Source organism: Sulfurovum indicum (assembly GCF_014931715.1).
Lineage (GTDB): Bacteria > Campylobacterota > Campylobacteria > Campylobacterales > Sulfurovaceae > Sulfurovum > Sulfurovum indicum.
In genome coordinates, this window is sequence record NZ_CP063164.1 from 1,205,386 (window position 1) to 1,436,071 (window position 230,686).

General features: G+C 41.9%; 219 protein-coding genes, 3 tRNA genes and 2 pseudogenes (2 of these 224 running past the window's edge). 112 read left to right on the forward strand and 112 right to left on the reverse strand.

Features of this window, described 5'->3' with window-relative positions; all coding sequences use genetic code 11:
• The 13 genes from lpxB to IMZ28_RS06135 form a co-directional block, all read left to right on the forward strand.
• Window positions 1-363, forward strand: the 3' portion of a protein-coding gene (gene lpxB, locus IMZ28_RS06075; protein WP_197547704.1) for a lipid-A-disaccharide synthase. Its footprint begins 684 nt before the window's first position; only the last 363 of its 1,047 coding nucleotides appear in the window; its start codon lies off the left edge, out of view; its stop codon occupies window positions 361-363.
• Window positions 364-529: 166 nt separating this feature from the next.
• Window positions 530-1,615 (forward strand): epoxyqueuosine reductase QueH, encoded by a 1,086-nt coding sequence (locus tag IMZ28_RS06080; RefSeq protein ID WP_197547705.1) that lies wholly within the window; start codon window positions 530-532, stop codon window positions 1,613-1,615.
• A gap of 95 nt (window positions 1,616-1,710) precedes the next feature.
• Window positions 1,711-2,160: a 3-hydroxyacyl-ACP dehydratase FabZ gene (gene fabZ / locus IMZ28_RS06085; protein ID WP_197547706.1), complete on the forward strand. Its 450-nt coding sequence runs from the start codon at window positions 1,711-1,713 to the stop codon at window positions 2,158-2,160.
• A gap of 7 nt (window positions 2,161-2,167) precedes the next feature.
• A complete protein-coding gene (gene lpxA, locus IMZ28_RS06090; RefSeq protein ID WP_197547707.1) occupies window positions 2,168-2,947 on the forward strand; it encodes an acyl-ACP--UDP-N-acetylglucosamine O-acyltransferase in 780 nt (259 codons plus the stop codon).
• A 32-nt stretch (window positions 2,948-2,979) separates the two neighbouring features.
• A complete protein-coding gene (gene clpX, locus IMZ28_RS06095) occupies window positions 2,980-4,200 on the forward strand; it encodes an ATP-dependent Clp protease ATP-binding subunit ClpX (RefSeq protein ID WP_197547708.1) in 1,221 nt (406 codons plus the stop codon).
• A 19-nt stretch (window positions 4,201-4,219) separates the two neighbouring features.
• Window positions 4,220-5,254 (forward strand): rod shape-determining protein, encoded by a 1,035-nt coding sequence (locus IMZ28_RS06100; protein ID WP_197547709.1) that lies wholly within the window; start codon window positions 4,220-4,222, stop codon window positions 5,252-5,254.
• Entirely contained in the window at window positions 5,244-6,293 is a 1,050-nt protein-coding gene (gene mreC / locus IMZ28_RS06105) for a rod shape-determining protein MreC (RefSeq protein ID WP_197547710.1), read from the forward strand. The genes IMZ28_RS06100 and mreC overlap by 11 nt, the downstream gene beginning before the upstream one ends.
• Before the next feature lie 83 nt (window positions 6,294-6,376).
• Window positions 6,377-9,637 carry a carbamoyl-phosphate synthase large subunit gene (gene carB, locus IMZ28_RS06110; RefSeq protein ID WP_197547711.1) on the forward strand — a complete coding sequence of 1,087 codons (3,261 nt, stop codon included), beginning with the start codon at window positions 6,377-6,379 and terminating at the stop codon, window positions 9,635-9,637.
• On the forward strand, window positions 9,637-10,095 hold the full coding sequence (locus IMZ28_RS06115; RefSeq protein WP_197547712.1) for a Sua5/YciO/YrdC/YwlC family protein: 459 nt from the start codon (window positions 9,637-9,639) through the stop codon (window positions 10,093-10,095). Before carB ends, IMZ28_RS06115 begins: the two co-directional genes overlap by 1 nt.
• Window positions 10,095-10,478, forward strand: coding sequence for an HIT family protein (locus tag IMZ28_RS06120; RefSeq protein ID WP_197547713.1), 384 nt, complete (start codon window positions 10,095-10,097; stop codon window positions 10,476-10,478). Before IMZ28_RS06115 ends, IMZ28_RS06120 begins: the two co-directional genes overlap by 1 nt.
• Entirely contained in the window at window positions 10,478-11,053 is a 576-nt protein-coding gene (locus IMZ28_RS06125) for a class I SAM-dependent methyltransferase (RefSeq protein ID WP_197547714.1), read from the forward strand. Before IMZ28_RS06120 ends, IMZ28_RS06125 begins: the two co-directional genes overlap by 1 nt.
• A gap of 179 nt (window positions 11,054-11,232) precedes the next feature.
• Window positions 11,233-12,438 (forward strand): molybdopterin-dependent oxidoreductase, encoded by a 1,206-nt coding sequence (locus IMZ28_RS06130; protein ID WP_197547715.1) that lies wholly within the window; start codon window positions 11,233-11,235, stop codon window positions 12,436-12,438.
• A gap of 9 nt (window positions 12,439-12,447) precedes the next feature.
• A complete protein-coding gene (locus IMZ28_RS06135) occupies window positions 12,448-12,756 on the forward strand; it encodes a sulfite:cytochrome C oxidoreductase subunit B (protein ID WP_197547716.1) in 309 nt (102 codons plus the stop codon).
• A 116-nt stretch (window positions 12,757-12,872) separates the two neighbouring features.
• Here IMZ28_RS06135 and IMZ28_RS06140 read toward each other — a convergent pair whose 3' ends face one another.
• Window positions 12,873-13,505, reverse strand: a complete 633-nt coding sequence (locus IMZ28_RS06140) for a TrmH family RNA methyltransferase (RefSeq protein WP_197547717.1) — start codon at window positions 13,503-13,505, stop codon at window positions 12,873-12,875.
• Between the two features lie 143 nt (window positions 13,506-13,648).
• On the opposite strand from IMZ28_RS06140, the gene IMZ28_RS06145 reads away from it, so the two are divergent.
• From IMZ28_RS06145 to IMZ28_RS06155, 3 genes are read left to right on the forward strand one after another with little or no spacing between them, the layout of a single operon-like run.
• Window positions 13,649-14,143: a hypothetical protein gene (locus tag IMZ28_RS06145; protein ID WP_197547718.1), complete on the forward strand. Its 495-nt coding sequence runs from the start codon at window positions 13,649-13,651 to the stop codon at window positions 14,141-14,143.
• The gene (locus tag IMZ28_RS06150) at window positions 14,130-14,333 is read left to right on the forward strand and encodes a YwbE family protein (RefSeq protein ID WP_197547719.1); all 204 of its coding nucleotides are present in this window, start codon (window positions 14,130-14,132) and stop codon (window positions 14,331-14,333) included. The genes IMZ28_RS06145 and IMZ28_RS06150 overlap by 14 nt, the downstream gene beginning before the upstream one ends.
• On the forward strand, window positions 14,330-14,779 hold the full coding sequence (locus IMZ28_RS06155) for a YaiI/YqxD family protein (protein ID WP_197547720.1): 450 nt from the start codon (window positions 14,330-14,332) through the stop codon (window positions 14,777-14,779). Before IMZ28_RS06150 ends, IMZ28_RS06155 begins: the two co-directional genes overlap by 4 nt.
• Window positions 14,780-14,781: 2 nt before the next feature.
• On the opposite strand, the gene IMZ28_RS06160 is transcribed toward IMZ28_RS06155, so the two are convergent.
• A complete protein-coding gene (locus IMZ28_RS06160) occupies window positions 14,782-15,552 on the reverse strand; it encodes an exodeoxyribonuclease III (RefSeq protein ID WP_197547721.1) in 771 nt (256 codons plus the stop codon).
• Window positions 15,553-15,613: 61 nt separating this feature from the next.
• Here IMZ28_RS06160 and IMZ28_RS06165 point away from each other — a divergent pair, with 61 nt between their 5' ends.
• Window positions 15,614-16,204, forward strand: a complete 591-nt coding sequence (locus tag IMZ28_RS06165) for a class I SAM-dependent methyltransferase (RefSeq protein WP_197547722.1) — start codon at window positions 15,614-15,616, stop codon at window positions 16,202-16,204.
• Window positions 16,205-16,237: 33 nt separating this feature from the next.
• Here IMZ28_RS06165 and IMZ28_RS06170 read toward each other — a convergent pair whose 3' ends face one another.
• The 3 genes from IMZ28_RS06170 to IMZ28_RS06180 are packed head-to-tail and all read right to left on the reverse strand — an operon-like array spanning window position 16,238 to window position 22,775.
• Complete coding sequence (locus tag IMZ28_RS06170) at window positions 16,238-17,758, reverse strand: HD domain-containing phosphohydrolase (protein WP_197547723.1); 1,521 nt, start codon at window positions 17,756-17,758, stop codon at window positions 16,238-16,240.
• The gene (locus IMZ28_RS06175) at window positions 17,758-22,104 is read right to left on the reverse strand and encodes a PAS domain S-box protein (RefSeq protein ID WP_197547724.1); all 4,347 of its coding nucleotides are present in this window, start codon (window positions 22,102-22,104) and stop codon (window positions 17,758-17,760) included. Before IMZ28_RS06175 ends, IMZ28_RS06170 begins: the two co-directional genes overlap by 1 nt.
• Window positions 22,105-22,115: 11 nt before the next feature.
• Window positions 22,116-22,775, reverse strand: a complete 660-nt coding sequence (locus tag IMZ28_RS06180; protein WP_197547725.1) for a class I SAM-dependent methyltransferase — start codon at window positions 22,773-22,775, stop codon at window positions 22,116-22,118.
• 100 nt (window positions 22,776-22,875) lie between these two features.
• Between IMZ28_RS06180 and IMZ28_RS06185 the strand changes: the two genes are divergently transcribed.
• Window positions 22,876-23,973 (forward strand): TRAP transporter substrate-binding protein, encoded by a 1,098-nt coding sequence (locus IMZ28_RS06185; RefSeq protein WP_197547726.1) that lies wholly within the window; start codon window positions 22,876-22,878, stop codon window positions 23,971-23,973.
• Window positions 23,974-24,007: 34 nt separating this feature from the next.
• On the opposite strand, the gene IMZ28_RS06190 is transcribed toward IMZ28_RS06185, so the two are convergent.
• On the reverse strand, window positions 24,008-24,784 hold the full coding sequence (locus IMZ28_RS06190) for a Spy/CpxP family protein refolding chaperone (protein ID WP_197547727.1): 777 nt from the start codon (window positions 24,782-24,784) through the stop codon (window positions 24,008-24,010).
• A 135-nt stretch (window positions 24,785-24,919) separates the two neighbouring features.
• Here IMZ28_RS06190 and IMZ28_RS06195 point away from each other — a divergent pair, with 135 nt between their 5' ends.
• The 4 genes from IMZ28_RS06195 to IMZ28_RS06210 all read left to right on the forward strand — a co-directional run bounded on the left by IMZ28_RS06195 (window position 24,920) and on the right by IMZ28_RS06210 (window position 30,250).
• Window positions 24,920-25,393: a DUF2231 domain-containing protein gene (locus IMZ28_RS06195; protein WP_197547728.1), complete on the forward strand. Its 474-nt coding sequence runs from the start codon at window positions 24,920-24,922 to the stop codon at window positions 25,391-25,393.
• Window positions 25,394-25,482: 89 nt separating this feature from the next.
• Window positions 25,483-26,601, forward strand: coding sequence for an FIST signal transduction protein (locus IMZ28_RS06200; protein ID WP_197547729.1), 1,119 nt, complete (start codon window positions 25,483-25,485; stop codon window positions 26,599-26,601).
• Window positions 26,594-29,116, forward strand: coding sequence for a bifunctional diguanylate cyclase/phosphodiesterase (locus IMZ28_RS06205; protein WP_197547730.1), 2,523 nt, complete (start codon window positions 26,594-26,596; stop codon window positions 29,114-29,116). Before IMZ28_RS06200 ends, IMZ28_RS06205 begins: the two co-directional genes overlap by 8 nt.
• A gap of 147 nt (window positions 29,117-29,263) precedes the next feature.
• Window positions 29,264-30,250 (forward strand): DUF438 domain-containing protein, encoded by a 987-nt coding sequence (locus IMZ28_RS06210; protein ID WP_197547731.1) that lies wholly within the window; start codon window positions 29,264-29,266, stop codon window positions 30,248-30,250.
• A gap of 242 nt (window positions 30,251-30,492) precedes the next feature.
• Here IMZ28_RS06210 and IMZ28_RS06215 read toward each other — a convergent pair whose 3' ends face one another.
• The 4 genes from IMZ28_RS06215 to IMZ28_RS06230 form a co-directional block, all read right to left on the reverse strand.
• Window positions 30,493-31,293: a DUF4405 domain-containing protein gene (locus IMZ28_RS06215; protein WP_197547732.1), complete on the reverse strand. Its 801-nt coding sequence runs from the start codon at window positions 31,291-31,293 to the stop codon at window positions 30,493-30,495.
• Window positions 31,294-31,377: 84 nt separating this feature from the next.
• Window positions 31,378-31,911 (reverse strand): DUF1104 domain-containing protein, encoded by a 534-nt coding sequence (locus tag IMZ28_RS06220; RefSeq protein WP_197547733.1) that lies wholly within the window; start codon window positions 31,909-31,911, stop codon window positions 31,378-31,380.
• A 145-nt stretch (window positions 31,912-32,056) separates the two neighbouring features.
• A complete protein-coding gene (locus tag IMZ28_RS06225; RefSeq protein ID WP_197547734.1) occupies window positions 32,057-33,178 on the reverse strand; it encodes a sensor histidine kinase in 1,122 nt (373 codons plus the stop codon).
• Window positions 33,168-33,827: a response regulator transcription factor gene (locus IMZ28_RS06230; protein ID WP_197547735.1), complete on the reverse strand. Its 660-nt coding sequence runs from the start codon at window positions 33,825-33,827 to the stop codon at window positions 33,168-33,170. Before IMZ28_RS06230 ends, IMZ28_RS06225 begins: the two co-directional genes overlap by 11 nt.
• Window positions 33,828-34,216: 389 nt before the next feature.
• Between IMZ28_RS06230 and IMZ28_RS06235 the strand changes: the two genes are divergently transcribed.
• Window positions 34,217-34,705, forward strand: a complete 489-nt coding sequence (locus IMZ28_RS06235) for an REP-associated tyrosine transposase (protein ID WP_197547736.1) — start codon at window positions 34,217-34,219, stop codon at window positions 34,703-34,705.
• A gap of 286 nt (window positions 34,706-34,991) precedes the next feature.
• Here the strand turns inward: IMZ28_RS06235 and arfB are convergent, their stop codons facing one another.
• Window positions 34,992-35,420 (reverse strand): alternative ribosome rescue aminoacyl-tRNA hydrolase ArfB, encoded by a 429-nt coding sequence (gene arfB / locus IMZ28_RS06240; protein WP_197547737.1) that lies wholly within the window; start codon window positions 35,418-35,420, stop codon window positions 34,992-34,994.
• 181 nt (window positions 35,421-35,601) lie between these two features.
• Here arfB and IMZ28_RS06245 point away from each other — a divergent pair, with 181 nt between their 5' ends.
• The gene (locus IMZ28_RS06245; RefSeq protein WP_197547738.1) at window positions 35,602-36,522 is read left to right on the forward strand and encodes a Fic family protein; all 921 of its coding nucleotides are present in this window, start codon (window positions 35,602-35,604) and stop codon (window positions 36,520-36,522) included.
• A 42-nt stretch (window positions 36,523-36,564) separates the two neighbouring features.
• On the opposite strand, the gene IMZ28_RS06250 is transcribed toward IMZ28_RS06245, so the two are convergent.
• Complete coding sequence (locus IMZ28_RS06250) at window positions 36,565-36,960, reverse strand: hypothetical protein (protein ID WP_197547739.1); 396 nt, start codon at window positions 36,958-36,960, stop codon at window positions 36,565-36,567.
• Between the two features lie 586 nt (window positions 36,961-37,546).
• Here IMZ28_RS06250 and IMZ28_RS06255 point away from each other — a divergent pair.
• Window positions 37,547-37,753 carry a hypothetical protein gene (locus tag IMZ28_RS06255; protein ID WP_197547740.1) on the forward strand — a complete coding sequence of 69 codons (207 nt, stop codon included), beginning with the start codon at window positions 37,547-37,549 and terminating at the stop codon, window positions 37,751-37,753.
• A gap of 224 nt (window positions 37,754-37,977) precedes the next feature.
• On the opposite strand, the gene IMZ28_RS06260 is transcribed toward IMZ28_RS06255, so the two are convergent.
• On the reverse strand, window positions 37,978-39,291 hold the full coding sequence (locus tag IMZ28_RS06260) for a DUF2130 domain-containing protein (protein ID WP_197547741.1): 1,314 nt from the start codon (window positions 39,289-39,291) through the stop codon (window positions 37,978-37,980).
• Window positions 39,292-39,392: 101 nt separating this feature from the next.
• On the opposite strand from IMZ28_RS06260, the gene thpR reads away from it, so the two are divergent.
• A complete protein-coding gene (gene thpR / locus IMZ28_RS06265; RefSeq protein ID WP_197547742.1) occupies window positions 39,393-39,878 on the forward strand; it encodes an RNA 2',3'-cyclic phosphodiesterase in 486 nt (161 codons plus the stop codon).
• Here thpR and rlmB read toward each other — a convergent pair.
• The 3 genes from rlmB to fabI are packed head-to-tail and all read right to left on the reverse strand — an operon-like array spanning window position 39,870 to window position 41,882.
• A complete protein-coding gene (gene rlmB / locus IMZ28_RS06270) occupies window positions 39,870-40,664 on the reverse strand; it encodes a 23S rRNA (guanosine(2251)-2'-O)-methyltransferase RlmB (RefSeq protein WP_197547743.1) in 795 nt (264 codons plus the stop codon). The two genes, thpR and rlmB, sit on opposite strands and share 9 nt — an antisense overlap.
• Window positions 40,657-40,995 carry a four helix bundle protein gene (locus tag IMZ28_RS06275; RefSeq protein ID WP_197547744.1) on the reverse strand — a complete coding sequence of 113 codons (339 nt, stop codon included), beginning with the start codon at window positions 40,993-40,995 and terminating at the stop codon, window positions 40,657-40,659. Before IMZ28_RS06275 ends, rlmB begins: the two co-directional genes overlap by 8 nt.
• A 59-nt stretch (window positions 40,996-41,054) precedes the next feature.
• Window positions 41,055-41,882 (reverse strand): enoyl-ACP reductase FabI, encoded by an 828-nt coding sequence (gene fabI / locus IMZ28_RS06280; RefSeq protein ID WP_197547745.1) that lies wholly within the window; start codon window positions 41,880-41,882, stop codon window positions 41,055-41,057.
• A gap of 91 nt (window positions 41,883-41,973) precedes the next feature.
• On the opposite strand from fabI, the gene IMZ28_RS06285 reads away from it, so the two are divergent.
• The 3 genes from IMZ28_RS06285 to IMZ28_RS06295 all read left to right on the forward strand — a co-directional run bounded on the left by IMZ28_RS06285 (window position 41,974) and on the right by IMZ28_RS06295 (window position 43,893).
• Entirely contained in the window at window positions 41,974-42,474 is a 501-nt protein-coding gene (locus IMZ28_RS06285; protein ID WP_197547746.1) for an asparaginase domain-containing protein, read from the forward strand.
• A gap of 74 nt (window positions 42,475-42,548) precedes the next feature.
• Entirely contained in the window at window positions 42,549-43,286 is a 738-nt protein-coding gene (locus IMZ28_RS06290) for a hypothetical protein (RefSeq protein WP_197547747.1), read from the forward strand.
• Between the two features lie 259 nt (window positions 43,287-43,545).
• Window positions 43,546-43,893, forward strand: a complete 348-nt coding sequence (locus IMZ28_RS06295) for a hypothetical protein (RefSeq protein ID WP_197547748.1) — start codon at window positions 43,546-43,548, stop codon at window positions 43,891-43,893.
• A 21-nt stretch (window positions 43,894-43,914) separates the two neighbouring features.
• On the opposite strand, the gene queC is transcribed toward IMZ28_RS06295, so the two are convergent.
• Window positions 43,915-44,577, reverse strand: coding sequence for a 7-cyano-7-deazaguanine synthase QueC (queC, locus tag IMZ28_RS06300; RefSeq protein WP_197547749.1), 663 nt, complete (start codon window positions 44,575-44,577; stop codon window positions 43,915-43,917).
• A 69-nt stretch (window positions 44,578-44,646) separates the two neighbouring features.
• Here queC and ybeY point away from each other — a divergent pair, with 69 nt between their 5' ends.
• On the forward strand, window positions 44,647-45,081 hold the full coding sequence (ybeY, locus tag IMZ28_RS06305) for an rRNA maturation RNase YbeY (RefSeq protein WP_197547750.1): 435 nt from the start codon (window positions 44,647-44,649) through the stop codon (window positions 45,079-45,081).
• On the forward strand, window positions 45,078-46,010 hold the full coding sequence (locus tag IMZ28_RS06310; RefSeq protein ID WP_197547751.1) for a calcium/sodium antiporter: 933 nt from the start codon (window positions 45,078-45,080) through the stop codon (window positions 46,008-46,010). Before ybeY ends, IMZ28_RS06310 begins: the two co-directional genes overlap by 4 nt.
• A 64-nt stretch (window positions 46,011-46,074) precedes the next feature.
• Here IMZ28_RS06310 and mrdA read toward each other — a convergent pair whose 3' ends face one another.
• From mrdA to IMZ28_RS06360, 10 genes are all read right to left on the reverse strand, one after another.
• Window positions 46,075-47,964: a penicillin-binding protein 2 gene (gene mrdA, locus IMZ28_RS06315; protein WP_197547752.1), complete on the reverse strand. Its 1,890-nt coding sequence runs from the start codon at window positions 47,962-47,964 to the stop codon at window positions 46,075-46,077.
• Window positions 47,961-48,416 (reverse strand): hypothetical protein, encoded by a 456-nt coding sequence (locus IMZ28_RS06320; RefSeq protein WP_197547753.1) that lies wholly within the window; start codon window positions 48,414-48,416, stop codon window positions 47,961-47,963. The genes mrdA and IMZ28_RS06320 overlap by 4 nt, the downstream gene beginning before the upstream one ends.
• An 8-nt stretch (window positions 48,417-48,424) precedes the next feature.
• A complete protein-coding gene (locus IMZ28_RS06325) occupies window positions 48,425-48,886 on the reverse strand; it encodes an N-acetyltransferase (protein WP_197547754.1) in 462 nt (153 codons plus the stop codon).
• The gene (yihA, locus tag IMZ28_RS06330) at window positions 48,870-49,520 is read right to left on the reverse strand and encodes a ribosome biogenesis GTP-binding protein YihA/YsxC (protein WP_197547755.1); all 651 of its coding nucleotides are present in this window, start codon (window positions 49,518-49,520) and stop codon (window positions 48,870-48,872) included. Before yihA ends, IMZ28_RS06325 begins: the two co-directional genes overlap by 17 nt.
• The gene (lptA, locus tag IMZ28_RS06335) at window positions 49,513-49,971 is read right to left on the reverse strand and encodes a lipopolysaccharide transport periplasmic protein LptA (RefSeq protein WP_197547756.1); all 459 of its coding nucleotides are present in this window, start codon (window positions 49,969-49,971) and stop codon (window positions 49,513-49,515) included. The genes yihA and lptA overlap by 8 nt, the downstream gene beginning before the upstream one ends.
• 40 nt (window positions 49,972-50,011) lie before the next feature.
• Window positions 50,012-50,524, reverse strand: coding sequence for a hypothetical protein (locus IMZ28_RS06340; protein WP_197547757.1), 513 nt, complete (start codon window positions 50,522-50,524; stop codon window positions 50,012-50,014).
• The gene (locus IMZ28_RS06345; protein WP_197547758.1) at window positions 50,515-51,012 is read right to left on the reverse strand and encodes a KdsC family phosphatase; all 498 of its coding nucleotides are present in this window, start codon (window positions 51,010-51,012) and stop codon (window positions 50,515-50,517) included. The genes IMZ28_RS06340 and IMZ28_RS06345 overlap by 10 nt, the downstream gene beginning before the upstream one ends.
• Window positions 51,009-51,581: an imidazoleglycerol-phosphate dehydratase HisB gene (gene hisB, locus IMZ28_RS06350; protein ID WP_197547759.1), complete on the reverse strand. Its 573-nt coding sequence runs from the start codon at window positions 51,579-51,581 to the stop codon at window positions 51,009-51,011. Before hisB ends, IMZ28_RS06345 begins: the two co-directional genes overlap by 4 nt.
• A gap of 18 nt (window positions 51,582-51,599) precedes the next feature.
• Window positions 51,600-52,397 (reverse strand): septal ring lytic transglycosylase RlpA family protein, encoded by a 798-nt coding sequence (locus tag IMZ28_RS06355; RefSeq protein ID WP_197547760.1) that lies wholly within the window; start codon window positions 52,395-52,397, stop codon window positions 51,600-51,602.
• A 108-nt stretch (window positions 52,398-52,505) separates the two neighbouring features.
• Window positions 52,506-53,276 carry a TatD family hydrolase gene (locus IMZ28_RS06360; protein WP_197547761.1) on the reverse strand — a complete coding sequence of 257 codons (771 nt, stop codon included), beginning with the start codon at window positions 53,274-53,276 and terminating at the stop codon, window positions 52,506-52,508.
• 119 nt (window positions 53,277-53,395) lie between these two features.
• Between IMZ28_RS06360 and IMZ28_RS06365 the strand changes: the two genes are divergently transcribed.
• Window positions 53,396-54,133 carry an Hpt domain-containing protein gene (locus IMZ28_RS06365; RefSeq protein WP_197547762.1) on the forward strand — a complete coding sequence of 246 codons (738 nt, stop codon included), beginning with the start codon at window positions 53,396-53,398 and terminating at the stop codon, window positions 54,131-54,133.
• Window positions 54,134-54,141: 8 nt separating this feature from the next.
• Here IMZ28_RS06365 and IMZ28_RS06370 read toward each other — a convergent pair whose 3' ends face one another.
• Together IMZ28_RS06370 and IMZ28_RS06375 are read right to left on the reverse strand one after the other, a co-directional pair.
• The gene (locus IMZ28_RS06370; RefSeq protein ID WP_197547763.1) at window positions 54,142-55,674 is read right to left on the reverse strand and encodes a DNA repair protein RecN; all 1,533 of its coding nucleotides are present in this window, start codon (window positions 55,672-55,674) and stop codon (window positions 54,142-54,144) included.
• Window positions 55,668-56,540, reverse strand: a complete 873-nt coding sequence (locus tag IMZ28_RS06375) for an NAD(+)/NADH kinase (RefSeq protein WP_197547764.1) — start codon at window positions 56,538-56,540, stop codon at window positions 55,668-55,670. The genes IMZ28_RS06370 and IMZ28_RS06375 overlap by 7 nt, the downstream gene beginning before the upstream one ends.
• 509 nt (window positions 56,541-57,049) lie before the next feature.
• On the opposite strand from IMZ28_RS06375, the gene aspS reads away from it, so the two are divergent.
• From aspS to IMZ28_RS06390, 3 genes are all read left to right on the forward strand, one after another.
• Window positions 57,050-58,801: an aspartate--tRNA ligase gene (gene aspS / locus IMZ28_RS06380; protein ID WP_197547765.1), complete on the forward strand. Its 1,752-nt coding sequence runs from the start codon at window positions 57,050-57,052 to the stop codon at window positions 58,799-58,801.
• Between the two features lie 66 nt (window positions 58,802-58,867).
• Complete coding sequence (locus IMZ28_RS06385; RefSeq protein ID WP_197547766.1) at window positions 58,868-59,458, forward strand: adenylate kinase; 591 nt, start codon at window positions 58,868-58,870, stop codon at window positions 59,456-59,458.
• A gap of 268 nt (window positions 59,459-59,726) precedes the next feature.
• Entirely contained in the window at window positions 59,727-61,022 is a 1,296-nt protein-coding gene (locus tag IMZ28_RS06390; protein WP_197547767.1) for an OmpP1/FadL family transporter, read from the forward strand.
• Window positions 61,023-61,091: 69 nt separating this feature from the next.
• Here IMZ28_RS06390 and IMZ28_RS06395 read toward each other — a convergent pair whose 3' ends face one another.
• Both IMZ28_RS06395 and IMZ28_RS06400 read right to left on the reverse strand, forming a co-directional pair.
• On the reverse strand, window positions 61,092-62,009 hold the full coding sequence (locus tag IMZ28_RS06395) for a histone deacetylase family protein (protein ID WP_197547768.1): 918 nt from the start codon (window positions 62,007-62,009) through the stop codon (window positions 61,092-61,094).
• Window positions 62,006-62,302, reverse strand: a complete 297-nt coding sequence (locus IMZ28_RS06400; protein WP_197547769.1) for a hypothetical protein — start codon at window positions 62,300-62,302, stop codon at window positions 62,006-62,008. The genes IMZ28_RS06395 and IMZ28_RS06400 overlap by 4 nt, the downstream gene beginning before the upstream one ends.
• A gap of 124 nt (window positions 62,303-62,426) precedes the next feature.
• On the opposite strand from IMZ28_RS06400, the gene IMZ28_RS06405 reads away from it, so the two are divergent.
• The gene (locus IMZ28_RS06405) at window positions 62,427-62,975 is read left to right on the forward strand and encodes a lipid-binding SYLF domain-containing protein (protein WP_197547770.1); all 549 of its coding nucleotides are present in this window, start codon (window positions 62,427-62,429) and stop codon (window positions 62,973-62,975) included.
• Between the two features lie 48 nt (window positions 62,976-63,023).
• Here the strand turns inward: IMZ28_RS06405 and IMZ28_RS06410 are convergent, their stop codons facing one another.
• The 6 genes from IMZ28_RS06410 to IMZ28_RS06435 form a co-directional block, all read right to left on the reverse strand.
• Window positions 63,024-63,914 (reverse strand): radical SAM/SPASM domain-containing protein, encoded by an 891-nt coding sequence (locus tag IMZ28_RS06410; RefSeq protein ID WP_232087426.1) that lies wholly within the window; start codon window positions 63,912-63,914, stop codon window positions 63,024-63,026.
• Window positions 63,902-64,957: a hypothetical protein gene (locus IMZ28_RS06415; RefSeq protein ID WP_197547771.1), complete on the reverse strand. Its 1,056-nt coding sequence runs from the start codon at window positions 64,955-64,957 to the stop codon at window positions 63,902-63,904. Before IMZ28_RS06415 ends, IMZ28_RS06410 begins: the two co-directional genes overlap by 13 nt.
• 126 nt (window positions 64,958-65,083) lie before the next feature.
• Window positions 65,084-65,620: a PqiC family protein gene (locus tag IMZ28_RS06420; protein ID WP_232087427.1), complete on the reverse strand. Its 537-nt coding sequence runs from the start codon at window positions 65,618-65,620 to the stop codon at window positions 65,084-65,086.
• 17 nt (window positions 65,621-65,637) lie between these two features.
• Window positions 65,638-67,281 carry a PqiB family protein gene (locus IMZ28_RS06425; RefSeq protein WP_197547773.1) on the reverse strand — a complete coding sequence of 548 codons (1,644 nt, stop codon included), beginning with the start codon at window positions 67,279-67,281 and terminating at the stop codon, window positions 65,638-65,640.
• A 15-nt stretch (window positions 67,282-67,296) separates the two neighbouring features.
• On the reverse strand, window positions 67,297-67,893 hold the full coding sequence (locus tag IMZ28_RS06430; protein WP_232087428.1) for a paraquat-inducible protein A: 597 nt from the start codon (window positions 67,891-67,893) through the stop codon (window positions 67,297-67,299).
• Entirely contained in the window at window positions 67,893-68,537 is a 645-nt protein-coding gene (locus IMZ28_RS06435) for a paraquat-inducible protein A (RefSeq protein ID WP_197547774.1), read from the reverse strand. Before IMZ28_RS06435 ends, IMZ28_RS06430 begins: the two co-directional genes overlap by 1 nt.
• A gap of 35 nt (window positions 68,538-68,572) precedes the next feature.
• On the opposite strand from IMZ28_RS06435, the gene IMZ28_RS06440 reads away from it, so the two are divergent.
• Entirely contained in the window at window positions 68,573-69,253 is a 681-nt protein-coding gene (locus tag IMZ28_RS06440) for a diacylglycerol kinase family protein (RefSeq protein ID WP_197547775.1), read from the forward strand.
• Here the strand turns inward: IMZ28_RS06440 and IMZ28_RS06445 are convergent.
• Together IMZ28_RS06445 and IMZ28_RS06450 are read right to left on the reverse strand one after the other, a co-directional pair.
• Window positions 69,243-70,538: an ATP-dependent DNA helicase gene (locus tag IMZ28_RS06445; RefSeq protein ID WP_197547776.1), complete on the reverse strand. Its 1,296-nt coding sequence runs from the start codon at window positions 70,536-70,538 to the stop codon at window positions 69,243-69,245. The genes IMZ28_RS06440 and IMZ28_RS06445 overlap by 11 nt on opposite strands.
• Entirely contained in the window at window positions 70,528-71,505 is a 978-nt protein-coding gene (locus IMZ28_RS06450; RefSeq protein WP_197547777.1) for a ribonuclease T2 family protein, read from the reverse strand. Before IMZ28_RS06450 ends, IMZ28_RS06445 begins: the two co-directional genes overlap by 11 nt.
• 150 nt (window positions 71,506-71,655) lie before the next feature.
• On the opposite strand from IMZ28_RS06450, the gene IMZ28_RS06455 reads away from it, so the two are divergent.
• Together IMZ28_RS06455 and IMZ28_RS06460 are read left to right on the forward strand one after the other, a co-directional pair.
• The gene (locus IMZ28_RS06455) at window positions 71,656-72,561 is read left to right on the forward strand and encodes an HpcH/HpaI aldolase/citrate lyase family protein (RefSeq protein WP_197547778.1); all 906 of its coding nucleotides are present in this window, start codon (window positions 71,656-71,658) and stop codon (window positions 72,559-72,561) included.
• Entirely contained in the window at window positions 72,558-73,547 is a 990-nt protein-coding gene (locus tag IMZ28_RS06460) for a lytic murein transglycosylase (RefSeq protein WP_232087429.1), read from the forward strand. Before IMZ28_RS06455 ends, IMZ28_RS06460 begins: the two co-directional genes overlap by 4 nt.
• Before the next feature lie 4 nt (window positions 73,548-73,551).
• Here IMZ28_RS06460 and IMZ28_RS06465 read toward each other — a convergent pair whose 3' ends face one another.
• The 5 genes from IMZ28_RS06465 to IMZ28_RS06485 all read right to left on the reverse strand — a co-directional run bounded on the left by IMZ28_RS06465 (window position 73,552) and on the right by IMZ28_RS06485 (window position 80,510).
• The gene (locus IMZ28_RS06465) at window positions 73,552-75,441 is read right to left on the reverse strand and encodes a putative bifunctional diguanylate cyclase/phosphodiesterase (protein WP_197547779.1); all 1,890 of its coding nucleotides are present in this window, start codon (window positions 75,439-75,441) and stop codon (window positions 73,552-73,554) included.
• A gap of 257 nt (window positions 75,442-75,698) precedes the next feature.
• On the reverse strand, window positions 75,699-76,886 hold the full coding sequence (locus IMZ28_RS06470; RefSeq protein WP_232087430.1) for a sensor histidine kinase: 1,188 nt from the start codon (window positions 76,884-76,886) through the stop codon (window positions 75,699-75,701).
• Window positions 76,837-77,490, reverse strand: coding sequence for a response regulator transcription factor (locus IMZ28_RS06475; protein WP_197547780.1), 654 nt, complete (start codon window positions 77,488-77,490; stop codon window positions 76,837-76,839). Before IMZ28_RS06475 ends, IMZ28_RS06470 begins: the two co-directional genes overlap by 50 nt.
• A gap of 75 nt (window positions 77,491-77,565) precedes the next feature.
• A complete protein-coding gene (locus tag IMZ28_RS06480; protein WP_197547781.1) occupies window positions 77,566-79,935 on the reverse strand; it encodes a heavy metal translocating P-type ATPase in 2,370 nt (789 codons plus the stop codon).
• A 239-nt stretch (window positions 79,936-80,174) separates the two neighbouring features.
• Entirely contained in the window at window positions 80,175-80,510 is a 336-nt protein-coding gene (locus IMZ28_RS06485) for a hypothetical protein (protein ID WP_197547782.1), read from the reverse strand.
• 263 nt (window positions 80,511-80,773) lie between these two features.
• Between IMZ28_RS06485 and IMZ28_RS06490 the strand changes: the two genes are divergently transcribed.
• The 12 genes from IMZ28_RS06490 (at window position 80,774) to IMZ28_RS06545 (ending at window position 93,666) form a co-directional block, all read left to right on the forward strand.
• Window positions 80,774-80,983, forward strand: a complete 210-nt coding sequence (locus IMZ28_RS06490; protein ID WP_197547783.1) for an SHOCT domain-containing protein — start codon at window positions 80,774-80,776, stop codon at window positions 80,981-80,983.
• Between the two features lie 12 nt (window positions 80,984-80,995).
• A complete protein-coding gene (locus IMZ28_RS06495; RefSeq protein WP_197547784.1) occupies window positions 80,996-82,729 on the forward strand; it encodes a copper resistance system multicopper oxidase in 1,734 nt (577 codons plus the stop codon).
• 9 nt (window positions 82,730-82,738) lie between these two features.
• Window positions 82,739-83,443 (forward strand): copper resistance protein B, encoded by a 705-nt coding sequence (locus IMZ28_RS06500; protein ID WP_197547785.1) that lies wholly within the window; start codon window positions 82,739-82,741, stop codon window positions 83,441-83,443.
• 209 nt (window positions 83,444-83,652) lie between these two features.
• Window positions 83,653-84,099 (forward strand): hypothetical protein, encoded by a 447-nt coding sequence (locus tag IMZ28_RS06505; RefSeq protein ID WP_197547786.1) that lies wholly within the window; start codon window positions 83,653-83,655, stop codon window positions 84,097-84,099.
• 225 nt (window positions 84,100-84,324) lie between these two features.
• Complete coding sequence (locus IMZ28_RS06510; protein WP_197547787.1) at window positions 84,325-84,630, forward strand: hypothetical protein; 306 nt, start codon at window positions 84,325-84,327, stop codon at window positions 84,628-84,630.
• Between the two features lie 139 nt (window positions 84,631-84,769).
• The gene (locus tag IMZ28_RS06515; RefSeq protein WP_197547788.1) at window positions 84,770-85,945 is read left to right on the forward strand and encodes a TolC family protein; all 1,176 of its coding nucleotides are present in this window, start codon (window positions 84,770-84,772) and stop codon (window positions 85,943-85,945) included.
• Entirely contained in the window at window positions 85,938-87,095 is a 1,158-nt protein-coding gene (locus IMZ28_RS06520) for an efflux RND transporter periplasmic adaptor subunit (RefSeq protein WP_197547789.1), read from the forward strand. Before IMZ28_RS06515 ends, IMZ28_RS06520 begins: the two co-directional genes overlap by 8 nt.
• 9 nt (window positions 87,096-87,104) lie before the next feature.
• Window positions 87,105-90,152, forward strand: a complete 3,048-nt coding sequence (locus IMZ28_RS06525) for an efflux RND transporter permease subunit (protein ID WP_197547790.1) — start codon at window positions 87,105-87,107, stop codon at window positions 90,150-90,152.
• 188 nt (window positions 90,153-90,340) lie between these two features.
• Window positions 90,341-90,622, forward strand: a complete 282-nt coding sequence (locus IMZ28_RS06530; protein ID WP_197547791.1) for a hypothetical protein — start codon at window positions 90,341-90,343, stop codon at window positions 90,620-90,622.
• A gap of 102 nt (window positions 90,623-90,724) precedes the next feature.
• On the forward strand, window positions 90,725-92,032 hold the full coding sequence (locus tag IMZ28_RS06535) for a hypothetical protein (RefSeq protein WP_197547792.1): 1,308 nt from the start codon (window positions 90,725-90,727) through the stop codon (window positions 92,030-92,032).
• A gap of 9 nt (window positions 92,033-92,041) precedes the next feature.
• The gene (locus IMZ28_RS06540) at window positions 92,042-92,923 is read left to right on the forward strand and encodes a metal ABC transporter substrate-binding protein (protein WP_197547793.1); all 882 of its coding nucleotides are present in this window, start codon (window positions 92,042-92,044) and stop codon (window positions 92,921-92,923) included.
• Window positions 92,914-93,666 carry a metal ABC transporter permease gene (locus IMZ28_RS06545; protein ID WP_197547794.1) on the forward strand — a complete coding sequence of 251 codons (753 nt, stop codon included), beginning with the start codon at window positions 92,914-92,916 and terminating at the stop codon, window positions 93,664-93,666. Before IMZ28_RS06540 ends, IMZ28_RS06545 begins: the two co-directional genes overlap by 10 nt.
• Before the next feature lie 129 nt (window positions 93,667-93,795).
• Here the strand turns inward: IMZ28_RS06545 and IMZ28_RS06550 are convergent, their stop codons facing one another.
• The gene (locus IMZ28_RS06550) at window positions 93,796-94,653 is read right to left on the reverse strand and encodes a hypothetical protein (RefSeq protein WP_197547795.1); all 858 of its coding nucleotides are present in this window, start codon (window positions 94,651-94,653) and stop codon (window positions 93,796-93,798) included.
• Window positions 94,654-94,655: 2 nt separating this feature from the next.
• A complete protein-coding gene (locus tag IMZ28_RS06555) occupies window positions 94,656-95,765 on the reverse strand; it encodes a multiheme c-type cytochrome (RefSeq protein ID WP_197547796.1) in 1,110 nt (369 codons plus the stop codon).
• A 466-nt stretch (window positions 95,766-96,231) separates the two neighbouring features.
• Between IMZ28_RS06555 and IMZ28_RS06560 the strand changes: the two genes are divergently transcribed.
• The 4 genes from IMZ28_RS06560 to IMZ28_RS06575 all read left to right on the forward strand — a co-directional run bounded on the left by IMZ28_RS06560 (window position 96,232) and on the right by IMZ28_RS06575 (window position 98,595).
• Window positions 96,232-96,669, forward strand: coding sequence for a hypothetical protein (locus IMZ28_RS06560; RefSeq protein ID WP_197547797.1), 438 nt, complete (start codon window positions 96,232-96,234; stop codon window positions 96,667-96,669).
• Window positions 96,666-97,343 carry a nucleotidyl transferase AbiEii/AbiGii toxin family protein gene (locus IMZ28_RS06565; protein ID WP_197547798.1) on the forward strand — a complete coding sequence of 226 codons (678 nt, stop codon included), beginning with the start codon at window positions 96,666-96,668 and terminating at the stop codon, window positions 97,341-97,343. Before IMZ28_RS06560 ends, IMZ28_RS06565 begins: the two co-directional genes overlap by 4 nt.
• Window positions 97,344-97,676: 333 nt before the next feature.
• A complete protein-coding gene (locus IMZ28_RS06570) occupies window positions 97,677-98,054 on the forward strand; it encodes a YbgC/FadM family acyl-CoA thioesterase (protein WP_197547799.1) in 378 nt (125 codons plus the stop codon).
• Window positions 98,055-98,061: 7 nt separating this feature from the next.
• Window positions 98,062-98,595, forward strand: a complete 534-nt coding sequence (locus IMZ28_RS06575; protein WP_197549812.1) for a HyaD/HybD family hydrogenase maturation endopeptidase — start codon at window positions 98,062-98,064, stop codon at window positions 98,593-98,595.
• Here the strand turns inward: IMZ28_RS06575 and IMZ28_RS06580 are convergent.
• The 8 genes from IMZ28_RS06580 to IMZ28_RS06615 all read right to left on the reverse strand — a co-directional run bounded on the left by IMZ28_RS06580 (window position 98,585) and on the right by IMZ28_RS06615 (window position 105,494).
• Window positions 98,585-99,337, reverse strand: a complete 753-nt coding sequence (locus IMZ28_RS06580) for a DUF695 domain-containing protein (RefSeq protein ID WP_197547800.1) — start codon at window positions 99,335-99,337, stop codon at window positions 98,585-98,587. The two genes, IMZ28_RS06575 and IMZ28_RS06580, sit on opposite strands and share 11 nt — an antisense overlap.
• A 9-nt stretch (window positions 99,338-99,346) precedes the next feature.
• On the reverse strand, window positions 99,347-99,688 hold the full coding sequence (gene hypA, locus IMZ28_RS06585) for a hydrogenase/urease nickel incorporation protein HypA (protein ID WP_197547801.1): 342 nt from the start codon (window positions 99,686-99,688) through the stop codon (window positions 99,347-99,349).
• 78 nt (window positions 99,689-99,766) lie between these two features.
• Entirely contained in the window at window positions 99,767-101,401 is a 1,635-nt protein-coding gene (locus tag IMZ28_RS06590) for a hydrogenase maturation protein (protein WP_197547802.1), read from the reverse strand.
• A 9-nt stretch (window positions 101,402-101,410) separates the two neighbouring features.
• A complete protein-coding gene (hypE, locus tag IMZ28_RS06595; RefSeq protein ID WP_197547803.1) occupies window positions 101,411-102,403 on the reverse strand; it encodes a hydrogenase expression/formation protein HypE in 993 nt (330 codons plus the stop codon).
• 100 nt (window positions 102,404-102,503) lie between these two features.
• The gene (gene hypD, locus IMZ28_RS06600) at window positions 102,504-103,655 is read right to left on the reverse strand and encodes a hydrogenase formation protein HypD (RefSeq protein ID WP_197547804.1); all 1,152 of its coding nucleotides are present in this window, start codon (window positions 103,653-103,655) and stop codon (window positions 102,504-102,506) included.
• Window positions 103,642-103,968, reverse strand: coding sequence for a HypC/HybG/HupF family hydrogenase formation chaperone (locus IMZ28_RS06605; RefSeq protein ID WP_197547805.1), 327 nt, complete (start codon window positions 103,966-103,968; stop codon window positions 103,642-103,644). Before IMZ28_RS06605 ends, hypD begins: the two co-directional genes overlap by 14 nt.
• An 83-nt stretch (window positions 103,969-104,051) precedes the next feature.
• Window positions 104,052-104,840, reverse strand: coding sequence for a hydrogenase nickel incorporation protein HypB (gene hypB, locus IMZ28_RS06610; protein WP_197547806.1), 789 nt, complete (start codon window positions 104,838-104,840; stop codon window positions 104,052-104,054).
• A gap of 12 nt (window positions 104,841-104,852) precedes the next feature.
• Complete coding sequence (locus IMZ28_RS06615; protein WP_197547807.1) at window positions 104,853-105,494, reverse strand: hypothetical protein; 642 nt, start codon at window positions 105,492-105,494, stop codon at window positions 104,853-104,855.
• 118 nt (window positions 105,495-105,612) lie between these two features.
• Here IMZ28_RS06615 and IMZ28_RS06620 point away from each other — a divergent pair, with 118 nt between their 5' ends.
• From IMZ28_RS06620 to IMZ28_RS06635, 4 genes are all read left to right on the forward strand, one after another.
• The gene (locus IMZ28_RS06620) at window positions 105,613-106,248 is read left to right on the forward strand and encodes a hypothetical protein (protein WP_197547808.1); all 636 of its coding nucleotides are present in this window, start codon (window positions 105,613-105,615) and stop codon (window positions 106,246-106,248) included.
• A gap of 179 nt (window positions 106,249-106,427) precedes the next feature.
• Window positions 106,428-106,679: a CDGSH iron-sulfur domain-containing protein gene (locus IMZ28_RS06625; protein ID WP_197547809.1), complete on the forward strand. Its 252-nt coding sequence runs from the start codon at window positions 106,428-106,430 to the stop codon at window positions 106,677-106,679.
• Between the two features lie 69 nt (window positions 106,680-106,748).
• Window positions 106,749-109,169 (forward strand): hydrogenase small subunit, encoded by a 2,421-nt coding sequence (locus IMZ28_RS06630; protein WP_197547810.1) that lies wholly within the window; start codon window positions 106,749-106,751, stop codon window positions 109,167-109,169.
• Window positions 109,166-110,824 carry a nickel-dependent hydrogenase large subunit gene (locus IMZ28_RS06635; protein ID WP_197547811.1) on the forward strand — a complete coding sequence of 553 codons (1,659 nt, stop codon included), beginning with the start codon at window positions 109,166-109,168 and terminating at the stop codon, window positions 110,822-110,824. Before IMZ28_RS06630 ends, IMZ28_RS06635 begins: the two co-directional genes overlap by 4 nt.
• Here the strand turns inward: IMZ28_RS06635 and IMZ28_RS06640 are convergent.
• Together IMZ28_RS06640 and IMZ28_RS06645 are read right to left on the reverse strand one after the other, a co-directional pair.
• Window positions 110,817-111,272 carry a DsrE family protein gene (locus IMZ28_RS06640; RefSeq protein ID WP_197547812.1) on the reverse strand — a complete coding sequence of 152 codons (456 nt, stop codon included), beginning with the start codon at window positions 111,270-111,272 and terminating at the stop codon, window positions 110,817-110,819. The two genes, IMZ28_RS06635 and IMZ28_RS06640, sit on opposite strands and share 8 nt — an antisense overlap.
• 1 nt (window position 111,273) lies before the next feature.
• Window positions 111,274-111,804, reverse strand: a complete 531-nt coding sequence (locus IMZ28_RS06645; RefSeq protein ID WP_197547813.1) for a carboxymuconolactone decarboxylase family protein — start codon at window positions 111,802-111,804, stop codon at window positions 111,274-111,276.
• A 99-nt stretch (window positions 111,805-111,903) separates the two neighbouring features.
• Between IMZ28_RS06645 and IMZ28_RS06650 the strand changes: the two genes are divergently transcribed.
• Complete coding sequence (locus tag IMZ28_RS06650) at window positions 111,904-112,587, forward strand: MerR family transcriptional regulator (protein WP_197547814.1); 684 nt, start codon at window positions 111,904-111,906, stop codon at window positions 112,585-112,587.
• Between the two features lie 65 nt (window positions 112,588-112,652).
• On the forward strand, window positions 112,653-112,982 hold the full coding sequence (locus IMZ28_RS06655; RefSeq protein ID WP_197547815.1) for a hypothetical protein: 330 nt from the start codon (window positions 112,653-112,655) through the stop codon (window positions 112,980-112,982).
• Here IMZ28_RS06655 and hypF read toward each other — a convergent pair.
• The 11 genes from hypF to IMZ28_RS06710 form a co-directional block, all read right to left on the reverse strand.
• Window positions 112,979-115,210 carry a carbamoyltransferase HypF gene (gene hypF, locus IMZ28_RS06660; protein ID WP_197547816.1) on the reverse strand — a complete coding sequence of 744 codons (2,232 nt, stop codon included), beginning with the start codon at window positions 115,208-115,210 and terminating at the stop codon, window positions 112,979-112,981. The two genes, IMZ28_RS06655 and hypF, sit on opposite strands and share 4 nt — an antisense overlap.
• Window positions 115,211-115,267: 57 nt before the next feature.
• Window positions 115,268-117,193: a carbamoyltransferase HypF gene (locus IMZ28_RS06665; RefSeq protein ID WP_197547817.1), complete on the reverse strand. Its 1,926-nt coding sequence runs from the start codon at window positions 117,191-117,193 to the stop codon at window positions 115,268-115,270.
• 126 nt (window positions 117,194-117,319) lie between these two features.
• Window positions 117,320-117,877 carry a hydrogenase maturation protease gene (locus tag IMZ28_RS06670; protein ID WP_197547818.1) on the reverse strand — a complete coding sequence of 186 codons (558 nt, stop codon included), beginning with the start codon at window positions 117,875-117,877 and terminating at the stop codon, window positions 117,320-117,322.
• A gap of 26 nt (window positions 117,878-117,903) precedes the next feature.
• Window positions 117,904-118,686 (reverse strand): cytochrome b/b6 domain-containing protein, encoded by a 783-nt coding sequence (locus IMZ28_RS06675; protein WP_232087431.1) that lies wholly within the window; start codon window positions 118,684-118,686, stop codon window positions 117,904-117,906.
• Between the two features lie 10 nt (window positions 118,687-118,696).
• Window positions 118,697-120,505 (reverse strand): nickel-dependent hydrogenase large subunit, encoded by a 1,809-nt coding sequence (locus IMZ28_RS06680; protein ID WP_197549814.1) that lies wholly within the window; start codon window positions 120,503-120,505, stop codon window positions 118,697-118,699.
• Window positions 120,506-120,558: 53 nt separating this feature from the next.
• Window positions 120,559-121,797, reverse strand: a complete 1,239-nt coding sequence (locus IMZ28_RS06685; RefSeq protein WP_197547819.1) for a hydrogenase small subunit — start codon at window positions 121,795-121,797, stop codon at window positions 120,559-120,561.
• Window positions 121,798-122,446: 649 nt separating this feature from the next.
• Window positions 122,447-124,111, reverse strand: a complete 1,665-nt coding sequence (locus IMZ28_RS06690) for a hydrogenase (RefSeq protein WP_197547820.1) — start codon at window positions 124,109-124,111, stop codon at window positions 122,447-122,449.
• Entirely contained in the window at window positions 124,095-124,655 is a 561-nt protein-coding gene (locus tag IMZ28_RS06695) for a HyaD/HybD family hydrogenase maturation endopeptidase (RefSeq protein ID WP_197547821.1), read from the reverse strand. Before IMZ28_RS06695 ends, IMZ28_RS06690 begins: the two co-directional genes overlap by 17 nt.
• A 142-nt stretch (window positions 124,656-124,797) precedes the next feature.
• Window positions 124,798-125,499, reverse strand: a complete 702-nt coding sequence (gene cybH / locus IMZ28_RS06700; RefSeq protein ID WP_197547822.1) for a Ni/Fe-hydrogenase, b-type cytochrome subunit — start codon at window positions 125,497-125,499, stop codon at window positions 124,798-124,800.
• Window positions 125,500-125,508: 9 nt separating this feature from the next.
• Window positions 125,509-127,245 (reverse strand): nickel-dependent hydrogenase large subunit, encoded by a 1,737-nt coding sequence (locus IMZ28_RS06705; RefSeq protein ID WP_197547823.1) that lies wholly within the window; start codon window positions 127,243-127,245, stop codon window positions 125,509-125,511.
• A 17-nt stretch (window positions 127,246-127,262) separates the two neighbouring features.
• Window positions 127,263-128,429: a hydrogenase small subunit gene (locus IMZ28_RS06710; RefSeq protein WP_197549815.1), complete on the reverse strand. Its 1,167-nt coding sequence runs from the start codon at window positions 128,427-128,429 to the stop codon at window positions 127,263-127,265.
• A 297-nt stretch (window positions 128,430-128,726) separates the two neighbouring features.
• Between IMZ28_RS06710 and IMZ28_RS06715 the strand changes: the two genes are divergently transcribed.
• The 12 genes and pseudogenes from IMZ28_RS06715 to IMZ28_RS06765 all read left to right on the forward strand — a co-directional run bounded on the left by IMZ28_RS06715 (window position 128,727) and on the right by IMZ28_RS06765 (window position 138,478).
• Window positions 128,727-129,011, forward strand: a complete 285-nt coding sequence (locus IMZ28_RS06715; protein WP_197547824.1) for a hypothetical protein — start codon at window positions 128,727-128,729, stop codon at window positions 129,009-129,011.
• A complete protein-coding gene (locus tag IMZ28_RS06720; protein WP_197547825.1) occupies window positions 129,008-129,889 on the forward strand; it encodes an NADH-quinone oxidoreductase subunit B family protein in 882 nt (293 codons plus the stop codon). Before IMZ28_RS06715 ends, IMZ28_RS06720 begins: the two co-directional genes overlap by 4 nt.
• The gene (locus tag IMZ28_RS06725; protein WP_197547826.1) at window positions 129,886-130,389 is read left to right on the forward strand and encodes an NADH-quinone oxidoreductase subunit C; all 504 of its coding nucleotides are present in this window, start codon (window positions 129,886-129,888) and stop codon (window positions 130,387-130,389) included. Before IMZ28_RS06720 ends, IMZ28_RS06725 begins: the two co-directional genes overlap by 4 nt.
• Window positions 130,386-131,468, forward strand: a complete 1,083-nt coding sequence (locus IMZ28_RS06730) for a hydrogenase large subunit (RefSeq protein WP_197547827.1) — start codon at window positions 130,386-130,388, stop codon at window positions 131,466-131,468. The genes IMZ28_RS06725 and IMZ28_RS06730 overlap by 4 nt, the downstream gene beginning before the upstream one ends.
• 9 nt (window positions 131,469-131,477) lie before the next feature.
• Window positions 131,478-131,984, forward strand: a complete 507-nt coding sequence (locus IMZ28_RS06735) for a 4Fe-4S dicluster domain-containing protein (protein WP_197547828.1) — start codon at window positions 131,478-131,480, stop codon at window positions 131,982-131,984.
• 5 nt (window positions 131,985-131,989) lie between these two features.
• Window positions 131,990-132,331 (forward strand): hydrogenase maturation nickel metallochaperone HypA, encoded by a 342-nt coding sequence (gene hypA, locus IMZ28_RS06740; RefSeq protein WP_197547829.1) that lies wholly within the window; start codon window positions 131,990-131,992, stop codon window positions 132,329-132,331.
• A complete protein-coding gene (locus IMZ28_RS06745; protein ID WP_197547830.1) occupies window positions 132,328-133,758 on the forward strand; it encodes a glutamate synthase subunit beta in 1,431 nt (476 codons plus the stop codon). The genes hypA (IMZ28_RS06740) and IMZ28_RS06745 overlap by 4 nt, the downstream gene beginning before the upstream one ends.
• A 396-nt stretch (window positions 133,759-134,154) precedes the next feature.
• Window positions 134,155-134,739 carry a TetR/AcrR family transcriptional regulator gene (locus tag IMZ28_RS06750; protein WP_197547831.1) on the forward strand — a complete coding sequence of 195 codons (585 nt, stop codon included), beginning with the start codon at window positions 134,155-134,157 and terminating at the stop codon, window positions 134,737-134,739.
• A 666-nt stretch (window positions 134,740-135,405) separates the two neighbouring features.
• A pseudogene (locus IMZ28_RS06755) lies at window positions 135,406-136,842 on the forward strand (ribonucleoside triphosphate reductase); the annotation flags it as partial.
• Window positions 136,824-137,501, forward strand: a complete 678-nt coding sequence (gene nrdD / locus IMZ28_RS11090) for an anaerobic ribonucleoside-triphosphate reductase (RefSeq protein WP_269472892.1) — start codon at window positions 136,824-136,826, stop codon at window positions 137,499-137,501. The pseudogene IMZ28_RS06755 and the gene nrdD (IMZ28_RS11090), both read left to right, overlap by 19 nt.
• A gap of 139 nt (window positions 137,502-137,640) precedes the next feature.
• On the forward strand, window positions 137,641-137,814 hold the full coding sequence (gene nrdD / locus IMZ28_RS06760) for an anaerobic ribonucleoside-triphosphate reductase (RefSeq protein WP_197547832.1): 174 nt from the start codon (window positions 137,641-137,643) through the stop codon (window positions 137,812-137,814).
• Complete coding sequence (locus tag IMZ28_RS06765; protein ID WP_197547833.1) at window positions 137,804-138,478, forward strand: anaerobic ribonucleoside-triphosphate reductase activating protein; 675 nt, start codon at window positions 137,804-137,806, stop codon at window positions 138,476-138,478. The genes nrdD (IMZ28_RS06760) and IMZ28_RS06765 overlap by 11 nt, the downstream gene beginning before the upstream one ends.
• A gap of 76 nt (window positions 138,479-138,554) precedes the next feature.
• On the opposite strand, the gene IMZ28_RS06770 is transcribed toward IMZ28_RS06765, so the two are convergent.
• The 7 genes from IMZ28_RS06770 to IMZ28_RS06800 all read right to left on the reverse strand — a co-directional run bounded on the left by IMZ28_RS06770 (window position 138,555) and on the right by IMZ28_RS06800 (window position 147,651).
• Window positions 138,555-139,568, reverse strand: coding sequence for a type I glyceraldehyde-3-phosphate dehydrogenase (locus IMZ28_RS06770; protein ID WP_197547834.1), 1,014 nt, complete (start codon window positions 139,566-139,568; stop codon window positions 138,555-138,557).
• Between the two features lie 379 nt (window positions 139,569-139,947).
• Window positions 139,948-141,156 carry an NrfD/PsrC family molybdoenzyme membrane anchor subunit gene (nrfD, locus tag IMZ28_RS06775; RefSeq protein ID WP_197547835.1) on the reverse strand — a complete coding sequence of 403 codons (1,209 nt, stop codon included), beginning with the start codon at window positions 141,154-141,156 and terminating at the stop codon, window positions 139,948-139,950.
• Window positions 141,157-141,167: 11 nt separating this feature from the next.
• Window positions 141,168-141,731, reverse strand: a complete 564-nt coding sequence (locus IMZ28_RS06780; protein WP_197547836.1) for a 4Fe-4S dicluster domain-containing protein — start codon at window positions 141,729-141,731, stop codon at window positions 141,168-141,170.
• Window positions 141,732-141,733: 2 nt separating this feature from the next.
• Window positions 141,734-144,196 carry a molybdopterin-dependent oxidoreductase gene (locus IMZ28_RS06785; protein WP_197547837.1) on the reverse strand — a complete coding sequence of 821 codons (2,463 nt, stop codon included), beginning with the start codon at window positions 144,194-144,196 and terminating at the stop codon, window positions 141,734-141,736.
• Between the two features lie 680 nt (window positions 144,197-144,876).
• Entirely contained in the window at window positions 144,877-146,169 is a 1,293-nt protein-coding gene (locus tag IMZ28_RS06790; RefSeq protein WP_197547838.1) for a nickel-dependent hydrogenase large subunit, read from the reverse strand.
• Window positions 146,147-147,055, reverse strand: a complete 909-nt coding sequence (locus IMZ28_RS06795; RefSeq protein WP_197547839.1) for an NADH-quinone oxidoreductase subunit B family protein — start codon at window positions 147,053-147,055, stop codon at window positions 146,147-146,149. The genes IMZ28_RS06790 and IMZ28_RS06795 overlap by 23 nt, the downstream gene beginning before the upstream one ends.
• Window positions 147,056-147,057: 2 nt before the next feature.
• Complete coding sequence (locus IMZ28_RS06800) at window positions 147,058-147,651, reverse strand: TetR/AcrR family transcriptional regulator (protein ID WP_332061142.1); 594 nt, start codon at window positions 147,649-147,651, stop codon at window positions 147,058-147,060.
• A gap of 499 nt (window positions 147,652-148,150) precedes the next feature.
• Here IMZ28_RS06800 and IMZ28_RS06805 point away from each other — a divergent pair, with 499 nt between their 5' ends.
• From IMZ28_RS06805 to IMZ28_RS06845, 9 genes are all read left to right on the forward strand, one after another.
• Window positions 148,151-149,452 (forward strand): site-specific integrase, encoded by a 1,302-nt coding sequence (locus IMZ28_RS06805; RefSeq protein WP_197547840.1) that lies wholly within the window; start codon window positions 148,151-148,153, stop codon window positions 149,450-149,452.
• Window positions 149,453-149,473: 21 nt separating this feature from the next.
• Window positions 149,474-150,124: a hypothetical protein gene (locus tag IMZ28_RS06810; protein ID WP_197547841.1), complete on the forward strand. Its 651-nt coding sequence runs from the start codon at window positions 149,474-149,476 to the stop codon at window positions 150,122-150,124.
• Complete coding sequence (locus tag IMZ28_RS06815) at window positions 150,081-152,684, forward strand: site-specific integrase (protein WP_197547842.1); 2,604 nt, start codon at window positions 150,081-150,083, stop codon at window positions 152,682-152,684. Before IMZ28_RS06810 ends, IMZ28_RS06815 begins: the two co-directional genes overlap by 44 nt.
• Window positions 152,681-152,977, forward strand: coding sequence for a hypothetical protein (locus IMZ28_RS06820; protein ID WP_197547843.1), 297 nt, complete (start codon window positions 152,681-152,683; stop codon window positions 152,975-152,977). Before IMZ28_RS06815 ends, IMZ28_RS06820 begins: the two co-directional genes overlap by 4 nt.
• Window positions 152,978-153,099: 122 nt before the next feature.
• Complete coding sequence (locus IMZ28_RS06825; RefSeq protein WP_197547844.1) at window positions 153,100-153,753, forward strand: LexA family transcriptional regulator; 654 nt, start codon at window positions 153,100-153,102, stop codon at window positions 153,751-153,753.
• A gap of 28 nt (window positions 153,754-153,781) precedes the next feature.
• Entirely contained in the window at window positions 153,782-156,727 is a 2,946-nt protein-coding gene (locus tag IMZ28_RS06830) for a DNA methyltransferase (protein ID WP_197547845.1), read from the forward strand.
• 14 nt (window positions 156,728-156,741) lie between these two features.
• A complete protein-coding gene (locus tag IMZ28_RS06835; RefSeq protein WP_197547846.1) occupies window positions 156,742-160,140 on the forward strand; it encodes a DEAD/DEAH box helicase family protein in 3,399 nt (1,132 codons plus the stop codon).
• A gap of 91 nt (window positions 160,141-160,231) precedes the next feature.
• On the forward strand, window positions 160,232-160,447 hold the full coding sequence (locus IMZ28_RS06840; RefSeq protein ID WP_197547847.1) for a hypothetical protein: 216 nt from the start codon (window positions 160,232-160,234) through the stop codon (window positions 160,445-160,447).
• Between the two features lie 100 nt (window positions 160,448-160,547).
• Window positions 160,548-161,123, forward strand: coding sequence for a hypothetical protein (locus IMZ28_RS06845; protein ID WP_197547848.1), 576 nt, complete (start codon window positions 160,548-160,550; stop codon window positions 161,121-161,123).
• Between the two features lie 43 nt (window positions 161,124-161,166).
• Here the strand turns inward: IMZ28_RS06845 and IMZ28_RS06850 are convergent, their stop codons facing one another.
• From IMZ28_RS06850 to IMZ28_RS06870, 5 genes are all read right to left on the reverse strand, one after another.
• Window positions 161,167-161,475, reverse strand: coding sequence for a hypothetical protein (locus IMZ28_RS06850; protein ID WP_197547849.1), 309 nt, complete (start codon window positions 161,473-161,475; stop codon window positions 161,167-161,169).
• A 176-nt stretch (window positions 161,476-161,651) separates the two neighbouring features.
• Window positions 161,652-162,482 carry a metallophosphoesterase family protein gene (locus IMZ28_RS06855; protein ID WP_197547850.1) on the reverse strand — a complete coding sequence of 277 codons (831 nt, stop codon included), beginning with the start codon at window positions 162,480-162,482 and terminating at the stop codon, window positions 161,652-161,654.
• A 225-nt stretch (window positions 162,483-162,707) separates the two neighbouring features.
• Window positions 162,708-165,281 carry a bifunctional aconitate hydratase 2/2-methylisocitrate dehydratase gene (locus IMZ28_RS06860; protein ID WP_197547851.1) on the reverse strand — a complete coding sequence of 858 codons (2,574 nt, stop codon included), beginning with the start codon at window positions 165,279-165,281 and terminating at the stop codon, window positions 162,708-162,710.
• 182 nt (window positions 165,282-165,463) lie between these two features.
• Entirely contained in the window at window positions 165,464-166,078 is a 615-nt protein-coding gene (gene pcm, locus IMZ28_RS06865; RefSeq protein WP_197547852.1) for a protein-L-isoaspartate O-methyltransferase, read from the reverse strand.
• Between the two features lie 33 nt (window positions 166,079-166,111).
• Window positions 166,112-168,385: an FtsK/SpoIIIE family DNA translocase gene (locus IMZ28_RS06870; protein ID WP_197547853.1), complete on the reverse strand. Its 2,274-nt coding sequence runs from the start codon at window positions 168,383-168,385 to the stop codon at window positions 166,112-166,114.
• Window positions 168,386-168,559: 174 nt separating this feature from the next.
• Here IMZ28_RS06870 and IMZ28_RS06875 point away from each other — a divergent pair.
• From IMZ28_RS06875 to hisS, 12 genes are all read left to right on the forward strand, one after another.
• Window positions 168,560-168,645: transfer RNA gene (locus tag IMZ28_RS06875), tRNA-Leu, on the forward strand.
• Between the two features lie 55 nt (window positions 168,646-168,700).
• Window positions 168,701-168,777, forward strand: a tRNA-Gly gene (locus tag IMZ28_RS06880).
• A 141-nt stretch (window positions 168,778-168,918) separates the two neighbouring features.
• Window positions 168,919-169,158: a hypothetical protein gene (locus IMZ28_RS06885; protein ID WP_197547854.1), complete on the forward strand. Its 240-nt coding sequence runs from the start codon at window positions 168,919-168,921 to the stop codon at window positions 169,156-169,158.
• Window positions 169,159-169,326: 168 nt separating this feature from the next.
• Entirely contained in the window at window positions 169,327-170,760 is a 1,434-nt protein-coding gene (gene sufB, locus IMZ28_RS06890; protein ID WP_197547855.1) for a Fe-S cluster assembly protein SufB, read from the forward strand.
• Window positions 170,757-171,512, forward strand: coding sequence for a Fe-S cluster assembly ATPase SufC (sufC, locus tag IMZ28_RS06895; RefSeq protein ID WP_197547856.1), 756 nt, complete (start codon window positions 170,757-170,759; stop codon window positions 171,510-171,512). Before sufB ends, sufC begins: the two co-directional genes overlap by 4 nt.
• Window positions 171,509-172,702, forward strand: coding sequence for a SufD family Fe-S cluster assembly protein (locus IMZ28_RS06900; protein ID WP_197547857.1), 1,194 nt, complete (start codon window positions 171,509-171,511; stop codon window positions 172,700-172,702). Before sufC ends, IMZ28_RS06900 begins: the two co-directional genes overlap by 4 nt.
• A gap of 33 nt (window positions 172,703-172,735) precedes the next feature.
• Window positions 172,736-173,155 (forward strand): SufE family protein, encoded by a 420-nt coding sequence (locus tag IMZ28_RS06905; protein ID WP_197547858.1) that lies wholly within the window; start codon window positions 172,736-172,738, stop codon window positions 173,153-173,155.
• Between the two features lie 10 nt (window positions 173,156-173,165).
• Window positions 173,166-173,645 carry a metal-sulfur cluster assembly factor gene (locus tag IMZ28_RS06910; RefSeq protein WP_197547859.1) on the forward strand — a complete coding sequence of 160 codons (480 nt, stop codon included), beginning with the start codon at window positions 173,166-173,168 and terminating at the stop codon, window positions 173,643-173,645.
• A 118-nt stretch (window positions 173,646-173,763) separates the two neighbouring features.
• Complete coding sequence (locus tag IMZ28_RS06915) at window positions 173,764-174,285, forward strand: UbiX family flavin prenyltransferase (RefSeq protein WP_197547860.1); 522 nt, start codon at window positions 173,764-173,766, stop codon at window positions 174,283-174,285.
• A 177-nt stretch (window positions 174,286-174,462) separates the two neighbouring features.
• Window positions 174,463-174,939 carry a pantetheine-phosphate adenylyltransferase gene (gene coaD / locus IMZ28_RS06920; RefSeq protein WP_197547861.1) on the forward strand — a complete coding sequence of 159 codons (477 nt, stop codon included), beginning with the start codon at window positions 174,463-174,465 and terminating at the stop codon, window positions 174,937-174,939.
• Complete coding sequence (gene tmk, locus IMZ28_RS06925; RefSeq protein ID WP_197547862.1) at window positions 174,939-175,514, forward strand: dTMP kinase; 576 nt, start codon at window positions 174,939-174,941, stop codon at window positions 175,512-175,514. The genes coaD and tmk overlap by 1 nt, the downstream gene beginning before the upstream one ends.
• A gap of 162 nt (window positions 175,515-175,676) precedes the next feature.
• Entirely contained in the window at window positions 175,677-176,900 is a 1,224-nt protein-coding gene (gene hisS, locus IMZ28_RS06930) for a histidine--tRNA ligase (protein WP_197547863.1), read from the forward strand.
• An 81-nt stretch (window positions 176,901-176,981) separates the two neighbouring features.
• Here the strand turns inward: hisS and IMZ28_RS06935 are convergent, their stop codons facing one another.
• From IMZ28_RS06935 to IMZ28_RS06950, 4 genes are read right to left on the reverse strand one after another with little or no spacing between them, the layout of a single operon-like run.
• Window positions 176,982-177,569, reverse strand: coding sequence for an ABC-type transport auxiliary lipoprotein family protein (locus IMZ28_RS06935; protein ID WP_232087432.1), 588 nt, complete (start codon window positions 177,567-177,569; stop codon window positions 176,982-176,984).
• A gap of 5 nt (window positions 177,570-177,574) precedes the next feature.
• Complete coding sequence (locus tag IMZ28_RS06940; RefSeq protein WP_197547864.1) at window positions 177,575-178,486, reverse strand: MlaD family protein; 912 nt, start codon at window positions 178,484-178,486, stop codon at window positions 177,575-177,577.
• Window positions 178,476-179,264, reverse strand: coding sequence for an ABC transporter ATP-binding protein (locus tag IMZ28_RS06945; RefSeq protein ID WP_197547865.1), 789 nt, complete (start codon window positions 179,262-179,264; stop codon window positions 178,476-178,478). The genes IMZ28_RS06940 and IMZ28_RS06945 overlap by 11 nt, the downstream gene beginning before the upstream one ends.
• Window positions 179,261-180,364, reverse strand: coding sequence for an ABC transporter permease (locus IMZ28_RS06950; RefSeq protein WP_197547866.1), 1,104 nt, complete (start codon window positions 180,362-180,364; stop codon window positions 179,261-179,263). The genes IMZ28_RS06945 and IMZ28_RS06950 overlap by 4 nt, the downstream gene beginning before the upstream one ends.
• Window positions 180,365-180,434: 70 nt before the next feature.
• On the opposite strand from IMZ28_RS06950, the gene speA reads away from it, so the two are divergent.
• From speA to IMZ28_RS06970, 4 genes are all read left to right on the forward strand, one after another.
• The gene (gene speA / locus IMZ28_RS06955; RefSeq protein ID WP_197547867.1) at window positions 180,435-182,315 is read left to right on the forward strand and encodes a biosynthetic arginine decarboxylase; all 1,881 of its coding nucleotides are present in this window, start codon (window positions 180,435-180,437) and stop codon (window positions 182,313-182,315) included.
• Window positions 182,312-183,013: a serine O-acetyltransferase gene (cysE, locus tag IMZ28_RS06960; RefSeq protein ID WP_197547868.1), complete on the forward strand. Its 702-nt coding sequence runs from the start codon at window positions 182,312-182,314 to the stop codon at window positions 183,011-183,013. Before speA ends, cysE begins: the two co-directional genes overlap by 4 nt.
• 162 nt (window positions 183,014-183,175) lie before the next feature.
• Entirely contained in the window at window positions 183,176-184,348 is a 1,173-nt protein-coding gene (locus IMZ28_RS06965; RefSeq protein WP_269472909.1) for a pyridoxal phosphate-dependent aminotransferase, read from the forward strand.
• Between the two features lie 57 nt (window positions 184,349-184,405).
• Complete coding sequence (locus IMZ28_RS06970) at window positions 184,406-186,502, forward strand: patatin-like phospholipase family protein (protein ID WP_197547870.1); 2,097 nt, start codon at window positions 184,406-184,408, stop codon at window positions 186,500-186,502.
• 4 nt (window positions 186,503-186,506) lie between these two features.
• Here the strand turns inward: IMZ28_RS06970 and IMZ28_RS06975 are convergent, their stop codons facing one another.
• On the reverse strand, window positions 186,507-187,061 hold the full coding sequence (locus IMZ28_RS06975; protein ID WP_197547871.1) for a DedA family protein: 555 nt from the start codon (window positions 187,059-187,061) through the stop codon (window positions 186,507-186,509).
• 121 nt (window positions 187,062-187,182) lie between these two features.
• Here IMZ28_RS06975 and IMZ28_RS06980 point away from each other — a divergent pair, with 121 nt between their 5' ends.
• The 5 genes from IMZ28_RS06980 to IMZ28_RS07000 all read left to right on the forward strand — a co-directional run bounded on the left by IMZ28_RS06980 (window position 187,183) and on the right by IMZ28_RS07000 (window position 192,106).
• Entirely contained in the window at window positions 187,183-188,106 is a 924-nt protein-coding gene (locus IMZ28_RS06980) for an AEC family transporter (protein ID WP_197547872.1), read from the forward strand.
• A gap of 42 nt (window positions 188,107-188,148) precedes the next feature.
• Window positions 188,149-189,369: a saccharopine dehydrogenase family protein gene (locus tag IMZ28_RS06985; protein ID WP_197547873.1), complete on the forward strand. Its 1,221-nt coding sequence runs from the start codon at window positions 188,149-188,151 to the stop codon at window positions 189,367-189,369.
• Window positions 189,370-189,371: 2 nt separating this feature from the next.
• Complete coding sequence (locus IMZ28_RS06990) at window positions 189,372-190,133, forward strand: ElyC/SanA/YdcF family protein (protein ID WP_232087433.1); 762 nt, start codon at window positions 189,372-189,374, stop codon at window positions 190,131-190,133.
• On the forward strand, window positions 190,134-190,841 hold the full coding sequence (locus IMZ28_RS06995) for a TIGR02453 family protein (protein ID WP_197547874.1): 708 nt from the start codon (window positions 190,134-190,136) through the stop codon (window positions 190,839-190,841).
• A 65-nt stretch (window positions 190,842-190,906) separates the two neighbouring features.
• On the forward strand, window positions 190,907-192,106 hold the full coding sequence (locus IMZ28_RS07000) for an NAD(P)/FAD-dependent oxidoreductase (RefSeq protein ID WP_197547875.1): 1,200 nt from the start codon (window positions 190,907-190,909) through the stop codon (window positions 192,104-192,106).
• Here IMZ28_RS07000 and pgeF read toward each other — a convergent pair.
• On the reverse strand, window positions 192,103-192,873 hold the full coding sequence (gene pgeF, locus IMZ28_RS07005) for a peptidoglycan editing factor PgeF (RefSeq protein ID WP_232087434.1): 771 nt from the start codon (window positions 192,871-192,873) through the stop codon (window positions 192,103-192,105). The genes IMZ28_RS07000 and pgeF overlap by 4 nt on opposite strands.
• Window positions 192,874-192,935: 62 nt before the next feature.
• On the opposite strand from pgeF, the gene IMZ28_RS07010 reads away from it, so the two are divergent.
• A complete protein-coding gene (locus tag IMZ28_RS07010) occupies window positions 192,936-194,081 on the forward strand; it encodes an FtsW/RodA/SpoVE family cell cycle protein (RefSeq protein WP_197547876.1) in 1,146 nt (381 codons plus the stop codon).
• Window positions 194,082-194,083: 2 nt separating this feature from the next.
• A tRNA-Ile gene (locus IMZ28_RS07015) sits at window positions 194,084-194,160 on the forward strand.
• Window positions 194,161-194,332: 172 nt separating this feature from the next.
• Here IMZ28_RS07015 and IMZ28_RS07020 read toward each other — a convergent pair.
• The 5 genes from IMZ28_RS07020 to hsdR all read right to left on the reverse strand — a co-directional run bounded on the left by IMZ28_RS07020 (window position 194,333) and on the right by hsdR (window position 202,002).
• On the reverse strand, window positions 194,333-195,541 hold the full coding sequence (locus IMZ28_RS07020) for a restriction endonuclease subunit S (RefSeq protein WP_197547877.1): 1,209 nt from the start codon (window positions 195,539-195,541) through the stop codon (window positions 194,333-194,335).
• A gap of 126 nt (window positions 195,542-195,667) precedes the next feature.
• Window positions 195,668-197,158 carry a class I SAM-dependent DNA methyltransferase gene (locus IMZ28_RS07025; protein ID WP_197547878.1) on the reverse strand — a complete coding sequence of 497 codons (1,491 nt, stop codon included), beginning with the start codon at window positions 197,156-197,158 and terminating at the stop codon, window positions 195,668-195,670.
• A 269-nt stretch (window positions 197,159-197,427) separates the two neighbouring features.
• The gene (locus IMZ28_RS07030) at window positions 197,428-197,997 is read right to left on the reverse strand and encodes a hypothetical protein (protein ID WP_197547879.1); all 570 of its coding nucleotides are present in this window, start codon (window positions 197,995-197,997) and stop codon (window positions 197,428-197,430) included.
• Between the two features lie 2 nt (window positions 197,998-197,999).
• Window positions 198,000-199,343 carry an AAA family ATPase gene (locus tag IMZ28_RS07035; RefSeq protein ID WP_197547880.1) on the reverse strand — a complete coding sequence of 448 codons (1,344 nt, stop codon included), beginning with the start codon at window positions 199,341-199,343 and terminating at the stop codon, window positions 198,000-198,002.
• A gap of 313 nt (window positions 199,344-199,656) precedes the next feature.
• Window positions 199,657-202,002 carry an EcoAI/FtnUII family type I restriction enzme subunit R gene (hsdR, locus tag IMZ28_RS07040; RefSeq protein ID WP_197547881.1) on the reverse strand — a complete coding sequence of 782 codons (2,346 nt, stop codon included), beginning with the start codon at window positions 202,000-202,002 and terminating at the stop codon, window positions 199,657-199,659.
• Between the two features lie 368 nt (window positions 202,003-202,370).
• Here hsdR and IMZ28_RS07045 point away from each other — a divergent pair, with 368 nt between their 5' ends.
• Window positions 202,371-203,711, forward strand: a complete 1,341-nt coding sequence (locus IMZ28_RS07045; protein ID WP_197547882.1) for an ATP-binding protein — start codon at window positions 202,371-202,373, stop codon at window positions 203,709-203,711.
• A gap of 226 nt (window positions 203,712-203,937) precedes the next feature.
• Here the strand turns inward: IMZ28_RS07045 and IMZ28_RS07050 are convergent, their stop codons facing one another.
• From IMZ28_RS07050 to IMZ28_RS11130, 5 genes and pseudogenes are all read right to left on the reverse strand, one after another.
• The gene (locus IMZ28_RS07050; protein ID WP_197547883.1) at window positions 203,938-204,156 is read right to left on the reverse strand and encodes a hypothetical protein; all 219 of its coding nucleotides are present in this window, start codon (window positions 204,154-204,156) and stop codon (window positions 203,938-203,940) included.
• A gap of 34 nt (window positions 204,157-204,190) precedes the next feature.
• Window positions 204,191-205,897 carry an Lcl domain-containing protein gene (locus IMZ28_RS07055; protein WP_197547884.1) on the reverse strand — a complete coding sequence of 569 codons (1,707 nt, stop codon included), beginning with the start codon at window positions 205,895-205,897 and terminating at the stop codon, window positions 204,191-204,193.
• 44 nt (window positions 205,898-205,941) lie between these two features.
• Window positions 205,942-206,241, reverse strand: a complete 300-nt coding sequence (locus IMZ28_RS07060) for a hypothetical protein (protein ID WP_197547885.1) — start codon at window positions 206,239-206,241, stop codon at window positions 205,942-205,944.
• A complete protein-coding gene (locus tag IMZ28_RS07065) occupies window positions 206,241-206,975 on the reverse strand; it encodes a metallophosphoesterase (protein WP_197547886.1) in 735 nt (244 codons plus the stop codon). The genes IMZ28_RS07060 and IMZ28_RS07065 overlap by 1 nt, the downstream gene beginning before the upstream one ends.
• A 164-nt stretch (window positions 206,976-207,139) precedes the next feature.
• A pseudogene (locus IMZ28_RS11130) lies at window positions 207,140-207,229 on the reverse strand (transposase); the annotation flags it as partial.
• A gap of 288 nt (window positions 207,230-207,517) precedes the next feature.
• Between IMZ28_RS11130 and IMZ28_RS07070 the strand changes: the two are divergent.
• Window positions 207,518-208,039 carry a heme-binding domain-containing protein gene (locus IMZ28_RS07070; RefSeq protein ID WP_197547887.1) on the forward strand — a complete coding sequence of 174 codons (522 nt, stop codon included), beginning with the start codon at window positions 207,518-207,520 and terminating at the stop codon, window positions 208,037-208,039.
• A 103-nt stretch (window positions 208,040-208,142) separates the two neighbouring features.
• Here IMZ28_RS07070 and IMZ28_RS07075 read toward each other — a convergent pair whose 3' ends face one another.
• The 3 genes from IMZ28_RS07075 to IMZ28_RS07085 are packed head-to-tail and all read right to left on the reverse strand — an operon-like array spanning window position 208,143 to window position 208,819.
• A complete protein-coding gene (locus IMZ28_RS07075) occupies window positions 208,143-208,418 on the reverse strand; it encodes a hypothetical protein (protein WP_197547888.1) in 276 nt (91 codons plus the stop codon).
• Between the two features lies 1 nt (window position 208,419).
• Window positions 208,420-208,659 carry a DNA translocase FtsK gene (locus tag IMZ28_RS07080; RefSeq protein ID WP_197547889.1) on the reverse strand — a complete coding sequence of 80 codons (240 nt, stop codon included), beginning with the start codon at window positions 208,657-208,659 and terminating at the stop codon, window positions 208,420-208,422.
• A 10-nt stretch (window positions 208,660-208,669) separates the two neighbouring features.
• Complete coding sequence (locus IMZ28_RS07085) at window positions 208,670-208,819, reverse strand: hypothetical protein (RefSeq protein ID WP_197547890.1); 150 nt, start codon at window positions 208,817-208,819, stop codon at window positions 208,670-208,672.
• A 168-nt stretch (window positions 208,820-208,987) separates the two neighbouring features.
• On the opposite strand from IMZ28_RS07085, the gene IMZ28_RS07090 reads away from it, so the two are divergent.
• Window positions 208,988-209,842, forward strand: a complete 855-nt coding sequence (locus IMZ28_RS07090) for a metallophosphoesterase (protein ID WP_197547891.1) — start codon at window positions 208,988-208,990, stop codon at window positions 209,840-209,842.
• Window positions 209,843-209,848: 6 nt separating this feature from the next.
• Here the strand turns inward: IMZ28_RS07090 and IMZ28_RS07095 are convergent, their stop codons facing one another.
• The 7 genes from IMZ28_RS07095 to IMZ28_RS07125 form a co-directional block, all read right to left on the reverse strand.
• Window positions 209,849-210,073: a hypothetical protein gene (locus IMZ28_RS07095; RefSeq protein ID WP_197547892.1), complete on the reverse strand. Its 225-nt coding sequence runs from the start codon at window positions 210,071-210,073 to the stop codon at window positions 209,849-209,851.
• A gap of 99 nt (window positions 210,074-210,172) precedes the next feature.
• Window positions 210,173-210,652: a hypothetical protein gene (locus IMZ28_RS07100; RefSeq protein WP_197547893.1), complete on the reverse strand. Its 480-nt coding sequence runs from the start codon at window positions 210,650-210,652 to the stop codon at window positions 210,173-210,175.
• Window positions 210,653-210,655: 3 nt separating this feature from the next.
• The gene (locus IMZ28_RS07105; RefSeq protein ID WP_197547894.1) at window positions 210,656-212,083 is read right to left on the reverse strand and encodes a HesA/MoeB/ThiF family protein; all 1,428 of its coding nucleotides are present in this window, start codon (window positions 212,081-212,083) and stop codon (window positions 210,656-210,658) included.
• Window positions 212,080-212,769, reverse strand: coding sequence for a hypothetical protein (locus IMZ28_RS07110; RefSeq protein ID WP_197547895.1), 690 nt, complete (start codon window positions 212,767-212,769; stop codon window positions 212,080-212,082). The genes IMZ28_RS07105 and IMZ28_RS07110 overlap by 4 nt, the downstream gene beginning before the upstream one ends.
• A gap of 355 nt (window positions 212,770-213,124) precedes the next feature.
• A complete protein-coding gene (locus IMZ28_RS07115; protein WP_197547896.1) occupies window positions 213,125-214,303 on the reverse strand; it encodes a TRAFs-binding domain-containing protein in 1,179 nt (392 codons plus the stop codon).
• A 2-nt stretch (window positions 214,304-214,305) separates the two neighbouring features.
• Window positions 214,306-214,869: a hypothetical protein gene (locus IMZ28_RS07120; protein WP_197547897.1), complete on the reverse strand. Its 564-nt coding sequence runs from the start codon at window positions 214,867-214,869 to the stop codon at window positions 214,306-214,308.
• 113 nt (window positions 214,870-214,982) lie between these two features.
• The gene (locus tag IMZ28_RS07125) at window positions 214,983-216,668 is read right to left on the reverse strand and encodes a DUF4407 domain-containing protein (RefSeq protein ID WP_197547898.1); all 1,686 of its coding nucleotides are present in this window, start codon (window positions 216,666-216,668) and stop codon (window positions 214,983-214,985) included.
• 243 nt (window positions 216,669-216,911) lie between these two features.
• Here IMZ28_RS07125 and IMZ28_RS07130 point away from each other — a divergent pair, with 243 nt between their 5' ends.
• The 3 genes from IMZ28_RS07130 (at window position 216,912) to IMZ28_RS07140 (ending at window position 218,161) form a co-directional block, all read left to right on the forward strand.
• Complete coding sequence (locus IMZ28_RS07130) at window positions 216,912-217,145, forward strand: hypothetical protein (protein ID WP_197547899.1); 234 nt, start codon at window positions 216,912-216,914, stop codon at window positions 217,143-217,145.
• A 78-nt stretch (window positions 217,146-217,223) separates the two neighbouring features.
• Window positions 217,224-217,829 (forward strand): hypothetical protein, encoded by a 606-nt coding sequence (locus tag IMZ28_RS07135; RefSeq protein WP_197547900.1) that lies wholly within the window; start codon window positions 217,224-217,226, stop codon window positions 217,827-217,829.
• An 11-nt stretch (window positions 217,830-217,840) separates the two neighbouring features.
• Window positions 217,841-218,161, forward strand: coding sequence for a hypothetical protein (locus IMZ28_RS07140; RefSeq protein ID WP_197547901.1), 321 nt, complete (start codon window positions 217,841-217,843; stop codon window positions 218,159-218,161).
• Between the two features lie 11 nt (window positions 218,162-218,172).
• Here the strand turns inward: IMZ28_RS07140 and IMZ28_RS07145 are convergent, their stop codons facing one another.
• Window positions 218,173-218,610, reverse strand: a complete 438-nt coding sequence (locus IMZ28_RS07145; protein ID WP_197547902.1) for a hypothetical protein — start codon at window positions 218,608-218,610, stop codon at window positions 218,173-218,175.
• Window positions 218,607-222,131 carry a toll/interleukin-1 receptor domain-containing protein gene (locus tag IMZ28_RS07150; protein WP_197547903.1) on the reverse strand — a complete coding sequence of 1,175 codons (3,525 nt, stop codon included), beginning with the start codon at window positions 222,129-222,131 and terminating at the stop codon, window positions 218,607-218,609. Before IMZ28_RS07150 ends, IMZ28_RS07145 begins: the two co-directional genes overlap by 4 nt.
• 124 nt (window positions 222,132-222,255) lie before the next feature.
• Between IMZ28_RS07150 and IMZ28_RS07155 the strand changes: the two genes are divergently transcribed.
• Complete coding sequence (locus IMZ28_RS07155; protein ID WP_197547904.1) at window positions 222,256-223,833, forward strand: AAA family ATPase; 1,578 nt, start codon at window positions 222,256-222,258, stop codon at window positions 223,831-223,833.
• Window positions 223,834-223,849: 16 nt separating this feature from the next.
• Here the strand turns inward: IMZ28_RS07155 and nrfD (IMZ28_RS07160) are convergent, their stop codons facing one another.
• The 5 genes from nrfD (IMZ28_RS07160) to IMZ28_RS07180 form a co-directional block, all read right to left on the reverse strand.
• Complete coding sequence (gene nrfD, locus IMZ28_RS07160) at window positions 223,850-225,121, reverse strand: NrfD/PsrC family molybdoenzyme membrane anchor subunit (RefSeq protein WP_232087435.1); 1,272 nt, start codon at window positions 225,119-225,121, stop codon at window positions 223,850-223,852.
• Window positions 225,103-225,780, reverse strand: coding sequence for a 4Fe-4S dicluster domain-containing protein (locus IMZ28_RS07165; RefSeq protein ID WP_197547905.1), 678 nt, complete (start codon window positions 225,778-225,780; stop codon window positions 225,103-225,105). Before IMZ28_RS07165 ends, nrfD (IMZ28_RS07160) begins: the two co-directional genes overlap by 19 nt.
• A 10-nt stretch (window positions 225,781-225,790) precedes the next feature.
• Window positions 225,791-228,211 carry a molybdopterin-dependent oxidoreductase gene (locus IMZ28_RS07170; RefSeq protein WP_197547906.1) on the reverse strand — a complete coding sequence of 807 codons (2,421 nt, stop codon included), beginning with the start codon at window positions 228,209-228,211 and terminating at the stop codon, window positions 225,791-225,793.
• Between the two features lie 67 nt (window positions 228,212-228,278).
• A complete protein-coding gene (locus IMZ28_RS07175; protein ID WP_197547907.1) occupies window positions 228,279-228,836 on the reverse strand; it encodes a PAS domain-containing protein in 558 nt (185 codons plus the stop codon).
• Between the two features lie 514 nt (window positions 228,837-229,350).
• On the reverse strand, window positions 229,351-230,686 hold the 3' portion of the coding sequence (locus tag IMZ28_RS07180; protein ID WP_197547908.1) for a nitrite/sulfite reductase. 254 nt of this gene lie beyond the right edge of the window; the window shows 1,336 of its 1,590 coding nt (coding positions 255-1,590); its start codon lies off the right edge, out of view — the gene reads right to left on this strand; its stop codon occupies window positions 229,351-229,353.

The following is a 230,686-nucleotide window of genomic DNA, read 5'->3' on the forward strand; positions in this document are numbered from 1 at the left end:
AACACACAGGAGGCACTCTCACGTGCAGAGTTCGCTTTCATCTGTTCAGGTACTGCTACCCTGGAAGCAGCCCTCATAGGTACCCCTTTTACCCTGGCTTATATTGCAAAAAAGTTCGATTTTTTTGTGGGTACAAAAATACTCGGTATCAAACAGGTAGGACTGGCCAATATTATTCTCACACACCACAACGGTACAACCTTGCACAATGAACTGCTCCAGGATAAGGTAACCGTTGACAATCTGGTCAAAGAGTACTACAATACCGACCGGAAAAAGTTCACCGACAAAGCCAAAGAATTGAAAGAATACCTTGATCATGGCAGTTCGGAAAATGTCGCGAGGATCATTATGCAAACATAGAGTGGGTTGACCCACCAAAATAGTAAAGGTGGATAAATCCAGCCTACAAAAATTTTAACAAGGAATGAGTAATGGGTAATCGAAATAAAAGCATTGCAAAGCAATCCATTCCAACGCTATCGACTATCAACTATCAACTATCAACTGAACTAACACGGAGTACTCCATGTTAGTTCATATCTGCTGCTCCGTCGACAGCCACTACTTTCTACAGAAACTCCAAAAAGAGTATCCGAAAGAGAAACTTGTGGGTTTCTTTTACGACCCCAACATTCACCCCTATTCAGAGTACTATCTGCGCCTGCTCGATGTCAAACGCAGCTGCAGGATGCTTGGTATTGAACTCATAGAAGGTGAGTATGATACAGAGAACTGGCTTGATGCGGTAAGAGGTTTGGAACACGAACCTGAGAAAGGGGCACGCTGTGCAGTCTGTTTTGACAGACGGTTTGAAGTCTCGGCACAAAAAGCGGCACAGCTTGGCGAAAAAACATTTACCTCGACACTGCTTACTTCTCCCAAAAAGTCACTCAAGCAGCTTAAGGCAGCCGGTGATGCTTTGGCTGAACGGGAAGGTATCTCGTTTATCGCCCCTGATTACCGTAAGGCATCAGGTACCCAGGAGCAAAATATCCTGGCCAAAGAGGATGCGCTTTACCGTCAGGACTATTGCGGATGTCTTTTCGGACTGACCATGCAAAGAGAGCAGCAGCAGAAACTGGCAGATGAACTCTTTGTTCCTCTCTCCGGACAGATACAGCCTGAATCCATCGAGGCACGCATCAGACTCTATGAAAAACGCTGGGAACTTGAAGAACAAAATATCCCGTACAAGATAGTCAAACAGCGTTTTCTGAACTGGCGATTGAAATTTGCCATGCTCAAAGTGCGTAAAGAGGTTGTAGCGGCACATATTCTTCCCTACTCTACACTGAAAGGTGAATATACCAGAGGAAAGATAGAGTATCAAATCAATGATGTACACCATATGAGCAGAGATGAGGTAAAGTTCATTACTCTTGCAACCTACAACCAACTGCTTGCTACCACGTACACCTCGCTTACAGAACTGCTCTTCAACCCGCCGGAGTTTAAAGATGAAGTTGCTCTAAGATCCCGGCTCGGCCTCGATGCCTATGACCTTTCGGCCGTTGTTGTCACAGAAGAGATCCCTTCAAAGAAGATCGAACTTCTTATACAGAGTGAGACCTATAGTGATGTAGAGGAGAGGCTTATACAACTGGCACAGTAAATTCATGATACAAAGAATCTGAAAAGAGAGGCTAAACCATTTTTTACCAATTTTTAGATAAAATAAGCAAATTTTATACTAAAAAAGGTTTTCAAGTGCTATTAAATGTTGTTGAAATTCAAAAAATTCTGCCACACAGATATCCATTCCTTCTGGTCGACCGTATTACCGGTCTCCAAGAGGGGGAGTATATCGAAGGCTATAAAAATGTCTCCATTTCCGAGCCGGTCTTTCAGGGACATTTCCCTGATCATCCTATCTATCCCGGTGTCATGATTATTGAAGGAATGGCACAGGCCGGCGGTGTACTTGCATTCAAGAGCATGAACAATGCTTCCCAGGAAGAGATCGAAAATAAAGTAGTTTATTTCATGAGCATCGACAAGGCAAAATTCCGATCTCCTGTGACTCCGGGTGATCAGCTGGTCTACAAAATCAATGTTATCAAGAACAAAGGGGCAGTCTGGCAGCTCGATGCAAAAGCCTATGTCGATGACAAGGTTGTGGCACAGGCTGAACTTAAAGCCATGATCGTAGACAAGTAGGTTCCTTATGCCCAATATACATCAAACAGCGATTATTGAAAAAGGAGCGGTCCTCGGAGAGAATGTTACCATAGGACCTTTTGCCTATATTGGACCAAGAGTCAAGATCGGCGAAGGGACAACTGTAGCTGCCCATGCTGTCATTGAAGGTATTACAACGATCGGGAAAAACAACCGTATTTTTTCCCATGCGGCCGTAGGAACTATTCCACAGGACCTCAAGTATGACGGTGAGGAGAGTGAACTGATCATTGGTGACAACAATACCATTAGAGAATTCACACTGCTTAATCCAGGTACCAAAGGTGGCGGTATGGTCACCAAGATAGGTAACCACAACCTTCTTATGGGCTATGTCCACCTCGGTCATGATGTGATCCTGGGAGACCACTGTATCCTGGCAAACGGTGCTACCCTTGCGGGTCATGTCGAGCTTGGCAACCATGTGGTCATAGGCGGGCTTACTCCTGTTCACCAGTTCGTACATATTGGAGATTATGCCATGGTCGGCGGTGCCAGTGCAGTGGCGCAGGATATTCCCCCCTACTGTCTTGCAGAAGGCAATCGTGCCGTACTCCGGGGACTGAATCTTACCGGACTCAGACGCAAAATAGACCGTGAAGAGATCAACAGCCTTAAAAGTGCCTACAGAGAGCTCTTCGAACAGGGGAAACCGCTGCAGGAAGTGGCACAGACACTCTTCGAAACAGATGAATCCCCCTATGTCAAAGCATTATGTATGTTCATAAAAACATCCAAACGCGGTATTCCGTTTACCAGAAAATAGTATAATTTAGAAAGAAAATATGAGGATAAAATATGTCAATTAAAGCGTGTAGCTTCTGTACTGCTGTTGAAAGTGAAGAGAATCCACTGATAGCCGGAGAGAATGCCTATATCTGCTCCAACTGTGTGATCTCTGCCTATAAGATCCTTTTTGGAGAAGAGGAAGAACAGGAATCCGACTATGATGCAGAGACCCATGTTCTTTATACCCCAAAAGAGATCAATGCCATACTCAACGAGTATGTGATCGGACAGGACAATGCGAAAAAAACACTTTCAGTGGCTGTCTACAATCACTACAAACGTATTTTCAGAGATACTGCCGAAGATGATACCCAGATCGCAAAATCCAATGTTCTTCTCATTGGACCTACCGGTTCAGGTAAAACACTGTTGGCACAGACCATTGCAAGATTTTTAAACGTACCCATTGCCATTGCTGATGCAACAAATCTCACAGAAGCAGGCTATGTAGGTGAGGATGTGGAAAATATCCTTACTAAACTCCTTATGGCAGCAGACGGAGATGTCAAGCGTGCAGAACAGGGCATCGTCTTTATCGATGAGGTTGACAAGATCGCACGTATGGGAGAGAACCGATCTATTACCCGTGATGTCTCCGGAGAAGGTGTACAGCAGGCCCTGCTGAAACTCATAGAGGGTTCTGTAGTGAATATCCCGCCAAAAGGCGGACGTAAACATCCGAACCAGGACTTTATCCAGATCGATACTTCCAACATCCTTTTCATTTGTGGCGGTGCATTTGACGGACTTAACGATATTCTCAAGAGAAGACTCGGTTCGAATGTACTGGGATTTGGACAGGCAAAACGTTCCAAAAAGGAAGAAGAGAACCTGCTCCCTATGGTAGAAGCGGACGACCTCGTCACTTACGGACTCATCCCTGAACTGATAGGACGTCTGCATGTACTGACAACCCTGGGTGAGATCAGCAAAGAAGATATGGTACGTATCCTGGTTGAACCGAAGAACTCACTGGTAAAACAGTACCAAAAACTCTTTGAGATCGATAATGTGAGCTTGTCTTTCGAGGAGGATGCACTTGCACTCATCGCACAAAAAGCACTGGACCGAAAGACCGGTGCACGAGGACTGAGATCTATCATGGAAGAGATACTGCTTGATATCATGTATGAACTTCCGGAACTTGACGGATATGAAGTAGTCATTACTGAAGAAGTAGTTGCAACCGGTGCCAAACCACTCTATATCAAAGATAAAAAAACAGCATAGGCTATAAAGGATAATCGATATGTTCAAAAAAATATTGGGAATGTTCTCCAACGACCTTGCCATCGACCTGGGAACAGCGAACACACTGGTTCTTGTCAAGGGACAGGGGATCAGTATCAATGAACCCTCCGTTGTAGCTATCCAGTATGACAAACATGGACAACAGCGTATTCTGGCCGTAGGTCAGGAAGCAAAAGACATGGTAGGTAAAACACCGGGCAACATCCGTGCTATCCGCCCGATGAAAGATGGGGTTATCGCCGATTTTGAAGTCACCGAGATGATGATCCGCTACTTCATCGAAAAAGCACACAAAAGAAAAGGATTCTTCTCTCCCCGTATCATCATCTGTGTACCTTATGGCCTGACACAGGTTGAAAGACGGGCTGTCAAGGATTCAGCAGAAAATGCCGGTGCACGCTATGTCTATCTCATTGAAGAGCCTATGGCAGCTGCGATCGGAGCCGGGATCCCGGTCAAAGATCCAAACGGAAACCTCGTAGTGGATATCGGCGGGGGGACCACAGAGATCGGAGTAACCTCTCTTGGAGGTCTTGTTCAGAGTAAATCGATCAGGATTGCCGGAGACCACATCGATCAGGCGATCGTCGATTATGTGAAAAAAAACTTCAACCTGCTTATCGGTGAACGTGTGGCAGAAGAGCTTAAAATCAAGATCGGTACCGCTATACCACTTGCAGAAGAGCTTGTCACAACGGTACGAGGAAGGGATCAGGTAGAGGGAAGCCTTACCTCCGTAGAGATCACTTCCGAACATATCAGAGCAGCAATGAAAGACTCTATTGAAGAGATTGCAGAGGCATTGAAAGATGTACTTGAACATACACCGCCCGAACTGGCAGGTGACATCGTAGAGAACGGGATCGTACTGACCGGCGGCGGGGCACTCATCCGCGGTCTTGACAAATATCTTTCCGACATCGTTAAGCTTCCGGTCTATATTGCGGAAGACCCTCTTCTTGCTGTGGCCAAAGGTACAGGAAAAGCACTTGATGAGATAGACCTGCTACAGCAAATGGCGTATGAAGACTAGAATCACCATCATCATACTGCTTCTCCTGATATTGGGAGTACTCCTGACACGAAATGACAAGCGTATCACCGATACGCTTCTAAATGTTATCAACCCTATCAAACAAAACTACAAAGCCTTTACACAAGAGATCGAAGACAAAGGACAAAGTTATCTTTTCCAACAGGAATCTATAGAGAAACTGAGCAAAGAGAACCGTATCCTTCGCAAAAGACTGCTTGAACAGACCCACTATATCAAACAGGTCAAAGATATCTATGAGGTGCTTCCCCGCTTAAGCAAACTGCCGGTACACAATATTGCTCTGACAAGTACGATCTCTTATGTCAAGCTAAACAGCTTTTCACAAATCATTTTAACCAAACCCAAAGGCTTGAATGAAAAACAGATCTATGGTCTGATGCAGGACAGCGTGGTTGCGGGTATTGCACGTCTGCATAACAACCAGCTCTACGGATATCTTACGTCAGATCCCAAATGCCGCTTCTCAGTCTTTGTCGGCAAAGAACAGGCTCCGGGTATTGCCATTGGCCTGGAGAAAAATATGATGATCGTGAAGTTCATTCCAAAATGGCACAAGATCAAGCGTGGAGACAAGGTGTATACCTCAGGACTCGACTATATCTTTTTTGCCGGTCTTCCCGTAGGTGTCGTCACCCAGGTGGACGTACAGAGCGCCTATAAAGTAGCCTATATCAAAACCTATGCCGATATTTTCCACCCCAAGGTCTTTTTCCTTATTCAGGACTCGGCTGCAACTCTGACAAAAGGGTTTGACAGATCTGCTACACGTCTCCGGGACCCATGTTCCGATCTATCCATACTCGATGAGCAGAATATAACAAAGATCATCATGCAGCCTGAACAAAACGATACAGTACCTCAGATCTCAAGTATTCCAAGCCGTATTGACCAGACTCAGGAGGAGATCATTGAACCGGAAGTACCGACGGAACATCCCGAGGCCGAAAAACCAAAAGCGAAAGTTAAAAAACAAAAAAAGAAAAAAACTTTCCATGAAAGTCTTGATCTCTTCTGATACTTCAAAAAACGCCCTTTATTAAGGGCAGTTTTTACCCTTTTACTGTATAATCTTAAACTAAAAATCAAGGGTACCTCTCCATGCCAAAACGCGAAGATATCAAAACCATTTTACTTATTGGATCAGGACCGATCGTTATCGGACAAGCCTGTGAATTCGACTACTCCGGAACACAAGCAGCCAAAACGCTCAAAGAGCTTGGCTACCGTGTTGTACTTATCAATTCAAACCCAGCTACGATCATGACCGATCCCGAGTTTGCCCACAGAACCTACATTGAGCCTATCACAGAAGATGTGATAAAGAAAATCATCGAGAAAGAGAATGTCGATGCCATCTTGCCGACAATGGGTGGACAGACAGCGCTCAATGTTGCTATGAGTATGTATGAGAAAGGAATGCTTGATGGTGTAGAATTCCTTGGTGCGAACCCTGCTGCCATCAAAAAGGGTGAGGACAGACAGGAGTTCAAAGAGGCGATGATCAAGATCGGTATGGACCTTCCCATCTCCCAATACGCCTACAATATGGATGAAGCGCTTGATGCAGCCAAAAAGATCGGTTTCCCGCTGATCATCCGTGCATCCTACACACTGGCCGGCGGAGGTTCAGGTGTAGCCTATAACATGGATGAATTCAAAGAGATCGTAAAAGGCGGACTTGAAGCTTCTCCTATCTCTGAGATCCTTATTGAAGAGTCGCTGCTTGGATGGAAAGAGTATGAGATGGAGGTCATCCGTGACCGCGAGGACAACTGTATCATTGTCTGTTCCATCGAGAACTTTGACCCCATGGGCGTACATACCGGCGACTCTATTACCATTGCACCTGCCCTTACCCTGACCGACAAAGAGTATCAGCGTATGCGTGATGCCTCTTTTGCCATCCTCAGAGAAGTCGGTGTCGATACCGGCGGATCGAATGTACAGTTCTCCATCAATCCGGAAACTGGACGTATGATCGTTATTGAGATGAACCCGAGAGTCAGCCGCTCTTCTGCATTGGCATCCAAAGCGACAGGATACCCTATTGCCAAAGTAGCAACTCTCCTGGCTGTAGGATACACACTTGACGAGATCACAAACGATATTACAGGAACGCCGGCATCATTTGAACCGGTCATCGACTACATCGTGACAAAACTTCCACGCTTTACTTTCGAAAAATTCCCAATGGCAGACTCCACTCTGACTACGGCTATGAAGTCAGTCGGTGAAGCAATGAGTATGGGAAGAACGTTCAAAGAGTCTTTCCAGAAAGCACTCTGTTCCCTTGAGACCGGACTCACCGGATTCAATGAGATCAAATGTGACAGTGAAACACTCATAAGAGAGATACGCCGTCCTAATGCGCAGCGTATGCTTTATGTCTATGAAGGTCTCAGACGCGGTATGAGCGTCGATGCGATCTTTGATCTTTGTAAGATCGACCGTTGGTTCCTCTATCAGTTTGAAGAGCTTGTTACACAGGAAAAAGCAATGGACATCGCCCTTCTCTCTGATGCAACACGTCTTAGAGAGGCAAAAGCAGATGGCTTCTCAGATGCCTATATAGCAGAAGTGATCAATAAGAAAGAGGGGCTGAACCTTACTGAAAACGATATTTACAATGCCAGAGAAAAACTGGGTATTGCATTGGAATACAATGAAGTGGATACCTGTGCAGCAGAGTTCAAGGCACTTACACCGTACCTCTACTCTACAACAAACATCACCAAGCTTCCGCAGCCTGCAAAGACAGAGTCTGATGAGAAAAAAGTCCTTGTTATCGGTGGTGGACCAAACCGTATCGGTCAAGGTATCGAGTTTGACTACTGTTGTGTCCATGCGGCATTCGCACTGGAAGATATGGGTATCAAATCTATCATGTACAACTGTAACCCTGAGACTGTCTCAACAGACTATGATACATCCGATATACTCTACTTCGAACCGATCGATTTTGAGCATGTCAGAAATGTGATCGAAGTTGAAAAGCCTGATGGTGTCATTGTTCACTTTGGAGGGCAGACACCGCTCAAACTGGCAAAGAACCTTACAGCTATCGGGGCAAAGATCTCCGGTACTTCAGCCAAAGTCATTGACCTTGCGGAAGACAGGGAACTGTTCTCGAACTTCATTAGTGATCTTGGGCTTAAACAGCCTGCAAACGGTACAGCTTTTGCCAAAGATGAAGCGATGGCCATTGCCAACCGGATCGGATACCCTGTACTGATACGTCCAAGCTTTGTTCTTGGCGGACGCGGCATGAGAACCGTCTATAACGATGCTGAACTGCGTGAATACCTGGATGAAGCGGTCAGTGTTTCCAATGAAGCACCGGTACTGATTGACAAATTCCTTGACAATGCCATCGAGCTTGATGTAGATGCTATCTCAGACGGTACAGATGTCTATATCGGTTCAGTCATGCAGCATATTGAAGAGGCGGGGATCCACTCCGGTGACTCTGCATGTTCATTGCCGCCGGTTTCCATTTCCGAAGCATTGGTCGAGGAGGTTAAAGAACAGACTGCGAAGATCGCACTTGGTCTTGGTGTGGTTGGACTGCTGAACATCCAGTATGCCATCCACAAAGGTGAGATATACCTGATCGAGGTGAACCCGAGAGCATCAAGAACCGTACCGTTCGTCTCCAAAGCAACCGGTGTACCTCTGGCAAAAGTAGCCACGCGTGTCATGATACGCGGAGACCTTAAAGAGGCACTCAAATACTACGATACCTTCAATGTAGTAAACTTCGACAAGAAAATCATGGAGCCGAATCTCAAAGGCCATGTTGCTGTAAAAGAGGCTGTATTCCCGTTCAACAAGCTTCCGGGATCAGACCTGATTCTTGGTCCAGAGATGAAATCAACCGGAGAGGTAATGGGAATATCAGAGAACTTTGGTATGAGTTTTGCCAAGTCCCAGTTCGCTTCCAAGAACAATATTCCGTTAGAGGGAAAACTCTTCCTCTCACTCACAGAGGTCGATAAACCGCAGGCCGGAGAGATTGGAAAAATGTTTACAGATCTCGGATTTGAGATCGTAGCAACATCCGGAACACATGCAGCACTTGAAGCAGCAGAAGTAGCATCGACCAAAGTGCTCAAGATCTCTGAAGGTCGTCCAAATATTGACGATATGATCAAAAATGAAGAGATCGCTTTGGCCATTAATACCAGTGACAACAAAGCAAGTAAGGCCGATGCAAAAATGATCCGTCAGTCGGTACTTGCAAACAATGTTGCCTATTTTACCACTATTGCAGCAGCACGTGCTACTGCACTGGCTATCAAAGAGTTAAAAGCACATGATGGATGTCTCGATCCCAAAGCTTTGCAAGACTACCTTTCGTAATGAGCAACAAAGTGGGAAGAGAAGTACTGAAAGAGCTTGTCTTTCTCACGCAGACCGATACTACCATCGGCTTTGTCTCTCAAGATCCGGATAGACTGACTGCTGTCAAACAGCGCCCCTCTCACAAATATTACATCAAAGCTGTCAACAGTCTTCATACACTTAAAACATTTACCCGTGTCCCATCCTGCCATAAAAAAAGAGTCAGAAGAGCAAATAAAACAACCTATGTTATGCCAAACAGAGACTCTTACCGTGTAGTAAAAGAGAAACACCATCTTTTACTTCTGAATCGTCTTAAATGGGCCTATACGACCTCGGCAAACCTTAGCGGTCACTCTTATGACGAGACCTTTGCAAAAGAGGCGGCTGATGTCATTATTGAACCGCTCAAAAAGGCAAATACCCCCTCCTCTATTTTTAAACTGGGGAAAAACCAAATAAAAAGGATACGCTGATGTCGCTTCTCTATGAAAATGAAAACATCCGCATTGAGACTGAAGAGAGTGAAGTACCATGGCTTAAGATCTTTACCCGGTATCCTTACAGAGAAATGAGTGATGTTCCTGCCGAGATCAAACTTGAGATATACGATCTTTTGGACATTATTGAAAGAGAGATGATCTCCTGCTATGCTCCTGAAAAGATCAACATAGCCTCCTTTGGAAACTATCTGCCGCATGTACACTGGCACATCATGGCACGTTTTAAAGAAGACAGTTTCTTTCCTGAACCGATGTGGGGAAGAAAACAGCGTGATGCAAACCTTGACCTTCCTTCATTTGAAGCATTCTGCAGACAAGTAGTTAAGAAGATATCCTATATTGAGAGGAAATTATAATGGCTGAACAAGACCGCATAAAATGGAACAGAAAATATCAGGAGCAGCCAACTCTGCTGGAAACACGTCCTCCCAGTCCTCTACTGGAGAAGTTTTTCAGCCATGCACCGGGCCATCAGGCGATCGACCTTGCCTGTGGTAGCGGAAGGCATACCCTCTTTTTGGCACAGAACGGTTTTCATGTTGATGCTGTCGATATCTCTTCCGTTGCACTGGAGAGATTGAAACAGAGAACAAAAGATCTTAACGTCACACTTCATGAGGTCGATCTTGAAAACTTTACTCCTGAAAAAGACAAATATGATCTTGCCGTCATGACAAACTATCTTGACAGAGAACTTATTGGCCGTACTGCAAAAATACTCAAACCGCATGCACTTTTTGTTCTGGAAACCTACATGGAGCATCCGGAAAATGAGAAAAAAGACTCAAATCCGGATTTTCTGCTGCAGGAAAAAGAACTTTTGAAACTTTTTAGTAACGACTTTACCGTTCTTGCATACGAAGAACTCTGGAATGAAACTCATGAACTTTACAAGATGCGTAAACAGTCTATTGTTGTTCAAAAGAACTAAAACACTTATCTATCAGATGAACTTAAGTGATATTAAAAAAAATTCAATATCACTTATTAACTCACTTTTAGAAAAACTACATTAAATAAGACAATTTTTCTCTTTTTTTCAGGCTTGCTTAAGCAGTGTCTCACGATAATCGCTTCACATAAAAAATATACCCTAACAAAAGGTAACATATGGAAAGAAGAGATTTTTTCAAGAAAGCTGCAGTAACCGCCGGTGCAGCAGCTTTAGGCACTTCAACACTTGAGGCAGGGCTAACACACCAACCTATAGACAACAGAGAGATATCAAAGTTCGCTTTCCCCGAAAAACGTCCACTGATCACTTTCTCGGACAGACCACCGCTGCTGGAGACACCAAGAGATGTTTTTACCTCTGCATTAACCCCCAATGATCAATTCTTCGTTCGTTGGCACATGCCGGATATCCCGACACATATCGATCCTGAGAAGTTCACAGTCAATGTAAACGGTCTTGTTGAACATGAGCTAAAGATCTCCCTGAATGAACTTAAAACACAGTATGAACAGGTAGAGGTAACAGCCGTACTGCAGTGTGGCGGTAACAGCCGTTCCGCATTCACTCCGACAGCAGGAGGGATACAATGGGGTAACGGTGCAATGGGATGTGCCACATGGAAAGGGGTACGTCTCAGTGATATCCTCGACAAAGCCGGTCTGAAAAAAGGTGCAGAATGGATCGGGTTTAACGGCAGCGAGAAAGCTGCATACTATGAAACACCGGAGTTTATCCGTGAGCTGCGTCTTGATGAACTTGATGACCACGTGATCCTTGCCTATGAGATGAACGGAGAAGACCTGCCTTACCTGAACGGTTATCCGCTCAGACTGGTAATTCCCGGCTCATACTCGGACTCATGGGTAAAAATGCTCTCCAACATCACAGTAACAGACAAGTACAAAAAACTATTCTTCATGGATGTTGCCTACCGTGTACCTGATAATGAATGTGAGTGTGAAACACCACAAAAGAGATTCCCAAAAACCAAGCCTATCAATAAAATGAATGTCAAATCAGTCATAGGCTACCCTACACCAGACTCTATCATCAACCATAAGTCACATGTGGTCGTACGCGGTGTTGCTTGGGATGACGGGCACGGTATCCAGGATGTATTTATCTCCATTGATGGCGGTAAAACCTGGGACAAAGCGATCCTCGATAGCGGGAAACTGGGACGTTATGCTTACAGAGCTTTCAGATATCCGTTCAAACCAATGGGATACGGAAAACTCACCATCATGGCAAAAGCAGTCAATAAGATCGGACAAGAGCAGCCATTTGCCGAAGATGTCAAATGGAACCACGGCGGATACAAATTCAACGGTATTGACAAAGTTACCGTTGAAGTCATATAAGGAAACAGAATGAAGAAAATTATTTTAACTACTTTTACAGCCATGATACCGTTAATGGCACAGGTCAAGGAGAAAGTCGAGGTTCCCTATGTTGCCTTTCCTATCAAGATGGGAGAAGGTTTTAATGCCGTTCAGGCAAACTGTCTGATGTGTCACTCATTTGGATACATCATCAACCAGGGAAAACAATCCAGAAAATTCTGGAGAGGGAAAGTAGACAAGATGATCGTCCATTTCAAAGCACCCATCTCAGACAAAGATGCCAAGATCGTGACAGACTATCTCTTTGAACACTACGGGAACGGAAAAGAGCAATAAAGGGCTTTCCTGCCAAGTTCCATACTTCACTTCTTCCCACATCTAATGTGGGAGCACTATACCCTTTTTGAGACAACACATAGCTTATTGAACACGGAATATGCAATAAAATTGCTTCATCCGGGTTGAACTATCGTTCCCTTGCTTCTGCGTACGATCGTATCCCGATAGAGCCATGAGGCCTTTAGCCTTTCTCTCTGTTCAAGTAGAAGCTGCGGCGTATCATAGAGCCCGGCTTCTTCCCTCTGCCGCTGTGCTTCGTACAACACCAGTGCCGTTGCTACGGATACATTGAGACTCTGTACCATTCCCTGCATGGGAATGACTATGCTCCTGTCTGCCATAGCAGCAACCTGTGGGCTTACCCCCTCTTTCTCATTCCCCACGATAATGAGTGTGGGCCTGGTATAGTCTACCTCTCTAAACGAAACAGCATTCTCGTCCAGATGGGTTACAAATATCTGATACCCTTCATCCTTTTTTTGTTTTAAGAACGAAAACTTCTTCTCTGTATCAATACGTTCACGCTCCACCCATCGGTGTGCTCCCTGTGTGATACTCTTGTGTACCCTGACAGCTTTGTTGTCTTTGGTCGCATAGTACAGATACAATACTCCCGCCCCGTCACAGCTTCGTGTAATGGCAGAGAGGTTTTGTGAACTGTGGACATCATCACAGAATAGCTGCAGATCGGGCTGTTTTTTACAAAGGACCATATCGATCCGTCTGATACGTGCTTCATATAACATAGTGAAAGTATAACAGAATGTTTCACATGCAGAAGCAAAACCACTTACGCAAACTCGTTTTGTATCCCATGCTGTGGAACTGAAAAAGTGAGGAAACCAATAAATTCAGATATAATACGGCAATTCAAACAAAAAAGAGAACCATGTGTGATTTTAACAACTTAAGTGATGAAGAGAAACGTCACTACCATGAGATACTTCTGGATGCTGCACAAAAATTTGGCGGAAAAAACTTTTTTCTGCATCTACTTGAAGCGGTACGTGAAGCCAACCCGCATCCTTTAACTACAGCCAACCGTACCTTTACGATGGAGCTTGGTGAAGTCAAATGGAACAAGGTCATATTCAATGACAAACTACAGCTGCTTCTCAAAGCCAGAGTACATGAGAGCAGACAACAGAATCTTCTTCCTGATGAAGAAGCACCAAACTATAAAAAAGTACTCAACCTTGTACGAACACTCAGACCCATTGTCTTTCATGTCAAGCCGACCAGCCAGGAAGATGGCCCCGGCTTCTTTTTTCAGCCTTTTGAAGTAATAGACCCAAAAACCACCAGACTCAGTCCTCTTTTTGATGCACTTTTCTTCTGCTCTATCGATACAGTCAAAAAAGTATTGAACTATGAACCCAGATAAAGATGGCAGAAAACGTACCAATATCCGCTACGGGTTGAATGTGGGTGTCGTTTTAAAAGAAGATCAGCCCACGGGGTACATCACTTACGGCAAAGTACAAAAGATCCTCACCAGCTCTCCTGCCCACCCGCATGGTATCAAAGTACGTTTGAATACCGGAGAGGTCGGACGTGTAAAAGAGATACTGTGACGCTCTTCATAGATGGTGACGCTTTCCCAAACCTGCTTAAACCGATTTTGCTGAGAAGTATTGAACGTCTTTCCCTCTCTACGATCGTGATTGCCAATAAAAAGATCAACATTGGGAGATCAGTATATATTGAATATATCACTGTCGACCATGGAGCCGATGAAGCTGACCATCATATAGTAGCGCTCTGTCAGAGAGGAGACCTTGTTATTACTGCCGATATTCCTCTGGCAGACCGTATCATCAGCAAAGATGCCCATGCCATTGACCATAGAGGGGAACTCTACAGCAAAGAGAACATCAAACAGTATCTTGCAATGCGTAATTTAATGGAAAGCATACGCGAAAGCGGTGAAATGACAGGCGGTCCCAAACCGTTCGGACAGAAAGATGCCCATGCCTTTGCCAATCAGTTCAATGCTTTTTTGGCAAAGTATTACAGATAAACCTATATTTCCAGTACCAGTTTCACCGGGCAATGGTCACTTCCCATGATATCATCCAGTATCTCAGCTTCAACGATCCTCTCTTTTAGATCTTCTGAGACAAAGAAATAATCTATCCTCCAGCCAACGTTCCGTCCTCGCGCCCCTGCCCTGTAGCTCCACCAGCTGTATCTATCCGGTATGTCACCATGCAGATGGCGGAAGGTATCGACATAGCCGTTGGCTATCAGTTTGTCCATCCATGCACGCTCTATGGGAAGAAATCCGGAAGTACCCTCATTGGCTTTGGGTCTGGCAAGGTCTATAGGCTTGTGGGCTGTATTGACATCTCCACAGACAATAATAGATTTTCCTTCATCTCTGAGGGTATTGATGTGTTCGAGAAATCTCTCATAAAAAGAGAGCTTGTAAGCAAGACGCTCTTCACTGCTCTGGCCATTTGGAAAATAGACATTGAAAAAAGCGATATTCCCGAAGTGATACTCATTGATGCGCCCTTCATCAAGAATATCAACATGATCACAGGCATAAGCTTCACCTTTAATATCGGTAAAGAGTGCTACACCTGACTGCCCTTTTTTTGAGGAAGCATTGATACTCTGAAATTTAAATTGACGATCAAAGATCGTTTCAGGTATCTGGTCTGCTTCTGCTTTTATCTCCTGCAGACCAAGAAAATCAACTTCTGTTTCATCGATCCATTTCAGTGCCTCTTTTTTGGCAACAGCTCTGATCCCATTCACATTCCATGAGATAAAAGTGAGTTTTTTCATGCCTATACCCTCTGTTTTTTGGTAGAATAATAACCAAATAGATTGACACAAGGCTTAGAAAATGGCACAAAAAGACAAAGAGCGCTGGGATGCAAAACACAGCAGGGATGAAATGCCCTGTACCCCTATAGAGCTCGTAACCAACTATGCATCTCTTGCACCGGGCAGACAGGCACTGGATATAGCCTGCGGTAACGGACGGCACAGCAGATATCTTGTCTCCCTGGGCTTTGAGGTCGATGCACTTGACATCTCTTCTGTTGCCATTGAAAGACTGCAGGGGTTGGCGGGTATTCATGCCAAAGAGGTGGATTTTGACACATATCAACTTCCCAAAGAGAAATACGATCTCATTATCAAGGCATATTTTCTGCAGCGCAGACTCTTCTCCCAAATGATCGATGCACTTACCCCTGGAGGTATCATCATCCTGGAGACTTTCCTCCATCATACCGATAATGAACGTGAACCCTCAAACCCGGCCTTCAGACTTAATGAGGGTGAACTTGAAGCCGCATTTGACGACAAGTGTGAGCTGCTGCATATCAGCGAATACTGGAGTACCGATCATATGGGATATAAAACCATGAAGGCTGCTATGGTAGCAAAAAAGAAAAGCGGCGGCATGACAGATGAGGATTTCTGGTCTTGACACGAAGATAAGACCTGAGATCGGACAAGAAACTTAAATATTTATCTTATCTACCAATAATAGCTTTTCCAAGTCCAATAATGAGCCGATCTGCTCTTTTTTAATATTCAGCTCTTTATATTCCAGTCTTATCAGGTTATTTGACTTTGATACTAAATCTTTAAAGATGGAAAGATCTATCGATACCTTCTTGTTTGTCACGATAGCAAAGTCATCTCCGTGTAATCTGAAAATAAAACTCTCTTTATAATGTTTACGGAGCAAGTTAGCCACTGATTTTAAAAGTAGATCTCCCTTGTCCCATCCGTATTTATCATTATAAATTCCATAATTATGAATAAAAAGCACATTGATGAATTTTGCTTTTTTAGTGTTTTTATTTTGAATTAAAAATAGATCCAGATAGGTTTTATTGTAAGTACAAGTGAGCTGGTCTTCAAAATAGAAAGCAAATTTTTTCTTCTCCATTTCTGTTGCAGGAAGTTGAATAATATTTTCTTCTAACGTCAAGTCTTTGAAGACTTCAATAGCGACTTTTACAACTTCGGGATGAAACTGAATACCGGAAAACCTATCTAACTCTTCAAGCGCACTTGAAAGGCTCATTTTTGGTTTATAGATACGATTGGTCGTCATGGCATCAAAGGCATCAGCTATGATCATAATACGAGCCAACGGTATAATTTCATCCCCTTTTAGACCATTTGGATAACCTTTCCCGTCATATCGTTCATGATGTTGTGCTATGATCTTTGAATGTTCTTTGTACATAGGGATCTTGCTAAGCATTTTTGTTCCGGTGGTCACATGCTCTTTGATAATAGAAAATTGAAGCTCATCCAGTTTCCCTGGATTTAACAATACAGCATCCGGAGTTTCTATTTTGCCAATATCGTGCAAGATACCTGCACTGTAGATAAGATCACACTCCTCTTTTGAGTAGTTCATATGCTCTGCTATGAGCCGGGAATACTTTGCTACCCTTAGAGAGTGACCACCCGTATATGTATCTCTCTTTTCAACTAACTCTACTAATGAGAGGAGCGTTTTTTCATAATTATCTATTTTTTCTTTCTGAAGTATAAGATTTTCGGCAGTTCTTTGCTTAACCATCTCCTCAAGTTTTGTTTTATACCGTTCATTTTCATGCAGCATATTAATGCGACTTACCACTTTGTAGAGAGTGGTGTTTATCTTATCGAAGTTTATTGGTTTTATAATATAGCCGTTTACGTCCAATTCGATAGCTTTTATGAGATAGGGAACTTCTGAAAATGCTGTTGTTATCAGGATCTCCTGATCTGCATCTTTCTCCCTTATCGCTTCTATCATCTCCAAGCCGTTCATATTTGGCATTTGAATATCGGTTATCACTATATCATACTTGTTTTGATTAAATTTTTCTAAACCACTTTTCCCGTCTTCTGCTGTATCCACATGGTCAAATATAAGCTTCAAATAGGTAGACAAACTCTCAAGAAGCGTTTGATCATCCTCTACATATAAAATAGAAATATTTGAACTAATTGTTTTTAATTGTTTAAGTATTGACATTATCTATTCTCTTTTATCTTTGGAAGTTCAATATAAAAACAGGTGTTTTCCTCATCGCTGTTCCAGTAGAGTTTTCCCTCCAGATACTTTGAAACGATAATACTTGACATATATAACCCCAGTCCCGTTCCGTTTTGAGATTTAGTACTGACATAGGGTTGCCCCAGTTTATCTTTTACTGATGGGTCTATTCCTCCGCCGTTATCACAGATTTCGAGGATAATTTTATTTTTTTTCTCATTTAAATTTACAGTTATGACACCATGTTCAGGGTTGTGTTCTTTTATGGCATCTTTTGCATTATTGATTATATTTATAAGTACTTGAATAAGCTGGTTTGGATAAATGAAAATCTCTATCTCTCTATTATGCGGTAGCTGTAGAGTAATATTGTTGTTTTGGAGTGATTTTTGCATCAGTGTCAGTATTTGATTAAATATGGCATCAAAAGAGATCTTCTCTTTTGTTTTGTCCGGTTTAAAAAAGTTCCTGAAGTCATCTATCGTTTGGGATAGATAACTTGTCTGTTTGTCAAGTGTTTTTATATACTCTTCAATATCTTCGGGCTTCACCTCTCCGTCCAGCTCCAGCTGTGCATGCATATTGTTTGCTGTCATAGATATAACACTGAGAGGTTGTCTCCACTGATGTGCTATCATCGCAAGCATATCTCCCATAGCGGCCTGACGGGACTGTGCTATCATAAGCTCCTCTTTATGTTGCAGTTCTGTTATATCAACTATTGCGGTCAAAACAACTTTTTTGTTCTTTTCATTCCTTTTGTTCAGCATAACCGAATTTAAAATACCAACTCTTTTTTCCCCGAATCTGGTAACAATAGTATGTTCCATTTTTTCTATTTGTCTGCTTTTAAAAGGCTTTTCAAAAAACGCTTTTGCTTTTTTCTTGTCTTGAGGGGCATAAAGATGCTTTATTAAAAAGTTTATATCTAAAATCTCCTCTTTATCATAGCCTATGGTTTCACTAAGAACTTTGTTTACCATAATTATTTTACAGTCTTCATCATACAGCATAATAGGAATAGGAGTGAACTCTATAATATCTTTGAGTTCAGATCGTTCAAGCTCTATTTGGTACATCAAAAGTTTTATTTCAGAAATATCCCGAATCACTTTTAGAATATACAGAGGTTTTCCAAGGTCATCTTTAAGTAAAACAACTCCGACATTGACCCATACTATTGAGCCATTTTTATGTACATATCTTTTTTCTGTATGATAACTGTTCAACTCACCATTTAAAAGAAGTCTCAACATCTTTTTTTCGTTATTTATATCATCCTTATATGTTACATCGGCAATATTTAGTTTTTGAAACTCTTCTTTTGTGTACCCCAATAGATTTGAGAGATATTCATTTGTATCTATCCACATCCCTTCAAGTGAGACATGGGCAATCCCAATATTTGCTTCTTCAAATGTTAATCTATATAGGTTCTCCTGTTCAAAAAGCTTTTTCGACAACACCTCTTCATTGCTTATATCTATGCCTGATGCTACCACCCCTGTTATATTTCCATCTATATCTTTGATGAGACTGTTTGTCCAGGATATAAGGTGTTCGTTGTTGAAGTTGTCTATGATAATATTCTTATAGTGAGAAACAGGTGCCACTTTCCTGTTAACAATCTTGTGAAACACATTTTTTATCTCATCTTTAATATTCTCCGGAATAAAGTTGTCAAACCAGTTTTTACCTATGATAAGATCATGTTTCACCCCCAGTAGTTTGGCTCCCTGTTCATTGATCATAGTGATGTTTCCGTCTAAATCCAATGTCATCACTATTGTCCCGAGTGTTTTCATGAAAATATCAGAGAGTTGATGCTCACGATCTGCTATTCTTTTAACACTGTTTTGCTCTGTAATATCGTGAAAAGACAAAACAGCACCAGTAACTCTCCCATTTTCAACAATAGGATTTTGTGCTACTTCAACTTCAATTGATGTTCCGTCTTTTTTCCAGAACAGATCTTGGATTCTCACTGATTTGCCATTTTTAAGTGCATGATGCAAAAGGCACTCTTCAAAAGGAAAGTGGCTCCCATCAGCTCTCGTATGATGCCAAAGCTTATGTCCATTCCTGCCTATGAGTTCATCTTGGGAAAAACCAAGCATTTTAACAGCGACATCATTGACAAAAGTATGGTTTCCGTCCAAGTCCAGCCCCATCATTCCATCTAGTGTAGAGTTTAGTATAAGAGAGAGTTGCTGTTTTAGTTTTTTGATATTCACTATAGATGCCTGAAGCTCCTCATTGGAACTTTGAAGCTCCTCATTGGAAGTCTCAAGCTCCTCGTTTGAGCTTTGCAACTCCTCATTTGAACTTTGAAGCTCCTCATATAGGAGTTGCATATTTTCTTTATTTATTTTTTCCTTGTCTAAAAGTAAATAATTTTCTTTTTTTACCTCTTTAAGCTGTGTCGTTAAACTATGGATCATTAATGATTCATCTGACAATATTGTCTTATCTGAATTAAATTCCAACTCTGCAGCACTTAATGTCTGGAAGTATAGTAACAACAGGGAGTTGTCGCTTGTATCATCAAAAGGATGAGCGATCACTCTTACAAATATGTTATCAGATGAGTTGAGTGTTACTTCTATAAACTTTGTTCTCTCTGTTCTGTTGGAATCAAATGCACGGGAAAGCAGAAGCGTGACATCATAACGAAGTGCTTCATCAAGATTTTCCAAGATATTAAGCGTTACAAATCCGTCTGAAAGATGTACAAACGGAAGTTCCCCTTTTTTGTAAACAATGGAGTAGTCTTTATCGACCAATATACACTCTGGTGCAAAAAAATCAAAGATCTTTTTGGAGATCTGCTCTTCAATACTCAAAGTTTGCGTTTTATTAACCTGAAGCGGTTTGACCTTATCGTTTTGTTCAAGATGCTTTGAAAAATAGTGACTAGGGATTTTAGGCGGATTTTTCAGCTTCTCTTTTTTATAGATCTTACGTTCGGCATCTACTACCAAAAAGTATTTTATACTAAGCAAGGTTGATTCAGATGAGCCTAAGAAGAGAACGCCATGCTCTTTCAAAGAATAGTGAAAGAGTGTAAATAGCTCCTGTTGGGTTTCAGGCAAAATATATATCAAAAGATTTCTACAGCTGATGATATCCTGATTGATAAATGGCGGATCACTTAAGAGGTTGTGATGTGTAAACACAATCTGTTCCCTGATAAATTGTACAACTTTATAGCCATCATGTGTTTCTACAAAATACTCATCAAGCAGATCTTTGTTTATGTTTTTTAAAGCGTTTTTGGGATAAAGAGCTTTCCGGGCGATCTCTAACGCCTCATCATCAATATCTGTAGCAAATATTCGTACATTGAAGTTTCTTTTTAGTCTTTTAGAGATTTTTGAGATTAAAATGCCTAATGAATAGGCCTCCTCACCACTCGAGCAGGCAATTGACCAAATTCTCAGTTCATAGTTTTCAGGTTTCTCTTTCAGGTATGAAAACAGTTCGTTTTCCAGTGCATCAAATGACTCTTTGTCTCTAAAAAAAGCGGTAACCCCAATGAGAATATCTTGATACAGCAGAGTAACTTCTTCAGGATACATATTGATATACTCAAGATACTCTTCCGGTGTTTTAGCGTTGACCAGCAGCATCCTTTTGTTTATACGACGCATTATAGTGTCATTTTTATATTTGTCTATATCCAAGTTTTTCTTTTCTTGTAAAATTTTTCTAATTGACCTGAGTGCATTTATCCTAATGGAGTTTTGGTTACATTGCCTGTTCAAAACAAAAGAATCAAGAAATTCCGCTATCTGTTCAATATCCAGCACATGATCGATCTGTTCTGAATCGATCGCACTTTGAGGCATACTTTTATAGTATGCTTCTTGCGGAGACTGGGCGATTGTTACACCACCGTGTTCTTTGATCTTTTGAACTCCAACTGTTCCGTCATCTCCTGTACCTGTCAGAATGATACCAATACAGTGATCTTTTTTGTAGCGAGCCAAAGACTCGAACATCGTATCGATTGAAGGCGTTGAAGTACCAGGTGTTTTAGAGATGTTTTCCAAATAGAGATGATGGTTTTTATACTCAAGATTGTACTCTGGTGGAATAATATAAATATGATTGGCTGCAAATTTACACTCTTTCGTTGCCTGAAAGACAGGAATATCTGTAAAACGGGCAAGAATTTCTGCCAAAGAACTTTTTTTGCTTGCATCCAGATGTTGTGCTATAATATAGACATAACCCATATCAGTAGGAAGTTTGCCAACCAGTTGCTCCAAGGCATGAAGACCTCCGGCACTGGCACCAATACCTATGTAAATAGTCCCCTGCATTTTAAAACCCTTTAAACTCCCGATCGATCAGATGTTTGTTTTTTTAATACTATCATATTCTTTCCGTTATCTGCAAGCACTTTACAGCCAAACCTCTCTGCCAACACTTGAAATGTTTTCGGTCTGAAAAAAACAATGTGTGTAGGATCTTTATGGTAATACCACTCTCTGAACGCTACTCTGTCATTGGGGTGGAACTGTGTCTGTATCGCCAGGTATCCACCCTCTTTCAAGCGTGCTGCCAGTGAGGAAAAAACTGATCTTGGATCATGAAGATGTTCAAAAACCTCCGTAGAGACAATAAGCTCATATTTTTTACTATTATCCGGTAAATCAGGGTGATAGATCGGATCGTAGTAATCACAAACCACTCCAATATTATTTAATATGTCAGCAAGTAGCGTACTCTTTCCACATCCAAAATCAAATCCATTCTCCGGTTCTCCGACCAGTGGAAGTACAAAATCAAGAAAGCGCTGAAAATACGCTCTGTAGCCTTCGTCATTCTCATCATTCTCATGTAGATCATAACGTGCCTTCTGCTCCTCTATTCCCTGATAACACTCCGGAGACTTGAAGAGATATTCGCATGTATGACAATGATAGTAGCTGATATCAGTTTTCCCGTCTACAAAAGACTCTACTGCTCCATCACAGATATGACACTCCATTTTACCCCTTTAAAACGTATGTTATGTTACTATTTACTCTATTAATCGTAGGTTTGACTAGGTCCAACCTGTGGATAAATTCACAAGGATCAGCATTATTATGAAACGAAGAGATTTTCTGTCCGCTACAGCAATCGGTGCTACCGCACTGGCTGTCAGCGGGTGCCACAGAGCTGAAGAGAAACAGGCAGCAGGTAGTGCCAACATCAACCGGGCAAAAAAAGTCACTCTCAAACTGGCTACCTCCTGGCCGGCCCATTTTCCCATCATGGGAACTGGTGTTGATACCTTTGCCAGGCGCTGCAATGAACTTAGCGGCGGTACACTGGAGATAAAGGTTTTTGCCAAAAATATCCTCGTACCTGCCATGCAGGTTTTCGATGCCACCTCGGCAGCCCAGATCGATGCATTTCACTCAGGTGTTTACTACTGGAAGGGTAAGAACCTTTCATTCTCCATCTTTGGCGGTATGCCGCTTGGTCTGACCAGTGAAGAGATGATCACATGGCTGAAGTTCGGAGGCGGGTATGAACTCTGGCGTGAACTCTACGGCAAGTTCAACCTCTACCCTCTTATAGGGGGAACCACTGGCCCTCAGATGGGCGGTTGGTTCAAAAAGGAGATCAACTCGCTTGATGATCTCAAGGGTCTCAAGATGCGTATTCCAGGTCTTGGCGGGGAGGTTATGAAAAAGCTGGGAGTCAACCCTGTCCTGCTTCCTGCCGGAGAAATATACACTGCACTGGAACGGGGAACCATCGATGCAACAGAATGGGTGGGACCTGCCCTTGACAGCATGATGGGCTTTGCAAAAGCAGCCCCCTTCTACTATACCGGATGGCATGAACCCGGTTCCATTCTGGAGATCACTTTCAATAAAGTACGCTGGGAAAAACTCAGTGATGAACATAGAGCCATCATCACAGCTGCCAGTGAAGAGATGACAGGAAATATGCTGCAGGAGTTCCGTTATAAAAATGCCAAAGCCCTGCAGGAACTTCCTGGAAATGTACAGATAAGAACATTCCCAAAAGATATGATGGATGCGGCAAAAGCAGCACTTAAAGAGGTCTTGGCTGAGCAGAGTAGCCAAAGTGAGGATTTTAAACGGGTTTTGGAAAGTTACGAAGCTTTTGTAAAGCTGAACAAGCCCTGGGATGACATCAGTACAAAGAACTTTTTGGAGATCCGAAGCTAAAAAGCAGCCGGGATCTCTTGGTACACCCCTGCCGTTACTCCCAGAATGGAAGCAGTACGGCCACCTGTTCCTCACTGAGTATCGCTGTCGTATCAGCAATGCACTTCAGGTGTATCTTGGTTGCTTCAAGCTTCAGCTTCGCTATCTGTTCAAGCTGTTTCTCTACACTTTTAGGGTCTTCTCTCTCTATCATAGCATCAATCACATCCGCTTCAAGAGGCTCAAGCTGCTGCTTGATCCCGGATATACCGCTTATTGTCTTCTTACGTACTTTCAGGAGCTTCTGTTTCTGCTCATCGGTAAGTCCGAGTTTTGCTTTATCCCAGTTCTGTATAAGCAGTTTGGTAAAATGAGGCAGGTTGTCCGAGTTAATGAGAAACGGAGAACTTTTCAGTGCCGCCATTGCATCATTTTTCAGGATCTCTTTGATCATTCTGACAAAAGCTGGATGCGGGTAGTTCTTCAAAAGGTACTCGGCAATCTCTTCAAGCTCATCTTCTCTCACCTTACCTTTCATAGAAGGCATTACACCGAATTTTGCCACCTTGTTCGACTCGCAAACCGATTTGGAAGCGGAAGGGTTCAGTACATAATCAACGATAAACATCTTCTGTGCCTCTTGACCCTTGACCGAATCTTTGAGATGAAAGATCACTGCATCAAATGCCGGTGCAGTCAGTGTCGGCATCTGCTCAGGCATAGGTTTCTCAAGCATATGACAGCTTGCACAGTGTTTTTTTACCAATCCTTCTGCATTACCCGCAAACAGAACAGCGGTTGCAGCACTTAAAAAAAGTAATGATTTTTTCATTTCAACTTCCTTGATCAAAAAATATAAAGTATTATAATGATTTAATGTTAACTTAGTGTGAATTTTTTAATATTAAATTAATTTATCTACCAATATAATAGATATAGTAAGTATATAAAACTATTAGGAATATCAATGAATGTTTTACACCCCCCATTTGTACACTTTGTCATCGCTTTGCCGCTTGCAGCACTCTTTTCTCAATTAACTTATCTGAAAACCGCTGACAGAACCTATTCAAAAGCTGCTATACGGATCATGGTTCTGGCCTCTCTTGTATCATTTTTTGCAATTTTCAGTGGCTTGATCGATGCAGGAAAGATCATCCAGAACCAAAATATTCTGAAAAGTGGTCTACCGCTTCTGGATCATCATAAAGTATTCGGTTTTGTTGTCGTATTTATACTTTTGATCACCACTTTGACAAAATGGCTGGCTCTTTCCAAAAACTCTCTGACCCTTGAGAAACTCTCTCTTTCTCTGATCATCCTTTCTATCTCCGTCTCACTTTATCAGGGAAACAAAGGTGGATCTATCGTTTATAAATATTCCGGAGGTGTCGACACTCAGATAATTATGAACAGAGTATCCGAAAATAACACCAAATAGTTAATGCTGTACAGGAGTATTTCTGCACACATTCCAAAAAAGATGATATCATATAGTTGTATCAACAGAATACCCAGAAGGCAGTAAAAATGGCTGACATTATTTTTGACCCTACAGCTTCAATAGAAAGTTTTGCTGACAATATGAATATACTCAGTGCCAAAAACAGATCTGTTATTATTTTGGCATGTGATGCCAACGGATTTACAAAGAAGTTGATCGATCCCATTCTTCGCGAAAACACACTCTCTGTCACAGGCGGTATTTTCCCTTCTGTTATCTACAATGACACGAAGTATGATAGAGGCACTATTTTTATCGGCCTTAAAGAGAACATCCAGATCAATATCATTAAAGATATCAGCCAAAAAAATTATGACAAGTTGGATGCTGATATGGAAAAACAGATAGGTAATATTGATAAGTCCGCTAAAACCATATTCGTTTATATAGACGGTTTGACAAAACATATCGGTAAATGTATCAATGTCCTGTTTGACAATTACGGACTGGATATCAACTATATCGGAGGAGGTACCGGCTCATTGAGCTTTGAGCAGAAACCTTCGCTCTTTACCAGCCAAGGGCTGTTACAGGATGCTTTGGTCTATGCCCATTCCCGGGCTAAAAGCTCAATTGGTGTCAGTCATGGGTGGAAAAGCATCAGCGGACCTTACCAGGTGACCAAATCGGACACGACCGTACTAAAAGAGCTTGACTTCAAACCGGCATTTGAGGTTTATAAAAGTATCGTAGACCAATACGCCTCTGAACCCATCAATACAGATAATTTTTTTCAAATTGCCAAATCATTTCCCTTTGGTATCAATACACTCTCAAATGAAAAAATAGTACGCGATCCGATCATCCTCAACGGTACAGAAATGGTCTGTGTCGGAAATGTAGAAGAGGGTAATTACGTTGATATTCTGCAAGGTAAAAAAGATGCCCTGATAAAAGCTGCAAAAAATGCTGCAGATATCAGTAACGAAAATATGGATTTTGAAAATGATTTTACCCTCTTTATAGACTGTATCTCACGTGTACTGTTCCTGGAAGAAGATTTTTCTGATGAAATTAAAGCAGTATGCAGGAACAATATGCCTCTTGTAGGAGCACTGACTTTTGGTGAGATCGCCAATAATGGTAAAAATCATCTGGAATTTTTCAATAAAACATCCGTAGTAGGACATATCGGCCATGGATAAGAATCCTCTGCTCTGGGCACTTTATGAAATCTCTATGCACATAGGGAATACACTGGAGCTGAAAAAAATGCTCGGTGAAACAGCAACTGTGATGTTGAGCCGGCTGAACTGTTCTTCCGCATCAGTATATCAAAAGCAGGACAATGACAAGTCAAAACTGCTTTATACCAAACCAAAAGTCCTGAGAAAAAAAGAGGAACACCTCTCTGTTGTACAGAAGCTTGAAAAGAAGTTCTATGAGGATAACCGCCATTTTCTCGAATATAAAGTCAACCAGATATATTACTATCTTTTTGAGTTGAAGGATTTCGGTTTCCTTGTCTTAACCAAATCAGATGAACCACTTGATAATATTGTGCTCAAGTCTCTGACGAAGCTGAACCTGAAACTCACTTATGCCATAAAGGCATGTATAGACAATGCACAGCTTTATGAGAGTAAAGCCCAATTGGCTACGGCACAGAGAATCGCACATCTTGGAAGCTGGACAACTATATTTCCCTCCATGCACATTCACTGGGATGATGAAATATTTCGTATATTCGGGGAGGAGCCTCAGAGTTTCACACCTACATACAGGTATCTTAGACGCCATCTGACCAAAAAGTCGCAGAAAAAAATGCGTAAAGCACTCTATTTGATTACACATATGAAAAAAGCTTATTACGATGGTGTATTTAAGATCATAAAGAGAGATGGATCGGTCGGATATGTGCAGATCCAGAGTAAAATTCTGTGTGATACAAGAAGCAGGATCACCTATGTAGCAGGAACTACTTTCGACATAACCAAGCAGAAACAACTGGAGCAGGAGATCCGAAAAGAGAGTAATCTGCTTAAAACGATCATCAACACTATCCCCATAAGGATATTCTGGAAAGACCTGGAGTCACGATATCTGGGCTGCAACAACCTTTTTGCCCAGGACGCGAACCTTCAGGATGAAAGTCATATTCTCGGAAAAGATGATTATGAAATGCCATGGAGAAGCGAGGCTGATATGTATCGTGCCATGGATAAGCAAGTTATACGTGAGGGCACTGTAAAACTGAATATTGAAGAACCGGTAACCTACAAAAACGGTCAAACACGGTGGATCTCTACATCCAAAGTACCCTTGATTGACGAATCCGGAAAGATCTTCGGTATTTTGGGAACCTATATGGATATCACTGCCAAAAAAGAGAACGAAAGACAACTGGAACTGCAGCGTGATGCGTTAGAACACCAGGCCTATCATGATGCCTTGACGGGACTGCCAAACCGCTTGCTCTTTCTGGATAGACTTGATCAATATATTCATAAAGCACATCGCCATAAAAGTAAAGTTGCCGTCCTGTTTGTCGATATGGACAGATTTAAAGAGATCAACGACTCCTTTGGTCATGAGTTTGGTGATGAAACCATCAGGGAAGTCTCAAAAAGACTGAAGAGTCGGATACGCAGTACAGACACTATAGCCCGTTTTGGCGGAGACGAGTTCATCATGATCTTTAATGATATAAACGACCCGCTCATGGTGGTAGAGATCGTACAAAAAATAATGCAGAGTATGGATGAGCCCATTATTATCAATGGGCACCGTATCTATGTCTCATTAAGCATAGGTATCAGTATCTACCCTGATGATACGGATACAGCTGCCGATCTTCTGAAAAATGCCGATGCAGCAATGTACAAAGCCAAATATGACGGACGGAACACCTACAAGTTCTATACAGAAGATATGACAGAAAAAGCTTTCGAACGCTTAGCTTTGGAATCCAATCTTCGCCAGGCGATACAAGATGAAAGTTTTATGCTTTACTTTCAGCCTCAGATCGATGGAGAGCGTGACAGGATCATCGGTATGGAAGCTTTGATCCGCTGGAAAGATAAAAACGGGGAGTTTATCCCCCCGGATAAATTCATACCTATTGCAGAAGAGACACGATTGATCGTTCCTCTGGGGGAGTGGATACTCAGAACCGGTATGCAGCAGATGGTACAGTGGTACGCCAAGGGATTGAATCCCGGGAAACTGGCGATCAACCTCTCCATGCTGCAACTTCAAAAACATGATTTTGTTTCCATGTTAAAGAGTATGCTGAAAGAGACGAAATGTCAACCCAACTGGCTTGAAATAGAGGTAACAGAAAGTCAGATCATGCAAAAACCGGAACAAACGATACTGACGCTTCAAATGATCAGCAAATTGGGTATCGGGATATCTGTTGATGATTTTGGCACCGGATACTCTTCACTCTCTTACCTCAATCGTTTTCCTATTGATACACTTAAAATAGACCAGTCTTTCATAAATGGTATTCCTGACAATATGGAAAATGCAGCTATTATTCAGGCAGTGATCGCACTTGCAAAGACCTTGAACCTGGATGTGATTGCCGAAGGGGTTGAAACAGAGGAGCAAAAAACATTTTTAATGAACAACGGATGCCATAGTATTCAGGGGTACCTCTATGCCAGACCAATGCCCTCTGATAAAATGGAGAAGTTATTGAAAGAGGCTTTGTAACCCAGGATTACATTCCCATATATATAAATATTAAACAGATAAGCACCGCTCCTTGATGCAGCTCAACATATTTTCTCTTTCATTCGACTATACTTCACGAAATTATACAAGGGAAACTTTTAGAGGCACCCGTAAGGCTATCATAACATGAGTGAATTTTTAAACAACAACCGCTCTCCTTTTGAAGGGCAGTATCCGGACGGACATCCAGTCCGTACCTACCTGGAAGAGAATCTTCTTATCAGAACGCTTATCAATGAACTTCGATCTCTCAATATACCGGAAGATCTTGAATTGTTCAAAGAGCTATTCAACAGACTTGGAAAGGTGGAGCTTCACTTTGCACGTAAAGAGAATCAGCTCTTCCCCTACCTTGAAAAACATGGGTGGACAAGTCCTTCCCAGAATATGTGGGCATTTCATGACCAGATAAGAGAAGAGATCAAAGAGACAAGAAGAGCTATAGAATCAAATGACATTGTAACTCTTATGATGAACTCCCAGCAGGTATTTCACTCTTTGGAGCATATTATGCAGGTAGAAGAAGGACGACTTCTTCCCAATGCCATGCGTTTGCTCAGCGAAGAGGAGTGGAAGGAATTTAAAGAGGGAGACAGAGAGATAGGCTGGATGTTCGATACTCCGCCAACCCCTTACCCTGAAGATGCGTATGTCCATCCGGGAGAGGATACAAAACGTAAAAAACTTCCTTTCGGTATAGAAGACAAGACACATTATGACGAGGGGTATCTCACACCCGAACAGGTAAACTCCATCTTCAGGATCCTTCCTGTGGACATTACTTATGTCAATGAACATGACCAGGTGGTATTTTACAATCGCGGAGAGGACAGGGTTTTCCCCAGAAGTGCAGGTATTATTGGACGTGAAGTAAAGTTCTGTCATCCGCCCAAAAGTGTAGACCAGGTCCTGAGGATCCTTGAAGAGTTCAAGGCAGGGAGACAAGACCTTGCAGAGTTCTGGATCCAGTTCAAAGGAAAATTCATTCATATTCAGTACTTTGCAGTCAGAGACAACGACGGAACTTACCGCGGAGTCATTGAGATGAGTCAGGATGTGACCCATGTGCGTGAACTGGAAGGAGAACAGCGTCTGCTTGACTGGGATTCGTAAAAGAAGCTGAAAAGCTCTCTGCTTTCCCTTCTTTGCAGAGGAACCTATACAAACCGCAGGGGTAACACTTTTGTGGTTACCCTTTGAAACCCAAATGCCCTCTTAACGGTGAATCGGATTTTATTTTGAGTTTGAATTGAAGTAGGCATTACACCTTGGAAAGGTGTAATGAGAAAAAAATTGTTGTTGTCACCGACCCTTAATTTCATATCCTGCGGATACACTCCAGGATAAAGATGACCTCATTTCTCTTCTCTTAAGAACTGATACAGCTCCAGTGGAGTCATATCCAACTCATCCGCAAGATTTTTGATCCTGCTTTTTTCAGAAACATCTTCTACACCTTTCTCTTCCAAACGTTCAATAGCCTCCTTGAGATCTATCTTGTTCATATTGCCTAACTCCTGAAGCGTCTTTCTTCCTAATCTTGCAGGAACATTATCGACTGACCCCATAGCACTGGGTCTGATAAGTTCATATATCATACTTGGTGCCATACTGTTTCTTCGTGCAATAGTCTTAAGAGATTCACTCTCTTTAAAATCAATCTTATGTTTGTGTAAAATCTCTTTTGCCTGATCAATATCTATATTCATTTTTCTACAAAAGATATTCAGTTTTGTCTCTTCTGCGTGTCCGTAAGGAGGCTCTCCATAGCTCTTTGTCCAACTCTCTTTAATTGCTTCTTCAAAATCCAGAAAAGATTTAAACGGCTGCACCAATACCAATGTTCCGATGACAAATACCATGTTGATACCCAATGCAATCAGAAACTCTTTTTTTGTAAAAGAGAGCTTTTTTCGGCGATCTTTCAGATAACTAACGATCGGTTTCCAATTGTAGTAGATATGTAATATACCAAACAGTATAAAGACAATCATAGAGGTTGTATGCAGGTCGCCATACTGACTCTTTGTCAATCCTAAAAAGTGCCAGTCCCACCAGTATGCCACTCTTCCGTGTGGACACAGAAAAAGCATTATGCCTGTATAGGTCATAAGCAGAAACGAAAGTGCCAATGTCAATGATGTAATTTTTCTCATAGATGACTCCATTTAGCAGTTTATGAAGTGTCGGCAAGCCGGATCACCGATGCTTGCCTGGGGAGGAAGACAATAAGCGTGATTTTATTTAAGACCCTGTCCCATACCACCTCCCTGTCTGTTCTGATTCATACGGTTGATCTGATGTTTTGTAAACTCATCCTGGCTGATAACACCGTCTTTGTTCGTGTCGATACTTTCAAATGTCGGAGCTTTACCTGCATTTTTCATCATTTTGCCTTCACTGGCTTTTTGCGACATACGTGCAGCCTGTGCCTCGTAAAACTCTTTTTGTGTTATTCTGCCGTCTTTATTGAGGTCATAGCTGGCAAATGTTGGTCTGTTCTGCATACCTTTTCGCCCTTTGCCCATACCGCCTCTCTGTCCCATCATACCTTTCCCCATTCCTTTTGCCCCGGGTCTGTTCTGCATAAAGAGTTGTCTCTCTTCCGGTGTCATCGTCTGCATTCTTTTTTGCATTTCGGCTCTGAATGCAGGTCTGTCGGCAGGAGAGAGAGTTCCTCTCAAATTAATCAGTTCCTGTGTACTCATCTGACTGAAATCCATTGCCATTACAGCTGCTGTTGCAAGGAGCATTGATATAACTATTCTGTTCATGGTTGATCCTTTGTTATGTATTGCATCCTTTACTCTGAATGCTTATTAACAGTATAAACAGGCAGTATAAACTCTATATAAATTATTACTCTCCCATTAAATAACACGAATGTTTGATGCTGTAATTTCTGTTGTATATTTCGGGTTAAAAGCTGATCTTCGAAAAGACTTTTTGTCCGGAAGATTGAAGCGAAAATTCAAAACCGTACAGATCCGTTATTTTTTTTACAATATGCAGTCCCAGACCGAATCCTCCATCATCCTTCTCACCCCTGATGAATTTCTGTATCATCTTTTCAGGTTTCTCAATTCTTCCGTCATTAATGATCTCCAGGCTGTGAGAGAGTTTTATCTCTATCGTTCCTTGCGGGGGTGTATATTTGATCGCATTAAAGAGCAGGTTGTCTATGATCCTTATCAGATCCTCTTCATCCATAAAAACCTTTTTGGGTGAAAGGTCAGTATGTATCTGCAGTTTTTTATTGTGTATGTTCGTCTCAAAAAAGCTGATCCTCTCTTTCAGTACTTCATCGACCGATATCTCTCTCTTTTCCTTTTTGGAGGTATGGTTAAGTTTGATAAAACTTAAATCTTTGAATATCTTTGAGACCCGGAATGAGGAAGCTATGATTTTTTTTAACTCTTCATTCTCTTTCAGTTCCGGGTGCAGCGCCTGCAGCATCTCAATATTGATAACAATATTACTGATAGGCGTATTGATCTCATGTGTTGCATCTGTAATAAAGTCTTCCAGAAGGAGAATGCTTTCTTTCATAGGCTTTAAAAATATCCTACCCAGAACGATCGAGAACAAAACAACAAAGAATACGGCAAAGAGGAAGAAGTAAAAGAGTTTCTCTTTCAGGTTTTGGATTTCAGAAGAGATATCCATATAGGAAACGAAATTCATGTTTCCCCACTTTTTGTGTGTTTGATGCATATAGTAAAGCCGATCTTTCTCTATCCAGTACTCTTTGGAAAAATAGATATGCTCAGGTTTGAAGTTACCTGTCACATAGACTTTATTAATATAGATGGCCACAGGTATATCATTATATTCCGGAGCGATTCCTGTTTTAAGAAAATGTTTTTCGTGATTTAGTTCGATAAAACGGTAAATATTGTTTTTTATTTTCAGTATATTGTTGTTGATAATGTTATTGTAGGTAAGCTGATAGTAAAAATAGCCTCCTGCACCCAGTAAAAAAAGTGTAGAGAAGATGTATACAATCAAAAATCTTCTAAGAGACTCCTTCTCAGCCAACATATCGGTACCCTATCTCTTTGAGTGTCTCTATCTTCCCTTTTGGCAAAATACTTCTCAGCCTGCAGATGAATGTTCTGAGCGATGTTTCATTTGGCACTTCATTATATGTATAAAGATGGTCAAAGATCTCATTTTTCGTCAGGATCTCATTGTTTCTTTGCAAAAAGAGAGCCAAAAGTTTGGCTTCCTTGTTTTTCAAGTGTATCTCTTTATTGTTTTTATAGAGTGTCAGGTTGTTTACATCAAAAACCAGTGACTCGTCTATAGAAATACGTGTCTGATTCTTATATAGACGTCTGTAGACAGCATCGATCCGCAGGTAGAGTTCATTGAGAGAAAAAGGTTTTGTCATATAGTCGTCAGCTCCGCTTAAAAAGCCCTCCTCTATATCTTTTTCGCTATCCAGAGAAGTCAGAAATATGATCGGTATATTACTAAACTCTCTAATTTTTTTGGCAACTTCAAAACCATTGCACGATGGAAGCTTGACATCCAGGATAATCAGTTCGAAAGGCTCTTCGTAAACAGCATCTATCGCCTCTTTGCCGTCAAAAAGACTTTTTACTTCCAACCCTTTCATAGTAAGGTACTTGACAATTGTTTGGTTTAGGTCTATGTCATCTTCAACAAGCAATATCTTTTTTTTCATCAGCCGCCTTCCTCTCTCTTATAATATCAAAATCATTCTTCCAATACTACTATATTCAAAGGCAACCATAAAGGATTGCCCCTACAAATCAAAACATATTTCAATTCAAAATTGTGGGGGGGTAACCCTTGTTGTTACCCTTTGTATATCATAACATCATCCCCGTTCAAGGGCAACCATAAAGGATTGCCCCTACATTTCACCACAGAATCAATACATTCTTTGTATTCAAAACCAACCCGTAGGGGTAACCCTTGTGGTTACCCTTTGGTACCAAAATACCTTTTCCGTTCAAGGGCAACCACAAGGGATTGCCCCTACAGGTATAAAAATATGACAATCTGACATATTTTTCATACACAAATACGATCTTTTTCTATACTTATATCATGAGCTACATCACACACCCACGAAAAAATATTCGCCTGCCCTATTATAATTATGCTTCTGAAGGGATATATTTCATTACGATCTGCACACGACACAGAGAACCTTTCTTTGGCAATATCACAGATCAGCGACTCATTCTTAATGATGCTGGTAAAATACTAAAAGAAACATGGTTAGATATACCAAATAGATTTCCGTTTGTTTCCATACATGACTTCATCATCATGCCTAACCATTTTCATGCGATCATAGAAACAGACCATACTACATCCATAAGATTAGGTGACATTGTTGGTGCATTTAAATCTATCACAACCAACCAATATATAAACGGTATACGTCATAAAAACTGGAAACCCTTTGAAAAAAGGTTGTGGCAACGAAACTATTATGAACATATCATACGCAGTGAAAAATCCTACCAAACTCTATCACAATACATTCAAAATAATCCCCTATCATGGAAAGAAGATATATTTTACATATAAAATTTTATTGTAATCCGTAGGGGTAACCCTCGTGGTTACCCACCAATCCATAACATCACCCCCATCCAAAGGGCAACCATAAAGGATTGCCCCTACATTTTTTCACAATATCAATACATTTTCAATATTCAAAACCAAATCGTAGGGGTAACCCTTGTGGTTACCCTTTGAAACCATTATGCATTCCCACGTACAATGTGGAAACGAAAAGATATCGATTACGTTCACCTGTGCCCTATTGTACCCCTATTGGCGATGTCTCTTGTCGGGCCAAGGATACCCCAACCTACATGTCATCACTTCGCACTCTCCTGCGCAGCTGCTTTTTGCCTGCATGTTTCTTCTTCGATGCCAAGCGACGTTTGACGGCACCTTTGGTCGGTTTGGTGGGGATGCGCTTTTTGTGCGTCACATTGACACTCTTGATCAACTCCACCAGCCGCTCCAGTGCCTCTGCTCTGTTGAGTTCCTGACTTCGGTGATGCTGCGACTTGATGACGACAATGCCCTCCTTGGTGATGCGCTTGTCTTTGCGTGCAAGGAGTTTTGTTTTATAGTGTTCAGGCAGAGAAGATGCCGCGATGTCAAAGCGCAGATGCACCGCCGCCGCCACCTTGTTGACCTTCTGCCCGCCAGACCCCTGCGCCCGTATGGCAGAGATCTCCACTTCGTTTTCATCGAGGGTGACGGTGTTAGATATTTTCAGGGATGGCATATTTTCTCTTTTTGGTGCTTTCTTCTTAGAGTTTATCTATATCTACTTAAAAGTCCCTACAAAATTGATAAATTTATCTCTAAAACAGTAAAAATATGCATAATATAGTAATAAATATGCATATTTATTATGCATTTATGCTATTATATGGATAACATGAATGCCAAATAAGGATTTTACTATGAACAATGTAGGCTACAAAGAGAAGATCGAAGCACTTCTTGAATACTACAAATTTTCAACCAAACTTGCAGAAGCTTTGCATGTGCACCGTATGTCTATACCAAACTGGCGTGAAGGCAAGGTTGAGATCAGCAAGGAGAACCGTTTGCGTATCGATGTACTCTATGCAACACACTGTGTCATCCCCTCTTTGAAAAAAGCGGATGTAGATGCGAAAGTACGCGAACTTGAAAGAGAAGACCACACTGCATATTTGGATAACATTGACATCGTTACCGAGGTAAGCAGAAAAAATGCCTTTGGTTCACTTGAAGTGGAAGTGGCTGATGTAAGCGAAAGCGTATTTTACAAAGTGGTGGAAGGCAGCTACATCGAGAAAGATATCGACAAGCGCAAATTTTTGGAGATGAACAATCTTGCCTTTTTGACCAAGCAAATACTTGTAGATACCAAAGAGGGAAGAATCACCTCCATAGAGAGTGATCTTATCAAAAAATGGCATTTTGGTTTAATGGCCGGCATCCGTGACGATGCGGGGAGGTACTCTACCAAAATGCGTATTATACCCGATACCAAAATCACTTTGACCCGACCTGAAGACATCCCTGAAGAGGTGGAGTACTGGGTAGGCAAATACGCTGAAGTCAAAAGCATTTACGACATTGCCCATGCCCATGAACATTTTGAGCTTATTCACCCTTTTGGTGATGGCAACGGCAGAGTAGGCAGACTGATCATGGCACATCAGTTTTTAAAGCTCGGTCTCTTGCCACCCATGATAGACGGACACAACAAAGCCCTCTACTACGCCACACTCGAAAAGGCTCAGATAGATGGCAATATCATTCCTTTGGTCTATTTTTTAACAGAGGCAGTGGAGAGGATGAAAGCGCAGTTGGGGATAAAGAGAAGTTTATAAGCCATCTCTCTGGTTCCCACGTTGCACGTGACACCCCTAGTTTCATAAGTCAAAAGAGAGATTGGCAAATGCCCCTTCGACACTTGCAGCACTTTTGTAGCGTGTAGCGAGTACCCTTACTTTTTTGGTCTGGAGGTCACATATAGCGATTCGGAAGCTCATACCCATCTGCGGTTCAACAACACAGATGATCTTTCCTTCATATTCCCGTGTGGCATGGATAATGCCCTGCAGTCCTGGAAAAAAGTATTTCGGATAACTCAGCGGTGTGATCTCAACAATCTTGATTTGATCATTTCGTTCAAGCGTATCGAGCACCAGCTGTGCATCTTCTATACTCTCAAACTGCACACACCAGTCATCAAAGACTTTATTGAAGTGCTTAAGGTCTTCATCCAAGAAGCCGCCGGCAAGTGATTGTAAAGCAAAAATTCCCATTTGTGTTATCCTCTACTTTAAAAGCAGAATATTAGCATAATTCTCTCTTTTTTCTTTCCCCATCCATAAATATACAAGGTGGATAAGAGAAGGAAAGATATTATATAGCATTAGCATCACCTGTCTCCTTTTTTCCTATCACAATACATTCAAAATAATCCCCTATCATGGAAAGAAGATATATTTTACATATAACAATTATTTAATCCAAACTGTAGGGGTAACCCTTTGGTACAAAAATACCTTTTCCGTTCTAGGGCAACCATAAAGGAATGCCCCTACATTTTTTCACAATATCAATACATTTTCAATATTCAAAATCAACCCGTAGGGGTAAGCCTCGTGATTACCCTCTGGTACCAAAATGCCCTCCCCATTCAAGGGCAACCACAAGGGATTGCCCCTACAAATGCAAACAAAATTTCAATCCAAAACCGTAGGGGTAACCCTTGTGGTTACCCTTTGAAACCATTATGCATTCCCACGTACAATGTGGAAACGAAAAGTTGTCGATTACGTTCACCTCTCCCTTATTTAATTAACTTGTTTGCTATACTCTATATGATTGAAACAAAAAAGGACAAACATGCAGTACGTATATATGATAAATAATAAAAATATTGTCTCTGACATTAAGTTTGGCACTATAGACACATTTGGAAACTTTAAAGCAGAAGCTGAGGATAACGCAATATTATTTGGCTTAAAAGAAAAGGTTGATAAAATGATGAAAGAGGGTGAGAAGAAACAGAATTTTAAAGGGTTCTCGCTCAGATTAAGGGAGGATGATTAGTATTTTCTATCGTTCCTACTCTCCTGAGTGGGAATAAATGCTGAATATATAATGTGCTTTAAGGTTCTGCCTTGTTGACGAAACTCCCGATAGTGTAAATTTTATTGAGTTATCATTCCTATCTCTACCACGTAACTATATTTATTTGGGAATATGGTAGATTTGTCATATTTTAGCTGATGTATGCATTCTCTCGTACAACTTAGAAATGCAAAAATACAACCTCACTCATCCTCCAATTCCTCAGGAAGCTCCAGAACATCGATCTTCGGTAATGCATTCCCTCCGGCAATCCCCTGAAGTGAACCGTACATCTCGGTAGTATTGGCCAGTACAGAGTCTATGAGCTTTTGGCGGCGTTTCCAGGCTGCCATGAGGGAGCGTCTCTCTTTGTCGAGCTCGGTCTGCATCTGCATGAAGCCGTCGACAATGGCTTTGAGCTGCATCTGAAACTCGTTGCCTGTAAGGTAGTTGTAGAGCAGTGTCATCTTGTCAGACTTGTTCTCCTCCTTTTGTACCGTCGCATGGATGCGGATGAGGCTTTCACGCAGCAGAGAAACCGAGCCTTTGAACTCCTCAAGAGAACAAACCCAGATGCCATCCACCCAGCCCATACGCTCCATGCCGTTAGGATAGACCGATGTTACCAGCACACCGATGTCTGCACTAGCTCCCAACATATCTTGCTTGAGTTTAACGATCCAGTTGTCACTCCACGCCTTGGTATTCTTCGACTCGTAGCAGATAATGCCGCAGTTTTGGGCATCGCGGGTGTGGACTGTCTGGATGCAGTCGGCTCCAAACGCCCCCTTTTTGACCTCTTCGATGGTATCAAACGGAAACTGGCTTGCCAACCAACTCTCGATGGCAAGCTCCAGTGCCTCACCCTGTACCTGCATGCTCCCCTGCTCTGCTTTGCGCTTGGCATCTTCAAGGCTGCGCTTAAGCTGCTCGAGCTGTTCATCTTTCTCCTTGAGTTTGAGTGCCTGCGCCTCCTCAACCTCCTTGAGCTTCTGTACCGCCATTTCATCGAGCATCTTCTGCATCTTGACTTTTTCGTCCCCCAGCCGTCTGTTGAGCTCCGCTTCGGCTTCCGCCTTTGCCTTGAGTGCCAGCTCTTCCTTTTCACGTTTGAGCTGTGCTATCTCAACCTTGGCGGCACTGAGCTCCTGGATCTCCTTGGACTTCTCTTCAAGCTCCTTCTGCATCATCGCCATCGCCTCGCTCTGATCCTCGACGATCTGCCGCTTGAGCTCATCGGCAAGTTTGGCACGCTCAACCTTCAGCTGCTCTCTTGTCGCTTTACGTAGTTCTTCATCGAACTTCTCTTTTTCTTCCAAAAGGGCTTCCTCTTTGGCTTTAAGTGCATCCAGATGGCTCTTGTACTGTTTGCGTGCCTCGTCGATCTCTGCTTGCAGTTTCTTTTTCTCTGCTAACTGCTGTGCCTTGAACTTCTCCTCAATTTGGTGATAGAATATCTCATCAATGTCTATTTGTGTACCACAGTTTGGGCACTGAATCGTATTGGCAGAAGGCATAAGTTGATCCTTTGAACTTTATTGGTTAAATTTTATCGTAAATTATCAAAGTCTTGTAACTATATGTCATTTTGTCATATAATTTTTAAAAAAGGAGATCCATGCGCCTCTTCATCGCCTCACCTGTTGCTCTGGATGACTATGAAACCGTTAAAAAAGATTTTGAAGGCATCTTTGAGGGCAAGTGGACCGAAGAGGAGAACCTGCATCTGACATGGGTATTTCTGGGAGAGACAGAAGACGCAACCCCTGTTCTTAACAAACTAAAAACGCTCACACCGCTTGAAAGTGAAGTACAGATATCCGAACTCGGGTACTTTGGCAGGCCGCCAAGGGTCTTTTATGCAAAAGCGGAGTCTCAGGTACTCAACAGCAAAGCACGGGAGTTTAAAGAGGCCGACTTCAAGCTTTACCGCTTTAAACCGCACATTACACTTTGCCGCATCAAAGTCATCCATGACTACAAAGCCTATAAAGAGATGATGAAAAGCTACAGAGAAAAAATGTTGGGAAAAGTGCTGCCGCAGATACACCTTTACAAAAGCACCCTTACACAAAAGGGTGCCCATTATGAAAAGTTAGTCTAAAAATGCCAGCAAAGAGGCTGTCACCGCCACATTGAGCGACTCAACCCCTCTGTTCATAGGGATGGATATACGCTCATCACAAAGTCTCTCTATCTGGGGAGAGACACCCTCACTCTCATTACCCAAAATAAAAATGCACTTCTCACCGTAGTTTTGTTCTTTGTAGCTCTTCTCTGCATGGGAAGAGAGTGTATAGAGTTCAGCACCCTCTCTCTTCAGTACAGAAAGCGTCTCTTTAAGATTTGAGGTTTTGATAATGGGCATTTTAAAAAGCGTACCTACACTGGCTTTGATGACCAGCGGGCTGATCTGTGCGGCACCTTTGGCAGGAAGCAGAACGGCATCGATGTTCCCTGCCGCACAGGAGCGGATGATCATACCGAGGTTCTGTGGGTTCGTCACTCCGTCAAGTGCGATCATGCGATATTTAATATTTTTTGATATAAAATCATCGGCGGAACCAAACTGCTCCAGCACAATATCCAGTGCCACCCCCTGATCCTGCTTTGCATTCTTGGAGATACGAGAGAGTGCCTGTTTGTCATGATAGGCAACCTCAATGCCGCGTTCCTTTGCAATGGCTGCCATTTTATCCAGTGCAGGAGCCGGCTTGTTAGACTTTGAGAAGTGAAGTTTATAGATGGTTACCGCAGGGTCTTCCAATGCTTCAAGCACCGCATTGCGCCCATAAATAGTCAAAACCTTTTCGAAAAAAGCTTTCTTTGCAAGGTACTCAGCAGAGTCCTGCTTCGAGCGCTGAGCGTTGAGCGTTGAGGAATTAGACATAGTTCTTCTTTAATCCTACCAGCATACGGGAAATATCATTAAGCTCTTTTATCCAACCTAATCCTATTTCCTTTTCAATATAGCCGATTTCTATACCAATATAGGTTTGAGTGATCAATTCTGCATTTGAACCACGGGCAATTTCAATAAAACGTACTTTCTCTTTATCTGATTCTTTTTCCAAACCTTCAGCAATGTTACTTGCAATAGAAAGAGAACTTCGGGTAATTTGGTCTTTAAAACCAAAATCTTTACACTTAGCAAAAATCCTATATACTTCTACACTCAAACGGCAACTGCGTTTCCATACATCTAATCTCTCACAACGCAAATAGAACTCCCTTCTAAACACTCAACGCTAAGCGCTTAACTCTTCAAAATAGGCTTTGCCTATTTTGACTCTCCATTCCACGCAATATGCGGTTTTCCGTTCTCGTCAAACTCTACCGCCGGCATTCCCATAACATTGAATCCGCCGTCAACATAGTGAATCTCACCTGTCACCGCAGAACTGAGGTCAGAGAGCAGATACATACCTGAGTTCCCTACCTCCTCGATGGTAACATTCTTTTTCAGTGGCGAGTGTGCCGCATTCCACTTGAGCATGAAAGAGAAATCACCAATCCCCGATGCCGCAAGTGTTTTGATAGGGCCTGCAGAGATAGCATTGACCCTGATACCGTCACGTCCAAGATCTTCTGCAAGATATTTGACAGTCATCTCCAGTGCTGCTTTGGCAACACCCATGAGATTGTAGTTAGGAATGTACTTGACTCCACCGTAATAAGAGAGTGTCAGGACAGAGGCGTTGTCAGAGAGGATCGGTTTAAGCTCTCTGGTGACCTCGATGAGTGAATAGACAGAAATATCCATCGCTACATCAAATGCCTCTTTGGATATGTCCGAAAAACGTCCGCTCAGTCCCTCTTTGGGTGCAAATGCAATAGAGTGCACGATAAAGTCGATCTGACCAAAGTCTTTTTCAAGAGACTCTTTGAGTGCTTTGATCTCTTCAGGCTTGCTCACATCACACGGATAGAGTCTGGCTCCGCAGCCAAGATCATCTGCAATAGGAGCAAGCTTGTGTTCAAAACGCTCATTCAGGAATGTAATGGCCATTTCCGCACCCTGCTCCCTGCATGCTTTTGCAATACCGTATGCAATGGATTTTTTGTTTGCGATGCCCAGAATAACACCTTTTTTACCTTTCATTATCATGCTTTTATTCTCCAAAAATTAATTCCGATATTTTATCATCATTGAGGTAAAATGTAGAACATATATAACAAAAAGAAAGAAAAGAAAACCTATGCATAAAATACTCATCATCAATACCGGAGGAACTTTCAATAAAAAATATAATCCGATCTCCGGTGATCTGGAAGTAGATCAGGAAGCTGAAGCACTGGACTCTCTGGCTTCCAAATGGCTTTGCAAATTCAATATTATCAATATTATCGGCAAAGACTCTCTTGAAATGACAAACCACGACCGGCTTGAACTGCTTGCAACGATCCATCAGTCGAATAATGAGAAGATCATCATTGTACATGGGACCGATACGATGCACCTGACAGCAGAGTATCTTGCCGATTCAGACCTGGAGAAACAGATCGTTCTTACCGGTGCAATGGTGCCCTACAGTATCGACCCTGTAGAGGCCACCGCCAATTTTGCTTCAGCCTGCGGTTATCTTGAATGCTTACAGAAAGAGGGTATATATATTGCGATGAACGGCCTTGTCGGCCCCTATGAAAAAATCATAAAAGAGCGCCAAAAAGGGCGGTTTGTATTAAAAAATATTACCTAGCTGTTTCTTGTATTGACACTTCTGTAAAAAGAGTGCTATAATGGAAAAATGTTTAGTACTCAAAAGGAGAAAATATGAGAATCTCTAAATTAATGATCGTGCTGGCTGCATTTATTGCTGCATTGAACTTTACAGGATGTGCCCCATATGCAGAAGGTGTTGCGGTCAATACAGTCACTTACGGTGAGCCGTTTTACTATGAAGATTATAACTATGGCATTAACCGAAATGCAGAATACAGACGCGGTGTACGTGACGGATGCAGCTCCAGGCAGGGAAGATGGAGAAAAGATACCTATCTTTACCGTAACAGCTACAGCTATAGAAACGGATGGAAGGCCGGATACAGGGAATGCCGAAGAGCGGCTACCCATAACTACTACCAGCAGGGATACAATGACGGATGCTGGTCAAAACGCCATCCAGGTACAAGAAAGAAACAAAATCTCTACAGGAACAGCAGAAGTTACAGAAATGGCTGGAACAGAGGCTTCAGAGAGTGTAGACAAAATGCTGTCATAAACTACTATAAAAAAGGATACAGTGACGGATGCTGGTCAAAACGCCATCCAGGTACAAGAAAGAACCAAAACCTCTACAGGAACAACAGAAGTTACAGAAATGGCTGGAATGCAGGTTTCAGAAAGTGTAAACAAGCCCCTGTAATCAACTACTACCAAAAAGGATACAGCGACGGATGCTGGTCAAAACGCCATCCCACTACAAGAAAGAACCAAAACCTCTACAGAAACAACAGGAGTTACAGAAATGGCTGGAATACGGGTTTCAGAGAGTGTAGAAGAAACTATTGATAAGATCCAGGGTATACCGGTTCTGTTCCGGTATATCAAATGCTCAACGCATTGCAGGCAGCAATACTTTAACCCTGAATATACTTTAGGGATCACCGACTTCTCACAGACCGTTGTCTCATGCACACTTCGCAATTCCAATATACAGGTTTTCACACTTTAACCCTACTGCTTCACTTCATACAGACCCTGTACCAAATCCATAACACACAGAAACCTGATATAATAGAGAAGAAATATCATACTGAAGGGAAATAAGATGATACAAAAAATATCCCTGTTTATTCTAACTGCTGCTTTGCTGGCCGGATGCAGTCCCTCTATGACTTCCCTGACAGCTTCCAAAAGGTATGAAAAACCGACACCGGAAAAGGAAGAGAAGTTTCAGGAAGTCATGATAAAAGTAGCACAAAGCACACAAGAGAATCCCATCTATCATAGAATGGCGCTTAACAGCCCGGAAGAGAAAGAGTGGTTTAAAGATCTGATGTACCGTTTATGGGACAGACAGATCACAAGAAAAGAGTTCATAGCAGAAGGAACGGCAAAATATCCGGACCATATCTATGAGTTCAGCTATATCGCCAATGCCTATCAGCGTTTTTAGCTGTCCGGGTGCAAAGCTCTTTCAGGCATATTCAATGGGGTCTTTGGCACCGGCCTGCTCAAAACCGCGCAGACGTAATCTACAGCTGTCACATACCCCACACGCTTTATCTTCAGACTGGTAGCAGCTCCAGGTATGTTCCAAAGGTACTCCCAGCGCCAGTGACCTTGCAACGATCTGGCTCTTTTTCATATGGACCAAAGGCATCTTTATCTCGATACAGGTCTCATCTTTTGTTCCAAGGTTGATCGCTTTCTGCATCTGTTCAATGTAATGCTCCCTGCAGTCAGGATAACCTGAACTGTCTTCCTCTACCACACCGATAAAGAGTGCTTCTGCACCATGTTTTTCGGCAACAGATGCTGCGATGGAGAGAAAGATACCGTTACGGAACGGTACATAGGTTACCGGGACACCTTCTTCCAGCCCCCCGGTAGGGACATCAATACTTTTGTCCGTCAGTGCTGAAGCACCTATCTGCTCAAAAAAAGGCAGATCGATCTCATAACGCTCTGCAGCTTCTATCTCTTGAGCGATCTTCCTGAAACACTCAAGCTCTTTGTACTCTGTCCTCTGTCCATAGTTAAAATGCAGTGCAATGATCTCATACCCCTCTTTTTGGGCGATCTTTGCACTCAACGCACTATCCATTCCGCCAGAGATAATACAGACTGCTTTTTTCATCAAATATTGCCTTTATGCTTCAAGTTTTACTCTCCTGCATTTTACCAAGATTTGGGTAAAATGGCACCCATGTTAATAGATTTAGTAAATGAAACCGACCTGCCTGTAGATACGGATATGCTTGAAAAGATCGCAAAAGATCTTACTGAACGCCAGATAGAGCTCATTATTACCGGCAATGACGGCATAAGAGCCCTCAATGCCGAGCATAGAGACAAAGACATGGCAACTGATGTTCTGAGCTTTCCAATGGGTGACACAGTTCCTCATACACCGCTTGGCGCCATTGTTATCTCAAAAGATTTCGTAACACAAAAGGCCAAAGAGCTTGGCCACACGGAGCAGGAGGAACTTACTCTGCTCTTCATTCATGGCCTGCTTCACCTGCTTGGATTCGATCATGAGACAGATCAGGGAGAAATGCGCCGGAAAGAGGCATTGCTTATTGAGAGATGGAAACTGCCAAAAAGTCTCATAATTCGGAATGAAAAGGAAGAGTCATGAACTTTCTGATATTTGTGATCGCAATGGGTGTCCTCATCTGGGGAGCCGATATGCTTATACGCCAAAGCGAGAAGATCGCACTCAGGTTCAACATCCCCGAATTCATCATAGGTGCAACACTGATCGCTTTGGGAACATCTCTGCCCGAGATGGCAGCCAGTATCGCAGCAAGTGCGGGAGACAAACCCGATATTGCCATTTCAAACGTGATCGGAAGCAATATCCTGAATATCACGCTGGTACTGGCTTCTGTTTTTCTGATTGCAAAAAATATATCACCGAACAGGGATTTTTTTGCCAAAGACAGTACCTGGGCACTGGTACCTGTTTTTGTATTTATTTTGATGATACTTGATGGAGTCATCTCGCGTTTTGATGCTTCTCTGCTGCTCCTTCTGATGGGGGCATACCTGCTTTTTTTGCTCCAGGATGCCAAAAACATCCCTGAAGAAGAGCTTGACGATGTCGATATGGCACATTTTAGCTGGACAACAACCATCCCGATGCTTATCATCGGATTTATACTGGTCATTGCAGGAGCACACTTTACTGTGGAGAGTGCCTCTGATATAGCCAAGAGTTTCGGAATTTCAGAATGGGTCATCGGGATTATTCTCATCTCCCTGGGAACTTCTCTTCCTGAGCTTGTCGTGAGCATCTCCGCCGCTGTCAAGGGAAAGGTCGATATGGCTATTGGCAATATCATTGGTTCAAATATGGCCAATACCAGTGTCGTACTTGGTGCTGCCGCTTTTGTCAAACCTATGCCGATTGAATCATTCAACTATATCTTTGACATTAGCACAATGATTGTTGCCACTCTGCTGCTGGTCTTCCTGACCGCAAACAAACTTTATACCAAATCCGCGGGGATCAGTCTGGTCATCATTCTCGGCCTCTTTCTGGAGCACACCATACAGAGCATCTAGCCGGTATCTTTCATACAACCGGTTCTTTTATCTCCGTAAATTACTCTTTTATATTTCCAAACAGCTAAAAAGTTTCCATATACCGGCCGTCTCCACCCTTTTTATATGAACCGCCTTTAGAGATCTGCTCTGCTTCATTCAAGCTGTTTTGGGAAGCTGCTTCTCTCTCTTTAAAGTAGTTATGTGCATAAAGCCACTTGTATATCATGGCTGCCATAGGACCGGATGTACTTCCTCCGTGTCCCCCATGCTCGACAAGCACTGTGACGACATATTGCGGATCATTGTAGGGTGCATAGGTTGTAATCCATGCATGAGAACGATGGAAATATTCCAGTTCAGACTCCTTAAGACGTTTGATGGTTGACTGGGGAATGGAGGTAACCTGGGATGTCCCTGTCTTACCGGCTACAACGACCGGCAGATCATGCATCGCTTTATAAGCCGTTCCCTTTCGTGTATTACAGACATCATACATTCCTTTGCGTATCTCTGTGATCGAAACCGGATCGAACCTGATAGGCTTGCTTGTCGGCCTGGTCACGTTGCCATCTACAAGTTTTGCCACTCTTGGGGTAACAAGGTTGCCTGTAGCGATCAGTGCCGTATAACGTGCAACCTGCAGCGGTGTTACAGAGTCGTATCCCTGCCCTATAGATGCGATCACTGTTTCTCCTTTGTACCAAGGCTGTTTGAAGCGCCGCATCTTCCATGCTTTGTCCGGGATCACCCCGTTATATTCACGTGGCAGATCTACACCTGTTTTGACACCAAGACCAAAAGCATGAAGATTTTTTGCCATATCGTCGATCCCGACCTTTAAACTCTTTTTGTAGAAAAATACATCACAGCTTTCCCGTATTGCTTTACGCAGATGTACATCACCGTGTCCATAATGTTTCCAGCATCTGAACTTGTGTTTACTCTTTCCGATGGTAATGAACCCGTTACAGTACTCCGATTGTCCCAGAATACCGGGGATCGCTTTGTCAAATGCCAGTGCCATTCCCATCTTGATAGTAGATCCGGGAGGATAGGTACCATGTGTGATCTTATTTGTAAACGGGTGTGCAAGGTCTTCTTGAAGTGCCCGCCAGTCTTTGGAGCTGATACCGCCCACGAACAGATTCGGATCGTATGCCGGATAACTCACAGCTGCAACGATCTCACCTGTCGTACGCATCACAATAGCGACACCGGTCTCTTTCATATCGGCAAACTCCTGATAGATCATCTGCTGCAGATCGATATCAATATTCAATGTAAGATTCTTGTTATCTTTTGGCAATACCTTTTCAAGTACCTCTATCGTACGGTTTGTCGCAGTCACTTTATTGATCACATAACCGAGTTCCCCCTGCAGTACTTTATTGTAATAGCGTTCCAAACCGCTTTTGCCTACTTTGCCGACGACATCGACTACTTCATCCGCTTCATTCTCTTTTTGGTTTGATCGTCCGGTATAACCGACAAGATGTGCTACATATTTTCCATAAGGGTAGTAGCGTTTTGTTTCTGCTTCGATCTTTATCTCCGGGTAAAGACTCAGTTTGGCATAGGCTCCCATCATATCCGCATAAGGTATAAAGTCAACCACTTTGATGAATTTATGATTATAGGGGGAACTCTGTTTCCTGTATACTTTGTAAAGTACTGTCGTGTTCAGATCAGGAAAAGTTTCAGCAAGTACTTCTCCTACCGCTTCAAGTCTCTTGTCCCCCTCCTTAAGGTGCGGCATGACCGATACAGAAAAGCCGATCTGATTCATTGCCAGAAGCTTGCCATGCACATCTGTGATCTCCCCTCTGACCGGTTTGAGATACTCTTTGCGTTCAATATTCTCTTTTGCCAGTTCCTCATAGTAGTAATTTGATTTGATACTGACATGATAGAGGCGAATCATCATCACTGCCCAAACTGCAATAAAGATCAGAATGATAAATTGATATCTCATATGATCACCGCCACAAGAAGATCCACAATCAAAGGATAGAGAAGAATGTCATCAAGCACTACATTCTTTGTTTGAAAAACAAAATCATATGAGAGCAGGAAAGCGAGATAGACAAGATCGACCATCAGCACCGTCAGAAGCGGTGTACAGACCTTGCACCGTCTAAAATGAATGAAGTGCGGGTAGAAAAAGATATAGACGAACAGAGTTGCTATAGAAGCAAGAAAAAAGGGTAAAGAGAGGTTAATATTCATATTTAACATATAAAGCAGAGAAACCGCTATGTAGGAAACCTTTCCCCTCTCGATTCCCAGGATCAAAATATATCCCATGATACCGATGAAGAGAGGGAGAAAAACATAGATGGAAATAAGCATCGGATAAAAGAGGATGAACATCGCAATGAGTATCCACAAGAGTAATTTCTGTAAAAAATGTTTGGTCTTCTCCATGATCTCTTCTATATTTTATAGACCAGAGCCACTTCGTTACAGACAGGGAAGTGGATACACTTGATACAGTCAGTCCAGATCTTATGTTCAGGTATCCCCTCTTTATTGATCTCTTTAAATCCTATCTTTGCAAAGAAATCCGGCAGATAGGTCAAGACAAGTACATCCTCTTTTACACCCAGGTCTTTTGCTTCTTCAAGCGTGAACTGCACCAGTTTCTGACCGATATGACGACCACGATAGTCCTCATCGACAATCAGGCTTCGTATTTCAGCCAAACGTGGAGAGTGGATATGCAGTGCAGTATAACCTACAAGTCTGCCGTTCACTTTTGCCAGAACATAGGAGCGGATGTTTGTTGCAACTTCATCTTCACTCCGGTCAAGGATAATCCCCTCTTTCACTTCTGAAGCCACCAGCTCCTGCATAGCCGGGATATCGGCAAGTTTGGCTTTAACCAGCTCTATCACTCGGCAGCTCCTCTTGTGATCTTTCTTCTTCATCTACACCAAAGATCGTTTGGAGTATCTCCCTGTGCACCCTTTCATGCCCACTCTTTTTAAGATTGGAAAGTGTAATGGAGCCGGGAAATTCACGTTTGAGTTTGGCACGCTCCTTCTGGTTCAGTTTGTCTGTCTTTGTAAAGACCGTCAAGTAGCGCTGATCGGGTCTGATAAACTCAGAGATGTATGCCTCTACATCATCATCGATCTTGGCATGGGGATGTCTGGCATCACGCAGGTGGATAAAAAGACGTATGGAGACACGATGTTCAATGAACTCCACCAGGTTCCTCTGCCATACCTCTTTAAGTGTTTTGGAGACCTTGGCATATCCAAAGCCCGGCAAATCTACAAAACGTACAGGATAGCTCTCTTCATTGTAGAGATAACGTGTTTCAAAGAAGTTGATCAGCTGTGTCTTCCCCGGTGTCGCAGAACTCTTTGCAAGATTTTTTCGGTTGGTCAGAGAGTTGAGTGTTGAACTTTTTCCCACATTGGAACGCCCCAGAAAAACCACTTCACTCATATCTTCAGGCAGTGAGTCGGCGATACTCTGTGCCGACTTGATAAAATCTGCTTCTACTATACGCGGACTACTCACTCTTCTTCTCCATATCAAAAATGAACTTCACCGGTTTTTTACGGTTTCCTTTTACACTTGCATCTCCCGTGATAAGATCAAGTATGATCTCCTCACCGTTGACATGCCGTTTATTGACAATATCATCAATAACCGCTTTTCCTCTCAGAATATATCTTGATCTTTTCGGATCATAGGTTACTTTGTCGGCACTTCCTTTGTAAAGTGCCTCTTTCTGCTTCAATTCAAAGGTAACATTACCGACTGCTTCATACTTCTTTGTCTCATTGTTCTCGTCAAAATAGACAATGATCTCATCACCATGGATCCAGTTATCCAACTGTTTCACTTTTGCATTTCCCATAAAATGAACCTCTTTTTTAAGATCCATGGCTTTCATACTGTCAGAAGTGATCTGTACCTTCTCAGCCCAGAGTGAGAGAGTAAATACCACCAGCAAGATAATTTTCATACGATTCAATACTGCACCTTTATATCAAAGTATCATTATATCATTTTTCCGCCGTATATACGACAGCTTTCAGCATTGTGGCAAAAGCCTCTTTGCGTACGGTGTCATACTGAAGTGTTTCCCCCTGTATGACATTTTTGTTCAGGTAGGCGACAAAAGGAGAGGTCACATAGATAACCTCTGCTGATTTGTCATAGTAGGCATGCTCCGTATAATACTTAAATCCCTCTTTCTGCATCAGACTTACATTGCCGTCAAGATAGATCCTGTTATCTTCATATCTGCCCTTGTCAGCCAAAAGAAGTTCAATATTCTCATTGCTGTAACGCAGATTCTCTATGGTCAATATACCTGCTATACGTGTACCTCGGGTACCGTACGCAACCCCCTCTCTTTTATGTATGGTCACTTCGGTAAAGGTTGTACCGGTAAACTCAAGCTCTTTGTCAAATACTTCATCCAATACTTTCTGGTCACTTAGCTGTATAGACATAGTAAGCACAGAGGTAAATGCGATCAACAGTACAAGCAACAGTTCTAGTTTTAATCCCATAATTCAAGATACTTCGCTTCCAGTCCCTCTTTTTTAATAAGGTACTCTATCATTTCACGTACAGCACCTTCTCCACCTTTTTTGTTCAAAACCACATCTGCGATCTTGTCCACATAGGGGCTGGCATCCCTGGGGACAAAAGAGATGGCAGCAGCTCTGAGCATGGGAAGGTCATTGAGATCATCCCCTATGGCAGCGACATGTTTCATTTCAATATCAAGTTTTTTCAAAAGCCTGTCCAGTACCTCTTTTTTATTGTCAACTCCCTGATAAAAGTGTTCAATATGCAGCTCTTTGGCCCTCCGTGCGACGATCTGTGAACTTCTGCCTGTGATAATTGCTACTTGTCTTCCCAAACGTCTCCAGGAAGCGATCGCCAAACCGTCCTTTACATTAAATGACTTGATCTCGTCACCCGCTTCACTGTAAGTGATACGACTGTCGGTCATCGTACCGTCTACATCCAACACGATCAGTTTGATACTCATAGAACACCCTTGGTACTTGGAATACCTGCATTCTCATTGACTGCTACAGCTCGGCGCAGTGAAACAGCCAGAGCCTTGAATGCTCCTTCAATAATATGATGTTTATTTTTACCGCGATTATAGATAAGATGCAGGGTAAGGGGAAGATTGAAAGCAAATGCCCTGAAGAACTCTTCTACCAGTTCCACATCGAACTCACCTACTTTCCCGCCTATCGGCAGTTCAAATACCAAGAATCCACGGTTTGAAAGATCGATATCACACGTAATACTCGCCTCATCCATAACCACAGTTGCATTACCGAAGCGTTCAATACTTTTAACCGGATAGATCGCCTCCCTGAGTGCCTGTCCGATAACGATACCGACATCTTCGACCGTATGGTGATCATCAATATGGGTATCTCCTTTACACGTCACTTCCATATCGATATGGGCATGCTTGGTAAAAGCTTCCAGCATATGGTCAAAAAATCCTACACCTGTATCTATCTTCGCTTCTCCTTTTCCATAAAGATTCAATTTGACAGTGATCTGTGTCTCTTTGGTCTCTCGTCTCTTTTCGATCATCTATTCCCCTTTATTTACTTAATTGCGTATAATGGCTGCACCGGTAAGCCCCAGGCAGTTGTCTCTGTAGTCTCTTGCTGCTTCTTCACTTGCAAATCCCATCATAAAGACCCGGTAAAGTGTACGTCCGGTCCCATCTACACCATCTGCTTTTTTAATGACAACTCGGAATTTGTTCCCGCCAAGTGTTTCATACTTTCTTTTAGTGACCAGTGCACCTTCATAACGCACGAATGCACCGACCTGGATACCAAAGTTCGTTAGTTTCATACGGGCTTCTGTTTTGCTCGCCTTTGCTTTGGCAATGGCTTGCGGAGAGTGTACTTTCCCTGCAAATCCGACAACTTCTATCTTCACTTTTGCAATACCCATTCTGTCAAGCCCCAGCTCTTTTCCCGCAGCATAGCTGCAGTCAATAATACGCCCTTTGACAAACGGTCCCCTGTCATTGATGCGCACAATAGTGCTTCTTCCGTTCTGCAGGTTCGTTACCTTGACCATTGTATCCATCGGCCACGTTTTATGCGCTGCTGTTCTTGCATGCATATTGTAACGCTCTCCGTTACTGGTCTGCTTGCCGTGAAAATTGGGTCCGTACCAACTGGAGATCCCTGTCATGGTCTGCCCTACTTTGACATAGGTAGGCTGATATGTCTTTCCCAATACCGTGTAACAGCGCATGGTTGACTTGTACCGTGCAGCACTGGTAAACTTACCGGAACTATACTTGTCCGGCTTTCCGGAACAACCAGTAAGAGACAATATCGCAGACAACACTACAGCACCGGAAAGAAGAAGAAAACGTCTCTTGGACATTGGGAAACCTTACATCAAATTAGGCAGATATTATCTCTTTATTTGACTTTATATCTGCTTGATAGTTTATCGTCTCAGAAAGCGGATCCACTCTGGCAGCAGTCTTTTTTAAAGACCGAACAGTCTGTTGGCGTTTCCTGTAGTCAATGTTTCCATCTCTGTACGGGAAAGTCCGCTGAGTTCACACATTTTATCGGCTATCAGAGTACAATAGGAAGGTTCATTTCGCTTTCCTCTATGCGGATGCGGGGTAAGATAGGGAGCATCAGTTTCAATAAGCAGTCTATCATGCGGGATCTTTGGAAAAACATTGATCAGCTTACGTGCATTTTTGAACGTGAGTACGCCGCCAATTCCATAATAAAAATGCTTTTGGGCCAGTTTCAGGAGTGATTCATTCGCATTATAACAATGCAGAACACCCCCCTCTTCCCCGGCATATTCGTCCAGCATATCAAGAGAATCCTGACTTGATTCGCGAATATGTACGATCAATGGTTTTTTCACTTTTTTGGCCAAAAGTATCTGATCGAGAAATACCTCTTTTTGCAATACTTTTTCAGCTGCGATCTCATCTTCCTTTTCAGGAAGACGATAGTAATCCAGTCCGCACTCACCAACAGCAACACATTTGGGATGCTCGACGAACTTCTCCAGATAACATCTGTCATACTCTTTCGCATCGTAAGGATGTACGCCTGCCGCAAAATAGACCTCTTCATATTTTTCAGCGATCTCAACCGCTCTCTCAAGACTCTCCGGATCAGCACCGGGAATAATAAACTTTCCAACACCCTGGACCACTGCTCTTTGTATCACTTCTTCAAGATCGTCATTGTAACGAATATCATCGAGGTGACAATGTGTATCTACTATCATTTCAACCCTGTTTTTTTAATGCAATTATACCCAAAACAGACTATCTTTGATTTGAAACAACTTTTTCTAATACTAAATAAGTTATAGTAATAACATATTGTGTGTGGAGGGTGTAATCTATGGGTGCTGCAATAGTTATAGGTATTATCATATTTGTCATTGTTCTTATTGTTTATCTTGAGTATAAAAACGAAAAAGCGTACCAGGAAAAAAGGCGTCAGGAGAAGGAGAAGAAAAAGAAAAAACTCACGCCAAAAGTGACAAGACGTCCTACTCCTGCATCTCAAAAAAAGAAACCGCTCACTCCTCCACCTGCACCTCAAAAAAAAGAGACCCGTAAAGAGCACCCCCTCAAAGCTGAAAAGAAAAAGCCTGCTGCAGAAACCAAACCGGAAACAACTGATATCCCCCAGACTGTGAAAACGGAACCCCCAGCAGAAGTCCCGAAAAAGAAAGAGAAGCAGGCAGTAAAAGAGACTTCAAGAACCGAAGAGAAGCCGACTGTAGAACTCCCCAGGTGTGAATACCCCGAGTTCAACTACAGCCGTCTCATAGCAATGGGGCTCTCCGAAGAAGAAGCTCATGAGTTCATCCGGGAACTTATTCCCCAGATCCTTGAGCAGATCCCCCTGATCGAGGAAGCGATGGAGATTCCGGACTTCCATAAAATGGAACGCTTGACACACAGTATCAAAGGGTCTTCTACCACCATTGGTACAGGAGGGGTCTCAGACCTGCTTGTCGACTACAATACCTATCTGAAAACAGGAGAAGAGCTTGTAGTGGTGAAGGAGTACCAGAGGCATCTCAAATATTATCTGCAGACACTTAGAGAACAGTTTCCCGAAAAAAGCTGAGCATACTCTCAACTCCGTAACTTTCTGGCAAACGCCACGGCCTGTTCTGTAGGATTCTCTCCGGCAATAATACGGCAGATCTCCGCTATCCTTCCTTCTTCATCCAACACTCTTGCCCTGCTGACACCACTCTCTTTTTCCACAACAATATGCTGTGTTGCTTTTGCTGAAAGATGCGGCTGGTGGGAGATGGCAAATATCTGGTAGCCTTTGGCAAGTGTCGCAATCATTTCGGCAATAGCGATCGATTCATCTCCGCTTACGTTCGCATCGATCTCGTCAAGTATCAGTACCCCCTGTGCTTGTCTCTCTTGGGGCATAGTTGCAGCCATCAATGCCAAACGTACACGATTGAATTCACCTCCGCTGAGTGTATCCATCATCATAGAAGCTCCAAGACGCACCTCTACACTGTCAATACCGTTTTCCCCCAACTCTTCCGTATAGAAATCGAAATAGAGTGGTGGCAGTTTAAGAGAAGAAAGATAGTCTGCCAGGCTCGCTTCCAGTACTGCAGCCTCCTTTCTCCGTAACTGGGAAAGACGGGATGCAATAATATTCAGTTCGGAGAACTCTATCTGCAGAAAACTCTGTAACATACTTTTATCCTGTGCTATATGCCGGTATCCTTCCAACTCTTTGATCTTTTCATCTCTGTAGGACAGGGCCTCCTCTATCGATCCGTAACGGCTCTTGAGCGACATAAGTTCACTCAGTCTGTCCAGTACCTCTTCAACATCGATTTCTTCAAGTTCATCGGCCAGCATTTCACTCTCTTCAAAGTCTGCTCTGAGCTGACCCATTGCTTCGGAAAATGGGGTAACATCTTTATCCAGAAGGCGATAGACCTCTTCTACACTGCTCTCATAATGAAAGATCTCACTGGCTCTGCTCAGCGCATCTCTAACCTTGTCAATATGCGAGAGCTGCTGTTTAACCTTGAGCAGTTTCTCCTCTTCCCCTACTTTGGGATCAATAAGGCTGATCTTGTCTATCTCATACTGTGCAAACTCCATTTTTTCAGCAAGCTTTGCTTCATCTTCTTCTATCTTCTCCAACTGCAGCTCTTTACTGCGATAGTTGGCATAACGTTTCTTATACTCTTTGAGTGACTTTTTAAAGGTTTTGTCTTTGGCAGAAAGACTCCGGTCTATCATACCAATCAGTGAAGCTGAGTCAAAGCCGCTTTGGTCCCGTACAGTAAGATATTTTATATAGGGAGCGAACATCTCAGCCAAAGCTTTTTTTGAGATACTCTGTCCGTCGATAAAATAGCGAAGTTTCTCTTTTTTAAGTGTTTTTATGCACAGGTTCTCCTCAAGTACAAATGCGTCACTCTGCAGTTTGGAAGGTTTTTGCAGATTTACCTCACACAATGCAGCGGCTCCCTTGGCAGCGTATCCGAAACTTGAAAGTATGGCGGAGATAAGCACCGATTTTCCTGCACCGCTTGGACCACTGAATACCACCAGTCCCTGTTCAAACTCCAATTCAAGCTCTTTGAAGCTTACCAGGTCACGGAGATAAAGGCGCTCTACCAATTTCTATCTCCCCAATGGAGCTTCTCACGAAGCACGGAGAAGTAATTGTGTTCTTTCCGGTGAATGAGTGTCGCACCCTTTTTGGCTCCGGCTATATAAAGTACATCCCCCTCTTCAAGCTCATAGACTTCCTGCCCGTCAATTGATGCAATAGCTCTGTACTTCTCAGCATCAAGCTCTATGCTGAAGTCAGCCGGTACGACAAGCGGACGCTGGTTTGCCAGAGAGTGTGCGAGAACAGGTGTAATAATGAATGCCTGTGTCAGAGGATAGAGTATAGGACCGCCAGCAGAGAGATTATATGCAGTCGAACCTGTTGGTGTAGAGATGATCAGCCCGTCACCTGTGTAACTGTTGAAACGTTCTCCATCGATAGAAGCATTTACTTTTACCATTTTGGAAGGCTCAGGAGAAGTAATGACCACATCATTGAAAGCGATGAACTTTTTCTTCTTGCCTGATACTTTTTGAACATACCCTTCTATCATCATACGGTCGTCAATACGGTATTCTCCTGCAAGCAGACGGCCCAGGAAGGCATCAACATCATCAATAGTAATATCTGCCAAAAATCCAAGGTTTCCGGCATTGATACCTACGACAGGTTTATGGAAGCCGTAGCTTCTGCGTACCAGGGAAAGCAGCGTACCGTCACCCCCCAAGGAGACCAGGAAATCCGACCTTGTACACATCTCAGCGAAAGGAACCCCCTCCAGACCGATCGTTTCGGCGGATCTCTCTGAAAGCAGTACGGTGATCCCTTTACTCTCGAACTCTCTTTTGATCTTCTCATAAACCGGCTTTATCTCCGGTGCATCCGGTTTGAGTATAAATCCTGCTGTCTTGACCTGTTCTAGTTGTTTCACAGATAGTCACTCCATTGCTTTATTACCGTACCAATTAAATACCTCAATCTTTGATGCTGCAATTTCATTCACAGACAAGGCAGATTTTCGCAGGACTAGCCAGAGGCTAATTCAAGAAAATCTAACGCCGTATGTGGGCGAAAGTGCTGCACCCTTCGGGGAGAACGATACGAGACAACCTGCACGCAAAAAAATCTTTGAATTACCTACGGGTAGTCCTTCAGATTTTTCACGCACATCTTGCCTCGTCTCGTTCTCTCAAAGTTTGAGGTATTTAGTTGGTGCGGTAATAGTAATAATGATAGCCTAACATAATGTTGCTTGTGAGGTTCAAAAATATTTCAAATTGACATCTATTCTTTATTAAAAAATATCCTAAAAGTATCACTGCACGTTAAAGATGATTTGTATTAGACAATTTAGCCCTAAACAACTTTTGGCTATAATCGCGCAACTTATTTCATCCCGGATTGATAAGTGCATCATTCGGGTTTATACGAGGAATGCACGTGAGAACACACTATTGTGCCGAAATTAATGAACAACATATTGGTGAGGAAGTCACCGTTGCCGGCTGGGTTGCCAGCCGGAGAGACCATGGAGGCGTGATCTTCATCGACCTTCGTGACAAAGATGAAGTCGTACAGCTTGTCTGTGACCCGGCTGACAATGCCGATGCGCATAAAGTAGCCGAAGAGGTCAGGGACCAGTTCGTACTTATTGCTACAGGTAAAGTAAGAGCCAGGGGAGAGGGACTGGAAAATCCTAATCTCAAGACCGGCAAGGTAGAACTCGTCGTAGATACACTCAAAATTGAGAACCGTTCCAAACCGATGCCGTTTGATATCGGAGATGAGAAGGTTAACGAAGAGATCCGGCTGAAATACCGCTACCTTGAGCTTCGAAGCCAAAAGTCCTACGATATCTTCAAACTGCGTTCCAAAGCGACCATCGCAACACGTAACTCACTGGATGAACTCGGTTTCCTTGAAGTAGAGACACCTGTGCTTACCAAGTCTACACCTGAGGGAGCCAGAGACTACCTTGTGCCAAGCCGTGTTCACCCTGGCGAGTTCTATGCACTTCCCCAGTCTCCGCAACTCTTCAAGCAGCTTTTGATGGTCTCAGGTTTTGACCGTTATTTTCAGATCGCAAAATGTTTCCGCGATGAAGACCTCAGAGCTGACAGACAACCGGAATTTACGCAGATAGATGTTGAGATGAGTTTCTGTACGCAAGAGGATGTTATTGCTGTTGCTGAAAAACTTATCAATGATATCTTCACACAGTGTGGTTTTGAGATCCCTAAGACTTTCAGACGCATTACCCATAATGAAGCGATGGAGAAGTACGGAACAGACAAGCCTGATATGCGTTATGACATGGCTATGGTGGATGTCATCGATATCTTTGAAAGATGTGACAATGAGATATTCTCATCAATCGCAAAGGCACCAAAAAAGAACCGTATCAAGGCACTTAAGGTACCAAACGGTGACAACATCTTTTCCAAACGCCAGATGAAAGGTTTTGAGGAGTATGTACGTAAATTCGGTGCCCAGGGACTGGGATACTTCCAAATGAAAGAGGACGGGCTCAAAGGTCCACTGACCAAGTTCTTTACCCAGGAAGATATCCAGGCGATCATCGAGCGCTGTGAGCTTCAGACAGGTGATGTAGTCTTCTTCGGTGCAGGTGAGAAAAAAGTTGTACTCGACTACATGGGTCGTTTCCGTATCTATCTTGCAGAGATCATGGAGATCATTCCTCAGGATGTATTTGAATTCCTGTGGGTCGTTGACTTTCCGATGTTCGAAGTTGAGGAGGGGCGTGTCAAGGCACTCCACCATCCGTTCACTCAACCGAAATCACTTGACTATGAAGATATTGAAGAGATCGAATCGATCGCATACGATATTGTACTGAACGGTACGGAACTCGGCGGTGGATCCATCCGTATACACAAAGAGGAAGTACAGGCTGAGATCTTCAAATTGCTGGGAATCTCTGAAGAAGAGGCACAGGAGAAGTTTGGCTTCCTGCTTGATGCTCTCAAGTTCGGTGCACCTCCGCACGGCGGATTTGCATTGGGGCTGGACAGACTCATCATGCTGATGACAGGTGCAGAGAGCATCCGTGATGTCATCGCTTTCCCTAAAACACAAAGAGCCCAATGTCTGCTTACACAGGCTCCGGGTATGGTGGACGGAGAGCAGCTTAAAGAGTTGGGTCTTCGTATCAGACAGACACCGGTCGCATAGATTGGGGCTTAGGGATAACAGAGAGTTGATAATAATAGAGAATATACAATAAAAAAGGATAACAGCATGAAAAAACTATTTTTGATCATTGGAGCACCGGGTTCCGGAAAAACAACCGATGCAAGTCTTATTGCAGAAAAGAATGACAACATTGTTCACTACTCTACCGGTGACATGCTCCGCGAAGAGGTAGCAAGCGGATCTGAACTGGGGAAAGAGATTGAGAGTTACATTTCCAAAGGTGCTTTAGTCCCTCTTGAGATCATTGTAAATACAATTGTTTCTGCGATCAACAATGCCCCTGTAGACAATATCCTTATTGATGGATATCCAAGAAGCGAAGAGCAGATGACCGCATTTGATGAACTGGTAAGCAAAGAAGAGAATATTGACCTTGTTTCCGTTATCGAAGTACGTGTGAGTGAAGAAGTAGCCAGAGAAAGAATACTGGGACGCAGAGCAGAAGCAGCACCTGGAGAAGAAAGAAGTGATGACAATGAAGAGGTATTCGTAAGCCGAATGAAGATCTATACAGATCCGCTTCCGAAAATACAGGAGTTCTATGAAACAAAAGGTCTTTTGACTGTTATAAACGGAGAAAGAACGCTTGACGAAGTCGTTTCCGATATGGAGCAGTTCATTCTAAGTAAAATCTAATCTTTTCAGCATCTGCTGTTTCAAAAGAGCCCTGAACAGAGGTGCTCTTTTGATTTGTGTATCTCTGCAATATCCTTACCGGCAACCCTTCTTCTATAATCAATTATATTCATTACAACATTTCATAATAATAATTAAATTTGCACAATAATAGCCTGCTACAATCCATAAAATAAGCTCAGTTTATAATTTGATAAAATCTATAGAAATACTTGACATAGTATTTTTTTTAAACTATACTGCCTTGATTAAGAAAAAAAGGGAAAAAATGAAAACAAGTATGTTTACTAAATCCACTTCAGCTATTGCATTATCATTCATGACCTCTACACTGCTTCATGCGACCAACGGGGATACACTTATCGCCATGGGGACCAAAGCACGCGGTATGGGCGGCGCAGGTATAGCTGTTAGTCATTGTGCCGAATCAACTTTGCAAAACCCGGCATTGATCACTTGTACAGAAGGAACGTCAATCTCGTTTGGAGGTACGATCTTTATGCCGGATATCAGTGCAAATATGGGTAGTGCTGCCTTACATGAAAGTGATGCCAATTTGAATGTTATTCCAGAAGTTTCCATTTCACATAAACTTAATGACAACTGGTATCTTGGTATTGGTATGTGGGGAACTGCCGGTATGGGTGTTGACTATCGGGATGCACCAAGAACACAGACAGACTCTGGTAACATGCACATGGTAACCAATCTGCAGCTTATGCAGTTTGGTGTATCTGTAGCCTATAAAGCCAATGATTTTGGTTTTGCGGTGACACCTATACTGCAATATGGTTCACTTGACATTAACTATAACAATTTTGACGGAAGCAGTGTAGGTGACGGTATCGCACAGGATCTTAATTTCGGATTCAATCTGGGTGCTTATTATGATTTTACCAATCATGGTATTGATGGTCTGACGCTGGGTGCAGTCTATAAGTCAAAAATAGATATGGACTACAGCAACCAACTTTCAAGTGCTACACAACCTTTTGCCGATCTTGACATGTTCCCTGCAGCTATGGATAATCATCTGGAACAGCCGGCAGAAATTGGTATAGGCATAGGATACAGAATCTATCAGCACACCTTTGCTTTTGATTATAAACAGATTCAATGGTCTGATGCAAAGGGATATAGGGATTTTGGATGGGAAGACCAGGATGTCTTTGCTGTAGGTTATCAGTATACGCAGGGAAGCTGGGCATTTAGACTGGGATACAATCATGCCAACCATCCAATTAAAGAAGCTCCCAGCGGCGGCGCTGTACAACCTTCACAGTCTCCCACAGGTTCATACCCAAATGCCGGCGGAGATGCTCTGAACCTCTTTAATCTTCTTGGATTCCCTGCAACAGCAGAAGACCATTACACCATTGGAGGCAGTTATATATTTACTGACTCTTTTGCTATAGATCTTGCATATGTCTATGCGCCGGAAACAAAAACTACCATGAATACTATTGTGGGTATAGACCCCAATACAGGAGATTTGTACACTGGCCCATCTACAGTTTACCACACAGAAAACAGTATCTCTTTCCAACTCTCCTACAAATTCTAAAAAACTTTTCTTCCCTTCCGGGAAGAAGAAGCACATTCATTGCCGACACGCTTACCCTCACAGATACGCTCAATAACTGCAGATCATCTCTTCAAGCGTCACCTTCACATTTTCGCCCAGAGCATTAACATTGTAGCCTCCCTCCAAAAAGAAGATAAACGGTACATTTGCCGTATCCAGAATAGCACGTACGATCGCCCGTATTCCTTCTGTTGTAACATTGAGCTGTGCCAAAGGGTCACTCTCATGCAGATCGTAACCGGCAGAGACCAGAATAATATCAGGGGAAAACTTTTTTACCAAAGGGGGCAGATCATTCTGATAGATATCGAGCACTTCAGTATCACCACTGTCTGGCATCAGCAGGAAGTTACGTGTAAACCCCTTCCCTTTTCCAGCACCGATATGGTCTTCCATCCCGGTTCCCGGATATGCAAATGCCTGATGGGTTGAGAAATAAAAAACAGTATCATCCTCCCAGAAAGTATCTTGTGTTCCATTACCATGATGGACATCAAAATCGATGATCATAACTTTTTCAAAACCTTGTTTCTGAGCATATTTGGCCGCAATAGCAATATTGTTAAAAAGACAAAACCCCATTGCTTTTACGGGTGTTGCATGGTGTCCGGGAGGCCTTACTGCACAAAATGCTCTATCGAACTCTTTATTTTTAATACCATCTACAGCTACGACTCCTGCACCGACAGCTACTTTTGAAACATGAAACGAATCAAAAGAACAGATGGTATCCGAGTCTATCGATGCAGCGACCTTGCTGCACTCCATGACCTCTTCTATCTGCTCACACATATGTACCATCATCAGGGTCTCTTCGGAAACACAGATCGGTGAAGGCATAGTGAGATCTTTTTTTAACGGTTCGACTGCATTCTCTATGGCAATCAACCGTTCTTTTGACTCAGGATGCATTTCTCCTGTATCATGTTTAAGATAAACTTTGTCAGTAATATAGGCAACTTTCACTTCGTCAACCCTATACTCATCTTCAGCGAATCCATCTCATGACGTAATCGTACCACCTCCTCCTGCAAAGAGAGGACAAGAGTTTGCAACTCCTTATTCGACATCGATATTTCCGAGGTACTGTTTTTAGATTCTGACCGGGACAGACGGTTCTGGCCAAGTATGTATGTAACCTCTTTACCATTCTCTTCCACTGTTTCACTTTTCAATTGACCGGACTTGATCATTTTGACAACATTGAAAAGGCTTAACTTATGTTTTACCGCATATGTTTTCATTGTCATACGTTCCATCTTATGCTCCTTTGGGTATCATTGACACAGAATATAAATTATACACAATTTATTCATATTTCTCTGCTATAATACACAAAAATCAGAAGGGTACTGCAAGCAACCCTTATTTAAGGAATATAACATGATGTTCAAAAAAACTTCGCTGGCACTTCTTGCTGCCTTTACTATGCTCTTTACCAATACACTTCATGCAGAAGCTGCAAAGGTTATCGATGCCAAGGCAGATGTTGCAATCGAAAAGTTTAAAAAACTTGTAAAGGGAGGAGATGTTTTCCTTAAAAAAGTCAAAGGGTACCTTGTCTTTCCTACTGTTTACAAAGGCGGCTTCTTTGTTGGAGGAGAGTACGGAGAAGGTGTACTCAGAGTTGATGGTAAAAGTATTGCCTACTACAACATCGCTTCAGCATCGGTAGGTTTTCAGTTCGGTGCACAGAAGAGATCCTATATCTTTGCATTTGCTGATCAGTATGCACTGGACAGATTCATGAAGAGCAACGGATGGGAAGCAGGTGTGGACGGCTCCATTGCGGTTATAGACTGGGGACGCGGCATAGACATCAGTTCTATCAGTTATGAAAAGCCTATCTATGCCTTTGTCTTTGACAATAAAGGACTTATGGCAAATGTTGCCCTGGAAGGAACAAAGTTCACCCGGATTGTACCTCATTGATCAAACAGGGCCGATTTTGCCGGCCTACTCATACAGCTTGTGTAAATCCTATGTAAGCTTGTCTGAAAAACGTTCCTTATAGCTGCATTTTTGGCACAGCTCTTCAACAGCTTTCCCCTTTTTAAACCCCTCTATCATAGCTACACTCCGATCAGCCTGAAGTATCTCCTCCAAAGATGACTCATGCAAATTCCCAAGTTCTATTACTCCGTCTCCGTCAAGACAGCATGGAACCACTCTTCCGTCCGCCAGGATGCCGATATGGGACTGAAGCCCCTGACAGGTACCGTCACCGTAGACAGGATTGTCCAGAGAAGGCCACTCAAAGTAGTCATCGAAATGGATGCGTATCTTGTTGCCAAGGCGTATCGTTTTTGGTCTTTCACTATAGATCTCTTCCAGCGACAATGGCGTATCAAATGCATCAGAAAGTTTTGTGAACAGTTTACTGTTGAATGTTTTTTCACTCATCCTGTTATCAAGGTTCCATACCCGTAAATTAATAAAACTCTCCTCTTCTCTTTTAAGCTTTTCTCTGCATAGAGCCAATACAGGCATGATATACTGTTCAAAAGTAATAGCTGTGTCATTCTTGTTATAGCTGTTAAGTGAAATATTGATCTGTTTGACGCAGGGATGAAAGAGTGTATCAAAAGAGTGCTTTTTAAGAAAGTAACCACTGGTCGTCAATATTGCTTGAAGCCCGTATTTATGAATAATATCAAGATAGTCTGACAAGTTTGACTGTGTCAGAGGATCACCCATCACATGACATGCGATCTCACCGGTATAATGCCGGGCCTGTGAAATTACCGATCTGAAAAAAGGGAGATCCATCTTCATTGAAGGCTGTAGTTTGGTCGGACAGAAACTGCAGCTGAGACCACAGAGATTCGTCAGCTCAATATAGATACGATAGAACTTCACTACTTCATACACACAGAGAGATCATTCAGGGTCTTTGCACCCCGTATACACTTCATTTTGGACTGTAGCATGAAAATATTGTCATCAAACGTGTCAAGTATCTTCTCTCTGTTCTTTTCCCACTCTTCTATCTTGTGATGTTCATTTCCGGTAAAGTAGGATTTTATCTTTACAAGATCACTCAAGCAGCTATTGGCCGCAACTGTATCTTTGGCCTGAACCAAACAGGCTCTTGTCTTTTTCATTGTCTCCAGAAGTTCCGGCAACAGACGTTTCTGATTTTCAAATATCGGCTCGCCGATCATATCCATCAGACGCTTTTTCTCTTTAGGAAGAAGTTTTTCCTCCTCGATCTTTTTTGCATTAAGCGTTTCAATGACCTTCAACAGGCGCTCGGAAAATGCTTTGGGCGCTTTTTTGCTCTTTGTCTTGAAACTTGTCGTATAGAGCGAGAATTTCTCTACAGGGTATTTCGGTATGGCACACTTTGAAGTTTCTGTTACATTGATATCAAACTGTACATCTGTAGCCTCTTCACGGTAGAAAAGACCGAGTACATTGTATTCGGTAAAAAGAGGAATCGCTTTATAGATACATTTACGTACTCCGTTTCCTTCCCACATATCGCAAACGATATTGGCAACCATCTGTTGCCCGTTTTTTGTCAGTCCCTCAGTGATATTCCGTACTTTTTTACCTTTGGGAAGCGGTCGTTCCAATATCTTTTTGCCTTTAAAGTCCACATCCAGTATCTCTTTTTCCTGATGCTTTTCACACTTCTCTTTTCTACCTATATAGTGTACGGAACCTGTCGTTCTCTCGACAATTTGTGTCTCAAAAAGCTCTACTGCACCCCATTCTTTAAAACGGAGTTTTCCGGTACCTTCCAGCGTCAGATTCACATCCGGACTTATCACACCGCCACCGCTGATCTTGTAACGGACCATTGCATTGGGTACGTCATATATCTTCTTTTGCACCGGTGCAGCATCTGCTGATACAAATATACCTGTTATCCATACAGAACAAATCGTAGCGACCAGTTTGGGCAACATTCTTTTCCTTCAAGTAAAACGTATGGTAATTGTATCATAATAATTTTCGCAAAAGCAAAATCTATACAATAGGCTCAAACAACATAACAGAAAGTGATGCATTCTTGCTCTTAGCCCTTTTACTATTCACCTTAAGGCCTGGACAATAGAGGCTTCAAGTTCTCTAAATGCGTCATCCATCGAAGCGACAATACTTTCAGGATCTTTTTTGGTCATAACAGAGGTACTGAAAAGTTTCGTTCTCTTTACACCTGTACGCATATTCTCAATAATCCAGTCGGCATCAAGATAGACTCTGTTGTTCTGTGCTATAAAGCGGGTGATATTTACTTTTATTTTCAAGACAGGCTGTCTGCTCATCCCCCAGGGATAGGCATAGATTCTGGGTTGCTGAAAACTTTTCTGAAGATAGGAGATAAGTCTTCTTGTCAGGCCGTCATCAAGGTCTTCTCCCCACTCTGCATTGGAGAAAAATATGATCCGGTGGGATGATGCGGCTACGGCTATCTCCCGTTTGAAAAGATATTCTGGAACAGTGATCTTCTCTACACCGATACTGTTTTGTTGAGAGGAAAAATGTTCTACAGGCTCCGAAGCATTGGAAAGTATATAGTAACCGGAACTTCCTGTACAACCTGAAAAGAAAAGAATCAACAGTATCAATAGCGTGTTCCTGAACATTATTTATCTCCGAAAATAAGTGAATTTGGCTTGCGGTTAAGCATCTTAAGGAACTCATCCATCTCTTCAGATGTCTTTTTGACCGTCTTCAAAGTCTCTGTGATCTGATGAGTGAGCAGTGAGTTACTACCATACCCTTTGATCGTCTTTTTGGCTTCACGAAGGGTACGTGTCAACTCTTTAAGCATTCTGTCTATCTCATCCGGCATCGTTTTGAAGGACTTTCTCTCTGTCATCATATTGAGATCCTTGACGCTCTTACTGAGATCTTTGAGCACCTCATTGGCATTGGCAATCGGTTTGGCACTCTCTTCAACAACTTTGTTTAATGATGCAAGCAGTTTTTCAAGCGGCAGACTGTTAAGTTTGTCAAGAATACCGGATATACTGGCCATGATATCACCTGAAATATTGTCAACTGTAGGCAGGAATGCGTACTCTCCATCCCTGAGAATACTTCTGTTCTCATCATCAATACCAAATACCAGCTTGACATACAAGCTTCCGGTAATGGGATTCAAAGAAGTGACCTGTGCACGCATCCCCTCTTCTACCGCCTGATAGAAGTTTGTTACTCCCGTATCGTTCACATCATTGCCTTGGGCAAAAACAGAGGTATCTATTTCAACCTGGACACGCCCTTTCATAAGATGTGTCTTTTTATCATATTTCAGATCTATCTGTACAACTTTTCCAATATCAAAGCCTTCATAGCGTACAGGTGCGCCTACCCTGAGATTTGCAATGGAGTGTTCTGTCTGCAGTACAAATGTTTCTGCATGTCGATATCCATGCCCAATATTCTGTTTGGATATTTCATTCTTGCTGGCATAGAGTTTGAAAGTAAAAAGATCAGGCACCGGATGCTTAGCCTTTTCTCCGTTACTGGAAAACTCGATCGCACCCTGGATCAGATCTTCAAGAGGGGCAACCTGTACATCCAGACTGCCGTTGTTCAGTGTAGCATTAAATGTATTCCTGATCCAGAATTTCGTATCTGTATGCACATAAGGTACATACATTCTATCTATGAAAACAATTACCTCAACCGTTATTCCATCCAGTCCAAGCAGTACATATTCCACTTTGCCAACTTCGATATTCTGCAGATAGACCGGAGTTCCTTTTTTGACTGCGCTATTTCCCCTTTCTATCGTCAAGACAAAATACTCTCCTCCGGAATTATCACGATAGGCATAGTTAAGACCATGAAACTCCTCTTTGAACTCCTTGCCTCTTTTCTGGGAGTACATTTGAACATAGGTTCCGGATATCAGCGTATCAAGGCCTGTGACACCCCTAATACCCAATTCCGGTTTGACGATCCAGAATTTGGCATTCTCGTTGAGAAAAGGTGCAGCGCTTTTATCCATCCGTGCGACAACCACTACCCCCTCACCATCTTTTTCAAGTTCTACCTTGGTAATCAGTCCAACCGGTACATTACGGTACTTAATCTGGCTCTGTCCTGCCTGTAAACCTTCATTTTTTTCAAACAGGATCCTGATCTCCGGTCCCCTGTCATGATAATACTGAAATGCCAGCCATCCGGCAATAACAAGCGCAATGAAAGGTACAATCCAGATGGAAGTAAAAAAATTGAACTTTGTGGACTCCTGTACCTCAGGGATATTTTGGGGCATTATCTCTTTTCCTTGTTATCTATGCTCACGGATCAGCCGTGTGTCAAAGGCTTGTGCTGCCAGAAGTGTAAAAAATACTGACAAGGCAAATGCCGTCGCTGCGGTACCTGCAACGATCTCTACATTGGCCAGACGGATCAGAGCAGCCAATATCGCTACAACAAATACATCGATCATCGACCAGGGTCCGATTATTTCTGTCAAATAGTACAGTTTATGCTTGTTCAGCTTCTTATCTTTTCCGAGAGGGTATTTTACACTAATTAACAGATAAATCAAAATCAGGAACTTAATGATGGGGATGATGATTGAAGCAAAAAAGATGATCAATGCAATAGGATAGGAACCATGCTCCCACAAATATACGATCCCGCCCAGAATCGTACTCTCTTCTACCTGTCCGAACTTCTTGGTAATAAGCATCGGATAGAGATTGGCCGGTATATAGGCTATCATCGCAGTGATAAGGTATGCCCAACTTTTTTCTGTCCGAAAATGCTTATGTTTATAGATCTGGGACCCGCAACGTCTACAGCTATTCTGCCTGCCTTTATCGATATTTACTGCTTCACAGGCCGGACAGCGGATCAGGTCTTTCTCTTCGATCTCCATCAAATCTCCCTGTTCTGCTGAAAAAGCCGTTTTCTCAGCATCCATATCTCAGAGAGATGTATATTCCTGCTCAGATAGATATCGATAAAAACAAAAGCGATCAGCGCCCAAAAGGAGACCCCCATATGTATCTGGGCATACCCGATAAGCTTGACCAGTGCCACAAAAATACTGACCAGAAATATCTCTGTCATACTCCAGGGCTTAATATGATGCAGCAATACCAAAAGCTCTTTGAGAAGGTTCGGTGCGGATTTGAATTTCAATAAAAGAAAAAGTACAAGATAGATACTGATGATCATTAGGGGAAAAATGAATATAAAAAAGATACAAAGAAAACCTACAACAAAGAAACCATTCTCAAAAAGGCTCATGAATGTACTGGTCAGTGTTATGTACTGGGTATGCCCGAAAATCTCTATTTTAACCAGCGGGAAAAGGTTGGCAAGCAGAAAAAAAATAAGTGCAGTGATACTCAATGCAAGCCCATGACTGATCAGTTTGCTATCGTAACGGTAAAGCACACTTTTACACTCTCTGCAACAGGCTTTGGCACCATCTTTTATGGGGATCTCTTTATGTACAGTATGACACTTGGGGCAGATAATCAGTGTATCCAACTCATCTTCAGTTTCAATTTTCATGGATATAATTATAGCTAACGAATATAAGGAGTCTCATGCGTATCCTCTCCATAGGGAAAAAAGTCGAACATAAAGGACTTACTATCGACTTCATTGAAGCTTCTTCGCTTCCTGAGCATCACGATATAGAGCAGTACGATTACATTATCATCAATGGTGGAGACGGAACCGTCAGACGCGTACTCAAGCAGTTGCATACACTTGAAAAAATACCGGTCTTCATTCTCAATCCTACAGGTTCCTTCAATGTTGTGGCCAGGATCCACCGTGCTCCTGAGATCACAAAAGTACTTGATATGCTTGCCAAAAAGATAAAACCAAAAACGCAGAAACACCATCTCTTCAAGCTCAACGACGAACTCTTTCTCTTCTCTGCCGGAAATATGGGAGATCTTCAACACATCTTTCTTTCCGAAACGCTGCGTTTCGGGTGGCTTAAACACGGTATGCTCAAATATATTCTCGCTCTTATCTTTCTCCTCCCTGTACATCTCATAATGACACCTTTCATGCTGATGAGCAAAACACGCTTTTTCATTTTTACACCGCTGCGTTTTATCAAAAAGTTCGGTACGTTTTACGGGGAAGTGGACAAGATCGAGATCGACCTGGAGAATGAATACAATATGCTGGAACTTGATGGCGATATCGTAACCGTACATGGGAAACATCTGTATATCAGACAGGCGGGAAATGTCCCTGTCGTTACACAGTAGCGTCTTTCAGATCACGGTAGTACGCCACTACCCTCTCATCCACATGGATCACACGATTAAGATAGTGTGTCAGATCTCCTCTGTTAAAGTCGATCTTCAGATGTTTAGGGTCGATGGCACGTGAGATCGCTACATAGAACTGGGAAGGGGCAAAGATATTATCGACATTACAGACGAGATTGTCAATACTCATACCCTGCGACTTGTGAATGGTCACAGCATAGGCAAGCTTCAGAGGGAATTGTGAGAGTGTTGCCAGGGAGATTGTCTCTACCCTTCCGTCATCTTTCACTGCCATATCGAGAAGATCAAAATCATGACGCTCCACACGTACATACTCATCTTCTTTCTCCACAACAAGATAGTCATCTTCGATCGTTCTCAGTATACCACGTTCACCATTGACAAATTTACCCCATTTGTTGACAGTAAAAAGTACCGGTACCCCTTCTTTGAGAGTCAGCTGTTCAGAGATGGGAAGCAGTTTTTTCCAGCTTGCCAGTTTCTGTTCATGGAGAGTGCCGAACATTTCAATATTTGCAAAGAGAATAGTCTCTTCCGTATCCAGCTCATTCAGTCTCATACGGTTGGTCTGTTCCACTTCCGCATTGCGTCCAAAAAGAAAGGTAGGATCTTTTTTGAGCCCTTCATTGTTCCAAAGCTTCTGCATGTAGTGCATGACTTCTGCATCACATATCCCTCTCCTTACCTTGGAAAGGATATGGGTAAACTCCGCATCAGTTGTCCGTTTCATTTCGGTCAGTTCAATGACTGTCAGGTCAAACCGTTCCCATGCCAGAGATTCAAAAGCATAGAGCTTCGCACCAAAGATATCATGGGGGTTATGCTGCTGTTTCTGTACCGGCGGCAGCTGAAAAAAATCTCCGACAAAAAGTACCTTGCCAAGGTAACCGTAGGCATTAAGCCGGTATGCGATCATATCAAGCAGATCTGCACTGACCATAGAGATCTCGTCAATGATGATCAGGTCGGTTGCTTTGAGTACTTTTTTAAGATCACTCAGACGTTTTTTCGCCCGCTTGTCATACTGAGCCAGTTCTTCAAAGTTGGAAGCAATACCAAAAACAAAGAAACTGTGTACCGTAAATCCACCGATATTGACCGCACTCACGCCTGTAGAACCAAGTGCAACCACCTGCTTTCCGCGTCTTTTGTACTCAAAGATCACTTCATTGGTAATATAGCTCTTCCCGACCCCTGCACCTCCTGTAAGAAAGACATTGGAGTACTTGAGTGCTTCAAGCACATCTGTTTTATCTGCCATATCCTGCCTTGTCTACGATACCTCTGCGGCATCGGCTCACTACACGTTCCCCCTGATGCAGCAATCTTTTCAGCTTGCCGCTGCCACCACCGAGATGAAGCCACAGTTCGGTGATCAACCCGTTTTTGCACTTCATCTCTACCCGCTCACCTGCACCTTTTCCGAAACTCTCGTCAAAAATCGTTCTTACCTGCTTGAGACTGACTCTTTTTCCCATATGTTTTTGAAAAAATATACTTACTTTTGAACAGCGCACCTCTTCGGTCATTGCAATCGCATCCCTAAAGTAGTGTTCTGCATCCGTACCGTAGCAGGTTCCATGCTTGATCCATTCATGACGGTGCAGGTTTGAGACTGTACCGGACATAATACCGGTAAGTCTCTTTTTTGTCTCCGATGTCAGTTTCGGTTCCGGAAGTTTATGCCATTCTCTATGCCTGTCCATGGCGATATATCTTCTCTCAACACCGCAATAGACCTTGTTCTTTGGCTGCGGCCACACTCCATGCAGCGTAAAGTTCTGTTCGTATTTTTTTACAAAAGGCAGTAAATGCCATGAAGAGCTGCACTCTTTTCTTCGACGATGTGTCTCACAAAATGCGTTATACCAGCTCAATACAAGAATATTCTCTCGGGAGATACCTCTTTTTTCGTCTGTGGCTGCACTTTTTCCCGAACCGATACTTCTGACTTCACATGCTGCAGGCGTAACATACAAGGCACTTTTGGATGCAAAGCAGTTCTCATCAACCCATCTCTGAAAAGGCTTCTTGGCCTTTACTGTAATGAGGTACTGCCCTTTATGGTGCTGTCTGACCTCATAGCTTCTCTTTGGATCAAGACGGATATCTCCGCTGTTTTTGGTATGTCTGAGATCATCATATGCAGGACAGCTCCGAACTGGATAAAGTTCTGTACGGGACAGAAGCATCAATGTCAAAAATAAAAACAAAAAAAGTGGTCTCATTAATAACCTGCCTTAAAATTCTGCCATTCACAATATGATTGGAAGTTCAAGTTCTTCCGAACAATCGATCTATTGACAGCATTATAGCGTTTTGGCATTAGTTTTGCTATTCTTCAAAGCTTGATATATAAATTTTGGTATTATTACACCATGATATTTAAAAGCATTGAGAACCTGCCGGACCATTTTGGAGGCAAACAGAAAACACCCTGCACGCACCATCGCAAACGCTCTAATATGATGCTTAATCCTCTAGCACTTAAACACCTCAACAGGATAGATACGCTCAGTGCAGATATGATCACCCTGAATCTGGAAGATGCGATTGCACCAAGCCGTAAAAAAGAGGCTCTGCACAACATTGCCCTCTTCCTTTCCCATATGGAGCACAGCAACAGCTTTATTATTGTACGCACCAATCCGCTTGATAAAGGAGGAAGAGAGGAGATCTCTTTTCTCAATCGTTTTGAATTCGATGCCGTACGTATCGCCAAGATAAGGAACCAGACCGAAATTGCACAGGCACTTTGCCTGCTCTCAGAAGATAAAGAGCTGCATATTTCACTTGAGACAAAAGAGGCTTTTGAAAATCTTTCTGCACTGCGTATCGATGAGAGACTCACCACAGCCAACCTGGGTATTCTTGATTTGCTTACATCATTGGGACTTCCGCAGTCGCTGGTGCACATAGGTAATCCTACAATTGACTATATTCTTTCCAGGTTCCTTATAGATTCAAAAACTGCCGGCATCCACCCTATCTCCTTTATGTTCCAGGACTACAACGATACAGAGACTTTCAGAGCATGGTGTGCATATGAGAAGGGAATGGGCTTTGAGTCCAAAGCCTGCATGGGTCCCAAACAGGTAGAGATCGCAAATGAGATATTCGGAGTCTCTTCTGAGGAGCTGAAACGCGCTGAACACATTAAGAATCTATTTGAAGCCAATGCTGCAAAAGAAAAAAACGGCTTTATGGATGAAAAGTACGGCTTTATTGATGAGCCTATCTATCGTGACGCATTACTTGTACTCTCACAGGCCGGAAAGCTATGAGAAAAATGATCATACCCTTTATACTGCTTGGTGCTGCAACACTGCAGCTTCTTTGTGCCAACGATGACAGACCGCCCATACGTTATGACTATCTTTCCAAACCTGATGTTCAAAAGTTCATTCAAGCCATGCATACACGTTACGGTTTTAAACAAAGTTATCTCAAAAAAGTCTTTACCCGTGCAAAACTGGACCGTGATACCCTGAGTCGATATACAGGGAAATTCAAAAAAAACTCAACAGTCGGAAGCTGGGAACGTTTCAAGCTGCATATCGTCAATGATGAAAGTTTTAAAGAAGCAAAAGAGTTTAAAAAACACTACTATACAACCCTGCACAAAGCAGCGAAAAGATACAAGGTTGATGTGGATTATATCGTCGGCTTCATAGGGGTGGAGAGTCATTACGGAAAATATACTGGTGATTACCGTGTTCTTGATGCACTTGCCACTCTGGCGTTCCACCCCAACAGAATGCAGCGTTTTTTCAAAAGTGAACTTCAACACCTTCTGCTCTTTGCCAGAGAAAAACGTTACGACATCACCGAACTTGAAGGCTCATTTGCAGGAGCGATGGGATGTGTACAGCAGGTACCCTCCATTGCCCGGAAATTCAGTTTCGACTTTGATGGAGACGGTGCAAGTATCTGGGACATGGAAGACTGCATAGGTTCCATTGCCAGATTCATGCATGAAAAAGGGTGGAAACAAGGGGAAAAAGTCGCTGTAAAGGCAAGTTATTCTTACAAACGTTTCAGCCGACTCAAGACAGGGTACAGACACAGCTACCCTCTCAAAAAACTAAAACATCTCGGTATCACTCCAAAGCAACCGTTCCCTTACAAAAAAGCCATGCTGATCAAACTGCATAACACGACCCATGATGAACTCTGGTTGTGTGCACCCAACTTCAGGGTTCTGACTGCCTACAATGCCAGCAGCAACTACGGTATGGCGATCCATAAAATCGCACGTTCACTCAAATAGGGGTCTATATCTCGTAGGCAATACTTTTGTGTTCTCCCCCTCCTCTCCTCTCTTTATAGAAGTTTTCGAACTGCTCTTTACCCAATGCACGGGCAAAGTAAAATCCCTGGAAAATATCACAGTTGTTTTTCAGAAGGAATTGGAACTGCTCTTCTGTTTCAACACCTTCTGCAACGGTTTTAAGCTGAAAAAACTTTGCCATGGAGAGAATCGTTGTGATCATTAGTTCATCAGAACGCTGTTCACCGACATGACTGACAAAAGAGCGGTCAACCTTCAATTCATCAATAGGCATTTCACGTAAAGAACTTAAAGAGGAGTAGCCTGTCCCAAAATCATCCATGGAGAAAGATATTCCCAGTCTTTTGATACGCTCCATCAAGGCGATAATACGCTGCATATCTTCAATTAAAATCGTTTCAGTCACCTCAAAAACAACTTTTTTGACTATCTTCTCATTAAGATACTTTCTTACAAGTTGTTCAACCTGTTCTACAAAAGTAGCATGAAAGAACTGCCGTACACTGATATTGATGGAGAACTGTTCAATTTCAATTTCATTCTCACTCCATTGGGAGAGTGTTTTAAATGCTTCCTCCATAATATAGTTCCCCAACTCTATGATCAATCCTGTTTTCTCCGCAATTGCAATAAACTCTGCAGGAGAAACAAAACCAAACTCATGGTTGTTCCATCGTACCAACACTTCACATCCGATCATTTTCCGCTCTTTATTGAATTGCGGCTGATAGCGCAGCTCTATCTCATTGTGCTCCAGTGCAAAATAGAGTCTGCGCTCTATCTCAAGATGATACTCTACACGCTTGGCAAGATCATCATTAAATACAATAATTCCGTCACGTCCCTGTGCTTTGGCTTCATACATGGCGATATCCGCTTCTTTAATGAAATACCTTGCATCCATTGCTTTTCTTCCTACCCCGTTGATACCGATACTGGCACTCAGATATAGATGATGTCCCTCTATCAGATAGGGAGCTTTCAGGATATGCAAAAGTGCTTCGGAAAAATTCAGGGCAAGCTCCTGACAGTCATACTGGGCTGCATACTCCTTACTCATGATTGTAAATTCATCTCCGCCCAGGCGCGCTATAATATAATTATCCCCGCAATAGCGTTTGATACGGCTGGCGACTTCAACAAGTACTTTATCTCCGATCTCATGCCCCAGTGTATCATTGATAGTCTTGAAGTGATCCAGATCTATCAAAAGGATATAGACATAATCATCTGTATGCTGAATGCGGTTGATCACACGCTCCATATACTCTACAAAGTAGCGGCGGTTATAGAGTCCGGTCAGAGAATCATGCTGTGCCTGATAATAATTCTTCTGGATCAATCGATAACTGTTGTCTGAAGAGTAAAGCAGCACACCAAGAAAGATAACTGAAAATACAGAAAGGACATATCCATACCACTCTCCGATAAGAAAAAAATAGCCAACCAAAGGAAGCATCAGTATCAACAATACAGGGAAGAAAAGTTTTTTATCTGAAACAAGTAGTGTCGAAGCAACAACCGAAGCGCCTATCTGGGTAAAAATAGCGATATAATGAAGCTTGTGCTCTGTTTCTGTACAATAGAGCAGAAAGATCAGTGTCCAAAGGGCAAAGATAAGATAGAAGAATACAGCGAGTTTATAGTACCATGACTTGAGTGACGCATCTCCCATCTGGTCAAGCTTGTAATGATAGTAGAGTCTCCAGCCAAAAAGGGAGACCAGTACCATCAGCATGTACCAGATAAGTGCCGGCACCACAACACCATTGATCCAGCCAAGAAAGATGTATGCCAGGCCGGGAATGAGAGAAAGGCCTATCATAAGAAGGATCTGTTTTTGTAAAAAGCTGTAAAATCGTTGATCGTTCATAGTGATATTTTATTATTCTTTTTTATAGTATTAGATTAAATTCAAAATAAAATATCAATTATTTATAATACTTTACAGAAATTGACATTTAAAAAAATAAAGCCGAATAATGTCTTCAGAAAATTCTCTGTATGCCTGTTTGCATATTTCGTTTATTATATCATACAAATAATATTTTATAGAAAATATTAAATTGAATACAGAGATACCAGGACCAATGCATCGTGTATCATGCCAGGGATATCTTCAACTACACTTTACAGATAAAGTCTGAACTCGGTGCCTTTCCCTGGAATAGAGTCCAGTTCTATCCCAATACCATGCTCGTCACAAATACTTTTTACAATACTCAGCCCCACACCGAAACCGCCTGAATACTCGGTACCGCGTTTAAACTTTTCAAAGATCTCTTTTTGTTTTTCTGCTTCGATACCGATACCTTCATCAGTGATCCTGAGTATCCTGTTTCTCAGCGATATTATTATGTTTGATCTTGGTGAAGAGTATTTGATGGCATTACTGATAAGGTTTCCAAAAAGCAGTGTCAACTGGGATCTGGGAATAATGGATTTTGTCTCCCGGGCATCTACTTTGAACTCTATACGTTTGATCTCGGCAAGCGGCCTGTAGTAGGCAACACTCTCTTCCAGAACATCTTTTATATCAAGTGGTTCTGCTATCTCTTTCCTGCTACTGAAGTTCAAATAGGTCAAAGAGCGGTAGATATCATAAAGCTGTTTGGTACTGATCGAGATATTATTGAGGATTTTCGTTGTACACTCCCCTGCTTTCAATGCCTGGGCAGCGGACATTGAAAGTGAAGTAATGGGGGTATTGAGTTCATGGGTAATATCATTGATAAAGCGTTCTATCTGCGTGACCCTTTGATGTACTGGTTTCATAAAAAGCCTGGCGAGTATCCAGGCAATGACCATGACCACAAAAGAGACTATACCTACAGCAAGTAAAACAGAACTGCCTAACCTCTGCAACTCTCCCTTCAGTGTATTGGACTGTACAACCACGTAGGCGATCCCCATGTGTTCTCGCGGTGCATCTGAAATAAAGATATTGTAGTCTTCAAGGGTAAGGTACCCCGGCTTTATTTCCATGTTCGGATCTACAAGCCTGCCCGATACTACATTTCCTTCGGTATCGATCAGTGCCATTATGACATCTTTGGGCACGACGGTTTTTTTTACGGGTCTGTCATGCATGTGTGCTGTAATAAGTTCACCGGCCTTCTGATCGGCGAGATGTTCCAGTTTATAGTGTATTTCATTCTCCAATGCATGTTTTTGTGCCGTATAGTACCAAAACCCTATCAGGGAGATAAAGAAAAATGAGGATACGATGTAGAGTCCCAGAAAGGAGTAAAAGGATCTCTTTTCCAGATCATTCATACCGGTAGCCCAACCCTCTTTGCGTAATGATCTTGTCAGCACCTATGACCTCCCTGAGGTTTCGTATATAGGAACGGAGTGTGGCATCACTGGGTAATGCATCAAACCCCCAGATATTCTGTATCAGCTCTTCCGGGGAGATAAGTCTTTGGGGGTGTGCAATGAAATATTCCAGTATTTCACACTCTTTTGGTCTGAGGGTTTTTTCATTGACTCCGTCACTTACCAAATGTCGTTGGGGATAATAGGTCAGTGTATCACTGAGTTTCACCAGGCTGTCCTGCTCTATGCGGAAAAGTACTTTACTCTTCTCAATACGCAGTCTCAGTTCTTCAAGTTCAAAAGGTTTACGGATATAATCGTGGGCACCGACATCAAAACTCTCTTTGAGATGCCTGGTGTCTTCATACGCGGTAATGATAATAGCCGGTGTGGTATCGTTAAAACTTCTGATCTCTTTGAGCAGTTCTATACCGCTTTTGCCTGGTACATTGATATCGAAGATGAACAGATCGTAAGACTCTTCATCAATAAACTCCTGTGCCTCTGCTGAATCGAATGCCCGTCGGGTTGTGTAGTATTGCTGTAAATAGTCCGTAAGGATGTCACCAAGGACAGGATCATCCTCCATCAGTAGTATTTTCATGTTTTCTTCCCTCTTTATCCTGATCTATTTTACTGTAATTGTATCTTTTTTGCCAAAAGGCCTGATAGATTATCCTTACAGTTTTACATTTTTCAACCTGAGCGAATTACTAATGACCGAAACAGATGAAAAACTCATCGCAGCTGCTGCAATAACCGGAGAAAGAAGTATACCAAAGAAGGGATACAGCACACCCGCAGCTATAGGTACCCCCAATGAATTATAGATAAATGCGAAAAAGAGGTTCTGCCGTATGTTCTTCATCGTAATACGGCTGAGCCTGATGGCTCGTATAATACCCCTGAGATCACCTTTGACCAGGGTCACACCGGCACTCTCCATCGCCACATCTGTACCTGTACCCATAGCGATACCGACATGTGCCTGTGCCAGGGCAGGCGCATCATTTACCCCGTCACCTGCCATGGCAACATATCTGCCCTCTTCCTGAAGTCTCTTAACCACTTTTGATTTCTCCTCTGGAGAAACCTCTGCTATGACCCTGTCTATATGCAGTTTGGCAGCAACGGCTTTGGCAGTGGTTTCATTGTCGCCTGTCAGCATCACAACCTCAATATTTTCTTTATGAAGTGCCTTGATCGCCTCTGACGTACCTTCCTTAACAGGGTCCATCACTCCCAATATTCCGGCAGCTTTTCCGTCAAGGGCAATAAGCATCACGGTCTCTCCATTCTCTCTATACTGTTGGGATACGACTGAAAGATTCAACGGGTCGATCCCAAGACTTTTCAAGAGTTTGTCATTGCCTATGGCAATAGAGATACCGTCTACTTCTCCGGTCACACCTTCTCCGGTCACAGAGTTGAAGTGATCTGTCTTGCCGAGCTCCAAACCTCTCGCAGCAGCACCTTTCACAATGGCTTCCGCAAGTGGATGTTCACTGGCACGTTCCAGTGTGGCGGCAGCATACAGCATCCTGTTTTCATCAACCCCTTCAAGTACTTTAACCGTAACAAGTCTGGGTGCGCCCTCTGTCAGGGTACCGGTTTTGTCTACAACAAGTGTATCAATTTTTTCAAGTATCTCCAGTGCTTCCGCATTTTTGATGAGTACACCCATACCGGCACCTTTACCGGTACCTACCATAATTGAGACAGGTGTTGCCAGCCCCAGTGCACAGGGACAGGCAATGATAAGTACAGCCACAGCTGAGACAACAGCATAGGCAAGACGGGGTTCCGGTCCCCAGAAGTACCATCCAGCAAAGGCCAGTACCGATACCAACACTACAATGGGTACAAAATAGCCTGAAACAGTATCGGCCAGTTTCTGGATAGGTGCACGTGAACGCTGTGCCTGTGCCACCATATTCACTATCTGGGACAGAAGTGTATCTGCTCCGACCTTTTGTGCTTTTATAAGCAGAGAGCCCGTTGCATTAACCGTTGCACCTATTACCGTGTCTCCTGCCCGTTTCGGTACTGCAACCGGTTCTCCCGTCACCATGGACTCATCAACATTGCTTTCACCTTCTGTTACGATACCATCTACAGGTATCTTGTCGCCAGGACGAATACGCAGAATATCCCCAACCTGAACATGCTCAATAGGAATATTCTCTTCAGTCCCGTTTTCCCGGACGATACGTGCCGTATTTGGTGCAAGTCCAAGCAGCTTCTGAATAGCCGTATTGGTCTGGGAACGGGCACGAAGCTCCAGTACCTGTCCCAAGAGTACCAATGCCACAATAACTGCGGCTGCCTCAAAATAGACATGTACAAGCCCGCCTTCAAACTGCATTTTTGGTGGAAACAGTTGTGGAAAAAACAATGCGACCATACTGTAGAGCCATGCTGCACCCACCCCCAGAGAGATCAGCGTGAACATATTGAGATTCCATCTCTTTACCGAAAAGTAGCCTCTTACAAAGAACGGCCAGCCGCCCCATAGAACGACCGGGGTCGCCAAAATGAACTCGATCCACTGTACCATAGACATTGAAAGCCATGACGGCAGCCACTGGGGTACCAGATCAGCGACCATTGCTAAAATGAATACAGGTAACGCCAGCAATGTACTCACCTTGAACCTGCGTGTCATATCGATCAGTTCTTCATTCTCGACCTCACCTGCCTCTACGATCATAGGTTCAAGCGCCATACCGCATATGGGACAGCTTCCCGGACCTTTCTGTTGTATTTCCGGGTGCATAGGACAGGTATAAACTGCCTTGCCGTCTATAGCTTTATCTGATATCTCATTTGAATGCGTATGTGCATGTACCTCTTTAAAGAGGGGGCTGCATGTCGAACATTCTGCAGAAGCAGCCTTATCTGTATCAATATAGGCTTGTGGATCATCTTTGAATTTATGCTGGCAGGTATCAGAACAGAAATAGTAGGCTGCCCCCTTATACTCCAGGTGCAACGCAGTATCTTTTGAGACTTCCATACCGCAAACGGGATCTTTCACATTACTCTTCATTTTAGATCCTTTTTTAACCCGGGTTATGCATGAAAAATCAATAATCTGACATACATACTGCAGGTTTAATGTATTACTAGGATTATTATAGTGTGATTGTGTGTATATAATGTGTATGGCGTCTGAAACGTACTATTATGTTTTGATCGGAGAAATGGCAGTCCGGATCTATTGGACTGCCTGATAAGGAGAATTACAAAATACAGAGCGTTTCAAAACCCTCTCTCATATTGCATTGGTTACTTGCCGGTATTGCACTTGCCTTGTGCTTTCATATTTTTCATATCACCGTCAACACTGTCGTCACCGGTTGCAAGTTTATTGGCATGTTCCAGTTCAAGTTCCGCTTTTGTCGGTTTTCTTGCCGGTTTTTTTACTTTCACTTTTACCTTTCCGCTTTGACCGGCATTACATTTTCCTGCCGCTTTCATTTTTGACATATCACCATCAACGCTGTCGTCACCAGTCGCTGTTTTGAGTGCATGTTCCAGTTCTACTTCTGCTTTGGTATCTGCCTGTGCAAAACCAAATCCCAGTCCCAATGCAAGAATACTTGCTACAACTACTTTTTTCATTTCATATCCTTTAAATATGTTTTTTTCAGAGGTTTCACTCTCTGTACATCCGTATTATAAAGATATACTGTGCATTGAGTGTGTAGATTCTCTGCACATTTTATACACGATACCAAACAACGCTTCTGAACATCTTCATATAAGGTATTTCTAATAGTCGTACATCCGCTTAAGATCTAATATAGTGGTTAGTAAAGTACACACTTTATGCACACTTTAGCGGTACACTAAACATAGAAAATATACTTTAGAAAGGAGTTGTCATGTATGGTTTCGGACACGGATGGGGCATGGCATTTGGATGGCTTGTTCCACTTATAGTCATTGGTATTCTCTTTTACCTTTTGCAAAACAGGAGAGGAGCACATAAAAAAAGCGAAGCGCAGGATATTCTGGATAAACGTTATGCCAACGGGGGCATAAGCAAAGAAGAGTATGAAGAAAAGTCAAGACTTTTAAAAGAACATGAATAGAAGGGGAACAGTGTGGAACGAAGAACATTTATAAAAGGGGTAGCAGCAAGCTCCCTTATGGGAATTGCAGCAGCAGACCTGCAGGCAGAGACACCTAAAAGAGTATCAGATAACAGTCCGGTTCTTACAGGGAAGGAGTTTTATCTTGATATTGATTATACCCCAGTTAATATTACAGGGAAAGCTGCTGTAGCTACTACGATCAACGGACAGATTCCCGGTCCTACCCTGGTATGGCAGGAAGGTGATACTGTCACACTGCATGTAACAAACCACTTGAAAAAGTACTCTTCCATTCATTGGCACGGGATCATTCTTCCTGCACCTATGGACGGTGTACCGGGTATCAGTTACAAAGGCATTGCACCCGGAGAGACCTTTACATACACATTCAAGGTAGGTCAGCATGGTACCTACTGGTATCACAGCCATTCGGAATACCAGGAACAGACCGGTATGTACGGCGCCATTGTTATCAAGCCCAAAAAGAGAGAACCCTTCCGATATGAGAGGGATTATGTTGTCATGCTCTCAGACTGGAGTGATGAAAAGCCTGCGGAAATATACCGTAAACTCAAACAAATGAGCGACTACTACAACTTTTCACAGAGAACGGTGGGGGACTTCTTTTCCGAAGTAAAGGAAAAAGGGTTTGCAAAAGCCTTTGAGGAGAGAAAAATGTGGAATGGGATGCGCATGAGTGATCGTGACCTTTCTGATGTAACAGGATATACCTATACTTACCTGATGAACGGGGAAAACCCTGCTACACAGTTCAAAGCCCTCTTTAAAAAAGGAGAGCGGATACGGCTGCGTTTTATTAACGGTGCAGCGATGAGTTTTTTTGATGTCCGTATTCCCGGACTTAAAATGACTGTGGTTGCAGCAGACGGAAACCATGTAAAACCTGTCAGCATTGAGGAGTTTCGTATTGGTGTGGCAGAGACTTACGATGTCATTGTAGAACCGGTATCGAACAGAGCTTATGCTATTTTTGCCCAAAGTATTGAACGAAGCGGCTATGCACTCGGCTCACTGACACCATCTGCTTCCCAATTGGCAAATGCACCAAAAATGGATAAACCCCAACCCCTCTCAATGGTCGATATGGGGATGGATATGACCAATATGGACCATAGCGGAGCAATGAAATGCGGTAGCGGCATGAAGATGTCCAAGACAAAAAGTATGCAAAAATACAAATGGAAAGCCATGGAAACACAGAAATACCCTGTAACAAAACTGCCTATGGCCCGGGGTGTACAGACCACTATGATGGCGATGTCTCCAAAATACCGGCTGGATGATCCCGGGGTAGGACTGCGCAACAACGGACGAAGGGTACTGACATATGCAGATTTGAAGAACCGATACTCTACACGTCATCATAAAAAACCGGATAGAGAGATCGTATTGCATCTTACCGGAAATATGGAACGCTACATGTGGTCGATCAACGGAATCAAATATGCCGATGCCAAACCGCTGCGGTTCAATTACGGAGAACGTTTACGTATTACTTTCATCAATGATACTATGATGAACCATCCTATGCACCTTCACGGAATGTGGAGCGACCTCGAGACAGGAGATGATAATCATCTTGTGCGCAAACATACCGTTATAGTGCAGCCTGGAGCAAAGATCAGCTATCGTGTAACGGTCGATGCAAAAGGTGGCTGGGCATACCATTGCCACCTGCTGTACCATATGGCAGGGATGTTCAGAAAAGTAATCGTAGTATAAGGATAAAAAATGAAACAGAAAGAGATGAACTTGAAAAAAATACTGCTGCTTCTGGGAAGCTGTATGGCAATTGGGCAGACGCTGCAGGCTGCCGGTGCGGACGATCCTCTTCGCACAATGCTTATTATGGACAGACTGGAAATACTAGACAACGATGAGAATACCAGAGCATGGGAAGGAAGTTTCTATATAGGGTATGATATAGATAAACTCTATATCTATTCTGAGGGTTCGGCAACATCGGAAGGGCTTGAGTCAAGTCAGAATGAACTGGTCTATTCCAGAGCTATCGCACCTTTTTGGGATATACAGGCCGGTATTGCTTACGATAAGAACAGTGATGCCTCCAGGACCTGGGGAGAGATTGCCATTGCAGGTCTGGCACCCTACTTCTTTGAAACACGGGCAGCACTGCTTGTCAATAGCAATGGGAATACAGCGCTTCGTCTGGATGCCGAGTATGAGGCACTGATTACCCAAAAGCTCATACTGACCCCGTCACTGGCAGTTGACTTCTATACAAAAGACGATCCGTCTATGCAGACTGGATCCGGGCTCTCAGCTGCAGAAGCAGGCTTGCGTCTGCGTTATGAGATCGTTCGTGAATTTGCACCTTATATCGGAGTCACATGGGAAAAAACATTTGGCAATACCCGTAATTTCAACGCCGTTGATGAAACATCACTGCTTATCGGGGTGCGATTCTGGTTTTGATACGTATTTTCCGTCTATCCGGCTTTAAGATCTTTACAGGCTCAGCCGGGAGGAACCTCTGCTGAGTACCTGTTTTACCCTGAAACTTCTCTACTTTAATAAGCCATATCTGACTTTACACATAACCTACACACAGCATCTGTACAATGAAAAAAGACCGAATACTATAGATATAGTATTTCAAAAAAAGTATAAAAAAAGGATTAGAAATGTTATACAGAAAAACAGTTGTTTTCTTGTTGATGATAGTTTCCACAACATTGCTCATGGCAGAACACGCACAACGGCATCAGATAGTTGATAACATCAGTGTCTACTTTGGTGCCATCCCGGCACAGATGATAGGTGGACATGGCAGTATGCACTACCCTGAAAACAGGAAAATAGGAAAACATACGTATCATATACTCGTTTCTCTTTTTGATGAGAAGTCAGGAGAACGTATTACAGATGCATCTGTCAAAGCTACTGTTATTCCCCTGGGTATGAAGGGAAAAACAAAAAAACTTGAACCTATGCATGGTGAAGTAGTAAGCTACGGCAACTTCTTTAAAATGCCGGAAAGGACACCCTATACGATACAGGTTGAGATAGTACCTGAAAAAAGCAGTAAGAAATCGATTGCTGTCTTTACATTTACCAGACCCAGAGATTAGTTCTATGACCTTTCTGTAAAAGCCGGATCTGAGAGTAGCTCGCGGGAGACAGAGAATATACAGACAGCCGTGTCGGAAGGAAAGGCTTTCAAAACAACAAACGCTTTTCAGAATGCGTTTGGAGAGTGAACACAGAATAGCTCTGCACTGCACACTTTATGCACAAAGAACAAATAAAATAAGTATATATCGGCTATACTACACAAATAGTTGGAAGGAGTAGCAGTGAAAAGCAGGATCATCAGTTTTTTACTATTGTTATCGCTGTTTTTCAATGTTGCACATGCTTCCATTATTGTCTCCGAGGCACACTATATTCATGAAAGTATCAGTGAACATATGCCTGAAAGCGACCATACCGAAGAGTGCGACACTCTTTGTCATTTTCACGATCTCTTTCACCTCAGTGCCATCATCATCCATGCTCTACAGTTTGTTCCGACCCCAAGATATTCCGAACAGCCGAATACAAAACTGCTCACCTACCATCCTCCTTTTCAAAAAAACAAAAAAAAACCTCCTATAGCCTGACCCTTTTTACTGCACCACAGTTCTCTCAAAAAGAACACTTATTATATTAGAAAAAAGGATCACCTATGCCATATCTACTGCTTACATTTTCTGAGTGCACATACGTTAATAGTGTAAAAACCGTATGGAGACAAAAAACATGAAACAACTTGCTCTACTGTTTATCCTGCTTTCCCTAAATCTTGATGCAATGAGTTATGTACAATTCAAAGCACATACCCTGAAACACTCAAAGATACTGCAAGCTCAGGAACTCTCACTGCAAATGACCCGACAGAAAAACAAGATACTTCTAAGAAGCTCCAACCCCTCCTTGAACCTTGAGGTCTCAAACTACAATAAAAAGGCCGGAGGAGAGAGTTTTGGATATGCCGCCGGTATTTCCCAGACCATCCGTACAGAAAACTATAGGGATGGTCTGCAGGAAAAAGCCCGGGCAACGATGCTTTTAAGCAAAGCATTTGTAACCCAGGGAAAAGCCGGATATATCAAAACACTTGAAATCCTCTACACACACTATGTCTACCAGAGTAAGATGCTGACACTGATGCAGCAGGAGTACAGACTCTCAAAGAGAATTTCGGCCATAGTCAAGGAACGCTATAAAAGCGGATCGGAAAACCGTGTTGCCTTCCTTCGGGCAAGAACAGAGACTCTCACACTCAAAACACAGACCTATGCCATCAGGCAGCAACTCAACGAACTCTACAGCCAACTGCTTGCCATAGCAGGATTGACTAAAAAGGTTCCCCTGGAGAAAAAGTTCATATACTCTGTCTCTCCGGAAACACGAAACAGTACACAACTGAGTCCTCAGCAGCTTCTGCTTCAGGCAAAAAAGAAGCTCTACCGGAGTGATCACAGCATAAACAGGAGCACTTTTCGGAATTTCGATCTCGTTGCCGGTATCGAAGAGGAACCTGACCAGAGCATTCTACGTATAGGTGTAAATATTCCTCTCTCCATTAACAATGACCGAAGTGAAGAGAGAATGCTGGCAAAACTCAAAATAATGCAGACAATGCTGGATAACGAACAGCTCTCTATTGAAATAGAGTCTCAGAAACGGATGCTTAAAGATTCTATAAGAGAGCTTTCACAGCAGTACCTGGTACTCAGGACACTGCAAAAAGAGCAGCAGGAGCTTGCGGCTCTTCTTCAGGAAGGCTACAAGATCTCAAAGGGCTCTCTCTTTGAGCTTATGAGAGCGAAAAACAAGCTTATACAGACAAAAAAAACCCTGCTTCAAACCGAAAAAATGATCAATGACCAAAAAATAGAATTACATTTTTTACAAGGAAACTACAATGAATAGATATATACTTTTTTTACTGCCTGTTTTGGCTTTTTCAAGCCAGATCAGCATAGAACGCGTACAGCTGAAGCCAATGGGAAAGATCGTCAGGGCGAATGCCCAGATCACCCAGCTTTCTGACCAGAAACAGAAGATCGTATCCCGCCTTCGGGGACATGTTGAGAAATATTTTGTCACAACAGGAGAGTATGTACATACAGGAGAGAGAGTAGCACTCATAGAGTCTATCGAGCTCTCGAAAATGTCTGCGAAATATGTCGCTCTCAGACAACAGGTCAAAGCAGCCAAAGAAAAACTTGCCACAGCAGAAAAACTCTACATGAAAGGTTTGACATCTCAAAATGAACTCAACCAGATCATTATCGAATCAGAAGATCTGCTGGCAAAACAAAATACCCTTGAGTCTCAGCTGAATTCCCTGGGGATCAAAGCTTCTGAGGTCAAAGGAGCAACCGACCAGTTCATACTTTATGCCCATGCTGACGGTGTTGTGGGAGAGATATTCGTTCCCCTCCACTCCAATGTCAATGCAGAAGATACACTGATGTCCGTTATTAACCAAGGTGCCTACTATGCTGTTGCCTACCTCAGTGTCGACGATGCCATGAAGGTTACCGGCAAAACAACCGGTTTTGTTACTGTTGCCGGCAAGAAGTACCCCGCACACTTTGTACAGCTTCTCCCGACTGTTGATGAAGAGACACAGCGTGCCAAGGTGCTTTTCAGGATGAAAGAGCACCCTGGGAACATGCTCATCAATGCCTTTACCCAAATGGAGATCTCACTTGAGCCTTCTGCTAAATCGCTTATTGTAAAAAGATCTTCTCTCTCCCTCTTCCGGGGCGAATGGGTTGTATTTGTTGAAACTGAACATGGAGAAGAGCGCATGAAAGAAGAGGGTCACGGTGATCATGCAAAAGAGGAAGCAGAAGAGGAAAAAGAGAGTGCACATGACCATGAAGCTGAAAAAGAACATGAGGGAGAGCATGACGAGGCACCCTATAGACCGAAAGTGGTCAAAATCATCGCTTTTTACGGAGATGATGTCGCTGTTGAAGGCGTGGAAGAAGGCGAATTATATGTCTCTAAGGGCGTTTACTTTGTCAAATCAATGCTGCTCAAATCATCCCTTGGCGGGCATGGTCACTAGGAGCAGCTTATGAAACGATTTTTCCAACTGCTCATACAGTATAAATTTTTAGTACTTGCCCTCTTTATTGCCATTGCCGGTTTCGGTTACAAAGCCTACAAAGATATCCCGGTGGATGCCTTTCCTGACATCACACCCAAACAGGTGGTCATCTACACCGAAAGCCCGGGGAACTCGGCAGAGGATATTGAGAAGCTCATCACCTATCCCATCGAATCTGCCATGTCCGGACTCCCCGGAGTAAAGATGATCCTCTCCAACTCGATCTTCGGACTCTCCTATGTCTCTATCTTTTTTGAAGACAGTTACGATACCTACTTTCTCCGGCAGCTGGTCACCGAGCGGCTCAATACTATAGAGATACCAAAAGGCTGGGGAAAACCCGCTATGGGACCAAACACGACCGGACTGGGACAGGTTTTCTGGTATCAGATCACAGACAGCAGCGGGAAACTCTCTTTAACCAGACTGCGTGAACTGCAGGAGTATGTCGTATCTCCGCTGCTCAAATCCGTTGACGGTGTGGAGGAGGTCATAGGCTGGGGAGGCTTTGACAAACAGTATGAAGTTCTCATTGATCCCAAACGCCTTCAGGCAGCCAACGTTACCTATGATGAGATCATTAAAGCGCTGGAGCGCTCCAATATGTCCGCCGGAGGGCAGTATCTGGAGTTCAACCGGGAACAGTATCTTATTCGCGGTGCGGGCTTTTACAGGACACTTGATGACATTAAAAACAGTGTCATACGCAGCAAGGATGCCATTGCCGTTACCATTTCTGATGTGGCAGAGGTCAAAAAGGGGAAAGCACCTCGTTTCGGTGCGGTGACCATTGACGGAAAAGAGGCGATGTTCGGCATGGTACTCCAAAGAAGCGGTACCAATGCAGCCAAAGTCGTCGAATCGATAAAAGAGAAACTCCCAACAGTCAATGCTGCACTTCCCAAAGGAGTGCACATCAAAACCATCTACGACAGAACCGAGATTACCCATAAAGCAGTAAATACGATGACATCCGCTCTTTTGACAGGCTCCGTTCTTGTCGCCATTGTGCTCTTTCTATTCCTCTTTGAGCTGCGTTCGGCATTTATTGTCATTGTTTCACTGCCGCTCTCACTTCTGATAGCATTTTTAATGATGAAGGAGTATGGCATGTCGGCAAACCTGATGAGTCTCAGTGGGCTTGCTGTTGCCATCGGAATGATCGTGGATGGTACCATCGTTGTGGTTGAAAACAGCTTTAGACTGCTGCATGACAATCCTAGGCTTGGACGTGCAGAAGTGATCTCCACAGCAACGGCAGAGGTTGCCAAGCCGGTTATTTTTGCCCTCCTTATCATCACGGTCGTATTTATCCCCCTCTTAAGTCTTGAAGGACTGGCAGGCAAACTCTACACGCCTATGGCTCTGGATATCGTCTTTGTTATGCTGGGTTCACTGGCTGTTGCCCTGCTGCTGGTACCCGTACTCTCATTTATGCTGCTTAAAACAGGCAGGCACTCCAACTCCCCGCTCATGAGTGCTATTAAAAGCTTCTACACCCCTATGCTGGAATTTGCGCTGCATAACGCCAAAAAAATCATCACCCTCACCTTTGCTGTTTTTACGATCCTTATCGTACTGCTTGCACAGCAGGGACGGGAATTCATGCCAGAACTCAATGAAGAGTCCATCATGTACCGTGTCATTGCAATTCCCGGAACTGCTCTGGGACAAAGTGTAGAGACCGGAAAGGCCATCGAAAAATACATCCTGGCACACTATCCCGATGAAGTCACCTCCGTACTCTCCATGATCGGACGAAGCGAAAAAGGTGAAACTGCCCAGGCCAACTACATGGAAGTGCTTCTTACCCTCAAACCTGAGCTCAAAGAGATAGAAACACTGGCACACAGAATGACAGAAACATTGCAAAAAGCCTTTCCTTATGTACAGTTCATACCGACACAGCCTATTGCTATGCGTATTGAGGAGCTCCTTGAAGGCGTAAAAGCAGAACTTGCTGTCAAAATATACGGTGAAGACCAGAAAGTCATGGAGAACATAGCCGTTGAGATCCAGCAGGCAGTTTCAGGTATTAAAGGGTTGGAGAGACCGGAAACAGAATCACAGCTTGGACAGGCACAGATCACCATACGTCCTGACTATCTGGCACTTTCGCGTTATGGGATCAGTGTTGATGAAGTGATGCGTATTATTCGAAACGGTATAGGAGAAGAGCCTGTTACAGAGAAGATAGAAGGTATCCGCCGTTTTGGTATTGTTCCAAAAATAAAAGGGGCAAAAAAAGATATCTCCTCTATCAAAGCTGTGCTGTTACGCAGCAATACGGGAAAAATGGTACGTCTGGATGAAGTTTGTGACATCAGAGTCGTTCAGGGACCTGCCTTCATCAAGCGTGAGGACCTGAGTCGTTATATGGTGCTCTCTATGGAAGTGGAGGAGAGGGACATTGCTTCGTTTGTCGAAGAGGCCAATGAAAAGATCAAAAAAGATGTGCATATACCTGACGGATACTACATCAAGTGGGCAGGAGATTTCAAAAATATGCAGGAAGCCACAGCGACTCTGGCTTTGATCATTCCTGTTACACTGCTGCTGATACTGTTGCTGCTCTATACCGCATTCAATTCATTTAAAAAAGCTTTTCTTATTTTACTGGGTGTACCGCTGGGACTCATAGGCGGTATTGTCGGACTTCTGATCAGCGGTGAGTACCTGAGTGTGTCTGCTATTGTCGGGTTCATTGCCATTTTTGCCATTGCTATACTAAATGGGATCGTACTCGTCTCTTTCATAGATGAATTAGGCAATAAATTCCCCCATGTAAAAACAGTTGACCTGGTAAAAGATGCAACATTGTTACGGTTGAGACCTGTACTGATGACAGCGTTTACCACACTGTTTGGTATTTTACCTCTCCTCTATGCCACAGGTGTCGGCTCCGAGATCCAGTATCCTCTTTCAGTGGTTGTGACCGGAGGTATCATTTCATCCACAGTATTAACGTTATTGGTATTGCCTGGGTTGTATGTATTGTTTTTTAGAAAAAAGTAGTTTTTGTGTGCAGTATTTTTTCAGGAAGAGAAGAGTCAAAGCCCGTATTAATAGAAACAGGATACACAACGATATGGTCTTACGGGGACTAGCATAATTGTACTGGTGATTTTCATCTGCATATAGTAATACTGGAATCCATACTAAATAAAAAATAGAATATACTTTCAAAAAAAGAGGAGGAGTCTGTGAGATACGCAAAACAGTATACTATACGTTTTCTCCTCTTTTTCTATCTTTTCTCTTCCTATCTGGGAGCAGCACATATCCATCATGATGCACTCGCATCCCATGATGACTGTAAAGTCTGTGTAGTCGCTAAAAACCTTCATAGCGGAGATATACCTGAATCTGGTGTTCTTTCTGTAGTTTGGGATAGAGATTCTAAACAGATCATATTTTATGAAACAGTTTTTTACCTTGGTATTACAAAAGGTTTTAACGCACAAGCACCTCCTTTTTTCTTCTAAAATCAATCAAACAACCAGCATTAATTTACTCGTTTCGAAGCCTCGACTTAAAAAGTGAGTAATGCATACTATTTTATTTTTCACTATTTTAGGAGAACAAGCATGACAAAAAAAATAATAATAATGTCTCTGGCTGCTTCTGCAACACTTTTTGCACAAAGCGACCTGGCACAACTCAAAGCACAATTAGCCCAACAGATACGCATAACACAATCCTTAATCAAACGTGTGGAAGAGCTTGAAAACAAACAAGCAACGATCACTGCCAATAAAGAGCTGGAGAAAAATGCAATACTAAATGGATCTAAGGAAAAACAGTCAACAACTGTTGCCAATACCCCTAAAACTGTGCAAGCATCTTCTGCAACCTTTGACCAAGGCTCTTTTCTGCCTGATATTGCATTGATTCTGAACGGTTCAGCAGTTGGAAGAAATGTGGACAACAGCACGTATGAAACCTATTGGATACCGGGATTCAGCGAATATATTACCGGTGAAGAGAGTGAGATCCCTTTTAACAAAAACCGTGGATTTAACTTTAACTATGCGGAAGTTTCTCTACACTCAACGGTAGGTCCCTACTTTGATGCAGATGCGATCTTCCATCTGCATCCGGATGCATTTGAGATCGAAGAAGCCTATATCACTTCCCGTGCTTTACCATATGGCCTTCGTGCCAAGGCAGGAAAGTTCAGAAGTGAATTCGGGCGTATCAATGCGATCCATCAACATGCATGGAACTTTACTTCAAAACCTCTTGCTTTTGAAGCATTTCTTGGTGCTGAGGGTATCAATGATGCAGGTGTACAGCTTCAGTGGGTGTTTCCTGCCGATATCTATCTGATGGCTGGATTTGAAACGATGCAGGGCAGCAACGATGTCAGCTTCGGAAACACAGAGCAGAACAACCTCTACATAGGATATCTCAAAAGCAGTTTTGACCTCACAGATACAACTACGCTCCTTGCCGGCACATCCATAGCACATGGGAAAAATGAAGATGGACACAATACCGATCTCTATGGTGCTGACCTTACCGTTAAGGCAGCCTTGGACAGTTACAGTACTCTTTTATGGCAATCCGAATTGCTCTATCGTGATAAAAAAACAGATAATGGATCAGATAAGCAGGCCGGATATTATACACAACTGATCTATCAGTATGACCGAAACTGGGCAGCAGGTATCCGCTATGACGATCTCTTTAAAAATATCTCCGATCAACCCGACGATCTTGACCGATATACAGCTATGCTGGAGTACAAACCGTTTGAGTTCACAAAATTCAGACTTCAGTACACCTATGACAGATCAAAGTCCTTTGGTACAGAGGATCAGCGTAAAAACATTTCCGAGATCCTCTTAGGATTTACCATCGAAGCCGGTGCACACAGTGCACATGCATTTTAGGAGTAGAAGATGAAAAACATATTCTCTATCTTCATATTATTATCGGCTATGGCATCTGCACAGCTCAATGTCGTGGCAAGCTATCCCTATCTGGGCAAGATCGTAAAAGCTGTCGGAGGAGAAAATGTTAGAGTCAAAGTTCTTGCTTCGCCAAAATTTGATCCACATTTCATTATTCCCAAACCTTCGCTCATCCCTGCCATTGCACGGGCAGATATACTTATAGCCAACGGTGCCGGGCTGGAAACAGGCTGGCTGCCGCCTTTGATCAAAAGTGCCAACAATCCAAAAGTGCAAATAGGTGCAAAAGGCTTTGTCGATGCCAGTCATGCCGTCAAACTCATTGACAAGCCAAAATCTGTTTCCCGTGCCTATGGAGATGTGCATCCGGAAGGAAATCCACACTTTAGTACTGATCCACACAATATCATCCCTATAGCCAACTATATCACTGAAAAACTCTCCAAACTTGACGAGGCCCATGCACAGGAATATCATCATAATCTGACTAAATTCAGCAGAGAATGGAAAAAATTTTTGAAAATTTTTGATGCGCAGATGCAAACATGCAAAGGTAAAAAAGTGGTACAGTATCATGAACTGTACAACTATATACTCAGACGTTACGATATAAATGCAGTTGCTACGATAGAACCGCTTCCTGGTATCTCTCCAAGTTCAAAACATACTATTGCGTTGATCAGAAAAATAAAAAAAGAACACATAAAAACCATTTTACAAGACCCGTATCATGAGAGTAAGACAGCTCATTTTATAGCAGCCAAAACAGATGCAAAGGTTATGGTTGTACCACACGATGTCAGTGCCGTCAGCGGTACAGATACATTAAGAACATTTTATGAAACAATGGCAAAACGGTTATGTCACTGATATCACTCTTGTGGCCGGCTTTTGCCCTGGCCATTTTACTAGTATTCATTCATTCAATGTTTGGACTGGAGATCATTAGGCGCGGAGTTATATTTACCGATCTTGCCATTGGCCAATTCGCAGCCATTGGGGTAGCAGTAAGTCTCCTGTTTTTTGAAGGAAAGCATACTTTTGTGCTTACACTTGTTTTTGCACTGACTGGAGCATTTCTTATCTCTTTGGCAACCTATCGTGTAAAACATATTGAAGCCTTTATCGGTATGCTGTATGCCTTGGGGGCCAGCAGTATTATTGTTTTACTTTCCAATACAACACAGGGAACAGAGCTTTTCAACAAACTTCAGGCAACAGATATTCTGTTCACTGCATCATCCGACCTCTGGGAACCATTGATCCTCTATAGTATTATTAGTGCCTTATTTGCATTTTTTTATCCTAAGTTTACAGGCATTGCAAAAGAGATGTTGTTTTTTGGTCTGCTTGCATTAACCGTTACCTCTTCCGTACAACTTGCAGGTGTTCTGGTAGTTTTTGTACTGCTTATTGTACCTGCTTTTATTTCCCTGCTTCAAACAAAATTTGCCAAACTTCCCTTTTCATGGATAACAGGCTCTTTCATTATTATCTTTGCTATGATCATCTCATATTTTTTTGATCTGCCAACCGGATATACGATTGTATTTATTGCTTCCCTTTCCGGTATCCTGAGTGCTTTGATATTGAGTGATCAAAAAACAGGATAGTGGAATAATACCCAACCTATAAGAGATCTGTTTCAAAAGCTTTTAGATGAAAACCTAAAAAGGGGTGGTATCAAATGGCTCACATCAGCGCGCGCAGATAGGATCGCGGGGTAAAATCACCCCGCAATTTTAAAATTTATAATTTACAATAGCTCTTATGTTCTTTACTTCCACATTTTCATTTTTTAACGGCAGCTCCGTTGCCCTCTGGTAGATGTACTGTAGTCTAACAACAGCATTGCCAATGCTTTTTCCAACTCCTACGGCATAAGCTCTGTCAAACTCCATGGCATGGTGTTGCAGTTTTAAGCCGTCATTCATAATTGCAAAGGCTCTCTTGCCAAAATAAGCGGCCGTCCCGAAGTGCCAACTGTTGTAATGAGCATGCAGCTTCACGGCGGAAGTAAAGTAGCTCTCTTTTGCATTCTTTGTAAATGTATTTTGGTTCTCTTCATCGATGTTGATGTAGAGATTTTCAGAAGTCAGCTTTATTTTATATGCACCTATTTGTATTTTAAAGTCTATGTTAACATTACTCTGATAAACATCAAAATCTTTGTAATCTGTATAATATTGGGTAAAATTCAGACCAAGCTTTTTGGAAGGAAAGTAGCTTATCCCCGCACCGTAAGCATCTCCACCGTCCGTTATGGCGATATTGTCATACAAGACGGTAAGATAATTCAGGTTTAAAGCAAAACTTTTATTAGGTGCATAAGCATAACGCAAAAAGAGTTTTTCCACATCAAGGTCATCTCTTAGCGGCGGCTGTTTTGTTTGTGTCTTTCCACGCTCATAGGCAAATCTTATTTCAGAGTTTTGTATATGCAGATCTCCGCCAATGCCATACACAACTCCATCTATCTTTTGTTTGGAGTTGTCAAAATCTTTACTCTCGAAGTAGAGCTGCATACTTGAATGGATGGGCTGAAACTCCACACCATAAAGATTTAAGGCTATACACAAAAATGTAAAAATTTTTTTCATCATCAAAATTCAAATCTCTCTTTTTTAAACTCTACAAAATCTGTTGCTATTTTTTCATTTTGCAGATTAAGTTTTTTTGCTGCATTGGGATTTACAAGGTACCAACCTAAAACAACCTCTACACTATCCCCTTTTTGTAAAGCAAAATCATACTTTACGCTTCTTTTTTCGTTTGCTTTTATCATGGTATCACGCAGTGTAGTTGAAGCTTTCCATGGCATAGCAGGTTTTCCGTTATGCCCTATAACTCGCACAAAAACTTCATCTTTGAGTTGTATCTTTTTTCCGCCTCTGTTTACGCTTACTTTTAATATGCCAACTCTTAGAGGATGCAAAAGAAGTGCGTGTGATGTTTGGTTGTCGATATTTACCACAAAATCATCAATCTCTCTCAAAAGGGAGATATTGACATACTTTTGAAGCATATCGGAGTGAAAATGGCTCCCTGCAAAACCATGAAAAGCATGGGTCTTTCTTTGTGTCATATCTGAAACACTCCCTTTTACCTGTAGCATATGACAGCTTACACAGTTCGCGCCATCCATCTCATTGGCTATATTTGTCGAGCAGACATTTAAACCAAATTTATTTGCCTTGTGCGAATGACACCCGATGCAGACATTACCATTTTCCATAAGCCTGTTTTCATTTGTAGATATTTTATGAAATGGAGATTTCGCATGCTCTTTGCGTGTACCAAAATAGTTTTTCTCTTGCGTTGCAATGATGTTTATGTTAGATATTTTATGTTTTTCAATCCTCTCTATTCTATGACAATACGCACATGAAATACCATCTGTATGTGTGACATTTGTTACATCCGGAAGAGCTTTTTTCCCTTTTGTTTTCATTTTATCCAGGTTGTTTGCAGCGGGAGTGTGGCATTTGCCACATGCATAGCGTTGCTCTTTTTGGTTATGTGGGTGTTTGCTCCACACAGCATTGTGAATGGGGTCTTTTTGTGGAATTGAGTGTGTATGCATAGAGCCTTCAAACTCATTGTAGATTTGACTATGACAACTTTTACACTCTTGGTTTTTGGCAAAATGATGCACTTGGTCATTTGCAACAAGCAGCGAAACGATAAATATAAATGAAGTGAGTTTTAACACTTTTTTCCCTTAATAGTATAATAGTAAGGATTATAATAATGTTAACTTTATTTTATATTAAAAAGAGAAATGCCACTTCATTATCCAAAATTTAAATCCAAATAACTACAATAGAATTCTAATTCGAGGGACAATGAGCAGCCGATGAATAGTTCCGCTGCATATTGAGCCGTACCTTGGCATTGAATTGGGACTCTTTTTTGATCGCATGTTTCAAAGAAACAATCTTCTCCTGTAAGGTGTAGTATCAAAGCCCCTATTTATCGGGCTTTTCGTTTTTACTCTTCCCTTGAAAAAGCAGCTTTAAGCGTAAAAATGGGCACAGTTTTGGGCACGGTGGTTTTACCTTATATCACCACAAACTGCATTAGATAAATAACAACTTCCCATATATTATCCAACTCAATGATTTCCTTCAAAATTTGTCAAATTGACAAATTTACTTAAATTGGTTAAAATGACAACTATGAAAATAGATCACAAAGCATTCGAGACTTTACTTAAAGCCAAAGGTATCAGTAAAAAAGCCTTTTCTGCCTACAGCAGTATTCCCTACTACACCGTCGCCGGCTGGAAAAAGTCGGGAGAGGTACCAAACTATGCGATGATCCTACTTCGCAATATGCCCACGTCCAAAGCCTATGTCACTGCCGGTGAGCTGATCGAAGCCGGCTTACCCAAAGCGATCCTCTGGAACAACGATCCCGACAAGAAAGTACCGGTGGATATCTTCATCGTCGCCACGCTCCAAAGAGCCTATAACGATTTTGCCGTGCAAAAGCTTGCCGAGTTTTTCGGTTGGGAGCGGATCCTTGCTGCTTTGCTCAAACACAAAGAGCGTGTGAGTGACAAACTCATTGAAAGTGTCACCGCCTATCTGCAAGATCATCAGAGCGCCGCATGATCAATCCTCAGACCCAAACACTACTGGAGCGGTTTTCTCAAATCGATATGTTTGCCGAGCATCAAGCCATTTTGATGGGTGGTACGGCATTGGCATACCATTTGAAACATCGAGAAAGCTTCGATCTGGATATCTGCTTTCCATTCGCAGAGAAACTGCCTTCCATGGATTTCTTGGAAACTTTTGAAGATGTTACCTCTTTGGAGTTTGACAGAGCTATTATCGATACCGCCATCAACGAAGGCGGCGATATTCACGAGCTTATGCAACGGTACATTATCAACGGTGTCAAAGTCGATTTCGTGATCAATCCTTCCAGCAATATCTACGAGAGCAAAATACTCCAAAACGACACAGGTACCCAGCTGGGAACATTGCGAATCGCTTCTGTAGAGAGCATTTTCAAGCTCAAAGTGCTTTTGCTACTCGATCGAAACAAAATCCGTGATCTGTACGATGTAGTTTACATGTTCAAACATTGCAGATTTAGCGGGAAAGATTTACTACAAACAATCACACACTATCGCATCACCTACCGTCCGGAACATATCATCGATCTGCTCAAAGCAAAAAAGGAAGATCCTTTTGATTTTGAGGGGATTGAGAATGGTGTGATGGATTTGAGAGAGTATGACAAATTAAAGAATGAGTTGTTAAATCTTATAGTGCGCTAAAGGGATATGCCTACTTAACATAAGATATATTGTTAAGTTTTTAATAAAAATATCACAGCTCCGCCAATAGCTACAAAAAGTAGGTAATACATATCATATAACAAAGTAAAGTATATTGTATTTGTTTGCCTGATTTCCGTAATTGGTGCTTTTAGTATAAAAACCTAAATATCTACAGAAGGTATAGTATCAAAGCCCCTATTCTGTATAATCATGAACATACATTCGCTTCACAACAGCGACATATGCTTTAAGAAAATAGAAAAACGGACACCATTATGGCACTTTTAAAAAGATTTGTCTCCAAGGTGACCGGTATAAAGGGGTAAGAGAGTGAACATACGGGTCTATTATGAAGATACTGATGCCGGGGGTATTGTCTATCATACCAAATATATCAATTTCTGTGAACGTGCCAGAAGCGATATATTTTTCAACAACGGTATGATGCCCGGTATTGGAGAAAAAAGCGGTTTTGTTGTACGAAAGATCAATGCAGATTTTTTAGGTAGTGCAAAGCTGGGAGACCTGCTTACTGTAAAGAATACGTTACTGCAGCTCAAACGAAGCTCCGCCATCCTTCTTCAGGAGATCTACAGGGAGAAGGAAAAGCTCTTTGGCATGGAGATCGTTCTGGTTTATATGGAGAACGGAAGGGTTTCCCGCATCCCTGAGAAGTTCAGAACACTTTTTTCAACAACTGAAGAGTGAGTTGCCGATGGTTATACTGGGTATTGGAAATGTTCTGCAAAAAGATGACGGCCTTGGGGTTTACGCTGCAAGCTACCTCCATGAAAACTATACTTTCTCTCCGGAAATCACCATTGTTAACGGTGGAGTCGAGGGTATCAACCTTCTCAATATCTTTATGGAAAATGACCATATTGTAATTCTTGACTCCATTGAACTTGATGATGCACCTGCATCCATCTATGCCATTCCGGCCCAGGAGCTTGGCGGGTACGGACTTAACAGCGGCGGCGCACATGAAATAGGTGTCATACAGTGTCTGGATATGCTTGAGCTGCAAGAGCTCAGGATACCCAAAACCATGCTGATCGGTATCATCCCTCAGCACGTCACTTTTGACATAGCACTTAGTGATACTATTAAAGAGGCATTTGAAGATTATATTTCCGTTGTCTTGCAGTATCTGAAAAAAGCGGGCATAGAGGCAGTACCCAAAAGTGTACATACACCACTACAGGAGATCATTGACCGTGCCAACGATCCTTCCGGTGTTATGATTTGACGATACTGGTCTCCCAGCCGTCATAGCTGGCACCATGTGCCTCAAGCAGATCTATGAGGTAGAGTGTCAGTTCATCAATATCATGATAGAATGGTTTGTCAATACGGTAAAAACTCACCCCTTTTATTCCCTCTTCATTCTCTATTTCATTCTGTATTTTAAACCCTTCGCTCTCCAGTTTCTCAAGTAACACATTTCTGCTTTCACTGTTTTCCGTAAAAAAGAGTTTATGTTCTATTGCACGAGGAAGATGCAGGTTATCCTCTTTCGTACGCATCGCATCACACACTTTGTGGTTCTGGATGATCTGCCACTCTTTTGGTGTGGGATAAAGCAGTTTTTGGTAGTAGTTCCACTCACCGTCATCCTGAAAACCGCTGGATATCTCATAATGGGAAAACTCATCAAGCGCGAATTCCAGAAAATCCTGCCAGTTATAGGTGAACTGCAGATAGTAAAGGAAGGTTACATATCCGTCACTGATCACACGTCCCACATACTTCCCGATACGAAACTTGATCAGTGATGCTTCAAGTTTGTCTTCTATATAGGAGAGCTCAGGCTCTTCGTTTTCTGAAAGCAGGCCGCGTTCATTTGGCTCTTTCAGCTTGACTTTGACAAAAGCGATCGTCGGATAGATATATTTTATCTCATCCATCTCCATAGAGATCCCGGCATTAAAAAGGATAGATGCCGGATTCCCCTCCAGATTTTTCATATAAAGTTCCCAGTATTCTTGCATATCTTCTCCCTATTCCATTTCAAGGCTCATCAGGTACATATCTTCCCCGTCAAGCACCTTTACCGTCAAACTTTCACACTTGGTACAGTAGTAGCGTACTTCATCCGTTTCAAAAACATGTCCGCATTCCCGACACTCCAGCTTCAGCTTCTGTTTATTGATCACAAACTCCGCACCTTCACACATCGTACCCTCTTTAAAGGTATCAAAAGCCACTTGCAGAAGATGGGTCTCAATACCGCTCATCATTCCGATCTTGCAGACCACTTTGGTCACTTTTTCTGCTTCATTCTGCACTGCTATCTCTTCACATTGGTTAAGCAGTGCCTGAACTACACTGTATTCATGCATGTTGTATTATCCTTTGTCTTATTTTCTGTTCTATATGATGATCTGTTTTCTTCGCATGCAATGCATACATTCAACACCTCACCCCTGCTTTCCCGCTTGCAAACGCTTCGGTGTCTGCACCGGGCATACTTTGTAGACAAACTCCCGCCTGAGAGAATGAAATACACTCTCTTCCTCCCAAAACTCCGGGTACATCACCTCAATTTCACGCTCTTTACATGCCTCTATTTCTTCTCTATGCACTTCAAGATACTCCTGTTTCTCCCAGAGAAAATCATCATCTATTTTACTTTTTGCATAGCCATGCAGTGCCTCTTCATAACCTTCATCTTCAAACACAGCATCCACCATGCCTATCTCCTTTGCATGTACCACAGAGATCGGCAGACAAGCATCCAGAAGCTGCTGTGCCGTACACTCTCCTACACGTTTTGGCAAAGTATAGGTATGGTACTCGCTGCCTGTCAGCCCCAGAGTCTTATAGTGTGGATTCAGTACCACCCCCTTCCGTCCGGCTACATAGTCACAGGCGAGACCGAGAAAAACACCACCGGCACCGGCATTACTTCCAAATGATGCAATAGTCACCACCTCGTCAGCAAAGAGAATGGATCGTATCAGATCATTCATTGCATTGATATTCGCCCAGCCGTCCTCTCCCTGTTTTTGACTGTCCTCAAGGATATTGAGGTGGATACCATTGCTGAAAAAATCCTGCCCTCCCATCAGTACCAGTACATCACACTCCTCTTTGAGATACTCCACCGCATACTTGAGCCTGATACACTGTGCGGTACTCATCGCACCGTTATGAAAGTTAAAGTGCAGGTATGCCACATTATCCCGTTTTGTCATGCCAAGCTCATAAAAAGTTTCGTAACTCCGGTCAAAGATCAGCGGCAAACGCTCCTCTTTAACCCCTTTAAGACGCTCTTTGAGCACATAGGTGGCAGGCAGTTTGAATCTGCCGGGTTCTTTAAGATGACTGATCCATACAGCACCGTCACATGTCCCCAGGCAGATCGCCCCGTCACGTTTTGCCAGTATCTCTTTGGGGGCACCCCGAAACTTCTCTTCTCTCCATGCTCCATACAGATAACACGGTACTCCCAGTATCTCATCAAGTACCCCTGGATGAGAGTCGGAAAGATGTATCTTCTCAATGATGGTCCGGGTATTGTCTTTCTCCCAATCAATAGCTCGTTTGGCTTGTGTAAACTGTTCATGGATAGGGTTGGGTATCTGCAGTTCACATCTACCCCCATTCCAGTTTTCAAAGAACTTCTCCAGAGCCGAAAGCGCAGCTTTCACTACCTCCTGACGGTACAAAGAAGCCTTGTATGTATCCCGTACCTGAAAATGCTGCTGAGCATAGATATCTCCGCCGTCATACACCTCATTGGCCCTGAGTATCACCACTCCCCACTCTTTGGTATGGCTCTGCAATGCATACTCCAAAGCATTCGGACCTCTGTCACCTTTGGGACCTGGGTGGAAAATAAAGGTTGGGTAGTTCTCATAAATACTTGGCGGCAGATAACGTTTAAGAAAGGGGCACAAGATCAGATCAGGCCCGAATGCCTTTATCTCTTCAAGCATCTGTGGCTCATTGAGAGCATACGCTACGATTACGGTCTCGCCCTTGTCTGTGAGTCTTGTATAGATCGCCTGGGTCAGCGAATTAAAGCCCGTAACAAGGAGGAGTATTTTCATCTTGCTCTCTTAACAGATTCTCGGCAGCAATTCACCGGTAGGCAGATCCAGAAAACGTTTCGTTCCCCAGGAAGAGTTGAGGATAACTTTGCCGTCATGCTGGCGTGTTACCGTACCGATGATCTGAGCATTTTCATTATTGTGTTTCAGTACTTTCAACGCTTTTGCTTCATCCTCTTTGTTCACCGTCAACACAAATGTTCCCTCATTGGCAAGATTGACCGCTTCAAACCCCAGCATTTCACAGATACCCCTTACCTCTTCGGCAACAGGAATCTTCTCCTCATCTATCTCAATGCAGACTTCACTTCCTTTTGCCCACTCATTGAGCACTGCGGCTACACCACCTCGTGTAGCATCACGCATTGCAACAATCCTGATACCCGCATCCATCAACGCTTTTACCTGTGGATAGAGTGAAGCACAATCGGTTTGCAGGCTGCTCTCAAGCATGATCCCCTCTCTTGCTGCAAAGATCGTTGCACCATGTGCTCCTACATCACGGCTGATCAGAATACTCATCCCCTCTTGCAGATTGGAAGAGGAGATACCGGTATGCTCTATCTCACCTATTCCTGTCGTATTGATGAAAAGTTTGTCCACACTCCCTTTGGGTACGACTTTGGTATCACCGCTCACTACCATCGCACCATTTATCTCCAGCTCTTTTTTCATAGAGCGTACGATCTTCTCAAGTTCACGGGTGGAGAAACCCTCTTCTATAATAACTGAACAGGTCAGATATTTTGGCTTGGCGCCCATCATCGCAAGATCGTTACAGGTACCGCAAACTGCCAGTTTGCCAATATCCCCTCCCGGAAAAAAGAGTGGAGAGACAGTAAAAGAGTCAGTAGTAAATGCCAACTCGCCATTATGTATCACTGCGGCATCTTCACTTTTGGACAGGATCTCGTTTTCAAAGTGTTTGTAGAAAATCTTCTTTATAAGTTCATTATTCTCTTCACCACCGTTACCGTGGGCTATGGTGATTGTTTTGTTCATTCTCTCTCCTTGGTGTGTTGTTACACACCCTTGTATTCATAAAAGCATTGCATTGCAATGCATACATAAACTATTCACTATTCACTCTTAATTCTTCACTTCACGAAGTGATCAGGTTTCCATATTTGTAATACGCCGCACAAGCCCCTTCACTGCTTACCATACAGGAACCGATCGGTGTTGTAGGCTTACACGCCGTACCGAAGATCGTACATTCAGGCGGCTTTGCCATCCCTCTTAGTATATCTCCGCAGATACATAACTTATGGTCCTCTATCTCTGCAATAGGCAACACATCTCTGTAGATCACTTCTGCATCATATTTGGCATAGCCATCTTTTAGTTTCAATCCGCTCTCGGGAACATTTCCCAGTCCTCTCCATCTGAAGAGATCGACCTTGTCAAAGTAGGTCTCAATAAGTTTTTGTGCATTGAGGTTACCCTCATAGGTCACCACTCTTTTATACTGTATTTCAAGCTCACATCGTTTTTCAACAAACTGCTTAACGATCATACTGATACCTTCCATCACATCCACCGGCTCAAATCCGCTGACCACTACAGGCCTTCCGTAATCTTTGGGAAACTTTTCATAAATCTTGCTTCCGGCAATGACACTTACATGGCTGGGGCCCAAAAATGCATCGATCTTGTTATTGTAGCTGTCCACATGGATATCACGGCTGTCAATCAGCTCAACCATCACTTCCGGTACAGTGACATGATTAATGTGAAACAAGATATTGGTGATATTCTGCTTGATCACCTGGTCAAGCAGCACGGCTGTCATCGGTGTGGTTGTCTCAAATCCGATCGCAAAGAAGATCACCTTCTTCTCCGGGTTCTCCTGTGCGATCTTGATACACTCCATCGGAGAGTAGACAAAACGTACATCCGCTCCTTTGGCTCTGGCATCCTGCAGACTGCCGTTAGAGCCCGGTACCTTGATCATGTCTCCGAGTGTTACCAAAATCACATCCGGCTGCATTGCCAGGACATAGGCATGATCTATACGCTCTTTGGGCATAATACACACAGGGCATCCCGGCCCATGGATAAAATTGACATTCTCAGGCATCATCTGGGGAATACCGAACTTCATAATGCTGTGTGTATGCCCTCCGCACACCTCCATGATGTTAATAGGACGCTCTAGCTTTGCCGCATCTTCAGCAATGATCCTGGCATAAGCCTGAAGCGTCTTTCCGTCACGAAAGTCATCATACAGATTGTTAAGTTCAAGCCCTGCCATCTGTTTCAAGCTCCTCGGCATACTGCTCACCCCGTGCCGGACATTCATCATCTTCAAGGATCGCCCGTTTACGCTCCTCTTCATCCATAAGTTCCAGTATCTCTTTGTAGGTAGCAATGGAGGCAAGTGCCTCCTCCTCATCGATCTTGTTCATAACAAAACCGATATGCAGCAATACATAGTCACCTACTTTGACCTCATCATCGGCCATCATCATAAGATTCGCGTCCCGCTGTACACCCATTGTATCAACTGTACACATTGTTTTGTCTTCATTGATCTTGACTACTTTACTTGGGATAGATAAGCACACTTTTTCTCCTTTTGATCGAAAAGCTAAGAACAATTATTCTTCGTTTTTAACTTTTCAGTTTTTAATTTTTAATTGAGAAAATGCTACCGCATTTTTCTTTTGAACTCGATCCACTCCGCCACTGCCTTGACCGAACCGATATCATTGATGTTCACTTCCAGAATATCAACATTTGGCTTGATACGTCTTGCCTCTTTTTTCTCCGCTTCAATATCATACTTGAAATGCGGCAGCAAGTCGGTTTTGGTAATAAGCACCAGGTCCGCCTGGCGGAACATCACCGGATACTTGGCGATCTTATCCTCACCTTCAGGAATGGAAACAAGTACGATATTCAGGTGGGTTCCTACATCATAACTGGCAGGACAGACAAGGTTTCCGACATTCTCTACAAAGAGTACATCCACCTCATCCAAAGGAATATGGTGCAATCCTTTATGCACCATAAAGGCATCGAGATGACACGCAGAGCCTGTCTGTATCTGTTCGGCAATGATCCCCTTGGCCTTAAGTCTGTCTGCATCTCTGTTCGTCTCCAGGTCACCTTCAACCACACCGAACTTGAACGGTGCCACATCTGCAAGATACTCCAGCAATGTTGTTTTACCGCTGCCGGGGCTGCTCATCAGATTGATACCCAGCACCCCTGCTTTTTCCAGGTGTGCACGGTTATGTTCAGCCTCATGGTCATTCTTGTCCAGTATCTTCTGAATCATTGAGATGGTCTTGGCATCATTAAGCTGAGGATTATGGTGCAAATGTTCATGCGCCTTTTGGTGTTCTCCGCTCTGGTCATGAGTATGATCCTCTCCATGGCTATGGCTATGCGCCATTGCACTCTCTGTAATACTACATCCGCAGTCTGTACACATTCTATTTTCTCCTTATCCTATTAATATATTGCTTCCTACAATAAGCGATACTATACCCGCTGTTGCAAAAGCACGTCTTACATTGCCGATATTACCCAAAAAGTGCTCATTGAGATAGAGCATGACCAGGCCGAACCCGACAAATATCAACATCACTCCGGCAGTAAAGGCACCTATCATGGCAAAGTCGACATGTCCGCTGCCAACCGCACCAAGGGTAACAAGCATACCTCTCACACCTCCGGCTCCCATCAACAGCCCCATCGTAAAAGAGGAGCTTTGGGCAATGGTATCGTCATGTTCATGTGACTTTCCGAACCAGATATGGATATGCTCTTTTCCGTTATGCATATGTTTTCCCAGCTGTATGCGATCAGTAAGCACCATGAAAAGCAGATAGCAGCCCATGGCAATGATCACTGTTGCAGAGATAATATCTCCCCATCCCAGTATCTCTTCAGAGATAGGCATATGCTCAAGAAGCTTTGCAAAGAGGAAAAGACTTAAACCATGCCCCACAGCAAAAAGTGTTGTAATCAGCAGTGTTTTACGTTTGTTCTTTCCTATTGAGAAGTCTGCTATGGCAGTTAGGTGATCGGGACCGAAGGCATGCAAGATACCGTACCAAAAGATCAAAAGCAATGATAACTCCATAAGAGACTCCTTTTTTTACTGAATAACGATTCACATCAAATAATAGTCTTTTAATATTAAGTCCAAATTAAAAAGCATATTTCTACTCTATTTCAGGGACTAAAAGTTATACTAACATATGTATTGTCTCTATTGTAAACACCCCTATACTTACGAACTGGCGAACGGCCAGCGTAAATGCAGCAAATGTAAGCGCAAATTCAGCCCGAAAAAGATAGAACGGGAAAAAATACTTTATAAACTCTTCATAAACGGGCTGACCTCCAGAGAAGCAGCTTTACAGACAAAGATGCATTTTGGAACCGTCCAGAAGTATTATCACCTCTTTCGCAACAAACTTGCCCTTGAGTGCGATGAAAAGTACCATCAGAACAGCCATAAGATCAATGACTACAATGAGTATCTCTACCTTCCCCAAAGCCTTGAACCCGATACGCATATTGGCAAGATCAAACATTTTCTGACCCTCGCCTATGAGGGAAAAGTCTATAACCTGATGATGCCTTCTGTTACCAGGTTGGGATTCGACCCTGAAAACAGAGATGAGCAGAAGCTGCTCAAAAAGTATCTTCGCTACAACACGATCTCCAAACTCTCCGAGGAGCGCTCCACTATACGAAACTTCTGGGAATACTTTGAAACATTTATTCTCAAATTCAAAGGCGTAAGTGATGAACGTTTCATCTATTATCTAAAAGAGGCGGAATGGCGATTTAATAATAGGGGCACCTCTAATAACCCCATATGCTCATAACATTGCCGGCTTTGTTCTAGGCTAGGACTTGAAAGCCTCTTGCAAAATCTCACATCTGCAAAACCCATTATGGGCGTATGAGGTTATTAGAGGTGCCCATAGGTTATAATACCGGTATAGCATCTTAAATACCCTTGTGTCCCTGATGGGTTGTTTGAGATGCAGTTAAAGGAGTATACATGAAATACCCGGTAAAAGCTTATGTAAAAAAAGGGGAGAGTTACTCTTTTTGTACCTGTGGTAAAAGCAGTGACGGCGTGATCTGTAACGGAAGCCATAAAGGTACAGAGTTCACCCCCATAAAATTCACTGCCACACGTACCGGGGAAGCACTGCTGTGTCTTTGTAAAAAGAGCGGTAACCTTCCCTACTGTGACGGTACACATGCCAAACGTGAGAAGCTGGAACTCGATTTTCTGCTTGATGCATGAGAAAACAGCCGTATGAAAACCCTTAAGGCAGAATGCTACTATCATAAACAAATAGAGAAAGAGTGATTCATGAGAATTGTAATTGTAGGTGGCGGAATATCTGCAGCTTATCTTGCCAACCATCTAAAAAAAGCCGCACCGTACCACGATATACTCATTGTCAGCGATGAGCCCTATCCTCCCTATGACCGTATTCACCTCTGTGCACTTGTTGAGCGCTCCAAAATGCTGGATGATATCTCACTTTCTCTTGACCCTACCGTACAACTTGAACTGAAGCAGAAGATCATACATATCAATCCAAAGAAAAAACAGATCTTTTCACACAGCAGCATGTACAGTTACGACAAACTGATCATCGCAACCGGTTCACATGCCAAAGCGCCTTTTGATCTGAGCGGTATAAAGAATGCCTCAGTTTTCAGAAATGCAGATGAAGCGTTCAGGATTGCCGACCGTATCAGACACAAAGAGGTACTGCTTGTCGGTGCCGGGCCTATTGCCCTGGAACTTCTGGAGTCGTTGAACCATATTGAAGATGTAACGCATATCACACTGCTTGTCAGACACGACTACCTCTATGAGAGAACCCTCAGCAGCGAATCAGTCAAGATCATCGAATCCGCCTATCTGCAAAGCGGCAAAGTGACTATCTCCTATGAAGATGAGATCACCGATACCCTCATAGAAGGATCAGAGATCGTCAAGGTACATACCAAGAAGCATCTTTTTGATCATCCTTTTGTCATTTACGGTATCGGTATAGAACCCAATATCGACTTTGCAAAAGATGTTCTTGAGTGTGACAGAGGTATACTCACAGACCGTTTCATGCAAACCTCCGACCCCGATATCTTTGCAGTGGGAGAGTGCGCGCAGATCAGAGAGACCGGTTTTATAGCCGGTCACGTCAAAGCATGTACCCTGCAGGCAGACAGTGCTCTCTCAAAACTCTTGGAACTGGAAGCACTCCCTTTTGAAGAGGGAGTCTCAACCGATGTACTTAAAGTAGGCAGTTTCGAACTGGTTGATGTCAAAGCACCCTGCTTTGACAGGCACTTCGAAAAAGTCATTCTAAATGCGCCCCGGGAGAAAAGAGTCGATGAGTTTTACCTCGATAAAAACCGTTTAATCCGTTTCATAGGACTTAACTCAAACATGGATATCGGCTACCTGCAGGCACTGATGGAATCCAAAGAGAATGTAAACCTCGATACACTCTATGAAAGCCGGATTCCCAATGAAAAGGGTCGCCTGGTCTGCAGCTGCGAACATCTTTACCGGCAGGATCTTGTCAACATTATCACACAAAACGGTATCAGGGATTTTCATGCACTCAAAGATTTTACTCAGGCAGGCAGAGTATGCGGGAAGTGCCGCCAAAGCATCCTACAGATCATAGAAGAGTCACAGCGCCTCATAGACCCGAATATGGTCACAAAAACACCCGAAGAACAAAAAAGAGAAGTCATACTGAAAAAGGTTGAAGAACGCATTGAGAAATACAATCGGCTGCACCCGCATAATCAGCTTGACAAAACAGACCTTGAAAGTGCACTTGCGGCTATAGAGAAGGACCGGGAGACATTCAACCGGTGGATCTCCATGGTCACTGCCTCTATGCAGCTGCATCCCAGCTTTGAAAGACATGTCCAAAATGCCGTTACAGTACTGAACAAAATACCCATCATCTGGCTGGAACTCAGTGACTGTTCAGGAAACTCCGAGGCTTTCATAAAATCCACCAACCCGTCCATCGAAGATCTGATCTTCAACTATATCTCTCTGGATTATCACGAGCTGATCATGAGTGCATCTTCCGATCAGAGTGAGAGTTTGCTTGAGTCGATCATTAAAACAGAAAAAGGCAGCTATATCCTTATTGTCGAAGGAGCTGTTCCTCTCGGTATGAATGGTAAATTCCTGCGTATCGGTGCAAAAGGTGAGACCGGTCTCTCCCTCCTTCAACGCTGTGCCGAAGATGCCGCACTTATTATTGCTGTGGGAAGCTGTGCCTATGACGGCGGCGTGGTAGCGGCTGCTCCCAATCCTACAGGTGCAGCCGGTGTGAGCGAAGCACTTAGGAGAGATGATGTCATCAATATCCCGGGTTGCCCTGCCAACCCTGTCAATATCGTGGGGACCCTGCTGCACTACATGATGTTCGAAGAGTTGCCTCCGCTTGACAGCAACAACCGGCCACTTTGGGCATATGAGGGGCGTATCCACGATAATTGTGAAAGACGCGGGCACTATGAGCTGGGAGAGTTCGTCAAAGAGTGGGGAGATGAAGGTGCGAAAAAAGGGTGGTGTCTGTTCGAAATGGGATGCAAAGGACCTTATGCTTTTGCCAACTGTCCGACTATGAAATTCAATGAAAGTACCAGCTGGCCGGTACAGGCAGGTCACGGCTGTATGGCATGTACAGAAAAAAACTTCTTCGACACCTATGCCCATGAAAGAAAAATCACACCAGAAGGTGAAAAATGAAAAAGATCGTGATAGACCCGGTCACCCGTATAGAGGGACATCTCCGAGTTGAGCTGATAGTAGATGAGACAAATAACGTAGAGGAAGCTTATGTCAGCGGACAGCTCTTCCGCGGGATCGAGACCATTCTTAAAAACAGGGATCCCCGAGATGCCGGCCTGATGGCAGGACGTATCTGCGGAGTCTGCACTAACTCACATTTTCGTGCTGCTGTCAGCTGCGTTGAAGATGCCTATGCCCTTGAGGTTCCCAAAAATGCGGAGATCATCAGGGAACTGATCGCACTGGCTCTTTTTATTCAGGACCATGTGGTACATTTCTACCATCTTCAATTACTCGATTTTGTCGATGTGACAAGCGCACTCGAAGCAGACCCGGCACAAACCGTTCAAACAGCACGCAGCTATTCGGATGATCCCTTCCGCAACTCACAGGCACACTACGAAAATGTCCAAAAGAGACTTCAGGCTTTTGTCAATGCAGGCAGACTCGGGCCCTTCGCAAATGCCTACTGGGGGCATTCCGCCTACAGATTAAGCCCTGAAGAGAACCTTGTTCTGCTTTCACACTATCTTGATGCTCTCAAATTCCAGACCAGTATCTCCAAAGCTGTTGCCGTCTTCGGCGGGAAAACCCCCCACCCCCAAAGTATCGTTGTAGGCGGAGTCACCAGTGTGATGGATATGCTCAGTCCGGCCAGGGTCAATGAGTATCTCTTTACGATTAAAGAAGCAAAGGAGTTCATAGACAGAGCCTACCTCCCCGACATGAAACTGCTTGTAAACGCTTATCGTGATGAAATCAAAGCAGGGGTCGGCCGGGCAAACGGAAATTTCATCTCTGCCGGGGGATTTAACTTTAGCGGAGGCACACTCTTTGAAAGCGGTGTGATCTTTGAACATGACTTCAATACGCTCAAACCGTTCGACCCTGAAAACATCAGTGAAGGTGTGGAGAGAGCCTGGTATGAAAAGAACGATCCGCAGATACCCTGTTATACGGACCTCAACGAGGACGGCTCACTTAAAACAGAGAAGCGTACTGACAAATACAGCTGGATCAAAGCTCCACGCTACCAGGGCAAAACAATGGAATGCGGACCTCTGGCACGTCTTCTCGTCAACTATATCAAAAAGAATACCTGCATGAAACCTTATGTAGACAGATTTCTGAATGAGACAAACCTTGAACTCATCGACCTTTCAACCAGTATAGGCAGAAATGCTGCACGTGCCATTGAAACACAGTACATTGCAGAGTATCTCTTCAGGTTTATCAGTGATCTTCTTCAGAATCTTACCTATCACGATACAGATACATGGGGGAAATATGATTTTGATGCACTGCCCAAAACAGCCAGAGGAGAGGCTTTTTTTGAGGTGCCAAGAGGGCTTCTTTCACACTTTGTCAATATTAAAGAGCAAAAGATAGCCAACTATTCCGTCATCGCACCCACTACCTGGAATGCCGGACCCAAAAGCCTTGACGGAGAAAGGGGCATCTACGAAGAAGCTCTTACAGGTATCAGGATAGCAGACACAGAAAAACCGCTCGAAGCACTCAGGATCATCCGCTCATTTGATCCATGCCTCGCCTGTGCCGTACATATCATAGACCTAAAAGGCAAAGTGTTGCACCGCTACAAAATCACTTAAAACTCATCAGTGCATAACCTTTGTTCTGGTACCCGATCGTATCTATAAAACTGTTTGGAGAGACAGATACAAAAGGAAGTACCTCTTTCTTATCAATACCGTTGGCATCCAGTGACATCGCACAGGCAATGACCCTCACACCTCTTTTTTCAGCCAGCATTTTGATTCGCATCTGGGCAACAGAGAGGGATTCTGCCTCCTCATCATCTACTACAATATCTTTATAACTGCTTGCTATCATCGGAACACAACCGCCGTGAAGCGTAATGACAAAAGTAGCCTTGTCTCCTTTTGCTTCAATCATATCCATAGTCTTTCCTACCAGCCACATACGGCTCTTGATATAATCCGCATCACTCGAACTGCAGTCAAAAACAGCTTTGTACTCCTGGGCATAGGCAGTACTCCAAAAGAGTACACCTGTCAGTAAAAATCCAAACAATCTCATCTTACTGCCCAAGCCCGAATACATTGGAGAGTGTGTTGATATAGTTGAAATATCCGGTGATTGCAACTGCTTCGATGATCTCGGTATCACTCCAGCCCATCTCTTTAAGCGCATCAATATCCTCTTTTTGGATCTTGTAATTGTCTTTCCGTGATGCCCGGATACAGAAATTCAACAATGCTTTCTCTTTTTCATCTGTATCAATGGCACTGACCCCCTGCAGGATCTCTTCAATCCGCTGATCAGAGAGTCCCAGCATTTTGGCAATCCCCTTATGGACATCAACACACATCTTACAGCTGTTCTCTTTTGATATCAAAAGTGCGATCGCCTCTTTGATGTCATATGAGAGTGCCGTTTCATCCAAAAGATACCCCTGTACCATTGCATCTGTTGCAAAATAGATCTTTTCATCCACAGCAAGCAGCTTGAATATCTCTCCAAGCTTTCCTGTTTTTTCCATGATCGGTCTGGCCTTTTCCTGTATCACAGAGCTCATCTCTTCAAATTCAGGCAGGTCTATATATGCCATTGTCTACTCCTTTGATTATTTATAAAAAATGTAAAGTTCAACTTAACGTTTTAAATTATAGGGTATAATTCTTAAAAGCCTATTGAAAGAGAGCATAAATTGGAATATAAAATTTCTGAACTTGTAGCCAAAACCGATATACCAAAATCAACGATCCTTTACTATATACGGGAGGGCTTGCTGCCCAAAGCCGAAAAACTGAAATCCAATGTCCACCGCTACAGTGATGAACATCTTGAACTGCTTAAATATATCAAATATATGAAAGAGCATCTTGGCAGCAGCAATGAACAGATCAAATATGCTTTACAGAACAGAGATCAGTCTCTTTCAACCTCCTCCACCATGATAGAGCCATTGATGAATACACTCAGTGCAATCACACCGGATATGCAGCACTATACAAAAAAAGAGTTCATTGATACCTTCAATATAGATGCAAAACTGCTTGAAAGACTGTTGAAAGATGAGATCGTTGCGCCGATAAGTGACAATGACTATACGCAAAAAGAGGCTTCCATCATCAGGCTTGTAGAGCACTTTATTGACGCAGGTATCGATTATGCCGTTCTCAAATCCTACGTCTATCATGCCAAAGCACTCAGCCAGATCGAAAACATGATGCAGACCCAGCTTTGCAGTGTCAGAAACGACAACAACTTCTCTACTTTATGGAAGATCATGTTTGAAACACTCTTTAATGCAAAAGAGTATATTTTTAAACGACATACCTACAGAATGTTCCTCGAAACACTAAAAAATGAAATTTCAAACAAATCTTAGGAACTTTCCACTACAATAACGTTAAGTACAACTTAACGTTTTACCATTTTCTTTAGGATCACATCATGAAAAAAAGACTCTCTACGGCAACTCTCATACTATTGATAAGCATCAGTTTTCCTACACTCTCAACGGCGAATGCAAAGCAGGGACAGAGGATATACAAAAAGAAACTCCAGAAAAAGTGCGGTTTTTCTGCTGTACGCTTTGCACGCAATCATACCCAGGCAGAATGGGAGGATATCTATAACAGCGGCAACTTCACTGCTGAAGCACAAAAGATCTGTCCCGAAATTGACATAATGAAGATCAAGGAGAAATGGTGGAAAGAACTCTATGCTTTCTCTTTCAAATATGCCAAAGACGGTATTGAACCCAACGGATGCAATGATTAGGTCCGGCTTCCTGCCATAAGCTGTCCCAGTGCAATACCACCGTCATTTGGAGGAAAAGCATTTGGAAGCAGTGCATTGGGGAAACGATTTAAAAGCAGCTTCAACAGTACCCTGTTTTGAAAAACACCGCCGCTGCATACCAGGGGCAGATCATGATACCCTTCGTATACAACAGTGATCATCTCTATAAGTGTATTAAAGAACCTGCTCACAGCAACAGCGGTATTCTCTTCTTTCAATATTTCCCTGATCATAGGCAGCACATCTATCCTGCCCTTTTCATAGCCAAACGTATATACTCCGCTGATACTGCTGTCATACAGCTCTTCAAGCAGCATACCGCTCTCTCCTTCAAAACTCATAATATGACAGACACCAAGCAGTGAAGCAACTGCATCAAAGAGCCTTCCCATTGAAGAGCTCAGTGGTGCATTGAGCCCCTTTTCCCATGCTACATAGTAGGTTTGCAGTTCTGATCTGCCAAAGGATATCACTGTCGGATTATCCAAATTAACTGCCTCTTTACCATACTCTTCAAAGAGCAGGCTCAGGGCTACACGTCTTGGCTCCCTGATAGCTTTGGCTCCTCCCAGAAGTTTAAAATAGTTTAGATGAGCTACTCTTTCAAACCCCTCATAGTCACATACCATAAACTCCCCGCCCCATAAATTGCCGTCATCACCGTAACCGGTACCGTCAAATGCCACACCGAATACTTTGCCTCTAAGTTGTTTCTCTGCCATCACACCTAAAATATGGGCATAATGGTGCTGAACTTCTTTTACTGCTATCTGTTCACTGCCAACTGCTAACGTTTTAGCAACTTTTGTGGATTCATAATTGGGATGTTTATCGTGAATGATGATCTGTGGTTTGAAATCATAAATACGTTCCAGTGTCTCGATATTTTTTTTGTAATATTCTACCGAACCAATACTGTCCAGATCACCGATATGAGGAGAGAGGATCGCCTTGTCTTCAAAACCGATGGCAACGGTACTTTTTTGATTTGCACCCATCGCCAGAGTATGATTCTTCAGTCGGAACGGCAGTGTTATACTCGCAGGAGCATACCCTCTTGCCCGTCTGAGTATGATCTGCTGCTGCTTGACCACCATCAGTACCGAATCATCGCAGCCATTGACTATGCAACGGTTATGGTCTAATATATAATCATACACATCTTTCAGTTTTTCCAGAGAGTCTCTGTTAGTACAGATAGGCTCATCTGTCACATTGGCAGAAGTAGCAACCAAAGGACGTTTGAATCTCTCCAACAACAGTAAGTGCAAGGGTGTATAAGGTAAAAAAAGTCCAATACGAGAAATATTTGGAGCTACCTGCAGAGGCAATCCCTCGTGGTTGCCTTTTTTTCGTACCAATACAATAGGTCTCTCCTTGGAAACCAAAAGCTCCTCTTCCATCTGCGAAATAACTGCCAATTCTCCAGCCATCTTTATATCCCTCACCATTACAGCAAAAGGCTTGGTGGGTCTATGTTTACGATCTCTAAGCATTTGTACTGCCGCTTCATTAGTCGCATCACACATCAGATGATACCCGCCTACCCCTTTTACAGCTACAATCTTCCCTTCTGACAAAAGCTGTGCAGCAGTATCCACCAACGCATCACTCTTCACTCTTAACTCTTCACTTTTGTCTCGTAGAGACAAGCTGGGTCCGCACTCCCAACACCCTATCGGCTGCGCATGATAGCGTCTATCCAATGGATTGGTATATTCTGCTTCACACACTTCACACATCTCAAAGAATTTCATAGAAGTGTTCTTTCGGTCATAGGGCAGATCATAGATGATAGAATAACGAACGCCGCAATGGGTACAGGTAATAAAAGGGTAACCATAACGTCTGTTGGAGGGGTCGAACAGCTCTTCTTCACATGCCTGACAGATACTCACATCCGGTGGTATCCGTACTGTTTTTTCACCTTCATCATCGGTTGAAATAATTGTAAAGCCATCAAAAGAGTGATCTTCTGTCTGTTTGACAGTGATCGTATCAATCGAAGCAAGCGGAGGCAGCTCTTTTTGCAAAGCCTGCAGAAATATCTCTAACTGTGCAGAGGTGGCTTCAAGTGTGATCTCCACTCCCTTAGTACCGTTAAGTACCGTACCTTTCAGTGCATATTGTGTCGCAAGCTTATAGACAAACGGCCGGAACCCTACCCCCTGTACAGTCCCTTCTATCTCTATTTTATATGTTTGCATTTAAAAATGTATTGCTTAGCAATACATACCTTCACTCTTTGTTCTTCACTTATCACTCTACAAATAGAGGGCTCCATGTACTGCATTCTCCTTGCCAATAGGGAACTTTTGGTTCATCAACGGTTTATACTGTCCCAATGTTCTCTGTATTCTACCATAGAGTGACTGGTTTGCAAAAGTTTCTCCGCTAAGTACTACTGTACGTGTATCAACCTTCTCGATCAATTGTGGAATGATCTCACCTATGTAGTCACCAAACGACTCATAGATACTGTAACACATAAAGTTGTTCTCCACATCACCAAGCTGATAGCTCATGATACTTGTCAAAAAAGCATAATTGTCAAAACGATTGTCTTTGACTCTCGTATCGATCTGCAATCCTCCCTTGCCAAGGAAGCTCAGTGCCTCGGCCGAAATACCCTCCAGGCTCTCATCCTTCAATCCAAGCGTGATCGCCGTGACTTTGAAAATATCAATATCACCTTCAAGGTTGTTAAGTCTCTCCCATGTTTCGGGAAAACGTTTCTTGTAGTTGACAACCAGTCTGTCTGAGCCTTCTCTGAGAGTACCTATCTTCTCCCACAGGTTATCAGACTCAAACGGAATAGGCGGCACGGCATTGATCACTTCTTTGCCGTTGTAATAGAGGAAGTAGAGCTGTCCGTCAAAATGTGCACCTACCGCCTTCTCTCCCAGTTTGCCATGCTCAGCCAAAACAGAAAGCATCGATGCCTTCCACTGAGGGAAGCGTACTTCATTACTGTGACCGCTCTCAAACACTTCTCCTTCAAGTATACGAATCTCAGCCGTCTCTACACTCTCAAAATGATCAAAATTATCAATGATCGTAACATCACCTGCTTTTGCAGCTGCAAGACCGTATGCAATGCCTAATACTCTTTTTGGATTAGGGACAGTTACAGGGTAGACAATACGTTCACCGGAAACAAAAAGTTTTGTATCCTGATTGATAAAGAGTTTTGTATCTTTTTGGGCCCCTACAGGAAGGTCAAAGTCCACCAGAAAGTCCGCCTCTTCCTTTGCATCACACTCAATATACGCAGCATAGTCAAGACCACAGGCAAGCAGCTCTTTTGCAAAAAGCATACTCATCCCGTCGTCAGGGTACTTCACCAATACACTGCTCCCATAAAGTGCTTTGAGTTCTTCACTTTTCGTTGCAACTCTCAAAAGGGGACGCTCTATGCTTAAGAGTGCATTGAACTCCTGTTGTACCATCATCAAATGGTTATTAAGCGTGTTGGCATCTGCCATCAGCAGAATAGAGTTGGGTGGTATCTTCCCCTCCTGGGGTTTAAAGAGTTTTCTAAACCCGTGTGCTGTCTTCATTAAAACTGTTTCACCTGCAGCAACCGCTCTGGCACTCACTTCAAAAAGCTGTCTGTATGTACCCTTGTCATTGGCCGTATGTTCACTCTCTTTATCCATCATACGCAGAGGTACCCCGCAGTCAATGCAGGATATAAGCGGATAATCAAGCCTGAATGCATTCTCCTTTACCTCATTAAGACATGCTTCACAGGGTGCAAAGAATTTCATCAGAGAGTTTTCTCTCTTGTAAGGATAGTGTGTAACAAACGGATGCTGTGAACCACAGGCATTACAGGAGGTGAACGGATAGTAGTACCTTCTGCTGCTTACATCGAACATCTCCTTTTGGCAGGTTGGACAGGGAGCGATGTTCAATGGCAGGTTCTCGTCGGCGTAGTGGCTCTGCTGCGGCTTCTCTTCGGAGAAGTAGTGTTTACTCTTACCTAAGAAAAGAGAAGCCGGAAGTACTTCTTCAAGTCCAAGCAGAAAGCTCTCAAGATCTTTCTCATCACGATCTATTGCCAATATGATCTTCTGTCCGTCCTGTATCACATCCGCATCAATTCCGATACGTTTTGCATGGGCTTTCATCAAGTCGGCAACATAGGTTTTTGAAGAATTAAAGTCAAGTTCAAAGACAAAATACATACTGATCCTAAAAAATAATTTTTTATATTTACTTTACAGCCAGCTACAGGACGTATATAAAAGATAAGGAGGTATATATACTGGGTAAAAAATAATTTTATTCCTGCTCTGGCTGAAAACTAAATATCAGACAGCATAATCAAAGGTCTGTTTTGGATTGGCATAGGCTTCTATGATCTCCTCAAAACTTACTTTATCTGCTTTTTCTTTAAGAGTAACTCCCGATTTCTCCAGCTCTTTGATTGTTACATCAACAAGCTTTGGCATATGAGCGAGAACAGTCTCTGTCAATCCGTTTCGTACATCGATAATATCTTCGGGTACCATAGTGATCAACTGAACATCTCCCATATCTTCATGAAAAGAGCATATCTCTATCATCATCGTGATCTCAACCTCATTGGCGGTTTTGCATATAGGACTTTTGTTAATAATATCCTGAGCACTTTCAATAGTGATCGTTCCTACTTCACCCTCATTGGAACCTACACCAACCACAATAATCTTGTCATACTCCTGGTAATAGGTCATAAGACCAAAACCAAGAGTACCACCTTCAAGCACCAGAAGATTATCCGGTACCTGATAGTTCTCCTCGATATATTTCACCAAATAGGCCCCCAGGCCTTCATCGTGGAACATAATGTTCCCTATACCGATAAGTGCTATTTTTTCATACTTCAATTTATTTCCTTCTACTGACAAAGAGGTTACTTCTCTGTATTAACCTCTTTGTTGCCGTCTTCTCCAACCTTCATAAATTTACTTCCTCCAACAACAATGGCGATATCACCTTCCTGCCAGAAGATCGTTCTCCACACCTGGTAATAGATATGGAAAACAACCCAGAGGACAATAAACCACATAGAATAGTGATGTACGATACGTACATCCATGATCGATGCAGTAGGTCCTCCACCAAGAATCCAGCCGCTTACAGGTATTGTCCAGTCAGTAACCAGGTGAAGCATCCATGGCCACCAGGTACCGATACTGCTCTCTCCCGATGCCAAGCCATGCACATAAAGCTGAAGTCCGGTAAAGAGCATCCATGCCAACAGTGCATGGAAGATAATAAAGTATACCGAATTGAAGCTGTCACTGTGAGAGGAATCAAAACTCTTTCTTCGATTCAGCGTAACAAGGTTCAAAAATACTTCCCAGAACTCTTTTATATTCCTCTTCGTCGGAATTACCTTTAAATAGTGTTTTTCAAAACGAGAGAAGAAAAACAGATATGAAACAATGATCGATGTCACATCAAAAATAATAGCAACAATGAAATGCCCCCATCTGTTCCAGGCCATAACATACTTATCTACAGCATCATCTGCTATAAAAGTCTGGTAGTAAGGTGCTGCTATATACAGACCCGTAGCAATAGCAACAACCATCGATATGACATTTACCCAGTGAATAATCCGCATGGTAAATGTCATGCGTCTTACTCTGACTCTCTTGTGACCTAATTTATCATCATATTTTGCATCCATAAAAGACTCCTTAGAATGCACAGGTAGGATCGACTTTGTAAACAGCCAGCTCCTTACCTTTGGTATCGACCACGTGTACGGCACAGGCAATACATGGGTCGAAACTGTGTACCGTACGGATGATCTCAAGCGGCTGCTCAGGATCTGCCACTTTCGTACCGATGAGACTTCCTTCATAGGCACCTACTTCCCCGTTCGGTCCTCTTGGCCCTGCATTCCATGTTGATGGCACAACTGCCTGATAGTTCTCTACCTTTCCGTCCTTGATCTTCACCCAGTGTCCGAGTGACCCTCTCGGTGCTTCAGACAAAGCTCTACCTTTACTGTCTGCAGAGACTACATCAAAATCGAAGTCTGTCCAGGTGCTGAGATCTCCGCTCGCAGCATTTTTTGCCAATTCGTCAACCCACTCCAACATGACATCAGCCATCAGCTCAGTCTCGATCGCACGTGCTGCCGTTCTACCTACTGTTGAGAATAACACTGTAATAGGCAGGTTCGCACGTTTGAGGAAGTTTCCTACATACTTCTGTATACGTTCGTCACCTTTCACATAACCGACAACCATACGTGCAAGTGGGCCGACTTCTACTTTTTTACCATCATAAAGAGGAGATTTTATCCATGAATACTTCTCATCGGTTTTAAGATATTTGTATCCGTCTTCACCCTCTTTGAGTCCCGTGTATTTAGGGATAGTTGTTCCCTCATACGGATGTTCAGGTGCACCTGTACCCTCATACCATGAGTGTGTTACATCTTCTGTGATCTTTGTTTCATCAAGATCGAATGCTTTTGAAATGTCACCATCAAGTACGACTCCTGACGGGAAGAGAAGCGCAGAGTTGTAGAACCCGGTATCATCCAGCCTGAAATCTCCATAACTCATATAGCTGAGGATCCCCCCACCGGTACCACCGACACCTTTGAAAGTTGCATCCTTATCAGTTGCTTCATCTGCATACATTGTTCCTGCCATATAGATATCCGGAAGATAGGCACGCTTAATAAACTCTGTAGAGTCCTGAAGCAGCTGCTTGAAGAGTCCGATACGTGCAGGGTTCTGAATATCCTGAACACATGTTACTCCACCAACAACGATACTCTGCGGATGCGGGTTCTTACCACCAAAGATCGCCTGCATTTTTGCCATGTCTCTCTGGATATCAAGTGCTTTAAGATAGTGCGCTACCCCAATGAGGTTCTGCTCCGGTGTCAACTTATAGTGCGGGTTGCCCCAGTAACCGTTACCAAAAATACCCAGTCGCCCCTCTTTCACAAACTTGATGATACGGTCCTGGATCACTTTAAACTCGGCAGGATCAGAGGTATAAGGTGCTACACCGGCAACTTTCGCCCATTTAGCTGCTTCAGCCGCTGTAGCAGCAGGATCAGCCTTGGTAGCAGCCACGACATCAACAAAATCGAGTGCATGCAGATGATAGAAGTGTACCAGGTGATCATGTACATAAAGAGACCCCTGAATTAGATTTCGTACCAGTCTTGCATTCTTGGGGATTGTAATATTAAATGCATCCTCAACCGCCTCAATACTTCTTTGGTAGTGTGTACCTGTACAGACACCGCAGATACGCATTGCCATCAGACCGCAGTCTCTTGGGTCTCTGCCTTTCAGGATTGTCTCGATTCCTCTAAACATTGTTGAAGACGAGAAAGCATCAACAATCTTGTTATTGCTGTCTATCACAGCTTCGATTCTAAGGTGCCCTTCGATCCTTGTAATAGGGTCCACAATAATATGCTTGTTTCCATTGGCATCGGTTTTGTGAAAACCATGTTCTTCTGCTGTTTCTGTCATTGCAGTTCCGCCTCCTGTTACCTGGGCTTCTGCTTGTTCATTTAATACTGGCATTAGTACTGTCCTCCTTCTGCTTTTTTACCTGCTACCGCACTTGCTGCTGCATGAATACCGATTCCGATACTTGCAGCTGTCAATAATCCCAAACCAAACTCATCTACTGTTTTTTCAACACCGCCTGTCGGCGCTTTGATATGGGCATTAGCCATTGGTCTCTCATAGGCATATTTATCCCAAAAGTCCGGCTCAGAACATCCAATACATCCGCGTCCTACTCCAATAGGCCAGTTAACACCTTCGTTATAGCGTATAATCGAACAGTTATTGAAGGTCATTGGTCCTTTACATCCCATTTTATAAAGACAGAAGTTGTTCTTCGCACCTTCATCTCCCCACTCTTCAACAAATTCTCCGGCATCAAAGTGGGCTCTTCTTTCACAGTTATCATGAATACGGTAACCAAATGCAAATTTCGGTCTGAGAAGAGAATCCAGTTCAGGAATAGTTCCTGTCAAGACAAAGTGCAGGAGTACTCCAACCATGTTGGAGGGGTTGGCCGGACAGGCAGGAATGTTGATCACCGGTTTGCCTTTTATAACATCCATTACCCCTACCGCATCCGTAGGATTCGGTGCAGCTGCCGGAATACCGCCATAGGTAGCACATGATCCAACCGCTACAACTGCAGCTGCTCCGGATGCAGCTCTTAAAAGATGTTCATGGAATGTTTCTGCTTTTGCACCGATCGTTCCATACTGACCATCCATCCCCATAGGAATAGAGCCTTCGACAAAAAGAAGATACTTGCCGTGAAAGTGCTCCATAGCTTCATCCATCTGTTTTTCAGCCTGATGTCCTGAGGCAGCCTGCAGTGTCTCATGGAATTCAAGTGAAATAATATCCAGGATGATCTCATCGATCTGAGGTCCGTCAGAACGCAGTAACGCTTCTGAGTTACCTGCACAATCCTGCAGTTCTACCCATATTACCGGTACACGATTCATCAAAACAGCCGCTTCTGCAACAAGTGGTGTAAAAGAAGCCGGCAGCATCATCATCGCAGTCGTAGCAGATGCCCATTTAAGGAAATCTCTCCTCTCAAGACCTTGCTCTTCAATGCTTTTGGTAAAATCCATACGATTGTTAAGAGGTTCAAGTTTCCTCAAATCTTCAATCCGCTTTTGACATTGTATATACAGTTCATCGTAGAAAGCATCACCTTTATTGGTGTCCACTTTTGCACTTTCAGCGGTAAACAGTTTTTTTACGGACTCTTCTTTATCTATACTCATGGTTCAGTCTCCTTTTAGATTTCAATACACCTTAAAAATAAAATAAAATAAAGTGAATTGGTATTCAATATACTAAGAAAAATCAACTTAAATAAACATTAATTTTTCTTAAATTTCACATTATCTAATACCAATTTTATAAATTTAATACATATTTAAAATCAAAATTATTTATTATATAACATATACTGTACAAATATTATATAGTGTTGCAAAAGTTATAGAATAGTTATCAGATGAAGCGTAAGGGATACAATATCACGTACTGAGAATAAATAGACGGATATTATAATGGAGTGTTCTTTTAAGACTCACCGCAGCGTATAATATCAAAAAAAATCTCTACGGCTGTCAGCCTCTTTTTCTCAGTGAAAATATTTTAGGAATAAGTAAAAAAGTGTGTTCTATGGTAGCAGTGTTGTGAAGAGTATCTATTGTATGTAGGTGGAGTGTATCATTCAGCATCTCTCAAAAAGTATTTGAATACCTCTCTGACGTTGCAGCTTTGCCCTCCTATACTGTTGTCAGAGCATACTTGAGATCATAATAAACGACAGTTTCATACTGAAAAGATCTGAAGTCATTTCTTGAACCATATCGTATCTGTTTACTACATTATATATGAAACCATAAAATATGGTGCTGTGAACTATAGTGACATTCCACCATAAAACATATTTCTGCCGTCAACAGGCAGTTCATTATTGAAATAAATATTATGATTGACAGATATCTCTCTGCTCATTTTTGAGAAAAGATGTTTATTTGACAAAAGGGAACCGCTTGCAGTGATAGCTGTTATATCCATATTCTGTTTCATTTCATCAAGTTCATTGGCCAAAAATTCAAGAAAGCTCTCTATCACCCCATAACTCAGCATAAGCGGATCAACACCCGCTAGACGAAAGCTCATGGCAGTTCGGATCGTCATTAAAGGGTCCAAATAGACTTTTCCGTCTATATTGAGCAGTTTATAGTCTATTCTCGGTCCTTTTTCACCTAAAAAAGATATGGCATTCTCTTCCAATACTTCGGCAGCTTTTATAGGATCATTACTTGAAGTATAATCAAGTACCATCGCTACCACTCCCCACAGCTTAAAGAGGTTAAAACTCTTATCTTCAAATATGATACCCGATATTCGTTCAAAATGCTCAGGATATTTTTTCTGATAGTTTGCAACGATCTTGCTGCCGTTTTCATCACTATTGACGATCTTATCAAAGATCTCTTGCATTGATTCAAATTCAAAATTGAAGGAGAGGTATTCTACGATCCCATATTTTTTTCCGTAAACCAGAAGATTGTTTTTATACTCTTTACTTAGACTGATACCTGCAATGTTCTCATCTGCAAGCTGATGCTCTCTGACGACAGAGAAAAAAGAGCCTATTGACGGATTGACCTCTTTTGCATTGAGAGGAAACTGAGGTAATCCTTTTTCACCGGAGACAATCACCACATCATTTTCGGAGACTACCACTTCTATAGGATCAAGTTCCTCTTTGAAATCTGTCAAAAGCAGCTTTTCCTGTGCCGGAATTTTCTTCTTTGTTATAAAAACAGCATCGATCCCAACATTATGTAACTCTTCCATTAAAAGGTGCAGAATAAAATCATCAGGAAGTTTAAAACGGATCAGATCGGCTTCAACCTCTTCATGATCCATAGTAAAACTGAGTTTCTTTTTCAGTTTGATAAGCGGCTTTTCAAAAGAGCCCAATGCCGTGATCTCATATTTCTCCACATTGGCATATTTTTCAACTGTTGCAAGATCGTATACAACAATATCAAATGGAATGGTATTGCATATTTTAGCAGGTATACCGACATAATACTTTCCGTAAAAAGTATTCACTTCCAGTACTTTTCCTGCCTTGATCGTAACTGCTGCTTCCTCAAACTCTTTTTTATAACTTCTGTTCTCTCCGCTTACATTATAGCCACAGGCATCACATGCGGTATAAATATTATAATAATCCCTGTTTTTACTGTCCATTACACGCTGAAGACATTGTGGACAAAAGGGAAGCGGATATTTCTTCTGTTCTTCAATTTCATAATCGGTATCCGGCATCTCCTCAACCAACTGGGCAGATGTCTGACGTACGAAAATAGAATGAGGAAGTACAGAGGAGAGGCTCGTTGCAAAAGATTCCAGAGCATCTGCTGTATCAGCTTCTACATAAAGTTTAAGAAGAAAATGCTCTTTGACAATCTTTCCATTCAGACTATGCTCTTTCAAAGTTTGCAAAAAGAGCTTCTCATAAATGGAAGAAGAGGTACGGTAGTCAATACTAAACTCCAATATCATATTCTATTCCTTTGGTATACGTATTGGCAACAACATCTGTAATCACTAAATTATTTTTTATCTGTATATCAAAATTCAGCGTTTTCAAATAATCGATAATAACTTTTTCCATCGTCTTACTCGCTTTTATTACTTCTTCGGTCATGGAAAAGGTACTATCCTCTCCTATCACATAGGGAATGACACCAACAATTTTTACAGGAGGAAGGTCTCCCATCATCTCTATCATCTGCAATGTTTGCAGCATTTCCACTTCATGTGCACTCCCGTCCCATGTAATATACTCCGGCATATCACTGAACTCAAAAGAGTACACATCACCGACTTCCCCATCATCTACCTTGACACAATCAATGATAATGACCCTGTCATATTCCGTGATAATAGGAATAAGTCTCTGTGCCAATGTTCCACCATCTATAATATCAAGTGTATGTGCAGCGGAAGAGAAATCATATTTTTCATCTAAGAGATTTGCCAAATGAGGACCTATCCCTTCATCACCGAATAGAATATTACCGATTCCTAAAATTAAAACTTTCAATTGTCTGTCTTTCTATTTTATTTTAAATATTACTCAAGAGGGAAAAAAAAAGGAGGCTTTTCAGTTAGCTTTGGATAATAACTGTTTAACAATTTTTCCCTCATGACTAATATTAAATGGCCAGCCTGAGCCAGCCATAAAATTAATGTTTTTTATGCCATTTCATACCTGAGAAGATAGCATCCATAGAACCCTCTTTGCCAAATACCGCATTGAATATTGCCATATAAACATGAACAACTACAAATATAATAACACCCCACATAGCAATGTGATGAAGCTCTCTTACCCAGGCAAGTCCACCCAGCATGACCTCAAAACTTCTCATAGACTCGTAAAGTAAAGCACCCAGTCCTTCATGATACACGTGCACATAGAGAATCAAACCTGTAAGGATCAATATGAACATCAACATATAAAAACCCAGATATGCTATAAACTGAAGTGGGTTATATGTACCTTTAAGATGCGGATGCTTTGATACCAGAAGGTAATATCCTATCTGTTTAATCCATGTTTTCGGATTTATAAAATCTTTAATAGATCCAATTTCATCACGGTATCTTTTTGCAAAAACAAAAAGATAACTTTTAAATACAACAACCGCAATCAGTACAAAGCCAAAAATTTCATGCCAGCCTCTAAAAAGAGCCTGCATAAAATTAGTCGGCTCCGAATTTGGAATAGGCGCTACAAACGGATCTGCAATATAAAATCCAGTCACTGTTAAAACTACTATGGATAGTGCCCTAATCCAGTGCTGCCATCTGTAGGCAGGAGTAAATTCCATTTCTCTTTCTATACAGGTATCTTCAGCAGATATCTCTTTATGAACAGTTTCCATTTTAGCTCCTTATACGCTACATGCGCCACCATAGAGTGGATCTACTTTATATTCACTCAACTTGTTGCCTTTGGTATCCATCACATGTACAGCACATGCAATACATGGATCATAAGAGTGAATAATTCTAATGATCTCCAGCGGTTGGGACAAATTCTCAATTTTAAGTCCAATGAGATCTGCTTCATACGGGCCTTTGACACCGCTTGCATCTTCAGGACTTGCATTCCATGTAGACGGTACAACTGCCTGATAGTTCTCACATACTCCATTTTTGATTCTAATCCAGTGACTCAACATTCCTCTTGGTACATCTCCGATCCCTCTACCTTTGTACTCCTTGTCTTTATCGATCACATATGGAGCACAGGTTTCCTGATCTACCTTAAGATTTTCTACAAGATTATAGAATGCTTTAATAGCATTGTCTGCAACAATCTCCGCCTGAAGTGCACGTGCTGCTGTTCTTCCGAGTGTTGTAAACAGAGCATCAACCGGCAGACCTGTCTCTTTAAGGAATCCGTCAACAGCATCTTTGACCAGCTTATTCCCTTTGGCATAATTGACAAGCAGACAGGCAAGAGGTCCAACTTCCATAGGCTTACCATCATATCTTGGTGATTTTATCCAGCTGTATTTACCTTTTGGATCAATATTTTTGGAATGGATCATTTCTCCGTCAGGACCTACACTCTCTCCATCCACATAACCTGTATATTTTGGTACAGTTGTACCATCATACGGATGCTGAGGATCATTGTCTGCATACCATGAGTGTGTTGCCTCTTCTGTGATAAGATCTTCATTGATCTCAAAAACCTTGCTTAAATCAGCATCCAGAATGTAGCCGCTTTCAAAGAGATACTCATCTCTTCCAACCATGAATTCCTGGAATGCCATAAAGTTCTTAACACCGGCAGGCTTCACAACAGAAGGTTCGGTTGCATACATCTCTGCAGCCATTTTGATATCTGCAATATAGGCATTTTTTACAAAGTTTGCCATATCTTTGTATTTTGTCAGATACTCACCCATTCTTGATGGATCCAGGATATCCATTACACAGGTAACACCACCGACTACAAGGCTTTGCGGATGTGGGTTTTTACCACCGAAAATTGCCATAAGCTGTGCTGCCAGTCTCTGCATCTCCAAAGCTTTCAGATAATGGGACAACGCGATCAGGTTCTGTTCAGGTGTGAATTTGTAAGTTCCATGCCCCCAGTATGCATTGGCAAACGGTCCGAGTCCCTGAGGATCCTTAGCAAACTTTGCTACTGTCTCCTGTACTTTTTTTAGATCATTTTCACCTGTTGCAATAGGACTGTCTGTATATTTAAATGCAAGTTCGCTTGCTTTTTTAGGATCTGCACTAAGCGCAGAGACAATATCTACCCAGTCAACACCATGCAGATGATAGAAGTGAACCACATGGTCATGAAAGAAGAGTGCTGCATTCATGAGTGTTCTCACCAATTCTGCATTAAGCGGGATTTTAATACCGAGTGCATCTTCAACCGCCATGGTACTTTTCAAATAGTGGGAGTAGGTACACACACCACAAATTCTCTGCATCAACAGAGGTACATTTCTGGGGTCTCTTCCTTTAGCAATAACTTCCAGTCCTCTCCAGAGCGTTGAAGATACAAATGCATCCTCTACTACACCTTCATCATTAACAACAACCTCGGCTCTTAAATGCCCTTCAATCCTTGTAATCGGGTCTACTACTACTCTTTTTGACATATTTATCTCCTCTGCTTTTATTCTTTAGGTGGTTTAACGGATGCAATTGCTGCATGTGCTGCTATGCCTACTGCTGTGGCTGTCAACAACCCTATTCCGATCTTATCAGCTGTTGCATCTGCGCCAAGTCCGCCGAATGTCGTATTGTAAAGTCGATCTTTGAGCGGTTCATTCACTGTTCCCATTGTATCCCAGAAATCCGGTTCACTACATCCCATACATCCAAAACCGACCTGTACCGGCCAGGAAGTGCCTTGATTGAATTTGTTTTTTGAACAGTTGTTAAATGTATAAGGACCTTTACAGCCTACTTTGTAGAGACAATAGCCGTCTTTTGCACCTTCATCCCCGAACTGTTCAACAAATTCACCGGCATCAAAGTGTCCTCTTCTTTCACACAGGTCATGAATTCTGAGCCTATATGCCCATTTTGGTCTATTGTATACATCCAGTGCAGGCAGAGTACCATATAACAGATAGTGAAGCAGTGTTCCTACAATATTCTTTTCACTCGGAGGACATCCCGGTACATTGATTACAGTTTTATGTGTTACTTCACTGAGTGCTACCGAACCCGTTGGATTTGGAACAGCTGCCTGAACTCCACCAAATGCAGAACATGTTCCAATAGCAAAAATCGCTGCTGCTTTTTCAGAGGCCTCAATCGCAATATCCTTACCTTTTTTGCCGTGCCCTCCAATAGTCAGGAAAGATCCCTCGTTTCCTGTCGGGATCCCTCCTTCAACCATGAGAATATATCGGCCGTCATATTTTTCCATCGCACGTTCAAGATTCTGCTCTGCCTGCCAACCGGCAGCAGACATAAGAGTTTCTTGATACTCTAAAGAAATATAGTCGAATATAAGACTGTCAATAGTAGGCTCTGCAGAACGAAGAAGTGATTCCGTACATCCTGTACATTCAGCCATATGCAGCCAGATAATAGGCAACCTGTCTGCCACTTTTACGGCTTCAGCCATCAGTGGCGTAAAGGTTGAAGGCAATGATAGCAGCGCAGTCATCATACCTGTCCACTTCATAAAATCCCTTCTTCCGAAACCGTTTTCCTCTATTACTTCCTCTATAGAGCTCTCTTCCTTCATTTTTGGCAGCTTTTTAAGCTGCTCGATCCTCTCTTCAAACGATGCATATAATGCATCGTAAGATGTATCTTTTCTACCCATACTCATTGGTTCTCCTTTTAAAGTGAATAGCTATTCAATATTCTAAACAAAATAAACTTAATTTAAAATGAATATTCATTCAGTTGATGACTAAATACGCATTATATCCATTCAATTAATGCTTGACCTATAATTTTATGTGCATAAATCATACTTATCAATTCAATAAGTATACCATATTAATTAAATAAAAAAAGGGTATAATTTTTATTGAATGACTATTCATTCAAGGTAACAAATATTTAATTTATTATTTGTTAGTCTTTAAGTTTAAATTAAAAAAAAGAGGAGGTAGCTGTGAATGAAACATGTATACGAATGTATTGTGAATCAGAGGGTAGATGTCATGGTATTGTGTTAGTTTTTTTTAATAAAGAACAAAAAGAGAGAGTATTGTCCAAAGCGGATGAACTGGCTCACAGACATAGAGTTGCACCTGATATCTCTATTCGTAAAATGAATAAATATGGAGAAGTATTTATAGAATTTTATGATGATTATCATAAAGAAGGCGGGTGTTTTTTTGAGGACCTTGTAGAAACACTTGGTGCTAAATTATGTGATTGTGAGGAGTTGTTATGAGTAAAGTTATTCCCAAACTGTTTAGAATAAATACAGGAAGCTGTAATGGTTGTGATGTTGAGTTTGTAGCTACAGCCTTTGTAGATAAGTTTCAGCTTGACACCCTGGGCATAGAACTGGTGAGTGATGTAAAAGATGCCAACTTATTGGTAATTACAGGTCCTTTGTCTGCAAGAAGTGAATCTTTTTTGAAAAATGCCTTAGGTAAGCTAAAAAAACCCTTTGTTGTTGTTGGGATCGGAACCTGTTCTGTGAGTTGCGGGATTTTCAGGGACTCATATGCCATCAACGGACCTATTGACAAGTTCGTTGAAGTAGATGTCAATATAGCAGGCTGTCCTCCAAGACCTCAGTCTATTGCAGAAGGTATTGCCAAGGGTGTCAAAGTATTGGAACAGAAAATGCATGGTGAAGCAACACCCAAAGCTATTGATACCATCTTTAAAGACTTCTCTGCACCTGAGAGTTTTCGGGGAAGAATGTCACTTAATGAAGAGAACTGTACAGCATGCAGAACATGTGAAACAGTCTGTCCGTCAAATGCAATAGAGATATCTTCGACAGACGATGGATGGTTTGTTCATAAAATCTGGCATAACAGCTGTTGTTTTTGTGGGAATTGTGCCTATTTTTGTCCAACAGACGCCATTTTTGCTACCAACAGCTTTGATACAGCAAAACTTCAAAGTGAAAAGTTCAGTGATGTAAATATCGGCTATATAGACTATCAAAAATGTTCCTGTTGCGGAGAGATGTATATGCCACCTTCACAAGGACTTCTAAATAAATCATATATATATAATAATGTAAGTAAATTAAATGAAAGAATCTGTTCAAAATGCAGAAAAGAGGCAAATTTCAAAAGGATGTATGCATGAATATAGAAGAGTTTAACAATGCTATAAAAAGCAAAACTTTTGCAGGGTATGAACTGAAAGAAGATAAAGACAGCTATGGAAATGCTTCTGCCTGGATCATTTTAAATGATAAAAAAGATATAGAAGCCGTAGCTAACGCTGTAAAAGCCTACAAAGGCAGATGTATTGTTGCTACAGCCTATAAGAACCATAGCGGAACACATACAGTGATTTACCATTTTGATATCGAGGGACTGATCATCAATGTACAGCTGGAAACAGATGACCAGAGTATTGTTTCCATTACCCCTACCCTTCCAAGCGCAAACTGGGCAGAAAGAGAGATAAGGGAGATGTATGGTGTTGAACCGATAGGACACCCTGATAAAGATAGACTATTTCTGGACTACAGTCTTGCAAAAGGGGTTTTAAATGAATATATATCACTCTCCAAAATGCAGTTGGGAGTAAGTGAGACGGATATACTTTGGGAAAATGTAAACAAGGAAATAAAACAATGAAAGAAAAGATAACTATAGGACCATTTCATCCGGAACTGGAAGAGTCTGTCTATTTTAAACTTGTTGCAGATGAGAACAGAACCGTAACACAAGTAGAGATCATCAATGGATTTATTCACAGAGGTATGGAGTCTCTTGTAACACAAAAGAACTTTATGCAAAATCTTATTTTGACAGAAAGGGTCTGCTCTCTGTGTTCAAATAATCATCCCTTTGCCTATGCTCTGGCAGTGGAAAAAATTTCCGGGGTCAAAGTACCTCCACGTGCAGAAGCATTGAGAGTCATTGCCGATGAAGTAAAAAGAGTAGCCTCAGACCTCTTTAATCTTGCAATGTTGACACATTTGGCCCATCATCATGAACTGATGAAAGATACGATGGATGCCAGAGAGCATATGCAGGATCTTAAAGAGATCATCTGGGGGAACAGAATGGATATGAGCGCAAATCAACTTACCGGTGTCAAATATGATTTAAATGAGGAAAAAATTAAACTTGTTTTGGACACGATCGCCATTGTAGAGCCAAAAGTAAACGCTCTTCTGGAAAGATACGAAAATGATGAAAGCATAAGAGCCAAAACGATCGGTGTAGGTGTATTGCCCTATAAAGATGCTTTAGCACTTGGAGTAACCGGACCGGTAGCAAGAGGAAGCGGTATCAACAATGATGTACGAATCGTTGCCCCCTACTCTCTTTATGGTGAACTTAAACCGAAAGCTACTCTCAGAGACGGTTGTGATGTACACTCCAGAGCTATGGCACGGTTTGGAGATATTGTTGAGGCGATCAGAATGATAAAAGAGGTTGTAAGAAATCTTCCAGAAGGTGATACATATGTAGAGAAGAGACCGCATATTCCGGCAGGAGAAGCTGTTGTCAGAGTAGAAGCACCAAGAGGAGAGCTTATTTACTATCTCAAAACAGACGGTTCCCAAAAACCGGTAAGAATGAAATGGAAAGTCCCCACTTTTACAAACTGGGAAGCGTTAAAAGTGATGATCCTGGGTGACAAGGTAGACAATGTAACCATGATACTCAACAGTATTGACCCTTGTATATCCTGTACTGAAAGATAGGAGAGATGAATGAGAAACAATAGATTTATATATGCTGACCCCGACAAGTGCATAGGCTGTATCAATTGTGAATTAGCCTGTTCTGCCAGCCATATGGGATTGGATATCGATACTGTTTACGAGATGGCATTAGGAGGTGAGACTATTGCACCTTCAAGAAACAGAGTGATCAAAGTAGAAGGCAAAACCGCTCCTATGCAGTGTATGCAGTGTCCTGATGCCCCCTGCCTTGAAGGGTGTCCTGTTGATATCATCAGGTTTGAAGATAACTTTGTCAAATATTATGAAGATGACTGTATCGGCTGTCAAAGCTGTGATATGGTCTGTCCCTATGGTGCAGTCGTAATGGCAGCCAACATAAAACCAGATGCTCCTGTAAGCCAGATGGTAGCACTTACATGTGACCTGTGCGGCGGTGAGAATGGGAAACAGGCCTGTATCTCCATATGCCCTACGGATGCCATAAGCTTGATTGATTACAAACAATTTGAGCAGATACAGACTTTACGAAGATAACGAAGATGCATGAGTACTCTATTGTCCAATCGATGCTTGACCTTTGCGAGAAACATGCAAAGGACAGGAAGGTCGACAAGGTGGCTGTAAAGATCGGCAGGATGAGCGGCATAGAACCCCATTTCCTCAAAGAGAGTTTTGATGTATTCAAAGAAGAGACTGCCTGTGAAAGCGCAACGATGGAGATAGACATAATCGATATAACCATCGTTTGTAAAGATTGTGGGAAAGAAGCCGTCATTGACAGTTTTAACTTTTTCTGTCCTCATTGCAAGGGAGGGAATACAGAAGTTTTAACGGGGCAGGAGATGCATATAGACTATATAGAACTGAAGGAAGAAAAATGAATAAGAAAAAGCAGTATCTAAAAATTAAAAAAGAGACTCCTCGGAAGAGAGAAGCTGAACAAAGGGTAGTTGATTTCTATCCGACATACCATCTATTTAGCAAAGAGGAGGCAGATACACAGTCACTAAGATGTATTAAGTGTCCTGTTGATCTGCTGAAAGGACTGGAGAGTGAGTTCAGCTTTTGCAGAACAGGCTGTCCATTGGAAAATAAAATTCCCATCTGGATAGAAAAAGTAAAAGAGGGAGACATAAAAGGGGCATTTGAAGCAAGCAATGAAATTTCTCCTTTCCCTGAAATTCTTGGAATGGTCTGTCCCCATGATGTACTTTGTCAAGGTGGATGTACCATAGCTAAAACAGAGAGCGGAAGTGTCTCTATCGGAGCCATAGAAGTCTATCTGAATGAACAGGCTTTTAAGATGGGACTTAAGCCTGACTATGGACAGAACAGACAGAAAAGCGGGAAAAGAGTTGCTGTTATCGGAAGCGGACCTGCAGGTATGAGTTGTGCAACCTTTCTGCTTAGAGGCGGTGTTGAAGTAGATATGTTCGAAAAATCTGATAGACCTGGAGGCCTTCTTACTTATGGTATTCCAAACTTTAAAATCAAAAAAGATGTGATCTTAAGACGATTTAATTGGATGCAGGAAGCTGGTATGAACCTCCATTTAAACAGCGATATACAAAGCTCCGAACAACTTAAAAGAATGTTGGATGACTACGATGCTATTTTTGTAGGTATCGGTGCACCGAGCAGCAGAGGTGCCAGAATGAAAAATGAAGATGCACACGGTGTGTATCATGTTATGGATATCTTGAAACATGCGCAGAAAAGAGTCTTTGAAGACTTCTATGAAAGCATTTTGGAAAATAAGCATGTGGTAGTTATCGGAGGTGGTGACTCTGCTATGGATGCTGTAAGAACTTCCGTAAGAATGAAAGCAAAATCGGTTCGATGTGCCTACAGAAGGGACGAAGCAAATATGCCCGGTTCTGTCAAAGAGGTCATTAATGCCAAAGAAGAGGGGGTGATTTTTGAATTTTATACTGCTCCCAAAGAGGTCATTATTGATAAAGGCAGACATGTAAAAGGTTTGCTCTGCCAAAGAACTCAACTGGGAAAACCCGATGAAAGCGGGAGAAGAAAACTTGAAGTTATAGAAAATAGTGAGTTTACATTGGAGTGTGATGTAATTATATTGGCACTTGGTTTTGATAATGTAGAGTTTCCATGGTATGATGATGCACAGATCAATACCGGCAAATGGGGAGATATCATTGTAGATGATGAAAAAAGAACTTCAAATGCAAGAATTTATGCAGGAGGAGATGCGGTCAGAGGTGCAGATCTTGCGGTAACTGCTGCAGCAGATGGCAGAAAAGCCGCACTTGCTATGCTGAAAAAGTTCAATATCAATCTATAATCTACTGAACGACCATTCAGTAGACTTAAGAAAAACATATTTTATATTGATATACAATATGGAAGTTACTTTTAATGTTCCATAATATATCCGAGAATTAGAAGCTGTCTATAAAAATAATTTAGGGAGAATTCATAGCTTTATTTTCTATCATATACAAAGGAAAAAGGACAAGATGAATAAATTATTGACAATTGCTCTGTTACTCTTGTATTTACCTATATTCTCAATAGCTTCTGAGACTCTGGGTAGGATGAATGGACAAAATATTACAACTTATTTTCTTCTAAACGAACAGGCTAATCAAATAAAATTAAGTGATAAAAGATTAAGAGAATACTGTCTACTAAACCAATATAGATATTTTAAAGTTTATCAGGAAAGAAATTTAAATATATGAGAAATAAATTCAAAAAAAAGAATACGATAATCCTGTCGGCATTAAAACTTTTTTCAAAAAAAGGTTTTTACAATACTACGATATCAGAAATTTCAAAAAACATGGGAGTCAGTGTAGGAAATATTTATAACTATTTTCCATCAAAGAACTCTTTGGCAAAAGCATCAATAACATTTGTTGCAAAAAAACTGGCTACTAATTTAAGATATATAAACAATCAAAATATATCTTCCCAAGAGAAGGTATATATGTTTGTCATAAGTTACCTGAACTTTTTAAAAGAACACCCTGAAATGATAGATTATTTTTTCAGGGTCTACTTATCCAACAGAGAGGTTTTTTGTAAAGAAGAAGACTGCGGGTTCCAACTCGCAAAAGACTTTATTGATGAAATTGAAATACTTATAGACACGGGAACAGAAAACGGTGAATTCAAAAAACAGAATTTCTATGTCGGTTTTTCCTGTATTACCGGAATACTTGGAGGCATAACATTTTTAAATGGTGAAAAAGTTCTGGAAGATGACTTAAATATTTATGCCCGGGATCTGTCAACTGCTATTTGTAAGGCTTTATCATAAAAGCCTATAACATATTAACCCACTCTTTATTGATCTAGACTGAAAGACTGTTAAAAACAAACATATCCACTGAAAACCTGTAACACTCTAAAAACCCTACACCTGACTTCTGAATAAAATCAAAGAGTATCCTGAAAGCAAAACTGTTTTTATACTAAAAGAACTTTACGCACCCTTATTGAAAATACGCAAACAACTCTCTTACGGCTATTCATAAAACAGTTGACAAACGATTTATAAAATCAACTTTTCACCTCTTGTCTTTTCTCCCAAAGACTCCAGTAGTACAATTATCCTTCAATACTAAATAAAGAGGAAAGCTTAAAGTGAATTACCATTCACTTTTTTAAAACTCTTTTAAAACTTCTTTGGTTAGCATAACAATATTATATATTTATAATAAGATGAAGTAGATATATTTTCAGGTTTTTATGATTATTTAATATACAGCCAGAAACAGGAAAAATTGATTTGTCCAAAACATGTTGCATGATTATCATCTTATGCATAACTACAGTCTTGTTTTTTGGTTGTATACTAAATAATTATTGATATCAGGATGAACAGTCATTACAAACCTTCATGGTAATGAAAGTAATCTCACAGAACGGATCACCTGATATAGCAAAAGTCATCACAAAAATAAAATCACTGGAGACCAGCAGAATGATAAAAACAATTATAAAAAGAGACGGGAGTTCTCAGCGGTTCGTACCCTTCAAGATCGAAGATGCTATCAAAAAAGCATTTATGAGCGAAGCAAAAGAGTATGATAAAAGTGTCTTTAAAGAACTGATGGAGATGATAAGAGACAAAGAGGAGATCAGTGTCGAAGAGATCCAGGACCTGATAGAGAAAGTGCTCTATGAGCATCAGCATTTTGAAGTGATGAAATCCTTTATGCTCTATCGTCACCTGCACAAGATCCAGAGGGAGCAGATACTGGGTCTGAATGAAGATACCACCTATATCAACTCAACACAGACGGTGAAAGAGTATATAGACAAAGCAGACTGGAGGATCAATGCCAACTCCAATACAGGTTACTCCAATGCCGGACTTGTCAATAATACGGCAGGCAAGGTGATTGCCAACTTCTGGCTGGATGCGATCTACTCCAAAGAGGAGGGATATGCACACAGAGACGGAGACTACCATATCCATGATCTGGACTGCCTTACCGGATATTGTGCAGGGTGGAGTCTTCGTGTCCTTTTGGATGAGGGCTTTAACGGAGTCAGAGGCAGAGTTGAGAGCAGAGCGCCCAACCATTTCAGAGAGGCTCTGGGGCAGATGGCGAACTTTCTGGGGATTTTACAGAGTGAATGGGCCGGAGCACAGGCATTCTCCTCATTCGATACCTATCTGGCACCCTATGTGTTCAAAGACAGGCTCTCATTTTCTGAGATCAAAAAAGCGATCAGAAGCTTTGTGTACAATCTCAATGTTCCGGCCAGATGGGGACAGAGTCCTTTTACCAATATTACCATTGACTGGACAGTTCCTTCAGACCTGAAAGATCAGATACCCACAAGAGAGCAGAAGCATCTGTTCTCTGGCCTGGATGATGCAGTGTTGTGGGAGGAAGCAAAGCGCAGAGATGCGGATATTCACTCTTTGGAGAGTATGACCTACAGACACTTTCAGCCTGAAATGAATCTTATCAACAGAGCCTTCTATGAAGTGATGACCGAAGGTGACAGGAACGGACAGCCGTTTACTTTTCCCATTCCTACGGTAAATATCACCGAAGAGTTTGACTGGTATGGTGAAAATACCGATATCCTTTTTGAAAATACCGCCAAGATAGGATCTTCCTATTTTCAGAACTTTATAGGCAGTCAGTATGTAAGAGATGAAAACGGAGCACTTGTGCCTAATGAGGAGGCCTATAAGCCCGGGCATGTCAGAAGTATGTGCTGCAGGCTGCAGCTGGACCTTCGCGAACTTCTTAAAAGAGGCGGAGGTCTGTTCGGCAGTGCCGAAATGACGGGGAGTATCGGTGTGGTGACGATCAATATGGCACGATTGGATATCTCTATGCCGGTGATGAGGAGAAACTTATTGCAAAGCTTGGCAAACTCATGGAGTATGCCTACTCGACACTTGAGAAGAAAAGGATCTTCATTCAGGAGATGTATGACAGGGGACTTTACCCCTATACGGCAAGGTATCTTCCCGGGTTTAACAACCACTTCTCTACTATCGGTGTCAACGGGATGAATGAGATGATACGGAACTTCACCAATGACAGGCATACGATCACAGATGCATTTGGAAAAGAGATGGCACTGAGGATCCTGGATTTCATGCGGGATCAGCTCAAAGATTTCCAGGAGCGTTCAGGAAACCTCTATAACCTGGAAGCAACCCCTGCAGAGGGAACTACGTACCGTTTTGCCAGAGAAGATATCAAGAGGTATCCGGATATCATTCAGGCAGGGACCAGTGAGAACAACTACTATACCAACTCCTCTCAGATCCCTGTCTTTTACACCGATGATCCGTTTGAAGCATTGATGCTGCAGGATGATCTGCAGTGCAAGTATACAGGAGGAACAGTCATGCACCTCTATATGAGAGAGAAGCTAAGCTCTCCGGAAGCAGCCAGAAAACTGGTGAAAAATGTCATCAGCAACTTCAGGCTTCCCTATATCACTCTGACACCGACATTTTCCATCTGTGAAAAGCATGGTTATCTCTCGGGTGAGTATGAATACTGCCCCAAATGTGATGCAGAGATCCTGCAAAAGGCAAGTTGATGATCCGTGCAGGTGAAGGTCGATATAGTGTAATGTTGTATGCTTCAGGTCATGAGGCAGAAAAGGCATTTTCTGCAGGTAGTTGAAGAGATGCTTTGCTTCTCTTCACGGAGATATATTTCATAAAAAAGGAGAAAAGATGAATCAAAATAAAGTGCTTGAAAAATATAAAGCAGAGCGAACAAAATGTATAGTGTATACAAGAGTAATGGGTTACCACAGACCGGTTGAGAGTTTCAATACAGGTAAAAAAGGTGAGCACAGGGAGAGAAAGTTCTTTCTTGAAAAGGCATCACAGACCAATGCAGCATAAGCCTCTGTATGATATTACTCCCTTCACGCTTCTGGATTATCCTGACCATCTGGCAGCCATTTTCTGGTTTGCCCGGTGCAATATGCGCTGTGTCTATTGCTACAACCGGGATATTGTCTTTGGAGAAGGAGAGAGAAGCGAGGAGGAAGCAATAGCATTCTTAGAGAGCAGAACAGGCCTTCTTGAAGCGGTTGTTCTTTCCGGAGGAGAAGCCACACTCTATGAGGATCTGCCGGCATTCTGTAAAAAAATCAGGCAGTTAAAATTCAAGATTAAACTGGATACCAACGGTCTGAACCCGGAAATGATCCGCAGACTGGTTGAAGAGAATCTGGTTGACTATATCGCTCTTGATTACAAAGCACCCAAAGAGAGATATTACACTGTTACAAAAGATAAACATTTTGACCGTTTCTCAAAAACATTGAACTTCCTTATCAGTCAGGCATTCCCTTTTGAGGTAAGAACAACGGTGCATAATGATCTCTTAGGCGTGGAAGAGATCAACCGTATTATCAGAGATCTTGTAAAACGAGGCTATACCGGTACCTATTATCTGCAACCGTTTGTTTTTTCAGAGCATACAATAGGAAAGGTCAAGCCGGAACAAAGCTCTTTTGACCAATCACTGCTCTCTTCTGACCTGAAAGTGGTTTGGAGATGAGAGGTTCAAAAATACTTCTACTCCCCTTCCCCTATAAGTAATATGGTATATCTATCCACATAGTTTATTTCTGTTTTTATGAAAAGAGTCCTATGATCTTTGCCATATCAACCACTCTTTTGGCATATCCATATTCATTATCCTGCCAAGCCGATATTCTAAGAAGGTTTTCCCCCGCTACATCTGTGAAAGGAAGATTGATAACTGCACTGTACGGATTTTGTATGTAGTTATCTGCCCCGCCCGGTGTATTTGTTATATCGAGTATATCTGCATATATCGATCTTACCTCCTCCTCAAAACGAAAATTGACCTCTTCTTTTGTATAGCGCCCATTCAGTTTGACAGTCAGATCATAAAGTGTCGCAGCAGGTATGGGGACCCGTATACTTTTAGCAGACATTCTACCCTTTAAGTGAGGGAAAAAACAAGCTGTTGCCTCAGCAGCACTACTTATAAGAGGAATAGTATTTTGTGTGGCAGATCTTGTTCTGCGTATATCCATGGAATAATGGCTGTTGTCAAGTAGATTTTGGTAGCTTGTATAGCTGTGATACATGTTCATTATCGCTCCCTGTATCCCAAAATATTTATCTACTATTTTAAATATTGGAACAATCGCATTGGCAGAGCAGCTTGAGTTTGAGACAATATATTCTCCTTCAAAAGTCTCATGATTCACACCATAGATATATGTAGGCATCGAGTCTGATGCAGGAGCGGAAACAAGCACCCTTTTTGCCCCATTCCTTATCAAAGGCAAATTAGCCTCTACCGTCAGGAACATCCCGCTGCACTGCAGCACAACATCCACATCAAGTGCTCCCAGATCCATCTTTTCCGGATTTGATTCGGAAAAAAGCTGCACTTTTCTTTCATCAATAAAAAGTACATCACCTTCTGTTTTTATACTATAGGGTAATGCAGGATAAAGAGAATCATACTTTAAAAGATATGCCATCTGTTCATAGCTGTAGAGATCATTGATGCCAACCAACTCAAAACTGCTCTCTTTAAGTATAATACGTGCTGTGCTTCTCCCTATTCTTCCAAACCCATTGATAAAAACACGTATACGCTTCTTATTCATCATACATTCCTCTCCTGCACTTAACTTCTCATTACTTCTCTTCTATGAGATCAAGACAACGTAAGAAGATCTTTCCTGTTCAGTATAAAATCTCCCTTCTTTTTCCGGTAATCCAAAAAACTCACCTCAGCTTCCTTTTATCTTGCGCTTCGTTACAGAGTTCACCTGCTTCTATCTCTTCACAAAACAGCATGATACTCTGTCTTATTTCTCTTTTGGATATGTATACTTTTACATATTTGTTTCGAGTGACTGTACCGTAATTTTACATATTGATGTGAGTACTGCTGAAATTATCTGGATCAGAAAGAAAAGATAGTCTAAAGTATTTGCATACTTCACCATTCCCGGTGAAGCACACATTTTGTCTTAAAAAGCTCTAAGCTTTTTGTTCTGCATGACCTTCATCTGCATCAAGGTTAAAGAATTTTGTTCCCAGGTAATAGAGTGTAATACATAGCCCTATTCCACCAAGTGAAATCATCCACTCTGCAGCAGATGGTGAGTAGTGTATCCATGTAGGAGGAAGTTGGTACTCATAGACTTTTAACATTTGCAGCGGTTTAACCTGCGTATCATGAATAAGATTATATCTCATAAATGCAATACCGGCCATACCCGAAAATGATGCATAGAACATGGCAACATGTGAACGACCCATATCTTTAAGCAACACCAGCAGCGGTATCACGATTACAAGAATTACTTCTGCCCAGAATGTCCAAGATCCCAGAATATGATGCGCGACATCTGCTCTGTTCGGCATACCGCCATATAGATCTGTCAACATTTTCCAAGTCATAAAGAAAGCAAGAAATGATAAAAGAAATATCTGGATCTTGCCCAAATTCGTCAACATTTTTTTCACTCTTTCAGGGAACTTCAGTTTATATCTGAAACCCATGAACAGATACGCGATGAATACACCTGTAATAAATGCTGTCAAAATGAAATACATTGGAAAATAGACTCCGTTAGAGATAGGTCTTGCATTCAGGAATCCAAATACTGCACCCAGGTTGGAGTGGGCAGCAAGACCTATGATCAATCCTACCAAACCAAAATACTTCGCAAACTTTGCATCTCCTTTTAATAAGAATACAAACTCAATAATCATAAATGTCAAATAGAGACCATAAAGTGTACCCATCCACCAGATCGCTGAAGTTAAGCCTGGAGTCAATACATTGTATATCACCATGGTGACCGGGTGACCGATTTCAAACAAGATAACTGCAAAACCGGACAGGATCGTCACAATTGAGCCAAAAATTGCTCTTTTTGAGATCAACTCATAATCTTTAAAACCAAACACATCTCCCAGTGACCCAATAATACACAGCCCTGTTGAAGAGACGACAAAGAAAATATACGCAGCAAGAAGAAGTCCCCAAGGATGTTCTCTTGTTACATTGTAGGCATGGTGACCATGCAGTAAATACAATCCGACACCGGCGGCAAACATTGCCAGAAGTCCAAATGTCAACACTGTCAATATCAGGTTTCTTGGTGTTTTCTCATATCCGAAAATATCTTTAAATCCAACCTTATTCACGGGAATAGAGGCTACAAACTCTTTTATACTCATAATCAATCTCCTTATGTTAGGTAGAACAGTTTTGGTTTAGTACCGAGGTGGGCTTTGAGAGAATAGTGATCTCTTCTTCTAAGCAATTCACTGATTTCACTGTACGGATCATCCAGATCACCAAAAGTTCTTACTTTGGTCGGACAAGTATTCTGACATGCAGTTGTTGTTTCTCCTCTTGCCAGTCTGGTATCTGAACAGAAGTTACATTTATCGACTGTCATCGTTCTGTCATCCACATAACGTGCATCATAAGGACATGCATTCATACAGTAGGTACAAAGAATACATTTATCAGCATCAACTCTGACCACACCATTCTCATCATAATAGGTCGCATTGGTAGGACAAACTTCCTGACAAGGTGCCGCTTCGCAGTGCTGACACTGGCTCGGTACAAATCCGCTGCTTGATATGCTCAAGAACGGGAACTCACCCTCAACCTCTTTGGTACCTACCCATATTCTGTGCTTATCTGCACCCAACAGTACACCATTTTCTTCTTTACAAGCACTTTCACATGCTTTACAGTCAATACAGTTTTTATAATCTAATGCCATTCCATATCTAGCCATAATTACACCTTTCTAACTTCAACAATTGTTTCATGCATAGCTGCACTACCGAAGACTGGTTCAATAATGTCCTCAATAATATGATTATCCGCAGCACCATTCCCCTTCGCAAAAGTAAGTCCGTCAGAATCTGCACCAAACCCGTGAATAAAGAACAGGTTGTTTGGACCGATCTTCTCCGTCGGATATGCTTTAATGGTGATCTGACCGACCTTACTTTTCACTTCAACGTTATCACCAAATTTAATACCTTTGCTTTCAGCAACTCTTTTATTGATCCATAAATAATTCTCCGGCATAAGCTCAAGAAGCATCACATTGTTCGATGAGCTGTTCTGCGTAAATTGTGCATGACGGCCGGTGATGAACTTGAATTTTCCTTCAGGTATTTGAGTAAACTGTGTATCATCCCAGCTTGGCATAGGTGACACACCTCTCTTTGCCAGGTTTGGAAGTACACACTCCACTTTTCCTGATGGTGTTTTAAACTCTTTTTTAAGTACAGCAATCTCTTTTTCATCCACACATGTATCATGGAAAACATCTGACTTGAATTCTCCTTCAACCACGGAATAAAATCTTTCTTTTTTAGGATACCACTGGAACTCATTGTTTGATATTTGTTTCCAGAATTTATCCATGTTGGGGTAGTACACACCTTCTTTCAATAATGTTTTGTATGCTTCTTCTCCATATTTCTCAACAACCATATGTTTATTTATCTCTTCTTGAGAGTGTCGGAAGGCATCAGCGAGATCAAACCCGTCTTCTTTATAAACACTTTCCTCTCCTCTCTCTTTAATTGCATCCTGTACTTCAGAGTCGAATTTTTTTGTGATCTCAAACAATGGTCTGGAAACTTTTTCTGCCAATCCGCGAATAATCTCAATTACCGGTTTCGTATCGTACATTGGGTCGATCACTTTTTGTCTCAACGCAATAGCAGGCTGTGCCGAACCGAATGATTTGACAGGGTCTTCTCTCTCCAGGTAGGTACACTCAGGCAAAATAACATCTGCCATCATCGCTGTGTCTGAAGGCATCGTATCAATCACAACAACCAGATCCATTTTTTCAAACAGCTGTTTTGTTTTTGCAGTATTAGGGATACTCAACATCGGGTTCTGCTTATAAACAAACATACTTCTTACCGGATAGGCAGCCTTCTCTTCCAGAATAGTGTTTCTCCAACCGATCCAAGAACCCGAACCGCCTATAATGGCCGCTGCTTTTTTATCAATTCTCTCTTGTGCATTATCATACATTGGTGTATTGATATTGTGTTTTCCCAAAGGAAGTTTCTTACCAAAGATAATACCCCCTTCACGGTCAATACCGCCACCCATTGCAGAGAAAATAGCCTGAGCCCGTCTAAGTTGGAAATCCTGTTTGCTCCAAGCAGTCCTTCTGCCCTGATAATATATGGCTCTGGGTGCTGCTGCCATAAAATCTCTGGCTACCTGTCTTATATCAGATGCCCTGATACCTGTTATTTTTTCAGCCCATTCAGGAGTATATTTACTTGTTAGGATATGCTCTTTATATTCCTCAAAACCATTGAAATTCAATTCAACGAACTTTTTGTTATATATATTCTCTTCAATTGCAACATATGTCAATGCCAAAACAAAAGCAAGGTCTGTACCCACCTCAATCGGAAGCCACTTGTCTGCATGTGACGCTGTATTGGTAAAACGCGGATCAACAACTATTAATTTTGCACCTCTTCCCTTTGTTCTCTTGAACAGATCCATTGTATCTGGAGTAACAATCGCTTCTGCTCTGTTCGCACCGGCCATAATAACATAGTTGGCATTTTCCAGATCAGCCTGTCCGTAACCACCGATCGTCAGAGCATATCCTGATACAGTTGTCTGAAGACAGATAGAAGCATGGTTTACAAAGTTTGATGATCCAAGTTTGTCCTGCATAAATACTTTATACGTATGCTCAGCCATACCTTCACCGGCACAGTAACCGATAGTGGAACGGTTGTCCTCTTCTTCTTCCAGAATGGCAGCAAGACCTTTGAATCTGTCCGTACCATTCAAGATCGCCTCATAGGCCTCATCCCAGGTAACTCTTTTGTATTTTCCGTCACCCTTCTCTCCGATACGAACAAGCGGGTACTTCAACCTGTCAGGATCATACAAGGCCTGTATCCCTGCATTTCCTCTTGGACAAAGCATATTCTTCGATTTCGGGAACATGGGATTTGGATCAAGTTTAGTAACGACTCCATCTTCCATTCTCGCAATCGCTGCACATTTGTTAACGCACATTTCACATAAAGTAGGAACAAGTTTAAGCTCTTTGGCTTCACCGGTCTTTGTGGTGAAGGTCAGCTTTTTTTCCACTTTATCATCCTTAGCAAGTAAATTTGTCGCACTGACAGCGGACCCACCTACAATACTCATAGCTACAGTCCCCTGAAGAAACTTTCGTCTCGACATTTCAATCTGCATGTAAGCTCCTTAAAATAATGAGTTTAATTTCAAGTTATAAATAAGACTAAAAAGGTCCAATTCATAACCTCCACTTATATAGTACACCTTTAATTCTTTTTTTATTCTAAAATTCATCTATTTTATTGAATAACTATTCATTTTTTACTGATTAATACGGAAATATCGGTGAGAAGGCTTAAAATTGACCTATAAAAATATCTTTTCAGGAGCTGTTTAAACAATTTAAACTGATATTTATACCTTAAACAAAACTGAGTGGTCATATTTATTTGAATATATTATATTTATTCTCAATTCCAGAAAGAGTGTTTCTGGAAAGATATACTATTTTCAGAAATCTCCATACAGAGCTCTCATTTCCATATCCTAAATGTACCTGTCTTGTTTCAATAATCGTGCTATCAAGTATACTCTTCTGTAATAGTTCAGAACTATGTATACAGATCAGCAATAGCATCAATCCATATTATTATCAGAATTTGTTTTGAAAAAATGATCTTTGTATATGGTAATAACTCCAAACCTGCGAGTCATAGAACAACTGCTCTTGGACTTCAAAAATATGACAGACTGGAATGAAATGTTTGCAGTGATCAGATCTTTGGAAGCATATTGGCTACCGGAGACCCCAAAAAACCTATTTGAGGATTTTAAAGAGAGGAGAAGTGAAGCGTAGGTTACTGTGCTGTACAAACAGAACAGACATCAAAAGTACGAAAGATAAATGTAGCCTCTTCAATACTTTTTGAGCCTACCATTGCCCGAATTGCAATACCCTTCTCCTGAGACGTACCATGACTAAGGTTCCACTGTGTAGGTGTAATGATCTCATAATTAACGATCTTTCCCTTTTCTACAGTTGTCTTATGAATCAATGATCCTCTTGAAGCCTCTACAATACCTACACCTTCAAAGCTGTCATGAGTCTGATTGGCTTCCAAGACACAGGAAGGCTCATCTAAAGACAAATCATATAAAAGTTCTTTACAATATCCCAGCAACTGAGCAATCTCATTCACACGTGCAAAAATACGTGTATACAATGAATCCTTATAGCGTTTATGCAAACTCCGGACAATTGGTGTTTTAGCTACCATTCCCCGTGCAAGCGGCCCTACTTCATAAAGTCTGTTCTTATATGTAACAGCTTTTGCTACAGTACCTTTCTGCTCTGATTCTTCTACATAACGTATATCAGCATTAGCGACACTCGTTGCGATCAATTTACCTGAAGGTCTTCCCATATCTTTTCCAAAGACGATAAAACGGTCATAGCTCTGTCCTGTGCTTAGCATACCGTATACTTCCAGTCCGTCTATCAACTTTCTGAGATCACCATTAATCTTAGACAGTGAAGAGACAGACTCAATCTCCAAATAGTCACTAAAAGAGATTCCTGTCATAACCTGTTCAAAAAAACGTATTGCTTCATCAACAAACCCCTCAGCCTGCATCACATCCACATAAGTTGGATCACAGGTAATACCTCCCGGAACCGCATAGGAAGAGTGGGGCCACTGACCTGCAAAAACGGCCAGTGCTTTTGTAATAGTTGATGAAAGATATGATGCCTTTAATGCATAGTTTTCACCACTTTGCGTAGCTGTCAGGTGTTCAAACTGTGGCAAGATGACCAGATAGAACCATTTGATATGGTTTTGAATGACTTCACACGCCAGCGTAAACTCCCGGATCTTTTCAGCTTTGCTTGTCAACTGAATGCTGATCCCCTGACTCTGATAACCATTCTCGATCGCTCTGACCGCTGCAAGAAGATGTGCATGATTGCAGATACCGCAGACCCTGGGGGTGATCACCAGTGCATCTCTTGGTACTTTTCCCACAAGTATCTCCTCGATACCACGGTAAAATCCAAAACCTATGTGAACATCTTCTATCTTGCCATTCTTAAATGTAAAGTCAAGCTCAGCTTCGCCCTCTATCTTCTCAATCAGTTTTTTCACGACCATAGTCGATGATCCTCTCTTCAAGTCGTTTGATCCTGAAACTTTTACTAACCCCTGTAGCTGTTAAATAAGCCCGTCTTGGTACGCCAAGAGGCATAGTAGCAGGAATCCCCATATTGGTCTTGGTTTCAAAAAGAGTCGTTTTGGGGAAATCAGGCTCAGTACAGCCAAAACAAGGCATACCGGCAACCGTTTTGGAACTCACATCATTCCAAAGTATTTTATTACAGCTTCCTCTTGTGTATGGGCCCTGACACCCCTGCTCATAAAAAAGACACCCCTCTTTAAGCCCAAAACCTTTAGTATCAATCTTCCACTCAAAGTATTCATTTCGTACACATCCTGTATGCACGGTAATACCGTAAAGTTCCTGTGGACGATGCATCTCATCGAGAGGAATATGCCTCTTGTTGGCAATCATCATCAACACATAGGAGAGCCACTTGGGATGAATAGGACAGCCAGGAAGGGAGATCAGTTTGGAAGCATATCTCTTATAACGCTTCCCCGGCTCTTCTCCGTCAAAACAAAATCCTGTGATCGCATCAGGATCATGTTGCTTAAAGACCCCGCCAAAGGTAGCACAGGTACCTGCTGAAATAATAAATTTTGCTTTTTTTGCATAGGTCTCCACAAAGGAAATGACCTCAACACCACTTTTTACAAAGCCCTCTTCCCGGAAAGAACCCTCCAGTATCAGTACATCACAAGGAACTTTTCCCTTGATGACTTCCTCCAGTGTATATTCTGTTTCAAGTACCGGATGGTACAGTAGTTCAAAGTGTGAAAGTATGGAGAAAAGATCGTAGTGATTGAAAAAAGAGTGGGTATTACCATTGCAGGTTATGGACTGAAGCCAAAGTAGTTTGGGTTTGGCCTCTGCTGACACTGCTATGCCTTGAGTGCAAAATAGATATTACGGGAGATATCATCGATGTAGTATTCGATCTCTTTGGGAAGTACCCCCTCACCCTTGAGAAAGACCATGCCTCCAAGATATCCCATAAAAAGTCCAAATGCAGAGAAAAAGTCCTGATTACGAAGTTCTCCTGAGGAGACAGCATCATCAAAAAAGATCATAATCTCTGTAATGAATCCCGAAACACAGACCATTCCTTCACACCCACTGCTGAATACTTCCCGGTTTGAAAGGTAGACACGCAGAAAATACTCGATCATCTCCGGTTTCTCTTTTGCTGTAGTAAAATAAACCTCAACTATCTTTCTGATCTTCTCTTGCGAACTGATATCCATCATGTTGACTTCTCGTATCTTTGAACCAAGCACCTCGGAGGTATATTTAATAATTTCCTGTGCAAGAATATCTTTTGATGAGAAGTAGTTATAGAGGTTACCTACACTCATCCCGAGCTTAGTTGCTATATCAGGGATAGTGGTTTTATGAAAACCATTTAAAGAGAAAAGCTGTAGTGCCGCCTGAATGATCGACTCGCGCTTTAATGTTTTTTTATCCTTTATATCCACTAAAATCCTTCACCTGTTCTATTCACATTAATCATAACAGTATGATAACATATCTCACATATATATAAGCGTATCTCTTTCCTTATTATTGTCAGATTTTATCATTTGGGATAGAATAGTTCCAACTCATTCTGCAGTGTTCAGGAAAATTTACGTCAGACACTATCCTGACCTGCACCATTATGATCCCGGAAGTATACATTTTGCATCAAAACTGTATTCTTTTCCGTTCCAGTATACCTGACTCGCTTCCATCTGTTTATCCTGAACTTCATTCTAAGGCATATTAACTACTTAACTACAAACTAAGAATAATGTGAATTTTACCAAAAAACACTATAAAATCTACAAAAAATTTCATAATTCTAAACATTCTCGGATATATAAACTCACAAAGTGTAAATACTAATAAATAATATTTCACAATTTGTGAATTATTCATGATGTTAGCATTTGTGCATGATAGAATTTCCTTAATTGCTTTTTAAAAGGATATTCCATGATTGTTAAAAAGGCTGACTCTTACATTATCTCCACAATATTCAATAACGAGGTAGTCACCTTGGTTGATTCAGAAGGGTGGAGTATTTGGATGAAACAGGTTAGAGACCTTTCTAATAATACCATACATGCCTTTCTCAAAAGCATGGAAAGGTTTTGGGAGTGGAGTCTTTATAATCCTATTGGGCTTCAAGAGCCTTTTGCATCCTATCAGGCGCGATACAGAAACCAACTACGGTCTGGGTTCGAGATCACCGTTAGGGAAGAAAGTGAATGGGATGCTGATGGTATTGAGGTAACGGTTCTTCAAAGTGCGCCGCTTGGAAAATCAACAATCAATAAAGAGATTGCGGGGATTAACTCTTATTTTTATTTTACAGAAGAGAGCGAACTGATAGAAGATCACCGTTTCATCAATCATCTGCAGGAAAGACACAAAGCCGCAAGAAGTTTCCTCGCAGGCGTTCAGATCAGGAAGTCCCCTCTCGCACTGGAAGCTTCTGGTTCAAAGGTTAAATATCTTCCACCATACAAAGTACCGAAGAACAGACAGCGTATTAAATATTTTCCGATGGAATTGTTCGATGAGCTGCTTGAGATATCCAAACCGAGAGAAAAGCTGCTTTATATTTTGTGCGGTGCGTGTGCGGCACGAATCGGACAAGCTCTAAACCTTACCCTGTACGATATCGACTATGAAAATCGGGAAGTGTGGCTGATTGACCCCAAATCGGATGATATCGATATCTACAACAACAAAAGACGGGTGTGGCTCAAAGAAGAATACGATATTGACATGATGCTGGATAACGAGCACAATACACCCGATCTGCAATTTAAATACCCTATTCCTCTTAAACACGAACCACTCTACTGGCTGAGCGACAAATACCGTGATATGTTCTTTGAGACCATTGAATCGTATATGAAAAGCAAAACCTATGTATCCGAGTTTGCACGCTATCCGAGACATCCCTTTTTCTTTACGACAAGTACGGGGAAGAGAGTGCATAGCAGAGATGCTTTATCCCGTTTGAAATCAGCACTTAAAAAACTTTACCAAAAACATCAAGAGAGTGTGGACAAAAAACTGCTTGATCTTGGATTTCATTCACTGCGTCACATGTTCGGTCATGCGCGGGCAGAACTTTATGCCCAAAGCGGCAACGATGCCATTCCATACATTACAATGAATGAAATGGGGCATAGTAATTTCGAATCAACACTTGTTTATTTCAATATGTCAAAAGAGACAATAAGAGACTTGATATCAAGCTACTTGGAGCGTTGCGAAGAGTAAAACTTATTAAAGAGGGACAACATGAAACACAAGGCAAAGAACGACAATTTGAAAAAGCATCAGCAGGCACTTGTAGAGAGAAATACGGCATTGATCAAAAGGGTTATCGAGCATATTAAACAGCTTGACGGCGAGATCACGATGTCAATCGTCTCAAAGGTCAGCTATGAGATTGCCGACAGCAAGAAGGGTGAAAAGGGGATTACACTTGCGGGCATATCTAAAAACAAGGTTTACCGCGCCTTGGTTGAAGAGGCTGCGGCAAGTGCCCGCATGGGCGAAAAGCAAAACCGGAGGGGAAGACCCCCGAAACATTATTCGGACGGCGATATCCGAATGATGCTTCATGCTCTGCGTACAGAGAATGCATTACTTAAACGCGAGAACACCATTTTATCCCAACAGCTAAAGGAGGTGCCAAATGCCATAGAAGCAACCGAACCGGTACCCGATATGATCATTCGGGAATACAACGGAGTTAAAAATGCAGCAAGGTCTATGGTGTCAAGACTGTGCGAAATGGAGTTGACCTATATAGACAGCGAAACCGAATGTCTGAAGGTGGCACACTACAACGAAGTGGTCGTACCGAAGGAGGCATTGAAGCTTTTTTACCAAAAGGAGTTACATGACATACAACGCAAGATTCGAGAAACTGCTCCCGACAATTAACATCAGTGACGAGTTTCTGATTATAGAAGATGCCTATACGACACTGGGAGAAGATTGGCTCGCCTATGTGAAACATACACTCAGCCTTGCCTTCAAAAAGGATACGAAGTTCAAAACGATTCGAGACGCAGTGAAAAAGCCGCAATCACTTCTATCTCTCAGCGACAAAGCCAAAAATCTTCTCGGCATGGGAGAAGATTTTTGCGTGATCGATATCGATATCGACAGAAACAATCAAATAAAAGTCACACCGATCATGGGCTATGATGAGCTGATCAAGATTTATTTTTCATCTGAAAAACAGAAAGTTCACGGCATGGGAGTTAAAGCGATCATCGATAGATTCTTTGGCTACCAGTGGGGAAAGAAGAAACTTCTTTATCCGATCAAGAAGGTGCCGGAAGGTTATCAAAGACCGGATAACTGGAATGAGATGATCATGGAAACGGAATTGTCGGTAAAGTTGACTACATGGTTCACACAGCAACTCAAGGGGAAAGCAAAAGCAAACTATTACCATAGAAGGCAGGCATTAAACCGGGTATTGTCTGCAACAACGTGGTACACGCTCTCTCAAATCAGCGACAGAGAACTCACGCTTCTTAGAGATGCGATCGTGGGGAATGAACACCAAAGCGACGGAAGAAGAACAAACGAGTTTGACATATTGATCATCAATGATTTGCGGTATATGCTGATAGACAGCGGAAGAGACGATATTACGCCTCCCAGAGATATTGCAAGAGAAAAACGATCCGATTATTTCGGTGAGGGGTCTTCCCTTGACGAGCGTTTTGAGTGGGTTGATACGGAACGGTTTCCAAACCTGACAGAGATCAAAGAAAAGGCGTATGACTATATCCACAGACTGAAGATCGAAGGTGCGGCGGCAGGAACGATCAACGGAAAGGCAACGGCAGTCAACAACTTCTTTAGGTTTCTGATGGATGTTTATCCGTTTGAGAAGATCGATATAGACAGGATCGATGAGTCTTTCGAGCCGGGCAGCTCAAAAAGCCTTCTTGGATACCTTGAGGAAGTTAGGTCAAGCAGGGAAAGCGCTATTACAGAACTGTATAAGATCATACAGTTTTTGGTGCATTGTGAACTCTACTCGGCAAAATCCCGAAAAAACACACCACAGCAGAGAAAAAAAGCCAAGCGAGAACCATATAGGGATGCTATGCCCAAAGAGATGGTGGCGCACATTGTTGAAATTCTCAAAAACAGACCTCCCAACAGCACCACAAGATGGAATCGATACAAAGCCGACAGTTCATGGTGGGAGCATGATGTCTATCCCGTCTATCCGATGATGATGCTCTTTGGATACTATATCCCGATCAGAGGGGAGCAAGTAAGAAACCTGTGCAGAGAGAACTCCTTTGTTTTTGATTCATATGGAAAGATCGAAAGATTTGTCATCAATACGGACAAAAACGTGAACAAGAGATATCTGCATGAAGTTCCGTGCGTATGGGATGACTTGCAGGCATTCGTTCCTTTTCTCAAGTGGCACAAGGAATACTTTCCTCATTTGTCGAAAGTCAAATATCACAATGACGACAACTCTCCGTGGGAAGATATCGTGCCGCTTATGATCACACCGCAGGTACTTCGCCCTATGAGCAAAAAAACTCACATGGATTATCATAAACGCGTACTGTGCCAGTATCAGATTGAAGTTATGGAAAAGGCAAAAAAGGAAGGTCACAGCAACTATCCTGTGGTTGCATGGAGAAAAGACAAAAAACCGTTTTTTAAAAGTGTTGAAGAGCTCAACAGGGCATCAAGTACGGCAATGGATAACATCGGGATCAGCTATGATATCCACTCTTTAAGGGTTACGGGTGCAACACGGTACTTGGAGGCTGGTGTCGGAATCAAGACCGTAATGGATCTTACCGGACATGCCAGTGCAGAAACACTGATACGTATTTATGTGCAGCTTACCAGAGAAGAGAAGGAACAGACACTCCGTTCCGCGGCAGAGAGAATATTCTTCGGCAAAAAGGAGGACTTGATAGAAAATACCGATCAGCTCATACGGGGCGAGTTTGTCAGCGCCTATAACAAAGGAAAGGATGAGATCAAGCATTCGCTTGAAGAGAATAAACTCTTTTCACTTTACCGGAAAGCTTCGGCAACAAAAACGGCAAAAGAACTCTATCCGGGTGTGGAGATTGCGCTGGAGAAGCATCCGACCACTTGGAGACCGATGATACACGGTATATGCCCTGCCGTCAAATGTCCCGAAGGAAGAGAGAACAAATGCTCATTGTGTCCTTATCTAATCACAGGGAAGCTCTTTATAACGGGGTTGTGCATCAGCTCAACAATCTGTTTGCAGCCTTTCAGAGAGAATCGGTTGTTATTGAAGAAGAGAAGAACAAAGGATATGAAAATCATGCAAAGATCGAAGCGCAGGAGACACGCCTTGAAGAGATACTTGGCTATCAGGAGATACTTGACAGAATCAAGCATGACATGGAGCAGGAGTGTGAAGAAAGCAGCTTGGTTCAAGGCAAGGATCTCGCAAGGGGGCACCGAAAGTCATTGATCGTTGCAGAGAAAATACCTACGGAACTTGCGTATCTCAAGAATGCTTACGATGCACAGTTATTGGGGGTGGAGAAAGATCACTTCGGTATGAAGATATTGACAATCAAGGCGATGAAAGTGGCAGTTGAAATGGGCGACAAGGATGCTTTCGACTCTATAGGGAGGGATGAGTCAAAAGCGATTGATTTGTTGATGAGCTATTACACCAACGGAATAGAGCATAAAGAAGATATCGGAAATTTCATATCCTCTATTGGCATATTGCCACAAAAGACAGAAAAAAGTCCATAAAATTTACAAAATGTGTAAAACTTTTTCAAAAATTACACATTTTGCACTTTATTTTGTGTAAAATTACAGATTTGTGTATGAAATTGCTATAATAATACCAATACTGTAGAAGGATTCACAAAATGAATACCATAGAAGACATTATTGACAGGCTGATAGATATTCTTGAAAAAGAGCGGGGAGAAAAGGTCTATGTTAAAGACGTAGCCAAAGCCCTCAAAATGTCTTCTTCCCAACTCTCCAACTTTAAAAGCAGAAAATCCATTCCCTATGATAAAATTACAGAATACTGTGCGAGAAACCGTATCAACATCAACTGGGTACTCTTCGGGCAATCCGTAGAAATGCTCAATTCCGAGGTGGAAAGTGTCTATAGGGTCAAGTTGATAGAGGGGGTGCATTCCTCTGCCGGAGGCGGAGCGTTTAATGATGAAGACGTTGAGTTCTCATATCTTACGATAGACCCGATCTACAAAGACCTTCTCGGCATTAACAATATTGATGAGATAGAGGCAATCAGGGTTATAGGCGACTCAATGGAGGACACGCTGCATGAGGGGGCAATCATCCTTGTAAATCGCAAAAAGACCGAGCTCTCCAACGGCGGCATATTCGTCATCAATACCCCCGGAGGAGTGTTCGTTAAGCGCGTTGCCATTAATCCCACCGGAGGGGTTGATCTGATCTCCGACAACAAGAGTTATGAAACGCAGACTATTCCTTTTGAGGATGTGACGGTGGTGGGCAGAGTTATTGGGGCTTTGGAAAAGATATGAATGTTAAATTATTATGGAGCAATAAGGCATGAACACACAAACACAATTTATAGACTTGCTAAAAACAATATTTCAATTCAATAAAAATAAAATTGATCTTGATTTCGGAGTCTATAAAATTTTCAAATATAAAGAAAACGAGATTGTAGACTTTATTGAGAAGAAGCTTCCTGCTTTTATTGAGGAGGCAGTCAAAGATGTTGGTGAATATGATATTTATCGAGATGTTTTGAATTTCTTTGGCAGATATTACGATCAAGGGGATTTTTACCCCACTCCGGTATTTTCCAAAAACAAGCATCATATCTTTAGGCACAATGGAGAAGAGATTATTTTCTCATGGGCAAACAAGGATCAATATTATATTAAAAGCGTGAATAGCTTTCAAGAGTATAAGATAGTTGATATCAGTGTAAAAAACAGGAAAAAAGCATTTAAAAATGTCACTAATATTAAATTTCTTATTGACGAAATAGAGGAAGAGAAAGGTACTACAAAATCTGGAAGAGCATTTGTGTTGAGTGAAAACAAAAAGCCACAAGTTTCAGATGATGGAAATAGTTTTTTAATTTACTTTGACTATAAAAAAAGCAAAACCCCTGTAACCCTTGAGGCATTGAAGAAAATTTTTGAATCAGAAAAAATAGAAATTGAAAACCTTGAGTTTCATTTCAAAAAATTCAATAGTCTCCACAAGTCAGATTTTTTTATTCATAAAAATCTTGATTCTTTTCTAACAATGGAGCTTGATTATTATATTAAGACTGTTGTTCTGGATTTGGATAAGCTTGAAGTTGAAAATGATTTGCTGATAAAAAGAGCTATTGCCATTAAAAAGATTGGAGCTTTTATTATTGAATTTTTAGCATCAATGGAAAACTTACAAAAACTTTTGTGGGAGAAGAAAAAGTTTGCATATGATGTGAACTATATTATCACACTTGATAAGATACATCTACCTTTGTTGAGAAAGATTATATCGCATGAGAAATTCAATAAGCAGGTAGAAGAATGGAAGAGTCTTGGCTTAATTGAAAAGTTTCCTAAAAATTCATTCATAGACTCAAAAACAAAAGAGATCAAGGAGGAATATAAGTATTTGCCCTTAGATACTGCCATATTTGAAGATCAAGATTTGACTTATAGTGTGCTTGAACATATTGAGTATCTGGATGATACTATTGACAGTATTCTTGTTAACAGTGATAATTTTCATGGTATAAACTTTTTAATTGAAAAATTTAAAAAACTGATAAAATGTGTATATATCGATCCCCCATACAATACAGAAACCGATAGATCGAATGGGACTTTCCCCTATAAGGATGGGTATCCAGACAGCACTTGGTTATCGCTACTTGGTAGTCGCATAGAGGCATCTTTACCATTATTAAGCGATAATGCAGTGATCTTTTCAAGTATTGATGATAATGAGGTTGATAATTTGTTAAAGCTGTATAAGTCGCTTGGCTTTGATTTTGTTAAATTGCTACCAACGATAATGAATTTAAAAGGAAATAATGACGAATATGGTTTTTCTGGAGCACACGAATATACAATTTGTAGTATAAAAAATGGTAAAGTTGATGGTGCCATTTTAGAATTAAATGTAACTGAGGACGATATTATAAAGTGGGAGACTGATGAAAGAGGCTTTTTTAAAAAGGGGGCAACTTTAAAATCATCAGGAGAAAACGCACCAAGAACAAAGAGGCAAAATTTATATTATCCTATCTTATTTAATAAAAAGACAAACAAAGTAGAAAGTATCCTTTTTGAAGAATATGGCAAAATATATAATAAGGAAAACAATACTTTTAACGATAATTATATTGAAGAGTTAAGGACAAAGTATCAAAAAAAAGACTATGTCTTTTTATTACCTCTTGACGAAAAAGGTTCAAAGTTAACATGGAGGTGGTCGTTTGAAAAAATACAAAAGGAATCTTATGATGTAATTCCTGTCAAAACAAAAACAGGTGTTACTCTTTATAAAAAGCAGCGACCTGAACTAAAAGATTTTCCGACAAAAAAAGCAAAATCCTTCCTATATAAGCCCTCATATAGTAGTGGAAATGGAACCGCGGAACTTAAAGAATTGTTTAACTCAAAACCATTTAAGTCTCCAAAGCCATTAGCTTTGGTAGAAGATTTGATTTCATTGGGTTCCACCCCAGAGAGTGGATATATACTTGATTATTTTTTGGGAAGTGGAACAACAATACATGCAGCAATAAATCAAAAAAGGCTAAAGCAAGATTTTAAAGTTATTGGAATCGAAAATGGTGAATATTTTGATAGTTTAATTATAAAGAGAACAAAAAAGGCTATTTATTCAGATAGCTGGGAAGAAGGTAAAGCCCAAAAACCTAACGGAATAAGCCAAATAGTAAAATACTTCAAACTTGAACAATATGAAGATGCATTAGAGAATACCGTTTTCAATAGTAGTGACTATAGTGCTATTAAGGCATTTAAAGATGGTCTTGAACCCTTTAAGGAATACATGACTGAACACTACCAAAAAAGCTATCTTTCTCTGTATGAACACTTCGGAAAAAGCCACTCCCAATCACTTATGATGAAGATTGAAGATGAGCTATTGAATAAACCATTTGACTTCAAATTGAAAATATATGAAGATGGAACCATAAAAGAAAAAACAATGGATTTGGTTGAAACATTTAATGCTCTAATTGGCATTAATGTGATGTCTATCAAAATGAGACAATATGAAGGAAAAAGGTATGTTTTTGTTGATAGTCCAGACATTTTAGTGATATGGAGAGAGTTTGACAATCTGAAGGAAGTGATGCAGACAGAATACAAAAATAAAGAAATGGAGTTCATGAAACAAGAAGTTGATATGAATGATAAAACGATTTATATGAATGGAGTATGTCAAACACATTCTCGTATTGAATTTGATGCAAAAGAAACGCTCTTCGCTCTTCGCGAAAAGCTAATTGACTAACGGGAGTTGAGCGTATGCCATATCAAATCAAAGTTAATGGTCAATCCCCTATTGAGGTTGATGGTTCAAATATAAGTGCCACAGATGCAAAGAATGTTATTGAAAATCTTATGAAAGAGGAAAAATATGCATCGCTGATCCCTCTTATACAGAACAATGACAAAATCAAGTGTACACGCCTTATGGGATCAAACAAAAAAGATTCTTACCTGAACAAGTATCTTTATCTGTATGAAATATTCTTGTCTCTATTTGGTGTTCAGTCGTGGCAGGAGCTTAAAGAATTATACTATAGGGATGAGTATGGGGATATATCGATAGACTCCATACATAAAGTTGATATAGACTCGGATTATCTGGAAAAAGCCATAGCATCTGTCTCTTCCTATGAAAAGGAATTAAAAAAATCATATCGTGATCCAAGTTTCTCCTTTACTGACTATCAAATCTTCGCAATTTTATTTACAGAGCTTTTTCTCATGCAAAAAGAACATGGGAATAAAATATTTTCATTTGGATACCCCGCCAATATTGATGGGATAAGAGTCTATTCCGATGAAAAGGTATCAAAAATCATTGATACACATAGCGAAGAAGAAAGAATGCAGCTTGTTGCACATCTGATAGGTGACTTAAAAAGTAATGGTGCTCCAAAAGGATCATTTGTTGCAAAGTATGAAAAACTTCTTTCTATTGTAAATAATGAAAATAAAACTCTTCAGCAGGCACTCTATGAAGTGTTTGACATTCTTTCAATTAGCTCATATCTACAGGAGAACAACAAACTCGCCTATTATATGGCTACAGGTAGTGGCAAAACTGTTATATTGCATACCAATATTTTGCAAGCATATAAATTCTTTGGGAAAAAATCAAACTTTTATCTTATTGTTCCTACTAAAGAATTGGGAAAACAACACAAAAAAAACCTTATTTCATTTGGCTTCAAAGAGTCAGATATTGGCTTTTTTGAAGATGAAAAAAGTGCTAAAGCTACTGTAGGGAAAAAAGTTAAGGAGATGATGGAGGCTTCCTATCCTTTAAAAATACTGACCAATTCCCAATTAAGTGCAGTCAATAAGCAGAATATTTTCTTCGCAGATAAAAATATTGTTTTTGTCGATGAGGGACACAAGGGAGAAGCAAAGGAAGAAGGCTGGAGAAAGGACAGGAAAAGTATTTTAGGATGGGGAGGATTCGCCTTTGAATACAGTGCAACTTTTTCACATGCAATAAAAGACAACAACAAGTTACTACAAGAGTATTCAAAGGCTATCATTTTTGACTATGCATATCAAAAATTTTATACAGATGGGTATGGAAAACAAGCTGAGTTTGAACCTAAAGAGATAATTAAAAATGACTTTGATAAGGAGTTGACGGATAAAGAGTCTTATAAGCTTTTTGTAAAGGATATAATGGCTTTTTTAGAGCAACAACTGTATTTCAAGGATCATAAAGGTAAACCAAATTTTGAAGCTTATTTTTTCAAGAAGCCTCTAAAGCTGATGATTTGCCGAAGGGTGGATGATGCCAACAATGAATCTGATGTTAAAAAAGCTATAACATATATCCAGAACCTTTCCTTGATAAAACAGGAGACACTTCGGTATATTAAGGAAAATCTTCCATATTTTTCATACATATCGACCATGAAACCGCTCGAAATCTATAATGCAATATTCCGTTTTATTTTTCATGCAAAATCTCCCGCACCAATTGAAATATATGAACTCAACAGTAAAGAGCTTGGTATCAAGGTAGCAAATGCTGAAGAGTATTTCGCAACAGTGTATGTTGGCGAAGTTTCAAAAATAGGAATTAGCGAAGTAAGGAAAGACCCTCTGCAAAAAAGTCTGATTGATACTTTTTTTAAATCACAAGATGGCGACAATCCACAAATCAATATTGTAATTTCTGCAAGAATGCTGATTGAGGGATGGGATACTCAGCGTATTTCCTCTCTATCGTTATTTGACTTTGGAAAACAAGAAGGTAGCCTTATTGTTCAATTATTTGGGCGAGGAGTAAGGCTTCATGGTTCACAGGAGAATAGACTCAAGCGATCAGGCGAGCATCCCATCATGGAGCGATTCAATATTTATGGATATGATTCTAAATTTTTAAAAACATTTATTAATGAGGCGGAACTTAGCGATATATCAAAAGACATAATGATTGAAGTTTATATTGATAAAAATACGGATATGCTAAACAAAAAGCTTCCTATAGTGAAACCAAAACATTCATTTTCGACGCTTCCTTATACCTATCAATATGACAAAGATATTACTGAAGAACTATGTTCTAAAATGATAAAAAAGTATCATCTTGATAAAGGTGACTATTCTTTCTCACTACTTCCTCTTGTTGATGTTAAGGCGCTATATAAAACTTACATCGAAACTACAAGCTACTTGAATTATCACATACCGTATGCAGACTTCTGTCAAACAGTTGTAAAAATTTTTGGATTAAATTTTAGGCTCAAAGAAAAAGATCAATTTAAAAATGTCAATTCTGTAGAGCAAATGGCAAATAGGCTGGTTGAATATTTCTTTGATAGCGCATATAAGCTAAAAAAGAAACAAGATGAACTCTCTACGCCAATGGTTGAACAATTGAGTGAAGACGACCCGAATGTAAACTTTGAGAAATATACTATTTCTGGAACAGAGGAAAGAATAGCAAACTTTATAGAACATTTTGAACAAAATAAAGGTCGTTTTTTTATATCCAAACAAAGTTATGATAGATATGGTTCATATGTTATTGAAGGTAGTATTTTTTCTTTCCTTTGCGACATACATGCTTATTCCCCATTGCTTGCTGAATATGGTCAATTAAGGATCAGCCCCGACAGACTGGTTGAGAGTGAACAAGATTTTGTTCATAAAGTCAATAAATACCTTTCTGATAATGATAAAAATAAGTCATACCAAGAAATTTATCTTTTAAGAAATCAACAAAAAATAGGTTTTAATGGCTATTTCCCAGACTTCATTCTTTGGGTTATTGACAGAAACAATATTACGCATTTTGTCTTTATCGACCCCAAGGGAGTTAGCAGGCTAAATGTTGATTCAGTTTGGGAAAAAATGCTGTTCTCTATGGAAATTAAAAAAGTAGAAAAGTCTATTAGAAAAGAGTATCCTAATCTGCGCCTTCACTCGTTTATATGTGCAACGAAAAGTATTGATGAGTTGTCACAGGATAAGGTTTTGAGTAGTTTCATTGGTGGAAAAATTACTACAAAATTTACTGGCGACACAAAGCAGTTGTCTTCACAACAATTAGCTACGGCACTTACACTTTTAAATGTTTTGTCCATTCAGGATCATGATCTTATTGAAACCATAGTGACAACAGTGTGCAAAACAGAGATAGACGACTCCCTGAAGGGTTTTTTTTGAGGTTATATTTCCAAATCAAAAAACAAAGCTTAACGAGTATTGGAATGACAAAAAACGAAGACTTAAAGATTGTAGTAATATTACAGGTCGATTGCAATCAGATGCCTTTTATACATATAAATATATTTTAAAAGATGAAGAGGCAAGTCGTAAGCTGTGTAAACAATTTGCGACTGGAGTGTGGAAAGATGCTATCTTAGATGCTGGATTTGAACTTCTAAACATTTCTTTTGCTGGCATGTTAAGACCTGGCTTAACACTATCAAAGCAGGCATTAGGTTTTGTTCAATCAAAAATTTCTAACTAAAATATTCTTTTTATTTTTTATGTCTTTAGCCCATATAAATAGCTTTGGGGCAACCAAAAGTCATCTCAACATAATAAACGGGGCAAGCACCGAATGCGTCATGCACAAATTCTATACCAACAGCGGATGGACACAGATAGAAGGCGAAGTCGGACGCAACGGTATTGACGGGCTCTACTACAAAAAACGCAACGGCGTGATCAGGGGGGTACTGATCGCGGAAAGCAAATGGAACACATCAAGGCTTGGATTGAGCGGTAAAGGCAAGACCATTAGGCAAATGTCTCAAGAATGGGTCATAAGGGTGCTTAAAAGGCTTCAAAAATACAAACCTATACCCGAATATAGTTCAATCCTGAAACTCGTTCAAAACGGGCAATACAGGGCACGGCTATTCCGGCTTAAACCGGTAGGTGAAGAGAGCATACAGATATCCATCTACAAGATCAAAAACAAAGGCTTTAAAACATTTGAAAAGATCAAAGAGCGGCAGCTAAAGCCGATCAATATCAATCATCCGTCAAACAGTTTTGAGAAAGGTATTATCAGAGCGTACAATGACTGCCGGCGAAAATATTTGCACCGCTACCTTCCAAGTCTGCCGGATATCGAAATTGAAAGATTAATGAACGACAACTATATTCAGCCAAAAGATATTAGTCGTGATCACCTATAGATATGCTATTGACGAAAACGGTAAGATTGATTCTATCGAGGAATTATTTTAATTTAGCCAGTTCGTCGAGTATATTGTTTAATCCATCATATAAACCTCGTTTGTAATCCCCTTCAAGCAAACATGAGTTTGATTTCATTTGGTAGTCTATCTGTTTTTTGAATTGATGAGGCAGATTTTTTTCTATCTGCAGAAAGTAGTATGCAAGTTCGGAGGCATATTTTAAAGCAGTAAGCCTTCCTTCCCGATACTTGTCTGTTTCGGTGATGGTGTTCTTGTTGAATTGATACATGGTTATTTGAGAATAGATGTGGTTGCTGACAGACGATAAAAAATCTTTGGATGTCTTCATGAGTATCCCTTTATAAATGATAGTGAGATGAGATTTTATAGTATATAAAAGGGAAATTGGTGATAAATACACAGTTTGTGTATTTACTTGAAAGTTAAGTGTTCTTTTTCGTAGTGTATTTATTAACTATGTAGAAACAAAGATATATCGTGATTTGTGGTTAGTTGATTTCGTGGTTATATCTTAGAAGATATCAAGACCCAGGCACCTTCATGACCCTCCATCGTAGCACTGCCGGCACAATAAAGCGGAATCTTCACTTCAGGGACCTCTACCCTGTAGGTTTTATGTATGTGTCCAAAAAGTATCGCCCCATTCTCTATCACACTGCACGATCTCAAAAAGTCATCTGCATTATGCAATCCATGCAGTTTTTTATCAGGTTTGCCGTTTGCCAGACGCGGTGCATAATGAGTGATTACAAACAGGAATCGTCCTTTGACACGTTCATCTTGCAATATTTGGTCTAATGCTTGAAGCTGTATAGTGGGGATGTGTCCGTCTGAACGCCACGGCCATGGGTTTGGCTTGGAACTGTTGAGTGCTATCACTGCGACATCATCACCGATCAGTCGGATAAGAGGGTAGTGTCCTCCTCTGCAGTATTCGGGCAGATCATTTTGCAGAACGGAACAGAAGTGTGCTGCAAAACGATAGTGGCTATTTCCCTCATGCACATAAATATCATGGTTTCCCGGTACAGTAAGGTAATTCTGAGGCGGAGACATAAAAGGGTCCATCAATTCACGGGCTGTGACCAGTTCATGCTCCAGTCCCAAAGCTGTATAATCACCTGTATTGATGATGATATCAATATCGTTCTTTTCTTTAAAACGTACCATCGCTGCCATCTTCTCTTCAACTTCATCAAAATAGTTCGCACGGCCACGTAGAAGGTTTATCGCTCCTACGGCACGCTTACTGAACCACTTTTTCCACTTCATGTGACGCACAAGGGCACCCACATGAATATCACTGAAATGTAAAATACGCAACGGTCTGTTCATTATCTGTCAAATACCTTTCAACCATTTTCTCATCTTCATTTCCTCCATTCCGCTTTTTGACTATTCTACAGGTATTTTACTGATAACCTACAAAGCAAAAAACCGTTTTTTAAAATATATTTTCAATCTCAGCGATAAAATTGATAAAATTTTTGGGAAAAAAGGAGGAGGGAAGAAGGAACAACAAGTTGGGTCCTCCCGCAAAGGGGAGAAGTTGAGATGGCACTATCCGACCATCGCTTCAAGCTCTGCTTTGGAAACCTGGTTGAAGTTAAGATATTTATAGACACTCTCTTTGTTGTCATCTGTGATCTTTCTGTTCATAATTTCAAGGTACTCCTCTTTTGTCGGGAGGCGTCCAAGAAGCGCTGCAACAGCTGCAACCTCTGCAGATCCAAGATAAACCTGTGCACCTTTACCAAGACGGTTGTCAAAGTTTCTTGTTGAAGTAGAGAATACGATCGCATTGTCTGCAACCCGTGCCTGGTTACCCATACAGAGTGAACATCCAGGAATCTCTGTTCTTGCACCTGCTGCACCAAAGATCGCATAGTAGCCCTCTTCGATAAGCTCTTTCTCATCCATTTTGGTCGGCGGTACAACCCATGTTCTTGCTTTCACCGCACCCTCACCTCTGAGTACTTCACCGAGCGCACGGAAAAGACCGATATTTGTCATACATGAACCAACAAAAACTTCATCGATCTTCTCTGTAGGACGGTTTGGATCAGCAAGGATCTCAGAAAGTGTCGCTACATCATCCGGATCATTTGGACAGGCAAGAATAGGCTCTGTGATCTCATTAAGATCGATCTCAATAACCGCTGCATACTCTGCATCTTTGTCTGCTTCAAGAAGCTCAGGGTTCTTGAGCCATTCTCTCATTTTGTCTGCACGTCTTTGAAGTGTTGCTTTATCTTCATATCCCTGCTCAATAAGCTCTTCGATAAGTACGATATTGGACTCAAGATACTCAATAATAGGCTCTTTATCCAGTTTTACCGTACATGCAGCTGCTGAACGCTCAGCAGATGCATCGGAAAGCTCAAATGCCTGTTCACATTTAAGCTGCTCAAGACCTTCAATTTCAAGTACACGTCCTGCAAAGATGTTCTTCTTGCCCTTTTTCTCAACTGTCAGAAGACCATCTTTGATCGCCTGGTAAGGGATGGCATTTACGAGGTCTCGCAGTGTGATACCAGGCTGCATCTCACCCTTGAATCTTACAAGAACAGACTCAGGCATTGTAAGAGGCATCATACCTGTCACCGCTGCAAATGCTACAAGTCCTGAACCTGCCGGGAAAGAGATACCAATAGGGAAACGTGTATGGGAATCCCCGCCTGTACCTACTGTATCCGGAAGACACATTCTGTTCAACCATGAGTGGATAACACCGTCACCCGGTCTGAGGATGAATCCTTTTCTCTCAGTCCAGAACTTAGGCAGTGTGTGCTGCAAATTGATATCTGCAGGTTTTGGATAGGCTGCAGTATGACAGAATGACTGAAGTACAAAGTCTGCTCCAAAGCTCAGTGCTGCAAGCTCCTTGATCTCATCTCTGGTCATTGGTCCTGTAGTATCTTGTGAACCTACAGTTGTACATACCGGTTCACAGTAGACACCCGGTTTCACACCTTCAAGTCCACATGCTTTACCCACCATTTTCTGAGCAAGAGTATACCCTTTGCCATTGTCTTCCGGCTGGGCAGGTGCCATAAAGATATCTGATGCGCCAAGTCCGAGTGCTTCTCTTGCTTTGGCAGTCAATCCTTTACCAATGATAAGCGGAATACGTCCTCCTGCTCTCATTTCGTCAGGAAGCGTGTTCGGCTCAAGTGTAAATTCAGAGACTACCTGACCCTCTTTTTCGATCACTCCGTCAAACGGTTTTACAGTGATCACATCACCTGTTTCAAGTGCATCTACCGGTGCCTGGATAGGAAGACATCCTGAGTCTTCTGCTGTGTTGAAGAAGATCGGTGCTATGATAGAACCGATGACTACACCACCGGTTCTTTTGTTAGGGATACCAGGGATGTCTCTACCCATATGCCATTGAACAGAGTTGATACCTGACTTTCTTGAAGATCCTGTACCTACAACATCACCTACATATGCAAGAGGATGCCCCTTCTTCTTGAGCTCTGCCATAGTCTCAAGCGGCTTCTCCATTCTTGATACGAGGAATGCATTTGCATGAAGAGGGATATCCGCTCTTGTAAATGCTTCAGATGCTGGAGAGAGGTCATCGGTATTTGTCTCACCCGGTACTTTATACACAGTCAGCGTGATCTCTTTTTCAAGTTCAGGCTTGTTGGTGAACCACTCAGCGTTTGCCCATGACTCGATTACCTCTTTTGCTTTTTCATTTCCCTCATCCATCAATGTTTTCACATCATTGAATGCATCATAAACAAGAATTGTATTCTTAAGCTGTTCAGCAGCTGCATCCGCTACTTCACCACCAAGCTTCAAAGCTTCAACCATCGGTGTAACGTTAAATCCACCAAGCATTTTTCCAAGGATCTCGATCGCTTTTACCTTATCGATCGCGTCACAGCTTACATTTCCTTGAACAATGTCGTTCAAAAATGCCGCTTTAACGTATGCTGCATCATCTACACCCGCAGGAACTTTGTTCTCGAACATATCCATCGCGTATTCAACATCCGCGATCGGACTTGCTTTGAGCAGTTCGACAAGCTCTGCTGTTTGCTCTGCTGTCAATGGAAGCGGTGGAACTCCAAGCTCCGCACGTTCAGCCGTATGTTTTTTATAATCTTCGATCAAGGCCATATTCGGTCTCCTATTGTGTATGAATTTGTAGTTTAATAGTATCGAAATAGGGTTAAATCTTATTTGAATGATAAGTTTACAGAAAGCAGTTGTAAAGGATGTATCAGATAGTTACAGGAATTAGGAAGGAAAAAAGCATTTTTGTTACTTTTGAAGACATGATAAGTGTAAAAAAGGATCATTCAGTAGATCAGAGGAACGAAGAGAAAACCGGGATAAGCCTCTTGTGTAATGCGGCTGTCCGAGTACTTTTTGAAGCGGTAAACAGTATCTTGCACAGGGATGACCAGTATACCTCCCTCATTAAGCTGCCTGAACAGCTCTTCAGGTATCTCTTTACTGCTGGCTGAAACCAGTATTCTGTCAAAGGTCTCATCCGGTTTTCCCAAATCTGTACCGGCTTTTTCAATACTACATCGTTTTCCAAAGCCCGAAGATGAGAGATTCTCTTTTCCCTTTTCTACCAGTTCATCCACTCTTTCCAGTCCCTGTACACTTCCCTCCTCTCCAACTATGTAGCAGAGTAACGCTGTCGTCCATCCGGATCCTGAGCCAATATCCAGGATCTTCTGACCGGGCTGCGGCTGAAGCAATTCAAACATAAATGCGACTGTAGACGGCTGGGAAATGGTCTGCCCCTCTCCTATTGGCAAGGGTGCATCGGCATAGGAGTGCTCATAGAATACTTCCGGTACAAAATATTTTCTGTCAACTTTTTTAAAAGCTTCTATAATATGTGACGAATGAAGTATACTGCTTGAGATCATACTCTCAATAAGCGCCTGATTGTCCTGCATTGCCACTCCTTAGTAATCGGTATCGTGACTCTCCTATATCAAAATCTCCCTGTTCCCCTTGGCATTTGGAGATGAGAGTACCCCCGTCGCCTCAAGCTGATCAATAATATTGGCTGAGCGATTATACCCGATCTGCAGTTTTCTCTGAAGATAGGATATGGAAGTTTTTTTATCAGAAAGAACTACGGCTTTAGCCTCTTCATAAAGCGGATCCAGGTCGATCTTACTCTCTCCTGTATCCAGTGATGCACCGCCCCCTTCAATAAGGTAACTCTCATCATATTCAGGAACGCGCTGTGCCTTGATGAACTCGACAATATTTTCAATCTCTTCTTCTGTTGCCCATGGAGCATGAATACGTACAAGTCCCGTCATTCCTGGAGGTGTGAACAGTCCGTCTCCACGTCCCAGCAGACTCTCTGCTCCCATCGAATCCAAAATAACTTTAGAGTCTATTTTCTGTCCCACACGATAACTGAGCCTTGAAGGGAGATTGGCTTTGATGATACCGGTTACCACATCCACACTCGGTCTTTGCGTAGCAACGATCAGGTGAATACCGCATGCTCTGGATTTTTGGGCCAATCGTGCAATAGAGGTTTCCACTTCCTTCCCGCCATTCATCATCAGATCCGCGAGTTCGTCAATAACAATCACAATAAACGGCATAGGTTCTGCAGAACCGTCTTTCTTGACCTTTTCATTGTAGTTATCGATATTCTTGGTTTTCTTGTCTGCCATCAGACGGTAGCGCCGCTCCATCTCTCCTACCATGTTCGCCAATGCAGCGATCGCTTTTTTAGGTTCTGTAATAACCGGTGTAATCAAATGGGGGATCTCATCATAAATTGAGAACTCCAGCATCTTCGGATCTATCATCATCAGCTTCAGATGCTCCGGATCGTTCTTGTAGAGCAGAGAGAGGATCATCGCGTTGATTCCTACCGACTTACCTGAACCTGTCGTACCTGCGATGAGCAGATGCGGCAGTTTTTTGATGTCGGTAATAAAAGGTTTCCCGACAATATCTTTTCCCAGTGCGATCGTCAATGGGGACTTTGAGTTTTGGAAAAGTTCACTCTCCAGTATCTCTCTTAGATAAATAATATCCGTACTCTCATTGGGGATCTCTATCCCTACCACATCACGCCCCGGGATCGGTGCCTGTATACGTATAGTCTCGGCACTCAGTGCCATTGCAAGATCATCCTGGAGTCCAAGTATCTTGGAAACCTTGACATTGGGTGCAGGTTTGAACTCAAATGTCGTAACCAGCGGTCCGGTATAGGTTCTGACCACATCACCATTGATATTGAAGAGCTTGAGTTTCTCTATGAGATCACCTGACTTTCTGTCTATCTCTGCTTCATTTACTCTTTTCTTATGCCTGGGTGCTTTTTGCAGAAAATCAAGTTTTGGCAGCTTGAAGTTCTTGGGTTTCTCCACTTTTCCTTTATCAAGCTCCTGCATCAGCTTGGAGTTCTCCTCAAGCTCTTTGACAATCTCTACCCCGCTTTTGGTAGCAGTCGTTTCTGTTTTTTCATCTGCTTGAAAGTCAAAGCTCTCTTCTATAGGCGGCTCAAGCTCCATGATCTCATTGAGAACAGGATCTTCCGTCTTCTCTTTGGACTTTCTTGCTTTTTTCGGTACCGTTTTTTTTCTGCCTGACGAACTCTTGCCTGCGATCGCTTTTACTTGTTTCTCTTCAACAACCGGTGTATCGATGATCGGCATCATCTCATCTTCAAGTTTGGGAGAAGCAAAAGGGTTTGTAAAGATGATTTTCATCATTTTTCCAAATCCGGAAGCAAGTTTTCTGAAGCCTTCACCTGAACTCTTTTTCTCTACATTTTTCCTTGATCTTCTCTCTTTTCTTTCCGGTATAAGTGAGCGCCACTCAAACTCATCATCAACGATAAAAACTGCAGCAAGAGAGATGGTCATCAGCCAAAGAAGCCATAAACCCGCTTTCCCAATATAGGGTAACAGAAAATCCACTACCTGCGCACCAAGGTAACCGGCATCTTTCAGATCAAGTACCAAAGACTCGAACAGTACTGCTCCGATAAAAAGAAGTATCCACCCCAGATAGAAATCGATCTCTTTTCTTACACTTGCATCAGTATAGAGTTTGTAAAGCGGATAAAAGAGCAGCAGGATGTTTACATATGCAAAATACCCAAAGAGATGGAGATTGGTATCACCTACTATCTTCCCGATATTTCCTGCCAGTGCTGTATCTCTGAAAAAAGTAGAGAATGCACCATAAATAAAAAGTATAGCTGTAATAATGATCGTGATCTTCACTCGTCATCCTAAATTATTGATAATTTAATATTAATTAATGAAGATATTATAACAAATAAATATTATGTAGCTATAAAAATATGCTAAAATGTCATGTTTTTCGTTTTTGGAGGCTACTAAAGTAGATTTAAGTTCTCTGAGAGTAGAATTCGACCTACGTTTTTGAACGTAAATGCCTCGGTGGTGGAATTGGTAGACACGCTAGACTCAAAATCTGGTGGGCTTTGCCCGTGTCGGTTCGACTCCGACCCGAGGTACCACATCATATTCGGATTAAAAGAGTTATTATTTTAATTTCGATATACTTTCAGTCATGCGGGAATAGCTCAGTTGGCTAGAGCGTCAGCCTTCCAAGCTGAGGGTCGCGAGTTCGAGTCTCGTTTCCCGCTCCACTTTACCCAATAATTACACCTTTTCATACCATTTCGCACAATTTATCAGACTTCTCCCCTCGGGTTATTCACTATTACACACTCTTTACACACAAAAATTTTTATAATTGTATATGAAATATTACTTCTAAAGGATCAAAGATGAATAAAATAGCTCTATTATCGGTTTTTATACTCATCGTCAGTGTAAATGCAAAAGTGGATGGTGAGTACAAAAAGAGGGTTGGAGGCTGTTTGATAGAAGGAACAGTATATGACTGTAATGCAGGCCAAGTCCATTGTGAAAAAGGAAAGTGCTGGGGTGACTGGGGACTAAACGGCAAAACCTACGGCAAATTTGTTAAAAGTGTAAAAAAAAGTGACAAAAAAGTGACACACTAGCGATATTGCACAACTCTGGAGAATCAGGAAAAAGAGATTTTCCAGACTTTCAATTCAAAACTTCTGCATGAATATCAACTATTTCTTTAAAACTTGATCCATATCACTTGACCGCTGAACCTTTTTATGCTATAAATGATACTAAATAACTCCGAATTAGGAAAACCTATGGCACAAGAAGAGATAAACAAAGCTGTCTCGGGTGAATACAAACTCGGTTTTGAGATCGATATCGAAACTGATGTAGTACCGCCCGGACTCAATGAAGATACCATACGCTTCATCTCAAAGAAAAAAGAGGAACCCGAGTGGATGCTCGAACTTCGTCTCAAAGCTTTTGAGAAGTGGCAGAAAATGACAGAGCCGCACTGGGGGCATCTCGAGTATGACCCTATAGACTATCAGTCCATCTCCTATTTTGCTGCACCCAAAAAGGGTCTGGAAAGTCTGGATGAAGTGGACCCCAAGATCCTTGAAGCCTACAAAAAGCTGGGGATCCCTCTCGAAGAGCAGAAACAGCTTGCAGGCGTTGCCGTTGATGCTGTTGTGGATTCTGTGTCGGTCAAAACAACCTACACTGAAGAGCTTAACAAACATGGCGTGATCTTCTGTTCTATTTCAGAAGCCATACGCGACTACCCTGAGCTTATCAAAAAATATATGTTTTCTGTCGTCCCCATGACAGACAACTTCTTTGCCGCACTCAACTCTGCTGTCTTTACCGATGGAACATTCGTGTATATCCCAAAAGGAGTGCGCTGTCCAATGGAACTGAGCACCTACTTCCGGATAAATGCACTTAATACAGGGCAGTTCGAGCGTACGCTCATTGTAGCAGATGAGGGTTCTTATGTCAGCTACAATGAGGGATGTTCTGCTCCGACACGCGATGAACACCAGCTCCATGCTGCTGTAGTGGAACTGGTTGCAATGAAAGATGCTGAGATCAAATACTCTACCATACAGAACTGGTACCCCGGTGATGAAGAGGGAAAAGGCGGGATCTACAACTTCGTAACCAAACGCGGGATATGTGCCGGAGAAAATTCAAAGATCTCATGGACACAGGTGGAGACAGGATCAGCCATTACCTGGAAATATCCAAGCTGTATCCTCAAAGGTGACAACTCTGTAGGAGAATTTTATTCAGTTGCTGTGACCACCCTGGCCCAGCAGGCTGATACAGGAACAAAGATGATCCATCTGGGCAAAAACACCAGTTCAACCATTATTTCAAAAGGGATCTCTGCGATGAAAGGGCAGAATACCTATAGAGGCTTGGTAAGGATAGGAGCAAAGGCTTCTGGTGCACGCAACTACTCGGAATGTGACTCCCTGCTGATCGGTGACAGATGTGGGGCCCATACTTTCCCTTATCTGGAGGTCAAGAATGCTGAAGGGCAGGTAGAACATGAAGCGACTACAAGCAAGATCAGCGATGAGCAGCTTTTCTACCTGAGACAGCGGGGGATCAACGAAGAGGATGCGGTCAGTATGATCGTACACGGCTTCTGTAAAGAGGTCTTCTCCCAACTCCCTATGGAGTACGCTGTAGAGGCAAAAGCATTATTGGAATTAACACTGGAAGGAAGCGTAGGATGAAAACACTGGAAATAAAGAACATACATGCGAAGATCGGAGAAAAAGAGATTCTCAAGGGACTCAACCTGGAACTTGAACCGGGTAAAGTACATGCCATTATGGGGCCAAACGGTGCAGGAAAATCGACTCTCAGCAAAACGATTGTAGGACACTATGATGTGGAAGTAACAGAGGGGGATATTCTCTATAAAGGCAAAAGTATTCTTGAGATGGAGCCTGAGGAAAGAGCACTTGAGGGGATATTCCTCAGTTTTCAACATCCTGTGGAGATTCCGGGAGTGAACAACGCCTATTTTCTCAGGACTGCACTGAATGCCAAGCGTAAACACGAAGGCAAAGAGGAGCTCAACGCTGCAGAATTCCTCAGAGAGATGAAAAAACATCTTGAAATGCTCGGAATGAAAGCCGATATGATCAGCCGTTCATTGAATGAAGGCTTCTCCGGTGGAGAGAAGAAACGCAACGAGATCCTGCAGATGCTCATCCTTGAACCGGAAGTGATCATTCTCGATGAGATCGACTCCGGTCTTGATATTGATGCACTCAGAGCAGTAAGTGAGGGGATCAATATGATGAAGGACGGTAAACGCTCATTCCTTGTCATTACCCACTACAGCCGTATTCTTGACTACATTGAACCTGACTATATCCATGTACTCAAAGAGGGGCGTATTATCAAGACTGCCGGCCCTGAGCTGGTAGCAAAACTTGAAGAGGAAGGGTACGAAAGCATCATCGAGGAAGCACAATGAAACTGAGTGAGCTCAAGAACCTAACCCTCACCCAGGCAGCAGCCTTCCTGGATGTCGACAGGCACTCCATGGCACTTGAACGTTTTGTGGGGCTGGGACTCCCCTCCAAGAAGAGTGAAGAGTACCGCTACTTCCATATTGAGAAGCTCCTGGAGGCAGAGTACCGAAGGCTCAGCTATGTACCCAGACCTGTCCAAGAAGCAGAGAAGGTCGTCATCGTTGACGGTATAGTAACACATGCACCCAAGGGTATGCGCATCTACTATGAGCAGTATGAAGCGATAGACAGTGAACACTTTGATCCTCTCTACTATTTGGGTCATCTGCTCTCTCCACATGTTATCAGGATCGATCTTGATGGCGATGCAGACATTGAGATAGAACACCACTACACCCAAAGCAATGCACTTATCCATTACCGCATTGCCCTGCTCAACCAGGCAAACCGTCATGCAACGGTATTTGAGAGTTTTCATGAAGAAGAGATAAGCAATACCCTGGTACTGTATGGTTATGATGTGCTCGTTGCACCGGACAGTACCCTGCGCATCCTGAAAAACCAGCATATGCACGGCAACCGTTATGCTATGGTTGCTTCACACAGAATACACCTTGAAGAGCGTGCCAATGCCGTCATTAAAAGCTTCGACCTTGGTGGTGACATGGGACTTCAGCTCATCAAAGTGGAACTGGAACGCTATGCACATATCGATGCAGGGCATCTTCTCTATCTTAACGAGCATGCGCAGCGTGGTACAGTCTCCAAGATCATCCACCAGGGTGAGCACTCAATCTCTCATCAGGAAGCCAAAAACATTCTCGACGGTGATGCAAGAGGGATCTTCGATGCGCTCATCAAAGTTGAGCACACTGCCAAATATACCAAAGCATATCAGAACTCCAAGGCGATCCTGCTGCATGAAAAGGCCTATATGGTTGCAAAACCGCAGCTGGAGATCTATATCGATGAGTTGGAAGCATCTCATGGCTCCACCACCGGACAGCTGGATGAGAAACAGCTCTTCTACCTGCGTTCACGCGGTATAGAGTATATGGAAGCAAGAAAAATGCTCGTTATCGCTTTTGCCAACACACTTATTGAGCAGGTCAAGGACCACAGACATCAGGATATCATTAAAGCTTCTTTCGAAGAAACATTCTATGCTGCACAAGAGGCAGCTGACAGTTAACAGTAACAGAAATTAGTAGAGAAGGACAATACCATGACCATGGAAGAAACTCTGGCACAATACAAGGAAGATTTTGAACTCTTTCCAAGCGACAATGACAAGATAGAGTATATCTTTGACCTTGGGAAAAAGCATACCGAACTGCCCCCTGAGGAAAAGAATGATGAAACTTTCGTAGAGGGGTGTTCCTCTGCAGCATGGCTGGTGGGTGAATGTAAAGATGGCAAGCTCATCCTCAGGGGGGAAGGAACCTCAGAGATGGCAAAAGGGATGATGACACTTTTGTTGGATATCTTTTCAAACCGTACTCCTGACGAGATACTCAGTTTCGATCCGATGAAACTGCACGATATGGGTGTAGTCGAACTCCTCTCTCCTGTACGTCAGCAAAGCCTGGAAGCTTTCATCAAGAAGGTCTACGGGTATGCTCAGAAGTGCAAGGAAGAAGGATAAAGGAGAAAAGATGAAAGATCCTAATGACATACAATATGATGATATCCCCTCAACTGCCGAAGAGTTGGCGGCATGGGAAGCAAAATTCGGTAACAGTGCAGTTGGCGGTGTAGACAACCGTTTTGATGCAACCGAGGATAAGTGTTTTAAACCCGAAGGGGCTGAAGCAGATGAGAGCATGGTTCCCAAGGTCATTGAACAACTCTCGACCATTTATGACCCGGAACTGCCTGTAGATATTTACAATCTGGGACTCATCTATGATATAGACTGTTGGAAAAACCCGACAACCGGGCTCACAGAATGTAAAATAACCATGACCCTTACTTCAGCCACCTGCTCCATGTCCGAAGTGATCGTTGACCTGGTACGTTCCATTCCCAAACGTATGGAAGGACTTGAGTGCCTGGATGTTGAACTGGTCTTTGATCCGCCATGGAGTCAGGACAAGATGAGTGATGAAGCCAAACTGGCAATGGGAATGCTCTAATCCGCAGAAAAGGAAACCTGCACACACTCTTTAACTACTTTTGTTATAATCCCTCCAAGAAAACCCGGATCAGGCAGCAGAACTGCCGTCTCTTCCGGATTAAAGATAAAGGCAGAAGATGAAGTTGGTCGTAGCCATTACCGGAGCCAGCGGAGTACAGCTGGGTAAGAAGTTTGTAGATTACCTGCCATCAGATGTTGAGGCACATGTGATAGTCTCAGACAACGCTGTGACCGTCGATTTTTTTGAGAACAAAAATGTAACACTGCACAATTGCGAAAATATTGCCGCCTCCGTCTCAAGCGGTTCTTTCAGAGTCGATGCCACCGCCATCATCCCCTGCTCCATGAACACTCTTGCCAAGATCGCCTGCGGTATCAGTGACAATCTCCCTACCAGAGTTGCTGCAGTAGCACTCAAAGAGCAGAAAAAACTGCTGCTTGCCCCAAGAGAGCTGCCCCTCTCCGCCATTGCACTGGAGAACATGCATAAACTCGCCTCTCTGGGTGTCATTGTCGCCCCACCGGTCATAGGTTACTACTCTGAACAACAGACTCTCGAGGATATGGAAAAATTCATCATAGGCAAGTGGTATGATGTACTGGGGATACCCAATGACCTTTACAATCGTTGGGAGTGAGAAATTAAGAGTAAGGAGTGAGGAGTTATGGTATGCTTTCTCTCAGAAAGCTTTTATTATGTTAGAGGAACTAATGACATATCATCTATTCAATAAAAGCATTGCACCGCAATGTTTACCAACACTATCAACTCTTAACTGTCAACTATCAACTACAGACCTCACCGGGGTACTCCTATGAGAACAGCGATCTACCCCGGCACTTTCGATCCTATTACCAACGGCCACCTCGATATCATTAAGCGTGCCTGTCATATGTTCGACCGTATTATTGTGGCAGTTGCGGCATCTGAGTCTAAAAAACCGATGTTTACTCTCGAACAGCGTATCCAGATGGTACAGGCGGCCACTGCAGATTTCCCAAAGATCGAAGTGATCGGCTTTGACAAACTGCTTGTCGACCTTGCAAGTGATCTTAATGCCAATATTGTCGTACGGGGACTCAGAGCAGTCAGTGACTTTGAATATGAACTGCAGATGGGATATGCCAATGCCTCACTCAAATCCGATCTTGAGACCATTTATCTCATGCCAAGTCTCAACCATGCTTTTGTAAGCTCCTCTGTCGTACGTGCCATACTGGCATATGACGGAAAGATTGATCACCTTGTTGCTCCGGAAGTACACCGTATCATCAGGGAGATAGGTACATAATGTATATACTTTTTGAAGGTATTGACACCTGCGGAAAAAGCACGCAGATCGAACTGCTTAAAAAGACCCACCCGGAGATCATCACCACGCATGAACCGGGAGGCACATCTTTTGGCAAAAAAGCCAGAGAGATACTTCTGAATGACTCACTCCGGTCCAAGAGAGCCGAGCTTCTTCTTTTTCTGGCTGACAGAGCAGAACACTATGAGGAGATAGTGGAACCGAACAGATACAGTATGGTTATTTCTGACAGGGGGTTCATCTCCGGTATAGGATATGCACTTGCCAACGGAGACTTTGACTTTGATGAACTTGTGGCATTGAACAGGTTTGCGCTCAAGGGGCATTTCCCTGACCGTATCATACTTTTTATCACCAATATGGAAACCTTGCAGGAACGCACCTCCCAAAAAAGCCTTGACGGTATAGAACTGCGTGGACTTGAGTACCTGCTTCAGGTACAGGAACATATGAAAGAGAGTATACTCAGACTTGATATCCCGCATCTCTTCATCGATGCAACAGAGAGCATTGAAAGTATTCATCAATCCATTCTTACCTACTTGAAGGTATAATTCCAACTTTAGTGAAGCGTGAGAAGTAAGAAACTCCGGTATACGGTGCAGCAGCTCCGTTTTAATAAACCCGAAACAGGCATTAGGGATCACTGGTCTTTTAGTGATGTCCGGCAACTCCGATGCAAAATCCGGGATAAACATTTTCTGTAAGGAAACACAATGATCAAACCTCTACGCGGTATGAAGGACCTCACTTTTGAGGAGGCAGAACGTTTTAACTATATTGTCGACACTGCTTCAAAAGTAGCAAAGCATTACGGATACAGCTACATTGAAACACCGATCCTTGAGGAGACGGCACTCTTCAAACGTTCGGTAGGAGAAAGTTCCGATATCGTAGGAAAAGAGATGTATCAGTTCGAAGACAAAGGAGGCAATGATGTCTGTATGCGTCCGGAAGGTACTGCCGGCGTTGTACGTGCTTTTATCTCTGCCAAACTCGACCGTCAGCCTGTCAAACAGAAATTCTACTACTACGGACCGATGTTCCGTTATGAAAGACCCCAAAAAGGAAGACTCAGAGAGTTCCACCAGTTTGGATGTGAAAGCTTTGGTGAGGCTTCGGTCTATGAGGATTTTACCATTATCACAATGATCGCCCGTATCTTCAAGGAACTTGGCATAGGTTTTGATCTTCAGATCAACTCACTAGGGTGTAAAATCTGTATGCCTAAATACAAAGAAAATCTTGTAAGTTCTCTAAAAGATATCAAAGAACAGCTTTGCGAAGACTGTAACCGCCGTATCAGTACCAATCCCATAAGGGTGCTTGACTGCAAAAATGACAAGTGCCAGGTAGTTTTGACTGATTCACCAAAACTTATCGATTACCTTTGTGAAGAGTGTGACCCGGACTTCAAGCGACTTACAGAGCTGCTGGACAAAGCCGGTATCAGCTATGAAGTGAACAGCAACCTGGTAAGAGGATTGGACTACTATGGGAAAACAGCCTTTGAATTCGTCAGCAACGAGATCGGGGCGCAGTCTGCCATCGCCGGTGGTGGACGCTATGACAGACTCGTTGAGTTTCTTGACGGCAAACCGACCCCGGCAGTAGGATTTGCCATAGGGATTGAACGTATTATGGAACTTGTGAAGATGCCTGAGAAACAGAAAGAGGGCTATTATATGGGAGCTATGGTACCGGAAGCTGTAGAAAAGGTTATTATGCTTGCAAATAAGAGACGCGGAAGCGACAAAGTGACTGTAGAATACACATCAAAAGGCTTTAAAAGCCATATGAAGGGTGCCGACAAGGCTAATGTCCGTTACGCTCTTCTCATTGGTGAAGATGAACTGGCAAACGACACTGTATGGCTGAAAGACCTGGAGAGCAAAGAGGAAAGAACCATCTCTTTGGAACTGTTTGAGGAAGAGCTGTAGACTTGCCTTCAAGAGTACCTTTTATACACTTTGTCAGCAGGTAGATACCATGGCTATACTCCTGCATAGTATTAACCCGGATTAACGGGAGAGCCATACTACCAGGTCTTTGGTCAACTTGGCCATCGCTCTGTTCGTAGCCTTCACATACCCCTCGGCATTCACTGTCGGTGTATCTTCTCTATAACTGAACCGCGTCGTTTTTATGAGATTTCCGGTATCAGAGTTGATCAGGCTGAACTCTATGGATACGACAGCATAAGAGTCCTCACCGCGTATATGATGGGAGAGATCGTAGATCATGCTTTCCAAACGCAGATCCTCACCGGCAGTGGAAGCATAAGGAAGTACTGCTTTAAAGAGTCTGCTCTCATGCAATGCCTCAATCACACTTCCCTGCACCAGTTTCTCCAGAGAGTTCGACCACTCTGAGTTCTGATAGACTCCATGGTCACTGCTGCTGTAGGAGAAGCGCATCTTATCTGTGATCTTCTCTTTAAGTGTCTGGGGGAAAGAGACCTTTAGCACTTTTGTACGGTATTTGTTTGTTGATACCACAGGGACTTTCCCTGCATCCAGTGTATAGATTTTTATTGGTGCCGCCTCTTTCATCGCACAGCCGCTTAAAAGCAAAAGCACTGCGATCATTCCTGCATATTTCATTTTCATCTCTTCTACTCTCCCGGACCACGTCTTCTTTTTCGCGATTTAAACAAGATGTCGCTTGGACTCTCCTTGAACTCTTTTGCCAATGCATTGACCTGCTCGGAGAGGATCTCCATATCAACCAGTAATGGCTCAAAGATCTTTTTGATATCATAATCTCCACGGTCAAGGCTCTTCTCTACTTTAAGGGTCATACGATTGAAGTTCTGTGTGGTCTCCCTTAGTTTTTTCACTGCAGGTATCGTTTCATCACCCAACTCGGTAAAGACCTGGGTAATGGCATCAACATCATTATTGAGATTCTCCACTGCGGTTTTAAATGCAACTACAGTACTGTTTGTTTCATCAAGCAGCAAGGATCCTTTGGCACTCAGAACTTCGGTATTCTTAAGTATTCTGCCGAACGTTTCAATATTTTCATCACTTAAAAGCTTGTCCGTTTGTTCAAGCAGGTGGACAAGACGTACAGTAAGCGTTCCGATATCCTTTTTTGTTGCATCAAACCAGGAGGATGAGGATTTGATCACCGGAATATACTCTTCAGTCGGTTTAAGGGTTTTGGCTTCATTACTGCCCCCCTCTATCTCTATATTAAGCAGTCCCGTCACTCCGACGAGTGACGTATGTGCTATCATATCTTCTTTAATGGGAATACCCTGTTTGATACTCAGAAGGATCTCTACACGTTCTACATGCTCAGGATCGATACGTATCTCTTTGACACGTCCTATATCGACACCTCTAAGTTTGACTACAGAATCTTTGGAGAGTCCCGCAACCGATTCATACATATAGATCTTGTAGAGATCATATTTTTGCTGCAGACCATACTTGGCAAGCCAAAATGAGAAACCGACCAGTCCGATGCCGAACAGGAGTACAAACAACCCCACAACGGTATAGTTGACTCTACTGTACATTCTTCTCCCCCTCTTTTAGCTTGTCTGCAAATTTCTCTTTGGTATATTCGTTCTTGAAGAACTCCTCTACAAACGGATGGGTTGAGCGCAACACCTCTTCCAAAGGCCCCTGTGCAACGACCCGTTTGTCTGCCAGGACAGCCATACGATCGACAATATTGGAAATACTGTCAAGATCATGTGTGATCATAACAACGGTAATACCCAACATCTGTCGTAATTCTACAATAAGTTTATCAAAATTACGCGCGCCGACAGGATCGAGTCCCGATGTAGGTTCATCCAAAAAGAGCAGCTTTGGCTCCATGGCAAGTGCACGGGCCAATGCAGCACGCTTGATCATCCCTCCGCTCAGTTCAGAAGGATAAAGCGCACCGACATGTGCATCAAGCCCTACCAGTGCAATCTTTGAACGTACCAGTCGGTCTCGCATTTTCTTGCTAATTTTCGTATATTCCTTAAGCTGTATTTCAATATTCTCGGCAACAGTCAACGAAGAGTAAAGCGCACCGAACTGGAAAAGTACACCCCACTGGGCACGTAACTTTTGAGCATCATCATAGCTGATCTTTGCAAGTTCATGCCCCAGTACTTTCATACTGCCTGCACTGGGCCGCATCAGCATGATCATCTCTTTCATCAAAACCGATTTCCCTGCGCCGCTCTCTCCCAATATACCATAGATCTCGTTTTCATCTATATGCAAAGAGACACCGTCGTGGATGGTGCGCTCACCAAAACGTGTCACAATGTCTGTTGCCTCGATGACCGGACTCATAGATCCAGCTCCGTATATATCACTGAGAAGAGTGCATCAAAGGCAATAACAAGGAAGATGGCGTTGACCACAGAAGCAGTTGTGTGCAAACCGATACTCTCTGTATTGTCAGAAACCTGAAACCCCCTGAAACAGCCAATAGATGCAATGGCAAAAGCAAAAACCGGTCCTTTGATAATACCCAGTATATAGTGTTTAACCTCCAATACTTCATAAAGCCTGCTGATAAACATATCGAAGGAAATATCAAGCTGCATTACGGAGGCGACCATACCTCCGAAGATCCCGACGATATCGGCAAAAAAGATCAATAGCGGCAGTGTGATCATCAAGGCAAAGATACGTGGCAAAACCAGAAAATTATAGGGGTCGAATCCCATTGTCCGCATTGCCGAGATCTCCTCAGTGATCTTCATCGCACCGATTTCAGCAGTATAGGCAGAACCACTCCGTCCGGCTATAACGATCGCGGTGATCATAGGACCAAGCTCACGTACAATAGAGATACCCACTGTATCGACAATATAGATATCTGCACCGAATTTTGCCAATTGGACTGCTCCCTGGTATGCGATGACCATTCCCACAAGAAACGAAGTCAGACCTATGATCATAAGTGCATTGAACCCGGAGTGGTAAATATGATAGACGGTCTCTTTGAAACGTATGTTCCCCGGGTGTCTGAGCTCATAGAAAAAAGTATAGGAGAGCTGTCCGAGAAAGGTGATGAAGTCTTTAATGTCACGAAGCAGTTCGACCGTTGCTTTTCCAAGCTCTTCAAGAAACCCCTCTTTTCTCGGCGGGATCTCTTCGACCATATGTTCCCGAAGCAGATCGTACATTTTTTTCTGACTCTGGGTATATCCTACGATCTCAACACTGCCTTGAGACTGGAAATGTTTGAGATATTCGATAAAGAGCAATACACCTGAACTGTCAAAATCATTTACACCGGAGAGATCCCATACGATACGTTTGGTCTGTGGTACCGTTCTCAACATCTCCTCGATCACCGGTACGGTCTGGAGTGTCCATTCTCCCTCTGCTTTAAGCTTAAGCTGATCCTGATCTTCCTGCCAAGTGATAAATTCCCTGTTCATATCTTTAATTATAGGTAAGATTAGATTAAGTTTTGGTATAATCATTGTAAATTAGACTTTGAGGCATGGTATGAAGAACTTCGGCTTGAGTATTTGGGGAGATGACAACTTTGTGATCGATGGCGAGACCATCAATATAAATTACGCGTCAAAACCCTCACTGCTGCAGATTACACAGGATATCAGGGAAAAAGGCTACAAGGGTCCTCTGCTTCTCCGTTTCCCGCATCTGATCCAGAAACAGATCTCCACACTTTTCAAAACCTTCGAAAAAGCAAAAAAAGAGTTTGACTATCAGGGCAGTTTTCATGCTGTTTTCCCTCTCAAGGTCAACCAGTTCCCCAATTTCGTCCATTCACTCATGGAAGTTTCCGACGGATACAATTACGGACTTGAAGCAGGAAGCAAAGCAGAACTGATCATCGCTATGGCAAAAACCCCTATCGGAGCCCCTATCACTGTCAACGGATTTAAAGACAAAGAGATGATCTCCTTGTGTTTTATTGCAGCCAAAATGGGGCATAATATTACTGTGACCATCGAAGGGCTGGGAGAACTTGAAACGATCATTCAAGTCAACAAAGAGTTCAACGACAAAGCGGAAAACCCTATCAGTCCGAAGATCGGTGTACGTATAAGGCTGCACAGTTCAGGTATCGGTATCTGGGCAAAAAGCGGCGGCTACTCCTCCAAATTCGGCCTCACTTCTACCGAATTGCTTGAAGCCTATGAAATGCTTAAAGCCAACACTCTCCTGCACAAACTCTGGATGATCCATTTTCATATCGGTTCCCAGATGGGCGACATCGCACCGCTTAAAAAAGCTCTCAGAGAGGCAGGAAACATCTATACAGACCTGAAAAAAAGAGGTGCAAATGCACTGGGAGCCATTAATATCGGAGGGGGACTTGCCGTTGAGTACTCACAGCATACACATAGCCAGGAACGCAACTACTCCCTTCTTGAATTTGCCAATGATGTTGTCTACCTGATGCAGGAGATCTCCAAACGCAAAGGGGTCGACGAACCCGATATCTTTACAGAGTCCGGCCGTTATATCGCTGCATCACACTCTGTACTTGTTGCACCGGTACTTGAACTCTTTTCCCAGGAGTATACAGAAAAAGGATTACGTTTAAAAAAGAAAAACCCACCGCTTATTGAGGAGCTTTATGATCTCTATAACAATATCAAACGAAAAAATGCAAGAGAGTATCTCCACGATGCGCTTGATCATATGGAGAGTCTCTTAACGCTCTTTGATCTGGGGTACATTGACCTTGAAGACCGTTCCAATACCGAAATTCTCGTCAACCTCATTATCAAAAGATCGATCGCCCTGCTTAAAAATGAAGGAACGGACGAACTGAAAAAACTTCAGGATCGGATACAGGAGAAATATCTGGTCAACTTTTCAGCATTCCAGTCCCTGCCGGACTTCTGGGGACTTGCACAACACTTTCCTATTGTCCCGCTGGACAAGCTCGATGAAAAACCGAGCAATCCTGCAAGCATCTGGGATATTACCTGTGACAGTGACGGAGAGATCGGTTTCAACCGGGAACTGCCGCTCTATCTGCATGACATTGATATCTCTACAGAAGAGTATTTCATAGGGTTTTTCCTTACCGGTGCCTACCAGGAGGTATTGGGCATGAAACACAATCTCTTTACACACCCCACAGAAGCCGTGATCAGTTTCGATGAAGACGGCAACTATGTGATCGATAAACTGATAGAGGCACAGAATCTCATGGATGTACTTGAAGATCTGGAGTACGATACCAATATCATCGACAAAGCGCTTAAATACCGTATCGAAGAGTCTGAAAAGATCTCTTTGGAAGAGAAACGGGAACTTTTGGGAAAACTTTATCTCTATTTAAGTGAAAACAGTTATCTTAAAACCATTCAAGCTATCAGTGAAAGTAATCAAGGAGTCCAAGCGTGAATGTTTTCAAACTGATCAAAGAGGATTTTGCCAATGTCAAACGCAATGATCCTGCACTTCATTCCACTTTTGAACTTTTTTTCAATTATCCTGGTCTTTGGGCGCTTATGTTCCATCGTATCGCACACTGGTTCTACGGCAAAGGCCTGCGTTTCATCCCGCGACTGATCTCAGCGATCGGAATGTTCCTGACGATGATAGATATTCACCCTGCCGCAAAATTCGGACGCAGGGTTTTCATAGACCATGGAGTAGGAGTTGTCATCGGAGAGACTGCGATCATCGGTGATGATGTTCTCATCTATCAGCAGGTAACGTTGGGCGGTGTAAGTACCACCAAAGGGAAACGGCACCCTACACTGGGGAACAATGTCGTTATCGGTGCAGGTTCCAAGGTACTTGGGAACATCACCATAGGGGAGAACTCCAAGGTTGGAGCAAACTCCGTTGTGGTCAAGGATGTACCGCCCAACTCTACAGCCATCGGCATCCCTGCGCGTGTCCTTAAACGCGGCTATGACAAAAGCCCGCTCAGTCATGACAAGATTCCCGATGTCAACAAAGAGATATTTGAGTATCTTCTCAGACGTATCGAAGTCCTTGAAGCAGCACTTCCCAAAACCAAACAGGAAAAGATCAAAGAAAAAGACCATGAGCTTGAAGAGCTGTATGACAACTTCATCCATTCAATGGATTGATCCACATCCAAGGCAGGACAACAGTAAAAGATACTCTCTCTGATATGATACAAAATACACCATTTATACCATAGTCTCTCCCTTTGGTCTGCCATTTTAGTCCCTTGTCAAGCACTTTTAGTTATAATATTTATCATTTTTTTTACTAAAGGTTTTTGTATGTTGTTATCAGACCGTATTCAGACACTGTCACCGTCACTTACCATCGCCATCTCATCTTTGGCAAGGGACCTTAAAGCCCAGGGCAAAGATGTCCTTTCGTTCTCAGCAGGAGAACCGGACTTTGGAACACCACAGCGCATCAAAGATGAAGCGATCAAAGCGATCAATGAAGGCTTCACCCAATATACTGCCGTTCCCGGCATCCCTGAGCTTCTTGAAGCGGTTGCTGCCAAACTCAAAAGAGACAACGATCTTGAGTATGCTCCTTCCGACATTATTGTCAGTAACGGTGCGAAACAGTCTCTTTTCAATCTCTTCCAGGCAACACTGAACCCTGGTGATGAAGTGATCATCCCTGCCCCGTACTGGGTAACCTACCCTGAACTTGTCAAATATGCCGGTGCCATACCGGTAATCATTGATACCAATGAGATCAACGGATTCAAGATCACAGCAGAACAACTCAAAGCAGCCATTACCACAAAAACGAAAATGCTCATCCTCACTTCTCCGTCCAACCCGACAGGTTCTGTCTACAGCAAAGAGGAGCTGGAGGCTTTGGCTGAAGTACTGAAAGAGACCGAGATCATCGTTGCATCGGACGAGATGTATGAAAAGCTGGTTTACGGTATCGACTTTACTGCAACAGCAGGCATTTCTGAAGATATGTACCAAAGAACCGTCACCATCAACGGTCTGAGCAAATCTGTAGCGATGACAGGATGGCGGTTCGGATATCTGGCAAGTCCGAAAAAAGAGCTTATTGCCGCTATGAACAAACTCCAGAGCCAAAGTACTTCCAACATCAACTCCATCACACAAAAAGCGGCGATCCCTGCTTTACTTGGTGAAGTAGATGATGAAATAGAGATGATGAGGGAAGCCTTTGAAAAACGTGCCCAGGAAGCGGTCAGACTCTTCAATGAGGTAGACGGACTCTCTGTGATTGCACCGCAGGGGGCATTTTACCTCTTTGTGAATATCAAAGATATCTCAAATGACTCTATAGAGTTCTGTAAAGAGTTGCTTCAGGAAACCGGTGTTGCCGTTGTTCCAGGTATCGGCTTTGGAAGCGAGGGCTACTTCAGATTCTCCTTTGCAACCGATATCACTACCATACGCGAAGGTATCCGACGTATCGAGAAGTTCGTCAAGCAGAAAAAACAGGCCTGATACACTTTTTCAACGGCAGCTCTCCTGCCGTTCCCCTCTCATCAAAGGATCCTTTCCATGAGACTTTTCCCAAAACCCCTTATTCTCTCTTCTCTTTTGCTCTTTGCCCCGCTTTCTGCAGAAACTGCCGGAAACGAACAGGTCGACTTCTCTATGGTCATCAGCGGAGGTGTCAGTCTGGGCGCCTATGAGTCAGGCTACAACTGGGCAATGGTCAAAGCACTGGGAGAGATCAGGCACTCTCCAAAATGGAATATCGATCCGGTACTCCGCTCTGTAGCAGGTGCCTCTGCAGGATCGATCAATGCCCTGCTTACTGCTGCCTACTGGTGCCAAAAAGAGTCTGTTCCCTATCAGAACACGGTCGAAGAGAACCTTTTTTATGAAACATGGGTGAATCTTGGTCTGGAAAACCTCATCATCAAAGGAAATGATCCGGAGAACAAAAGCACGCTCTTCAGCCGCAGGGTCCTGCGGGAGAAGGCAGAAAATATCATGCAGTATCTGGAGAAACCCATTTTCCGTGAGGGATGCGAAGTACCTATGGGGTTTGCCGTGACCAAGGTCACACCGATCATCGAAGAGTTCCAGGGCATCAAAATCAAAAATCAGAACTTCTCTGTCCCGTTTGACTTTACAGTCAAAAAAGGAAAGGTGGTCATAGAGAACAAACTGATGCCCAAAGAGAGTACCAGTTTCTACCTCTCCATCCCCGGCATTGAGAAAGACCACAGAAAGATCACAGATGTACTCTTTGCCTCATCAGCCTTTCCCGGTGCTTTTCAGCAAGTGAAACTGCACTACGAGTATAAAGGAAAAGTGCGTCACAGTTACTTCATAGATGGGGGAGCATACGATAACATCCCTCTGGGGCTGGCTACGGAACTGAACCCCAAAGCAGATCTCTTTTTATTCATGGACCCAAACAATATGCGTAAAGAGGCGCCTCTGCCTGAAGATGAAGAGGAGAAACCACCCATAGGTTTCTTTGCATCAAGTGCCGGAACACTCTCCTCGTCAGTTGAGATATTTCAGCAGATGAAACTATACCAGGCGATCAACCGCTATTTTAGAGGACATCCCGAACGAAAACTGATACTCTCTTCACGCTACCACCCTCTTACTGCCGGCTTTCTTGAGCACTTCGGTGCCTTTCTGGACAAGAACTTCCGCCTCTACGATTATCATGTCGGTGTCTACGATGCCGTCTACCAGCTTGCTGCAAAACTGAGAAAGAAAGGCTTCTTCCCGCATCTCTCCCAGACAGAGGTCATGGACAAGATCATGCAGAAGCTTGAAATAGACAAGAGCAAAGAGGCTTACACTGCCTATAAGTTCTTCAAGGCAACAGAGTTCAAAAAGACAAAACCGGAGAAGAACAACCGCTACGCTGCGATCTATTACGCCTTTGACCTGAAAACAGCCGACAGCAAGCGCTACACATCAGAGGCATTCAAACAGTTCCTCTCCAGACTGGACATGCGTTACCTGCCAATCAAAAAAGGCTCTTTCCTCTACTATGCCAGAAAAGATACTGAACACTGGTACAACCGCCCTTTACGCTACCTTGTCAACCGTATTACCTATCTGGAGAACGAACGTGCCAAAGTCTATCCCGATTACAGATCCACAGCAAAAGTATTGGGAATAGGTGCATGGCTTGTCTCAGATATGCTCAAAGAGAAGGACGGCTGGAATATCCTGCCGATCAATGTACCTGATGTTCCTGCCCAAAAGCACTTCAGAAATGCTCTCAGACTCATCCCGACCGAGTTCTCCACCGATACGGTCAACGGAGGCTTCTCTTTCGCCTATGAAGGCTACTGGTACCACAAAATGGCACTCCTTGACGGTCTGGACTTCAAAGCCTCCTATAATGTACATGATGAGGGTGGAGACTTTATACGTTTTGATTCCGATCTCTTTACAGAGTATAACGACTTTCTAAAGGCAGGGGCGGGACTCAGTCTATTCGGGAATCTTGAAGGTGCTTTCTACGAGCGTGATACCGCTTATGGGACCAATCTCTATATCGATGTCATGGATATCTTCAGAATGACCTATGTCAGACGGCATGGAGATGTTCAGAACAATGACTATTTCTATCTGGGTATTGAGAATATTCCCAGTCTCATCTATTGGCTGAGCCGATAATCTCCTATCGTTTTTTTGTCATTTTCTCCATTCCAAACCATACGGCACCAATAATGGAGAAGAGTACCAAGGGAGCGATCCACGGTTTCTCTTTGATCACACCGAAAAGTGCAATGATCGTTTCACTGGCAAAATAGGCACTCAGGCCAATCGTAAGTACAAAAATAACCGAAGCGAATATATTGAAGAAGACAAACTTTTTGAAGTCATACTTTGCCAATGCCATGGAAAGCGGTACCAGTGTCTTTACTCCGTAGATGAACTTCTGTATGAAGATCGCCGCAACACCATACTTTCGCATGATCAGTGTAGCAAGCGCCAGTTTCCGCTTATGCTTGGCAAAATAGGGCTGTATCTCCTTTTTCTGGTACTTTCCCAGATAAAAAAGAAAATTGTCTCCCATAAAATTCGCTATGGCCGCAACTGTCAGAGCCATTGCCAGATCCATATGTCCCATATAGGAAAATACCCCTGCTGCCGCCACAATAAAAAAAGAACCGCCAAAAGAGAAAAAGGCAACCGCTAAATATCCCCAGGTCTCCAGTGAAGAAAAATCCATATATATATCCTAAGTTTAAGTTGGCAAAATCATACCAAAACATTATTAACACACGATCGATCATCACGTTTGCGCCTTCTGCTAAACACTATCACTGTCTCTATGCGCTATAATCACATTTATGTTAAGTACACTGCTCTCTATCATATTTGTATATGTATTCATACTGCTTGGCTATCTTGCCAAACGGATCTTCAAAGAAGATATGCATACCAAAACACTGACCCTGATGTCTGTTTACTTTCTCCAGCCCTTTGTCACAGTCTGGGGATTCAGTACAGCAAAACTGCATACAGAACATATTTTTGTACCGCTTCTCTATCTGGCGATCATTTTTGTACTCCTTTTGCCAACCATCGCCCTCGGCAAACTCATATTTACAGATATTAAAGAGCGTGCTATCTTCTCAATAGCAGGTTTTGTCGGCAATACAGGCAATATAGGTATCCCTCTTGGTATTGCACTTTTCGGGGAACAGAGTGTCATCTATACCACACTTATCAACATTGCCAATGTTTTTGTGGTCTACATTATCGGTGTCTACATCTACTCACGTGGTTCCTTCAGTGTCAAAGCTTCTCTTCTGAATATTATAAAGATACCGATCATCCCCGCTTCAATGATTGCAATATTTATAAATATTAACAATATTGACCTCACGCCTCAGCTGGAAGAGTTCTTTAAAATGGGAGCTTATGCCGGTATTGTTCTGCAGCTCTTTTTACTGGGAACGTTTCTTCAGGGCATCAGGGTACATGAGCTCCATTCCAGACTCTTTGTCGGTACGATGACCCAGAAGTTTTTCATTGTCCCCCTCTTTACTGCGGTCGTTCTGCACTTTACTGATTTGCCGCCGATGGTACAGGGGGTACTTTTCATGGAGATGATGGTACCGCTTGCCGTTGCCAATATCAACCTTGCCTCTCTCTATGACTGCCGTCCCAAAGATGTGACCTCTCTGATCCTCATCAGTACCCTTCTCTTTCTCCCTATTCTTTTCATATTGACAAATATTATACCCTTTTTCTATCCTTCTCTGCATTAGTTTGTGGTACAATAATTCCACTATTTTTCAAGGAGCTTTTCTATGTCTACAAAAACCCTTATCATCGGTGCCGGAGGTGTCGGGAACGTCGTTGCTTTCAAGTGTGCAATGAATGCAGAGACTTTCGGAGAGATCACACTTGCAAGCCGCACAAAAAGTAAATGTGACGATATAGCCAAGAATATCAAGAAAAAAGTAGGTGTCGAGATCTCTACGGCAGAGGTAAATGCAGACTCCGTACCGGAACTTGTAGAGCTGATCACCAGAACAGAGGCGGACATCGTGATCAACGTAGCACTCCCCTACCAGGACCTTACCATCATGGATGCATGCAGACAAACATGTGTCGACTACCTCGATACGGCCAACTATGAGCATCCGGATACAGCAAAATTCGAATACAAGGAACAGTGGGCAAGGGACAATGCCTTTAAGCAGGCAGGTATCATGGGACTGCTCGGAAGCGGTTTTGATCCGGGCGTGACCAATGTCTTCTGTGCCTATGCCCAAAAGCACTACTTTGACGAGATACACACCATCGACATCCTCGACTGCAATGCCGGTGATCACGGCTATCCTTTTGCAACCAATTTCAACCCGGAGATCAACCTGCGTGAAGTGAGTGCCAAAGGACGCTACTGGGAGGATGGAAAGTGGATAGAGACCGAACCGATGGAGATCAAACAGGTATGGGACTACCCTGAGATCGGACCAAAAGACTCCTACCTGCTCTACCATGAAGAGATGGAGTCCCTGGTCAAACACATCAAAGGGCTGAAACGTATCCGTTTTTTCATGACCTTTGGAGAGAGCTATCTGACACATATGCGATGCCTTGAAAATGTCGGTATGCTGAGTATCGAACCGATTGAACACAAAGGATGCAAGATCGTACCTATAGAGTTTCTCTCTACCCTGCTTCCTGACCCTGCCAGCCTCGGTCCGAGAACCCAAGGTAAGACAAATATCGGTATCTTTGCCAAAGGTATCAAGGATGGAGAGCCCAAAACGCTCTACATTTACCAGGTCAGTGACCATCAGAAGTGCTATGAAGAGGTGATGAGCCAGGCAGTCAGCTACACCACAGGAGTACCTGCCATGATCGGTGCAAAGCTGATGCTGGAGAAGAAGTGGTACGAAACAGGCGTACACAACATGGAAGAGTTCGATCCCGACCCTTTCATGGAGGAACTCAACAAACAGGGGCTGCCGTGGCAGATCATGGAGCTTGATGCAGATGCAACACTGGAAGTGAAAGCATAGTCTTGGAATTCGGATTCCTTCTTAAAAAGCTCATTTCTCTTTTTTTAATGCCTCTTCCCATTGGCATACTGCTGACAGGAGCCGGGCTTTTTTTTCTCTACCGTTCACATCTGAAAAAAGCCCGTCTCTTCATACTTTCAGGTATGGTATGGCTGTTTGTTTTTTCCTACGCTCCTTTAGGCAACTGGCTGCTTTACCAGGTGGAACAACGCTACGCTGCACTGCTTAGCCCGCCAAAAGAGATCAGGTACATCTATGTGCTGGGGAACGGACACCATACCGATGAAGCGTTGCCCATTACTTCACAAGTAAACAAAGAGGCAATAGTAAGGCTGACAGAAGGTATACGGCTCTACCGTCTGCTTGACGGCAATGCCAAACTTATCGTCTCAGGCTATAGCGGACTCTTCGACCCGACCCCCCATGCACTTATGCAGCAAAGACTTGCCCTGGCACTGGGCATTCCAAAAGAAGACATTATTACACTCTCTGAACCTGAAGATACACAAGCCGAAGCAAAAGCCGCCAGAGCCATAGCAAAAGAATCCCCTCTGGCAGTGGTGACATCCGCCTACCATATGCCCCGTGCTCTCAAATGGTTCGAGCATGAGGGGCTCACCCCCTATCCGGCACCGACCTACCATCTGGCAAGTATTGAACACCCCCACTATCTGGGTATATTTTCGGCTGATGCACTTGAAAAATCCACTATCGCCTTTCATGAGATCATCGGCATGATATGGCAAAAGGTCAAAGGAGTATAAATGCACTTTACCGGTTTTCCAAAAGAGGGACTCGCCTTCCTCGACCAGATCATCGTCAACAACTCCAAAGAGTGGCTGGATGCCCACAAAGAGAAGTATGAACGTTTTATCGTTACTCCCAACAAAGCCTACGTCGAAGAGATGGGTGAACACCTGCAGATACTTGTTCCCACGATCAATGCCGTTCCCAAAACAAACAAATCCCTTTTTCGCATCTACCGCGATGCACGTTTTCATCTGAACGACCCCATCAAGACCCGCATCGGGATCATCATCTGGCAGGGGGCAGGTCATCGTATGCAAAGCAGCAGTTTCTATATGCATTATGACCCGCAGGAGATCTTTGTCGCCACCGGTATACGCAATTTCAAACCTACCCTGCTGAAAACTTACCGCGAATATATCCGGAACGATGAGAGAAGAAGCCGGCTGCACAACATTCTCGAAGGCCTCAGGGCAAAAGGCTACCGACTCCCCGAACCCAAATACAAAAAAATGCCAAGAGGCTGTGAGACTGACGATACCTACAGCTATCTTTACAAAATGGGCGCGATCTATGCCTACACAACCTTTCCTCCCGATGAAACATTTCATTCCGAAGCTCTCATTGACAGAAATTTTAAAATTTATGAGGATATGTTTGAGTTGCAACAGTGGGTTTATGAACTGACACTCCGCTGTGATACAAATGCAGATCTCTTCAGATAACCGATCCACACCCTCTGCACACTTTTTGACTATAATGGTCAAAATATAACAGCAAAAGGCTTATAATGCATCATGTGGTCATTCTTGGCGGAAGTTACGGCGGCATTGCAGCCTTGAGAAGAGTGCAGATCAACAGAGATGTCCGGGTCACCCTTGTCGACCACCACCCTTATCACTATCTTCAGACAGAAGGCTATGAGCTTATTTCGGGAGATACTTACTTTGACAAGACCATCGTCAATCTCTCTACACTGTGTGCCAACTACGAGAATGTCACATTCAGACACAGCAGTGTAGAGCATATTGATCCCGAAACAAAGAGTGTACACCTGAGTGACGGTATCGAGATGTACGATACACTGATCATCGCACTGGGAAGTGTAACCAAACGCTTTCAGTGTGACGCCAGAGTCTACAACTACTCCAGCGGAGCAAAAAGCCTGCGCGGTGCCCTGAAGCTCAACCGCTTCTTTCAAGATGAACTTTACAAACGGCTTGAGTCAGCCAGGTATGCCAAAGAGAACTTCAACATCATTGTTGGAGGTGCAGGACTCTCAGGTGTCGAGATCGCAGCAAGTATGCAGCACTTTTTCAACCACTACTACCGAAGCAATACCCTCTCGTGCGAAACACTCAATATACACCTCATTGCCAGCAGAGAGACCATTCTTTTCGGTATGCCTCGGAAAATCATTGAAACAGGTACCCGAAGACTTGATAAACTCAGTGTGAACATACATACAAACTGCCGTATCAGCGCCATTGACGGGCATGAGACAGTCATGAGCAACGGGGAGAGGATCCCTTTTGACTTTATGATATTTGCAGGGGGAACGACTATCAACCCCGTACTGGAATCTTTGAATACCAAAAAGAATGAAAAGGGACAGTTCCTTGTCGATGCATACCTAAGATCGCTCTGCTATGAAGATATCTATATCATAGGTGATGCTGCCTGCCTCAAAGACAAAAGAGGCAATATGCTCCCTCCTACAGCCATGACTGCCATTGAGAGCGGCAGAGATGCGGCAGAGAACATCATACGTACACTGAAGAAAACAGCTCTGAAAAGAGCCAACCTGAAGATAAAAGGGATCGCCATTGCCCTTGGCGGAAAATATGCAGTGATCGATCTGAAATTCATCTATGTTTCCGGATACAGTGCATACCTGATAAAAAAGTTCATCGAGAAGATCTATAAATGGCCGCTGTGGTGGCTTACCTACAAGGGGTACAAAAAAATGAAAGCCTGCAAGCTGGGTTAAAGAAGTGCGATCATACTCATAAACCGTCCGCTGCAGCCTTGTTCTTTTCGGTAGGAGAAGTACCTCTCTACTTCGCACGCGGTACAGATGCCGCTCATCTTGATGTTCTCTTTTTGCAGTCCGCTATCCAAAAGCTGCTGTTTGTTGACAAAAGAAAGATCCAGCATATATTTGTCTCCCCTGGTCGTAAAAGCCTCCCTCAGATCAAAAAAATGCTGTGCGACTTCCTCTCCTACTTCATAACAGCACTTTCCTATTGCCGGAGCAATACCGGCAACAATGTTTTCAGCGCTGCACCCAAATACCTCCTGCATCTTCCGTACCGTTTTGGCAACGATCTTTGACTTCGTCCCTTTCCATCCGGCATGGACGGCAGCTGCTACCTCTTCTTCAGGGTCATAGAGCAGCACCGGCACACAGTCTGCTGTCAAGACACAAAGCACCACACCCTTCTGATCCGTAATAAGGGCATCACAGTCTGCTACGGCACTCTCCTGACTCTCCCACCCCCTTGTCTCTTTCTTAGTAACAATATGGATGTTGTCACTGTGTGTCTGATCGGCAACTACAAAACACCACTCGCGACTGACACCAAAAGATTCGGCGATCATCTTGCGATTGACAGCGATCTGCTCCTTTTCTTCTCCCGTATGCAGTGCAAGGGAAAGACTGAAGGGCGCTGATGTATCCTTCATAGTGACAGCATGCATGCATCCGGAAAACCGCTCCAGGTGTTCAAAACGGTAGAAATCAACCATAGTTTTCATTTTAGAACTTCCCTTAAATCTTTACGATATAATACCTAAAAATTTTAATTGGAATCGCACAGATGAACGCATGGTTTGACTTTGACAAACGTATCTTCAAATACTTCTCATACTCTTTAATGATACAGCTGCTGCCCATCTTTGTTATCTCCTCTTACCTCGTTTACGAGATCAATCAGCGTCTTTTCAATAAGCAGATGGTCTACTACTTTATCGCATTCATTGCTTTTTGTATTGTTGTTATTATCCCGTGGAGACGTATTATGTGGTGGTTTGCACCACTCTTTTATCTTATAAACCTCGGTATGTTGATCGCTGTTGAGTTTGTAGGCAAGACCATTCTTGGAGCCAAACGGTGGATCGAGCTGCCGGGTATCCACATTACCATTCAGCCTTCGGAGTTCATCAAGGTAAATGTTATTATGATGCTGGCCTACCTCATCAGTAAAAAGCCGCCGCCGGAAAAAGGGTATGGGCTTTTCCAGTTCCTCAAACTCTCACTGATCATTGTCATTCCTTTTCTTGTCATCGCCAAAGAACCGGACCTCGGTACTGCACTTGTACTGCTCATTACCGGTTACGGTATTCTCTTTCTTATCGGTGTGAACTGGAAGATCTGGGTTGCCCTTGCCATTCTTGCCGGGGCAGGCGCTCCTGTGATCTACCAGTACGGACTTAAACCATACCAGAAAAAGCGTATCCATGATATGCTCAACAAACCAAGCTATCAGGTACGTCAGGCACTTATTGCCATTGGAAGCGGCGGAATGGAGGGTAAAACCAAGGAAGAGGCCACGCAGACACAGCTGAAGTTCCTTCCGGTCTCTTCCACAGACTTCATCTTCGCCTACCTGGGAGAGCGTCTTGGTTTTAAAGGTATGGTCACGGTCATTGGACTCTACATCCTCCTCATCTTCAATCTGCTCTATATTTCATGGAAATACAAACGCGACTACCTCATCAAAACCTTCGCCGGAGGACTGGCCTTCCTCATCTTTGTCTACATGGGTGTCAACATCTTCATGATCATCGGTCTAGCTCCGGTCGTGGGACTCCCCCTGCCTATGTTCAGCCACGGAGGAACTTCTTTCATTATCTTTGCTGTAATTTTCGGAATTCTGCAAAATTTAATTGCTTTTAAAGACTACAGTCGTTATACTTCCGACGAAAAAATTGTAATGCAGACAAAAGGTACGCCAGTACCATAAACGGGTCTTTAGCTCAGCTGGTTAGAGCACTCGGCTCATAACCGAGTGGTCCGGGGTTCGAGTCCCCGAGGACCCACCACCTACAACCTCAAATACACCCCTAAAATACGTTGTTTCAGTGTTTCTATAGATTTTTGTTTTTTATTTTGGCAACCTATTGGTAACCAATTATAGATAATTTTTGATTCGCCCATTCAATAATAGCTTGCTATATCTAACGGTCTTATATCCATTTTTTCCCTTTCTTGTCATCACAACTCCCCTCTAAAAGCCCTGTCTAAAATAGATGCCTTCAAATCTTTGAGGTGCTGCATCTTCTCCTGCTGCACCTGTTTCAGTTTCTCTGTCTTTTGGGAGAGTTGGTCGAGGTATTGGACGGTTTTTTGTTGGGTTTTTAGGGGTGGAATTATTACAGGATATTCTCTCATTGTTTTTAATGATACATTATTTATGGTTGATCCTGTTGCATTTTCTCTAATATATTGTTGGAAATCACCATTTTTAACAACATATACAATATAAAACTTATCTATATTGTCTTTTAAATTAAAATAACATGCACTTTTACCCAAAACACATTTTTCATGATTATATAAAGCAACATTTCCGATTGTTCCATTTATTGAAACTAAAACCGTTTTATCATTTAAGTCTTTTTTATATTTTTCATATTCTGATTTATTTATTTTTTTTGTATTATCTTTAATAAAAATTTTATTGTCCAATAAATTTGCACCATTTATAAAGTAATAATCACCAGTTTCATCATACTTAGGTGTACCGTGTAAACCATCACCAAGTTTTGTAACTATATCTTTTAATACTTTCTTCTCATACCTCTCCTCCAACTCCCCAAATACCTCATTCAACACAGACCCCATCAATGCCTCGGCTTCGTCGATGTTCTGCTGATGCAGGGCGATGGCTTGGTCTATCTTGGCAAAGAGACTGTCAAGCTTGGCAACGATGCGTTTTTGTTCTTGGAGGGGTGGGAATGGAATCTTAAAAGCTTTTAAACTTGTTTTACTTACTTCCTTAAAAGTTGTCGAATTAGAAAGTAATGTAATCTCAGGAGTAAACCTATTCAATACATAAGCTAAATATTTATTTAATAAATCATCATTACAAATAAAATTTGTAAAACCTTGATTTGTAGATACTTCAATAGAGTTTATAGCTATTTTTCCAATAGTTGCTCTACTGCTATAAAGTACTGTACCAATTGGCAGAAGCCTTGCTGAACTTTTAGCTAATCCCAATTCAGTAATTTTATCTTTAGAAATGTCAACATCTACTATTTCTCCTATTCCCCCCAAATCGGTTGGGGATAACCAAATAATAGTTCCATTTTCCCAATACTCATTATTATTTCTTTTTGGAGTACCTCCTCCAATCAAAGTAGTTATATCTCCCAACTTCTTCCACTCCCACCCTTCAGGAAGCACATACAACTCACTCATAAATACACCTTTTGCACACCCGTAGGGGTATCCCCTTGTGGGTACCCTTTGAATCGACCATCCATAAAACAGATCTCTTTTTCATCATCTCGGGCAACCACAAGGGATGCCCCTACATTATCTGCCCTATGCATCAATATCTTTACCCTCCAAGATCATCTTGATCTCATCCATCAACCCATCTATCTGTGCATTGTTCGCTTTAATGCTCTCTACCAGCTCCAACGGTGCTTTGTGTTCTACGACCTCTATGTTGTTCGGGTTCTTTGCAGAGATGTCATAGTCTACTATGTCATTAACATTGACTATCCACGAGTTATCGGTGAGCTTTCGCTCTTTCCATACCTCCAAAAACTCTTTGAAATGCTCATACTGTATGGGCTTGTTCTTGGTAAGCTTGTATGGCGGGTTTACTTCGTAGTAGAAGATGTCCGATGTACTCCCCTTGCGGTCAAAAAAGATGACATTGGTCTTGACCCCGGAGTACGGCAAGAACACACCCGCAGGCAGGCTGAGTATGGTATGCACGTTAAAACGCTCTAAAAGCTCCTTCTTTACCGCCTGAAACGCCTTGTTCGTCTGAAACAGCACACCCTCAGGGATGACCACACCACATCTGCCCTCCAGTTTGAGGTAGTTCATCATGTGTTGAAGGAACAGAAGCTCTGTAGCGTTGGACTTAATGGGAAAGTTCTGCTGTATCTGCTCTTTCTCTTTCCCCCCAAAAGGAGGGTTTGCCAGTATGCAGTCATAGCGGTCTTTCTCCTCCAGCCCTCGAATGTCTTTGGTGAGGGTATTGGCTTTGGCAATGTTGGGTGACTCGATGCCGTGGAGTATCATATTCATCACACCCATCACGTAGCTCAGCGGTGTCTTTTCGTTACCAAAAAAGGTATCTTCGTTTAAGAATTTCAGCTGCTCCGTAGAGAGTTCTCTCTGTTTGTTCGCTTTCACATCTTCATAGCGTATATGATTGTAAGCATCTATAAGAAACCCACAAGACCCCGCAGCAGGATCATAGATAGTCTCACCTATCTGAGGATCTACCACATCGACAATGGTCTTAATGAGCGGTCGAGGTGTATAAAACTCCCCAGAGTTACCCCCATCACTCCCCATGTCCTTGAGCAGTTTCTCGTAGATGAGTGAGAGCTGAAACAAGTCAGCCTGAGAATGAAAGTCCATCGCATCAATGATGTCCAGCACTTCCCTAAGCGTATGCCCATTGGCAATGCGATTGTCAATAAACTCAAAAATAGCCCCTATTTTATACTTCACCGACTTCACATCTGCCGTGATGGACTTAAACCCTTTCAAGTACGGAAACAACTCCCCATTCACAAACTCCAGCAGATCATCCCCGCTCTGAGCATTCATTAAATCCAACTTACCCTTAGCATCTTTAGGACAAGCCCAAACATCCCAACGGTATTTCTCGTCTATGATGTAGGTATACTCCTTGCCATCAAGCTCCGCTTCTTCTGCCTTATTGATCTCAAGGTCATTGATGAATTTGAGGAAGAGTATCCACGAGATCTGCTCCGTGTACATCATCGCACCGCTGATGCCATCGTCTCTTCTCAGGATGTCGGTGATTCGGTTGATTTTGCTTTCCATGGTTGCCTTTTTATATCTATGGGTAAATTTTACGGTTTTTTATACATAGGTCGTAAGGTATGGGTAAATTATTGGTTTTTTTACCTATAACCATGTTAAATTTTTTTCATTTTTTTAACATAGACCGTTTGATATGTTAACTTTTTCGTGTTTTTTTAATATAACAAATTTAAAAAGATGTTATACTAACATACTTGTCTGCTCCTCCAGTGAAGTAAGTTTACTATAGTTTCTAATAAGCTTTAGTTTGGTGAGGATAGGTTGTACATTTACATAAAACTTTCAATATAATATTCTGCCTCACTACAACATTTCATATTATAAACTTCAAATCCAGATTGATTTTTTGACATATAATTTCCTCGAGTATCTTTCTGTACACTACCATGTTTAGAGAAAACAATATATTTAAAAATTAAATTATCAACATTTATATTATAAAATCTTTTTAAAATTGATTTTAAATAATCCACAAAGCAACTTGTGCTTTTAAATTGAGCTATATGACCTTTGCTACCATCTTTTAATTCGCAAATAAAGACATATTTATTCCCCTTCAATGTGGTAAATATTATTCCGTCATTACCTTTGTCTAATCCTTTTTTATCAGTAAAATAAGGACTTATTTTACTGATTTTACCACACTTAGCTTTTTTGGAATCTAACTCAAATGCAAAAGTTACATCTTCTGATTCAAAACCAACCAAATTAACTTTTTTACATTTTGCACTATTGCTAGACTCTTTTATTGAAAAACAATTTTTACCATTATGTCGTGAAATATAAAAATTTTTCAACTGTGCCTTATCAGAAATAATATCTTTTAATACACTATACATTTCTACTCTTCAATATTAAAATATATATCATCCATTGAACTAGATAAATCATTTAGTACTTTATCAAATGTATCCATCTCTATTCCCATATCATCTATAGGTGCTTTACTCAGGTATCCAGAACTATTCACATAAGCAGATATTTTGGCATAATCCAAATTGTCATGTTCTTTATATCCATATTTTTTAATAATTTTTTCTTTATTGGCTATATTATGCTTCAACCTAATTAAATTATTAAATTCTTTAATCATATAATCACTATGCGTAGTAATAAATACATAAATTCCTTTGTTGGACAAATGACTTAAAAGTCTAGTAATTTTTCTATGATTATCTGGATGTAAATTTAACTCAGGCTCATCAATCATGAGTAAATCACCTTTTTTTGCACTATGCTTTATGTAAAAGAATAACTCAACCAAAGATTTAGTTGCAGAAGAAGCAAAATACATAGGTATCTGTTTTTTATTTTTTTTAGTAGTAAAATATACTTCTTTATTTACAACTTTATAGCTCCCTTGTAAAATATCTGAAAAATATTTTGTTATCTCTCTATCTGAATGAAGATAGCTTTTTTCTTTTGAAATACTACTGGCTAAATCTCTTGTATAATCAATATTATCTTTCACAGGTAGAGCATATCTTGAAATAGTCTCTTCAAATATTTTAAAAGGGTTTATATCTTTTCCCTTATTTTTTGTAATATGCTCTACCATAACATTTTTATTGATATCTAGCTCTTTATAAAATAGTGAGATTCCCGTTCTTTCACTGGTAATGATAAAAGGATTTTTAAAATAATTACCAAAATAAATTTTTCCTAATGCCCTATTGATTCCCTGATCTAAAATAAAATGAGGAATTTGCCTTTTATTATCTGTTGAAAGTGTAGAGATTTCCAATAAATTACTATCTTTTTCTTTTTTAATTTGTAAAATATCTTTTTTAGAAGATGTTAATGTAGTATTGATTTCAGAATGAATATCAAGTATAAAATCATCAATAATTACCTCAAATAAACTCTCTTTGAACCATTCTGCATCCACACTAAAGACATTTTCTAGCATACCTGTATATCTATCTGATAAATCGTTTAATATTGTTTGAATATTTTTTTGAAAAACTGTAATATCCAAACTACAAAAACCATTTTCTTCTAATTCTTCAAATATTTCTTTTTTTAAATCAAAATCAATCAACTCTTGCCACATAGACAAAAAACCATAAATAGAATACGTTATATAGGTTTTTCCTGTATTATTCTGACCACAAATAATTGTTAAATCATTTAATGTGATTTCTGCATCCTCAATAAGCCCAATATTTTTTAATCTAAACTTCATCATATATATCCTTTTTTTATCACAACACCTCTAAATCCAGATTCTAACGCAAATTCAAACTTTTTGATGATATCTATCTAAACATAAGGTGAAACACCTGCTTATCTTTTTTTGTACCTTCATAAATAGCATTATCAATACACCATCCACTATGACAGCTGAGGATAAGGCATCAAAGTAAACTTTTTTTCATTATATCTTTTGCAAGCAAAGAGATAAATGTTTCTAGGTTATTAAATTCTATATCTTTCATAACTCTCCCCTTTTTATATTAATTTTTATTTTAACATATTTTATTAGTGGCGCAATAGCATCACCTATAAATCTCCCTCTGTAACCCAAAATACCCCTCACGGATATTGGCTGCACCTTTAAATGCCTCTTTGAGTTCGTTTCTGTCTAGTCCACTAAGCTTGATGAGTGAAGAGAGTTTGTCGCTCCCCATCTCTTTGACCCCGTCTTTCTCATACCGTTCCAGTATGAAGTTCAAAAACTCTCGTACTTTATGGTTATGATACTTCTCTATATACTTTCGATAATGCACAGCAAAAGCCCTCTCACTCCGTGTCTTGATGTCGAGGTTGAACGCCAAGTGAGCCAGTACATCATAGATGTCACTCTCTTGGGCATCAAAGATAGCTTTGAGTTCTTCTAGTTGGACTTCGTCTATCTGCATGGCTCTTAGCTTTTCCAGCAACTCTTCACGCTTTACAGGATCAGACCATAGCTCCCTGAGCTGTGCTTCATCGTGGAAAAACTTGTCGAGTATGCCTACCAAAAACTCTAAAAACTCATGGGTTTTTAGAGGGATGCCATCCTCTCCTACATAAGTGGTCTCTATGTCTATGACTTTGAGCTTTCTTCCTCGTATGTCGATGGTGACTTTCTCTTTTCTTTTAGCATCGCTTTTACCCTCCGCATCGGTATCTGAATCTTCTGAATTTCCATAAGGTTGCTTTGGTTCTTTGACCTTGTCTGCACCTTTGTCTCCCTCTACCGTAGTGTCATCTATCTGCTCTTGGGGCAGACCATCCCAGGCATCATCATAAAAGAGATTGGTCGCACCTACAAAGTCTATGATGGTAAAAAAGTCTTTGCCGTCAAAGACCCTTGTACCTCGCCCGATGATCTGCTTGAACTCTGTCATGGAACGGATGGGAGCCGTTAAGACTACATTGCGTACATTTTTCGCATCTACACCTGTTGTGAGCATCTTGGAAGAGGTCAGAATGGTCGGGATGTCTCTGTCGTTGTTCTGAAAGGCTTCGAGGTAGTCACGCCCTATCTCTCCCTCATCGGAGGTGACTCGGACACAGTAGTCATTGTCTTTGACTGTTTTGTACTTGTCTATGGCTATCTTCATGTCTATGGCATGTTTTTGGTTCACACAAAAGACGATGGTTTTGTCCATAGGGTTTATCTGTTCGAGTATGGTCTTGGCAACAAGCTCTGTACGCTTGGGAATGATGACCTGCTTTTCAAACTTTTCAAGTGTGACTATCTGCTCTTCCAGTTCACCTTGCACGATGTCGTTAGGGTTAAACTTATACTCATCGATGTTTGTCTTGATTCGTTTCACCTTGTAGGGCGTGAGGAAACCATCGTTTATCCCCTCTTTGAGAGAGTACTCATAGACAGGCTCACCGAAGTACTTGTACGTATCTCCATTATCATCTCTTTTGGGTGTAGCGGTGAGTCCTAAGTGTACAGCAGAAGAAAAGTGGTTTAAGATCTCTCTCCATGAGCTTTCATCGTTAGCACTTCCTCTGTGACATTCATCGATGACTATGAGGTCAAAAAACTCAGGTGGATACTGCTTGTAGTAGGCAGTGACATCATTCTCTTCATCAAATTCATCTGACTTACGCTCTGCTATGGACTGATAGATAGCAAAAAAGACATTGGCATTGGTAGGTACTCTGCCACCTCGTTTGCGTATCTCTTTGCCATTGACACGGACGATCTCTTTTTCCAGTGGGTTAAAAGTGTTAAAGGCTTGGTCTGCCAGTACATTTCTGTCTGCAAGAAAAAGCACTTTGGGTCGTCTCTGCGTACCTGATCTGCTCCATTTGGCTTCAAAGAGTCTATAGACGATCTGAAAAGCGATGTAGGTTTTGCCTGTACCTGTAGCCAAAGTGAGCAAGACTTTGTCTTTACCATCTGCAATGGCTTCAAGCGTTTTATCTACGGCTATCTGCTGATAGTAGCGTGGTTTCATGTTGCCTTCAAAATGAAAAGGCTGTTTGATGATCTTCTCTTTGACAGGGGTAATGGTAGGGAATTTTCGCTCAAAGAGCATCTGAGGTGTAGGGAAATTTTCTACCCAGTCGCCTTTACCTGTGCGTAAGTTATGTTCATAGATCTTATGCCCGTTGGTGGCATAGACAAAATCTATTTTGAGTTTTTGGGCATAGTTAATGGACTGTTGCAAACCGTCCAGAGGGTCTTTGTTCTCAGCTTTGGCTTCGATGATGGCAAGATTGGTATTTTCATAGGTGAGCAGGTAGTCCACATAATACTGCTTCCCGCGCTTCCCACCAATGAGCTTACGCCCATCCGTAAAGTAATATTCACGGACGATGTACGATTCTAGCCAATTGCTGGATTTGAGGCGAGGATCGATAAGTTTAGCTCTGGTATCTGCTTCTGTATATGCCAAATTTACCTCTCCCCAATTTGAAGTAATAATATATTCTATCGTAAAAATATGTAGAGTTCTTTATATTAATCTAAGGTTTATGATTATTTCATTCTTTCCCTCTGCCCCTCTGGCGAAGAGTAGGTTTTAGGGCAAAGCCTTAAAGTAATATATTTATTTTAAATTCGTTCTCAAATTCCAGTTTATTACTCCTGAATGGCATATACTACAAAACTTGAGTAAGGGAAACAAGTCTTCCAAAGAATTATTACAGCGTATAGCTCTGCAAAAGCATCAAAAGATAAACAAAACCATGAAAGTTTCCTTTAGGAAAATTATAGTAATATACATTACAGTAATTTAGATTACCCTAATAAAAGGTCTTGCACATGAAGTTTTACAACAGAGACAAAGAGTTAGCCTATTTGAGAAAGATCGGTGAAGAGGCGAAAAGTACCTCACGTATGACCATCATCGTAGGGCGAAGACGGATCGGGAAAACGAAGCTCATCAAAGAAGCCTACGCCAAAAGAGTCTACCTCTTTGTCTCAAGGAAAAATGAAGCCCTGCTTTGTGAAGAGTTCATTAGTATTATCCAAAATGAACTGGATGTCAAAGTATTTGGAAGTTTCACCAACTTCAAAGACCTCTTTGAATACCTGATGGAACTCTCTAAGACCACTCCTTTCACACTTGTTCTCGATGAATTTCAAGAGTTTTTACAGATCAACCATACGATTTACGCTGATATGCAAAATATATGGGACAGCTACAAAGATGAGAGTAAAATGAATCTGGTACTCAGTGGGTCTATCTACTCTCTAATGAAAAAGATATTTGAAGATAAGAAAGAACCTCTCTTTGGACGAGCGAATCATAAAATATATCTCAAACCCTTTAGCGTAGAAACCCTCGAAGAGATACTAGATGACAATATTTCCAACTACACCAATGATGATCTGCTCTCTTTTTATATCTTAACCGGTGGTGTTGCCAAGTATGTTGAGTTGTTTGTAGACAACAAAGCCTTTACCTTCGCCGCGCAACTTGACCTGGTATTTGATGAGAACTCTCTTTTCATCGATGAAGGGAAGAACTTACTCATAGAAGAGTTTGGTAAAGAGTATACCACCTATTTCTCCATACTCTCACTCATCGCTTCTTCCAAAACATCACGCTCGGAGATAGAGAGTATACTCGGAAAGAATGTCGGTGGGTATCTGGATAGACTGGAGAATGAATATACCATCATCAAAAAAGTCAAGCCTATTTTTGCTAAGGAAGGAAGCAGGACACTTAAGTATGAGATCATCGACAACTTTTTCCACTTCTGGTTCCGTTTCATCTACAAAAACCGTTCTGCCATTGAGATAGAGAATTACGACTATGTTAAATCCATCGTTCAAAGGGATTTTGCTACCTATAGCGGCAGATTTCTGGAAAAGTACTTCATAGAAAAGCTCAAAGCATCTGGAAAGTTCTCTGCCATCGGAACCTATTGGGAAAAAGGCAACCAAAATGAGATAGACATCGTAGCGGTCAATGATGATGAAAAAAAGATGCTCATTGCAGAAGTCAAACGAAACCCTGACAAGATCAATCTGGAACTGCTGGAGAAGAAAGCTCAAAAGCTACTTCAAAAGCACAAAGGACATGAAGTTGTTTTCAAAGGATACTCGTTGGAAGATATGCGTAAAGAGGATCTGTTTAACTCGTACCATATCTTCTGATATGGTACGAGTAGCGATATTGGGCTTATTGGTTTATTGAATTTGAGGTATGCATTCCATATCGGGAGATATGGAACGAGCAAGAGCAGTATAGTGATATTGAACCGGTTAGTATAATCCACATGGCGGGTATGGTTGGCATACATCGCTATGAACATATGCTGCCATAAGATTACAGGAAGCTGAACAAGTGTGGTGAAAAAAGCTTGTTTGAGTCTGTTTGTTTTCATTTTTGTCTCTTTATCCATTTCCATAACACAAAAGGTATCCCAATAAAAAGTACCATACCTGCAACAAAGATCAAGCTGCCGATCACAATGGCACCTTCGGGAGGCGTACCCGGCGCATCGGTTGCAAAAACACCAAGCAGTGCAGAAAAGTACCCGACAATACCTATTGCCAGAATACAATAAAGCCACCACAGAATTTTTTGTACTACTTTCATTCTTCTGACTTAATTAACATAAGGATACACAAACCTACCACCCATAAGGCTCCCAGTATATCTTTCCTTGAATATAATACATATCCAGACATCCCTTCTTCGGCAGTGTTTTATCGTCTATCGTAAAACAGTATTCCAAACTTTTACAAGGTACTTTCTTTCCTGTTGCAACGTAACGGCAGGTACGCTCCTTGTCTCTATGTGCTTTTTTATATATTTGCAAACTATCAATATCGGCATGTGTCACCCCATCAAGAAACGGAAAGTTCTTTTTCCATGACGTTTCACTGCCAGTCAATCTTTCGAATTCTTTTTTTGTATATACTCTACCACTGTCTGTGATATTGGCAAATGCTTTCATATCTCTATCCAGAATATAGTGCATACTCTTTTTTATATTTTTCAAAACTACTTTATCCAGTGAAGTGTCACTTTTTGGCGGTAAGTGCTTCTGTTCTGTTACTTGTTCCTGCATGGTTTTTTCTTTTTGAATATCTTTTTTTGATATCTTCAGTAAGCTACGGATCCTCTCTTCATATGCATTTTTGATACACGAAATATTACTTCCACAATCATTACGTTTTTTAAGCCAAAGCTTTTGTGAAACATCTTTACTGCGAACCTTTGAAGCGCCATAAATTTCAGCAAGTTTTATATCTAATGCGCTCAATGTGTCATCAGTACAAATCGTATGTTCTGTTTTATTTAATTTTGGAGCAGTACACCATGAAGGCATTGCATCATTTATCTTCCCATCCTTCACACATCTTACATATCTGCTCTTAGACTTCATACTCATTTTGTCATCACCCTGACGGAAACGAACATACCACACAACATCATCATCACCAGTTATAGCTGTAGATGACCAGTAATTGTTCGAGCTACTAAAACCCATTTTAGAATAACACTGTTGATAATCCAAATCTTCAAGATTATTTCCTACATCATTAACAACCCCACCACACATTGTCACTACATCTCTCAATTCGTCAATACTGGGAAGTTGACCACCACTGGCACGGCATATCTTTTCAGCCTGTAGCCAATTGGCTTTGCATGCTCCACTATCAAACTTTCCTCCCTTTGCCTGACAAATACTACTGCTTGGACTGATCCATTTACTTCCTTTTGCCAAGTTCTCAAAATAGTCTGTAAATATGGGATTGTGTTCGATGACATTTTCTACTTTATGAAGATAGCCACAAGGCAACTCTTCTTCTGTTTCAGTACAATAGCCTTTAAGCTTTTTATACTCTCTTATAAAGCCTAGCATCTCTTTATCCATCTTCTCTTCTGAATCCATTTCGGAAACAATACCCCGAAGATTCATCATAAATACGTAACCACACACTCTTTTGTCTACAGCACATCCACGTTCAAACATATTTCTTGCAAACAAACCATTACCTGATGCCCAATAACGTCCTCCAGCCTCAATACACCCATCTGCATTGCCACCATAGCAAGAAGAACCATAATATTTCAAAGAACGCTTCTGATACTTTTTGGGATCCATCATTTCATTAACAACACCTGCCATAAAACAGCCGTCAGATGACTCGTTCTCACATGCAATTTCAAAACACTTTGCTGCATTGGCATAATCTTTCACCTTTTTAAAATGCAAACCCGATTGCAATACAACTGGCAATGAACTATCATCATTGCACTCCTCTGCACTTATATTTAGACTTAACACAAGCATACTGACTATCAACCTAAAAAGTATTTTTTTCATTTTCTCTCCTTTTTATGTAACACGACTTTATCATTTTTTCCCTGTTATTTTTCACAGCACACCTCTTCAAATATCTTCTGCGCCACTTGCTCTGCATACTCCCAGCTTGAAAAAAGCAGCGAATCTTTGATGAAATAGTCTACACCACCGTATTTGTACACGCTCAACAGTTCTTCTGCACTCGCAACATTTTTGGCCAGTCCGTATAACTGCTCATCTAGTTTGGCACACATATACGCCACTGCCTCCTCTGTACTATGAAACTCCGCTATTTTACAGGGATGGCTCTCCCCTTTCATAAAATCGTAGTTGTCTTCAGCCCATACTTCTATTATCTGACTCATTACCGCCTCTTCTCTACTCTTTTTTCACTCACCACTTCCCCCGTCTCTACACAGTAGGCACTGAGCATCCCGTACCCATGCTCACTCATGTAGCATCCCGTATCGATATTGACATAGTGTGGCTGCACATCGGCACCATATGGAGTAACGGTGTGTCCGAAGATGTTGAAAATGGGTGCGTTCTCATCAGGCTCTCGCCTGTTCCAAAGTGCCATCTCGGCAAAGGTCTTGTACATTGCATCGCTGTAGCGCATCCCCCAAACGGTGGCGATAGGTGCATGTGAGACGACAACGGGTTTACCTGAAGAGTGGTCTATATCGAGTTGTATATACAGTGGCAGCGAACGCATCCAGCAAATATCCTCTTTGAATATCTCCAGCCTCTCTTTGGCATCCAAAGCAACTACGGGCTTACCCTCTTGCAAGGTAATAAGCCCGTACGACTTGAGTGTGGCAATACCACCGTTGCTATACCAACTGTTATACGTTTTTATAGGTTCATTTTGTTCAATAAATAGGGCAAAACTGCTGCCGTATCCCGTCATCATCTCCTCATGGTTGCCCATCACACACCCATGTCCACCCTCTCGCACAAACTTCACCACCTCTGCACTTCTGCTGCCGCGATCGATAAGGTCGCCTACAAATATGAGCTTGGCATCGCTGGGAAGTTTTTCGACAAGTCTCATGAGGGTGTTGTATTCACCGTGAACATCACCGATGATGTAATACATTATTTTATTACCTCTCTTTTTTATACATTTCAAAAAGTTTATCTACAACCTGTCAATCCTCAAAAAGCTCTTCAGGAGGTATAGATCCATTGCTAAAACAAGCTGTTTCCTCTTGCCAGTGATTGATTTTTCTTAAATCATCCCAGTATGGACTTTGATACAATCTCTCTACAAATCTCAGAAACCGGTATCCCATTTTCTGCCTGTTTTAAAATTGATAGTATCTGTGTATCACCAAATCGTGACTTCTTCATAGAAAATCTTCTTATAATATTTTACTGGAATTTTCCACTTTTAGAAAGATTGGATTTTTAACTCGTACCATATCTCCTGATATGGTACGAGTAGCGATATTGGGCTTATTGGTTTATTGAATTTGAGGTATGCATTCCATATCGGGAGATATGGAACGAGAAAGCTTCCAGCCATACGTGCTCTGCCTCATCAACTTCTACACACATTTTACACACTATAGGTATAGAATGGAAATAAGTCAAATACTCTTAATATGGATCATAAACCTACTGACCAAGGGAAAAACAATGAAAACAAATAAAAAGACGGTATTTCTTCTATTGGCTTTTTCTCCCGCCATAGTGTTTGGGCACGGAGATGAAACTCATGAAGAAAAAGTAAAAACAACTAAAAGTGTAGTTCAAAAATCAGTCAACACTACCCAGAGCGCTCTATATGAAGAGATCAATAAATCATATCTGAAAAATATCAAACCGATCTTTGAAAAAAAATGCTTTGATTGTCATGCAGATCCGGAAAATACACCATGGTACTATACACTACCCGGTATCAAACAGATGATGAACTATGATATGCGTGAAGCCAAAGAGCATATGGATATGCGTAAAGATTTTCCTTTTATCTCTCACGAATCACCCCTGAATGATCTTAAAAGTATTCAAAAAATAGGTATGGAAGGCGGTATGCCGCCACTTCGTTATATTTTAGGACACTGGGATTCCAGATTAACCGATGCAGAAAAGAAGGAGATCATTTCCTGGAGTACCAGATCGATCAAATTATTAAAAAGCGAAAAGAAGCATAAATGATCTTTCTCACTAACTGACCTCCTGTTTTAAATCCAAACAGAGAGGTACTCAAAAAAAGATCGACATACTTGTAAATAAAACTTTTTGATACGCTATCACCGGACTACCCCATTAACCATTCTGTCCATGACTTCAATCTATGCAGCCTGTGTGGTGATGTCAGTATGAAAAGTACAGCAATGACAAACAGCCCCAAAAAGGTTGTCCATACCCATTTCCAGCCCAGTTTTTTCCGCAGTATCCATACAACACCCGCTATCATAAACAGAAAGAACCCATACGCCTCTGCACGATTCATAAGCGGATAGACATAGGATCCAAACCCCCATGAGAATAACAACAAGCCAAAAACAATCACACTGTTTGTATATTTTTGCATTTTACGTACCTTTTTCCATATTTTCATACTGAAAGTCATCCATGACTCTTCTTTTTCCAAAGCTCTCTGGAGCTGTTACAACTCCTGTGGCTTCAAGCTGCTGCAGAATTATTCCGGCACGTTCATACCCTATATGGAGTTTTCGCTGCAAATGCACTATCGTGCTCTTTCTATCCGTCAATACAATCTGCTTTGCCTGTTCATACAGCTTATCTAAAACAATAGTTCCACTTTGGGACATTCACCCCTCCTTAATTACAATCTACACTTTCTGTAAACTCTTTGAGCATAGCAAGGTATTTTATTCTGTTCACAGCTAACATATCATGATGATCGCCATTAATGAACAATTTACGCTCTTTAGGCTCATTTACCCTGCTATAAACAGCATCTGTTTTCATTTGATTCTCATTCAAGATCCTTTCTTGTGTTTTTATGTAAAATATTAAGATAGACTATTTAGATATTTTAGATGTCATAAAGTTGTTTGGAAAGTTGCATAATGGAGCTTTTGACAAGATCAGTGACTTTTGTAAAGAGCCAAAGTTTTAGAAAAATAGACAAGAACAATGAAAGCCGATTACCTGATAATTCCCGATATTCACGGACAAGTTAAGCAGTTTGATGCTGTAGTGCAATTGATCAAAGAATCCATACAAAAAGACAGAAATATACATATTCTGTTTCTGGGAGACTACATAGATCGTGGAGAGGGTGGTAATTTCAAACACTATAGTAAACGCTTTAAAAAAGAGGTCGAAATATATTATGAAGATATTGGTTCGAGGTTGGTTATTGAGAGACTCTTCGATCTTAAAGATTATTTTGATGAGCACAATATCACTCATACATTTTTGCGCGGGAACCATGAGCAGGAATTTATTAGAAATATCCAAATTGCAGAAAGCGGCAACAATCTTATAGCGATCCTTGAATCGAAGATGAATGACCTCAACAGAAAAACCTATCAAGAGATGATCTATACGCTAAAAGGCTTTACCCAAGAATTTGATCTTATGAAAAAAACAAAAACTTTTTTTGAATCTATGCCACTTTATATGTATGATAGAGAGAATGAACTCTTTTTTGTACATGCAGGCGTAGAACCGGGCATATCACCTGATGGCTCCGGTAATGATACTTACCTATGGATAAGAGAAAAGTTTTATATGTACACAGGTACCTATCCTGCAAGAATCATTTTTGGCCATACTCCGATAGGCAGTTTAAATGAAGATGAGAAGTCATTTTTAAATGTTTGTGAACCGGAAAACATTATTTTAAAAGAAGACCGTATAGGCTTAGACAGTGGAAACTATCAAAGGCACCCCTTGAATGTTTTGCGAATTAAAGACAGGATATACGAACTCATCAAGATTGATACACATGGCGTCATCGCATCCGCAATGCCCTTAAACTTATGAGAAAGGTCATCCTCTCTCATAGATAATGGGTTTTGGAGCAGCACTGACACTACCGTTATATGCTCGCATACCATTCACATATACATCCACAGCCGATGAACTCACTATCACTGTTGCAAGCCCACTACTGTTCGTTTTAACCTCCGGACCGCCATAAGCTTTTACTCTTTGTCCTGAAAGACCTTTTCCTGTTCTTCGGTCAACAACCATTACCTGTACTGCATATGCCATTTTTGCTCCTTTTTAATATCATAGTCGGCTTTTCAAGCACCTCTGTTTTTCCGTATATGTAATTTATTGCAATTTTTTTAGATAAAATAGACAAGTGCCTCAATTGACAAAATAGTTAATGATCAGCCCAAGAGTCACCATACCATACACCCATACCGCAATAACAAACTGCTGACGGTATGCCCTCTGTTCAAACAAAAGCCTATAGACCACCAGCATACTTCCTATAAACGGGAACCAGACTGCCCACATCTCTTGCATGTCAAACAGCAGCAGTATCGGCCATAACAGTCCGTCTACTGTACCAATGAAGAGCCCTTTGAACACTTGCCAGATAAAACTGAAAAACCCTCTGCTTTGCATAAGGGTGTCGATGAGCATCATTGCAAATGTCATAATGGCGGTTCCACCGTAAACAAGCCATGCAGAAAAGAACCATGGTCGTTCACGCATCGTCTCCAGCAGTGTGCCCAAAGCCACCTCTTCTTCAGACTCCTTTTGGGTAAAAGGATGCGATGACCTGCTACTGTACCCTGCTCTCATATACGGAGGGGTAGGATCTATATCTTTGAGTCCCATCTTCTATCCTTCTTTAAAGAAGAGTTCCCACACTTTTGCTCTATCCCCAAGTGCGACCCGATCCTGACAATCAATACAGGAACTGTTTGGTTTTTGATGCTCCCATGCAATCTTTTGCCCTTGATTTTCCAGAGTCATGCAGTTAATATAGGTATTTTCCAGCATTTTGTCTTTATATCCCCAAAATAGATTCATAAATTCCAGGCTCAATGTACTGACCGAAAGCATATTAAGCGGATAAACTGACGGGGACTTGACAGATATATCCTCCACCTGAATATATTTTCGTCTCTGAGCCTCTTTCTTCATGCTTTCGGATACAAAATCATAGGCGAACTCTGTCTTTTTGAAATAGACCTCTTCACAATTGAAACAGTGTGTCGCTGCCGGAACAACCACAACATTGCGCGCAGACAGCTCTTTGATGTTTCCCTGCTCTACAACAATACCGCTTGAACAGTCCAGGTACGGAATAAGATATGCCAGTGCCATTCTGTTAAGAAGATAGCGTGCTTTATTGCTGTCTACAGCACCTATGACCACATCACTGTCCTTAATGTAGTCTATCACCTCTTCATTAAAGAGGGTAGACTCAAATGTCTTGATTTTTAGATCAAAAGCTATCGGATAGAGTAGATCTTTTAAAATGTTGACCTTATATCTGCCAACATGACAAATCTTTCCTCCCTGCCATCTGTTCAAGTTAGTATCTTCCAGCTTGTCATCATCAATGATCACAAGGTTTTTTACACCAAGTCTCACCAGTGTTTCAGCCAAAATGGAACCGGTACCTCCCGCTCCCACCAGTGTCACCTTCAACCGAGAAAGCTCTTTTTGCCCTGCTTCTCCAAAACCAAGGATCTGTCTGTTATACATCTTCATATCAACAGTATGATCTTCATGGCTCTTATTTACAGGGGTTATATACTTCATAGGATACCCTACTACCACTATCTGATCAACAGAAGTAAACACTTTTGTTTCTTTCACATACCCTCTTGCCGCGATCGTTTTCTGCCCAAAGACCATGGTAAGCATTTGTGCATCTGGTTTATGTTTGGTAATCTCCGTATAGAAATACTCGAACAGTTTCTGGTCATTGGCATCATCAATACCCGAAAACCAGACATTCCCTTCTTCAAACGGATGGGAATGACAGCTTATGAGTGCCTGATGTTTTCCGTTGACAAACTGCTGAAAAAGTCCATTCACCAGATCATTTTCTATCTCTACGTGTACGGCGGAGACAGAGATCTCTTTTTCATCAAAGATGACTATCTTGTCTACCAAAAATACCGTATTACATGTATGGTGGCTGCTCTGTGCCAGGTTGCACAGCAAAAAAGCGTGCTTTTCATTTCTGTCTGCAAGAAGGAGGCTTTTAAGCTCATCAAAGGTCTCCTTCGTAAACTTCACAATCGTTCTGTTCATTGCGAAACTCCTTCTACTCCCAGGAGTTTATAGTAAATGTAGTAACAGTAGTATGCAAGAGTATCACCCTCTTTGATGTTGTTTCTGTTAAAGTTCCAGCTGTTGTCATTGTAGTGAAAACATATCCAATGCCAGTTATTTTTGAGGCTTGACTCTACATGGTCACTCTCAAGAATGGCATGGTCATAAAGATGTGTACCGAATATCTTTTCCATTGCACCAATATTTTGAGAACCTTTAGGTATATGAAACCCAATTGGAGGGCTGTCCGGATAGTTGTTTAGAATAAAGAGAAACGACTCTTTGTCATACGGAAAACGGTAGGTGCTTCCATCTTCAAGTGTTGTTTTTTCAGGAAGCGGAAAATCCATCTTCACCCAGTGCTCTCCCGGGGTCTCAAAGTCATACGTGATCATCGGCTGATCGATGCCAAGCTCTCTAAAGAACTGAAGCAGATAGGGAAACTCCTTGTGCAGATAATACTCGGCAATATCATCTGCACCGTCAATAATGTTCCCCTGAAACGGTTTTGGTGTAACCGTACCGATGTTCTCCGGTGCCATTCTCTCCAGGTTTTCCCGGGTCATCACCTCGACCTTTCCTTTTTGTTTATCCTCTACGATGAACTCCTTTACACCGGACTCATACCCGGGTACTACTTCTGCCAGATTGACTGTTTTTGCCATGCTGTACTCCTTGTGCCATACTGCAAATAGTATCTGTCCGAACTTTCCCGGACACCTCTCGTCTTTCACATTAAGAGTATGTCTGAAAATTTTTGGATATTTTGGAAATATGCTTCTTGTCTTCCAAAATCTCTCTTAACTCATCTTCACACCTGCCAACATTCTGTTGGCTGACAATATTACTGTGCGATGATTATTTTTAAAATTTTGGAGGGAGTATAATTATTTTGAAAACAGAGGTAAAAAAGTAAACTCAGCCACTAAAGAGTGACGTTCGGATAAGAGTCTGTGGTTGTGATATCATTCATTCATCTACCGGAGGGTAATAAAGTTCTGAACGGTCGCCCAAAAACTGCTACTCACCCTCACTATTTGTCCCTATAGCTTCCTGACACTCTTTCATATAATCAAGAAATTCTTTGGCACTATTATCACCTGTAAAATGTATATACAACTCTAACTGCCTGATGGTCGTTCCCATATCGAACTTTTTCAATGACTTCTCATTCCAGTCCAGATAATCATTGAGTTTTCCTATGGCATCATGCATTTTATCCATAAGTACCAAAAACTCTATTTCTGTTGCGACTTCCCACCAGTCATCTTCATTTGTCTTCCAACCGGACTTATGCACCTCTTCATAGAGTGCTTTGATCTCTGATCTGGTATCGGTCTGTTCACTGTCGGTTTCCAAAGCATTGATAATTCCGATCAAGTAAGCAATATTGATCGCATCATAGTATCTTTCTTCTTTTTTGAGCCCATATGACTCTCTGTATGAAGCCTGTGCCTTCCCTAAAAGATCCATATCTATATATCGTACATCAGGTGGGTTCAGCGTTCCCTTTTCACTATACAATGCTTTACGTTTATAGTTTGAGGCGATCAATGTAAGTACTTCCGGCTCCTCCATGTGATATCCGGCAGAAAAATAAAGTATATTCAAGATATCCAATGCACCGTCCCAGTCTCGCACCCTCTCACTTGAAAGTAAAACTGCTTTGAGATGCTGAATAAGGTTGTAATGTTTGGCTTTATAGAGTGTATTGGAAGCAAGTAGCACATCTGTTATCCGTAGTGCATCTTCGATTTGGTTATTATCTTTAAGTAAACGTATCAGGGCCATCATAAAGTCAGGAGAATACCCTTCTATATTACCGGGGAGACTAACAGGGTCCTGTGTATCAAGTATTTTTATCTGCTCTTCTTCAGCCGGTGACATTTTAATAATATCATCAAAGAAAACCTTTTCTTTCTCTTCCCATACAGGAGTGTCCTGATCAAGAAGATAGGTATCAAGATGCTTCATAAACTCCTGTTCGGTATAGTAGTGTTCGGTCCAGACATCATACCTTAGACCAAATCCTTCACAGATTTTCGTTCTGTTCTTTGTCTGCAGCTTATTCCCCGCACCATTTTCCCAATTGTTCACCGCTGCCCTGGATGCTCCTATCTTTTCTGCAAATATCTCATAATGCTCATATTTGTCCCTGTATTTGCTTACCATACATTGAAACTTTTGTATATCTGTCATTTCTACTCTTCCTTCGCTTCTCTCTCACATTCTACGATAAAAAAGCTTTTATCTTTTTGTTCTGTATATACAACAATATCTCCTGTACCGCCAGTACCACCACTCGGTTTGCCATCCCACAAAAAGAGCATCATATTGCTTCTGTCTACGATCTCTTCCCCTGTTTTCAAATATTGTTTATCTCTATACTCTCCATACTTTGAGATATTTTCCTCGGTACACCCCTCACATAACGGTATGACCGTTGGTTTATCCATAGCAGTCATTGTCAGTGCTTTATACTCTTGCAGTGATTCCAATGAAAAATCTTTTTCATACAAATATGACGGCATGGGAAGCAGCACTTCATACCGAAGCTCAAGCTCTTTTGCGGCATACACGGCCAGCCTGTCTGCACCATCTGCCAAAGGCGAGACAACAATCACTTCTCTGTCAGGATTTTCCCTAATCAACTTCATCAATATTGATTTTACTTCCTCTTTATAGTCATCCATTTTTGACTTCTTCAAATCTCTATGTCCGGAGACACCTACATACAGTTTCTCTTTTAGATAATATGGTTTCATTTAGATTCCTTTTGTAATTCCGACATTTTCCAATACTGTTTTTGGATATTTTAGACAAGACAGCAAAATCTATGCTGCTTTGACACCTCTATACTCCATCACCCCATACAGCCTTAGGCTGCCCTGTTCGTACAAACCTCTTTCAGGATCTCCTCATAGTTTTTTGTCTGAGACTGCGAAAAAACCGTTTTTCTCTCTTCTGACATCCGCTCCTGCCGTATCTGCTCAAGTACTTTTTTTGCCTCTTCAAGTTCCATTTTTTTCTTCTCCACTGCTATAAGCTCATCGATCTCATCCCTGCTCAAACCGTCATTTTCCAAAATGCGCTGCGTTGCTCTTTTCGTCTGCATCTGTAGTGCAGCTGCATAGACTGTCGGTGGTCCGAATATCATTTTTGCAAGGATTGGTGCGATCTCCAAAAAGATCAGTATACCTTTGACCACCCATGAGAAGTACCCTACCTCTTTCCCTGTCTTTGGATCCTGTTTCATCTCATCCATAGCGATCAGACGGCTCATGGGACCATCTCTGAACGGAATGAACTCCGGAGAGTGTATGATCTCTTTGTAATGTGCTTCAATGTACTGCTGCTTATTTTTGGCAATATCTTCCAGTCTCTTCTGCACCCTTTTTAGCTGTGCCTCAAACCTCTTCATGATCGTCTTTGCATTTGCCTGCATTCCCTTCTGTACCTTTTGCTTATACTCTTTAAGCTGCGCATCGATTGCGGCAAGTGCATGTTCATTTTGTACCTGAAGATCTTCTTTATTCTTTGCTGACTCTTCTACCAGCAGTTGTATCTTGACATCGTAATTGTGCAGCAAGGCAGAAAGCTCCCGCATTTTGCCTTTGAGCTGATGCATACGTTTTTTATAGACCTTTGCCCTTCTTCCCTCTGTAGGAATTCCGCTTGCCCTGATGATCTTTCCGCCCACCTCGATCTCTTTGAGTCCTCCCACTTCTGCCTGATACTTCAGTTCAACTGCATCATATTCCTGCTGCATGGCATTTAGCTTTTGCTGTAACGGGTTGCGTGCCTCTTTCACTACCTTCATTTTTGCATGATACTCAGTATCTAAAGCAGCAAACATTTTTTCATACTCTTTTTCAACGCTCTTTTTCTTCTCTTCAAGTGACCTGACCACGGAATCATCACTCCATACCACAACACCGCTGTCAAGTGTTTTTATTTTCTCAATCAGTTTCTCTTCTGCCTGCTTTAAAACATCCTCTTCCTCTTCCAGTTTCTGAGCGTATGTTTTCATATCATCATACGCTTTCTTATTTTCCTTAAGATGTTTTTTCTGCATTGAGGCAAGCAGCTCAGACTCATAGAACTTCAACTCGAGAAAACTTGAAAACGTATAGGCCAAAAAGAGTGAGATACTGATACGGACAGTTATTTTTAAGATATTGCCGGCCCAAAAGCCTGTCTTTTTCCAAAGTGAGATCTGGGCACCATAGGGCATCTGCATAAACCAGTCCGACTGGTAAAATGCCCTGTCGAACAACACAACCACCAGCGCAACAATGGCAGAGACCACGCCATACAGTACATACTCTCCTGTTTCTATTATATTGCTGTCAAAGCGGACGCTTTTGGTCTCTGCATCAAAAAAGACATCTCCACCGTTCATGATAGTTATAGAGTAAAATGTAATGCCCCAGAGTACCACAAAAGTCAGTATCAGAGCATATCCTATCTGTGTTGCCCATATTTTGTCTTTTTGAGGACACTCATTCAGCATTATATTGTCTATCGCTGCTATGTCTCTTGCTATCTTATTGATCATCTTCATTGACCGCTCCTTATGTTTTGATGATCATACTCTTGCATACTTTTTTTAGATACTTTAGATACACCATATAGACATACTATCTGTCTCTTTCTCTCAATATCCTGCATCCAAAATATCCAAAAAACAGTCTGTAAATTCATAGATGAACCGGAAAATACTTGTCATCACAAATGACCAACCCATTCTCAGTCTTATATGAATTTATCATGAGATTTGCACTTAATTTTTTTCAAAGGAGCCGTCATGACAGCACCCATCATCACCAAGCATGCCAAAAGAAGACTCAAACAGCGTGCAGGACTGGCAAAAAGAGCACATGAAAAACACATATACAAGGTATTGAAAGAGGGAATGTTCCTCTACAGAAATAGAGAAAACAATGTTTTTTACATGAGGTATCATACCAAAGAGTATGTTTTCGGGCTGACAAAGCAGCTTGAGCCCATACTCATCACCCTCTATCTAAAATATCCATAATTTGTATGCGATAAATACACCATGCAGGCGGTGCCGACATCTGGTTGGCCGGAAACAACATATAGCGAGGAGTCAACAATGAAAAACAATACAACATCATTTATCAACACGGAAGAGACAAAAGCAGAAATTCTGGTAGAGCCATTGTCAGAAAATGAACAGCTCAGAAAAGCCGTCCAGTCCAAAAAAACCCGTTTGGGTCTTTTTAACGAAATAGTTTACCATAGAGAAGCAGGAAAAGCCCTTCGGGAAAGGATGGGGCAGATTGCCATCGCTCTTTTGGAAGCCCAGAAGGAAGATATTATCCATAGATTGATGCTTGATGGAGATATCCGCAAGAAAAAAGCCTATGGGATTTACCAGACACAAGTCAGTGAACTCAATAAAGAGATCATTAAAGAATCTGAACGTATTACCGATGAACTCAACGGAATGATCCAAGAGGGTATCAGTACCATATATCACAGAAGAGGCAGCTGGACCAGTAATATAAAAAATATGTACAAGCAGGGGTTGTTGGATGATGACTCCAGACAAAAAGAGCTGGAGAGAATGAACCGGTGGATTGACAGAAGTCTGGATGAGTTGGATGATAAAGCTATTTTATTTGCCAAATCACAGGCAGAGACTCTTGCACAGACACTTAAACTGTTAGACCAAAGAAAAATTGAAGATTCTATCTAAGGAGACCAACTATGAAAAAGTCACTACTCCTCATGCCACTTCTTGCCTCACTCCTTGGTGCAGGATGTTTCAAAGCAACAGATGATCTGACGGTCAATGCCCAGCAGATCCGTCTGATCTCAGACTCTCTGGGCTGGAAGGTCGGCAAGCTCAAATCTCTGAGTATTGCCGGGCTCATCAGGACAAAACAGGAGATTTTTCCGGACGGCAGTATCAAAGTCTGCATCCAAGAGCGGGATGGTGACCTGAAGTTCATCATGTACAGCAGCAGTATCGAAGAGAGCGACCCTCAATGGCACTTTTTGACGGCATCTAAAACGGGATGGTTTTAGATGCCCCTGTACTATATGCTTTGCAATAGTTCTTCAGCTTCTTCTAATGTCGATTTTTCTTCTTTGCTATGCAAACTGTTTAAAAACTTTATTTTTTCTTCGTATTGCAACTTCTGATACTCTATCAAATGTTTCTCATTCAATATCCGAATCTCTTTTGCATACTTTTTTTCCAGTTCTTGCAGCTTTCTTCTCTCTGTCTCTAAGATATTATAGAGCCGCTCAGTTTGTCTATCTGTCATAGAAGGCAAAATATCGAACCAATACTGTCGTTCATCATCATCCATACTCTCTGTTGCCAAAATCATTTTTACCAGGAGAGCATGTTTTTTCAACAACGCATTACTGATCATAAACTTTGTGCCATGCTCTCTTATTGTCGTTACACTATTGCTATTATCTGCCAACACCAAACTGCAAATCAAAATCAACCAAACAACTGTTTTCACGTTTTATCCTTTTTCAAGAGCACTTCAATCTCTTTAAAATATTTACTCTTGATACCTTTTTCCCCAAATATTGCAAAGTCCTCAATAATGACATCATCCCATATTTGTCCCGAGTCCAGTTTCAATCCTTTATTTTTTACATAGATCATTTTGGCTTCATCATATTTGCCCAAAAACAGCTTGGCATGTGCCAGATTTGTTTCGATCCATTTTTGTGCAGGATCAAGTTTTAAACCTTCCTCGGCACTTTTCAAAGCCTCTTTATATTCTCCTGAAAGCAACTGGAACCAAGAGAGGTTGCCAAACCGTTCGGCTCTTAACTTGTTAGGCATATCATCATATTTTTTCAGAGAATCCCTGGTAATCCGGATCGCTTTTGAGAGATTTCCGTTAGCTGCATTACAGGATGCCATATTGAAATAATAGTTAAAGAGAGTTTTCTCTTCTTTCTTATTTAAATTCAAATTGGTATCTTTCAAAATAGATATACATGCTTTTAGTTTTTTATTTAGATACTCTTTCTGTGTCGGAAACAGTTTGATCATTTTATCAACCAATACAATAGCCTCTTTGTTCTCTTGTAAAAGATAGCTGTATGAGAGCTGATTTAAAGCCCAGAAGTTATCATCTTGAATAGCAAGAATATGATTGATCTGTTCTTCTATTTCTTTTAATTTATAATCTTTAAATAATTTTTCTATTTTTTCTTTATATTTATAGATCATAAACTTATTTATATACAGGGAGCCTCTAAGCCAGTCAGGAACTTCATGTTTCCTGTTGATTTTTTTATAATCAATTTTCATCTTATAAATACCGTAAAAATACATATCTTCAATAGTCTCTTTTTCTTTGGTTGTATACAGCTCCGGATACTGGCTTGAGTGTCGATATAAAACCCTTGAAATCTTTACGATCTTCTCAATCCCTTCATTAAGTATTTGCTCCCATCTATCCTGGGTATACTCTTTTGCAAACCTTTCACTATTGACATAATTAAACACAGATGTAAAGTTCAATAAGGTGTCCAGTCCGCTGTATACACTGTTTTCTGTTTTGCTCTTAAACTGCTTAAACTTCATAAGCTTGTTCAAAAGTTCTTCGTTGGGCTCATACATGTACTTAAGCATGAAAGAGAGATATTCCAGGGTCTGACGATCTTTATCATTTACATTTCGATATCTTTGAAAAATATCCGGCAAATTTTGCGACAGGAGTGTTGATATCAGTCTATCCAGAGCTTTGAGTTGCTCTTTGGATAATAGCCACAGATCCAAAGAAAGCCTTGCCTCTAACTCCATTCCTACATATTTACTTTTTCTAAAAACTATACCGGTAAAAATTTTATCGAAATCATTTAACTCTTTTTCCTCAAACTTAAGCCCTAATCCTTTTTTACTAAAATACTTCGTAAGTACATTGATCAAAAAGTCTTTTCTTGTTACATTGGCATCCAGGTATGTTAGAATTTTCGATACTTTGTCTAGTTTATCAATATGTCCGTCTTTTGCATCATCATTCAGGAACAATACCCAATATGCCCCTATCATATCATTTTTTTGTTTCTCTATTGTTGCCAATCTGTCTAATGCTGTTTTTTCACTCTTTTCTGCCAGTTTTGCCTGTACTGTTGCCCTCTCTTCATTTACCTTTGCAACCCTCCACTGCCAGGCACTGAAAAGCCCAAAAAGCAAAACAACAAGAAATACTCCAAGATACAGTGTTTTTCTCCTCTTCTCCTGTTTCTCGTGAAATGCTATACTCTTTTTGATGTAGTTTTTCTCTTCGGTACTCAGCTGGTTTTGATAATCCAACAGCCAGCTGGAAGCTTTTTGCAGTCTTATCCCGCTCAGGTATGCTCTGTGCCTGGTGTTTGCATCTTCTCTGCTATACTCCTGCAAGGCTATCTCAAGCTGTGACTTGCCTACAAGAAACTCCTGCTCTTCCTGAAGCCAGTTCTGCAGCAGCGGCCACTTTCTGATAAGTGCTTCATGGGATATCTCTATGACCTCTTTGCCCTCTTCTGATTTTTTGATGAGAAGTCTTGCTTTGACCAGCTCTTCAAGAACAGCATATGCTTTTGCGGGCAGTTCTTCCCACAGGGCGATCCTTTTGATATATTCATTTTTACTGTTCACACGAACCAGATGGGGAATAAATGCTTCCTTCAGAGCACGCATGGTTTCCGCATCTTCACGGAACCCTTTTATTGCCTCTTCTGCTTTCTGCTGGATGATATGCTCCAACGGATTCTCTTCGCCTCTGGCGAGTGCCTTATAACCTTCCAGCGTAATCTGGCCACTCTTTCCATACTTTTGGTAGAGTTCGCTCATACCAAGCGCAAGCAGAGGGAGTGCATCAGTAGTCTGCATATCCTCCTTGATCTTCTCTATCAGCCTCTCATCGATATCTATTCCCGCTACCACAGCTGGATCTTTAATGATGGAAGAGACATTTTCCTTTCGCAAAGGCGTAAGTGCAAACAGTTCCATGGTCTTGCAGATAGGTTTGAGTGCTTTATCTGCCTGAAACTCTTTGAGGAAATCAGCTCTGAGTGTCCATATGGCAAAGAAGTGTTCCTTCTCCTTCAGAAGGTAGTAAAGAGAACGGAAAAACTGCTCTTTTTCATCTTTCTCTGCAAGAGAGTAGAGCTCTTCTGCCTGATCCACCGGAAACAAAATGGCACTTTGGGGGGAGACAAACTCTATCTCCGATACCAGGTCATCCAGCACCTCTTGGTAGTTCTCCTGCCAAAGTGCTTCATAAATGCTTTTATACTCTTGTTCTTTGTTTAAAAAAGCTGCCAAGTTCTTAGCAAATGCATACAGTGGTCTTCTGGTAGGTCTCTGTACAGGCAGCACAATCCACCTGTCGCTGTAGGAGCGCTTAAGCTGCGGAATAATGCCCGCTTTCAAAAAAGAGGATTTCCCCATCCCCGAAGCTGCAACAATATTGAGAAACTTTGGGGCATTTCGGTTTCTCATTGCATTAAGTTTTTCTATGACCTCCAGAGTATCATCTTCTCTTCCGAAGAAAATAGCTGCATCCTCCTCTTCAAAAGACATCATACCCGGATAGGGAGAACGGTGTCTGTCCCATTCAAAACCACGCTGTGTATGGACAGATATCTCCTTAAGTCTGCTGATCACCCTGCTTAAATCATGCTGATCCTTGGATATGTCACTTTTCTGTAAAAAACCATCTATCCATTGATCTACTTCATTATCGATACCATGGTCGATCACAACAGGAATGATCTCTTTCCCTAAAGCTTTGGCCTGTGTATACTCTGCAAAACACCATTTGGAGTCTATCCATGCCGGAGAGAGTATCAGCAGCATTGCATGGGTTCTTTTGATCTCACGGTAAAGCCGTTGTTCCCAATGCTCCCCTGTTTTGATCCCTTTTAACTTATCATGATCCAAAAAAATAGAGTCAAATCCTTGAAGTCTAATAGCTTCAACAATCTCATTTACCTTATCTTTATCTTTGGATGAATGCGAAATAAAAACTACTGCCACAACCCATCTCCCCCGCTATTATAGAAAAGTATATCGAATAGAAGTTGAAATCCTTTTGTATCGTCTAAAATATCCAATTCCAGTCAGTTACCCTCAATCAACACACATAAAAAAAGGAGAAAAGATGTCATTACATAATGATAAAATAAAAAAGTCTGATACAAAATGGATGAATGCATTTGAAAATACTGTCTGGTCTAAACTGAAGCGTAAACAAAAGCGTAAACTCTGTAAAAGATTTGGGCTTCTCTATATGAAAGACACCACACTTGATATGCTGACAGAACAGATAGAAGTGCCTGCTCTTCCTCTTGCATTTTGTATCGCTGCTATGCATAAACTCAAGCAATGGGATGTAAAGTTACTGCAAAGCAACCCATATAAACAGTTGTGGATAGAAAAGCTCACCTATGATCAAGACAGATGGGGGATCAGGCGCACACATACGCATACATATGGGATCTATGAGAATACCCCACTCTCTTATGAACAGCAACATTATCTGGAACAGCTGCTCAAAAGCTCTGTCTCTTTGGATAAAAGCAATAAAATAGATGTATTGACCTCGACGGAAACTCTCAGTGAGTTCCAGCTGTCAATGCTTATAGAAACGTTTGAAAGTGAGATGAATACCTTTGCGCTGCAATATATGAGTGACTCTGACAAAAATATCAAAAAACTTGTTCAAAAAGCTGAAGAGGAGTGGCTCGAGATAGAACAAAATCTAAGCTACTATGTATCAGGAAAAAACCATCCTGAAATTATCCTCGATAAACAAAAAAACCTTGTTCCAAGATCTATCAGATCCCACATAGAAAAAACGATCAAGGGACAAGAAGATGCAGTCAAAAAAATAGCCTCCCTGCTCTACTATCAGCAAAAAATATACCGGTCACATACCCACAAAAAGAAGATCCCGTTTGAGCCGCTTGACCCGGTGCTCATTAGTGGAAGTACCGGATCAGGAAAATCTTTTCTGCTTGAAGTCTCCTGCAATATGACAGGACTTCCCTACATTCATGCAGATTGCAGTACACTTGTCTCAGAAGGCATCAGAGGATACACGCTGAATGATATGCTGAAAGATCTTCTAAGAAAAACACATTATCGACAAAAAGAGGCTGAAGCAGCCGTTGTCATTTTCGATGAAGTGGACAAACTGCTTACACACCATGACGGGCAGGCCATCCTCTACCAGCTTCTGCGTATTGTTGAAGGTGCTGATGTAAGCATCAGCAAATCATACGGTGAAGAGAAAGAGTTTTCGAAGATCTCGACGATCTCTACACGAAAAATGCTTTTTTTCTTTGCAGGTTCATTTCAGGGAGTTATTGAAGAGAAAAAAAACCGCACCGGTTTCATTAGACCGGTAGACTCTACAACAGAGAAACCGCTACAAAGTAATGAGATCGAAAAAACAGAGCTCCCAAAAGAGCTTTTGGGAAGGATCAATGATATCATTATTCTCAACAGGCTGAGCAGGGAGGATTACAGGGAAATACTCCTGGAAAGCAAACACTCTCCTCTTAAAAAATATCAAAAGATGCTGCTGCTTAACGATAGGCATCTGGAACTCTCTCCTGAACAGATAGAAGAAATACTCGATCAGGCGGAACAAAGTCCCTATGGTGCCAGATCCCTCAACAAGATCATTAAAAACTATTTTGAAAAAGCACTCTATGAAGCACCGGACCCCCAGTAATCACTGGGGATTTTTATCAGGGTTCTCTCATCATCGAAACAGAAAAAAACAAATTGATGACCCTGTAAACGAAAATAATAATACCCAATGATCCGATAACAATGGCCGCTTCGCCCCATGACGGCATGAAGAAAACAATCTCTTTTACAGCTTCATACTCTCCGTATTTCTCAAAACCAATACCAAAACGGTCACTCATAGGATAGGCATTTCCTCCATATACAAAAATAATGCGTCCCAAATAGGTTCCTATAATAATGGAAACTGAAGCGATAACCTTTGCCAATTTGCTGCTCCGCTCTTTAAAAAGGAGTACAAAAGGTATTGCAACTGCCAATAGCAGATAGGCATAGAAGTAGAATTTAAAATCTCCAAACAAAATAATTCCTGCCCACTTTTTATCGATAAAGAGGTAGGCAGTTGCTTCATATGAACCTAAGGCAATAACAGAGTAGAGTGTGATTTTTTTGACAAGATCCATCATCGCTGCACACTTTGTTCTATCGGTGTTACGGTAAACAAGGAATGTATACAGCATCATCACTGCTGCAGATGCAGTAAATGCAGATATCATAAAGTAGAACGTTAAAAGAGGATACGTCGTCCATAAATGGCGTGCTGAATTCATATCGAAAAGTTTGGCTTGAACATAGAACTCCAAAAACTCTACCGCAAGACTCATAAGCAGTATCGGCAATGCCAGTTTTTTTGCCAAATTGGTATGATGGCTGAGTATCAGGTATATCTCAAGGACAATAAGAGGAATATATATGATATAAAGAGGCAGCATCAGCCACATACCGGAGTTGTATCGGGGAGAAAGCAGCATCCAGTGCAGATGAAGGATATTGAGGTCCACCAGGATCGTAAAGAGACCGGCAAGTATCATTCCAAGCCCCAGTGTCAGAAATCCGGCTGCTGCCCTTTTAATAAGCGTAATATTGAAAAGTTCTGCAAGTGCTACCAGAAATACAATACCGGAGCCTACATAGATCATATACATATAGTTGACAATATAGAGTGACCATGGTGCTTCCCTTTTGACCTCTCCCCCGGAACCGAAAACAGCTTCTTTCATCGCTGCAGCAACCTCTCTGTTGCCAGGGAAAAGACCGGCATCAAAAGCAGTAGCAGATACAAGAAAGTAACGATCCCAAAAGACATCTATCATTCCGATAAGAGCAAAAACCAAAAACCCGTATGCAATATAGATGACTTTGTCACCAAGCAACAGGTTCTTCAAAGAAACCCGGTTGACTTCTACCCCTGCTATTGTATATCTTGCCACTGGGAGCTCCTTTTTGTTTTTGCTTTTTCAATAAGAGGTTTAAATTCATCCCATGTATAGATATTGGTTTCCTCATTTACGGAATTCATGGCATAGTTCATATCATGCTCCGGCAGCAGATAAAAGAGTTTTGGGACCGTACCTTCATTCTCCTTGAGAACATAGAATTTTCTATGTTTAAGCAGCTGTACCAGTTCACCCTCTTCATCATCCAGGTCACCAAAGAGTCTTACTTTCGTAGGACAGGTAGCCTGGCATGCGGTGGTCATCTCTCCCTTAACGATACGTGTGTCATAGCAAAAAGTACATTTGTCTACAGCTACATGGGTGTCATCAACAAAACGTGCATCATAAGGGCAGGCTTCCATACATCCTCTGCATAAGATACAGGTCTCTTTGTTGCTCATAACAATACCGCCTATGGCAAAATAGCTTGCGCCGGTAGGACAGACATCCACACAGGGTGCATCCTGACAGTGGTTGCACTGTGAAGGGTGCAGTACTACAAAAGGTTCCCCAAAAATACTTTTTTCAGACTGTGTCACCCATATACGCTGTTTGTCAGCACCAAGCTGCACACCATTCTCTTCTTTGCAGGCGACTTCACACGCCTTGCAGTCGATACAGCTTTGATAGTCAAGTGCCATTGCAAAATTCATATGATCCCCTTTATACCTTTCTCACTTCTACCAGTGTTTCATGCATCGCTGCCGATCCGAAGACAGACTCAATCTTGTCTTCGATGATCATATTGTCACTGGCGCCATTCCTGTAGCCGAAAGTAAGTCCGGTTGATTCCTGACCGAAACCATGCACATAAAAAACGACATCTTTAATGATCTTTATTGTAGGATAGGCTTTGATATAGATGACACCTGCAGCGCTTTTCACCTCCACAACATCTCCATGTTTAATACCTTTCTCCTCTGCCTGCTCTTTATTGATCCATATATAGTTTTCCCGCATGACATCTAAAAGCATGATATTATTGGCAGTACTGTTCTGCGTCTGCTGAGCATGACGCCCTGTAATAAACTTGAATTTTCCTTTTGGGGTCTTTGTGTAAAGTTCCTCTCTCCATGTAGGCATAGGGTCTTGTCCGTTTTTGGCCATAGTATCCAGATAACACTCCACTTTTCCGGATTTGGTTCCAAGATTTTTCTTAAGTGCCGCCATCTCTTTTTCATCTATACATGTATCCTGTGCATCCAGTTTCTCTCCGCCGGGTGTCGTATAGTATTTTTTATCTTCCGGATAGTACTGGTATTCATTGGTAGAAAGTTGTCTGAAATAGTCGTCCATATGGGGATAGAACACACCTTTTTCTTTTAGTATCCGGTAAGCTTCTTCTCCATACTCACTGACTATACGCTCTTTATTAATCTCTTCCTGTGACTCCTCAAATGCTCTGCTCAGATCAAAATTGTTCTCCTCAAATACCTCTTCAAAACCATCACTCTCTATAGCTTCTTTGAGCTCATCATCATATTTGGCTGAAATTTCAAAAAGTGGTTTTGAAATTGTTTTGCTTAACCCCTTAAGAATGTCAAACAGTGCCTTGGTCTCATAAAGAGGTTCTATCGTTTTATTTCTGAGAACAATGGCAGGCTCTGCTCCTGCAAAAGATTTGACAGGGTCTTCACGCTCCAGATAGGTACACTCCGGCAGCACGACATCAGACATCATTACCGTATCTGACGGCATTGTGTCTATCGTAACGACCAAGTCCAGATTTTCAAACATTTTACGCGTTTTAGCTATATTTGGTATGGATTGCATGGGGTTCTGTTTATATGAAAAAAAAGCACGTAATGGGTAGGGAGTACGCTTTTGGGCTATCATATTCCTAAACCCTATCCATGTACCATTGGGTCCGATAAAAGTAGCCTCATGTTTGTCTATCCGTTCTTTGACATTGCTGTAAATGGGGTAATCCACAGTATGTTCTTCCAAAGGAAGTTTTTTCCCAAAGACAATGCCTCCTTTGACGTCTATTCCTCCGCCAAGCGCAGTAAAGATCGCCTGAGCGCGTCTGAGCTGGAAGTCCTGAAGACTCCAGGCCGTACGCCTGCCCTGGTAATAGATAGCCTTTGGGGCATGCGCCATAAAATCACGCGCGATCGTCCGAATGGTATGTGCATCTATCCCTGTGATCTTTTCTGCCCATTCCGGTGTGTAATGATGCTCCAGGATATGCTTTTTATACCTTTCAAAGTGATTCATATTCTTAGAGACGAATGCTTTGTTATAAAGTACCTCTTTGATCGCCACATAGGTAAGCGCCAGGACAAAAGCAAGATCGGTACCCACCTTGATCCCAAGCCATTTGTCCGCATGTTGTGCTGTATTGGTATAACGCGGATCGACCACGATCAGTTTAAGACCTCTTCCTCTGGTACGCTTGAACATATCCATTGTATCCGGGGTCATTATAGCTTCTGCTCTGTTCGCACCGGCCATAATGACATAAGAGGCATTTTCCATATCTGCTTTTCCATAGGCTCCCAAAGTGAGAGCATAACCTGCTGTCGTGGTCTTCAGACAGATAGAAGAGTGGTTTACAAAATTGGTAGAGCCCAGCATATCACCCATAAACTGTCTAAAGGTATGCTCTCCCATCCCTTCACCTGCACAGTAACCCAACGCAGAACGGTTATCTTTTTCTTCATCCAGTATCTGTTTAAGCCCTTTGAATTTCTCTGTACCATTGAGTATGGCCTCATAAGCCTCCTCCCATGTTGCACGCTTAAATCTGCCGTCACCCTTTTCTCCTATTCGTATAAGAGGATATTTGAGTCTGTCCGGATCGTAAAGAGCATGTATGCCTGCATCACCTCTGGCACAAAGCATATTCCTGGATTTCGGAAAGTGGGGGTTGGGATCAAGTTTTTTAACAATACCCTCTTCTACACGAGCAAAAACTGTACACTTGTTGACACACATTTCACACACAGTGGCAACTTTCATATTCGTATGCGAAACACGCTTCTCCTCAGCCAAAAGAGTACTCAGGGAAGCTGTACTTCCTCCTATGACACTCAACGCCACAGAACCCTGTAAAAATTTTCTTCGCGATATCTCAACTTTCATTTATCCCTCCGGTATAAGAACACACTGTCAAACTCATATATATTTTATAAGGTATGATACAAAAAAATTATACAGAAGAGCTTCCGAACAGTTTTCTGGCCATAAAAAAGCCGGTTTTAAACAATCCGGTTCCGTCCAAAAATGTTTTCACATATTCATCAAATGTAACACCTCTGAATGCAAGATACTCCTCAAGGTATTTTTCAGATGCTTCGATACCGCCTTTTTTCTCTTCTTCAAGCAGTGTTGCATAGAGTTTTGTCATGCAGTGACGCGCCCGTGGCGACATAGGTGACTTATATGAAAAATATTTGCATCCTCCATCTTTATCTCTTGAAAAGAGGTAGACTCTGTTCGCAAACCAGTAGTAGCCGCCATCTTTCGCATGGTTAAAAATAAAACCGATAAACTCTTCCCCGTTCTCAAGTGCATCCCACATCTTCTTAAATATGATTTTCGGCATATCCGGATGCCGGACAATATTGTGGTTCTTTCCAATTAATTCAGACTTTGTATAACCTGATATTTTTTCAAAGTCCGCACTTACTGAGACAATAATACCGTCCTGGTTGGTACTTGTAGAGTAACTGCCATCTTCCGATACCTTAAGTTCTTTGGTCAACATGATTCATCCTCCAGATTTGTTCACTGCACAGTCAGATAAATTTTGGGAACTATATGATACTACATCGTTCAATTCTAAATATGTAAAACCCCAATGGACAGAAAATATCTGACTGTACACTAAACAACTACTATGGTAAATATTTGAACTCTCTTCTCAGTAGATCAGATAGTAGTATACGGCTATGTCTATAATGCAACGTAAAATAAGGAGTAATATGAAGTTTATATTCCAGCCATATACTAAAATCCAACCTTGCGAGCATCATCAATGAATACTCATTCATTATTATAATCTATGCTAGCTTAAATATTTATATAAATATATTTTATTTCTTTGTTAAATTTAAGTCTATAATATATTATAAATCAAATTATAATATTTTATGGACAAAAGATACTTTTTTTCTCATCTATAATAAAACAACAAAGCGCTTTAATGCTCTGCAGAATCATACCCTCAGTACAGTTCACCTTTTTTCAGTTTTTGCCAGAAAAAGAATTCTTGCCCGATGTCACACCGATTGTAATGACGCTATAAAGTCTGCATTGTTCATATTCTCTTTTAAAAACCTGGTCAAGCCTTTTCGTTCACTCCCAAGATACTGTTCTATGATATTCTCAAATGTACGGTGAATATCTTTTGGCAATATTTTGATTCCGGTCTTAAGACCGAAATTTGAATTTTCTCCTTCAAGGTTCCCTCCCAAGATAATTTCAAACCCTGCAACAGTATTTCCCTCCTCATCTTTAAATTTTATACCTGACAATCCTATATCGACAATATGCGGGTGGGCACAGGAATTTGGACAACCGTTAAGGGATATTGATACATTTTCACTAAAATCAGGAAACCTTTTTTCCAAATATGACGCCAGCTTTATTGCTTCATCTTTTGTTTCAACAAGTGCGAACTTACAGAACTTGATTCCTGTACACGACAGTGTTCTGGCCTTGAACGGACTTGGATTTACTTCAATATTGATATCAAGCAGATCTTTGGCCAGTTTATCCGTATTCTGTTCCGGTACATCCAAAATAATAAAATTTTGCGTATTTGTTGCTTTAATGGTCGTTGCACGATGCTTCTCCAATATGTCAGCCAGATCAGATAGCCCATCAGCCCCAATATGCCCTCCATTGACAGCACAGCCTACATATGACTCCCCTTCTATCAGTGATCTATGTATGCCAAAATGCTCTCTTTGTGCATAAGGCGTAGCTTTGAAAAGCGGCTTGTCTATAAACTTAAATCCCAGTTTCTCTTCCGTATATGCTTTAAACTTCTCAAGTCCCCATTCATCGATCAGATGACCTAAACGTGCTTTTTTTCTGCTCTTTCTTAATCCATGGTCTCTATAGACAGCCGTAACTGTTTTGACGACATCAAGTACATTTTTCTCTCTTACATATCCCAAATGAAGTGCTATTTTTTTATTCGAACCCAATCCTCCGCCGACATTGACTGCGAACAATACACCATCATCCGTATGAACTGCAGTGAACGACAGATCCTGTATCTCATGTCCCATACAATGCTTGCCGCAACCAGATATACCTATTTTATATTTTCTCGGCAGATTGACAAAATCGGGATTACCTCTTAGGTAATTATTGATCTCATGCACCAGGAAAGTAGTATCATAGATTTCATCCTGATCTATGCCGCTCACAGGACAGGTAACAATATTTCTTGGTACATCCCCTGCTGCGAATACCGAACTCAGTCCGACACTCTTGAGTCTCTCAAAGATTTCAGGCAGATCCGCTACCTTTATAAAGTGAAACTGTATATCTTGTCTTGTTGTAAAGTCTGCCGTAGATCTTCCGAAATCGCTTGATATTTTTGAG

Excerpts from the sequence above, each read along its gene's own strand:
- IMZ28_RS06080 (WP_197547705.1), top strand. The coding sequence starts at position 530 with ATGTTAGTTCATATCTGCTGCTCCGTCGACAGCCACTACTTTCTACAG.
- lpxA (WP_197547707.1), top strand. The coding sequence starts at position 2,168 with ATGCCCAATATACATCAAACAGCGATTATTGAAAAAGGAGCGGTCCTC.
- clpX (WP_197547708.1), top strand. The coding sequence starts at position 2,980 with ATGTCAATTAAAGCGTGTAGCTTCTGTACTGCTGTTGAAAGTGAAGAG.
- IMZ28_RS06100 (WP_197547709.1), top strand. The coding sequence starts at position 4,220 with ATGTTCAAAAAAATATTGGGAATGTTCTCCAACGACCTTGCCATCGAC.
- mreC (WP_197547710.1), top strand. The coding sequence starts at position 5,244 with ATGAAGACTAGAATCACCATCATCATACTGCTTCTCCTGATATTGGGA.
- carB (WP_197547711.1), top strand. The coding sequence starts at position 6,377 with ATGCCAAAACGCGAAGATATCAAAACCATTTTACTTATTGGATCAGGA.
- IMZ28_RS06115 (WP_197547712.1), top strand. The coding sequence starts at position 9,637 with ATGAGCAACAAAGTGGGAAGAGAAGTACTGAAAGAGCTTGTCTTTCTC.
- IMZ28_RS06120 (WP_197547713.1), top strand. The coding sequence starts at position 10,095 with ATGTCGCTTCTCTATGAAAATGAAAACATCCGCATTGAGACTGAAGAG.
- IMZ28_RS06125 (WP_197547714.1), top strand. The coding sequence starts at position 10,478 with ATGGCTGAACAAGACCGCATAAAATGGAACAGAAAATATCAGGAGCAG.
- IMZ28_RS06130 (WP_197547715.1), top strand. The coding sequence starts at position 11,233 with ATGGAAAGAAGAGATTTTTTCAAGAAAGCTGCAGTAACCGCCGGTGCA.
- IMZ28_RS06135 (WP_197547716.1), top strand. The coding sequence starts at position 12,448 with ATGAAGAAAATTATTTTAACTACTTTTACAGCCATGATACCGTTAATG.
- IMZ28_RS06140 (WP_197547717.1), bottom strand. The coding sequence starts at position 13,505 with ATGTTATATGAAGCACGTATCAGACGGATCGATATGGTCCTTTGTAAA.
- IMZ28_RS06145 (WP_197547718.1), top strand. The coding sequence starts at position 13,649 with ATGTGTGATTTTAACAACTTAAGTGATGAAGAGAAACGTCACTACCAT.
- IMZ28_RS06150 (WP_197547719.1), top strand. The coding sequence starts at position 14,130 with ATGAACCCAGATAAAGATGGCAGAAAACGTACCAATATCCGCTACGGG.
- IMZ28_RS06160 (WP_197547721.1), bottom strand. The coding sequence starts at position 15,552 with ATGAAAAAACTCACTTTTATCTCATGGAATGTGAATGGGATCAGAGCT.
- IMZ28_RS06165 (WP_197547722.1), top strand. The coding sequence starts at position 15,614 with ATGGCACAAAAAGACAAAGAGCGCTGGGATGCAAAACACAGCAGGGAT.
- IMZ28_RS06170 (WP_197547723.1), bottom strand. The coding sequence starts at position 17,758 with ATGTCAATACTTAAACAATTAAAAACAATTAGTTCAAATATTTCTATT.
- IMZ28_RS06175 (WP_197547724.1), bottom strand. The coding sequence starts at position 22,104 with ATGCAGGGGACTATTTACATAGGTATTGGTGCCAGTGCCGGAGGTCTT.
- IMZ28_RS06180 (WP_197547725.1), bottom strand. The coding sequence starts at position 22,775 with ATGGAGTGTCATATCTGTGATGGAGCAGTAGAGTCTTTTGTAGACGGG.
- IMZ28_RS06185 (WP_197547726.1), top strand. The coding sequence starts at position 22,876 with ATGAAACGAAGAGATTTTCTGTCCGCTACAGCAATCGGTGCTACCGCA.
- IMZ28_RS06190 (WP_197547727.1), bottom strand. The coding sequence starts at position 24,784 with ATGAAAAAATCATTACTTTTTTTAAGTGCTGCAACCGCTGTTCTGTTT.
- IMZ28_RS06195 (WP_197547728.1), top strand. The coding sequence starts at position 24,920 with ATGAATGTTTTACACCCCCCATTTGTACACTTTGTCATCGCTTTGCCG.
- IMZ28_RS06200 (WP_197547729.1), top strand. The coding sequence starts at position 25,483 with ATGGCTGACATTATTTTTGACCCTACAGCTTCAATAGAAAGTTTTGCT.
- IMZ28_RS06205 (WP_197547730.1), top strand. The coding sequence starts at position 26,594 with ATGGATAAGAATCCTCTGCTCTGGGCACTTTATGAAATCTCTATGCAC.
- IMZ28_RS06210 (WP_197547731.1), top strand. The coding sequence starts at position 29,264 with ATGAGTGAATTTTTAAACAACAACCGCTCTCCTTTTGAAGGGCAGTAT.
- IMZ28_RS06215 (WP_197547732.1), bottom strand. The coding sequence starts at position 31,293 with ATGAGAAAAATTACATCATTGACATTGGCACTTTCGTTTCTGCTTATG.
- IMZ28_RS06220 (WP_197547733.1), bottom strand. The coding sequence starts at position 31,911 with ATGAACAGAATAGTTATATCAATGCTCCTTGCAACAGCAGCTGTAATG.
- IMZ28_RS06225 (WP_197547734.1), bottom strand. The coding sequence starts at position 33,178 with ATGTTGGCTGAGAAGGAGTCTCTTAGAAGATTTTTGATTGTATACATC.
- IMZ28_RS06230 (WP_197547735.1), bottom strand. The coding sequence starts at position 33,827 with ATGAAAAAAAAGATATTGCTTGTTGAAGATGACATAGACCTAAACCAA.
- IMZ28_RS06235 (WP_197547736.1), top strand. The coding sequence starts at position 34,217 with ATGAGCTACATCACACACCCACGAAAAAATATTCGCCTGCCCTATTAT.
- arfB (WP_197547737.1), bottom strand. The coding sequence starts at position 35,420 with ATGCCATCCCTGAAAATATCTAACACCGTCACCCTCGATGAAAACGAA.
- IMZ28_RS06245 (WP_197547738.1), top strand. The coding sequence starts at position 35,602 with ATGAACAATGTAGGCTACAAAGAGAAGATCGAAGCACTTCTTGAATAC.
- IMZ28_RS06250 (WP_197547739.1), bottom strand. The coding sequence starts at position 36,960 with ATGGGAATTTTTGCTTTACAATCACTTGCCGGCGGCTTCTTGGATGAA.
- IMZ28_RS06255 (WP_197547740.1), top strand. The coding sequence starts at position 37,547 with ATGCAGTACGTATATATGATAAATAATAAAAATATTGTCTCTGACATT.
- IMZ28_RS06260 (WP_197547741.1), bottom strand. The coding sequence starts at position 39,291 with ATGCCTTCTGCCAATACGATTCAGTGCCCAAACTGTGGTACACAAATA.
- thpR (WP_197547742.1), top strand. The coding sequence starts at position 39,393 with ATGCGCCTCTTCATCGCCTCACCTGTTGCTCTGGATGACTATGAAACC.
- rlmB (WP_197547743.1), bottom strand. The coding sequence starts at position 40,664 with ATGTCTAATTCCTCAACGCTCAACGCTCAGCGCTCGAAGCAGGACTCT.
- fabI (WP_197547745.1), bottom strand. The coding sequence starts at position 41,882 with ATGATAATGAAAGGTAAAAAAGGTGTTATTCTGGGCATCGCAAACAAA.
- IMZ28_RS06285 (WP_197547746.1), top strand. The coding sequence starts at position 41,974 with ATGCATAAAATACTCATCATCAATACCGGAGGAACTTTCAATAAAAAA.
- IMZ28_RS06290 (WP_197547747.1), top strand. The coding sequence starts at position 42,549 with ATGAGAATCTCTAAATTAATGATCGTGCTGGCTGCATTTATTGCTGCA.
- IMZ28_RS06295 (WP_197547748.1), top strand. The coding sequence starts at position 43,546 with ATGATACAAAAAATATCCCTGTTTATTCTAACTGCTGCTTTGCTGGCC.
- queC (WP_197547749.1), bottom strand. The coding sequence starts at position 44,577 with ATGAAAAAAGCAGTCTGTATTATCTCTGGCGGAATGGATAGTGCGTTG.
- ybeY (WP_197547750.1), top strand. The coding sequence starts at position 44,647 with ATGTTAATAGATTTAGTAAATGAAACCGACCTGCCTGTAGATACGGAT.
- IMZ28_RS06310 (WP_197547751.1), top strand. The coding sequence starts at position 45,078 with ATGAACTTTCTGATATTTGTGATCGCAATGGGTGTCCTCATCTGGGGA.
- mrdA (WP_197547752.1), bottom strand. The coding sequence starts at position 47,964 with ATGAGATATCAATTTATCATTCTGATCTTTATTGCAGTTTGGGCAGTG.
- IMZ28_RS06320 (WP_197547753.1), bottom strand. The coding sequence starts at position 48,416 with ATGGAGAAGACCAAACATTTTTTACAGAAATTACTCTTGTGGATACTC.
- lptA (WP_197547756.1), bottom strand. The coding sequence starts at position 49,971 with ATGAAAATTATCTTGCTGGTGGTATTTACTCTCTCACTCTGGGCTGAG.
- IMZ28_RS06340 (WP_197547757.1), bottom strand. The coding sequence starts at position 50,524 with ATGGGATTAAAACTAGAACTGTTGCTTGTACTGTTGATCGCATTTACC.
- IMZ28_RS06345 (WP_197547758.1), bottom strand. The coding sequence starts at position 51,012 with ATGAGTATCAAACTGATCGTGTTGGATGTAGACGGTACGATGACCGAC.
- hisB (WP_197547759.1), bottom strand. The coding sequence starts at position 51,581 with ATGATCGAAAAGAGACGAGAGACCAAAGAGACACAGATCACTGTCAAA.
- IMZ28_RS06355 (WP_197547760.1), bottom strand. The coding sequence starts at position 52,397 with ATGTCCAAGAGACGTTTTCTTCTTCTTTCCGGTGCTGTAGTGTTGTCT.
- IMZ28_RS06360 (WP_197547761.1), bottom strand. The coding sequence starts at position 53,276 with ATGATAGTAGATACACATTGTCACCTCGATGATATTCGTTACAATGAC.
- IMZ28_RS06365 (WP_197547762.1), top strand. The coding sequence starts at position 53,396 with ATGGGTGCTGCAATAGTTATAGGTATTATCATATTTGTCATTGTTCTT.
- IMZ28_RS06385 (WP_197547766.1), top strand. The coding sequence starts at position 58,868 with ATGAAAAAACTATTTTTGATCATTGGAGCACCGGGTTCCGGAAAAACA.
- IMZ28_RS06390 (WP_197547767.1), top strand. The coding sequence starts at position 59,727 with ATGAAAACAAGTATGTTTACTAAATCCACTTCAGCTATTGCATTATCA.
- IMZ28_RS06400 (WP_197547769.1), bottom strand. The coding sequence starts at position 62,302 with ATGGAACGTATGACAATGAAAACATATGCGGTAAAACATAAGTTAAGC.
- IMZ28_RS06405 (WP_197547770.1), top strand. The coding sequence starts at position 62,427 with ATGATGTTCAAAAAAACTTCGCTGGCACTTCTTGCTGCCTTTACTATG.
- IMZ28_RS06415 (WP_197547771.1), bottom strand. The coding sequence starts at position 64,957 with ATGTTGCCCAAACTGGTCGCTACGATTTGTTCTGTATGGATAACAGGT.
- IMZ28_RS06425 (WP_197547773.1), bottom strand. The coding sequence starts at position 67,281 with ATGCCCCAAAATATCCCTGAGGTACAGGAGTCCACAAAGTTCAATTTT.
- IMZ28_RS06430 (WP_232087428.1), bottom strand. The coding sequence starts at position 67,893 with ATGGAGATCGAAGAGAAAGACCTGATCCGCTGTCCGGCCTGTGAAGCA.
- IMZ28_RS06435 (WP_197547774.1), bottom strand. The coding sequence starts at position 68,537 with ATGAAAATTGAAACTGAAGATGAGTTGGATACACTGATTATCTGCCCC.
- IMZ28_RS06440 (WP_197547775.1), top strand. The coding sequence starts at position 68,573 with ATGCGTATCCTCTCCATAGGGAAAAAAGTCGAACATAAAGGACTTACT.
- IMZ28_RS06445 (WP_197547776.1), bottom strand. The coding sequence starts at position 70,538 with ATGGCAGATAAAACAGATGTGCTTGAAGCACTCAAGTACTCCAATGTC.
- IMZ28_RS06450 (WP_197547777.1), bottom strand. The coding sequence starts at position 71,505 with ATGAGACCACTTTTTTTGTTTTTATTTTTGACATTGATGCTTCTGTCC.
- IMZ28_RS06455 (WP_197547778.1), top strand. The coding sequence starts at position 71,656 with ATGATATTTAAAAGCATTGAGAACCTGCCGGACCATTTTGGAGGCAAA.
- IMZ28_RS06460 (WP_232087429.1), top strand. The coding sequence starts at position 72,558 with ATGAGAAAAATGATCATACCCTTTATACTGCTTGGTGCTGCAACACTG.
- IMZ28_RS06465 (WP_197547779.1), bottom strand. The coding sequence starts at position 75,441 with ATGAACGATCAACGATTTTACAGCTTTTTACAAAAACAGATCCTTCTT.
- IMZ28_RS06475 (WP_197547780.1), bottom strand. The coding sequence starts at position 77,490 with ATGAAAATACTACTGATGGAGGATGATCCTGTCCTTGGTGACATCCTT.
- IMZ28_RS06480 (WP_197547781.1), bottom strand. The coding sequence starts at position 79,935 with ATGAAGAGTAATGTGAAAGATCCCGTTTGCGGTATGGAAGTCTCAAAA.
- IMZ28_RS06485 (WP_197547782.1), bottom strand. The coding sequence starts at position 80,510 with ATGAAAAAAGTAGTTGTAGCAAGTATTCTTGCATTGGGACTGGGATTT.
- IMZ28_RS06490 (WP_197547783.1), top strand. The coding sequence starts at position 80,774 with ATGTATGGTTTCGGACACGGATGGGGCATGGCATTTGGATGGCTTGTT.
- IMZ28_RS06500 (WP_197547785.1), top strand. The coding sequence starts at position 82,739 with ATGAAACAGAAAGAGATGAACTTGAAAAAAATACTGCTGCTTCTGGGA.
- IMZ28_RS06505 (WP_197547786.1), top strand. The coding sequence starts at position 83,653 with ATGTTATACAGAAAAACAGTTGTTTTCTTGTTGATGATAGTTTCCACA.
- IMZ28_RS06515 (WP_197547788.1), top strand. The coding sequence starts at position 84,770 with ATGAAACAACTTGCTCTACTGTTTATCCTGCTTTCCCTAAATCTTGAT.
- IMZ28_RS06520 (WP_197547789.1), top strand. The coding sequence starts at position 85,938 with ATGAATAGATATATACTTTTTTTACTGCCTGTTTTGGCTTTTTCAAGC.
- IMZ28_RS06525 (WP_197547790.1), top strand. The coding sequence starts at position 87,105 with ATGAAACGATTTTTCCAACTGCTCATACAGTATAAATTTTTAGTACTT.
- IMZ28_RS06535 (WP_197547792.1), top strand. The coding sequence starts at position 90,725 with ATGACAAAAAAAATAATAATAATGTCTCTGGCTGCTTCTGCAACACTT.
- IMZ28_RS06540 (WP_197547793.1), top strand. The coding sequence starts at position 92,042 with ATGAAAAACATATTCTCTATCTTCATATTATTATCGGCTATGGCATCT.
- IMZ28_RS06545 (WP_197547794.1), top strand. The coding sequence starts at position 92,914 with ATGTCACTGATATCACTCTTGTGGCCGGCTTTTGCCCTGGCCATTTTA.
- IMZ28_RS06550 (WP_197547795.1), bottom strand. The coding sequence starts at position 94,653 with ATGAAAAAAATTTTTACATTTTTGTGTATAGCCTTAAATCTTTATGGT.
- IMZ28_RS06560 (WP_197547797.1), top strand. The coding sequence starts at position 96,232 with ATGAAAATAGATCACAAAGCATTCGAGACTTTACTTAAAGCCAAAGGT.
- IMZ28_RS06565 (WP_197547798.1), top strand. The coding sequence starts at position 96,666 with ATGATCAATCCTCAGACCCAAACACTACTGGAGCGGTTTTCTCAAATC.
- IMZ28_RS06575 (WP_197549812.1), top strand. The coding sequence starts at position 98,062 with ATGGTTATACTGGGTATTGGAAATGTTCTGCAAAAAGATGACGGCCTT.
- IMZ28_RS06580 (WP_197547800.1), bottom strand. The coding sequence starts at position 99,337 with ATGCAAGAATACTGGGAACTTTATATGAAAAATCTGGAGGGGAATCCG.
- hypA (WP_197547801.1), bottom strand. The coding sequence starts at position 99,688 with ATGCATGAATACAGTGTAGTTCAGGCACTGCTTAACCAATGTGAAGAG.
- IMZ28_RS06590 (WP_197547802.1), bottom strand. The coding sequence starts at position 101,401 with ATGAAAATACTCCTCCTTGTTACGGGCTTTAATTCGCTGACCCAGGCG.
- hypE (WP_197547803.1), bottom strand. The coding sequence starts at position 102,403 with ATGAACAAAACAATCACCATAGCCCACGGTAACGGTGGTGAAGAGAAT.
- hypD (WP_197547804.1), bottom strand. The coding sequence starts at position 103,655 with ATGGCAGGGCTTGAACTTAACAATCTGTATGATGACTTTCGTGACGGA.
- hypB (WP_197547806.1), bottom strand. The coding sequence starts at position 104,840 with ATGTGTACAGACTGCGGATGTAGTATTACAGAGAGTGCAATGGCGCAT.
- IMZ28_RS06615 (WP_197547807.1), bottom strand. The coding sequence starts at position 105,494 with ATGGAGTTATCATTGCTTTTGATCTTTTGGTACGGTATCTTGCATGCC.
- IMZ28_RS06620 (WP_197547808.1), top strand. The coding sequence starts at position 105,613 with ATGTATTGTCTCTATTGTAAACACCCCTATACTTACGAACTGGCGAAC.
- IMZ28_RS06625 (WP_197547809.1), top strand. The coding sequence starts at position 106,428 with ATGAAATACCCGGTAAAAGCTTATGTAAAAAAAGGGGAGAGTTACTCT.
- IMZ28_RS06630 (WP_197547810.1), top strand. The coding sequence starts at position 106,749 with ATGAGAATTGTAATTGTAGGTGGCGGAATATCTGCAGCTTATCTTGCC.
- IMZ28_RS06635 (WP_197547811.1), top strand. The coding sequence starts at position 109,166 with ATGAAAAAGATCGTGATAGACCCGGTCACCCGTATAGAGGGACATCTC.
- IMZ28_RS06640 (WP_197547812.1), bottom strand. The coding sequence starts at position 111,272 with ATGAGATTGTTTGGATTTTTACTGACAGGTGTACTCTTTTGGAGTACT.
- IMZ28_RS06645 (WP_197547813.1), bottom strand. The coding sequence starts at position 111,804 with ATGGCATATATAGACCTGCCTGAATTTGAAGAGATGAGCTCTGTGATA.
- IMZ28_RS06655 (WP_197547815.1), top strand. The coding sequence starts at position 112,653 with ATGAAAAAAAGACTCTCTACGGCAACTCTCATACTATTGATAAGCATC.
- hypF (WP_197547816.1), bottom strand. The coding sequence starts at position 115,210 with ATGCAAACATATAAAATAGAGATAGAAGGGACTGTACAGGGGGTAGGG.
- IMZ28_RS06665 (WP_197547817.1), bottom strand. The coding sequence starts at position 117,193 with ATGTATTTTGTCTTTGAACTTGACTTTAATTCTTCAAAAACCTATGTT.
- IMZ28_RS06675 (WP_232087431.1), bottom strand. The coding sequence starts at position 118,686 with ATGGATGCAAAATATGATGATAAATTAGGTCACAAGAGAGTCAGAGTA.
- IMZ28_RS06680 (WP_197549814.1), bottom strand. The coding sequence starts at position 120,505 with ATGACAGAAACAGCAGAAGAACATGGTTTTCACAAAACCGATGCCAAT.
- IMZ28_RS06685 (WP_197547819.1), bottom strand. The coding sequence starts at position 121,797 with ATGAGTATAGATAAAGAAGAGTCCGTAAAAAAACTGTTTACCGCTGAA.
- IMZ28_RS06690 (WP_197547820.1), bottom strand. The coding sequence starts at position 124,111 with ATGATATTGGAGTTTAGTATTGACTACCGTACCTCTTCTTCCATTTAT.
- cybH (WP_197547822.1), bottom strand. The coding sequence starts at position 125,499 with ATGGAAACTGTTCATAAAGAGATATCTGCTGAAGATACCTGTATAGAA.
- IMZ28_RS06705 (WP_197547823.1), bottom strand. The coding sequence starts at position 127,245 with ATGTCAAAAAGAGTAGTAGTAGACCCGATTACAAGGATTGAAGGGCAT.
- IMZ28_RS06710 (WP_197549815.1), bottom strand. The coding sequence starts at position 128,429 with ATGGGTAGAAAAGATACATCTTACGATGCATTATATGCATCGTTTGAA.
- IMZ28_RS06720 (WP_197547825.1), top strand. The coding sequence starts at position 129,008 with ATGAGTAAAGTTATTCCCAAACTGTTTAGAATAAATACAGGAAGCTGT.
- IMZ28_RS06725 (WP_197547826.1), top strand. The coding sequence starts at position 129,886 with ATGAATATAGAAGAGTTTAACAATGCTATAAAAAGCAAAACTTTTGCA.
- IMZ28_RS06730 (WP_197547827.1), top strand. The coding sequence starts at position 130,386 with ATGAAAGAAAAGATAACTATAGGACCATTTCATCCGGAACTGGAAGAG.
- IMZ28_RS06735 (WP_197547828.1), top strand. The coding sequence starts at position 131,478 with ATGAGAAACAATAGATTTATATATGCTGACCCCGACAAGTGCATAGGC.
- hypA (WP_197547829.1), top strand. The coding sequence starts at position 131,990 with ATGCATGAGTACTCTATTGTCCAATCGATGCTTGACCTTTGCGAGAAA.
- IMZ28_RS06745 (WP_197547830.1), top strand. The coding sequence starts at position 132,328 with ATGAATAAGAAAAAGCAGTATCTAAAAATTAAAAAAGAGACTCCTCGG.
- IMZ28_RS06750 (WP_197547831.1), top strand. The coding sequence starts at position 134,155 with ATGAGAAATAAATTCAAAAAAAAGAATACGATAATCCTGTCGGCATTA.
- nrdD (WP_269472892.1), top strand. The coding sequence starts at position 136,824 with ATGGAGTATGCCTACTCGACACTTGAGAAGAAAAGGATCTTCATTCAG.
- nrdD (WP_197547832.1), top strand. The coding sequence starts at position 137,641 with ATGAATCAAAATAAAGTGCTTGAAAAATATAAAGCAGAGCGAACAAAA.
- IMZ28_RS06765 (WP_197547833.1), top strand. The coding sequence starts at position 137,804 with ATGCAGCATAAGCCTCTGTATGATATTACTCCCTTCACGCTTCTGGAT.
- IMZ28_RS06770 (WP_197547834.1), bottom strand. The coding sequence starts at position 139,568 with ATGAATAAGAAGCGTATACGTGTTTTTATCAATGGGTTTGGAAGAATA.
- nrfD (WP_197547835.1), bottom strand. The coding sequence starts at position 141,156 with ATGAGTATAAAAGAGTTTGTAGCCTCTATTCCCGTGAATAAGGTTGGA.
- IMZ28_RS06780 (WP_197547836.1), bottom strand. The coding sequence starts at position 141,731 with ATGGCTAGATATGGAATGGCATTAGATTATAAAAACTGTATTGACTGT.
- IMZ28_RS06785 (WP_197547837.1), bottom strand. The coding sequence starts at position 144,196 with ATGCAGATTGAAATGTCGAGACGAAAGTTTCTTCAGGGGACTGTAGCT.
- IMZ28_RS06790 (WP_197547838.1), bottom strand. The coding sequence starts at position 146,169 with ATGGTCGTGAAAAAACTGATTGAGAAGATAGAGGGCGAAGCTGAGCTT.
- IMZ28_RS06805 (WP_197547840.1), top strand. The coding sequence starts at position 148,151 with ATGATTGTTAAAAAGGCTGACTCTTACATTATCTCCACAATATTCAAT.
- IMZ28_RS06810 (WP_197547841.1), top strand. The coding sequence starts at position 149,474 with ATGAAACACAAGGCAAAGAACGACAATTTGAAAAAGCATCAGCAGGCA.
- IMZ28_RS06815 (WP_197547842.1), top strand. The coding sequence starts at position 150,081 with ATGACATACAACGCAAGATTCGAGAAACTGCTCCCGACAATTAACATC.
- IMZ28_RS06825 (WP_197547844.1), top strand. The coding sequence starts at position 153,100 with ATGAATACCATAGAAGACATTATTGACAGGCTGATAGATATTCTTGAA.
- IMZ28_RS06830 (WP_197547845.1), top strand. The coding sequence starts at position 153,782 with ATGAACACACAAACACAATTTATAGACTTGCTAAAAACAATATTTCAA.
- IMZ28_RS06835 (WP_197547846.1), top strand. The coding sequence starts at position 156,742 with ATGCCATATCAAATCAAAGTTAATGGTCAATCCCCTATTGAGGTTGAT.
- IMZ28_RS06845 (WP_197547848.1), top strand. The coding sequence starts at position 160,548 with ATGCACAAATTCTATACCAACAGCGGATGGACACAGATAGAAGGCGAA.
- IMZ28_RS06850 (WP_197547849.1), bottom strand. The coding sequence starts at position 161,475 with ATGAAGACATCCAAAGATTTTTTATCGTCTGTCAGCAACCACATCTAT.
- IMZ28_RS06855 (WP_197547850.1), bottom strand. The coding sequence starts at position 162,482 with ATGAACAGACCGTTGCGTATTTTACATTTCAGTGATATTCATGTGGGT.
- IMZ28_RS06860 (WP_197547851.1), bottom strand. The coding sequence starts at position 165,281 with ATGGCCTTGATCGAAGATTATAAAAAACATACGGCTGAACGTGCGGAG.
- pcm (WP_197547852.1), bottom strand. The coding sequence starts at position 166,078 with ATGCAGGACAATCAGGCGCTTATTGAGAGTATGATCTCAAGCAGTATA.
- IMZ28_RS06885 (WP_197547854.1), top strand. The coding sequence starts at position 168,919 with ATGAATAAAATAGCTCTATTATCGGTTTTTATACTCATCGTCAGTGTA.
- sufB (WP_197547855.1), top strand. The coding sequence starts at position 169,327 with ATGGCACAAGAAGAGATAAACAAAGCTGTCTCGGGTGAATACAAACTC.
- sufC (WP_197547856.1), top strand. The coding sequence starts at position 170,757 with ATGAAAACACTGGAAATAAAGAACATACATGCGAAGATCGGAGAAAAA.
- IMZ28_RS06900 (WP_197547857.1), top strand. The coding sequence starts at position 171,509 with ATGAAACTGAGTGAGCTCAAGAACCTAACCCTCACCCAGGCAGCAGCC.
- IMZ28_RS06905 (WP_197547858.1), top strand. The coding sequence starts at position 172,736 with ATGACCATGGAAGAAACTCTGGCACAATACAAGGAAGATTTTGAACTC.
- IMZ28_RS06910 (WP_197547859.1), top strand. The coding sequence starts at position 173,166 with ATGAAAGATCCTAATGACATACAATATGATGATATCCCCTCAACTGCC.
- IMZ28_RS06915 (WP_197547860.1), top strand. The coding sequence starts at position 173,764 with ATGAAGTTGGTCGTAGCCATTACCGGAGCCAGCGGAGTACAGCTGGGT.
- coaD (WP_197547861.1), top strand. The coding sequence starts at position 174,463 with ATGAGAACAGCGATCTACCCCGGCACTTTCGATCCTATTACCAACGGC.
- tmk (WP_197547862.1), top strand. The coding sequence starts at position 174,939 with ATGTATATACTTTTTGAAGGTATTGACACCTGCGGAAAAAGCACGCAG.
- hisS (WP_197547863.1), top strand. The coding sequence starts at position 175,677 with ATGATCAAACCTCTACGCGGTATGAAGGACCTCACTTTTGAGGAGGCA.
- IMZ28_RS06935 (WP_232087432.1), bottom strand. The coding sequence starts at position 177,569 with ATGAAAATGAAATATGCAGGAATGATCGCAGTGCTTTTGCTTTTAAGC.
- IMZ28_RS06940 (WP_197547864.1), bottom strand. The coding sequence starts at position 178,486 with ATGTACAGTAGAGTCAACTATACCGTTGTGGGGTTGTTTGTACTCCTG.
- IMZ28_RS06945 (WP_197547865.1), bottom strand. The coding sequence starts at position 179,264 with ATGAGTCCGGTCATCGAGGCAACAGACATTGTGACACGTTTTGGTGAG.
- IMZ28_RS06950 (WP_197547866.1), bottom strand. The coding sequence starts at position 180,364 with ATGAACAGGGAATTTATCACTTGGCAGGAAGATCAGGATCAGCTTAAG.
- speA (WP_197547867.1), top strand. The coding sequence starts at position 180,435 with ATGAAGAACTTCGGCTTGAGTATTTGGGGAGATGACAACTTTGTGATC.
- IMZ28_RS06970 (WP_197547870.1), top strand. The coding sequence starts at position 184,406 with ATGAGACTTTTCCCAAAACCCCTTATTCTCTCTTCTCTTTTGCTCTTT.
- IMZ28_RS06975 (WP_197547871.1), bottom strand. The coding sequence starts at position 187,061 with ATGGATTTTTCTTCACTGGAGACCTGGGGATATTTAGCGGTTGCCTTT.
- IMZ28_RS06980 (WP_197547872.1), top strand. The coding sequence starts at position 187,183 with ATGTTAAGTACACTGCTCTCTATCATATTTGTATATGTATTCATACTG.
- IMZ28_RS06985 (WP_197547873.1), top strand. The coding sequence starts at position 188,149 with ATGTCTACAAAAACCCTTATCATCGGTGCCGGAGGTGTCGGGAACGTC.
- IMZ28_RS06995 (WP_197547874.1), top strand. The coding sequence starts at position 190,134 with ATGCACTTTACCGGTTTTCCAAAAGAGGGACTCGCCTTCCTCGACCAG.
- IMZ28_RS07000 (WP_197547875.1), top strand. The coding sequence starts at position 190,907 with ATGCATCATGTGGTCATTCTTGGCGGAAGTTACGGCGGCATTGCAGCC.
- pgeF (WP_232087434.1), bottom strand. The coding sequence starts at position 192,873 with ATGAAAACTATGGTTGATTTCTACCGTTTTGAACACCTGGAGCGGTTT.
- IMZ28_RS07010 (WP_197547876.1), top strand. The coding sequence starts at position 192,936 with ATGAACGCATGGTTTGACTTTGACAAACGTATCTTCAAATACTTCTCA.
- IMZ28_RS07020 (WP_197547877.1), bottom strand. The coding sequence starts at position 195,541 with ATGAGTGAGTTGTATGTGCTTCCTGAAGGGTGGGAGTGGAAGAAGTTG.
- IMZ28_RS07025 (WP_197547878.1), bottom strand. The coding sequence starts at position 197,158 with ATGGAAAGCAAAATCAACCGAATCACCGACATCCTGAGAAGAGACGAT.
- IMZ28_RS07030 (WP_197547879.1), bottom strand. The coding sequence starts at position 197,997 with ATGTATAGTGTATTAAAAGATATTATTTCTGATAAGGCACAGTTGAAA.
- IMZ28_RS07035 (WP_197547880.1), bottom strand. The coding sequence starts at position 199,343 with ATGAAGTTTAGATTAAAAAATATTGGGCTTATTGAGGATGCAGAAATC.
- IMZ28_RS07045 (WP_197547882.1), top strand. The coding sequence starts at position 202,371 with ATGAAGTTTTACAACAGAGACAAAGAGTTAGCCTATTTGAGAAAGATC.
- IMZ28_RS07050 (WP_197547883.1), bottom strand. The coding sequence starts at position 204,156 with ATGAAAGTAGTACAAAAAATTCTGTGGTGGCTTTATTGTATTCTGGCA.
- IMZ28_RS07055 (WP_197547884.1), bottom strand. The coding sequence starts at position 205,897 with ATGAAAAAAATACTTTTTAGGTTGATAGTCAGTATGCTTGTGTTAAGT.
- IMZ28_RS07060 (WP_197547885.1), bottom strand. The coding sequence starts at position 206,241 with ATGAGTCAGATAATAGAAGTATGGGCTGAAGACAACTACGATTTTATG.
- IMZ28_RS07065 (WP_197547886.1), bottom strand. The coding sequence starts at position 206,975 with ATGTATTACATCATCGGTGATGTTCACGGTGAATACAACACCCTCATG.
- IMZ28_RS07070 (WP_197547887.1), top strand. The coding sequence starts at position 207,518 with ATGAAAACAAATAAAAAGACGGTATTTCTTCTATTGGCTTTTTCTCCC.
- IMZ28_RS07075 (WP_197547888.1), bottom strand. The coding sequence starts at position 208,418 with ATGCAAAAATATACAAACAGTGTGATTGTTTTTGGCTTGTTGTTATTC.
- IMZ28_RS07080 (WP_197547889.1), bottom strand. The coding sequence starts at position 208,659 with ATGTCCCAAAGTGGAACTATTGTTTTAGATAAGCTGTATGAACAGGCA.
- IMZ28_RS07085 (WP_197547890.1), bottom strand. The coding sequence starts at position 208,819 with ATGAAAACAGATGCTGTTTATAGCAGGGTAAATGAGCCTAAAGAGCGT.
- IMZ28_RS07090 (WP_197547891.1), top strand. The coding sequence starts at position 208,988 with ATGAAAGCCGATTACCTGATAATTCCCGATATTCACGGACAAGTTAAG.
- IMZ28_RS07095 (WP_197547892.1), bottom strand. The coding sequence starts at position 210,073 with ATGGCATATGCAGTACAGGTAATGGTTGTTGACCGAAGAACAGGAAAA.
- IMZ28_RS07100 (WP_197547893.1), bottom strand. The coding sequence starts at position 210,652 with ATGGGACTCAAAGATATAGATCCTACCCCTCCGTATATGAGAGCAGGG.
- IMZ28_RS07105 (WP_197547894.1), bottom strand. The coding sequence starts at position 212,083 with ATGAACAGAACGATTGTGAAGTTTACGAAGGAGACCTTTGATGAGCTT.
- IMZ28_RS07110 (WP_197547895.1), bottom strand. The coding sequence starts at position 212,769 with ATGGCAAAAACAGTCAATCTGGCAGAAGTAGTACCCGGGTATGAGTCC.
- IMZ28_RS07115 (WP_197547896.1), bottom strand. The coding sequence starts at position 214,303 with ATGACAGATATACAAAAGTTTCAATGTATGGTAAGCAAATACAGGGAC.
- IMZ28_RS07120 (WP_197547897.1), bottom strand. The coding sequence starts at position 214,869 with ATGAAACCATATTATCTAAAAGAGAAACTGTATGTAGGTGTCTCCGGA.
- IMZ28_RS07125 (WP_197547898.1), bottom strand. The coding sequence starts at position 216,668 with ATGAAGATGATCAATAAGATAGCAAGAGACATAGCAGCGATAGACAAT.
- IMZ28_RS07130 (WP_197547899.1), top strand. The coding sequence starts at position 216,912 with ATGACAGCACCCATCATCACCAAGCATGCCAAAAGAAGACTCAAACAG.
- IMZ28_RS07135 (WP_197547900.1), top strand. The coding sequence starts at position 217,224 with ATGAAAAACAATACAACATCATTTATCAACACGGAAGAGACAAAAGCA.
- IMZ28_RS07140 (WP_197547901.1), top strand. The coding sequence starts at position 217,841 with ATGAAAAAGTCACTACTCCTCATGCCACTTCTTGCCTCACTCCTTGGT.
- IMZ28_RS07155 (WP_197547904.1), top strand. The coding sequence starts at position 222,256 with ATGTCATTACATAATGATAAAATAAAAAAGTCTGATACAAAATGGATG.
- IMZ28_RS07165 (WP_197547905.1), bottom strand. The coding sequence starts at position 225,780 with ATGAATTTTGCAATGGCACTTGACTATCAAAGCTGTATCGACTGCAAG.
- IMZ28_RS07170 (WP_197547906.1), bottom strand. The coding sequence starts at position 228,211 with ATGAAAGTTGAGATATCGCGAAGAAAATTTTTACAGGGTTCTGTGGCG.
- IMZ28_RS07175 (WP_197547907.1), bottom strand. The coding sequence starts at position 228,836 with ATGTTGACCAAAGAACTTAAGGTATCGGAAGATGGCAGTTACTCTACA.